Source organism: Paraburkholderia sp. EG286A, from assembly GCF_040965375.1.
Lineage (GTDB): Bacteria > Pseudomonadota > Gammaproteobacteria > Burkholderiales > Burkholderiaceae > Paraburkholderia.
The window spans coordinates 852,130-1,077,706 of record NZ_JBFRCB010000003.1; the positions used below are offsets into that span (position 1 = coordinate 852,130).

Genomic DNA, 225,577 nt, shown 5'->3' on the forward strand with positions numbered 1-225,577 from the left:
GCGCAGTCGCGCTCGCCGAAATCGGCGACAAGACGCAGTTGCTCTCGCTCGTGCTCGCGGCGCGCTACCGCAGACCGCTGCCGATCATCCTCGGCGTGCTCGTCGCGACGCTCGTCAATCACTCGGGCGCGGGCGCGCTCGGCACGTGGCTCGGCGCGTTCGTGACGCCTGGCGTCATGCGCTGGGCGCTCGCCGCCTCGTTCGTCGCCATGGGGCTCTGGATCCTCGTACCGGACAAGCTCGAAGAAGGCGAGGCGAACGTGAACCGCTCGCAGCTCGGCGTGTTCGGCGCCACGGTGGTGACCTTCTTTCTCGCGGAAATGGGCGACAAAACGCAGATCGCGACCGTGGCGCTCGCCGCGCGCTTTCATGACTTCTTCGGCGTGGTGGCGGGCACGACGCTCGGCATGATGATCGCCAACGTGCCCGCGATCCTGCTCGGCGACCGCTTCGCCCACAAGCTGCCGACGAAACTCGTGCATGCCGTTGCGGCGGTGCTGTTCGTCGTACTCGGCGTGCTCGCGATTCTGGGGGTGGGGTTCTGACGGGCCGTCGCGCATGGCATAAAAAAACGCGCCGGACAGAAGTTCCGACGCGTCGCCTGGTGGGCGGGCACGGCGATGCGTGCCTATTTCGCCGCCGCGCTCCCTGGCGCAGCCGCACCGCCCTGCCCCGCAGCCGCCGGAGACGCCGGAGCCGCAGCGGTCTCGTTCGGCGCACCGCCATTCTTGCCGACCGGGATCTTGACCTCCGTGACCGTGCCGTTGGCCAGCGGGAAATTCCCCAGCGCGCTCTGCACGAGAAAAGGCATCACGCGCACGAGCGAGGGATCGTCGCCCGAGGTGCGCGCCTGCACGTTATAGACCTCCTTGCCGCTCGCCTTTTCCGTGATGCGAATGCCGAGCGCATGCGAATACACGGGATAGCTCTGGTTCACGTAGGCGGGCTGATACGGTCCCCATGCGCCCCACGGGTTCCACGGCCCCCAGTACGGGCCCGGCCAGGGGTTGTAGAACACGGGCTGCGCGACCGTCACCGTGTCGGTGCGGCTGCCGTAGGCGAGGCCCACGAGATAGCGCGCCTGCGGCTCGGCCACGAGGCGGAATGCGTGCATGGCGAGCCCGTTGGCGACGAACTGCTCGTAGGTGCTCTGCTCGATGCTCTGGTTCTGCTCGGGGCTGCGTTTGAACGCGAAGGTGCGCGTGGCGTCGCTGCCGCCGTCCCATGCGGAGAAGGCGGTCACCTGGCTCGTCACGTAAGTCGTGCAGCCGGAGAGCGTGAGGGCGAGCGCCGCCAGCATCAGGAGGGCGCGGCGGGTCCATCTGTCGTGCATCATGGTCTTCTCGTAGCAGGGTTGCTTCAGTTGGAAAAGTGCAGTCGTGGGGGCCGCTCTCTCCGATACGATCTTTGCGCCGCGCTTATTCCGTGTCCGATCCGTGCGCATTCCACGCCGGTCGTGTCCTGTTTTGCGTTCAGCCAGCCGCGCGGCAGGGCCTGATCATACTGACTCGCGGCGCGGCGCGAAAGTTCGGCGACCGGGCCCCGACGGACAAAGCGGCCCGAGCCTTTGTACAATGGGGCGATCCGCCGCGCTCCCGCGACGGCAGGCAGCGCCCGGCGGGCGCACACGCCGCCGCGGCCGGCCCATTCGATCCACACCGAGCGATCCACACCGATCGATCCCCGATCCGACACGCCCCTATCCAGACCATGTCCGATACCGCCACGCCCACCGTGATCCGCCGCGAAGACTACGCGCCGCCCGCGTTTCTGATCGATACCGTCGACCTCGAATTCGACCTCGTGCCCGAGCGCACGATCGTCAAGAGCACGTTGCGCGTGCGTCGCAATCCCGACGCGCAACCCACCGCGCATCTCGAACTCATGGGCGAGCAGCTCGAATTCATCGGCGCGGCGATCGACGGCAAGCCTTACGCGAATGTCCGCGCGCACGAACACGGGCTCACGATCGAGAACGTGCCCGAGGCCTTCGAGCTCACGCTCACCGGCGCGTGCGCGCCCGCCGACAACACCACGCTCTCGGGCCTGTACGTGTCGAGCGGCAACTTCTTCACGCAGTGCGAGGCCGAAGGGTTTCGCCGCATCACCTGGTTCCTCGACCGGCCCGACGTGATGGCGACCTACACGGTCACGCTGCGCGCCGACAAGACCGCGTACCCGGTGCTGCTCTCGAACGGCAACCTGATCGCCGAAGGCGAGCTGCCCGATGGCCGTCACTATGCGAAATGGGAAGACCCGTTCCGCAAGCCGAGCTATCTGTTCGCGCTCGTGGCGGGCAAGCTCGTGGCGCTGGAAGAGCGCATCGAGAGCGGTTCGGGCAAGGAAAAGCTGCTGCAGGTCTGGGTCGAGCCGCACGATCTCGACAAGACGCGCCACGCGATGGACTCGCTCATCCACTCGATCCACTGGGACGAACGGCGCTTTGGCCTCGAACTCGATCTCGACCGCTTCATGATCGTCGCCGTGAGCGACTTCAACATGGGCGCGATGGAGAACAAGGGGCTCAACATCTTCAATACGAAGTACGTGCTCGCGAATCCGGAAACGGCCACCGATGTCGACTTCGCCAACATCGAGGCCGTGGTCGGCCACGAGTACTTCCACAACTGGACCGGCAACCGCGTGACCTGCCGCGACTGGTTCCAGCTGAGCCTGAAGGAAGGTCTCACGGTGTTCCGCGACCAGGAGTTCTCGGCGGCGATGTCGGGCGGCGACGAGAACGAGGCGGCGCGCGCGACCAAACGCATCGAAGACGTGCGCGTGCTGCGCCAGATGCAGTTCGCCGAAGACGCAGGCCCGATGGCACATCCGGTGCGCCCCGAGAGCTACGTCGAGATCAACAACTTCTACACGATGACCGTCTACGAAAAAGGCGCGGAAGTCGTGCGGATGTATCAAACGCTGCTCGGACGCGACGGCTTCCGCAAGGGCATGGACCTGTACTTCCAGCGCCACGACGGCCAGGCCGTGACCTGCAACGACTTCCGCGCCGCGATGGCCGACGCCAATGGCCGCGACCTCGCGCAATTCGAACGCTGGTATAGCCAGGCGGGCACGCCGCGCGTGAGCGTGAGCACGAGCTACGACGAAGGCACGCGCTGCTACAGCGTGACGCTCACGCAGGGCTACGCCAACGGCTCGCCCGCCGCACGCGAAACGCAGAAGGGCCCGCTGCACATTCCGTTTGCGATCGGCCTGATCGGCGCGGACGGCGCGGACCTGCCGCTGCGCCTCGAAGGCGAAGCCGCCGCGCACGGCACGACGCGCGTGCTGGAGCTGACCGACACGCAGCAGACCTTCACGTTCGCCGACGTGATGGCCAAGCCCCTGCCCTCGCTGCTGCGCAACTTCTCGGCGCCGGTCATCGTCGACTACGACTACGGCAACGACGAACTCGCGTTCCTGCTCGCGCACGACAGCGATGCGTTCAATCGCTGGGAAGCGGGCCAGCGCCTCGCCACGCGCGAACTGCTCGCGCTCGCCGGACGCGCCGCCGCGGGCCAGCCGCTCGAAATCAACGACGCGCTCGTCGATGCGTTCCGCCGCGTGCTGACCGACGAATCGCTCTCGCCGTCGTTCCGCGAGCTGGCGCTCATGCTGCCCTCGGAAACGTATCTCGCCGAGCAGATGACCGAATCCGATCCGGCCGCCGTGCATGCCGCGCGCCAGTTCGTGCGCAAGCAACTGGCAACGGCGCTGCAAGGCGAATGGTTCGCCGCCTATGAGCGCAATGTCACGCCGGGCGCGTACGAGCCGACGCCCGAGGCGGCTGGGCACCGTGGCTTGAAGAACCTCGCGCTCTCGTATCTCTCGGAGCTCGACGATTCCGCGCAAGCGGTGCGGCTCGCCACGGCGCAATACGACGCCGCGAACAACATGACCGACCGTTCGGCGGCGCTCTCGGCGCTGTTGAACGTGCAGGCGGCCACGGGCGGCGACGTCGCGCGCCGCGCGCTCGAAGACTTCTACGTGCGCTTCGAGAAGGAACCCCTCGTGATCGACAAGTGGTTCGCGCTGCAAGCCACGCAACGGGGCACGGCGCAACGCCCGACCATCGAGACGGTGCGCGCGCTGATGGGCCACCCGGCGTTCAACATCAAGAATCCGAACCGCGCACGCTCGCTGATCTTCAGCTTCTGCGCAGCGAACCCCGCGCAGTTCCATGCCGCCGACGGCTCGGGCTACGCGTTCTGGGCCGACCAGGTGATCGCGCTCGACGCGCTCAATCCGCAGGTCGCGGCGCGCCTCGCCCGCAATCTCGAACTGTGGCGCCGCTTCACGCCCGCGCTGCGTGACGCGATGCGCACGGCGCTCGAGCGCGTCGCCGCTGAGGCCAAATCGCGCGACGTACGCGAGATCGTCGAAAAAGCGCTGGCTTGATCAGACGAAACCGGACGAAGCGGCACACCACGCGCGGCGCCTGAGCAGCGCCGCGCGGCGACCCATGAACCGGCCTGCGCGCCGGTTTTTTTGCGCATTTTTTTCACGATTATTTTGGCGGTGCGACGCGACCCGGCACCCCGTCCAAAGCCGCGCCAGCAAGCCCGGCCGCGCCCCGCGCTTTATTTTGCGCGGCTGTGCGGCGGGCGGTCACAGTCGAGCGGGTAGAATTGCGACATCCCTAAGCGTATCCGGAGTACTGCAATGGCTTTGCAACGTCGCACCACCCTCACCAAGTACCTGATCGAGCAGCAGCGCCAGCACAGCAACCTGCCCGCCGACCTGCGTCTCCTGATCGAAGTCGTCGCGCGCGCGTGCAAGGCGATCAGCTTCAACGTCAGCAAGGGCGCGCTCGGTGACGCCCTCGGCACGGCCGGCAGCGAGAACGTCCAGGGCGAAGTGCAGAAGAACCTCGACATCCTCTCGAACGAGATCCTGCTCGACGCCAACGAATGGGGCGGCAACCTCGCCGCGATGGCCTCGGAGGAAATGGAAACGTTCTTCCCGATCCCGGCCAACTATCCGAAGGGCGAATACCTGCTCGTGTTCGATCCGCTCGACGGCTCGTCGAACATCGACGTGAACGTGTCGATCGGCACGATCTTCTCGGTGCTGCGCTGCCCGGACGGCCAGCAAGCGACCGAGGAATCGTTCCTGCAGCCCGGCACGAAGCAGGTCGCCGCGGGCTACGCCGTGTACGGCCCGCAAACGGTGCTCGTGCTCACGACCGGCCACGGCGTGAACTGCTTCACGCTCGATCGCGAACTGGGCTCGTGGGTGCTCACGCAAAACAACATGCGCATTCCGGAAGAGACGCGCGAATACGCGATCAATGCGTCGAACGCACGCCACTGGTACGAGCCGGTGCAGAAGTACATCGGCGAGCTGAACGCCGGCAAGGACGGCGCGCGCGGCGAGAACTTCAACATGCGCTGGATTGCCTCGATGGTCGCGGATGTGCACCGCATTCTGAACCGCGGCGGCATCTTCATGTACCCGGCCGACAAGCGCGACCCGTCGAAGCCCGGCAAGCTGCGCCTGATGTACGAAGCGAACCCGATGTCGTTCATCGTCGAACAGGCGGGCGGCATGGCGACCAACGGCGAAGAGCGCATTCTCGACATCCAGCCGAAGAGCCTGCATGAGCGCGTCGCCGTGTTCCTCGGTTCGAAGAACGAGGTCGAGCGCGTCACGCGCTACCACCACGAAGCTAAAAAATGAAAAAAGATGGGGGAAGGGCTTGCATAGTTCGTGGGAATTTCCTATAATCTTTCTTCTCTGATGCACGCCGGAATAGCTCAGACGGTAGAGCAGCGCATTCGTAATGCGAAGGTCGGGGGTTCGATTCCTCTTTCCGGCACCAGGATTCAAGCAAAAAGCCCAGTCTTCGGACTGGGCTTTTTGCTTTGTGGCGTCGGCGCACGGCACTCCGTGCGCTGTGCCTACCCCTTCGATCACCTGATCCCATCGCCCCACCTCGCGCTACGTGAGCTTAGGCGCCCTCACGCTTCTCGCGCAGAAAGTCGATGAACGCACGCAGCTTGGGCGGCAACTGCGCACGCCCGGCCGTATACAAATAGAACCCCGGAAACGATGCACCCCACGGCTCGAGCACCGGCACGAGCCGGCCTTCCTCCAGCTGCGCACGCACGTAATCTTCGATCACGTGCAGCAGACCCACGCCCTGCTCGGCGGCGCGCACCATCGTACGCAGATCGTTGGTCACGAAGCGGCCCTCGGTGACCACATCGAACACGCGCCCAGGATCGTCCGGCTGCGCGAACTCCCAGCGGTAGACGCCGCCCGTCGCGAAGCGATAGTGCAGGCAATCATGCGCGGCGAGGTCGTCTGGGGTGACGGGCCGAGCGCGACGCTCGAAGTATGCCGGCGAGCCCACCACGACGATGCGAATCGGCCCGCCGATCGGCACCGCCACCATGCCCGGCGCAACCGATTCCCCCAGGCGGATCCCGGCATCGAAGCCGTCGCCGACCAGATCGGCGAAACCGTCGTCGAGCACGAGTTCGAGCTTGATCTGCGGATAGCGCGCCATGAATTCCGCGAGGTGCGGCATGACGAGCAACTCGCTCGCCACGCGCGGCAGGTTGATGCGCAGCGTGCCGGCCGGGGCGTCGCGCGTGGCGTCGAGCGCATCGAAGGCCGCCTCGATCTGTGAAAGCGCGGGCTGGACGCGCGCGAGCAACTGCGCGCCCGCCTCGGTCAGCGCAACCCGGCGCGTCGTACGATTGAAGAGCCTCACGCCGAGCTGCGCTTCGAGTGCACGCACGGTTTGCGATAACGCCGAAGTCGAGAATCCCGCGGCGGACGCCGCACGCGTGAAGCTGCCATGGCGCGCGACAGCCGCCACCGCCAGCAGTGCGGGCAGGCGTCCCGCCAGTCCCGACGTGGCGGGCGGCGCGAACGGTGGCGTGGAAACCGGGCCCATCTTGCCTCCATTGTGAAGCCTGGCTTCACAGTGCTTTCAGATGAACCCGATTTTTCCACAAAAAGGAATAGCGCAAGATGAGTTCGCGTTCGCCATTCACTCTTTGAGGAAACCGCCATGAAACTCGCTAGCTACACCCTGCTCGGCCGCTCGGGCCTGCGCGTCAGCCCCATCGCCCTCGGCACGATGACGTTCGGCACCGAATGGGGCTGGGGCGCCGACGAAGCCGCCGCACAGCGACTCTTCGACCTCTATGTCGATGCAGGCGGCAATTTCATCGACACCGCCGACCTCTATACAGAAGGCACGAGCGAAACCTGGGTGGGGCGCTTCGCGGCGGCGCGCGGTCTGCGCGAGCGGCTCGTCATCGCCACCAAGTATTCGTACAACGCGCAAGCGGGCAATCCGAACGCCGGCGGCAACCATCGCAAGAACCTGTTGCGCGCGCTCGACGGCTCGCTCAAGCGCCTAGGGACCGACTACATCGATCTCTATTACCTGCACACGTGGGACCGCATGACGCCCGTCGACGAAGTGATGCGCGCCATGGACGACGCCGTGCGCGCGGGCAAGATCCGCTACGTGGGCCTCTCCGACGTGCCCGCCTGGTACGCGGGCCGCGCACAGACTCTGGCCGACTGGCGCGGCTTCGAGCCGGTAGCGGCCATGCAGCTCGAATACTCCCTGATCGAGCGCAACGCGGAACACGAATTCGCCGATCTCGCGACGCAACTCGGCATGGGGCTCGTGCCGTGGAGTCCGCTCGGCATGGGGGTGCTGTCGGGGAAGTATCGGCCGTCGCAGGCCAGCGAAGGCGTGAGCGGTGCGGGCCGCTTGCAGACGATGGGGGCAAAGCCGCCGCCCGGCTTCGACAAGCTCTCGGCGCGCAACTTCGCGATCGTCGCCGAGCTCGAGCGGGTCGCGTACGAGGCCAACCGGCCCATGGCCCAGGTGGCGTTGAACTGGCTGTATCAGAAGCGCGGCGTGGCGAGCATCATCGTGGGCGCAACCAAGGCCGCGCAACTCGAAGAGTCGCTGGGCGCGCTCGACTTCACGCTCGCCCCCGAACTGGTCGCGCGTCTCGACGCGGCCTCCGAGCCCGCTCACCCGTTTCCGTACTACATGTTCGCGGACGGCCACCAGTCACGCATTCATGGCCAGGTGGACGTGCGCGCGACGCCCGCGAACCATGCTCACGTGCAGCGTGTGCCGGCGCCGCCGGAGGGCCAAACGTAACGAATTATCGGAGTGGATCAATACGCCGCGCCCGAATGCGCGGCTATTTACGCACGTTCGGTCATTAAATCGCGGCCAAATGACGCGCAACAAAGTATTAATCGCCCAATCGGATAGAAACGGTCGCTTACATAGTTTTAATTCTTATTAACGTTTCGACGTCAACGGCTAAGCATAATCGACCGTTGTAGACGAATGGTGTCCGCACGCTGAAGCCGGAGGGACCGGCCCGCGCGTGCGGCGCCGCGCAATACGAACGCGGCAAGACTGTACGGCCTGCGCGGTGCCCAGAGTCGGGGGAAGCGCGATCGAGGCGTTGTGCGACTGCAGCAGACGCTGCGCGGGAGAGTTGGGAGAAACGTGGAGCGTGCGCGATTCACGCAGCATGCGGCAGTGCGAAGGACATCTCAACAATTATATTCCCGCGCCGTTAATCATTTGTATCGCTGTGCGAAGAAAGCAACACGCGTGCGAGAAAAGCACTGTTACGGTAAGCGGGACTAGCGCAGCAGAAGTGCCGAGCCGGATAATCGGCTTACATAGGAGAAAGATCATGGATGCCAAACCGCCAAGGATTCCGACCCCGGACCAAGTTTTCAGCCCGGATCCGGAACCGGTGGCCGTCGAGTTTCTCGGCGATGAATTGCCCGCTCACGTGCGGGCATTTCTCGACGAGCAACGCAAGGCACACGAACAGAAGTGACGGGGAAGAGCACACGTACGCACTCGCGGGCTCACACGCGCTGCAGACGTTCGTGTGCATATCGACACGCGTAGTTCGGGGACGCGCGTGTCATGCTGCGCGCGCAGTTTTGCGCCGTAGCCGTTGGCATTCGGCGCGCTCGATCGCGCGCCTCGATGCGGCCATCTCGAATCGACCTCAGCACCCGTTAGACGCAAGCGCACCATAACCGGCTATGCTGCGGTTTTCCCTGCCGGCGTCTTTCTTCCACTCGATGACTTTGCTGACCCGCGCGAGCGCACGTTGCGCTGCTGCGCTGCTCTTCGCCCTGCCGATCGCATCCGTCCACGCCGACGGTGACGACACCGCCCTGACCAACCTCGTCGCGCTCGTTTCGCAGCGGCTGGCGCTCGCCGAGCCGGTCGCGCACTGGAAATGGCAGCATCACAAGCCGATCACCGACACGCCCCGCGAAGACGCCCTGCTCGCCGACGTGCAGAAGCGCGCCACGGCAGCCGGCGTCGATCCCGCGTTTGCGCGTGCGTTCTTCCGCGATCAGATCGATGCCAGCACGCAAATGCAGAAGTCGCTATTCGACACGTGGCGCGCCTCCCAGGCGCCCAGCGACCCGGCACCCGATCTCGCCACGGCGACGCGCCCGCAACTCGACAGACTCACCGGACAATTGATCGGCGCGCTCGCACGCGTACAACCGCTGCGCGGCGCAACGGATTGCCCGGCGCGCATCGCAAGAACGGTCGCGAACTGGAAGGAGCTCACGCGCTACGACTCCGCGCGCACGAATGCGATGAATCAGGCGCTGGAGCACGTATGCGAATCGGGCGGCGTCGGCGGAACTGCCTAAGCGCTGCTATACCGCGCTCGTGAGGCCGTCGGCCTCGGAGAGCTGCAGCACCTGCACACGCAGACCGCGTTCGAAGTGCGTCTGCAGAATGCGCCAGGTCGAAAGCTCGAACACGCGCTCGGCGCTGCTGTCCACCAGCGCTTCGGCCTCGGCCGTGCTCGGACAGGCGCCGATATAGCACCAGCGATCGATCAGGTGATAGACGTCGGCGCCATTCGTCGAGTCCTGCTCGAGCACGACCACAGCGCCGCCGAATGGCCAGGGCGCCGCCCCAAGGTCGGCGGGGTCGCGCTTCGACACACGCGGCACGCGGTTGAACGAAGGCTTGAGCGTGGCGATCCATTGCGCCTCGACCAGCAGCGCGCCAAGCTCGCCGCCGGTCGCGCGCCACTCCACGCGGCGGACCTGTTGCGCCATCCGTTGTTCGCGCGACGAGCGCCGCTCACCCGAAAGATGTGCGCGCACGCGCTGGCGCACCCGTACGCTGCGCCCCACGTAGAGCGGCACATCGTTCTCTCCGTAGAACGCATACACGCCGTGGCCCGCTGGCGCCGTGTCGATCAGTTCGTCGGTAATGTCGCCGGCCAATACGTGACGGCGCGTCGTGCGCTCGATCTGCGACGCCAGCGCTTCTCCGGGCACCAGCGCGGGCAAGCGCTGCCAGAACTGCCAGAGGAGATCGGCATCGGCGAGCGCGCGATGGCGATCCGACGGCACGAGCGCGTGGCGCTCGACCAGCGCGTCGAGCCCGTGGCGCTTCTCGCCCGGAAAAAGCGCTCGTGACAGGCGCACGGTGCACAGCACATCGGGGTTGAAGGAATAACCGGCACGCTCGAACTCCGCGCGCAGAAAGCCGCGGTCGAAGGCCGCGTTGTGCGCGACGAAGAGCTTGCCGGCGAGCCGCCCATGGAGTTCCGCGGCGATCTCGGCGAAGCGCGGCGCGCCGCGCACCATCCGGTCGGTAATACCGGTGAGCTGCTGGATAAAGGGCGGGATAGGCTGACCGGGATCGACGAGGGTGCTCCATCGGGTCACCTGCCCTTGCGCCACCTCCACGACGCCAACTTCGGTAATGCGGTGCTCGCCTACCGAACCGCCGGTCGTCTCGAGGTCCACGAAGACGATGGGAAGGTCGCCGGCGGGCTGTGCGGCGCTCAAGGAGGATTCAAACATGGGAAAACGACAGGGGAAATGGAAAACGGCCCAAGTATGCACCGTTTGGACGCCACGCGCCGACGGCTCCGGCAGTATAAGTGCGACTTTTGGCTTTTAGTGAAAACCCGAAACAGGCAAATCACGGATTCCCAGGGTTTTCCCGATTAATTCCGCGAGTAAAAACATGACCAGTAAATTTAACTAAATATCAATATGTCAAAAATAAAAAAGCCCCGGGGTGTGCCCGGGGCCTGGTGTCGCATGAGCGTTCGCGTAGCGAGCGCTCGCACGCTGTACTTACAGCGGCTGGATGTTCGCGGCCTGCTTGCCCTTCGGGCCGACCTTGACGTCGAACGACACACGCTGGTTCTCCTTCAACGACTTGAAGCCGTCGGCGCGGATTTCCGAGAAGTGCGCGAACAGATCGTCGCCGCCGGCGTCAGACGTGATGAAGCCAAAGCCCTTCGCATCATTGAACCATTTGACGATACCGGTTTCCATGTTTCAGTTTCCCTCGAGATTTTAATGACGCGGGTATTCACCCTCACGCCGTATCCAGCCAATTCCCGCCGTCCCGCTTCAGCGAATTCCACGTTTTGAAATTGCAGCAGAACGAAAATCAGCTTTGCCGTTATACGGGGAACGTCAATCGCCAGTCAAGCGAATTTTTTATAACAGCATTCCCGATTCAGCAATAAAAGCGGTACGCATCAAAAAGCGGCAAAAAAATCATATGCCGACCGAATCGATATATAGCTCTGCGTCATTTTTACCCGATTATCTCGCTCACGTCATTTCTACCGGGAAGTTTTCCCGAAGTGTAACAATTCGTGTCAAACGTAAGTGTTTCTCCCGGTTGTTCGAGTAATACATTCAATTCATGATCCATATTGTTAGCGGCATCGGAGGTCATCATGCTGACAGCTCTGCGGCGATGGATTCACTGGCTCGTACAAACGGACGGGATTGCGCCCACGGCTGAAGAAGCCGAAACCTATGGCGCATGGCACGGGGACCACTGGCACAACCTGCTGTGTTCCCCTATGGACGCAAGGCACTACGTAATGGAAGACTGGAGCCTGCAGCCTGAGCCGCCGCAAGCGGGTACCCAATAAGGTACGCGTCGCGCGCGTGGCCCACACGTGGCCAGATGACAGGCAAAAAAAAGCGCGGCTGAAAAGGCCGCGCCGACAAAGGTTTGGAGATCTTTTTCGTCAACGAAAAAGTCTGCTTCGGAAAGCAGCAATTGAAGTATAGCCGCACCCACGTCTGACGATTAAGCATGCGGCGCACAATCATCTGTTACGCTGGGCGCAATAATCAGTTGAGACCGTTTTAAGGCGTTTTTCGCAATCAATTGTTGTAGCGATTGCACAACGCTCGAGCGGTTGACAGTTTCACCTCCCCCCCCGGAAATCCGCTCAAAGCCTTTACCAGCAGGGCTTAAGACGAGCGAGATAATCATTTCCGATAGCGCAATACTTTATTGCGGATTTCGGAATACCCCCTCTTCGAGCACCCTCTCTACACTCTGCCTGTCTGGAAACCGACTCGGACGGATTGTCTCGGACGGATTAATTCGTACCACGCGAACTTGCCTCTCGCTGCGCTTCGCATGGACGGTTTCCCAAACGGGGTTCAACGAAACCCACCTCTGTTCTCGGAGTTTACAAAGATGAAAAAGACTCTCATGGTCGCCGCCCTGACGGGCGTTTTTGCAACGGCTGCACACGCGCAAAGCAGCGTTACGCTGTACGGCCTGATCGACGCAGGCATCACCTACGCAAACAACTCCGGCGGCCACAGCCTCTGGAAGGCATCGAGCGGCACGGTCAACGGCAGCCGTTGGGGCCTGCGCGGCGCTGAAGACCTCGGTGGCGGTCTGAAGGCCATCTTCACGTTGGAAAACGGCTTCAACATCCAGAACGGTACGCTTGGCCAGTCGAGCCGCATGTTCGGCCGTCAAGCGTTCGTCGGTCTGGCAAGCGACCAGTACGGCGCGGTCACCCTCGGTCGCCAGTACGACTCCGTGGTCGACTACCTCGCACCGCTGTCGAACACCGGCACGCAATACGGCGGCACGATCGCAGCCCACCCGTATGACAACGACAATCTGAACAACTCGATCCGTTTCAACAACACGATCAAGTACTCGAGCGTCAACTACGCTGGCTTCAAGTTCGGCGGCACGTACTCGTTCTCGAACAGCACCGAGTTTGCGAACAACCGTGCGTACAGCTTCGGCGCGTCGTATAACTACGCCGGCCTGAACGTTGCAGCTGCTTACCTGCACGCAAACAACGACATCAACAACCAGCAGTTCAACTCGTCTTCGTTCTCGGGCGCACAAGCTGGCGACTACACGTTCGGCGCAGGCCGTCAAAGCACGTTCGGCGGCGGCGTGAACTACACGTTCGGCCCGGCAACGGCAGGCTTCGTCTACACGCAGACGCAACTGGGCAACGCGATCAACATCTCGCCGACGCAGTCGGGTACGAAGAATGGCATCTCGCTGGGCGGCAACAGCGCACGCTTCCAGAACTTCGAAGGCAACATCCGTTACGCTCTGACCCCGGCCCTGAGCCTGGCTGGCGCGTACACGTACACCCGTGCGAACTTCGGCGGCGGCGTGAACCCGAACTACAACACGGTCGCACTGCAGTCGGACTACGCACTGTCGAAGCGCACCGATGTCTACCTGCAAGGCGACTGGCAGCACGTGTCGTCGAACCAGGAAGGTATCGGCGCGTACCTGAACGGTCTGGGTTCGGCTTCGACCCGTCAAGACCAGATCGCTGTGACGGTTGGTATGCGTCACCGCTTCTAAGCAGCACGCTGCTGGCCGTCTCGGCCAGCACTGCAGCTGAAAAAGGCACCCTCGGGTGCCTTTTTTTATTTCTGCGACGAGGGGTTCATTCAGGCGTGCGGCGACGGATACCGCACGTCCAGCACGTCGATCGGCTCCGGCCCAGCCGGCGTGTGCAGCGTGACCTGATCGCCGATCTTCGCCTTCAGGAGCGCCCGCGCGACGGGTGAAACCCAGCTCACGTGACCGAGGTCGAGATCGACCTCGTCGATGCCGACGATCGTGATCGTATGCGCCTCGCCGTCTTCGGTACCGTACTCGACGGTCGCGCCGAAGAACACCTGATCCACGCTTTCCTGCCGGCTGCTGTCCACGACCTCGGCCAGATCCAGTCGCTTCGTGAGGAAGCGGATGCGCCGGTCGATTTCGCGCAGTCGGCGCTTGCCGTAGATGTAGTCGCCGTTTTCGGAACGGTCGCCGTTCGAGGCCGCCCACGAGACGAGCTTGACCACTTCGGGCCGCTCCTCGTCTATCAGGTGCAGCAGTTCGCTGCGCATGCGCTCATAGCCGGCCGGCGTGATGTAGTTCTTCGTGCCGGCGGGAATCTCCGGGAGACCGGCTTCGAGATCGTCGTCGTCGGTCGATTCTTTGACAAAGGCCTTGTTCATGATGGGATCACTGCGTTACGTGTACTGATTGACTCACGACTACCAGCGTACACGAACCTCGCCCCAAGACAAATCACGAAAAGGGCCTTCCCTTTTTTCGAAGCCCTGCTATAATCTCTTTTCTGCGTGCGGCTGTAGCTCAGTTGGATAGAGTACTTGGCTACGAACCAAGGGGTCGTGGGTTCGAATCCTGCCAGCCGCGCCACTCATTCGAAGCGTTTCCCGTCTGTTGATCCGGGAAGGGTTTCAAGCAGTATAGTGTTGTAAGTAGTATCGTTTTAGCGTGCGGCTGTAGCTCAGTTGGATAGAGTACTTGGCTACGAACCAAGGGGTCGTGGGTTCGAATCCTGCCAGCCGCGCCATCAAATAAAGGGCCTTTCCGAATGGAAAGGCCCTTTGTCTTTTCGGCTGCAGAATTGGGTGCTCCAGGTGTCGCGCGAGAAGCGGCACCCTAGCGCGGCGGCGTGCCGATGTCGCCGATCTGGGCATCGGGGCGCGGCAGATCCTCCACGTCGCCGATCGCACTGGGCTCCGCCACAGGCTCCATGCCCATGCCCAGCAACGCCTGGGGCTGCCGCAGCATCTCCCCTACCGTCTTACCGAAGCGGCTCGCGACGAACGCCCGCAGCAGCGCCTCGCGCGTGGTTTCTCCGTAGGCCTCCAGGACTGCGCCCGCCTCCCCCTCGAACTCGGCCACGCAGGAAGCCGGCTCGCCTTCGCGCAGCTCGACGCGCCTCGTGCGGTCGAGCACCACGCCGGCCGCCTCCCACGAATCGGTGGGCATGAAGCGGCCATCCCACGGACGCCCACGGTCGTTGCCGCGCACGGCGACCGTCTCGCCACTGTCGGTGAAATAGATTTCGCGCACGAAGTCCGGAAGGCTGCGCGCCACCCAGTAGTCGAGTGCGAGGCCGGTTAGTTCAGCTACGTTCATTGCGGGTCCCTCGTTTCGGTTCGAAGGAAGATGGCGACGTGACCGGCAGGCGCGGTCAGGCTGCCGCGAAGATGCGGCCGATGAGATAACGATAGATTACCGCGCGGGACGCGCGATGGGAGCGCTCCGTGCCACGCAACAGCGTTGCCGTCAATAATCCGCGCGCTCGCGCTCGATGCGCATGCCGCCGTCGTGGCGATGGTGCCCGTCGTCGCTCGAACGCTCGCGCGCGATGCGCATCACGTCCGGATTCGTGCGCACGCGGCGCATGACGTTCGCGAGGTGCACGCGATCGCTCACCTGGATCACGAAGCGCAACATGTTCGATTCCTGTGCCAGATCGTCGTCCATCGCGATGTGCACGATGTTGGCGTCCGCCGACGTAATGTCGGCCGCCACGCGCGCGAACACGCCCTTGGTGTTCTTCACCAGCACCTTCACGGCGACGTCGAACAGACGCCCCGGCTGCGGCGCCCACGCCACGTCGATCCAGCGGCCCGGGTCGCGCCGGTGGATGCGCTGCGCCACGCGGCAGTCGGTCGTGTGGATCGCCATGCCAAGGCCGATGCCGATGTAGCCCATGATGTCGTCGCCGGGAATCGGGCGGCAGCAAGCCGAAAGCTGCACCGACATGCCCTCGGTGCCCGTGATGACGACAGGCGGCGCCGGCGGCGCATTCGGGTCGCGCGGCGGATGGTGATGCTCGGCGTCGTCGGCGTCCTGGCCGCTCATCAGCACTTCGATGCGCTTGGCCATGACCGCCGCCACGCGCCGGCCAAGACCGATGTCGGCAAAGATTTCCTGGCGGTTCTTGTTGCCGGTCCACAGGACCAGCTTCTCCCACACTTCCGGCGTGACTTCCGCAAGCTGGTAGCCGTAGCCCTTGAGCGCCTGATCGACGAGCCGCTCGCCCAGCTGCACCGACTCCGTGAGACGCATCGTCTTCAGGTAGTGCCGGATCGCCGAGCGCGCCTTGCCGGTGCGCACGAAACCGAGCCACGCCGGATTTGGCTTGGAGTACGGCGCCGTGATCACCTCGACGATGTCGCCGCTCTTCAGCTCCGTACGCAGCGGCAGCAGCTCGTTGTTGATCTTCACGGCCACGCACTGGTTGCCGAGGTCGCTGTGGATCGAATAAGCGAAGTCGAGCGCGGTGGCGCCGCGCGGCAGCGCCATGATCTTCGACTTCGGCGTGAAGACGTAGACGGCGTCCGGGAACAGGTCGATCTTGACGTGTTCGAGGAATTCGCTCGAGTCGCCCACCTCGCTCTGGATGTCGAGCAGCGACTTGAGCCACTGGTGCGCGCGCTTTTGCACGTCGTTGAGATCCGCGCCGCCGTTCTTGTAGAGCCAGTGCGCCGCCACGCCGGCTTCGGCGATCTCGTGCATCTTGCGCGTGCGCACCTGGAACTCGATCGGCGCGCCGAACGGACCCACGAGCGTGGTGTGCAGGGACTGATAGCCGTTCACCTTGGGAATGGCGATGTAGTCCTTGAACTTGCCCGGCACCGGCTTGTAAAGCGCATGGAGCGCGCCGATACAGGTGTAGCACTCGAGCGCCGACTCGACCACGACGCGAAAACCGTACACGTCGAGCACCTGCGAGAACGACAACTGCTTGTCGCGCATCTTCTTGTAGATGCTGAAGATGGTCTTCTCGCGGCCGGTGACTTCGGCGTCGAGCTTCGCGTCGGCAATCGCGCGCTGCACCGCTTCCAGAATCTTGCTCACCACTTCGCGGCGATTGCCGCGCGCGGCCTTCACCGCCTTTTCGAGCGTGGCGTAGCGATTCGGATTGAAGTTCGCGAAGCTCAGGTCCTGCAACTCGCGATAGGTGTTGTTCAGGCCGAGACGGTGCGCGATGGGCGCGTAGATGTCGATGGTCTCGCGCGCCACGCGGCGGCGCTTTTCGGGCGGCACGGCGCCGAGGGTGCGCATGTTGTGCAGCCGGTCGGCGAGCTTCACCAGAATCACGCGCACGTCGCGCGCCATCGCGAGGAGCATCTTGCGGAAGTTCTCCGCCTGCGCTTCCTCGCGGTTGCGAAACTCCATTTTGTCGAGTTTCGACAGGCCGTCGACCAGTTCCGCGACCTTCGCGCCGAAGCGCTCGGCGAGTTCCGCCTTGGTCACGCCCTGGTCTTCCATCACGTCGTGCAGGAGCGCGGCCATGATGGACTGCGCGTCGAGCTTCCAGCCGGCGCAGATTTCCGCGACGGCGACGGGATGGGTGATATAGGGTTCGCCGCTCTGGCGATATTGCCCGAGGTGGGCTTCATCGCTGAAGTGGAACGCCGCCTTGACCTCCTTGATTTCCTCGGGAGTGAGGTAACCGGAGAGCGCGGCGGTCAGATTGGCGATGGAGACGACCCCGTGCTTGCGGGGCTGCTCCGGCGTCGCGGTCGGACCGAACAGATGGCGAAACGACTGTTCGAGGACCGCGTCGATGTAATTGCGCGCAGGGCTCGCAGTCTCGGCTTCCTGGTCCACCTCGGTGGCCGGCGAGGGCGTGATGCTCATGTTCCCCTCCGTATCAGGTTTGGCGTTGACGGTTAAGCGGCTGCGGCGCTACGAACTACATGGCGATCGACAATGCCTCCGAACGCGCCCTTAGACGGGCACCTTCTTCAGCATTTCGAGGCCGACCTGGCCAGCCGCGATCTCGCGCAGCGCGACAACGGTTGGCTTGTCGCGGCTTTCGATCTTGGGCGTGTGACCTTGTGCGAGCTGGCGGGCGCGATACGTCGCGGCGAGCGCCAGTTCGAAGCGGTTCGGAATCTGTTTCAGACAATCTTCGACGGTGATGCGGGCCATGTCGGGTTCCTTCTCATTCTCAGCAGGTTCTTATTCTACCTTATGTGCCCGACGCGCCGGGCTGCGGGTGGTGGATACCGAGCTGCACGAAGAGCTCGGTATGCCGCGCGTATTGCGAAGCGAAGCGCAGGCGCGTGGCGCTCACGATGTTACGCAGCTCCTGCAACGCGCGATCGAAGTTCTCGTTGATCACGACATACTCCGATTCGCTCGCATGCGCGATCTCGCTGCCCGCTGCAAGCAGGCGTCGCGTGATGACGTTCGGCTCGTCTTCGCCGCGCTTTTTCAGGCGGTCGGCGAGCGCTTCGAGCGACGGCGGCAGGATGAAGATTTCCACCGCATTGCGGAACTGCTTCTTCACTTGCTGCGCGCCTTGCCAGTCGATTTCGAGCAGGACGTCATGGCCGATTTTCATCTGGTCTTCGATCCACACGCGCGACGTGGCGTAGTAGTTGCCATGCACTTCCGCGCTCTCGAGAAACTCGCCCGCGGCGTGGCGCGTGAGGAAGTCGTCGACGGTCGTGAAGTGATAGTGCTCGCCGTCGCGCTCCTTCGAACGCGGCTCGCGCGTCGTGTACGACACCGACAGGCGGATCGCGCTGTCTTCAGCGAGCAGCGCGTTCACGAGCGTCGACTTGCCCGCACCCGAAGGCGCCACCACCATGAAGAGGTTGCCGGGGTACATGCCCGCGTACGGATTGCGCTTCTTGTCGTGCTTCGCGTCCGCTTTGGGGGCGCTGCTTTGGTCGGTCATGTTGGTTGCTTCCTTCATTCGAGATTCTGGACCTGCTCGCGCATCTGCTCGATGAGCAGCTTGAGCGTCATCGAGGCGTCCGCGAGTTCCTTCGCCGCCGCCTTCGAGCCAAGCGTGTTCGCTTCGCGGTTGAGCTCCTGCATCATGAAGTCGAGACGCTTGCCGACGCGGCCGCCCTTCTCGATCACGTGACGCGTTTCGTTCAGGTGCGCCGTGAGGCGCGAGAGCTCTTCGGCGATGTCGATGCGAATGCCATACATCGTCACTTCCTGGCGAATGCGCTCGGCGATTTCTTCGCGCGAGATGTTGCCGATGCTGCCGCCATTGCCGTTGCTGTCCGGCGCGGCGATGCCGAGCGCTTCCTGCAGACGCTCGACGATCTTCTGCTGGTGCTTCGCGATCAGTTCCGGCACGAGCGGCGTGATGCGCGCGACGATCGCTTCCATTTCGGTCACGTTCGCGAGCAGCATGTTGGCGAGCTGCGCGCCCTCGCGAGCGCGCACTTCGATCAGGTCGGCGATGGCCTGCTTGCCGCAGCCGAGCACCGCGTCGCGCAGCACCTCGGGCGCCACGCCGCTTTCCGCCAGCACGCCGGGCCAGCGCAGGATCTCGCCCGTGCGCAGACGGCCCGAGTCGGGAAACGCTTCGAGCACAGCGCGTTCGAGCCCGGCGAGCTGATCGAGCGCGTCGCGGTTGAGCGCACCCGCGTTGGCGCCCTGCTCGCTCTTCTGGATGTTGATGCGGATGTCGACCTTGCCGCGCGAGAGCTTCGTCATCAGCATTTCGCGCAGCGTAGGCTCGCACACGCGCACGTCTTCGGGCATGCGGAAGTTCAGGTCGAGAAAGCGCGAATTCACCGTGCGCAATTCGACGGAGACACTCGCGCCGCCCGTGCCCGAAGCCGCAGCAAGCTCGCGCGTGGCGCTGGCATAGCCGGTCATGCTGTAAATCATGGTTCGTCTCGCGAAGAAAGCCGTGGCGTCGTGCGCTGCGCGCGCGGGTCACGGCGAGGAAATCGAGGCGCCCGGCGTGTTGTCGCGAATGGACGAAAAGCGCGGGGCGGAGAAACTGCATTATCCCATTTTTGAGGGCGCGCCTTCGCAAGCGCGGGCTGCGCGCCGCTTCTGGCCGGAGCGCCCGCCTTTCTGCCCTTCTGCCGCCCTCCTGCCGCCCTTCCGCCGCCTTCGGGCCGCGCCCGTCGCGAGGCGCGCGGAGGCGGTAAAATCATGGTTTCCCCTTCCCTCTCGTGCCCTCGCGCACCTTCACGATGACCCAATCCATCCAGCGCCCCTCCGGCCGCGCCGCCGACCAGCTTCGCGAAGTCCGCATCACCCGCAACTACACGAAGTACGCCGAAGGATCGGTCCTCGTCGAGTTCGGCGACACCAAGGTGCTGTGCACCGCGAGCGTGTCCGAAAGCGTGCCGCCGTTCCTGCGCGACAAGGGCCAGGGCTGGCTCACCGCCGAATACGGCATGCTGCCGCGCGCCACGCACACGCGCAGCGACCGCGAAGCCGCGCGCGGCAAGCAAACGGGCCGCACGCAGGAAATCCAGCGCCTGATCGGCCGCGCGATGCGCGCCGTGTTCGACCTCGAAGCGCTGGGTGCGCGCACCATCAACCTCGATTGCGACGTGCTGCAAGCCGATGGCGGCACGCGCACGGCGAGCATCACGGGCGCGTTCGTCGCGGCCCACGACGCCGTCTCGAAGCTGCTGGCCACGGGCCGCATCGAGCGCTCGCCGATCTCCGACTACGTCGCCGCGATTTCGGTCGGCGTGTACGAAGGCGTGCCCGTGCTCGACCTCGACTACGACGAAGACTCGCAGTGCGACACCGACATGAACATCGTCATGACGGGCTCGGGCGGCATGGTCGAAGTCCAGGGCACGGCGGAAGGCGCGCCGTTTTCGCGTGAAGAACTGAATGCGCTGCTCGATCTGGCGCAAAGCGGCATCCGCTCGCTGATCGAGAAGCAGAAGGCCGCGCTGGAGATCTCGCATGGCTGATTTACAGCCGGATTCAACGGCTAAAAGCGCGGCTCGCGCGCTCTCGCGCGTCGTGCTCGCCTCGAACAACGCGGGCAAGCTGCGCGAGTTCGCGGCGCTGCTCGGCGCGGCCGGCATCGAACTCGTGCCGCAAGGCACACTCAACGTGCCCGAGGCCGAGGAGCCGCATCCGACCTTCGTGGAGAACGCGCTCGCCAAGGCGCGCCACGCGGCGAAGCTCACGGGCCTGCCCGCGCTCGCCGACGACTCGGGCCTCTGCGTGCGCGCGCTACGCGGCGCGCCGGGCGTGTATTCGGCGCGTTACGCGCAGCTCGCGGGCGGCGAGAAGAGCGACGCGGCAAACAACGCGCTGCTCGTCGCGAACCTGAAGGATCACGCGGATCGCCGCGGCTACTACTACTGCGTGCTCGCGCTCGTGCGCCATGCCGACGACCCCGAGCCGCTCATCGCCGAAGGCCGCTGGCACGGCGTGGTGCTCGACGCGCCGCGCGGCGACAACGGCTTCGGCTACGACCCTTACTTCTACGTTCCGGAACTCGAGGCCACGGCTGCCGAGCTCGATCCGGCGCTCAAGAACGCGTCGAGCCATCGCGCCATCGCCTTGCGCCAAATGCTCGCGCGACTCCAGGAGGAAGCGTGAGCCAGCAGCATCGAATTGGCATCGAGGTGGTCCAGTCGTTCACGATGCCCGGCAGCATTCGCCTCACTTCGCTGCCACCGCTCGCGCTCTACGTGCATTTTCCGTGGTGCGTGCGCAAGTGCCCGTATTGCGATTTCAACTCGCATGAATGGAAGGGCGAACGCTTCCCCGAAGACGATTACCTCGACGCGCTGCGCGCCGATCTCGAGCAGGCGCTGCCGCTCGTGTGGGGCCGCCAGGTGCATACGGTGTTCATCGGCGGCGGGACGCCCAGCCTGCTTTCCGCAGCGGGTCTCGATCGACTGCTTTCGGACGTGCGCGCCCTGCTGCCGCTCGACGCCGACGCCGAAATCACGCTCGAAGCGAATCCAGGCACCTTCGAAGCCGCGAAGTTCGCGCAGTTTCGCGCGAGCGGCGTGAACCGGCTTTCGGTGGGCATCCAGAGCTTCAACGAGGCGCATCTGAAGGCGCTCGGACGCATTCACGACGCGGCGCAGGCGCGCCATGCGGTCGAAGTCGCGGCGAAGACCTTCGACAACTTCAACCTCGACCTGATGTTCGCACTGCCGCAGCAGACGCTCGCCGAATGCGAGGCCGACATCGAGACGGCGCTCTCGTTCAAGCCGCCGCATCTGTCGCTGTATCACCTGACGCTCGAACCGAACACGCTGTTCGCCAAGTTCCCGCCGGCCCTGCCCGACGACGACCAATCCGCCGACATGCAGGACTGGATTCACGAGCGCACATCGGGCGCGGGATACGGACGCTATGAGGTCTCGGCTTACGCACAGCCGGATCGCCAATGCCGGCACAACCTCAACTACTGGCGCTTCGGCGACTATCTCGGGATCGGCGCGGGCGCGCATACGAAACTCTCGTTTCCGAACCGGATCGTGCGCCAGGCGCGCTACAAGCATCCCGCGACCTTCATCGAGCAGGCGCGCGCCGGCACGCCGGTCCAGGAAGAGCACGAAGTCAGCGCGCGCGATTTGCCGTTCGAGTTCATGCTCAACGCGCTGCGGCTCGTGGAAGGATTTCCGGTGCATCGTTTCATCGAGCGCACGGGACTGCCGATCACGACGATCGAACCGGCGCTGCAGGAAGCCGAGCGGCGCGGGCTCATCACGCGCGATTATGAAAAGATCGCGCCGACCGAGTTGGGGCAGCGCTTCCTCAACGACTTGCAGGCGATGTTCCTGAAAGACCCGCACTGAGGTCGACGCAGATCGACTGGGCGACTGCCGCCGCGTGTGGGTTTCGGGTTACAATGCGCGGCTCCGGAGGTGTGGCAGAGTGGTTGAATGCACCGGTCTTGAAAACCGGCGAAGGGGTAACCCTTCCGTGAGTTCGAATCTCACCGCCTCCGCCAATTCGTGAAACCTGGCGCGTCTCAGCGCCAGCGTGTCGTCAAGATGCCGGCCGCCAGGCCGAAGCGCCACTGATCAACGAGATACCCGCCCCTGCGCTACGCGAAAATGCGTGGTCGACATCGCACCATGAATAATCAGGACTGCGAGTTATTTTGCGCTGGCGAATCATGCTCGTGCCGAGCGCATCGACACGCCAATCGCAATTAAAGGGTCAAACCCAAAAACCGGTTCAGCCAATTGCGCTCAATTCACTAGGTGAAAACCCTAACCATGAGGTAAAATCCTACCCATTGAGATGGGAAAGATCGCCATGCCGCACCAATACCAACTGCTCGAAAAATTCGCGTTTTCGCTCGTCGTCCTGTTCGCCGTGATGTGCTCCAGCTACATCGCGTGGGAAAGCTCGCCCAACCTGCGTGACAACTTCCAGGTCGGCAAGGAGCTGTTCCTGAAGAGCGGCGAATACTCGTACGCCTGCGCAACGACCGCGGCCGATCCCTGCGCGCAGTTCCCGGTCGAATAAGCAGCCTCGAACACCCGCCGTTTCGCACGTCCCGTGACTACGCGGGACAGTTCTGATTGCTTCCCGCTGCGTATCGTCTAAGCTCGATTCAGGTTCCGCTTCCGAGCTTGTTCGACATGCTCATCCGCGTCCAGTGGTCTTGCGGTTCGTCCGCACACAGCGCCTCCCTCGCACGGCGCCTCGGTCTGGTTTTGCTGCTCGCGATGCTCGGGTGCCTCGGCGCCTGCACGATCACGCCGCCGCCCAGGCCGCTTCTCGTCATCCCCCCCGCGGCGATCAACAGCGCCACACTCGACGACTACCGCACCACGGTCGCAAAACACATCGTCGAGCACAACCCGTCCTACGTTCTGCACGGCGCGCCCCAGGCCATGCTGCGCTCCCTCGTGGTCGTGTCGTTCACGGTCAATCGCAATGGCCAGATCGTGAAGTCGTCGGTTTACCGGACCAACGGCGACGACGAAGCCGAAGCCACCGCCCTCGCAACGTTGCGCCGCGCCGCGCCGCTGCCGCCGCCGCCGGGCGGCCTGCTCAATTCCGCGGGCCAGCTCGAGATGTTCGAGGACTGGCTCTTCAACGACAACGGCAAGTTCCAGTTGCGCACGCTCGCCTCGCCGCAGGCGCAGAACTACCAGTGACCCACGCGCTTCGCGCCGATGCCTGATGCGCGAGCTTGCTTACGCCCGCCTTGCTGCACGGCGCGCACGGTCGTTATAATTTTTCGCTATCCCCAGCCGGCGCCCGCCGGCCATGCCTCTTGCCACGCGCCATCCGCGCGGCCGCGCGAGGCTTCGACCGCGCTTTCGCCCTGTTGCGCCTATCGGCGCGCGCTTTGGCCGGTCAGGAATCAACGCGCACGGCTCGCGCCGTGCGATGCATACTGGCGAAGCGTCGCCGCCTGACGGACGCTGCCGCGGCGTCGAGCGCCAGCTACGCGCCCCGTCACGCTGCGAGCCTGAACAAAGACGCCCGCGCTAGCCCCGCAAGACTCAGGCGCGAGCGCGTCACAACGACTGGAGACCCCTGGATGTCCACCTCACCCATTTCGCCCGCGCGCGCCGATCAGGCAGACGCAGCGAAGCAGCAAAGCACCGCGCGTGTGATCTTTGCGAGCTTTATCGGCACCGCAATCGAGTTCTACGACTTCTATGTGTACGCAACGGCCGCCGCGCTCGTGATCGGCCCCGTGTTCTTCCCGCACGGTTCGGCCACGGCGCAGGCGCTCTCGGCGTTCGTCACCTTCGGCATCGCGTTCGTCGCGCGGCCGATCGGCTCGTTCATCTTCGGCCACTTCGGCGACCGTATCGGCCGTAAATCGACGCTGGTGGCGTCGCTGCTCGTCATGGGCCTGTCCACCACGCTGATCGGCTTCCTGCCCGGCTATGACGCGATTGGCAGCCTCGCGCCGATCCTGCTGTGCATCCTGCGCTTCGGCCAGGGCATCGGCCTGGGCGGCGAATGGGGCGGCGCCGCCCTCCTCGCGACGGAATACGCGCCGCAAGGCAAGCGCGGCTGGTTCGGTATGTTCCCGCAGCTCGGGCCGTCGGTGGGCTTCCTCGCCTCGAATGGCCTGTTCTTCGGCCTCGCCTCGACGCTCTCCGACCAGCAGTTCCGCGACTGGGGCTGGCGCGTGCCGTTCATCGTCTCGGCGGTGCTCGTCGCGCTCGGTCTGTACGTGCGCCTGAAGATCGCCGAAACGCCCGCCTTCAAGGCCGCCGTCGAGCGCGAGGAACGCGTCAAGGTGCCGGTCGCGACGCTGCTCTCGCAGTACTGGTGGCCGACGCTGCTCGGCGCGCTCGCCATGGTCGTGTGCTACACGCTCTTCTACAACGCCACGGTGTTCTCGCTCTCGCACGGCGTGACGGCGCTGCACATTCCGCGCCCGACCTTCCTCGGCATGCTGTGCATCGCGGTGGTGTTCATGGGCATCGCCACGCCGATCTCGGCCTGGCTGTCCGACCGCTTCGGCCGCAAGCCCGTGCTGATCGTCGGCTGCATTCTGGCGATTCTCTCGGGCTTCACGATGGAGCCGCTGCTCGGCAGCGGTGCGACGCCGCTCGTGCTGCTCTTCCTCGTGATCCAGCTGTTCCTGATGGGCGCCACGTTCGCGCCGATGGGCGCGCTGTTGCCCGAGCTGTTTCCGACCAGCGTGCGCTACACGGGCGCGGGCGTGGCGTACAACCTGGGCGGCATTCTCGGCGCATCGGTTGCGCCGTATATCGCGCAGGTGCTGGCCGCGCGCGGCGGACTCTCGTGGGTCGGCGCGTATGTGTCGATCGCCGCCTGCGTGAGCCTGTTCGGCGTCCTGTGCATGCGCGAGACGCGCCATACGTCGCTCTCGTAACGCATCGCCGCATCAATAAAAAAAGCGGAGGCCGCCTGGCGGTCTCCGCTTTTTTTATGCCCTTTTTGATCGCTTTGGGTACGCGCGATGCGTGTCTATACTCGAATCAACAAGCGGGGAGCGATCTCCTGGGGGAGCCGACGATGAACCTGCATCTGAGCAACGCCGACATTGTTCTGATCATCGCCCTCGCCCTGGGCATCTCGCTCCTGCTGGCGTTTCGACTGCGCACCGCGACCTGGCGTGCGGTCCTGCTCGAAGCGCTGGCGGCGAACGCCGCGGCAATTGCCGCGGTCGTCGCGATTGAAATGCTGCTTGCCTGAAGGCCGCCGTGCCGCGGGTACCGCTGGTGCGGCACCGTCCGGCGGCGATCAGCGGTAATAGTAGCCGTGATGGTAGCCGCCGCCGTAGTAGCCGCCGGCCGGCACCACGACGCAGCCGCCCAGCGAAGCCGCGAGCAATGCGCCGGCGATGAGGGTAAGCGTCAATCGTTTCACAGTGGTCTCTCCCTTCAAGTCAGTGTCTGTGTCCGGCCACGCGATATCGGGCTGGACGGTTACGATTGAACACGACGGCGAAGGCATGAGGCGTTGCAATTTGTAAGCAGCGGTGTGGCCCGTGTAACAGCATCGGCGCGCAAAGCCTTTCGCATGCGCTGCGAGGCGCGCGCCTGCAATACAAGCACGACACTTTTAACAAGCTCGTAATGGGAAACGGCGGGGAAAGCACGGCGCAACGCGCGTGCCGCCCCGCGAAAACTCAAGCGGCGTGAACGCGCGACGACTGCGTAGACGCGCCGCCGTCGCGCGCCGGGTAGATGCGATCGACCGCATCGATCGCCACCTGCACGGGCGGCACGTGATGGCCGTCGCCGATCGAGATCGAGCGATTGGGCGCACGCACGCCGCTGTGTTCGGCGTCGGTCGAAACGAAGACCATCACGGTCGGCTTGAGGAGCGCGTGCGAGAGATGCACGAAGCCCGTGTCGGTGCCGACCACGAGCGCGCAATCCTCGATGCGCTGTGCGACCTGGGAAACCGTGAGGCGCGGCAGCACCGTCGCGCCCGGGATGAGCGCCGCGATCTCGCGCGCCGTGGCGAGCTCGTTATCGGAACCCCACGGCAGTTCGATGCGCAGGCCACGGGCGATCAGCGCATTGCCCAGTTCGCCCCAATGCGCGACCGGCCACTTCTTCTCGTCTTTCGAAGTCGCGTGAAAGAGCAGCGCCGTGGGCGCATCCGGCGCGGGCAGCGCGGTGCCGTCGCGCGGCACGCGCATCTGGAATTCGGGCGGCGTGTCGACCGTGTAGCCGAGCGCCTCGCCCGCGCTGATGCGCATGCCGTGCCACGCATCGCACTTCGGACGCGGCCCGAAGCGGCCGTTGTACGCGAAGGCCGCGCCGCGTTCGCCGAGGTCCTGCGAGAGATAGCCGAAGCGGCGCCGCCCCCGCGCGAGAAACGCGATGATCGCGCTCTTGTACACGCCGTGAATGTCGACGATCGCGTCGTAGCGGTAGGCGCGCAACTCGGAAATCGACGCCCAGATCGCCTTGAAATCGCTCCAGCGGCGCGCCTTCTTGAAGCGGCGCAGCGGCGCGCAGAGCACGCGGTCGACGCCGGCGTTCCAGCGCACGATATCGGCAAAGGCCTCGTCCGCGGCCCAGTCGACCTTGACGCCGGGGAACGCGCGCTGCACGTCGGCCACGACCGGAAGCGCCTCGACGATGTCGCCGAGCGAAGTCACTTTGACAATCAAAACTCGTTTCATTGTGCTGCGGACCACAGGGCCCGATATTCCAGTCTTCAAGGGATTAGCCGGGATTTTAGCGGACGAACCTTGCGCCGGCCTGCGAATCGGCGATCCTGGATGAGCGAAATCTGTCCCTTTGTTACCGAAGCCGCACGGGGCATCGACAATGCACGCCGCAAAACGCGCCGGGCCCGACACGCCAATGCGCACCGGGCCCGGTCGGGACGATCCGTCGAGGGATCGATAAAAGCGGTCGACGATTAGTACACGACGACCGGCGCGGGTCTCACGTACATGGGCCGCGCCGGCACGACGATGCAGCCCGCCAGCATAAGCGCGAGCACGGCCGCCGCGAGCAGTTTTTTACTCATGATAGGGCTCCCCTCAGGCTTGAACGATCAGGCAGCCCAGTGGCCTTCGACCCAGCGCCAGTTCGGGCCGTGGGCGATCCAGTGGCCCGGCACCCAGTGATAGCCGACACGCTCAGCCTGCCAGTGGCCCCTCATCCACACGTACTGTCCGTGGTCCCAGCGCCAGTGGCCCTTGTCCCACATGTAGCCCACGCGCGGCGCCGGCACGACTTCCACGCGTTCGGCAGGCGGCGGCGCACTCGGCTCGACCACGACGATTTCGGCAAGCGCCGGCGCCGCGACCGCGCAGGTGCCGGCAGCAACGATCGCGGCCTTGGCGATGAAGAGGCGAATGGAGTTGTTCATGTTGATCACCCTTGAATGTGGACGCCATGATTGGCGTTACCCGATCAATGCGCGAGCACGGGGTTGCGCTGACAGCGGCGGTGTAACGGCGCGGGGTGAAGTGAAACGGAATATTTCGGTAAGGCAGGCGAGCGGGCCGAAGCGCGGCGCGCGAGAGAGGAAGGCGCGAAGGAACAACGAAGCGATACGACGAACGACGCGCGCAGCGCAGCGGCTGCGCGCGTGGAAACTCAAGCCTGCGGAATCTCGATCTTGACTTCGAGCACTTCGAGGTCGTCCTGACGTTCGAGGCTCACGCGAATGTCTTCATCGGAGATCTTCACGTACTTCGAGATCACCGCGACCAGTTCGCGTTGCAGGGCCGGCAGATAGTCGGCGGGCGGATGGCCGCCTGCGCGCTCGTGAGCAATGATGAGCTGCAGGCGTTCCTTCGCTACCGAGGCGGATTTCTTCTTCTCGCCGAGAAAAAACGAAAGAAACGACATGACGTTCGCCTCCCTTACTTGCTACCGAAGAGGCGCTGCAAGAGGCCCGGCTTCTGGTAATCGGTGAAGCGAAGCGACTTGTCCTCGCCGAGAAAGCGCGACACGACGTCCTTGTACGACTCGGCGACGTCGGTGCCGTCCAGATGCACTGCCGGCAGACCCTGATTCGATGCGTGCAGCACCGCTTCCGATTCGGGAATCACGCCGATCAGTTCGATGCGCAGGATTTCCTGAATGTCGTTCAGCGAGAGCATCTCGCCTTCGCTCACGCGCTTCGGGTTGTAGCGGGTGATGAGCAGGTGCTCCTTGATCGGGTCCTTGCCTTCGATCGCGCGCTTGGTCTTCGACGACAGCATGCCGAGGATCCGGTCCGAGTCGCGCACGGAAGACACTTCCGGATTCGTCACGATGAGCGCTTCGTCGGCGAAGTGCATCGCGAGCAGCGCGCCCGACTCGATGCCCGCGGGCGAATCGCACACGATGTACTCGAAGTCCATCTTGCGCAGGTCCTCGATCACCTTCTCCACGCCTTCTTTCGTGAGCGCGTCTTTATCGCGCGTTTGCGAGGCCGGCAGGATGAAGAGGTTTTCGCACTTCTTGTCCTTGATGAGCGCCTGATTGAGGTTCGCCTCACCCTGGATCACGTTGATCAGGTCGTACACGACGCGGCGCTCGCAACCCATGATGAGGTCGAGATTGCGCAGGCCCACGTCGAAGTCGATGACCGCGGTCTTGTGGCCGCGCAACGCGAGGCCCGATGCGAAACTCGCGCTCGTGGTCGTTTTACCGACACCACCTTTGCCCGAAGTCACCACAATGATTTTTGCCATTCCCTTACCTTGCGTTCGTCAGTTTCTCAGTTTGGTCTCATCGCGTGCCGCTCATGCCCCTGCTCGCCTGCGCACGACGTTCGAGCTGCGACTCAGGTGAGCCTCAACGGTTCGATCAACAGCTTTTCTTCCTCGAGCCGGATCTGGGCCGGCTTGCCCCGCACGTCGTCGGCGAGTGGAACTTCAGTGGTACGGTAGATGCCCGCAATCGAAATCAGTTCCGCCTCGAGGCTCGTGCAGAAAATGCGTGCGTCGTGGTTGCCGTGCACGCCCGCGAGCGCGCGACCGCGCAGCGGCGCGTAAATGTGGATGTTGCCCTCGGCGATCACTTCCGCACCGTTGGAAACGAGGCCGAGCACGACCACGTCGCCCTTCGCGTAAATGCGCTGGCCCGAGCGCAGCGGCCGGTCGATCACGAGCGTGGGTTCCGCGCGCGCGCCCGATGCGCCGGCGTCGAGCGCCGCCGCCGCGTTGACCGTTGCCGCCGCGCCCGCTTCGGCGGCGGCCGGGTCCGTTTCGGTGGTAAAGAGTTCGGGCTGTGCAGCGGTGGCTTGCGGCGCGGCCGAGGCGGCGGCAGATGCGGCGGCCGAAGCATTCGATGCCTCGCCTTCGCCTGCGCCTTCTTCGGCGGCCTGCTTCGCGCCCGCGCCGCGGCGGTCGCGGGCCTCGAGGAACGGCAGGCCTGCCGCAGCGGCCCAGCCGTGCTGTTCAGGTTGCGCAACCACGCCGACCGGGCGCATGCGCACGCTTTCGAGCAGACGCGCGATGTCGCCGAGTGCGACCTGCTCGCCGTCGGCGAGACGCCGCACGTCGATCGCGACGGTGTCGTTGGCGAAGAATTCGGGCGTCGCCTCGAAGCGCCGCGTGAGTTCGGCGCGCATGGCATCGAGCTCGGTCGTCTTGACCACGAACAGAAGCGTATCGACTGAACCGCTCTTCAGTTCAAAATATGGCGATTTCCTGGGCGACATGGCGTTCGGCTAAAAATTTTGCGTATTTTACAGGCGCGGACGCACACGGCCATTATTTTTAATGGTGTATTCGGCCAAATTCGCTGCCAGATACGCAACAACACGCATCAACAAAAATGGCGCGAAAAAGCGCGCGAAGCGCGAGTGCGCCGCGCGTGCACAGACGATCTGGTTCGGTGTGACGTGCGGAGGGAAGCAAAATGCGCGCGCAGCGGCGCGAACGCGGGGCGTTACGGCGAGGAAGCGGACTTCGTCTGCTCGCCGAGCGGCCGCATGAGCAGCGTTTCCCACTGCTCGGGCTGCTGCTGGCTGCGCGCGTGGTCGCCGGTGGCGACGAAGCCGAGGCGCTCGTAGAAGCGCATGGCCGTGGTGTTCGTGTCGGTGATCCAGGCGTAGACCTGCGTGGCGCCTTCGCTCACGAGCCAGTCGATGGCGCTGTTCAGCAGCAGTTCGCCGCCGCTCAGATGACGCACCGCAGGCGCGACCCACAGCGCCGAGACGAACGCGCGGCGCGCCGGCGCACTTTCGAAGCTCGCGCCGATCAGGCCGGCCGGATGGCCCTCGGTATAGAGAATGAACGACGTGCCCGTGTGCGAAACCGCATGCCGGGCCGCCGCGGCGTCGAAAACGGCGGCATCGGCGGATAGCGCGTCTTCGAGCGTGTCGCCGAATGCATAAGGCGCGTCGCGCAGCGAAGCTGTTCGAAGCTCGCGGAGCACGGCACCCTGATCGGCGGCGATACGGCGAACGGTCAGTGACGGACTCATGCAGTCGTAAACCCCAATAAAGCGCTAACGCGTAGCTTTAACCGAACTGGCTTGAGAGTCAAATCCTTATTTGACAATTGCCGGCACGCGACGCCCTGCGCGCGAGCCTTGACAGACGGCCCCAGAGGCCGCACAGCCACGCTCACGGGGCCTCGTAGGCGCCTGTGCCGTCCGGCCAGGGCGTGAGGAGTTCGTAGCCGTCGTCGGTGACCGCGACCATGTGTTCCCACTGCGCCGAGAGCGAGCGGTCCTTCGTGACGACCGTCCAGCCGTCGCGCTGCACCGACGTGCCGGCGCGGCCCGCGTTGACCATCGGCTCGATCGTGAAGACCATGCCCGGCTTCAGGCGCACGCCCTGCCCCGGCTGGCCGTAGTGCAGCACCTGCGGTTCCTCGTGGTAGACCTTGCCGATGCCGTGGCCGCAATACTCGCGCACGATCGAAAAGCCGTCCGCCTGGGCGCGCTTCTGGATCGCGTTGCCGACATCGCCGAGCGTCGCCCCCGGCTTCACCTGGCGGATGCCCGCGAGCATCGCCTCGTAGGTCGTGTCGATCAGCTGGCGGCCGACCGTGCTCGGCGTGCCGACGCAGTACATGCGACTCGTGTCCCCGAAATAGCCGTCCTTGATCACGGCCACGTCGATGTTGATGATGTCGCCGTCCTTGAGCACCTCGCCGCGATCGGGAATGCCGTGGCAGACCACGGAATTGACGGACGTGCAGATCGTCTTCGGAAAGCCGAGGTAGCCGACATTGGCCGGCACGGCCTTGAGCGTGTTGACGATGTAGTCGTTGCAGATCGCGTCGAGGTCGTCGGTGGAGACGCCCGGCTTCACGTGCTCGCCGATCATCGCGAGCACGTCGGCGGCGAGCCGGCCCGAAATGCGCAGGCGGGCGAGATCGTCGGCAGACTTGTAGGTGATAGGCATCGATGGACCGAAGTGGGCGCGGCGGTGGCAGAGAACCCTGCGCCGCAAATTCAAAGGAGCGATTGTACCGGCGCTGCGGCGTCGCTAGCGCAGCAACCCGCAAACCATGTCATCCCGATGACGCCGGACGCGGAATTTTCAGAGATCTCCGATTGTTCGAGCACAAGCCGCCGTCAAGAATGAGAAATATCTTACATCGCGAGCAGGCAGTCCGATCATGACCCCAAGTAATCCCGCCCCCAGCCCCTCCACGCCGAACGCGGCACCCAACATCCTGATCGCGCTGCCCACTTACGACAACGCCGTGCATTTCGACTTCGCCATGGCCCTCACGCGCCTCATGGAAGCGCTCAAGGAACGCGGCATCCGCTACGAGTACATCCATACGGCCTCGTCACACATCATCCGCGCGCGCAATTTCTTTGCGAATTATTTTTTGAGCCATCGCGAGTTCAGCCATCTCCTCTTTCTCGATACGGACATGGACTTCTCGCGCGCAGCGGTTCTGCGCCTGCTCGCCGGCGACAAGCCCGTGGCCGGCATGGCCTGCCCGTACCGCTATTTCGACCGGGAAAAGCGCATCACGAGCGCCGACGTGGGGCTCACGCTGCGCGAATGGCAGGAAAAGACAGTGGACTACAACACGGCGATCCTTGCGGATGAAGCGGGCCGCAGTGCCGTGTCCGACGGCTGGGCCGAAGTGAGCCACGTCGGCACGGGCATCTTCCTCGTGCGGCGCGACGCGCTGGAGGCGATCGCGCCGCATACGGCACTTTACCGGCCGCCCGCGCAGTACGCGGGCTACCTGCCGGACGGCAAGTTCCACGCGTTCTTCGACACCGTTGGCGAGAAAGGCGTGTACCTCTCGGAAGATCTATCGTTTTGCCGGCGCGTGCGCGCGGCGGGCAAGTCGGTGTGGGCGCTCATCGACGAGAAGATCGTGCATCACGGAGGATCGTCGATCTCGGGCACCTACCTGCATGCGCTGGAGATGCGCGGCCACCTGCGCAAGTGAAAATGCGCTCCGGCGCTAGAGCACGCCGAAACGCGCGCGGAAAAGCAAAAACCCCTGCAGCGGTCAAGCATGCAGGGGTTTTCTGAATTTGGCGGAGAGGGTGGGATTCGAACCCACGGTACGGGGAAACCGTACGCCTGATTTCGAGTCAGGTACATTCGACCACTCTGCCACCTCTCCGGTGTACTGCTTTTTTACTGCCTCCCCGGTGTTGGTCGGCAACCGGAGAAGCGAAGATTATAGAACATTTTTTGAGTTCTGCAAGCCCTCTTGTGCAAAAAGTTTCGAGGGCAAGCAAATCTCCCGCGCTCAGGCCGACGCTTCGAGACGCGCCACGCCGCCCATATACGGCCGCAGCACCTCCGGCACGGTGACCGAGCCGTCCGCTTCCTGATAGTTCTCCAGCACGGCAACCAGCGTGCGGCCCACGGCGAGGCCCGAGCCGTTGAGCGTGTGCACGAGTTCCGGCTTGCCCTGCGCGTTGCGATAGCGCGCCTGCATGCGGCGCGCCTGGAACGCTTCCGTGTTCGAGCAGCTCGAAATTTCACGATAGGTGTTCTGCGCGGGCAGCCAGACTTCGAGGTCGTAGGTCTTGGTGGCCGAAAAGCCCATGTCGCCCGTGCACAGCGTGATGACGCGATACGGCAGGCCGAGCTTCTGCAGGATGGTTTCCGCGTGGACGACCATCTGCTCGAGCGCGTCGTACGACGTTTCGGGCGCAACGATCTGCACCATCTCGACCTTGTCGAACTGGTGCTGACGGATCATGCCGCGCGTGTCGCGGCCATACGAACCGGCTTCCGAACGGAAGCACGGCGAGTGCGCCGTGAGCTTGATCGGCAGCGCGCTGCCTTCCACGATGCTCTCGCGCACCGTGTTCGTGAGCGAGATTTCCGAGGTCGAAATGAGGTACTGCGTGACCGTGTTCTCGCCGCCGCCCTTTTCCACGCGGAACATGTCGTCGGCGAACTTGGGCAGCTGGCCCGTGCCGTACAGGATTTCCGGGTTGACGATGTAGGGCGTGTACGTTTCCGTGTAGCCGTGGTGGAGCGTGTGCGTGTCGATCATGAACTGCGCGAGCGCGCGGTGCAGGCGCGCGATCTGGCCGCGCAGCATCGTGAAGCGCGCGCCCGAGAGCTTCGCGCCCGTCTCGAAGTCCAGACCCAGCGGCGTGCCGACGTCCACGTGATCCTTCACCTCGAAGTCGAACGCGCGCGGCGTGCCCCAGCGGCGCACTTCCACGTTGTCGGCCTCGTCCTTGCCCGCGGGCACGCTTTCGTGCGGCAGGTTCGGTACGCCGAGCAGCAGGTCCGAGAGCTTCGACTGGATCTCGTCGAGCTTGGCGGCCGACGTCTTCATCTCGTCGCCGATGCCGCCCACTTCGGCCATGACCGCCGAGGTGTCCTCGCCGCGGCCTTTCATCGCGCCGATCTGCTTCGACAGGCTGTTGCGGCGCGCCTGGAGCTCTTCGGTGCGGGTCTGGATGGCGCGGCGTTCCGCTTCGAGCGCGGAAAAGGCCGCGACGTCGAGGGTGTAGCCGCGGTCGGCGAGGCGCTTCGCGACGCCGTCGAGGTCTTTGCGCAGCAGCTGGATGTCGAGCATGGGATTGTGAGACGCAGTGTCGTTGTGTGAAGGGACGATTTTAGCGCACCGGCCGGGCCATCCCGGCGCGGCGGGCATCGCCGTTGTTCATGGCGATTCAGCCCTTGCGCTTCCTCTCGCGGAGTTCCTCGCGGTGCTCCTCGCGCCATTGCGCGTCGAGGTCGGCCAGACGCGCGAGCTTTTCGCCGATCTTGCCTTCGAGCCCGCGCGGCGTGGGCTGATACCAGCGCGGCTCGCGCATGCCGTCGGGCAGATAGGTCTCGCCGGCCGCGTAGGCGTCGGGTTCGTCGTGCGCGTAGCGGTATTCGTGGCCGTAGCCCAGCTCCTTCATCAGCTTGGTCGGCGCGTTGCGCAGATGGATCGGCACCGCGCGCGACTGGTCCTTGCTCACGAAGCGCCGCGCCTCGTTATAGGCGTTGTAGCCCGCGTTCGACTTCGGCGCGACGGCCAGATAGATCACGGCCTGCGCGAGCGCGAGTTCGCCTTCGGGCGAACCGAGGCGCTCGTAGGTCTCGGCGGCGTCGAGCGTGATGCGTCCGGCGCGCGGATCGGCGAGGCCAATGTCCTCCCACGCCATGCGCACGATGCGCCGCGCGAGATAACGCGGGTCCGCGCCGCCGTCGAGCATGCGGCAGAACCAGTAGAGCGCGCCGTCCGGGTTGCTGCCGCGCACCGACTTGTGCAGCGCGCTGATCTGGTCGTAGAACGCGTCGCCGCCCTTGTCGAAGCGGCGCAGGTTTTCCGCCAGCGCGCTGCCGAGCAGTTCGCCGTCGATCTCGGTTTTCTTTTGTTGAGCGGCCGCGCGTGCAACGATTTCGAGGTTGTTCAGGAGCTTGCGCCCGTCGCCGTCGGCGGAACCGATCAACGCCTTTTTCGCTTCGTCGGTGAAGGTCAGGCCGCCCAGTTCCTCGCTCGCACGGGCGAGCAGTTCGCCCTGCTCTTCCTCGTCGAGGCTCTTCAGCACGTACACGGCGGCGCGGGACAGCAATGCGCTGTTCACCTCGAACGACGGGTTTTCCGTCGTCGCGCCGATGAACACGAAGAGGCCCGACTCCACATGCGGCAGGAAGGCGTCTTGCTGGCTCTTGTTGAAGCGATGGACCTCGTCGACGAACACGAGCGTCTGGTGGCCACGCGCGCGATGCAGCTGCGCCTGCTCCACGGCCTCGCGGATGTCCTTCACGCCCGAGAGCACCGCCGAGAGCGCGATGAATTCGGCGTGGAAGGCATCGGCCATGAGGCGCGCGAGCGTGGTCTTGCCCACGCCCGGCGGCCCCCAGAGGATCATCGAATGCGCTTCGCCGGACTCGAACGCGACGCGCAGCGGCTTGTTGGGCCCGAGCAGATGCTTCTGGCCGATGACCTCGTCGATGGAGCGCGGGCGCAGCCGTTCGGCGAGCGGGACGTTGGCACGGGTTTCTTCAAACATGACGTTTTCGCGATAATGACGGCTTTCCGGCTGGCCGCACGTGTGTGGCAAATTCGGTGGCAGATTCGGGGACACAGCGCCCGACACCACAAAACGGCCCGCCGCACCGGATGCAGTCGTGCATTATGACAGCGTGCGCGGCGGCGCGAAGCGCGGGCAGAGCCGCTCGAGCCGAAGCACCCGGACAAAACAGACAAAACACACGATACAGAGGAAAGCGTTCCACATGACTCAAGATTCGCACGCCGGCGAGGCCGGCTCCACCTACGCGCCGAACGTGCCCGTGCCCGACGCGCGCCGCCAGTTCCGCACCGGCGACGCCTTCGCGCTGTGGTTCTCGCTCGGCATCGGCCTGCTCGTCGCGCAGGCGGGCGCGCTGCTCGTGCCGGGCCTGTCGCTGCCCCACGCGCTCATGGCCATCGTCATCGGCAGTGTGATCGGCGTCGTGCTGCTCGCGCTCGCGGGCGTGATCGGCACGGACACGGGCCTCGCCGCCATGTCGTCGCTGCGCCCGACGCTCGGCGTGCGCGGCGTGTCGGTGCCGGCCGTCATCAACATGGTGCAGCTCGTGGGCTGGGGCTCGTTCGAGATCATCGTGATGCGCGATTCCGCCGATGCGCTCGCCAAACAAGCCTTCGGCCTGTCGATGCCGCTCGTCTGGACCGTGATCTTCGGCGTGCTCGCCACGCTGCTCGCCGTGAGCGGCCCGCTCTCGTTCGTGCGGCGTTTCCTGCGCACGTGGGGCATCTGGCTGCTGCTCGCGGGCGCGGCCTGGCTGACGTGGAGCCTGCTCGTGAAACAGGACCTGGGCGCGCTGATGCGCCGCCCCGGCACGGGCGAAATGCCGTTTGGCAGCGCCATCGACCTCGTGGTGGCGATGCCGCTCTCGTGGCTGCCGCTGATCGCCGACTACACGCGTTTTGGCCGCAAGGCGGGCGAAACCTTCCGCGGCACGCTGTTCGGCTATGGCATCGCGAACCTGTGGTTCTATGCGCTCGGCGCCATCTATGGCCTCGCCGCGGGCGGCGGCGACGCGCTCCTCACCACGGCGCTCGCGCAGGCCGGCGGCGGCCTCGCGCTGCTGCTCGTGCTGATCGACGAAATCGACAACGCCTTCGCCGATATCCACTCGGCCGCGGTCTCGACCGGCACGTTCTGGACGCGCGCCAGCGTGCCCTGGCTCTCGGCGGCGTTCGGCGCGCTGTGCACGCTGATCGGCCTCGTCGTGCCGATGGCGAAGTACGAGAACTTCCTGCTCTTCATCGGCTCGGTGTTCGCGCCGCTCTTTGGCGTGGTGCTCGCCGATCACTTCATCGTGCGCCGCCGCCGCATCGACACCCAGGCCCTCGCCGATCTGAATGGCGCCTATGGCTATTCGGGCGGCTGGCACGTGAGCGCGTTCGTCGCGTGGGTGGTTGGTTTCGGCGCGTATCAGGCACTCAACCAGTGGCTGCCGAATCTCGGCGCGACGCTGCCTTCGCTCGTGATCGGCGCGCTGTGCTATCTCGTGCTCGCGGGGCGCCGGCGCGCGGCTTACGCGTAACCCGCCTTACTTCTGTCGGACAATAAAAAACGCCAGGCTTCGCAGCCTGGCGTTTTTGCTTCTGGCGACGTGCGAAACGTCACTCGCAGTGGCCGCAGCCGCCGTGCGAATGACCGTGATGGTCGTGATGAGCGTGGTCGTCGGCGGGCAGATGCTGCGCGGCCTGCGCCGTGATGCCCAGACGCTGCAGCAGCCTGCGGTCGGCTTCCGCCTGCGGGTTGCTCGTGGTGAGCAGCTGGTCGCCGTAGAAAATCGAGTTCGCGCCCGCCATGAAGCACAGCGCCTGGAGCGCGTCGTCCATCTGCTCGCGGCCCGCCGAGAGGCGCACCATCGCGGTGGGCATCGTGATGCGCGCCACCGCGATCGTGCGCACGAATTCGAACGGGTCGATCGGTTCCGTGCCTTCGAGCGGCGTGCCCGTGACCTGCACGAGATTGTTGATGGGCACCGACTCCGGATACGGCTCCATGTTCGCGAGCTGGGCGATCAGGCCTGCACGCTCGCGGCGCGATTCGCCCATGCCGACGATGCCGCCGCAGCACACGTTGATGCCCGCGTCGCGCACGCGCTCGAGCGTCTCGAGGCGGTCCTCGTAGGTGCGCGTCGAAATGATCTTGCCGTAGAACTCCGGCGACGTATCGAGGTTATGGTTGTAGTAGTCGAGGCCCGCGTCGGCCAGCGCCTTCGCCTGGTGATCTTCGAGCATGCCGAGCGTCACGCAGGTTTCGAGACCCATCGCCTTGACGCCGCGGATCATGTCCTTGATCGGCTCGAGGTGGCGATCCTTCGGGTTGCGCCACGCCGCGCCCATGCAAAAGCGCGTCGCGCCGTTCGCCTTGGCCGCGCGCGCCGCGTCCAGCACGGCGCCGACTTCCATCAGCTTGCCGGCTTCCAGTTCCGTGTCGTGATGCGCCGATTGCGGGCAGTACGCGCAGTCTTCCTCGCAGCCGCCGGTCTTGATCGAGAGGAGCGTGGAGAGCTGCACGGCGTTCGCGTCGAAATGCTCGCGATGCACCTGCTGCGCGCGGAACATCAGGTCGTTGAACGGCAGTTCGTAGAGCGCGGCGACGTCGGCGACTTTCCAGCGTGCGGCGGCTTCGGCGGCTGCCTGGGCGCTCGGCGCGGTGGCCTTGAGCGTTGTGATGTCGATGTGGGTTTGCGTCATGGTGTCTGGGTCCTTCTTTACGTGACTGTGCTTGACTGTGCATTAAGCGTCGGCGCGCAGGCGCGCGAGCAACGCATCGATGTTCAGGTGTGCGGCTGCGTCGTCGGCACTCGCACCGCGCATGTGCGGCACGACGCCGACGAGCGGCGCGCCGTACTGGGCGGCGAGGCGCTCACGCAGCGCGGCGATGTTTTCTTCGGGGAACGTCATGGCCGGGTCGATACGGTTCGCGACCCAGCCCGCGAGCGTCAATCCGCGCGCGACAATCGCTTCGGCAGTGAGCAGCGCGTGGCTGATGCAGCCGAGGCGCATGCCCACCACGAGCACCACGGGCAGAGCGAGCGCGACGGCGAGATCGGCGGTGTCTTCGGTCGCCGTGAGGGGCACGCGAAAACCGCCCACGCCTTCCACGACGACGGCATCCGCGCGCTCGCAGGCCGCCTCGTAGCAATCGACGATGCGCGCCATGTCGAGCGTCACGCCTTCGAGCGCGGCGGCGATGTGCGGCGCGGCGGGCTCCTTGAGCAGGAACGGCGTGCGGATCTCGGGCGGCAGCAGCACGCTCGCTGCGGCGTCGAGCTGATCGGCGTCCTCGTTGTGCCAGACGCCGTCGCGCTCGTAAGCGCCCGCGGCGATCGGCTTGAGCGCCGTGGCGCGCAACCCCGCGTGGGCGAAGCCGCGCAGGAGCGCCGCGCTCACGAAGGTCTTGCCGATCTCGGTATCGGTGCCGGTGACGAAAAGCGAAACCGTCATTGCGCGAACTCCGGCGCGTTTGTGCGTGCTTCCAGACTCGCGCGCAGCAGCGATGCGTTGAGCCGGTCGAGGTCGGCGTCCGAATGCGCGGCCGAGAGCGAAATGCGCAGGCGCGACGTGCCCTCGGGCACGGTGGGCGGACGAATGGCGGGCACCCACAGGCCGTCGCGCTCCAGCGCGGCCTGCAGCGCGAGCGTCGCCTCGTTCGCGCCGATGACGAGCGGCTGCACGGCGGTATGCGAATCGACGGGCTGCCAGCACGTATCGCTGAGCAGCGCACGCGTGCGCGCGATCAGATGCTTGAGATGTGCGCGGCGCGCATCGCCCTCCTCGCCTTCGATCAGACGCAGGCTCGCGGACACGGCATGCGCAACCGCCGGCGACGAAGCCGTGGTGAAGATGTACGGCCGCGCACGCTGCACGAGCCATTCGATCACGGTGCCATGCGCGCAAACGAACGCGCCCGAAACACCCGCCGCCTTCCCGAGCGTGCCGACCATCACGAGATGTTCCGAGCGCAGCGCGGCTTGCGCGAGCGCGCCGCGGCCTTGCGGGCCCAGTACGCCGAAGCCGTGCGCGTCGTCGACCACGAGCCACGCGCCATGCTGTTCCGCCAGTTCGACGAGACGCGCGAGCGGCGCGACATCGCCGTCCATGCTGAACACCGTGTCGCTCACGATCAGTTTTGCGCTCGCGTCGGAGGCTTCGAGCAGCGCGGCGAGCGCCGCCATGTCGGCATGCGGATAGATCTGGATGTCGGCACGCGAGAGCCGCGCGCCGTCGATCAGCGAGGCGTGGTTGAGCGCATCGGAAAAGATCGTCGAGCCGCGCCCCGCGAGCGCGGTGAGCACGGCCAGGTTCGCCATGTAGCCGGTGCTGAAGTACAGCGCGCGCGGCGCAGCGACGAAGGTACCCGCGAATGCCGCGAGATCGTCTTCGAGCTGGGCGTGAGCGCGCGAGTGGCCACCGAGCAGATGCGAGCCGCCGCTGCCCGCGCCGTAACGCTGCGCGCCCTCGGCGATGGCCGCGACCAGTTGCGGATGCGCGGCAAGACCGAGATAGTCGTTGCTGGCAAAGCCGACAGTCGCACGGCCGTCCACCTGCATATGCGCGCTGCAGGGCGTGTCGGCGGTGCGGCGGCGGCGGCGCAGGCCGCGCGCGTCGATGTCGCGCAAGCCCTGTTCGAGGGTGTCGAGCAATGCCATGTCAGAGGTCCTCCGCGACGGTGGCGTCGAAAGTCTCGCGCGTGCGTGCAGCGAGGAACGCCTGCCTTTCGTGGTCCAGAATATACGGCGGCATGACGTAGACCGTCGTGCCGATCGGGCGCAGCAGCAGTTCGCGCTGCAGTGCGTTTTCGAAGAAGCGGCGCGAAAACGTCGCCGCGCGCTGCGCGTCTTCGAGCGCGACGTCGAACGCGAGAATCGTGCCGCACTGGCGCAGGTTGCGCACGAGCGGATGCACGGCGAGCGGATCGAACAACTCGCGCAGTCGCGCCGATTTGCGCGCGTTCGCAGCCAGCACGTCATCGCGCTCGAACAGGTCGAGCGTGGCGAGCGCGGCGCGGCACGCGAGCGGATTGCCCGTGTACGAATGCGAATGGAGGAAGCCGCGCGTCGTGTCGTCGTCGTAGAACGACTCGTAGATCGCATCGCGCGACAGCACGATCGAAAGCGGCAGATAGCCGCCGCTGATGCCCTTCGAAAGCGTGAGCAGATCGGGCCAGATGCCTGCCTGCTCGCACGCGAAGAAGGTGCCGGTGCGCCCGCAGCCCACGGCGATTTCATCGGCGATCAGGTGAACGCGATGGCGGTCGCACAGCGCGCGCAGGCCCTTCAGATAGGCGGGATCGTGCATCGCCATGCCGGCGGCGCACTGCACGAGCGGCTCGACGATCAGCGCGGCGATACGCCCTTCGCGCTCGATGAAAAGACGCTCGACATCGGCCAGCGCGCGCGCTGCGACATCCGCCGCCGTTTCGCCGGGTTGCGCCGCGCGCGCGTCGGGCGAAGCGACCACATGCGCGTGATGCAACAGCGGATCGTACGCATCCCTGAAGAGCTTCACGTCGGTCACGCCGAGCGCGCCAATGGTCTCACCGTGATAGCTGTTGGCAACGCAGACGAATTCGCGCTTGCCGCTCTCGCCGCGGTTGCGCCACGCATGAAAGCTCATCTTGAGCGCGATTTCGACAGCCGACGCGCCATCGGAAGCGAAGAATGCGTGGCCGAGCACGCCGCCCGTGCGCGCCGACAGCCGCTCGGCGAGCTCCACGGCGGGCTCGTGCGTGCAGCCCGCGAGCATGACGTGCTCGAGCGTGTCGAGCTGCGCCTTGAGCGCCGCGTTGATCGAGGCATTGGCGTGGCCGAAGAGGTTCACCCACCACGAACTGATCGCGTCCAGATAGCGTCGGCCCTCGCGGTCATACAGCCACGGGCCTTCGCCGCGCGCGACGGCCACGAGCGGCAGGCGCTCGTGATGTTTCATCTGGGTGCAGGGGTGCCACACGGCGCGCAGGCTGCGAGCGACCCAGTCGGTCGCGGCGCGATCTTCGCGGGCAAGGTGTGCAGGGTGAGATGGCGAATTCAAATACGACTCCCGATACGACAGCGGGACCGAGATTAACGTGTTAGCTGTCGCAATGCACTACCCCGAAAATCGCCCCCCAACGCACCGCGGCGCGGCGTTTCGAGCGGTTCGCAACAACTCCGGACCGATGGAAAAGAAAGACCCGAAATGCGCGGAGATGACGACGGCAAAGTGAACCCGCCTTATGCAAAAAAATCTGCGCGGCGGTGCGAAATTGCAGAACGCGGGACGGCGCGGCGGATATTTTTGGCGACGCGTGGCGAGCGCGCAGGCGCGCGGAAGTCAGACGATATGGGGCGGCACAACGGGTTGCATGCGAGGAAATCGCTGGCGGGACCAGTAGGCAAAGCGGCCCGCACAAAAGCAAAGCGGCCCGCTTTGGGGCCGCAAGCTTCCGATGCCATGGGGTGTATGAGCCCGGCAGTGGCCGGGCAACGCGCCTTACCGGCTCGCCAGCGGGTGGTCGCGGTCGTCGGTGCTGTTGTCCGCCGTGGCGCGTGTGGTGTCGCTGTCGCCGGTCTGGGCGGTCTGCGTGCCGCCGTTGTTCCAGACCACCGTGTTGTTGACGGCATAGAGGCGGCAAGGATCGGCGCTGTGCTTTTCACAGTTCGAGATCGCCACGGCCATCGGGTTGTCGCCGCCTTCGGCCCACGACCACGCGCCGGAGTCGGACACGGCGAAGGCGCGGCTCGGATACTGCTTGAGGAAGTTGCGATAACCGTCGCGGCCCGCCTGATCGACGAACGGCACCGAGCCGACCGAGTCGATCTGCGCGAAGCCGGTGCCGCGCGGCGCGACCGGCGCGGCCACGCGGTACTGCACCGCCGTCGGCAGGCCGCGGTTGGCGAGGAACGCCTCGACCGTGGGCCACCAGACTTTCACGCCGTCGCGATCGCCCACGAGGCGATGTGCGTCGTTCTTGTAGGCGCCGAAGTCTACGAGCTTGGCCGTCGCGGCCGGGTGATCCTCACCCGTCTGCGCGTCGCGGTAAGCGGCGAACATCTTCGCGACGAGATCGGGCGACCAGACCGAGTCGTTGTCGCCGTAGAGCCAGAGCGAGGCCACGCGGGCCTTGCCGCCGTAGTTGCCGAACGCCTGCGTCAGGTTATTCTGCCAGCCCGTGCAGGCGTCCTGGCGCAGGCCGCCCGAAAAATTGATCAGTGCGCGCACGCCGCTGGCCGCCTCGGTGCCATAGGCCATGGTGGCCAGGCCGCCGTGCGAGGTGCCCGCGACGATGATCTGGCTCGCGTCGACATAGGGCTGCTTCGACATGTACGCGATGGTCGATGCGACATCGGCCGCCTGGCCGAGGCCGTTGCTCGCGACATCGCAGCCGTCCTGCTGATACGAGCCGCCCGACTCCGCGAAGCCCTGGCGGTTCGGCGCGACGACGACGTAGCCACGGCGCACGAATTCGCGCGCGAACGAGAGCGGGTCGCTGCGCGCCTGGAGGTGCGGGTCGCCGGGAATCTTGCCGTGGTTGAAGATCACCATCGGGAACGGGCCGGGGCCGTTCGGGCGGTAAATCGTGGTTTCGAGCGTGACGTCGCCCGATGCATCGACGGGAACGCGAATCACCTGCTCGTTCATGCTGGCGGGCACGACGGGCAGATACGCGTCGTCGAGCGCGATGCGCGGCACGTTGGCGCTGCCGAGGGGGCCGCCTGCGAGGTTCGCGTGGGAAGCGGTGGCGGAATGCGTGGCGGGGGTGTTGGCGGCGAGTTGCGGGTTCGCGCTCGCACTTGCCGGATCGGAAAGCGACGCTGCGTGAGCCACCGAAAGCACACACGCGGTGCCGGCTACGACCCATCCGGTAAGGAGCTTCCTGAACGCCATGCGCTACACCACCTGCAAAAGACCTGCTGCTGTGAATCCGACAACCGTCCGACCATTACCCACGCTTCAGCCCTTTCAGGGCACAACGAGACACCGTTGCGCCTGGCCGCGAGGCCAGGAGCGGGCGTGTACCCGTAACGTGGAATTGCATCGATCGGAACACCTGCGCGGCGCAGTTCTATCGTCGATCAGACCCGCCGCCAGCACCCGTTGCAGTCGATACACGCATCACGTGAAAAAACTTCTTCACTATGCACTTACGTATCGTGCGGGGCACCGTGATTAGATACTCGCACGACAAATATTTGTTGTGCAATTCAGGGGTAACCCGGCATAAGGCATGCCAACTTCGCGCGGCCCTATGAGGCAAGGCGGACACAGGACTTTCGGCACGCGCCGAACGCGCGCGTTTTTAAAAAAGGTCCGGGTGGTGAGCGTCGCGCGCGGACAACAGCCGCGCGATTATGCAGTAAGCGCTTGTTTGCAAAGGCAATATTTTCGGCGTCATGTTAGCGAACCGGAGAGGGAATTCGCTGCGGAAAATATTGCAGGCAGTCAGTGATTCGTTAGCCAGACGAAACGTCGCCGTCAACATAACGCCAGCGTCCGTCGCCGCCGCGCGTGAAGCGACTCGTCTCGTGCAGCCGGTGTGCTCGGCCGCCCGTTTTGTAGCGTGCGATGAATTCGACGATCGCGTGCGTGTCGTCGAGTTGTTCGTGGCGCTTGATGGCCAGTCCGAGCCAGCGCGGGGCGCCCTCGGCTGCAGGGTCCACATCGAGATCGGCGGGACAGGTCTCATTCGCCCACGTCGAGCGCAGATACGTCTGCTCGCCCAGCACGTAGGCCGTATAGCGTGAGCGCATCAATTCGAGCGCCGTGGCGGGGATCGCCGCTCCGTCGATGAAGCGGCCACAGCACTGCGCGTAGCGCGGCGGCTTGCTGACCGCCTTCTGGTTGGGCGCAGCGCCGCCGCAGGGACAATCGGCGGGCCGGGTGGCGGGCGAGACGACGCGCGCGGTTTCAGCGTTCATGGGGCGAGGCTCCGTTGCGAGAGGCCGCAAGCGTAGCGCAGACGGGCGGCGCTTTACCAGTCGAGCTCGGTGCCGTCGTACTGGAAGAAGCGGCCGTTGAAGACGTCGCGCGCGGCGGCCGCTTCGGCCACCACCTCGCGCATGCCGGCGACGCTCACTGCGGGGTCGATCGCCGCGTGCGCGCCGCCCATGTCGGTACGCACCCAGCCCGGATGCAGCGCGACGCAAGTGGCGCGGCGCGTTTGCAGCGAGGTGATCTTCAGCACGTCGTTGAGCGCGGCCTTGCTCGCGCGATAGAGCCAGCCCGTCGTGCCGGTGGTCTCCGCAATGCTGCCCATGCGGCTCGACAGCACGCCGAGCACGCCGTGGGCGTCGTCGACGAGCGGCAACAGGACGGGGATCAACTGCATCGGACCGCGCACGTTGGTGTTCATCACGTATTCGAAGTCTTCGGCCGTGATGGTTTCCACGCCCTCGGTGCGCGGGCCGTAGACGCCGGCCACGACGAGCGCCACGTCGAGCCGCTCGCCGTCGAGCTTCCAGCCGAGCGCAGCGATTTCCTCGGGCCGCGCGATGTCGAGCTGGAAGGTCTGCGCGCCGATTGCGCGCAGCGCTTCGAGCGCTTCGGGCCCGCGCGCCGTGGCCAGCACGCGCCAGCCGGCTTTCGCATACTGCCGCGCGAACTCGAAACCCAGGCCCCGCGACGCGCCCACGATCAACGCTGTTTTCATCTCGTCACCTTGCTTGTCCGTGCATTGAAACCGCTGCAGCGCGCCGCCTGCCCGCCATGCAAAGCGGCGCGCTTCTTCGGGCACTAGCCTACAGCAGTTCGACGCCCATCGCCGTGGCCTCTCCGCCGCCGATGCACAGCGTCGCCACGCCGCGTTTGCCGCCGCGTGCGCGCAATGCGCCGATCAGCGTCACGAGAATGCGCGCGCCCGAAGCGCCGATCGGGTGACCGAGCGCACATGCGCCGCCGTTCACGTTGACCTTCTCGTGCGGCAGATCATGCTCCTTCATCGCGGCCATCGTGACCACGGCAAAGGCCTCGTTGATCTCGTAGAGATCGACGTCGCTCGCCGTCCAGCCGGTCTTCTCGAACAGCTTGCGGATCGCGCCCACCGGCGCCGTCGTGAACTTCGCGGGCTGCTGCGCAAAGGTCGAATGGCCCGTCACGCGGGCGAGCGGCTTGAGGCCGAGCTGCTTCGCCGTCGATTCGCGCATCATCACGAGCGCCGCCGCGCCGTCCGAAATCGACGACGAATTCGCCGCCGTCACCGTGCCGGTCTTGCTGAACGCGGGCTTGAGCGTCGGGATCTTGTCGAGATTGGCCTTGAACGGCTGCTCGTCGCGCGCGATGGTCGTTTCGCCTGCGCGCGAAGCCACCTTCACCGGCGCGATCTCCCATGAGAACGAGCCGTCCTCGTTGGCGCGTTTCGCGCGCTTGAGCGACTCGATCGCGAACGCGTCCTGGCGCTCGCGCGAGAAGTCGTACTCGCCCGCGCATTCTTCCGCGAACGTGCCCATCAGTCGGCCCTTGTCATAGGCGTCTTCGAGGCCGTCCAGGAACATGTGGTCGAGCACCTGGCCGTGGCCCATGCGCATGCCGGAGCGCGCCTTCGGCAGCAGATAAGGCGCGTTCGACATGCTCTCCATGCCGCCCGCGACGATCACATCGGCCGAGCCCGCCAGCAGCATGTCGTGCGCGAACATCGCCGCGCGCATGCCGGAGCCGCACATCTTGTTGACGGTGGTGGCACCCGCTGCGAGCGGCAGCCCCGCGCCGAGCGCCGCCTGGCGCGCGGGCGCCTGGCCCTGCCCCGCGGGCAGCACGCAGCCCATCACGACCTCGTCGACCTGTTCGGGCTTCAACCCGGCGCGCTCGACGGCCGCCGCGATCGCGGCTGCGCCAAGCTGCGGCGCGGTGAGCGTCGCGAAATCACCCTGAAAACCCGCCATCGGCGTGCGTGCCGCCGAAACGATCACGATGGCGTCCTGCTTTTGCGTCTCACTCATGTTTGTGCTCCTTGATGAATCCGTTGGCATTCGCTGTTGGCCGCGCGTTCAGGCAACGCGCACGGCCGGTGCGTCTTCACGCCCGAAACGTTCCGGGTAACACACGCTGAAACGAATCGATGCGTCGTAGGGAAAGCAGTCTGGCACTTCGCCCGCGATGAGCCTCGCGCGGCTCTCCTGCCAGAGAGCGGGCTCGAAGAAGTCCGCGTGATGGGCGAGAAATGCGCGCTTCACGCGCGGATCGCCGAGCAGGAACGTGCCGTACGTCTCCGGAAAGATGTCGCGCGGGCCGACTGCGTACCACGGCTCGCCCGATAGTTCGTCTTCCTCATGACGCGGCGGCGGCACGGCGCGCACGTTGCAGTCGGTGAGATATTCGATCTCGTCGTAGTCGTAGAAGACCACGCGGCCGTTGCGCGTCACGCCGAAATTCTTGTAGAGCATGTCGCCCGGAAAGATATTCGCGCGCAGCAGGTCCTTGATCGCGTTGCCGTATTCGCGGATGCCATGCTCGACTTCCGCGTCGCTGCCGTTCTGCAGATAGAGGTTGAGCGGCACCATGCGCCGCTCGATGTAGACGTGACGGATCACGAGGTTATCGCCCTCGTATTCGAGCATCGAGGGCGCGAGCGTCTTCAGCTCGCGCACGAGCGCGTCGTCGAGCCGCGCGACGGGCAGCGCCACGCTCGAATACTCGAGCGTATCGGCGAGGCGCCCGAGCCGGTCGTGGCGCTTCACGAGCTGATACTTCGCTTCGACCTGCTCGCGCGTGGTCTCTTTCGGCGCGGGAAAGCTGTCCTTGATGACCTTGAACACGTACGGATACGAAGGCAGTGTGAACACGATCATCACCATGCCGCGGATGCCGGGCGCGACGATGAACGGGTCGCTCGAATGCGAGAGGTGATGCAGCAAGTCGCGATAGAACAGGTTCTTGCCCTGCTTCTGCAAGCCGAGCGAGGTGTAGATTTCGCCCTTGGCCTTGCGCGGCATGATGGTGCGCAGAAACTCGACATAGGCGGACGGCACTTCCATGTCCACCAGAAAATACGAATGCGAGAAGCTGAAGAGGATGAGCAGCTGCTCGGTGCGCAACAGCACCGTGTCCAGTGCCAGCCTGCCCGTTTCCACATGACGAATCGGCACGACGAACGGTGCAAGCAGATCGCCGTTGATGATGCGCCCGACGATATACGCGCCTTTATGCCGGAAAAACAGCGACGACAGCACGTGAATCTGGAAGTTCGGCTTGGGCTCGACCACCCCGAAGGTGTCGAGCATCGTTTGCATGATGCAGTCGACGTCGCGCCCGAGATCCTCGAACGGCGTCTCCAGCTGGAAGTTCGTGACGATGCGCTCGAGCGTCGCCGCGACGCCATCCTTGCCCGGATAGTACGCGCGGTAGGTGGGCTTCGCGGCGGGCTCGTCGTTCTCGATGTATTCGGTCGAGATGGCGGGCCGCACGAAGATGAAGTCGTTGTTGAAGTACGAGCGATGCAGGATCTTGCAGCACACGGAGTTGAAGAACGTCTCCGCGCATTCGGGCTGCCGGTGCGTCGTGAGCAGGCCGATGTAGTGCAACTTGATCTGCTGCCAGACTTCGTCGTCGATGCTCTCGGCGCCGTATTCGTCTTCGAGCGCGACCACGCACTCCTTCACGCGGTCGTCATAGGAGGCGATGCGCTCGCGCGCGAGCTGCTGCAGGGCGCGCCAGTCGGCTGCCTCGAAAAACGTCCGCGCCCTCGACGCCGCGTCGCAGAAGTTGTGATAGTGACGGTTGAAGCCGTCGAGCATGGTCTGCGCGACATCGAAGCCGATCTGCGAAGAGAGCAGTTTCGGGAAATGTTTCATGGCGGCCATGCCCGTTGCGCGAGTGTCAGCGTTTCGCGCGAGCGGCGGCGGGAGCGTCGCTCTCGTGCGCCGCGCTTTCGTGCGCCGCATTTCTGTCGAGCAGCGCGCGCGCCTGGGACTCGTACTGCGCGAGGTCTTCGAGCGTGGCGTCGAGGTCCGCGCGCTGGCGCTCGAGTATCTCGCGGTGATGCACCACGGTGTCGAGGAACGCCTGAAGCTGCGGGAGCGTGTCGGTCGGCGACTCGTAGAGATCGAGCAGCGTGCGGATCTCCGAGAGCGTGAAGCCGAGGCGCTTGCCGCGCAGCGTCAGCTTCAGCCGCGTGCGATCGCGCCCCGAAAAGACACGCTTCAGGCCACCCGCGCCTTCCCGGCTCGGTGCCAGCAGGCCCTGGTCCTCGTAGAAGCGGATCGCGCGCGGCGTTACGTCGAATTCCCGGGCGAGTTCGGTAATCGTGTACTGGGTCGTCATAGTGTGCGGAAGGCGGCTGGCCCGGCTGTTGTCTGCACGACAGCGCGAGGGACGATAGAATCGACGTTTACGTTATCGTCAAGTACGCGGTTACGCAACCGGCAGGAGCGACGCGCAAGACGCGCTTTGCATGGGGCCGGAGTGGGCGCGCAAGCGCCGACGCCGGCCGACCGCTTTACGTAGGACCAGAGTAAGTGCTTTGCATGGGCCCGGAGTAGGTGCTAAAGCACCAACTCCGGCCGACAGCTAAAGCGCTAACTCTGGTCGACAGGAGAAGACACCCCCAATGAATGCCCTCGAACACCAGCTCGACTATCCCTACGCCGACACCCTGCCGGAGCCCGGCCTCGCCTTCGATGTCGCGCCCGGCGTGAAATGGCTGCGCATGCCGCTGCCGTTCGCGCTCGACCACATCAACCTCTGGCTGCTGCGCGACGAGATCGACGGCCAGCAAGGCTGGACCGTGGTGGACTGCGGCATCACCAACGACACCATCAAGGCCCGCTGGGAAGCCGTGTTCGAGAACCAGCTGGAAGGCCTGCCGGTGCTGCGCGTGCTCGTCACGCATTGCCACCCCGACCATATCGGTCTTGCGCACTGGATTTGCGCGGGCGGGGACAAGGCGCGCTGGGACGTGCGCCTGTGGACCACGCTCGGCGAATACATGCAGGCCCGCGTGATGGCGGCCGGCGACGGCTCGAACGCGGGCGGCGAAGGCGCCGCGCGCCATTTCGCGCGTCACGGGCTCACGGACGAAGCGTCGCTCGACAAGCTGCGCAACCGCCGCGGCTATTACGGCAGCCTCGTGCCCGCGCTGCCCACGCAGTACCGCCGCCTGCGCGAAGCCGATACGGTGGCGATCGGCGGGCGCGACTGGCGCGTCATCACGGGCTACGGCCACTCGCCCGAACACTGCGCGCTGTTCTGCGAGGCAACCGGCGTACTGATCTCCGGCGACATGGTGCTGCCGCGCATCTCGACCAACGTTTCCGTGTTCGACATGGAGCCGGAAGGCAACCCGCTCGGCCTCTACCTCGAATCGCTCGGCCGCTACGAAACGCTGCCCGCGAACACGCTCGTGCTGCCCTCGCACGGCAAGCCGTTTCGCGGCGTGCGCACGCGCATCGCGCAACTGCGCGCGCACCATGACGCGCGTCTTGCCGAAGTGATCGAAGCGTGTGGGCGAGCGCCGCAAAGCGCCGCCGACATCGTGCCGATGATGTTCAAGCGCGAGCTCGACATCCACCAGATGACCTTCGCGATGGGCGAGGCGCTCGCGCACCTGAACCTGCTGTGGCTCGAAGGCAAGGTCGCGCGCACGACCGGCGCGGACGGCGTGATCCGCTTCACTGCCTGAGACGCCACTGCGCACAAAAAAAACGGGCGGCCCGCAAGGACCCGCCCGTTTTTACATGAATCGCGAGGTGAACGGCCTTAGTTCGAGCCGCCCGTGATCAGATCGGCGCCCGGCGGCCGCACGAACTTGAAGGTCGAAGCCGGCAGCGACGGGTTCTTCTCGATGTTGGAGAACGTGAGCAGCGTCACGTTGCCGAACACATCGTGCAGTTCCATGGCTTCGAGGTTGCCGTCGCGAAAGCCGATGCCCACGCTCTTGAACTGCGTGTCCTTCGACTTCGGAATCAGCTCCAGCCAGTCGATGCCGTTCTTCACGCCCGCGTCGGAGAGCGTGAAGTTCTTGTCGAGATCGTTACTGCCGAACAGGATCGCCGCCGGGCTCGCGCCGAGCGCGCCGCCGAGCTTGCGCTCGGTCACCTGGTTCAGGTCCTTGTCGTAGACGTAGAGATTGTCGCCGTCCGACTGCAGCACTTGCTGATACGGCTTCTCATACGACCAGATGAACTTGCCGGGCCGCGCGAACACGAACGTGCCGCTCGAGGTCTTGGCGTTCATCGTGGCCGTGGCAATGGCGTCGCTGGCGTTCTTCGCGCCCGAGGGCGCCTTGAGTTCCCGCTGCACGAAGCTGCCGCGCGCAGAGTGCACCTGCGAGACGAACTGCTTCAGTTGATCGGTGCCGCTCGCATACGCCTGCGAGATCATCAGGACCGACGCGCCTAGCGCGACGAAGAGCGCGCGGCGCGCGGTGCGCGCAAAGCGGGTCGGAAGTCCAGCCGGATACTGCATCTATCGTTCTCCAAGAGGTGTGTCTTTGGCCGTCGGGTTGCCGGGGCCATGCCTGGCCGTTGCCAAAGCGCGGCGGCCCGGCGCGGCTTATTCGGCGTCGCCGCGGTTGGGCACGAGGATCTCGCGGTTGCCGCTCGACGACATCGCCGAGACGAGCCCGGACTGCTCCATCTGTTCGAGCAGCCGCGCCGCGCGGTTGTAGCCGATGCGCAAGTGCCGCTGCACGAGCGAAATCGACGCGCGGCGATTCTTGATGACCACTTCGACGGCCTGGTCGTACAGCGGATCGGACTCGTCGCCGGTGCCGCTGGTTCCCGCAGCCGTGCCCTCGTCGCCTTCGCCGCCCACCGCGCCTTCGAGAATGCCCTCGATATAGTTCGGCTCGCCCTGCTCCTTGAGCTTCTCGACGACGCGGTGCACCTCGTCGTCGGCGACGAACGCGCCGTGCACGCGCACGGGCAGACCCGAGCCCGGCGGCAGGTAGAGCATGTCGCCCATGCCGAGCAGCGACTCGGCGCCCATCTGGTCGAGAATCGTGCGCGAGTCGATTTTCGAGGAGACCTGGAAGGCCATACGCGTGGGCACGTTGGCCTTGATGAGGCCGGTGATGACGTCCACCGAAGGCCGCTGCGTCGCGAGAATCAGGTGGATGCCCGCGGCGCGCGCCTTCTGTGCGATACGCGCGATCAGCTCTTCGACCTTCTTGCCGACCACCATCATGAGGTCGGCGAGTTCGTCGATCACGACCACGATATGCGGCAGCTTCTGGCACGGTTCCGGATCGTCCGGCGTGAGGCTGAACGGGTTCGGGATCTTCTCCTCGCGCTTGTTCGCCTCTTCGATCTTGTTGTTGTAGCCGGCGAGATTGCGCACGCCCAGCTTGCTCATGAGCTTGTAGCGGCGCTCCATCTCGGCCACGGTCCAGTTCAGCGCGTTGCCGGCCTGGCGCATGTCGGTCACGACCGGGCAGAGCAGATGCGGAATGCCCTCGTAGACACTCATTTCGAGCATCTTCGGGTCGATCAGGATCATGCGGACCTGCTCGGCGCTCGCCTTGTAGAGCAGCGACAGGATCATCGCGTTGATCCCCACCGACTTGCCCGAGCCGGTCGTGCCGGCCACGAGCAGGTGAGGCATCTTCGCGAGATCGGCGCACACCGGCTTGCCGCCGATGTCCTTGCCGAGGCCCATGGTGAGCGCCGAAGGCGCGTCGGCATAGACCGCCGAGCCGAGGATTTCCGAAAGACGCACAGTCTGGCGGCGCTGGTTCGGCAGCTCCAGCGCCATGAAATTCTTGCCCGGAATCGTTTCCACCACGCGGATCGAGACGAGCGAGAGCGAACGCGCGAGGTCCTTCGCGAGGTTTACGATCTGGCTGCCCTTCACGCCCGTGGCCGGCTCGATCTCGTAGCGCGTGACGACCGGGCCCGGATACGCGGCCACCACGGCCACGTCCACGCCGAAGTCCTTGAGCTTCTTCTCGATCAGGCGCGAGGTGAATTCGAGCGTGTCGTCGGAGATGGTTTCCTGGGTGGCCGAAGCGGGGTCGAGCAGCGAGATGGCCGGCAGCGTGGAGTCGCCCGGCAGATCCTTGAAGAGGGGCACCTGGCGCTCTTTCTCCACGCGCTCGGAGCGCTGCGGCGTGACCACCGGCGGCACGATCGTGACCGGCTCGTGTTCCTCGATCTTCACGCGGCCGCGCTCGACCTTGCCTTCGCGCTTGACGGCCGCCGCCTCGCCGAGCTTGCGGTCGCGGCCCGCCTCGCGGCGCAGCCTCGCCATGGTCACGGCATTGATGATGTATTCGCCGACCTTTTCGGCAACCGAGAGCCACGAGAAGCGGAAATAGAGCGAGAGACCGATCGCGAGCGCGATCAGCAGCGCGAGCGTGCCGCCCGTGAAGCCGAGCGCGTGCGAAACGCCGCGCGCGACCGCCCCGCCCACCACGCCGCCGGGCGTCTGGGGCAGTTGCACCTTGAGCGACCACATGCGCAGCGCTTCGATGCCGCAGCTCGACAGCATGACGAGCACGAACGACAGGGCTTCGGCGACCCAGCTGATGTCGCGCGGCTTGTCGTCGTCATCGTCGGCAATCGCTTCGTGGCGCGTGATGCGCTGGTAGTTCGCCGAGATGAGGCGCCCCAGCAGCACGATCCACCAGTAGGCGGACAGGCCGAACAGCAGCAGCAGGATGTCCGAGACGCGCGCGCCGACGCGCCCCGCCCAGTTCGAGATGTGGTCGACCTGGGCCGCGTGCGTCCAGCTCGGGTCGTGGCGGCTGTAGCTGATGAGCGCCATCAGCAGGAACACGCCTAGCGCGACCTGCAGGATCCAGCGAATTTCGGTGAAAAGGCGCGACATGCGGTGAGGCAATGCCTGCGCCTGCGCGGAAAAGGGAGCTTTGGCCATTGAATCCTGGGCTGATTCTTGATGCGTTTGCGGTCCGCCAGTCTTTCCGTATGCCCGAAACCCCGGGCAGACGGGCGCGGCCGCCGTCGTCCGATCGGGCCTATTGTAAACGCGTTGTTTCGGCCCCGGCGGCCCCTCGCTGTAAATGACGGTAACTGACAACGCTGCGCGAGCGCCACAGGGCGACATCCGGCCGCGCCGTGGCGGTCGAGCCCGCGCTCCAAGGGCCGCCCGCCGGGCCCAGGCTATCGCGCCGATGAGGAAGCTTCATCGAGCGGCGAGCGCCCCCCGCCTTTATAATTGCGGGCTGATGCCCAACTACATGCGTGAGCCCCGCCGCAACGCCGGGCGGCCCGACCGGGCACCCCCGGCGGGCGCCCGAATTTACGCGCCACGCAGCGTCTTTCTACGGAATTCGATCATGTCTGCAACCAAACACGCCAAAGTCCTGATTCTCGGTTCCGGCCCCGCCGGCTACACGGCTGCCGTCTATGCGGCACGCGCGAACCTTTCGCCGCTGCTCGTCACGGGTCTCGCCCAGGGCGGCCAGCTCATGACGACGACCGACGTCGAAAACTGGCCCGCAGACCCGAACGGCGTGCAAGGCCCCGAACTGATGCAGCGTTTCCTCGAGCACGCCGAGCGCTTCAACACGGAAATCGTGTTCGATCACATCCATACGGCCAAGCTGAACGAAAAGCCCATCCGCCTGATCGGCGACTCGGGCGAGTACACCTGCGACTCGCTCGTCATCGCGACCGGCGCGTCGGCGCAATACCTCGGCCTGCCGAGCGAAGAGCTGTACATGGGCCGCGGCGTCTCGGCCTGCGCGACCTGCGACGGCTTCTTCTACCGCAACCAGCACGTCGCCGTGGTCGGCGGCGGCAACACGGCCGTCGAAGAAGCGCTGTACCTCTCGGGCATCGCGAAGAAGGTCACGGTCATTCACCGCCGCGACAAGTTCCGCGCCGAGCCGATCCTGATCGACCGCCTGCTGGAAAAGGAAAAGGAAGGCGTGGTCGAGATCAAGTGGGATCACGTGCTCGACGAAGTGAAGGGCAACGAAGGCGGCGTGAACGGCCTGCGCATCAAGAACGTGAAGACGGGCGAGACCACCGAGCTCGACCTGCAGGGCCTGTTCGTCGCGATCGGCCACAAGCCGAACACGGACATCTTCGAAGGCCAGCTCGAGATGAAGAACGGCTACATCATCACGAACGGCGGCCTGAACGGCAACGCCACCGGCACGAGCGTGCCGGGCGTGTTCGCGGCCGGCGACGTGCAGGATCACGTCTATCGCCAGGCGATCACGAGCGCGGGTACGGGCTGTATGGCCGCACTCGACGCGCAGCGCTACCTCGAGACCGTGAACGAATTGGGCCAGGCGCACGTGATGAGCGCCGAAGCCGACCGCTAAGCCGGGCAAGCGCAGCTTTACCCAGCGTTTTTCGCCATGCCCAAGAACGTGCCCCACCCGGGCGAGCCGAGGCGCCCCGCCCCGGCTCGCCCTGATCCGGCGCCCACGCCTGCTCCCGCGGCGGACGAAGCCACGCCCGCCAAGACGGCTTCCGGCTTCGCCGGCCTCGGCAGCCTGCGCGACGCGCTCAAGGTGCAAACCCGCCAGCGCGAGCGCGAACGCGTGGCCGCGCAGGCTGCGCGTGTCGAAGCCGCCGCCGACAGCGACCTGTTTCGCCGCGAGATCGGCCAGATCGCGCCGCTCAAGCAGCCTGTGCGCGCGCAGCCGCGCCGTGCAGCCCCCGTGCCGCTGCCGCTGCAAACGCGGCTCGACGAGCAGGCCGTGCTGCACGAAGCGATCTCCGACGAATTCGACCCGGAAGCGTTTCTCGACACCGACGACTCGCTGTACTACCACCGCCCCGGCGTGAGCGAAGAAGTCGTCAAGAAGCTGCGGCGCGGCACGTGGATCGTGCAGGCGCAACTCGACCTGCACGGCATGCGCCGCGAGGAAGCGCGCGAGGCGCTGCAGAACTTCATCCGTGAAGCGGGCAAGCGCGGGCTGCGCTGCGTGCGCGTGATCCACGGCAAGGGCCTGGGTTCCGTCGGCAAGGAGCCGGTGCTCAAGGGCAAGGTGCGCGCGTGGCTCGTGCAGAAGGAAGAAGTCATCGCGTTCTGCCAGGCGCGGCCGCACGACGGCGGCGCGGGCGCCGTACTCGTGCTGTTGCAGCCGCACCCGGTCGGGCACGCGCAGCATCATTCCCACGCGCCCTGACCGAACCGGTCGTCGGCGTGTCGACATGAAAAAACCCCGTTGCTGCCTGCGCAGCGAACGGGGTTTTTTATTGCGCCGGGCAAACCGGCACACGGCGATCAGGCGAGACGCTCTTCCGTCTTCGGGTCGAACAGCACGGCCTTCGAAACGTCGAACAGCAGATCCATATTGTTGAGCGGCTGCGGATTCGCGCCCGGGTGCACGCGGCTCACGATGCGCTTGCCGTTGACCTGCGCGAACACGAGCGTGTCCGGACCGGTCGGCTCGATCACGTCGACCTTCACCGAGTGGCGCTGCAGTTCGTGGCCGTGGCCGTCGTGCGAGCTGCGCGCGTCGGTGATGCGCTCCGGGCGCAGGCCCAGCACCACTTCCTGGCCGATCTGGCCGCGCAGCTTGTTCGCTTCGAACGGCAGGTTCAGCACGTTGCGCGCCACACCCGTGTCGAGTTCGATGCCGATGCCCGAGCCCTGCTCCACCAGCTTGCCGTTGATGAAGTTCATCGGCGGCGCGCCGATGAAGCCCGCCACGAACAGGTTCGACGGCGAGTCGTAGATCTCCTGCGGTGCGCCGAACTGCTGCACGATGCCGTCCTTCATGACCGCGATGCGGTCGCCGAGCGTCATTGCCTCGATCTGGTCGTGCGTCACGTAGACGATGGTCGTGCCCACGCGCTGATGCAGCAGCTTGATTTCCGAGCGCATCTCGATACGCAGCTTCGCGTCGAGGTTCGAAAGCGGCTCGTCGAACAGGAACATGACCGGATCGCGCGCGAGCGCACGGCCCATGGCCACGCGCTGGCGCTGTCCGCCCGAGAGCTGGCCCGGCTTGCGGTCGAGCAGGTGCTCGATCTGCAGCAGCTTCGACACGCGGCCGACGATCTCCGTCTGCTGGTTCTTCGGCACCTTGCGGATGTTCAGGCCGAACGAGATGTTCTCGCGCACCGTCATCGACGGATAGAGCGCGTACGACTGGAACACCATTGCGATGTCGCGATCCTTCGGCGAGAGGTTGTTCACCGTCTTGCCGTCGATCTGGATCTCGCCCTTGGTCACGGTTTCGAGACCCGCGATCATGTTGAGCAGCGTCGACTTACCGCAACCCGAACCGCCGACCAGAATCAGGAACTGGCCGTCTTCGATGTCGATGTTCACGCCCTTGAGGACGGGAACCCCGTTCGGGTAGGTCTTGTAGACGTCGCGAATGGAAAGGCTTGCCATGATGCTATGAATCCTTTTAATCGAATGCGGGTTTAACCCTTCACCGCGCCCGCCGTGAGACCGCGCACGAAGTAGCGGCCGGCGATCACGTAGACGAGCAGCGTGGGCAGCGCGGCGATGATCGCGCCGGCCATGTCGACGTTGTATTCCTTCACGCCCGTGGATGTGTTCACGAGATTGTTCAGCGCCACCGTGATCGGCATCGAATCGACGCCCGAGAACACGATACCGAACAGGAAGTCATTCCAGATCTGCGTGAATTGCCAGATCAGGCACACCATGAAGATGGGCAGCGAGATCGGCAACATGATGCGCGTGAAGATCATGAAGAAACCGGCGCCGTCGATGCGCGCGGCCTTCACGAGTTCTGCGGGCACGCTCACGTAGAAGTTGCGGAAGAACATCGTGGTGAACGCAATGCCGTACACGACGTGCACCAGCACCAGACCGCCGATCGTGTTCGACAGGCCGAGGAAGCCTTCGAGACGCGCCATCGGCAGCAGGATGGCCTGGAACGGGATGAAGCAGCCCACCAGCAGCATCGTGAAGAGCGCGTCCGCGCCGCGAAAACGCCAGTGCGTGAGCACGTAGCCGTTGAACGCGCCGATGATCGACGAGATCAGCACGGCCGGAATCACCATCTTCACCGAGTTCATGAAGAACGGCTGCATGCCGTCACAGCGCACGCCGGTACAGGCTTCGCTCCACGCCTTGATCCACGGCGCGAAGGTCGGGCTCGTCGGCAGCGAGAGCATGGTGCCCGTGTGAATCTGGTCGAGCGACTTGAACGACGTCGACAGCATCACGTAGAGCGGGAACAGGAAGTACACCGCGAACAGGATCAGCGCCGCATAGATGACCACGCGGCTAACGTTCATCTTAGGCTGCATTGCGCGTGCTCCTCGATTCCAGATACATGAGCGGCACGAGCACGGCCACGACGGTGGCGAGCATCATCATCGACGACGCTGCGCCGACGCCGAGCTGCCCGCGGTTGAACGAAAACGTGTACATGAAGATGGCCGGCAGCGACGACGACGTGCCCGGACCACCGGCCGTCAAGGCGACGACGAGGTCGAACGTCTTGATCGTGATGTGGCACAGGATCAGCAGCACGGAGAAGAACACCGGACGCATGCTCGGAATCACGATCTTGCGATAGATCGTGGGCAGCGTCGCGCCGTCCACCTGGGCCGCCTTGAAGATCTCGCTGTCGACACCGCGCAGGCCGGCCAGGAACAGCGCCATGCAAAAGCCCGTGGACTGCCACACCGCGGCGACCACGATACAGAAAATGGCCTTGTCCGGGTCGTTGAGCCAGTCGATGTGAAAGCTCGTCCAGCCGATGCTGTGCATCACCTGCTGAATGCCGAGGTCCGGATTGAAGATCCACTGCCATGCCGTGCCCGTGACGATGTACGAGAGCGCCATCGGATAGAGGAACACCGCGCGCAGCGCGCCTTCCTGACGAATCTGCTGGTCGAGCAGGATCGCGAGGAACAGCCCGAGTGCGACGCAGATCGCGATGAACGGGATGCCGAACCATCCGAGGTTCTGCGCCGACGTCCACCAGACGTCGTTGGAGAACAGCTCGCGATAGCGGTCGAGACCCGCGAATTCATAGCGTGGCATCAGTCGCGAATTGGAGAGCGACAGATAACCGGTAATGAGAATGAAGCCGTAGACGAATACGAGGCTGATCAGAATGCTGGGCGAGAGCACCAGCTTCGGGATCCAGCGGTCTGCGAGCGCCGCCATGGGCGACGCGCGGCGGGTAGCAGGCGTGGCCGCCTTGCCGTTGCCGCTAAGAGAAGCAGTCACTGCGCAACTCCTGGTACGGTGCGAAAACCGCTTTCGCACGATGATGGGGTTCAGAGGGTGAACCGTCATGCCCGGGGCGCGCCACGAATGGCGCCCCCCGTCTTACAGCACTAACCTGCTACGCTCACTTCGTCTTCGCAGCCTTCGCGAGCGCTTCCACCGCGCTCTTCGAATCCTGGGTCGAGTTCATGAACTTCGTCACGACGTCGGTGATTGCACCGGCCGTTGCGTCCGGCTGAGCCATGCCGTGAGCAAGCGACGGCACATAGCCGCCGGCCTTGATCGCGATCTGCTCATCCGCGTACGACTTCTTCGCGCATGCGTCGAACTTGCTCATGTCCACGCCGAGACGGACCGGAATCGAACCCTTGTACAGGCTGAACTGCTCCTGGAAGCCCGGGCTCATGATCGTCTTCGCGAGCGCGAGCTGGCCAGGCGTTGCTTCCTTCTGGCCCTTCTGCTGGAAGAACACGAACGAGTCGACGTTAAAAGTGTAGGCCTTTGCCGTGCCCGGCACTGCTGCGCAAACGTAGTCCGTATCCGGCTGCTTGTTCGCGTTCGCGAACTCGCCCTTGGCCCAGTCGCCCATGAACTGCATGCCGGCCTTGCCGTTGATGACCATGGCCGTGGCGAGGTTCCAGTCGCGGCCCGTGCGGCCGTTATCCATGTACGACTCGATCTTGCGGACCGTGTCGAACACGCCGACCATCTGCTGCGACGTGAGGGTCTTCTGGTCGAGGTCGACGAGTGCCTTCTTGTAGAAGTCCGCGCCCTGCGAAAGGACCACGTCTTCCCACAGCGTCAGGTCCTGCCACGGCTGGCCGCCGGCGGCGACCGGCTGGATGCCTGCAGCCTTCATCTTGTCGGCCAGCGCGAAGAATTCCGGCCACGTCGTCGGCGCCTTGCCGCCCACCTTGTCGAGCGCTGCCTTGTTGATCCACACCCAGTTCACGCGGTGCACCGAGAACGGCGCTGCCACGTAGTGGCCGTCGGCGTGCATGATCTTGTCGATCTGCGGCGGCAGATTGGCCTTCCAGTCGCCGGCGACGGAGTCGACGTTCACCAGCACGCCCTGCTCAGCCCATTCCTGGATCAGCGGACCCTTGATCTGGGCGGCCGTCGGTGCGTTGCCCGAGATCACCTGGGTCTTCAGTGCGGTCATGGCCGCCGCGCCCGCGCCACCGGCGACCGCGAAGTCCTTCCACACATAGCCCTGCTTCGTCATGTCGTCCTTGAGCACGCCGACGGCCTTCGACTCGCCGCCCGAAGTCCACCAGTGCAGCACTTCGAGGGACTCGGCCGCTTGCGCCGTGGCGACGCCACCCAACAGACCTGCTGCGCACAGGGCGCCCATGATCGCGCGGAATTTCATTGCTTATCTCCTCCAGACACCTGAACAAAAAACGATTGGCCCCTGATCGCCAGGGTGCGGTGGTTGGTCAAACAGGCAAAACAGGCAAAACACTGGACGGACGGGCGCCGGAGTGCCGCGCGCGCGTGCTTTTCATTAGATGCGCGCGGGCCGCGTGCCGGTTACCGGCCGCAGGACGCTCAAGAGATGAGTGGTTCGGAATGCAACTTGACTGTCTCCTCTTTTGATTTTCGCCGGCCACCCGGCCGGCCGAGGCGCCGCTTGCGTCACGCGGCCTTGAAGCCTCCGCACGGCGGGGAACCGGGCGCCCGGCTCACTGGCAAGCCGGGCTGAGTCCCGCGTGGTTCTCCGTTAACATGAGGGGGCATTCCGTCCGCTCGCGAAACCGCGCAAACCGCCTTGCTGGCTGCGTTCCACGCTTTTTTCATCGAATGAACGTTACCTCTTGATTTGGATTGTAGTTAAACTACAATTCAGTGTCAAAAAAAATTTTATCGGACTACGGCCGCCCGATCGCCCACACAGACGGGCACCCGTTGTACCCTGCAGCGGCCCCCCAGGACTCTGACTGAGACTCATGCAAACCCAGATCGATTCAGGTTTCACGTTCGTGCTCTTCGGCGCCACCGGCGACCTGTCGATGCGCAAGATCCTCCCCGCCCTGTATGAAGCGCACCGTTCAGGCATGCTCGCGGAGTCTGGCAGGATCGTGGGCGTCGCGCGCCACGAAGAGGATCGCGCGGCGTATATCGGGTGGGTCGACGAGCACGTCAAGCCGCATGTGAAGAAGAACGGCGGCTACGACGACAACGCGTGGGCCAGCTTCCTCGAGCGCATCGTCTACGTGAAGCTCGACCTCTCGCGCGCCGAGGACTTTACTCACTTGCGCGACGGCATCGCGTCGCTGCCCGGCATTCGCGTGTTCTATCTGGCGACGGGCCCGTCGCTGTTCGTGCCGATCTGCCGCGCGCTTGCCGCCGTGGGTCTGAACGAAAACTCGCGCATCGTGCTGGAAAAGCCGCTCGGCTATGACCTCAAGTCGTCGAACGCGATCAACGACGCCGTGGGCGAGATCTTCGCCGAAGGCCAGATCTACCGGATCGACCACTACCTCGGCAAGGAGCCGGTGCAGAACCTGCTCGCGCTGCGTTTCGGCAACGCGCTGTTCGAGCCGCTGTGGCGCCGCGAATGGGTCGAGAGCATCCAGATCACGATTGCCGAAGAACTGGGCGTCGAAGCGCGCGGCGACTTTTATGACAACACTGGCGCGCTGCGCGACATGGTGCAAAATCACCTGTTGCAGCTGCTTTCGATCGTCGCCATGGAGCCGCCGCATTCGATGGATTCGGATTCGGTGCGTGACGAAAAGCTTCGCGTGCTGCGCGCGCTCAAGCCGATCAATCCGCTCGACATCAGCAAGGTCGCCGTGCGCGGTCAGTACCATGCGGGCGTGATCCGCGGCCAGGCGGTGCCGGGCTATGCGACCGAGCATGGCGTGAAGCCCGAGAGCCATACGGAAACCTTCGTCGCGCTCAAGGTGGAGATCGAGAACTGGCGTTGGGCGGGCGTGCCCTTCTTCCTGCGCACCGGCAAGCGTCTTGCCGACCGCGTGGCCGAGATCGTCGTGAACTTCCGCCCGGTGCCGCATTCGGCGCTCGGGGCGCCGGCACTGCGCCCCGGCGCGAACCGCCTCGTGATCCGCCTGCAGCCGAACGAGAACATCCGCCTCTACTGCCTCGCGAAGCAGCCCGGCGAAGGCATGAATCTCGCGAGCGTGCATCTGGATCTCGCGTTCGACCAGTTCTTCCGCGAAGGCCAGATGGAGGCCTACCAGCGCCTGCTGCTCGACGTGATCAACGGGCGCCTCGCGCTGTTCGTGCGGCGCGACGAGCAGGAAGCGGCGTGGACGTGGGTCGAGCCGATCCTCAACGAGTGGGCGGCAACGCCCCGCGCGCCCAAGCCGTACGCGGCCGGCACATGGGGACCGGCGGCCGCCAGCGCGATGCTTGCGCAGCACGGCACCTGCTGGCTCGAAGAAGAGAATTGATGGGATTGCATGGCGGCGCGCACCGCAAGCGCGACGCCGGACCGGACAGATGAACTACCCCGTAGACCTACAAAAAAGCAGCATGGAGGAGAAGTGATCGAGCTTCACGTATTCGACGACCCGCGCGTCCAATCCGACGCGCTGGCGCGAGCCGTGGGCGACGCGCTACATGCGTCGCTCGCCGCTCAGCAGGCGGCGCCCGGTACAGCCGCGCGCCGTGCAACGCTCGCCGTCTCCGGCGGCACGAGCCCGCGCCCCTTCCTCGAGGCCCTTTCGACGCACCGTTTCGACTGGGCGCACATCGACGTCACGCTCGTCGACGACCGCTGGGTGCCGGACACCGACTCCGCGAGCAACGCGCGCCTCGCGCGCGAGACGCTGCTCACGCAGGAAGCGGCGCACGCGCGCTTCCTGCCGCTCGTCGACGTGGCGCAGGATCTCGACGCGCATGTCGCCGCGCTCAACGCCGACCCAACCCGCAAGCTGCCGAACGTCGCCGTGCTCGGCATGGGCGAGGACGGCCACACGGCCTCGATTTTCGCCGACGCCCCCGAATGGCACGAAGCCATCACCACGGCGCGCCCGTTCGTGGCCGTGCATCCGCAGGCAGCGCCCCACGCGCGCGTCTCGTGGTCGATGCAGGCGCTGCGCCAGGTCGACCGGCTGTTCCTGCTGATCGCGGGGCAGCGCAAGCTCGAAGTGCTGCAACAGGCCGCCGCGGCCGAACAAAACAACGCCATCTCGAAGCTGGCGAACGACAAGGGAGTGAGACTCGATGTCTACTGGTGCGCCTAATAAAAACGCCCCTGGCGCAGGCCAGCACGCCGACGGTCCGAGGCTGCTCGCCGACATCGGCGGAACCAACGCGCGCTTCGCGCTGGAAACGGGTCCGGGCGACATCGGCCAGGTGCGCGTGTATCCGTGCGCGCAGTATCCCGGCGTCGCGGAAGTGATCCAGCAATACCTGAAGGACAACAAGATCGGCCGCGTGAATCATGCCGCCATCGCGATTGCGAATCCGGTCGACGGCGACCAGGTGCGCATGACCAATCACGACTGGACCTTCTCGATCGAAGCGACGCGCCGCTCGCTCGGCTTCGACACGCTGCTGGTCGTCAACGACTTCACCGCGCTCGCCATGGCGCTGCCCGGCCTGACCGACTCGCAGCGCGTCCAGGTGGGCGGCGGCCAGCGCCGCCAGAACAGCGTGATCGGCCTGCTCGGGCCGGGCACGGGTCTCGGCGTCTCGGGCCTGATTCCCGCCGACGACCGCTGGATCGCACTCGGCAGCGAAGGCGGCCACGCCAGCTTCTCGCCGCAGGACGAGCGCGAAGACATCGTGCTGCAGTTCGCGCGCAAGAAGTGGCCGCATGTCTCGTTCGAACGCGTGTGCGCGGGGCCCGGCCTCGAGCTGATCTATCGCGCGCTCGCCGCACGCGACAAGAAGAAGCTGCCCGCCGAGCTCGGCACGGCCGAAGTCGTGCAGCGCGCGCATGACGGCGAGGCGCTCGCGCTCGAGACCGTCGAATGCTTCTGCGGCATTCTCGGCAGCTTCGCGGGCAACATCGCGATGACGCTCGGCTCGCTCGGCGGCATCTATATCGGCGGCGGCGTGGTGCCGCGCCTCGGCGACCTCTTCACGCGCTCGTCGTTCCGCCAGCGCTTCGAGGCGAAGGGCCGTTTCGACACCTATCTCTCGAACGTGCCCACCTACGTGATCACGGCTGAGTATCCGGCGTTCCTCGGCGTGTCGGCGATTCTCGCGGAGCAGCTGTCCAATCGCGCGGGCGGCGGCTCGTCGGCCGTGTTCGAACGCATTCGCCAGATGCGCGACGCGCTCACGCCCGCCGAGCGCCGCGTGGCCGACCTCGCGCTCAACCATCCGCGCTCGATCATCAACGATCCGATCGTCGATATCGCGCGCAAGGCCGACGTGAGCCAGCCCACGGTGATCCGCTTCTGCCGCTCGCTCGGCTGCCAGGGCCTCTCGGACTTCAAGCTCAAGCTCGCCACGGGCCTCACGGGCACGATTCCGGTGAGCCACAGCCAGGTGCATCTGGGCGACACCGCCACCGACTTCGGCGCGAAGGTGCTCGACAATACCGTCTCGGCCATCCTGCAGTTGCGCGAGCACCTGAACTTCGAGCAGGTCGAGAATGCGATCACGCTGCTCAACGGCGCGCGCCGCATCGAGTTCTACGGCCTCGGCAACTCGCACATCGTCGCGCAGGACGCGCACTACAAGTTCTTCCGCTTCGGCATCCCGACCATCGCCTATGGCGACCTGTACATGCAGGCCGCTTCTGCCGCGCTGCTCGGCAAGGGCGACGTGATCGTGGCCGTGTCGAAGTCGGGCCGCGCGCCGGAACTGCTGCGCGTGCTCGACGTCGCCATGCAGGCGGGCGCGAAGGTGATCGCGATCACGTCGAGCAACACGCCGCTCGCCAAGCGCGCGACCGTGGCGCTCGAAACCGATCACATCGAGATGCGCGAATCGCAGCTTTCGATGATCTCGCGCATCCTGCATCTGCTGATGATCGACATCCTCGCGGTGGGCGTCGCGATTCGCCGTGCTTCGCCCGATGCGGACCTCGGCAACGCCGTCGAAAAGGCGCGCGAGCATGCCGACGACGATGCATCGGCCGTGCTCGACTGGCTGAGCCACGGCGCGTCGCCCACGGCGCGCGACTGAAGTCCGCTGATTCGTCCGCTCTTTCAAGCGACGAAAAAAATGGGACGCCTCGGCGTCCCATTTTTATTTCACGCGACGTATCGACGTGCGGCTCACGACGTGCGGCTCACGACGTTGCGGCTTGCACCGCGTCCGGCGCCGGCGTGCCGTGCCACTTCACGACGAGCGCGCGCCCCACCCACGTCATCAGGCCGCACACGCCGATCGTCACGCCCATGCCGAACGGCGAGATGCCCGGGAACCAGCCGACCACGGCGCTCGCGAGCGCGCCGAGCGCGAGCTGCGTCGCGCCGAACACGGCCGCCGCCGCGCCCGCGTTCTTCGGATAGCGGTACATGAGATCGGTCGCGCAGTTCGCGCCGAGCAGCCCCACCACGCTCACCACGAAGAACAGGCCGAATACGATCGACCACAGGCCGCCCCAGCCCGTCACGCACATGAGCGCGACGAAGAGCGACGCGACGATGCTCACACCCGAAGCGATCGACACCATGCGCAGCGTGCCGAGCCGGCCGATGAAGCGCGTGTTGAGGAAGTTGCCGAGCATGATGCCGAACACGTTCGCGCCGAAGAAAAACCCGTAGTGCTGCGGCGAGACGTGGAAGTACTCGATATAGACGAACGGCGTGGCCGAGATATAGGTGAACATCGCGGCGAACGCCATGCCGCCGCAGAGCATGTGCCCCCACACGAGCGGATCGCGCAGCAAGCGCCCATAAGCCGCGAACGAGCGCAGCACGGCCGCGCTTTCGCGCTTTTCCGGCGGCCAGGTTTCCGGTACGCGCAGATAGGCCGCCACGGCGCATGCGAGCCCGAACAGCGTGAGCACGACGAACACCACGCGCCAGCCGCCGATCAGCAGCAGCTGTCCGCCGATCAGCGGTGCGAGCAGCGGCCCGATCGCCGTGACGATCGCGACCATCGAGAGGACTTTGGCGGCGTCCGATGGCTCGTGGGCGTCGCGCGCGATGGCCCGCGAGAGCACCGAGGCCGCGCCCGCGCCGAGCGCCTGCAGAAAGCGCACGACCACGAGTTCGCCCACCGAGAACGAGAGCCAGCAGGCAATGCTGGCAATCGTGAAGAGCGCGATGCCGCCGAGCAGCACCGGACGGCGGCCATAGGCGTCGGAAACCGGGCCGTAGAGCAGCATGCCGATCGAAAAGCCGGCCATGAAGCTCGTGAGCGTCGAGGCCGCGGCAGCGGCGCTCACGCCGAACGACTGCGCGATGGCGGGCAGGCTCGGCAGATACATGTCGGTGGCGAGCGGGCCACAGGCGGCGAGTGCGCCCAGCAACAGGATCAGCCGGCCATCGGGCCGGCGGCGCGGGGAATGGGACATGGTGTGTGTGGCGGCGAAACACGCGCGGCTCGCGCGGTCTCGATGTCATGGGCCGATTCATCCGTCGCTGCAGGAGCGGACAAAAGCGGACAAAAACAGCAACGCGGTGCCGCCGAATTGTACCTGACGCCCCTTGCCCGCCATGCGCCGCCCCATATGCGGCGGCGGCGCGGCTTTGCGCTAAGCTGCCCGCTTTCGCCCAACTTCAATTTGCCGCGTTGCCGACATGACCGCCTTCCTGCTCATCTGGAGCCCCAAGAAATGGCCCTGGCCTGAACTGCCCGACTTCGCGCGCCGTGTGCGCGCAAGGGAAGCCGTCGCCGACACCTGGGGATGCGGCTTCGCGCGCGGCATCCTGCCGGGCGACCGGGTGTTCCTGCACCGCGTGGCTGCCGAGCCGCGCGGGCTGTTCGGTTCCGGCTACGTCACGCGGGCGCCCTACGAGGTGCCCGACGCCGCGTACAAGCGCGGCTACCGGCTGTGTATCGACTTCGTCTATGACTGGCTCGTCGACGCGGGCGAGGAAATGGTCGTCGCGCGCGACGCGTTGCGCGTGCACCCGTTTTCGATCCAGACCTGGGACGCACAGAGTTCGGGCACCGTCATCAAGCCGGCGGCCGAAGGCGCGCTGGAAAAGCGCTGGGCGGAACTGACCGGGCGGCGGCCCATGCCGGCCCCGGCCGTCGCGGCCATGCAGGCATGGCACGACAACCTGCGCGACACGGCGCCGCACCTCGCGCCGCCAGCCCGCAAACGCCGGCAGTAGCAGGCAGAAAGGGGCCGCAAGCGCGCCGAATCCGGGCGCGCCGGGGACCGCCCGGGCCGCCCCGGGGCGCCGGCCCGATCCGCGCGACTCCGGTACAATTTCGGGAGAACAGCCCCATCGCCCGCGCCCTTGCGGCGCCGCATGGGTCCGTACGCCGGCCGGTCCGTCAGCGCCGCGCGCCACACCACTTTCGCAGGTCCAGCACTCATGTCCAACACCCAGTCCAGCACGCAGAACCGCAACGAAGCCCTCTTCGAACGCGCCCAGCGCACCATCCCGGGCGGCGTGAATTCGCCCGTGCGCGCGTTCCGCTCGGTCGGCGGCACGCCGCGCTTCATCGAGCGCGCGCAGGGGCCGTACTTCTGGGACGCCGAAGGCAAGCGCTATATCGACTACATCGGCTCGTGGGGCCCGATGATCGTCGGCCACGTGCATCCGGAAGTGCTCGAAGCCGTGCAGCGCGTGCTCGCGAATGGCTTCTCGTTTGGCGCGCCCACCGAGGCCGAGATCGAGATCGCCGAGGAAATCTGCAAGATCGTCCCGTCGATGGAGCAGGTGCGCATGGTGTCGAGCGGCACCGAGGCCACGATGAGCGCGCTGCGTCTCGCGCGCGGCTTCACGAAGCGCGACCGCATCGTGAAGTTCGAAGGCTGCTACCACGGCCACGCCGACAGCCTGCTCGTGAAGGCCGGCTCGGGCCTGCTCACGTTCGGCAACCCGACTTCGGCGGGCGTGCCGGTGGACATCGCGAAGCACACCACGGTGCTCGAATACAACAACGTCGCGGCGCTCGAAGAAGCGTTCAACGCGTTCGGTGACGAGATCGCCGCCGTGATCGTCGAACCGGTCGCGGGCAACATGAACCTCGTGAAGGCCACGCCCGAGTTCATCGGCGCGATGCGCAGCCTGACGGCGAAGCACGGCAGCGTGCTGATTTTCGACGAAGTAATGTGCGGTTTCCGCGTCGGCCTGCGCGGCGCGCAGGCGCTCTACGGCGTCGAGGCGGACATGGTGTGCCTCGGCAAGGTGATCGGCGGCGGCATGCCGGCGGCGGCCTTCGGCGGCCGTCGCGAGATCATGGATCACCTCGCGCCCAACGGCACGGTGTACCAGGCAGGCACGCTCTCGGGCAACCCGATCGCGGTCGCGGCAGGCCTGAAGACGCTGCAGCTCATTCAGGCGCCCGGCTTCTACGAGCAGCTCACCGCGAAGACCGAACGCCTCGCGAAGGGGCTGTCGGCCGCGGCACGCGAAACGAACGTGCCGTTCGTGGCGGATTCGGTGGGCGGCATGTTCGGCCTCTATTTCGCGGACAAGGTGCCGGGCAGCTTCGCCGAGGTCACGAAGAGCGATATCGCGCGCTTCAACCGCTTCTTCCACCGCATGCTGGACGCGGGCGTCTACTTCGCGCCTTCGGCCTACGAGGCCGGTTTCGTCTCGAGCGCCCACGACGACGCGATCCTCGACGAAACGATCGCCGCGGCGCGCAGCGCGTTCGCAGCGGAAGCCGCGGCTGAAAACGTCACGCAATAAGGCATCACGCCAACGACCGCCGGCGCGGCGCGCGCCTCGCCGGCCCCCTCTGACCGCCGCCCGGGAGAAAGCCCGACGATGTTTTCGCAATCCGATTTCGTCCACATGGAGCGTGCGCTCGCGCTCGCGCACCGCGGCCTGTACACGACCGACCCGAACCCGCGCGTCGGCTGCGTGCTGGTGAAGGACGGCGTGGTGATCGGCGAAGGCTTCACGCAGCCGGCCGGCCAGGATCACGCCGAAATCCAGGCGATGAAGGACGCCCGCGCGCGCGGGCACGACCTGCGCGGCGCGACCGCGTATGTGACGCTCGAGCCGTGCAGCCACTTCGGCCGCACGCCGCCCTGCGCGAACGCGCTGATCGAAGCGAAGGTCGCGCGCGTGATTGCGGCGATGGAAGACCCGAACCCGCTGGTGTCGGGGCGCGGGCTTTCGATCTTGCGCGACGCGGGTATCGACGTGCGTTGCGGGCTGCTCGCCAACGAGGCGCGCGAGCTGAACATCGGCTTCGTTTCGCGCATGACGCGCAAGCGTCCGTGGGTGCGCATGAAGGTGGCGGCATCGCTCGACGGCCGCACCGGCCTGCCCTCGGGCGAAAGCCAGTGGATCACGGGCGAAGCCGCGCGCGCCGACGGCCACGCCTGGCGCGCGCGCGCCTCGGCCATCCTCACGGGCATCGGCACGGTCAAGGAAGACGACCCGCGCATGACCGTGCGCGCCGTCGACACTCCGCGCCAGCCCAAACGCGTGCTGATCGACAGCCGCCTCGACGCCTCGCCGCTCGCGCAGATTTTCGTGGGCGCGCCCACGCTCGTGTTCTGCGCGGCGCTCGACGCGAGCAACGAAGAACGCGCCGAAGCGCTGCGCGTGCGCGGCGCCGAAATCGTCGCGCTCGGCAACGAGCAGGGCAAGGTCGATCTGCCGGCCATGCTCACGGAGCTCGCCGCGCGCGGCGTGAACGAACTGCACGTGGAAGCGGGCTACAAGCTCAACGGCTCGCTCCTGCGCGAAGGCTGCGTCGACGAACTGCTCGTGTACGTGGCGCCGTCGCTGCTCGGCACCAACTCGCTCGGCATGATCGACATCGCCGCGCCCGCGACGCTCGACGAGCGCACGCGCCTCGCATTTCATTCCGTCGATCGTCTCGGCAACGATCTGCGCATTCTTGCGCGCGTCGTCACGACGCAAGACGCCTGACCCTCACTGATGCACTGAACACAAGGAACAGCACGATGTTTACCGGAATCGTCGCGGCAGTGGGCCGCATCGAATCGATCAAGCCGCTCGGCACGGGCGCCGACGCAGGCGTGCGCCTCGCCGTCAACGCCGGCGGCCTGGGCCTCGACGACGTGCAGCTCGGCGACAGCATCGCGATCCAGGGCGCGTGCATGACCGTCATCGAAAAGTCGGCAACGGGCTTCGACGTCGACGTTTCGCGCGAAAGCCTGAACCGCACCGTGGGCCTCGCGGCGACGGGCGAAGTGAACCTCGAAAAGGCGCTGCGCGCGAACGACCGCCTCGGCGGCCACATCGTCTCGGGTCACGTGGACGGCCTTGGCACCGTGACGCGCTTCGCGCCCGTGGGCGAGTCGCACGAGCTGCGCATTCTCGCGCCGGCGGATATCGGCCGCTATCTCGCCTACAAGGGCTCGATCACCGTGAACGGCGTGAGCCTCACGGTCAACTCGGTCGACGACCGCGCCGACGGCTGCGAATTCTCGATCAACCTGATCCCCCACACCGTGGAAGTCACCACGCTCAAGCATCTTCAGGCCGGCACGAAGGTGAATCTCGAGATCGATCTGATCGCGCGCTATGTCGAGCGGATGCTCTCGGCCGAAAAGGCAGCAAACTCGGCCGCGCAGGACTAACAGCCGCCTGGCCGGCGCCATGCCCGCCCCGGACGCGCGCAAGCACGCGCGCCGGGGCGCTGATAGAATCTAGCCTTCCCTACGCGCTCGCCGCACGGCGTGCCGCGTTCCCATCACCCGAATCGAAACAGGAGGCCCAGTTGGCAACGATTGACACGAGCGCCGCCATGCCGATGGTCCGGGTGATGCTGCACGTTGCGTCGCGTCACGCAACCGTCCCGCTTCCAGCGCAGCCATAGCGCGTCCCGCGCGGCATGTTTTCAGACGCCGCGCCGTATTCAGCGAATTCGAGGTCAGGCCGTCCGGCAACCGATGCCCGGGCGTGCGAAGCCCGTTTTCCGTCTTAACGCTTCACGCTTCCTTCAGGAGAGTCTTCGGGCGTCACGTCCGGAGCATGCTGTCCATGACAGAGCTAAACAACAAACCCGAATCGGGCGGACAAACCTTCCGCAAGGTCCTCGGCTTCACCTTCCGGCACTGGGCGCGCCAACCGGTGCGCGTCACGGCGGTCGCGCTCGCCTCGCTGCTCGGCGCGCTCGCCGACGTGCTCACGCCGCACTACGCCGGCCAGCTCGTCGACGCCCTCACGCACGGCGGCGCAGCCAGCAGCGCCGCCTGGCATGCGGCGGTCGTCGCGTTCTGGGCGCTCACGGCGCTCGGGCTCGGCGGCACGATCATGCGCCAGGCCGCGTACCGCAACATCATCACGCTGACGCTGCACATGATGAGCGAGATCGCCACGCAAGCCTTTCACCGCGTGCAGCGCTTTTCGACCGACTGGCACGCGAACAGCTTCGCCGGCTCCACGGTGCGCAAGGTCACGCGCGGCATGTGGGCGCTCGATCTGCTCAACGACACACTGCTCGTCGCCCTCTTCCCGTCGCTCGTCATGCTGGTCGGCTCGACCATCCTGCTCGCGGTGCAGTGGCACGTGATGGGCCTCGTGGTCGGCCTCGGCTCGGCCGTGTATCTGGCGATCACGATCTCGCTCTCGCTCTTCTACGTCGCACCCTCGGCCCGGCTCGCGAACCAGTGGGATACGAAGATGGGCGGCGCGCTCGCCGACGCCATTTCGTGCAACGCCGTCGTCAAGGCGTTCGGCGCGGAAACGCGCGAGGAAGCGCGGCTCGCGCGCGTCGTCACGAAGTGGAGCAGCCGCACTCGGCGCACGTGGCAGCGCGGCACGCTCAACGGCGGCGTGCAGGGTGCGCTGCTCGTGGGCATGCAGGCGGCTATCCTCGGTGCGGCGCTGCTGCTCTGGGCGCGCGGTCTCGCAAGCGTCGGCGACATCACGTTCGCGCTCACGCTATTCTTCCTGCTCAAGGGTTACCTGCGCGACGTGGGCATGCACGTGCGCAACCTGCAGCGCTCGGTCAACGACATGGAAGAACTCGTCGCGCTCGACGCGGCGCCGCTCGGCATCGAGGACCTGCGCGATGCGCCGCCCATCGTGATCGATCAGGGCGACATCCGCTTCGAGAACATGACGTTCCGCTACGGCGATCACGCGGACGCCAGGGCGCTCTACGAGAACCTCACGCTGCGCATCGCGCCGGGCGAGCGCGTGGGCCTCGTCGGCCATTCGGGCTCCGGCAAGACCACGCTGATCAAGCTGATCCAGCGCCTCTACGACGTGTCCGGCGGACGCATCACGATCGACGGCCAGGACATCGCGCGCGTGCAGCAGGCGTCGCTGCGCTCGCAGATCGCCATCGTGCAACAGGAGCCGGTGCTGTTCCACCGCTCGCTTGCCGAGAACATCGCTTACGCCCGGCCCGGCGCCACGCACGCCGAAATCGAGCGCGCGGCGAAGCTCGCGAGCGCCCACGACTTCATCACGGCGCTGCCGCACGGCTACGACACGCTGGTGGGCGAGCGCGGCGTGAAGCTCTCGGGCGGCGAGCGCCAGCGCGTGGCGATCGCGCGCGCGTTCCTCGCGAATGCGCCGATCCTGATCTTCGACGAAGCGACCTCGAGCCTCGACAGCGAAAGCGAGGTGCTGATCCAGCAGGCCATGGAGCGGCTCATGGAGGGCCGCACGACCGTCGTCGTCGCGCACCGGCTCTCGACCGTGCGCGCGCTCGACCGGCTGCTCGTGCTCGAACGCGGACGCGTGGCGGAGGAAGGCACGCACGACGCGCTCGTGCGCCGCGAAAACGGCCTGTACCGGCGCCTGTTCGAACGCCAGGCGCTGGAACTGACGAAGGGACTCGCCGACGACGTGATCCTGCGCTGACGCCTCGCCCGTTCGCGCCCGCGCCCTCCCGCCGCAAGCCGGCTCAGGCGGGAGCCGCGCGCGCGTGCGGCGTGATGCGCGCGAGCACGTCGGCCAGCGCCTCGCGTGCGATTTCGGTGTCGTAGTGGGCCTGCAACTGCATCCAGTTGCGCGCGTCGGTGCCGAAATAAACCCCGAGACGCACTGCCGTGTCCGCCGTGATGGCGCGCTTGCCGAGCACGATCTCGTTGATGCGGCGCGGCGGCACGCCAATCGCCTTGGCGAGCGCGTACTGGCTGATGGCCATGGGCTTGAGCCACTCGTCGTGCAGGATCTCGCCCGGTGTGGCAAGCGGTGCTTCACGCGCCATGGCTTTTCTCTTTAGAGTTGAATCGGAACGAATAGTAACGTCTCACGTTATTAACGCAAAGCGTTCTGGGCGACGCGCCCGCCCGCGTGGCGTAAAATGTGGCCTTTCCAGCCAGAATCCCAACATGACGCTCGCCTCCACCCCTGAGATCATCGCCGAGCTCAAAGCCGGCAAGATGGTCATCCTCGTCGACGAAGAAGACCGGGAAAACGAGGGCGACCTCGTCATCGCGGCGGAGTTCGTCACGCCTGAAGCCATCAACTTCATGGCGAAGTACGGCCGCGGGCTGATCTGCCTCACGCTCACCCAGGAGCGCTGCAAGCTGCTCAACCTGCCGCTCATGACCTACCGCAACGGCACGCAGTACGGCACGGCGTTCACGGTCAGCATCGAGGCCGCCGAAGGCGTCACGACCGGCATTTCCGCGGCCGACCGCGCCCGCACGATCCAGGCGGCCGTCGCGCACGACGCGCGCGCCGAGCACATCGTGCAGCCCGGCCACGTGTTCCCGATCATGGCGCAGCCAGGCGGCGTGCTCGTGCGTGCGGGCCACACCGAAGCGGGCTGCGACTTCACGGCGCTTGCCGGCCTCACGCCGGCCTCGGTGATCTGCGAGGTCATCAAGGACGACGGCACGATGGCGCGCCTGCCCGATCTCATGGACTTCGCGCAGGAGCACGGCCTGAAGGTCGGCACCATCGCGGACCTGATCCACTACCGCAGCCGCACCGAATCGATCGTCGAGCGCGTGGCCGAGCGCACCATGCAAACCGCACACGGCCCGTTCCGCGCGGTCATGTACGTCGACCAGCCCACCCGCACGCCGCACATCGCCCTCGTGCGCGGCACGCCGAAGCCCGGCGTCGACACGCCCGTGCGCGTGCACGAGCCGCTCTCGGTGCTGGATCTGCTCGAAACGGGCTCGTCCACGCACTCGTGGACGCTCGACGCCGCCATGCGCGAGATCGCCTCGCGCGACGTGGGCGTGATCGTCATGCTCAACTGCGGCGAACCCAAGGAACACCTGATCGACGTCTTCAAGGCGTTCGACCAGAAAGAGCGCGCGGAGGCGCTCGCACGCCGGCCCGTGGACTTCAAGACCTACGGCATCGGCGCGCAGATCCTGCGCGAACTCGGCGTGGGCCGCATGCAGGTGCTCTCGAAGCCGCGCCGCCTCGGTAGCATGTCGGGCTACGGTCTCGAGGTCACCGGCTTCGTGCCGATGCCCGGCGGCAACGCGCAAGCGCCCTGCCCGCCGGATGCCGCTGACCCTGCCTCGTCGCGCGCCTGAAGTCGCATCGCGCTCTTTTCACGCGTCACCACGCTCAACCGAACTTACGGACACCACATGGAAATCGGACAATACCAACCGAACCTCGACGGCGACGGACTGCGCATCGGCATCGTCCAGTCGCGCTTTAACGAACCCGTCTGCAACGGCCTCGCCGACGCCTGCATCGAAGAACTCGAACGCCTCGGCGTGACGGGCGAAGACGTGCTGCTCGTCACCGTGCCCGGCGCACTCGAAATCCCGCTGGCGCTGCAAAAGCTCGCCGAAAGCGGCCAGTTCGACGCCCTGATCGCGCTCGGCGCGGTCGTGCGCGGCGAGACGTACCACTTCGAGCTCGTCTCGAACGAGAGCGGCGCGGGCATCTCGCGCGTCTCGCTCGACTTCAACGTGCCGATCGCGAACGCCGTGCTCACCACCGAGAACGACGAGCAGGCCGTGGCCCGCATGACCGAGAAGGGTCGTGACGCCGCTCGCGTCGCCGTGGAAATGGCGAACCTGACGGTGGCGTTGGAGCAGCTCGACGGCGGCGACGACGACGAGGAAGACGAGGAAGACGAAGAGGAACAGCAATGAAGAGCGCGCGCCGCCGCTCCCGCGAACTGGCCACGCAGGGGTTGTATCAGTGGCTGCTGTCGGGTGTGCCCGCCGGCGAGATCGACGCGCAGCTGCGCGGTTCGCAGGGCTACGACAAGGCCGATCACGAGCATCTGGACGCGATCCTGCACGGCGTCATCCGCGAGTCGGACGAACTGTCCGCTTCCATCACGCCGTGTCTCGACCGTCCGATCGAGCAGCTTTCGCCCGTCGAACGCGCGGTGCTGCTCGTCGCGACCTACGAGTTCAAGCATCACGTCGACATTCCTTACCGCGTCGTGATCAACGAGGCGGTCGAGCTCACCAAGACCTTCGGCGGCTCGGACGGCTACAAGTACGTGAACGGCGTGCTCGACAAGCTCGCGGCCCAACTGCGCGCCGCCGAAGCGCAAAACGCCCGCAAGTCGTAAGAACGCGAGCCGCCGGGGCAAGCGGGTGCGCCTGAGCGCCCGGCCCCGCGCGCCGCGTGATCTGTCAGTACTGGAAAGACCCGCATGAACACCGTTGCCGAACCGTTGCTGCGGCTAGCCGCGCGCGTCGACGAGATCCAGCCTTTCTACGTCATGGAACTGGCGAAGGAAGCCGCGAAGCTCGAACGCGCTGGACGCGACATCATCCACATGGGTATCGGCGAGCCGGACTTCACGGCACCCGAGCCCGTCGTCGAGGCCGCCGCCGCCGCGCTGCGCCGCGGCGTCACCCAATACACGAGCGCGCTCGGCATCCACGCGCTGCGCGAGGCGATCGCCGCGCACTACCAGCACGCGTACGGCCTCACGGTCGACCCCGCGCGCATCGTCGTGACGGCCGGCGCCTCGGCGGCGCTCCTGCTCGCCTGCACTGCGCTCGTCGACCGCGACGACGAAGTGCTGATGCCCGACCCCTGCTATCCGTGCAACCGCCACTTCGTGGCCGCCGCGGAAGGCAAGCCGGTGCTCGTGCCGAGCGGCCCGGAAGCACGCTTCCAGCTGACCGCCGCCGATGTCGAGCGCCTGTGGTCGCCGCGCACGCGCGGCGTGCTGCTCGCCTCGCCGTCGAACCCCACCGGCACCTCGATCGAGCCCGACGAGCTCAAGCGCATCGTGCAAAGCGTGCGTGCGCGCGGCGGCTTCACGATCGTCGACGAAATCTATCAAGGCCTGTCGTACGACACGCCGCCCGTCTCCGCGCTGTCGTTCGGCGACGACGTGGTGACCGTCAACAGCTTCTCGAAGTACTTCAACATGACCGGCTGGCGTCTGGGCTGGCTCGTGGTGCCGCCCTCGCTGGTCGGCGCATTCGAAAAGCTCGCGCAGAACCTGTTCATCTGCGCCTCGGCGCTCGCGCAGCATGCCGCGCTCGCCTGCTTCGAGCCGGACACGCTCAAGCTCTACGAAGGCCGCCGGCTCGAATTCAAGCGCCGCCGCGACTTCATCGCGCCGGCGCTCGAGTCGCTCGGCTTCACGGTACCCGTGATGCCCGACGGCGCGTTCTACGTCTACGCCGACTGCTCGAACGTCGCGCACCCCGCCGCCGGCGACAGCGACGCGCTCACCCGCGCGATGCTGCACGACGCGGGCACGGTGATGGTGCCCGGCATGGACTTCGGCGTCGCCGCGCCGCATCAGTACGTGCGGCTCTCGTATGCCACGGCGTACGAGCGCCTGGAGGAGGCGGTCGAGCGGCTGCATACGTTTTTCGGACGCTAATGCGCTCGTGGTGGAGAAATGGAAAAAGGCACCCGAGGGTGCCTTTTTTGTTTTGTCCGGTCGGTCAGCCAGAGACTCAGGCCCCCAGTTCGGACGAAGCGTGCTTCTGGGCCGTCGAGCTGGTGCTGGCATCGTCCTGAGCGGAGCCGCTGTTCGCGGACGACGACTTCTCGACGATCGCGTGGGCGTTGTCGAGCGTCACGTGCACGCGCTTCTCGCCGTTGATGCTCGCCACCTTCTGCGACGCGGACGTGCTGGCCGTGGTGGTGACGGGCGCCTGCGGCGCGTTGATCGGCACGTTGCGGCCGCGTGCGACGTCGCGCAGACGCCCGCGTTCGGCCATTACCTTGGCGCCGTAGCCGCCGTCGTCGGGCGAGGTCGAACCGACGTAGAGACGCAGGCCGCCCGGCAGCGAACCGCCGCGCGCGATGCAATCCTTGAGCACCAGCGCGCCGACCTTGATGTTGGCGAGCGGATCGAGCGCCGCGCGCTGGCCGCCGAAATACTGGAACTTGTCCGAGTGCACCTTCGACATGACCTGCATGAGGCCCTGCGCGCCCACGCCACTTTCGGCGTACGGGTTGAAGCCCGATTCGATCGCCATCACGGCGAGCAGCAGCAGCGGATCGAGCCCCACTTCGCGGCCGGTGTCGAACGCCGCTTTCACGAGTTCGCCGACCGGCTCCTGCGCCACCCGGTAGCGGCGCGCCAGATAGGTGGCGACGAGCGCCTGCTCGCGCGCCGAAACGAGCACGCGGTCGTCGCGTGCGTCGGGCGTGATGCGCTGGGGCGGAATCATGCGCGCGAGCGAGCCGACGCTGGTCGGCAGCGCGCGCGGATCGAGGCCGTTGAGTGTGACGGCGTCGAGCGTGGCGATGCCGCCGTTCGACACCGAGGTCGCGACCTTCGCGACCGTGCCGTTGGAGCCCGAGGGCGAGATGCCCGTGGTGCCGGCGGCGGCAGTCATACCGGCAACACCGGCATCGGGCGCGAGCGCCGTGGGCAGCATCGCGCCGTCGGCGTTGTCGTCGTTGTTCGTCGTCACGCCGGGGGGCGCGAACGAGGGCAGCGGGTTGCCCTGCAGCAGACGTGCAGGCCCGGCCTGCACCGCCGCCGAGACGAACGGCATCACGCGTGCAGCGAGCGTGATGCGCCACGTGGGCAGCAGCCAGACGGCGACCGCGAGCAGAACGGCACAGCCGCCAACAATGCTGAACAGGTGGTGGCTCAGGCGCGTGCCAAGACGCAGCAACGCGCGCAAGCCGGGAGCTCCACGCTCGTCGGCGCGCCACCACGATAACCAGGTATTCATCTACAGATCTCCCCATGTTGCATGATCCGGCTCAGGGGTCGGCACGAGGCAGACAGCCAATCGCAGGATCAAGACATCGCGCGCCCTGGCTGGTGCGGCAGCGATGTCGGGAAAACGGCAAGTTCGCCGTGGGTGGAACTCCTTTTGGGCAACCAGGCACGCAATGTGCGCGCGCCGGGAGTTCTCACGCGAAAAGCCAGCGCGAAGGGGCGCTGACGAGGACAACCAATCTAGACCGTATGCAAGCCGTGCAGGGGTTCGGCAAAACGGCGACGCGTTGCGTCTGAAGGGCCGGGAAGGTGGTTAAAAATTTCAAACCCTGCAACCAGTGTGGACGGATTCTAGCAGCGTTTTATAGATCGTCAATACTATAGAATCCAAAAAACATAACCAATAGTAATGATAAACACTGTTCAATCCGGCGAAATCCGCGTCGTACGCGCGTCTGCGGGCGCTTATGCAGATTGGCACCCAGCGTGCGCTAGCCAACGCAGGTAAAATCGACAATCGTTACGCCGCGTCTCCCCGGCCAGATGCCTGATACGTCTTGATACGTCTGATACATCTGATACGGCGGCCGCGGAATCCGTGCCGCCGCCCCATGCGGCCCCCAAGCCGGCCACCCGTGTTGGCCACGATTGGTTCCCAATGAAATACAAAGACCTGCGCGACTTCGTTGGTCGCCTGGAGACGCTCGGCGAATTGCGCCGCGTCCCGCAAGCTGTCTCCCCGGTGCTGGAAATGACCGAGCTGTGCGATCGCGTCCTGCGCGCCGGCGGCCCGGCCCTGCTCTTTGAGAATCGTTCGACGCACGCATTCCCGGTGCTCGGCAATCTGTTCGGCACGCCCCGGCGCGTCGCGCTCGGCATGGGCATCGACGCGCCGGAAAGCGGCGGTGACGGCGCGGCGCTCGAGTCGCTGCGCGACGTGGGGCGTCTGCTCTCGGCGCTCAAGGAGCCCGAGCCGCCGCGCGGCCTGAAGGACGCGGGCAAGCTCCTCACGCTCGCCAAGGCCGTCTGGGACATGGCGCCGAAGACCGTGAGCGCGCCGCCCTGCCAGGAGATCGTCTGGGAAGGCAACGACGTCGATCTCGCGAAGCTGCCGATCCAGACCTGCTGGCCCGGCGACGCCGGCCCGCTCGTCACCTGGGGCCTCACCGTCACGCGCGGTCCCAACAAGACGCGCCAGAATCTCGGCATCTACCGCCAGCAGCTGATTGGCCGCAACAAGCTCATCATGCGCTGGCTTGCGCATCGCGGCGGCGCGCTCGACTTCCGCGAGTTCGCGCTGAAGAACCCCGGCAAGCCGTACCCGGTGGCGGTCGTGCTCGGCGCCGACCCGGCGACGATCCTCGGCGCCGTCACGCCGGTCCCCGACACGCTCTCCGAATACCAGTTCGCGGGCCTGTTGCGCGGCGCCCGCACCGAGCTCGCGAAGTGCCTGACGCCCGGCGTCGACACGCTGCAGGTGCCCGCGCGCGCCGAGATCGTGCTCGAGGGCTTCATCTACCCGCAGGCGGGCGAGCCCGGCCCGGCGCCCGCGGGCGCGCCGCCCCGCCCCGCCAAAGGCGCGAGCGCCGGGTACGAACACGCGCTCGAAGGCCCCTACGGCGACCACACGGGCTACTACAACGAACAGGAGTGGTTCCCTGTCTTCACGGTCGAGCGCATCACCATGCGCCGCGATGCGATCTACCATTCGACATACACGGGCAAGCCGCCGGACGAGCCCGCGGTGCTCGGCGTGGCGCTCAACGAAGTGTTCGTGCCGCTCCTGCAGAAGCAGTTTGCCGAGATCACCGACTTCTATCTGCCGCCCGAGGGGTGCAGCTACCGCATGGCGATCGTGCAGATGAAGAAGAGCTACCCCGGGCACGCGAAACGCGTGATGTTCGGGGTGTGGAGCTTCCTGCGCCAGTTCATGTATACAAAGTTCATTGTCGTGGTCGACGATGACGTGGACATCCGCGACTGGAAGGAGGTGATCTGGGCGATCACCACGCGTATCGATCCGGCGCGCGACACCGTGCTCGTCGAGAACACGCCGATCGACTATCTCGACTTCGCTTCGCCGGTGGCCGGCCTCGGCTCGAAAATGGGGCTCGACGCCACCAACAAGTGGCCCGGCGAGACGGACCGCGAATGGGGCCGCGCAATCGAGATGGACGCGGCCGTGAAGACGCGCGTCGACCGTCTCTACGACGAGCTCGGCTTCGGCCGCAGCTAACGCGATCCGGCGCAGCGCCCTCGGGCGCCATGCCGGCCGATTCATACGCGACGCCAGTTCGCGACGCCGCGCTTACCGCGTCACGCCTCGTGCATGGCATGAGCCGCGGCGCCAGTGAACCTGAAGGAGACTCGAGGATGATGCCCGCATCGGAGCGCCTGACGCAACTGAACGACCCCGCCCTCTTCAAGACCCGCGCGTACATCGACGGCGAATGGAGCGGCGGTGCGGCCACGTTCGCCGTGCTCGACCCCGCCGACAACGCCGAGATCGCGAGCGTGCCCGACTTCGGCGCCGACGAGGCGCATCGCGCGATCGCCGCCGCGAACGCCGCGCTGCCCGCGTGGCGCACGAAGACGGGCAAGGAGCGCGCCGCCATCCTGCGGCGCTGGTTCGACCTCGTGATCGAGCACGCCGACGACCTCGCCGCGATCATGACCGCCGAGCAAGGCAAGCCGCTCGCCGAGGCGCGCGGCGAGGTGATCTATGGCGCGTCCTTCCTGGAGTGGTTTGCCGAAGAAGCCAAGCGGGTGAACGGCGACGTGCTCGCGAGCCCCGCCAGCGACCGCAAGCTCGTCGTGCTCAAGCAGCCGATCGGCGTGTGCGCCTCGATCACCCCCTGGAACTTCCCGATCGCGATGATCACGCGCAAGGTCGCGCCGGCCATCGCCGCGGGCTGCACGATCGTCGTGAAGCCCGCCGAGCAGACGCCGCTTTGCGCGCTCGCGCTCGCCGAACTGGCGCAGCGCGCGGGCGTGCCCAAGGGCGTGTTCAACGTGCTCACCGCCGACTCCGCTAACTCCATCGCCATCGGCAAGGCGTTGTGCGAGAGCGACATCGTGCGCCATCTCTCGTTCACGGGATCGACGCCGGTGGGGCGCATCCTCATGCAGCAGTGCGCACCGACGGTCAAGAAACTCGCCCTCGAACTGGGCGGCCACGCCCCCTTCATCGTGTTCGACGACGCCGACCTCGACGCCGCCGTGGAAGGCGCGATGATCTCGAAGTATCGCAACGCGGGCCAGACCTGCGTCTGCACGAACCGCTTCTATGTGCACGACAAGGTGTACGACGCTTTCGTCGAGAAGCTTGCCGCCGCCTCACGCAAGATCAAGGTGGGCAACGGCTTCGAAGATGGCGTGAACCAGGGGCCGTTGATCGACGACGCGGCCGTCGCCAAGGTCGAGCAGCACATCCGCGACGCGACCGCCCAGGGCGCGAAGGTCGTGGCGGGCGGCAAGGTCAGCACGGGGCGCTACGTCGAGCCCACCGTGCTCGCCGACGTCACGCGCGACATGCTGATCGCGCGCGAGGAAACCTTCGGGCCGGTCGCGGCGGTGTTCCGCTTCAGCGACGAAGCCGAAGTCGTCGGCCTCGCCAACGACACCGAATTCGGCCTCGCCTCGTACTTCTACAGCCGCGATATCGGCCGCGTCTGGCGCGTCGCGGAAGCGCTCGAATACGGCATGGTCGGGATCAACACCGGACTCATCTCGAACGAGGTCGCGCCGTTCGGCGGCGTGAAGCAGTCGGGCCTCGGGCGCGAAGGTTCGAAGTACGGCATCGACGAATATGTCGAACTGAAGTATCTGTGCATCGGCGTTTGAAGCCCGCCTGAACCCGATTTGAGCCGCTTGCGCCCGCTTCCTCAAAGGCGGGCGTGCGCGGTACGCAGTCCATACCAACAAGAAATCGTTTTCATGTCTCACGTTTCCCTGCTTTCCGACGGCTTTTTTCTGTCGCTTTCGCTTTGCCTCGACATCGGTCTCGTCAACGTCGCCATCATCTCGCTCACGCTCACGCATGGTTTCCGCCCGGGCTTCTGGCTAGGGCTCGGCTCGTGTTTCGGCGACCTCATCTACGCCGCACTTGCGCTTGCGGGCATGGCCGCGCTGCTGCAGTTCCCGGCCGTGCGCTGGATCGTGTGGATCGGCGGCTCCGCCCTGCTGCTCATGCTCACGTGGAAGATGGCGCGCGAAGCGCTCAATCCGGCATCGGCGCCGCCCGTGGAGGGCGAAGCCGATAGCGCGGCGCCGCTGCCCAACCCGTGGCGCAGCTTCGGGCGCGGCGTGCTGCTCGCCCTCTCGTCGCCGAGTGCGATTCTCTGGTTTGCGGCGGTCGGCGGCGCGCTGATCGCCAAGTCGGGCGCGACGAGCGCTGGCGCGGCCTCGCTGTTTCTGCTGGGCTTTTTTGCGGGCGGGCTCGCCTGGACCCTGTTTATTTGCGGACTGGCCAGTCATGGCCGCAAACGTGCCGGCACCGGCCTGCTGCGCGCCTGCCACGTGCTTTCGGCCCTGCTGTTCGCGTACTTCTCGTACAGCGTGATCGTGCACGGCTATCGCGAAATGATCCTGCAGGGCGCGGGCACGTCGTAATCCGTGTCGGGCGCAGGGTGCGCCTCGCCGTGCGCTTAAGTCCCGATCGGCGCGCATCGATCTGGCGCGCCGTGCACGCGGCGCAAGCGAACGCCAAAAACAAACGGCGCAACGCGGCGTGAGCCGGCGTTGCGCCGTTCGTGAAACCTGCAGCCAGGCGGCGTGCGCCGCCCGTCATGCTCAATGACGGTAGTAGCCGCGGCCGTAGTAACCGTGGCCGTAGTAGCCGTGATGCCAGTACGGACGGCCGTAGTAGCCGTAACCACCGTAGCCGCCTACGACGACGGCAGGCGGCGGCGCGTACACCACCGGCGGCGGCGCATAGACCACGGGCGGGGGCGGCGGTGCGTAGACCGGCGCAGCATAAACGGGATAAGCGGGGGCCACCGGAATGCCAATGCCGATACCCACCGAGACGTGCGCCTGGGCCGCGCTGACGAACCCCACACCCAGCGCGGCGGCAACGATGAACGATACGGTCTTTTTCACTTCTCTTCTCCTGGCGGCCGCCAGCGGCGACGCGCAATAACGGGCACTGCCCACGCATTCAATGTATCGAAAACGGCAGCCGTCATTGGTAGCCATTTGTTTCGAATTGCAATCCTGTTTTGGGGGCGCTTAATAGCGCGTCAAGCCCGGTGGGCGCGGCTGCCGCGAAAAATCGCCGCGCCCGCGCCCGATCACGCCGCCATTCGTTACAAAAACCAGGGCGCTGTCATTGTTACCTGCTCGAGGGCATCGCGCGGCAAGTCTCCCGGTAATGTTTGATTACAAATTGGTTGACCGGGACTACGTTCGGACTGCGGCCGGCGAGGCTGTAAACGACGATGCCCGGTCCTGGGACCGGGCATCTCATCCGACCAGCCGGCGGCGCACAAACCGCCGGCCACGCGAGGCAAACTCTCCGCTATCCGACCTTCACGTAGGTGAACTCGCGCGTGACGTTCGGTGGCACGTAGGCGCCGCTGATGCGCACACGTGGCGTCAGGCGCTTCTTCTGATCCCACCAGCGGCGACGCTGAAAGGGCGTGAGAAACCGCAGATGCTTTCGGTAAGCGAAGATGCTCATGGTGAACTCCCCGAATCGGACTACCGACAGGAACAAACCCAATTGCACGGCTGCAACAACGAAACCGAAACGATGAAAAGTATTGTGCTCAGATTCCGAGACAAAAATGGCAGTGTTGCGCGATAGCCTCACGAGCGGCGTATATGCATAGCGCACTGTTCGTTGCGGCTTCCGCGTGCTGGGTTTGAGTTACTGCGCATAAGTGCGCCGCGAGCCACCAGCAGAAATCGTGCCGCGTCAGGCTACTCGCGCGACGTCGCGCCCATCACTGTCATTTGTAGTCGCACCGGCGGCGCGTGCTCAGTACGAAAGCGAACATTTCGGGCGCCCGCGCGGCTGCGGGGCAACACTCGCGCTGCGAGGCGCCTGACGAGCGCGGTCTGTCGGAAACACTGTAGCCGTTCGCGGAAAAGGCTGCCGTGAGTGCAGCCATTTTGCGCGGCGCGCACGCCGCAAGCCCCGGCCGCGGCCGCGCGCCATGCCCCGAGGCGGAATCGAGCGCGGATACTGACGAGGCGTAAGCCGTGTTAATGTGGCGACGGCGCGCGCATCGCAACGGCAGGCAACGCGCGCCCATGGGACTCACCGACGAGCACGCACAATGATCAAGGTCAGCATCCTCTATCCCTATCGCGAGAACGGGCGTTTCGACACCGGGTACTACTGCACGCACCACATGCCGCTCGCAGCGAAGCTCTTTGGCGAAGCACTCAAGGGCTGGACGGTCGACATCGGCATCAATGCCGGGCCGCCGGGCACGCCGCCGCCGTACGTCGCAGCCGGGCACTTCCTGTTCGAGACGGTCGATGCGTTCTACGCGGTGTTTCAGCCGCATGCCGACACACTCCTCGACGACATTCCCAACTACACCGACGGCGGAAATGGCACCATTCTGATCAGCGAGGTCATGGTGTCCGTCTGACGTGCTCCGCGTGGTTGAACGGGGCTAGCGGAACCCCGGCATGACCTTTTATCGGCCGCCACACGCCAAGCGCGCCGCCACCCACACAAGAAGGAAACAACACCGATGTTCGGCGATATCGCCCGCTTTCTGCTCAATACGGTCTTCACGCTGTTCGGCGCCTCCCTGCTGCTGCGTGCCTGGCTCCAGTACGTGCGTGTGCCGCCGTACAACCCCGTGACCCACGCGATCCAGCAGGTCACCAACTGGCTGGTGCTGCCGCTGCGGCACGTGATTCCCGGCGTGCGCGGCATCGACTGGGCGAGCGTGGTCGGCGCGCTGATCGCGGCCATTGCTTACGTCCTGCTGATGGTATGGATCGCGGGCGTGGACCCATTGGGTCTGTTGCCGACGCTGCTGATCGTCGCGTTGCTCACGCTCGTGAAATGGGCGCTCAACCTGCTGATCTGGCTGACGATCCTGATGGCGCTGCTCTCGTGGCTCAACCCGCGCTCGGCGGCGATGCCCGTGCTGTTCCAGCTGACGGCGCCGTTCCTCAACCCGCTGCGCCGCATCCTGCCGAACCTGGGCGGCCTCGACCTCTCGCCGATTCTGCTGTTCGTGATCGTGCAGGTGCTGCTGATGGTGGTCACGCGCGCGGCGGTTTCGCTCACGCTGTTCGGGATTTGAGGACGCATCGGCATACGGTCTGATGCATCTGGCGGCGCGCCTGGCGCGCCGCGTCGCTTGAGCGCGTCATTGCGCAACAAGGCCAAAAACGCGTAAAATAGCGCGCTCTGCGGGCGTCGTATAATGGCCATTACCTCAGCTTCCCAAGCTGATGACGTGGGTTCGATTCCCATCGCCCGCTCCACGTCGGCTTGCCGGCCTCTCTTCGAGGCCTGGGCTTTCAGACGGCGCCCCTTCCAGGACACCCCTGGAGCGCCAAGCCCGCCCGACCGGCACACGCCGGGCACGACCTGAATTCCTCCGTTGCACATGCACTCTGGCGCTCCTCGGGTCCTCCCGCACGCGCCGCGAGCAGGTCCGCCGACACGTATTTCGCACGACTGCCACATAACGACTCGCTGCGCGCCCTCTGGCGCACCAGTCCCCGATGGATCAATTTTTCATGTCCCGGCCGAGCGCGATCGCCCTGATCGTGCGCTCGCGCAAAGCCCTTCTCGACGACGCCGACGAGCGCCCAGCCGCCGAAGCCGAGCGCCTGCGCGCTGCGGCCGACGACCTCACGCGCCTGCTGTTCGACGTACGTGCCGGCCGTGTGAGCGCGTTCGAATTGAACGAACCCACGCGCATGCGGGTCGTCGTTTCAGCCGATTGAGATGTCGATGGATGCGTGGACCGGCGCGCAGCGAGGCGCTACGGGCACGCCTCGCCGCCTCAGCCATCAGAGCCGTGCGAGCGCGCTGATATAATGCGCGACGGCTTCGGAGCCGCTGGGCTTCGAGCGCGCCGCGCCCGCCTGCCGGGCCGAAGGCCGGCATCGATTCCGGCAAACGCGAAAGCGGCCCACGAGGCGTCCGGCCACTCAGGCCCGCATCGCCCCCGGCACCGCGTCGCCGCGAATAGCCCGGCCTGCCTCGCACCGAGCCGAAGGCGCAGCCCGCCCCCATTATCGACAGCCGCGACTTCCGCCGCTCTCACACCACCCGCGAAGATGAATCACGATCCCAACGACGCCGCCCGTCCCGACGCCACGCAGTCCGACGCACAAGACGCCGCCTCCGAAACGAACGAGCACGGCGACGCGCTGCACCACCGCCGCATCCGCAGCTTCGTGACCCGTGCCGGCCGCGTCTCGACCGGCCAGCGCCGCGCGCTCGACGAACTCGGCCCGCGCTTCGTCGTGCCCTACGCGCCCGAAGCCGCCGACTGGGACGCCGTGTTTGAACGGCACGCACCGCGCATCCTGGAGATCGGTTTCGGGATGGGCGCGAGCACGGCGGAAATCGCCGCATTGCGCCGCGAGGACGACTTCCTCGGCGTCGAGGTCCACGAGCCTGGCGTCGGCGCGCTGCTCAAGCTGATCGGCGAAGAGAATCTGGAGAACATCCGCATCATCCAGCACGACGCCGTGGAAGTGCTCGAGCACATGATCGCGCCGGCGAGCCTCGACGGCGTGCACATCTTCTTCCCCGATCCGTGGCACAAGGCCCGCCATCACAAGCGCCGCCTGATTCAGCCGAAGTTCGTCGCCCATCTCGTCTCGCGCATGAAGCCGGGCGCGTACCTGCACTGCGCGACCGACTGGCAGAACTACGCCGAGCAGATGCTCGAAGTGCTCAGCGCGGAGCCTGCGCTCGAGAATACGGCTGCCGACTACGCGCCGCGCCCCGACTACCGCCCGGTGACGAAGTTCGAGCGCCGCGGCCTGCGGCTCGGTCACGGCGTGTGGGATCTCGTGTTCCGCCGCCGCGCAGACTGATACCGGGAACCTTAAAGAAAAACGGGCGCCGTGATCACGGCGCCCGTTGCGTTGTTAGTCGTCCCAGCCTAGCCCGCCGCCATAGCCGAACAGCAGGACCACGAGACCGAAAGCGATCCGGTACCAGGCGAAGGCGGTGAAATCGTGCGAAGCCACGAAGCGCAGCAGCCAGCGCACACACGCGAACGCGCTGACGAACGCGGCGATGAAGCCGATGCCGAAGAGCCCGAGCCAGTCCACGGAAAGCTCGTGCCAGCTCTTGTACAGCTCATAAGCGGTCGCGCCGAAGATCACGGGAATCGCAAGGAAGAACGAGAATTCGGTCGCGACGCGCCGCTCGAGGCCGAACAGCATCGCGCCGATGATGGTCGAGCCCGAACGCGACATGCCCGGAATCAGCGCGAAGCACTGCGCGCAGCCCACCTTGAAGGCGTCGAGCGGCGTGATCTCGTCGATCGAGTTCACGCGCGCGCCGCGCTGCTGGGCCACCGGCAGCCCCTTCGGGCCACGCAGGCGGTTTTCGACCCACAGGATGACGAGGCCGCCGCCGACGAGCGCGAACGCCACCGGCACCGGTGCGAAGAGCACCGACTTGATCGTCTTCTCGAACATCAGACCGAGCACGACTGCCGGAATGGTGGCGACGATCACGTTGAGCGTGAAGCGCCGCGCATCGGGCCGCGAGGGCAACCCTACGACCACCTCGCCGATCTTGCGCCGGAACTCCCAGCACACGGCGAGAATCGCGCCAAACTGGATCACCACGTAGAAGGTCTTGACATACTCGCCATCGAAATTGAGCAGGCTGCCGGCGACGATCAGATGCCCCGTACTCGACACGGGCAGAAACTCCGTCAGCCCTTCGACGATGCCGAGAATCAAGGCCTTGCAGGTCAAAATCCAGTCCATCCCTTTTATCCCTCTTCTTTGAGCGTCGGCACGGCGCACGCCGCGCCGCACGACCGACGACGGCCGCGTGCGCCGGCGCTTCGTCGGCTTACTTCTCGACGATCTGCACGCGTATGCCGTTTGTAAGGATGGTGATTGTACCGGGTTCGTAGTTGACGCCGGCGAATTGGAGCTGTTCGGGCTTGAACGTATAGACGGGGTAATTGTTGAGCAGCTGGGTGGCGACGAGCGCGGCGACCGCGCTCACCTGCGGCGCGTAGGCGGCGGCGTTGCCCGCCATGTCGACGCCATCGACCGACGGCGAGCGCAGCACCACGGCGCGGTTCGCGCTGTCGTAGGCGAGTTCGCTCGACACCGTGAACGCGCCGCTCACGGGCTGCTGCATCAACGGGCTTTCGAGATGCGCGTCGAGCCGCACGGCCACGCGGTTGCGATCGGGCTGCAGCGTGACGACGGGGTTCGTGAGCGAGACGTCGATAATCTGCTGCATCGAGCGGTGGTAGGGAAACTTGCGCTGCACCGCGTCCTGCACCTGCTGCTGCGAAAACGTGTAGTGATCGGGAATGAACGGGAAGATCCCCGTCGCACACGCGCCGAGCGACATCGCCGTACCCGCCGCAGCGCAGGCTGTGAACAGGAAGGCGCGCCGGGAAACGCGCGTTGCGGTGTGGGCCATGCGAAATCTCCTTGTTGGGCCGGGACTGGCGCGCCGTCATTCTCGCGCATGGCGGCTGGCCGACGCAGTTTGCGCCGGGTTCAGCGCGCGGCTGGCGCTCATGGCTGGTTTTGCGGCCGGGTTTGTGGCTGGGTTTGTGGCTGGGTTTGTGGCTGGGTTTGTGGCTGGGTTTGTGGCTGGGTTTGTGGCCGGGTTTGTGGCTGGGTTTGCGCCTCGAGACGCGTGAGCCAGACGATGGCCTCCTCGCGCGACTCGCCGCACATCTCGAGCTGCGGCTGCAGCCCCGAGCAGCACGCCGGCCGCAGCGGCGAGCCGAAGATCATGCAGCGCAGGTCCTCGCCGAGTTGAACACAACGCACGCCGGCCGGCTTGCCCTGCGGCATGCCCGGAATCGGGCTCGTAATGGACGGCGCGATGCAGCACGCGCCGCAACCGGGACGGCAGGCGTGCCCTGAGGCATCGGCGTGAAAAACGGTACTCACTTCGGCTTCCTGGAACGCTGACAAATCGTGTCCGCGCGGCGGCGGACCAGACGGCATTGTGCCATCGCTCGCGTGCGACCTTTTTACACAATCGCTTCTTCCTACGCGCTCGTACACTTTGTCCATCTGGCGCTGTAGGACAAGGGACAGGCCACCTGTGCGCGGCGTTCCGCGGCGCCGGACGCTGCCCACCCGTGCGCCGCCCTTCCCAGTGAGCTTTGCATGAGCGACGCCGACCTGCTCTTTCGCCCCGACCTGCTTGCCAAATACGGCGCCAATGGCCCGCGCTACACGTCCTACCCCACCGCCCTGCAGTTCCGCGACGACTTCGATCCCGCCGACTACCGGTGCGCCGCGGCCGATCCGGGCGCGAGCGAAACCGACCTCTCGCTGTACTTCCACATTCCGTTCTGCGACACCGTCTGTTTCTATTGCGGCTGCAACAAGGTCATCACGAAGAACCGCGGCCGCGCGAAGCCGTATCTCGCGCAGATGATCCGCGAAGTAGAACTGCAGGCCGCGCTGTTCGACACGAAGCGCCCCGTTTCGCAGCTGCATTGGGGCGGCGGCACGCCCACCTTTCTCTCGCTGGACGAGATGAGCACGCTCATGGCCGCCACGCGCGAACGCTTCGCGCTGCAGCCCGACGACGCCGGCGAATACTCGATCGAGATCGACCCGCGCGAAGCCACGGCGCAGACCATTGCGCATCTGCGTTCGCTCGGCTTCAACCGGCTGAGCCTTGGCGTTCAGGACTTCGATCCGGTCGTGCAGAAGGCGGTCAACCGCATCCAGCCGCTCGAGCTGACCGTCGACGTCATGAACGCCGCGCGCGCGAACGGCTTCGAGTCGATCAGCGTCGATCTGATCTACGGCTTGCCGTACCAGAACGTCAAAACCTTCGGCCGCACGCTCGAGACGATGTTGCTGCTCGCACCCGACCGCATTTCGGTGTTCGGCTACGCGCACATGCCGCATCTGTTCAAGATGCAGCGTCAGATGGACGAAGCGACCTTGCCCACGCCCGCGGAGCGCATGGCGCTGCTGAGGCTCGTGATCGAGCAGCTCACCGAGGCGGGTTACGTCTACATCGGCATGGATCATTTCGCACTGCCCACCGACGAACTCGCGCGCGCCCAGGCCCAGCGCACGCTGCACCGCAATTTCCAGGGTTACAGCACGCGCGCCGACTGCGACCTGATCGGCTTCGGCGCCTCGGCGATCGGCAAGGTCGGCGACGTCTACGCGCAGAACGCGAAGGACCTGATCGGCTACGGCGCAGCCATCGGCGCGGGCAAGCTTGCGACCGCAAAGGGCGTGCGCCTCACCGCCGATGACCGTCTGCGCCGCGACATCATCACGGAACTCATGTGCAATCTCGAACTGCGCTACGACGAGTTCGAGGCCGCCTACGGCATTCGTTTTCCCGCAACCTTTGCGGCCGAACTCGAACGCCTGCGCGAGTTCGAACGCGACGGGCTCGTTGCGCGCAGCGCCGACCGCCTCGAGGTGCTGCCCGCCGGCCGCATGCTGGTGCGCAATATCGCGATGGTGTTCGACCGCTACCTTGGCGCGCAGCAGCCCGAACGGTTCTCGCGGACGATTTGACGGCTTGCCGGCGCCGCGCAGTTGCCTGGGCAGGCGATTTGCGTCATAATCACCGGCTACTTCGAGCGCCTGCAAGTTTGCGCTCGGGTGCGAAAAATGGGCAAAAGCACATTAGCGCACCCAAAGCAGCACCCAAACACACGCCTCGGTGGTGAAATTGGTAGACGCGCCGGACTCAAAATCCGGTTCCGAAAGGAGTGCCGGTTCGATTCCGGCCCGAGGCACCAAAACGCTTTCCGGCAATGCTCCGCCGGAAACCTGAAACCCGCGCAAGCTCAACGCTTCGCGGGTTTTTTGTTGCCGGCCCGAAGCCGGCACGCCCTTGTTTGGACCAGGATCAAGCGTCCTGCGGATGCCGCACGGCGTGCCGCGCCCCGCTGCTATCGTTGTCGAAGTTATTGAGATAGCAAACCGGGAGCGCACGATGGACCGCATTTTCATGGCGCGAGACGAAGCCATACGCATCCTCATCGAGGCCCACGAGTCCGTCTCCGGACGCGCCGCCGCAACGTTGATCCGCTCGAGCGCAGACCGATCCGCCAGGCTCGAAGCGCTGGAGCGGCTGCTGCTCGACGTGCGCGCGGGCCGGGTCGATGAATTTCGCACCTCGCCAGAGGACAGCACCTGCGTCTCGATCACTGACTGACGCAGGTCTGCCGCACGAGCCTCAACGCAAATTCGTCTGCGCCAGTTCCACCACCTCGTCGCCGCGCCCGCTCAGCACCGCACGCAGCATGTAGAGGCTGAACCCTTTCGCCTGCGCCCACTGCAGCTTCGGCGGCATGGCCAGTTCGTGCTTCGTCGTCACCACGTCGACGAGCGCCGGCCCTGCGTGCGAGAACGCCGCGCGCAACGCCTCATCAAGCGCTTCGGACGTCTCGACGCGCACGCTGAAGAGACCCGCGCCTTGCGCGATATCCGCGAAGTTGGTGGCCGCCAGATCGGTGCCCGTCTCCACGTAGCCGCCTGCCTTCATCTCCATGGCAACGAAACCGAGCGAGCTGTTATTCAGGACAACGATCTTGATCGGCAGATCAAGCTGGCGCGCGGTGAGAATGTCGCCGAGCAGCATCGAAAGACCGCCGTCGCCGGAGAGCGAGACCACCTGGCGCCCGGCATGCGCTGCCTGCGCGCCGAGCGCCTGCGGCATGGCGTTCGCCATCGAGCCGTGGTTGAACGAGCCGTGCAGGCGGCGCCGGCCGTTCATCGTCAGGTAGCGCGCGGCCCACAGCGTGGGCGTGCCAACGTCGACCGCGAAGATGGCGTCGTCCTCGGCGAGCGCGTCGAGACGCGCCACCACATACTGCGGATGCAGCGGCTTGCCGGCGGCCGCCGGGCGCGCGAGCTCGTCGAGCCCCTTGCGCGCGTTCGCGTAGTGCTCGCGCGCATGCTCGAGGAAGCGCCGGTCGGTCTTGCGCGCGAGCTTCGGCGTGAGCGCGCGCAACGTCTCGCGTACGTCGCCGATGAGCCCGAGCGCGAGCGGCGCGCGTTTGCCGAGCGCGGCCGCGTCGCGGTCGATCTGCACGATATTCGCGTGCTGCGGATAGAAGTTGCGATACGGGAAGTCGGTGCCGAGCATGACGAGCGTGTCGCACGACATCATCGCGTGGTAGCCCGAGCTGAAGCCGATCAGTCCGGTCATGCCCACGTCGTAGGGGTTGTCCCATTCGACGTACTGCTTGCCGCGCAGCGCATGCACCGTCGGCGCGCCGAGCGCGTCCGCGAAGGCCACCACTTCGTCATGCGAGCCCTTGCAGCCGCTGCCGCACAGCAGCGTCACCGCCTCGGAGCGATTGAGCAGCTCGGCGAGCCGGTCGATATCCGCCGACGAAGGCAAGGTCGCCGGACGCGCCGCCTGGGCCCATGCCGGCTCCTCGTCGGACGCGTCCAGAAGTGCCACGTCGCCGGGCAGCACGATCACGGCGACGCCCTTCTGGTCGATCGCGGTGCGCAGCGCGGTGTCGAGCACGCGCGGGAACTGCGAGGCGTTCGTCACCAGTTCCACGTAGTGGCTGCACTCGCGGAAGAGTTCGGTCGGGTGCGTCTCCTGGAAATAGCCGAGGCCGATTTCCGTCGAGGGAATGTGCGCCGCGATCGCGAGCACCGGCGAGCGGTTGCGATGGCAGTCGTAAAGACCGTTGATGAGATGCAGGTTGCCGGGCCCGCAACTGCCCGCGCACACCGCGAGTCGGCCGGTCGCCGCTGCCTCGGCGCCCGCCGCGAAGGCGGCGACTTCCTCGTGCCGCGTGTGCATCCAGCGGATCGTGCCGAGCTTGCGCAGGCTCGCCGACAGGCCGTTCAGGCTGTCGCCGGTCACGCCCCAGATGCGCTCGACGCCGACTGCCTCGAGCGTTTTCGCCAGATGATCCGCGATTGTCTTCGCCATGGTGTTCTCCACGTGAGCCGTATGGCGCAGCGCGCGCACCGGGGCCGGGCGCTGCGCGAGAAGAAATGTGGGGGCAAGGATTCAGGCGTCCGGGGCCTGCCACTGCGCCGGACCTGCGAATGCCCTGCGTTACGTTACGCCATCCGCCCGAAATACGCAGTCAAGCCGTGCGAAGCGGACAGGCGGCGGGCACGGCGGCGCGGACCACGTCGCCACGGATAAAATAGCCGGCTCTACGCTGTCCGCCGTCCGTCATGAATCTCGAAAGCATTCTCTTCAGCCAGGGTTTCGGCTCACGCCGCCAATGCCGCGCGCTCATCGCCGACGCGCGGGTCGCCGTTGCGGGCGAACCTTGCAGCGACCCGCTCGCCACGTTCGACACGGCCGGCCTCGTCTTCAGCGTGGACGGCACGCCGTGGCCGTTTCACGAGCGCGCCTACCTCGCGCTCAACAAGCCCGCGGGCTATGAGTGCTCGCGCGATCCGCAGCATCACTTGAGCGTGTTTCATCTGCTGCCGCCGCAGTTCGCGCAGCGCAACGTGCAGTGCGTGGGCCGCCTCGATCAGGATACGACCGGCCTCCTGCTGCTTTCCGACGATGGCCAGTTCGTCCACGCCTTCACGTCGCCCAAACGCAAGGTGCCGAAGGTCTACGTGGCGAGCACGCGCCATCCGCTCGACGACACCCAGCTCGATGCCCTGCGTGCAGGCGTGCTGCTGCACGGCGAGCGCGAGCCGATTGCCGCCGTCGCCGCCCACGCACGTGCGGACCACGAGCTGGCGCTGACCGTGCTCGAAGGCAAATATCATCAGGTCAAACGGATGGTGGCCGCGGCTGGCAACCGCGTCGAGGCGCTCCACCGCGAGCGCATCGGCGGCTTTTCCCTGCCCGCCGGTCTGGCACCGGGTGCCTGGCAATGGCTCGACGCCGCGGCGCTCGACGCGTTGCGCAACAACGGGTAAACCACCACCGGGCGGCGCGAGCACCCGCCGCTCAGTGCGTTGACACACCGATGCTTGCAAACAGGCATCGTTTTTGCCGCGCCGCAGCATGTCCTTGCCGAGCTTCCGCCCTATACTCGTCTCAAGAACGATTACAAGTTGCAAGGAGGGGCATCATGATCATCAACGGCTCATTCGAAATTTCATTCGTGTTGATGGCCTTCATGGCGCTAGGGGCGGTTCTGATTGGGGGCCTGCTCGCGTCGATGCATATGCGACATCAGTATCATCCGAACCTCATCGGGGCGCTCATCGGAGCGCTATTGTGCTTCCTCCTGCTCGAAGCGCTGCCGGCCATCACGTGAACGGCACGCTTTGCGCCGCGCCGCCCGCCCGCAGTCACGGGTGCGGCGGCAGCGTGCGCAAGAACGCATCTACGTCGGGATAACGCAAACGCACGCGCAGTTCGCGCTTGAGGCGCGTATTGGCGAGCCGTCTCGACTCCCGCATGAACGACAGCAAGACCGGCTCGAGTTCGCGCTCGGCCTCGGCGCGGCTCACGCGTGGGGCGCGCGCGAGGCCGACGGCATCGGCTACGCGGTCGAAATACTCGCCCATCTTCAGTTCGCTGTCGTCCGTCGCGTGGATCGTGCGCCCCGGGCGGCCGTGCGTCGCGAGGCGCAGGAGAATCGCCGCGAGGTCGTCTGCGTGGATGTGGCTCGTGTAGACGTCGTCGCTCGCGATGAGCGCCGGCGTGCGCTTCTCCAGCCGCGCGAGCGGCAGGCGGTTCGCGGCATAAATGCCGGGAATGCGCGCGATCGTGGCGCTGAGCGCGCCGCGCGCCGTGGCGCGGCGCAGTTGCCGTTCGGCCGACACCCGGCGGATGGCGCGGGCGTTGGCGGGCTGCACCATGCGTGTTTCGTCGATGCGCGCGCCGCCGCAATCCCCGTACACCCCCGTCGTGCTTGCGTAGACGAGCCTCGGGCGAGCGAGGCGCCTGCGCCGGCCGCGGGAAAACCGCCGGATGCGCTCGGGTACAATGACGGATGCTCCAAACGCTGCGGCATCGCCGACAGCGCTGCGGCGCATGCGGTCCACGAGGCAATGCAATGGGGGCCGCAAGGCGCGCGGCGCCACGCCCGCCAGCGCAGGCCGCGACACCGCGCGACGCCGCGCCGCGAGCGCTGCGATCAGGCGGCGCGTGCGCAGGTCGTCGTCGCCGGATTTTTGCGGTGGCGCGAGGTGCAGGACGGTGCCTGCCAGGCCCGCGATGCGCGCGAGACTCATGCGGGAATCGAGGTCGCCGCGCACCGGCGTTGCACCCGCGGCCCGCACCGCGTCTGCGCGCTCGGCACGGCGCGCGAGCGCGAATACGCGCGCGCGGTCCGGCCGCTCGCGCAACTGGGCGACGCCGCGCAGGCCGACGTCGCCGCAACCGACAATCAGGATGCGCGCACGGCGCAAGGTTCGTGTGGCAATCATGGTGGAACCATTTTAGCGGCCCGGGCCTCGCGGCGAAGGCCGGCAAGAAAACGCGGCAACTTACCCAAAGCGACCCGCGCCCGGAATCAACCCTCGGATACAGACTTACGCTTCCCTGAATATGGCTTTCAACGTAACGCTCAAGCAAAGCGGCCGGCAATTCCAGGTCGAGCCCGACGAACCCATTCTCAACGCGGCCCTGCGCCAGGGTATCGGCCTGCCGTATGGCTGCAAGAACGGCGCATGCGGCTCGTGCAAGGGCACGGTCTGCAACGGCGAAGTGGAGCAGCGCGCCCACGCGGCGTCGGCGCTTTCCAATGACGAAAGAACGCGCGGCATGGCCCTCTTCTGCTGTGCGACGGCGCAAACCGACCTCGAAATCGATATCCGCGAAGTGGCGGGCGTGGGCGACGTGCAGGTGCGCAAGCTGCCTACCCGCATCGCCGCCATCGAGCGCCGCGCCGACGACGTCGTCGTCCTCAAGCTGCAGTTGCCCGCCAACGAGCGCCTGCAGTATCTGGCCGGCCAGTATCTCGAATTCATCCTCAAGGACGGCACGCGCCGCAGCTACTCGATGGCGAGCGCGCCGCACGAGGAAGGCCCGATCGAGCTGCACATCCGCCACATGCCGGGCGGCAAGTTCACCGACCACGTCTTCTCGCAGATGAAGGAGCGCGACATCCTGCGCTTCGAAGCGCCGCTCGGCACCTTCTTCCTGCGCGAGGATTCCGATAAGCCGATCGTGCTGCTCGCCTCCGGCACCGGCTTCGCGCCGCTCAAGGCGATCGTCGAGCACGCGGTCCACAAGAACCTGAACCGCCCGATGACGCTCTACTGGGGCGCGCGCCAGAAGAAGGACCTGTACCTGATGGATCTCGCCGGGCAATGGGCGAAGGAGATCCCGAACTTCCGCTTCGTGCCGGTGCTCTCCGAGCCCGCCGACGGCGACAGCTGGACCGGCCGCACGGGCTTCGTGCACCGCGCCGTGATCGAGGATCTGCCCGATCTGTCGGGCCACCAGGTCTATGCGTGCGGCGCGCCGGTGATGGTGGAGTCCGCGCAGCGCGACTTCACGCAGCACCACGGCCTGCCCGAAGACGAGTTCTACGCGGACTCGTTCACGAGCGCCGCGGACCTCGCGAACGCCGTCTGAAGTTGGCCCGAGCGGGTCGTTGCGTATGCAATGCATCGCCCCGCCGCACGGCCGTCACGAAAAATTCTTCGGCCGCCTGGAAAAATTCGGCACATTGATGGTTTACATCGCCATTCGGCTTGTCGTATTCTTGCGCCCATGAACTGCATCCTGTCCGCCCTTCGACGTCGCCGCTCGCCCCATCTTTAGGGCCTGGCTACTCGCGGACGCGCGTTGCACTTCTCAACGCACAGCAAGTTCGAATCACGAAAGCCACGGCCAGTCCGTGGCTTTTTGTTTTTCCGCCGTATCTTCTTCAACCCTTGTGCAGCCCCAACGCGGAGCCCGTTGCCATGAATTATTCCGAGTACCCGATCGAGTCGCTGATGTACATCACCAACCGGCCCGAAATCGTTTTCACGCATGGCAAGGGGTCGTGGCTCTACGACAACGAAGGCAAGCGATACCTGGACTTCATCCAGGGTTGGGCCGTCAACAGCCTCGGGCACTGCAACGACGGCATGATCGAGGCGCTGGAAAAGCAGTCGCGCCTGCTCATCAACCCGTCGCCGGCCTTCTACAACGAGCCGATGGCGAAGCTCGCAGGCCTGCTCACCGAGCACAGCTGCTTCGACAAGGTGTTCTTCGCCAACAGCGGCGCCGAAGCCAACGAAGGCGCGATCAAGCTCGCGCGCAAGTGGGGCAAGAAGCATCGTGACGGCGCCTACGAGATCATCACGTTCGACCACAGCTTCCACGGCCGCACGATCGCGACCATGTCGGCTAGCGGCAAGCCGGGCTGGGACACGATCTACGCACCGCAAGTGCCGGGCTTCCCGAAGGCCGACCTGAACGACATCGCCTCGGTCGAGAAGCTCATCAACGCGAAGACCGTCGCCGTGATGCTCGAACCGATCCAGGGCGAAGGCGGCGTGATTCCCGCCACGCGCGAATTCATGCAGCAACTGCGCGCGCTCACGAAGAAGCACGGCATCCTGCTGATCGTCGACGAAGTGCAGAGCGGCTGCGGCCGTGCGGGCACCCTCTTCGCCTACGAACTCTCGGGCATCGAGCCGGACATCATGACGCTCGGCAAGGGCATCGGCGGCGGCGTGCCGCTCGCGGCGCTGCTCGCGAAGAAGGAAATCGCCGTGTTCGAAGCGGGCGATCAGGGCGGCACGTACAACGGCAACCCGCTGATGACCGCCGTGGGCTATTCGGTGATCTCGCAACTGGTTGCGCCCGGCTTCCTCGAAGGCGTGCGTGCCCGCGGCGAGTACCTGCGCGAAAAGCTGCTCGAGCTTTCGGCCGAACGCGGCTTCCAGGGCGAGCGTGGCGAAGGCTTGCTGCGCGCGCTGCTGCTCGGCAAGGACATCGGCCCGGAGATCGTCGAGAAGGCGCGCCTCATGCAGCCGGACGGCCTGCTGCTCAACGCCGCGCGCCCGAACCTGCTGCGCTTCATGCCGGCGCTGAACGTGACGACGCAGGAAATCGACCAGATGATGGCGATGCTGCGCACGATCCTCGACTCGCTGTAATCGGGCGGAGCACGAGCGATGTCTGTCACGATCCGCGTGTTCAGCGAAGCCGATACCGAAGCGGTGATCGCGCTCTGGCTGCAGGCGTTTCCCGAGTACAACGACGCGAGCCGGCCGCATCGCAATCCGCGTCTGTCGATCGCGAACAAGCTCGGCACGCAGCCGGAGCTGTTCTTCGTTGCGGTTCGCGACGGCGGCGACATCGACGGCGCGCTCGTCGGCACGGCCATGGCCGGTTACGACGGGCATCGCGGCTGGCTCTATTCGGTCGCCGTCGCGCCCGAAGCGCGGCGCCACGGCCTCGGCACGCGGCTCGTGCGCCATGCGGAAAACGCGCTCGCCGCGCTGGGATGCCTCAAGCTCAACCTTCAGGTGCTCACCGACAAGGCCGAGGTGCTCGCGTTCTACGAGCGGCTTGGCTATCGCGCCGATGCCGTGGTGAGCCTCGGCAAGCGGCTCGCCGTGCAGGAGTCCGAAGCGCTCGCCTGAGCCTGACCGATCGATGCCATGAAAAAAGCCGCATGGGTTTCGCACCCATGCGGCTTTTGTTTTTTATGCGGCCGCCAGGACCGCAACGCGAAGCAGCTTACTCGCCCAGGTACGCGGCACGCACCTTCGGATCGTCGAGCATCTGCTTGGCCTCGCCTTCCATCGTCACGAGACCCGAGTCCATCACGTAGCCGCGATTGGCCGCCTGCAGCGCGAGACGTGCGTTCTGCTCCACGAGCAGCACCGTGATGCCTTCCGACGAGATCGTACGCACCACTTCGAAGATCTTCTCGACCATGATCGGCGAGAGTCCCATCGAAGGCTCGTCGAGCAGCAGAAGCTTCGGCTTGCTGATGATCGCGCGCGCCATGGCCAGCATCTGCTGCTCGCCGCCCGAGAGCGTGCCTGCGAGCTGCGTGGCGCGTTCCTTCAGGCGCGGGAAGAAGCCGAACATGCGCTCGACGTCCTTCTGGATGCCGTCGTTGTCGCTGCGCAGGTACGCACCCATCTGCATGTTTTCGAGGATCGACATGCGCGCGAAGATGCCCCGGCCTTCCGGCACCATCGCGAGGCCGCGCTTGAGCAGTTCATACGCGGGCACGCCCTTGATCGACTGGCCCATGTACTCGATGTCGCCCGCCGAGTACGGCTTCAGGCCCGTGATGGCCTTCATCGTCGTGGTCTTGCCCGCGCCGTTCGCGCCGATCAGCGTGACGAGTTCGCCCTGGCGAACTTCCATGTCCACGCCCTTGACTGCCTGGATCCCGCCGTAGTTGACCTGCAGACCCTTGATTTTCAGAACCGATGTCGACATCAGTGAACCCCCGCACCCAGATATGCCTCGATCACCTTCGGGTCCTTCTGCACGTCTTGCGGCAGCCCTTCGGAGATCACCTTGCCGTAGTCGAGCACTGTCATCCGGTTGCACAGGCCCATCACCAGTTTCACGTCGTGCTCGATCAGCAGGATGGTCTTGCCATCCGCGCGGATCTTGTCGAGCAGGCGCGTGAGTTCGACCTTCTCGGTCGCGTTCATGCCGGCTGCCGGCTCGTCGAGCGCGAGCAGCTTCGGATCGGTCGCGAGCGCACGCGCGATTTCCAGACGGCGCTGGTGGCCGTACGAGAGGTTGCGCGAGGTGTAGTCCGCGTATTGCGCGATGCCCACGTATTCGAGCAATTCGATCGCGCGTTCCTTGATCTCGCGCTCTTCCTGACGCTCCGAGGGGGTCTGGAACACAGCGCCGAGCAGGCCGTGCTTCGTGCGCACGTGGCGGCCGACCATCACGTTCTCGAGCGCGGTCATACCGCCGAACAGGCGAATGTTCTGGAACGTACGTGCAATGCCGGCCTGCGCCACCTGATACACGGCGGTCGGCGTGTAGGCCGTGCCGTCGAGCTTGAATTCGCCCGAATCAGGCGTGTAGAGGCCGGTAATCACGTTGAAGAACGTCGTCTTGCCGGCGCCGTTCGGGCCGATCAGGCCGTAGATCGTGCCTTCCTCGATCTGCAGGCCGACGTCGGACAGCGCCTGCAGGCCGCCGAAGCGCTTGTTCACGCCCTTCACGGACAGGCGGATAGCTTTGTTGCTCATATTCTGTTCTCCCCGTTATGCGCGAACCGGCTTCTTGCTGGCACGCTTGGCGATCTTCGCGATCTTGTCTTCGTGCTTCGCCGCCGGCCACAGGCCTTCCGAGCGATACAGCATGATGACGACCATGGCGAGGCCGTAGAGCAGCTGGCGAATGACTTCCGTATCGACGACTTCGTGGCCGAACAGCATGTGCTGGAGCGGGCCCATCGTCGAGCGCAGGAACTCGGGGAAAATGGCGAGCAGCACGGCGCCGAGAATCACGCCGGGGATGTGGCCCATGCCGCCCAGCACCACGCAGGCGAGCACGACGACCGATTCCCAGAACGTGAACGATTCCGGCGACACGAAGCCCTGGAACGCACCGAACATCGCGCCCGACAGACCGCCGAACGACGCGCCCATCGCGAACGCGAGCAGCTTGACGTTACGGGTGTTGATACCCATGGCCTTGGCGGCGATTTCGTCCTCGCGGATCGCGGCCCATGCGCGGCCGATACGCGAGTGCTGCAGACGCGTACACACCCAGATCACGAGCAGCGCGCAGATCACGAACACGTAGTAGTACATGTAGACCGACGTGAACGTGAAGCCCAGGATCTCGTGCGGCTGCGCGAGATTGAAGCCGAACACCTGCAGCGGCGCGACGCCGGTAATGCCCTGCGGCCCGTTGGTGATGTTCACCGGACGGTCGAGGTTGTTCATGAAGATACGAACGATTTCCCCGAAGCCCAGGGTCACGATGGCGAGGTAGTCGCCACGCAGACGCAGCGTCGGCGCGCCGAGCAGCACGCCGAACAGCGCGGCGAGCGCCATGGCGCACGGAATCACGATCCAGTACGGCGTGTGCAGGCCGCCCGGGAACATGTTGGCGATCCACGTGAACTGCGTGGTCAGGTGCGGCGACGTGAGCAGCGCGGCGACATAGGCGCCCACCGCGTAGAACGCGATGTAGCCCAGGTCGAGCAGGCCGGCGAAGCCCACCACCACGTTCAGGCCCAGCGCGAGCATCACGTACAGCATCGCGAAGTCGAGCACGCGCACCCAGTAGTTGCCGCCCGCGGCGCCCACCACGAAGGGGAGCGCTGCCACGACGATGGCCGTCACGATGCCGACCGTGAGGGTCTTCGTCATGTTCTTTTCGGGGATGAGCGTCGTCGACGGCTCGATCGGTTGAATTGAAGTCATGTTGTGTTACTCCCTCTTATGCGCGGTCCGCGACACGTTCGCCCAGCAGCCCCGACGGACGGAACACGAGCACGACGATCAGCACGATGAATGCGAAGACGTCCTGATAGTTACTGCCGAACACCCCGCCGGTCAGGTTGCCGATGTAGCCTGCGCCGAGCTGCTCGATCAGGCCGAGCACCACGCCGCCGACCATCGCGCCGCCGAGGTTGCCGATACCGCCCAGCACCGCGGCCGTGAAGGCCTTCATGCCGGGGATGAAACCCATGTAGAAGTGTGCGTTGCCGTATTCCGACGCGATCATCACGCCGGCCAGCGCGGCGAGCGCCGAGCCGATCATGAACGTGGCCGAGATCACGAAGTTCGGGTTCACGCCCATCAGCGAAGCGTTGTTCGGGTTCTCGGCGATGGCGCGCATGGCGCGGCCGAGCTTGGTCTTGTGCACGAGGAGCAGGAGGCCCGCCATCACGACGAACGCGACGACGATGATGACGATTTCCGTCATCGAGATCACGGCGCCCACGCCGGTTTCAGTCGGCTTGATGACGTTGATCGGGTCGGTCGAGATGAGCTGGGGGAACGCGAGCGGATTGCGGCCCCAGATGATCATGGCGAGCGTCTGCAGCAGGATCGACACCCCGATCGCGGTGATCAGCGGCGCGAGGCGCGGCGCGCGGCGCAGCGGCCGGTACGCGACCTTTTCGATCGTGTACCCGACGACCGCACACACGACCGCGGCAACCGCGAGCGCAATGCACAGCGTGGGGATGTTCCCGAGGCCCGGGAAGTGATTGTGGAGCACGTTGATCGCGGAGAGCGCGACCATGGCGCCTACCATGAGCACGTCGCCGTGCGCGAAGTTGATGATGCCCAGAATCCCGTACACCATGGTGTAGCCCAGTGCGATGATGGCGTAGATGCTGCCAAGCACCAGCCCATTCAGGATCTGCTGGATGAAAATATCCATTTAATGCTCCTTAGCCCGTGCAACCGGATTCGCGCTCGTCATCGGCCGGTGGGCGATGTTTTACGGAACCGCAACGACACTTTCGGGTATTGAAGTAAAAACCGGTAACGGTTGGCCGCCCTGGTTTGCGTTGCCGCTGTGTTGCAGCGGCAGGCTCGCCAAAAGCGGATGCAAAAACGGCACCGTCGGATGGTTCGGTGCCGTCGGGTTCAATCAACTACGCGTCATATTCACGTTGGCGTATTCGCGGCGAGCCTTGCGGCCGGCAAACGCGAATGCGTCAAACGCCATGACTCCCTCTCCCCGGCCACCCGCGCACTGCGGGATCTCAGCTGCGAGATCCGTCGCGCCCAGGCGGCGAACCGGCGTGACAACGCCGGTGCATGCAAAAGCAATCTGCATGCCAGAAATGATCGATGTTGCGCTCGTGCCTGTCTCGACATTGCGGCGGTGCCACGTGTGGCGGGGCGCAACCGCATTGATCGATGACGCGGCAAAAGCCGACTTGAATTGCATTAATCAGGTCTCCTGCGCCTTCCGAAATGCTTGCCTGATGGCCTTCTCATGGGATGTCCAGCCTTCAGAACGCGCGCATTGTAACGCCAATTATGCGACGGGCAATATTGTTGAGCCGGCAGGGTTTTCCTGCATTGCAACCATATTTTTAGATAAGCACCCGAGACGGGTTGCACCGCAGGTTGCGCCGCATTTTCGTGCACCAGTTGCACCAAAAATCGACAGGCTTCGCATCATGTGTTGCAGATAATGGCCGCAATGCCTTGTCGGGCGGGCATCGGTTCAAATGAACGATATTTAAGGGAGGGCATAATAATGCCGCTCCGGCGCGGTGCATTCGTGTCGAAAGCGTGTCAATTGCCCCATTAATTCGGGGTCACACCACGCAATTCGGCCCTGCACGCTAGAGAAAACACTAATAAGAGCACCCGGCCAATGTGAGGTTAACCTGCCTTTTCTCACCATGCGACCCTTATTATTGGCATGCCGCATCTGTCACGGGCATAAAAAAACGCGCCACATGGGCGCGTTCTCGCGGAGTGCGGGAGGCGTCAGCCTGGCTGACCGAGTCCGCGCGGCAACGGGAATGCAATGTTCTCCTCGATGCCTTCGAGCGCACGCACGTTGCGCGCACCAAGTTCGTGCAGGCGGCGAATGATCTCCTGAGCGAGCGCTTCGGGAGCCGACGCGCCAGCCGTCAGGCCGATCCGGCGCTTGCCGGCGAGCCACTGGGGGTCGATCTGCTCGGGCGCATCCACCATATAGGCAGGAATGCCGCGCTTCTCGGCCACTTCACGCAACCGGTTCGAATTAGAACTGTTCGGGCTGCCCACCACGATCACGACGTCGCACTGCGGCGCCATGAACTTGACGGCGTCCTGGCGATTCTGCGTGGCGTAGCAGATGTCCTGCTTCTTCGGCTCGCGAATGGCCGGAAAGCGCGCCTTGAGCGCCGCGATGATTTCCGCGGCGTCGTCCACCGAGAGCGTGGTCTGCGTGACGAACGCCACGCGCTGCGGGTCGCGCAGCTTGAGCGCCTCGACATCGGCAATGTCTTCGACGAGGTACATGCCCTCGGCCACCTGCCCCATGGTGCCTTCCACTTCCGGATGGCCCTTGTGCCCGATCATGACGATGTCGAGCCCTTCGTCGCGCATCTTCGCGACTTCCACGTGCACCTTCGTGACGAGCGGGCAGGTCGCGTCGTAGACGCGCAGGCCGCGCGCCTCAGCGTCGGCGCGCACCGACTTGGAGACGCCGTGCGCGCTGAAGATCACCGTGTTGCCGGACGGCACCTCTTCGAGCTGCTCGATGAAGATCGCCCCCTTCTTGCGCAGGTCTTCGACGACATAGGCGTTGTGGACGATTTCGTGACGTACGTAGATCGGTGCGCCGTGAAGCTGGATGGCGCGCTCGACGATCTCGATGGCCCGATCGACGCCGGCGCAAAAGCCGCGCGGCTGGGCGAGCAGGATTTCCGCGTCGGCCAGTTCTGCGATGAGGGACGTGTCCGTGTTGGTCATGGGCTTTAAAGGATTCCGATGATTTGCACTTCGAACGCAACCGCCTGGCCAGCGAGCGGGTGGTTGAAATCGAACAGGGCGGAGGTCTCGTTCACTTCCTTGAGCACACCCGCGTAGCGCCCGCCGTTGGGGGCATTGAATTCGATCAGGTCGCCCGGGCTGAACTCCTCGCCGATCATGCCGTTCTCGCGCAGGGTCTTGAGCGAGACGCGCTGGATCAGGTCGGGGTTGCGCTGGCCGAAAGCGACGCCCGGTTCTAGCTGAAAGGTCGAGTGGTGACCCACCTTCAGGCCCTGCAGAATCTCTTCCAGCGGCGGCGCAAGCTGGCCGGCGCCCATCAGCAGGGTGGCGGGACGGTCGACAAAGGTATTGACGATTTCGGTGCCATCGGCGAGTGAAAGCCGGTAATTCAGCGTCACGTGGGAACCGGATTTCACTTCGGAGATGTCGATGATGCTCATGCGTAACTCATTTCGTCGTAACGCGCGCTTCGCGCGTGCGCGCCGCAAGGCGCCGGTCCGGCCTGCCTCGGGCGGCCGGAAAGCATCTATTGTAAGCCAGTTGGCCGAGGCGGTCGCGGCACGATTGTGCACTGCCAACGCTCGCACTCGCGCGCGCCGCGCACGCCTTATTTGTCTGTGGAGATTGCCATGAGGGAACTCGCCTGCATGCTGGACACGGCGCCCGATACCGTCGGCGGCGCCCTCGCCGTCCGCCTGCCCGGTCCGGGCTGCGCGGAGCGCGGCCCCCGCGGCGGCGCCCGCCCCGCTCCGGCAGCGCCTGCGGTCTCGACCCACGAGAACGCGACGCCTGCGGCACCACGCCGCGACATGCCCCGCGAGCGGCTGCGCTCGGCCGGCGCCGCCGCGCTCTCGGACGTGGAGTTGCTCGCGATCCTGCTCGGCTTCGGCTTGCCGGGCCACGATGTCTTCGAGGTGGCGCGCACGCTGCTGGCCCAATTCGGCTCGCTGCGCGCCATGCTCGACGCGCCGCCCGAAGAATTCGAGGCCCTGCGCGGCATCGGGCCCGCAAAAGCCGCGATGCTGCAAGCGGTGACGGAACTCGCGCGGCGGGCGCTCGCGCAAGCGCTCGACGACAAGCCGCTCGTCGACTCTCCCGGTGCGGTCGAGGACTATTTGCGCCTCCTGATCGGCGGGCGGCCGCACGAGGTGTTCGTTTGCCTCTTCCTGGATGCGCGCCACCGGCTGATCCGCACGGAGGAAAGCTCGCGCGGCTCGCTCACGCGCATGGCGGTGTATCCTCGCGAAATCGTGCGGCGCGCGCTGACGCTCAACGCCGCGAGCCTGATCGTTGCCCATAATCACCCTTCGGGCGCGGTGCAGCCGAGCGCGAGCGACCGGCGCCTCACGCGGGTGTTGCGCGAAACGCTGGCGCTCGTGGAGGTTCAGCTCATCGATCACCTGGTCATCGGCACCCGGGAGACGTTTTCCTTCGCGCGCCAAGGCTGGAGCTGAGGTGACACAAGCACCAGGCGCGGCGGCACACAACACCATGTGCAAATTGGGTTTGATTTTCCAGGACTTTTTCTGCTAGAATTACGGTTTGCCTATTTCCAACCCTGTTCCGAAGCCCAACGAGGCGTTCCAGGGGAAATATGGCCTGGGTTCGAGGTTGTCTCTCATCCATACGTGAGCGCGCTCTTATTCCGGCCATTTCTCGCCTGGGAAACTTAAGCGGCTCTCGAACTCAGAATTTCCGTAGGAGTGTCTCATGGCACGTGTATGCCAAGTCACTGGGAAAGCGCCGATGAGCGGCAACAACGTTTCCCACGCTAACAACAAAACCAAGCGCCGTTTCCTCCCGAATCTGCAAAACCGCCGTTTCTGGGTTGAAAGCGAAAACCGTTGGGTGCGTCTGCGCATCTCGAACGCAGGCCTGCGCCTGATCGACAAGAACGGCATCGATTCCGTGCTCGCAGACCTGCGCGCACGCGGCGAACTGTAAGGAGTAAATCATGGCCAAGGGCGTCCGCGACAAGATCAAGCTGGAATCGACCGCAGGTACGGGTCACTTCTACACGACCACGAAGAACAAGCGCAACATGCCGGAAAAAATGTCGATCAAGAAGTTCGACCCGGTTGTTCGCAAGCACGTCGAGTACAAGGAAACCAAGATCAAGTAATTGATCGGGTTTCTAGCCTGACGAAGACAGAAAAACCCCGCTTTTTAGCGGGGTTTTTCTTTTTGCGCGCCCGCCCCGCCTCGGTTCGCGCGCTGCAACGGTGTTTTAACGGCGGCGCCCACACTGGCGCTATCCGTTCGCTCCTCTCTCGGAGTATGCTTCCCGCTTTATACCGGCTGCCACACGCGTGTCATATGCCATGACGGCGCAGGACCGCGGCAAACGCGGCGGCCAGAAAGCGTAGAACAAGAGAGACGGAGAAGCAGGATCATGAATTTCGATGTAGCGATCGTCGGCAGCGGCCTCGCAGGACTGAGCGTCGCGCTGAATCTCGCCGATTCGCGTCGCGTCGTGATCATCGCCAAGCGCGCGATGACCGAAGGTGCAAGTGACCGCGCGCAGGGCGGCATTGCCGCCGTGCTCGATTCGGCCGACAGCGTGGAGAACCACGTGGACGATACGCTCGTCGCCGGCGGCGGCCTGTGCGACGAGGCAGCCACGCGCTACATCGTCGAGCATGGCCGCGCGGCCATCGAATGGCTGATTGCCCAGGACGTGCCGTTCACGAAGGACGCCGCCGCCGAACTCGGCTTTCACCTCACGCGCGAAGGCGGCCACAGCCATCGCCGCATCATCCACGCCGCCGACGCCACCGGCCACGCGGTCGTGCAAACGCTGCTCGAACGTGCGCGCTCGCACCCGAACATCACGATCCTCGAAGACCATCAGGCGATCGACGTCATCACGTCCGACCGGCTGGGTCTGCCGGGCCGTCGCTGCCACGGCCTCTATGCGCTCGATCTGAAAAACGACCGCACGGTGACGATCCAGGCGCCGCACACGGTGCTCGCCACGGGCGGCGCGGGCAAGGTCTACCTGTACACGACGAACCCCGACACAGCCACCGGCGACGGCATCGCCATGGCATGGCGCGCGGGCTGCCGGGTGGCGAACATGGAGTTCATCCAGTTCCACCCCACCTGCCTGTTCCACCCGCACGCCAAGTCGTTCCTGATTTCGGAAGCCGTGCGCGGCGAAGGCGGCGTGCTGCGCCTGCCCGACGGCACCCGCTTCATGCCCGCGCACGACGCGCGCGCCGAACTGGCGCCACGCGACATTGTCGCCCGCGCGATCGACTTCGAGATCAAGAAGCACGGCATCGACTGCGTGCATCTCGACATCAGCCATCAGCCGCCGGCGTTTCTCGAAGAGCATTTCCCGACCATCCTCGCGCGCTGCCGCGAATTCGGCATCGACATCTCGAAGGAGCCGATTCCCGTCGTGCCCGCCGCGCATTACACCTGTGGCGGCGTCGTCACCGACCTGGCCGGGCGGACCGATCTCGCGGGCCTCTACGCCGTGGGCGAGACGTCGTACACGGGCCTGCACGGCGCGAACCGCCTTGCGAGCAACTCGCTGCTCGAGTGCCTCGTGATCGGCCGCTCGGCGGCCGAGGCGATCGAGGCGGAAGGGTTCAGTGCGGGCGCGCATGCGCCGCTGCCCGACTGGGACGAAAGCCGCGTCTCCGATTCCGACGAGGAAGTCGTCGTGGCCCACAACTGGGACGAGCTGCGTCGGCTGATGTGGAATTACGTCGGCATCGTGCGCACCGACAAGCGGCTCGAGCGCGCCCAGCATCGCATCGCCCTGCTGCGCGACGAAATTCTCGAGTACTACGCGAATTTCCGCGTCACGCGCGACCTGCTGGAATTGCGCAACCTCGTCGAAGTCGCTTCGCTGATCGTGGAAAGTGCGCGCTCGCGCCGCGAGAGCCGTGGCCTGCACTACAGCCGCGACTGGCCGAACTCGCTGCCCAAGGCGCTGCCGACCGTGCTCGCGCCGGAGCGCGTGCGCAATCGCACGGTTTCATGAGTCGAGCGAACTAAAAGCGCCGCAAAAAACAAAGGCCGCCTCATCGCGAGGCGGCCTTTTTTCGTTCTGGTTCAGCTCAGCGAACTTGCGTCTTCAGACAATGCGCATCGAAAAGTCCGTCGCGCGCACGTCCTTCGTCAACGCGCCAATCGATACGCGGTCCACGCCCGTTTCCGCGATCGTGCGCACCGTGTCGAAACTCACGCCGCCCGAGACTTCGAGCACCGCACGCCCCGCCGTGAGCTTCACCGCGTCGCGCATCATGTCGAACGAGAAGTTGTCGAGCAGCACCGACTGCGCGCCGTGCGCGAGCGCCGCGTCGAGCTGATCGAGCGTCTCGACTTCGATCTGGATCGGCACGCCCGCATCGAGCGCGAGCGCTGCGTCCAGCGCCGCGCCGACGCCACCTGCCGCAGCAATGTGGTTTTCCTTGATCAGGATGCCGTCGTAAAGCGCGAGACGCTGGTTGACGCCACCGCCCACGCGCACTGCGTACTTCTGCGCGAGGCGCAGGCCGGGCATCGTCTTGCGCGTGTCCAGAATCCGCGTGCGGGTGTGCGCGATCATCTCGACGTAGCGGCGCGTCACGCTCGCCACGCCCGAAAGCAGCTGCAGGAAGTTCATTGCGTTGCGCTCGGCCGTGAGGAGCGAGCGCGCCGGACCGCGCAGCGAGCAGACGGTCGTGTCGGCGGCCATGCGCTCGCCTTCGCGATAGTGCCAACGGACTTCGATGCGCGGATCGACCTGCTTCACCACGCCGTCGAACCAGAGCACGCCGCACAGCACCGCGTCTTCGCGCACGATGATGCGCGCGTCGCGCATTTCATCGGCGGGCACGAGACGGCCGGTCTGGTCGCCGGGGCCGACGTCTTCTTCGAGCGCTTCGGCCACGTTGCGTGCGATCGCGGCGTCGAACGCTGCGCCGTACTGCGCACGCACTTCATCGAGCACGGGCGCAACGGCATCGACTGCGAGCAATTCGAGTGCGCCCATTTATGCCGCCCCCACTTGCGAGAACAGCGCGGTGTCGCGCGCGAGGTCGCCGCTCGCCTGCACGCGGCGCTTGTGCTCCGCCGCGAACGCCAGCATGCGATCGATCGGCAGACGCGCACGCTCGCCGATCGCGCTGTCGACGTGGATCTCGTTGTGACCGCGCTCCAGCACGTCGGCGAGATTCGCCAGACCGTTCATGGCCATCCACGGGCAATGCGCGCAGCTCTTGCAGGTGGCGCTGTTGCCGGCCGTCGGCGCTTCGATGAAGGTCTTGCCCGGCGCCGCGAGGCGCATCTTGTGCAGAATGCCGAGATCGGTCGCGACGATGAAGCGTTGCGCGTCGAGCTTCACGGCGGCGTCGATCAGCTGGGTGGTCGAGCCGACCACGTCCGCGAGCGCAACCACGCCTTCCGGCGATTCGGGGTGGACGAGGACCTTGGCGTCCGGATATTCGGCGCGCAGCAGATCGAGCTCGATGCCCTTGAACTCGTCGTGCACGAGGCACGAGCCTTGCCACAGCAGCATGTCCGCGCCGGTCTTCTTCTGGATGTAGCTGCCCAGGTGCCGGTCAGGAGCCCACAGAATCTTTTCGCCCTTCGCGTGCAGGTCGGCGACGATCTCGAGACCGATGGACGACGTGACCATCCAGTCCGCGCGCGCCTTCACGGCCGCGCTCGTGTTCGCATAGACGACCACGGTGCGGTCCGGATGCTCGTCGCAGAACGCCGAGAATTCGTCGATGGGGCAGCCGAGATCGAGCGAGCAGGTCGCGTCGAGGTCGGGCATGAGAATGCGCTTGTTCGGACTCAGAATCTTCGCGGTCTCGCCCATGAAGCGCACGCCCGCCACGACGAGCGTCTGCGCTTCGTGATCGCGGCCAAAGCGCGCCATTTCGAGCGAATCGGCTACGCAGCCGCCGGTTTCGTCGGCGAGCTCCTGCAATTCGGGGTCCACATAATAGTGCGCGACAAGCACCGCCTTCTCGCGCTTGAGCAACGCGCGAATCCGCTCCTTCAATGCCACGCGTTCTGCCGTGGACGGCGCATCGGGCACACGTGCCCAAGCCTGTCCAACGCTGCAGACGGCACCCTGCGGCCGGTCGTATTCGACCTTCCTGATCGCCTGACTCATCATCTCCTGCCCCTACCGATCGCCGCGCCATGAAGCCATTGTGGGGACTCCGGCTTTTTTGCGGCCCAAAAAGAAAAACCCCGCCAGCGCGGGGTTTTGTGACGTCTCGTCATTCTAAAGGATTTTCCTGCGCCCCACTGAGGGGCCAAAATCCGCTCGGGACGATCAAGCCGGTGATCAGGCGTAGCGGCGCAGGCGCGAAGCGAATTCCTGCAGCGCCTTGATACCGCTTTGTTCAGCGCGATGGCACCAATCCTGGAGCTGCGTGAGCAGCTGTTCGCGCGAGGCGCTCGAACGCTCCCAGATCGCGGCGAGTTCGTTGCGCAGTTCGATGAACGTGCGCAGCTTCTGGCTGTTCGCGAAGATTTGCGGCAGCTGGCGCTTTTGGGGTTCGTTCAGGCTGGCTTCTTCCTTGTCGAACCACTTGCGCGCGCCGCGCATGACCTTGTACTTCTCGCGCTCGCCCACTTCCTTCAGGTGCGCCAGTTCCTGGCGATAGGCCTGCTTCACGGCCTTCGCGTAGCTCGCCATGACTTCATAGCGGTTCGAGAGCACGGCCTGCAGCGTCTCGTGGTCGGCCACGAGCTTGCCCTTGGCGAGACGCGGGGTCGGCGCGACCTTCTTCACCTTGGCAAGGCCAACCGCCTGCATCATGCGGATATACATCCAGCCGATGTCGAACTCGTACCACTTGTTCGAGAGCTTCGCCGAAGTCGCGAACGTGTGGTGGTTGTTGTGCAGCTCTTCGCCGCCGATGATGATGCCGAACGGCAGAAGGTTCGTGCTCGCGTCGGACGAATTGAAGTTGCGGTAGCCCCAGAAGTGGCCGAGGCCGTTCACGACGCCTGCGGCCCAGAACGGAATCCACGCCATCTGCACGGCCCACACGGTGAGGCCGACGGCGCCGAACAGCGCGACGTCAATCACCATCATGATGCTCACGCCGAGAATGGGGTAGCGCGTGTAGACGTTGCGCTCCATCCAGTCGTTGGGCGTGCCGTGGCTGAAACGGCGCAGCGTTTCTTCGTTCTTTGCTTCGGCGCGATAGAGTTCGGCGCCTTCGAGCAGCACCTTCCAGATGCCGCGCGTTTGCGGGCTGTGCGGATCTTCTTCCGTTTCGCACTTGGCGTGGTGCTTGCGGTGGATCGCGGCCCACTGGCCCGTGAGCATGCCCGTGGTCATCCACAGCCAGAAGCGGAAGAAGTGGCTCGCGATGGGATGCAGATCCAGCGCGCGGTGCGCCTGGCAGCGGTGCAGGTACACCGTCACGCCGATGATCGTGATGTGGGTGACCACCACCGCGAACAGCACGATCTGCCACCACGAGAAATGGAGCACCCCGTGGGCGAGGAAATCAAGCAGGGAGTTCAACAAGGCATTTACCTGTGAAGCGAAGCGCGTCGGCCTTTCGGCCAGGCGCCGGTGTCAAGAAAGTGAAAGCGACTAGATGCGATTGGACGGCATTCTACTAGAACCGTTCCAAGTGTTTGTAACAAAGGGAGATTTTTTTCTTTAATGGTTACGGCGTCAACATCTGAAGGGCGTTTCGAGGCGCTTTGCCGCACCTCAACTGGCACTTTCCATGATATCTGGCCCCATCTAGTCTTTCACCGCGATCCCATCTTCCGCACGCTCTACCAGGAATCCTAGTTCGAGTTGCCCCGCATCGCCTGATTATTCGATGCGATACGGCGTTCGCTGGGAATCAGGGCGCGATGATGCGTATGTCACCGCCCTGAACAGGGTCCGCGTCGAAGATGTCGCCAATACGCAACGAGCAATCGGCCAGCACGGCTATCGCGGACCGCCCGGCTTCTTCCCACCGGACGGTCCCGCAAACATCGCACCTGCCGCGCGGCCTACTCCAGCGCGGCGTCCGGCTCGGCCGCTTCGCTTACCTGCGCCTTCGCGATCGCGTCGGACGCCTCTTGCTCCGCTGCGGCTTCTTCAGGCGTGGTCTGCGCGCCGGCGGCCCTGGTCTTCGGCTTCGCTTCGCCGCGACGCTCCAGCACGGCGGCAAAGAAGCCGTCGGTGGCGTGTCGGTGCGGCCACAGCGAGAGGTAGTCGCCCGTGTCGAGGCCCACGCGCTGCTCGGCCAGCACGTCGCGCGCGCTCACCAGCACGAACTCGGGGTGCGCCTCGAGGAACTGCTTCACGACCGCTTCGTTCTCGGCTTCGAGAATGCTGCAGGTCGCGTAGACGAGACGGCCGCCGCGCTTGAGCAGGCGCGCCGCGCTCGTGAGAATCGAAAGCTGCTTGGGCGCGAGTTCGGCGATCGACTCCGGCGACTGGCGCCACTTGAGGTCGGGGTTGCGGCGCAGCGTGCCGAGGCCCGAGCACGGCGCATCCACGAGCACGCGGTCGATCTTGCCGATCAGCCGCTTGATCTTGGCATCGTGCTCGCTGTCGATTAGCACGGGATTGACGTTCGACAGGCCGCTGCGCGCGAGGCGCGGCTTGAGCTTGGCGAGGCGCCGGTCGGACACGTCGAAGGCGTAGAGACGGCCCGTCGAGCGCATCATCGCGCCGAGCGCCAGCGTCTTGCCGCCCGCGCCCGCGCAGAAGTCCACGACCATCTCGCCGCGGCGCGGCGCCAGCAGCGTGCACAGCAGCTGGCTGCCCTCGTCCTGCACCTCGAACCAGCCGTTCTTGAACGAGTCGAGTTTCGCGAGCGCGGGCTTGCCCGTCACGCGCACGCCGAACGGCGCGAACGGCGTTTCGCCGCCTTCGATGCCCGACTCGGACAGCGCTCGGATCAGCTCCTCGCGACTCGCCTTGATGGGATTGGCGCGCAGATCGAGCGGCGCCGGATAGTTGAGCGCGGCGGCCAGTTGCGCGAGTTCGGTGGGCTCAAAGCGCGTTTCCAGCGCCTTCATGATCCACTCCGGCAGATTCAGCTGCACGCGCAGCGGCAGGCTTGCCGGGTCGATCTTCGCGACGTGCTCGAGCCAGGTCGCCTCGGCGTCGGAAACGAACGGACGGATCGCCGAGCGGCCCGCCGTCGCCATCAGGCCGAGCAGCGTGAGGCGGCGCGTCGGGCTGCCCGCGCCGCTTTCGGCCAGGTGCGCGAACTCCATGCGCCGGCGCAGCACCGCGAACACGGCTTCGGCGATCACCCCGCGCTCGGCGTGGCCGAGCTTCGGATGCTCGCGAAAAAAGCGGCTCGTCACGGCGTCGGCCGGACCCGTGAATTTCAGGACGTCGGCGAGCAACGTTTCAGTCTGTCCAATCAGAAAACCATGCAGTCTCATGCGCCCTCCCCGGCGGCTTGCGAGTCGTCAAAGAAGAGCCACTGTGGCTCGGCCGGCGTGAGCGTCACGCGTTCGCCGTCGAGCGCGAGGCGCCCTTCGACGAACCAGCGCACCGCGCGCGGATACATCAGATGTTCGGTCTTGAGCACGCGCGCGGCCAGCGCCGCGGCGTCGTCTCCCGCGCGCACCGGAACCACCGACTGCGCGACGATCGGACCATGATCGAGCGTGGGCGTGACGAAATGCACCGTCGCGCCGTGCACGCGGCAGCCGGCGTCGAGCGCTTGCTGGTGCGTCTTGAGACCAGGAAACATCGGCAGCAGCGAAGGATGGATATTGAGCATCCGACCCGCATAATGGCCGACGAACGATTCAGTCAGCACGCGCATGAAGCCCGCCAGCACGACGAAGTCCGGCGCGTAGCCGTCGATGACCTGAGCGAGCGCCGCGTCGAAGCTGGCGCGATCGGGAAACTGGCGGTGGTCGACGACCGCCGTGGCAATGCCATTCGAAGCCGCGAACGCGAGGCCCGCGGCGTCAGGACGGTTGGCAATCACGGCGGCGATGCGCGCGCCCCAAGCTTCCCGCGCGCAGGCGCGCACGATGGCTTCCATGTTGCTGCCCCGCCCCGAAATCAGGATGACGAGATTTTTCATCCGCGGATTTTATCATCGGGGGGCCGGCTCAACGCTCGTGCGGCGGCGATCGTCGCCTCGTGCGTTTATAATCTTCTGTTTCGTCGCGGTCCTTGGGCCGCGAGTGGCCGGGTCTGTCGGCCAGCAGTCGATCATTGGCACGCGTGCTGCGCCGGCGCGCTTTTCGAGGTTCCACCAGGTTCCGCTATCGTGAGAGTCTTCCGCGGTCTTCCCAATGCCGAAAGCCGCGCGCCCTGCGCGCTGACCATCGGCAATTTCGACGGTGTCCACCGCGGGCATCAGGCATTGCTCGCGCGCGTGCGCGCGGCAGCCGACGCGCGCGGCCTGCCCGTCTGCGTGATGACCTTCGAGCCGCATCCGCGCGAGTTCTTCAACCCGGCCAGCGCCCCGCCGCGCATCGCCATGCTGCGCGACAAGCTCGAGGCGCTGCGCGAGAACGGCGTGGACCGCGTGGTGGTCGAGCATTTCAACCATACGTTCGCGAGCCAGTCGCCCGAGGCGTTCGTCGAGCGCATCATCGTGGGCGGGCTGCACGCGCGCTGGATGATGATCGGCGACGACTTCCGCTATGGCGCAAAGCGCGCGGGCGATTTCGCTTCGCTGCAGGCCGCGGGCGCGCAGCACGGCTTCGAAGTCGAGCAGATGGCGACCGTGGCCGACCCTTCGGGCGTGCGCATTTCCAGCTCAGCCGTGCGTGCGCAACTGCACGCGGGCGACCTCGACGCCGCGCGCGCTTCGCTGGGCCGCGGCTATCACATCAGCGCGCACGTCACGCACGGCCTGAAGCTCGGGCGCGACCTGGGCTTCCCCACGATGAACCTGCTGATCGGCCACAAGCGGCCGGCGCTCAAGGGTATTTTCGTCGTGATGGTGCATGGCATTGCCGATCATCCGCTGCCGGGCGTCGCGAGCCTCGGGCTGCGCCCGACCGTGGACGACTCGGGCCGCGTACTGCTCGAAGTGCATCTGCTCGACTGGCACGGCGACGCCTACGGCAAGCTCGTACGGGTCGAGTTTCTCAAGAAGCTGCGTGACGAGGAGAAGTTTCCCGACCTCGAAACGCTCACCGCCGCGATCGCTCGCGACGTGGCGAACACCCGCGCGTGGTTCGCCGCCGCGGGCGCAGACGTGGCCGGCGGCGCCTCCACCGGCTTCGCCACCTCGGCCACCGACCGAATTAGGTGACCTGCGGCCCGCATGCGCGGGCTGCCCCGCCCCCAGGCGCCGCGTGCTCAAAGCACGGCATGCAGCGCCCGAGGCGACGGTTGCGCGGCATCGGCCGCAACGCTGACGCCATGCATCCCCCGAATTCCACGTGATCTCACCATGAGCGACAAGAAAGCATCCTCCGGCAAGCCACAGAAGACCGAATCCAAATACCCCGTCAACCTGCTCGACACTCCGTTCCCGATGCGCGGCGACCTGCCGAAGCGCGAGCCGCAATGGGTCAAGGAATGGGAAGAGAACCAGGTCTACGAGAAGATCCGCGCGGCTTCGAAGGGCCGCAAGAAGTTCATCCTGCACGACGGCCCGCCGTATGCGAACGGCGACATCCACCTCGGCCACGCGGTGAACAAGATCCTCAAGGACATGATCGTCAAGGCGCGCAATCTCGCGGGCTTCGACGCGGTCTACGTGCCGGGCTGGGACTGCCACGGCATGCCGATCGAAATCCAGATCGAGAAGCAGTTCGGCAAGTCGCTGCCCGCCCAGGAAGTGATGCAGAAGGCGCGCGAGTACGCGGCCGGCCAGATCGAGACGCAAAAGAAGGGCTTCAAGCGCCTGGGCGTGCTCGGCGACTGGAACAACCCGTACAAGACGATGAACTTCGCGAACGAGGCCGGCGAGATCCGCGCCCTCGCGAAGATCATCGAGAAGGGTTATGTGTTCCGGGGCCTCAAGCCCGTGAACTGGTGCTTCGACTGCGGCTCGGCGCTCGCCGAAGCCGAAGTCGAGTACAAGGACAAGACCGACCCGACCATCGACGTGCTGTTCACGTTCGCGCAACCGGCCGAAACGGCGGCCGCGTTCGGCCTGCCCGCGCTGCCGCGCGAGGAAGGCGGCATCGTGATCTGGACCACCACGCCCTGGACGATTCCGTCGAACCAGGCGCTCAACGTGCACCCGGAGATCGACTACGCGCTCGTCGACACGCAACGCGGCCTGCTGATCCTCGCCGTCGAGCGCGTGGAAGCGTGCATGAAGGAGTTCGGCCTCGAGGGCAAGATCGTCGCCACGACGAAGGGCGAGAAGCTCTCGCTGCTGCGTTTCAATCACCCGCTCGCCTCGGCGCACCCGGGCTACAAGCGCACCTCGCCGATCTATCTCGGCGACTACGTCACGACCGACACCGGCACGGGCATCGTGCACTCCGCGCCCGCCTACGGCGTGGAAGACTTCGTGTCGTGCAAGGCGCACGGCATGGCCGACTCGGACATCATCAGCCCGGTGATGGGCGATGGCCGCTACATCGAATCGCTGCCGCTGTTCGGCGGCCTCTCGATCTGGGCCGCTAACCCGAAGATCGTCGACGCACTCGACGCCGCCGGCACGCTCCTGCGCAGCGAGAAGTACCTGCACAGCTACATGCACTGCTGGCGCCACAAGACGCCGATCATCTACCGCGCGACTTCGCAGTGGTTCGCGGGCATGGACGTGACGCCCAAAGACGGCGGCAAGACGCTGCGCGAAACGGCGCTCGAAGGCATCGAGGCGACGGCGTTCTACCCGTCGTGGGGCAAGCAGCGCCTGTACTCGATGATCGCCAACCGCCCGGACTGGACGCTCTCGCGCCAGCGCCAATGGGGCGTGCCGATGGCGTTCTTCGTGCACAAGGAAACCGGCGAGCTGCATCCGCGCACGCTGGAGCTGCTCGAACAGGTGGCGCAGCGCGTGGAGAAGGAAGGCATCGAAGCGTGGCAGACGCTCGACCCGCGCGAGCTGATCGGCGACGACGCCAACCTGTACGAGAAGAACCGCGACACGCTCGACGTGTGGTTCGACTCGGGCACGACGCACTGGCATGTGCTGCGCGGCTCGCACAAAGATGAACTCCAGTTCCCGGCCGACCTGTACCTGGAAGGCTCGGACCAGCACCGCGGCTGGTTCCACTCGTCGCTGCTCACGGCTTCGATGCTCGACGGCCGCCCGCCCTACAACGCGCTCCTCACGCACGGCTTCACCGTCGACGGCGAAGGCCGCAAGATGTCGAAGTCGCTCGGCAACGGTGTCGATCCGCATGAAGTGGCGAACCGCCTGGGCGCGGAAATCATCCGTCTGTGGATCGCCTCGACCGACTACTCGGGCGAGCTGGCCATCTCGGAAGAAATTCTCAAGCGCGTGACGGAAGGCTATCGCCGTATCCGCAACACGCTGCGCTTCCTGCTCTCGAACCTCTCGGACTTCGACTTCGAGAAGCACGCGCTGCCCGCGAGCGACTGGCTCGAGATCGACCGCTATGCCGTCGCGCTCACGCATACGCTGCAAAACGACGTGCTCGCCCACTACGACCGCTACGAGTTCCACCCGGTCGTGGCCAAGCTCCAGACGTTCTGCTCGGAAGACCTGGGCGGCTTCTACCTCGACGTGCTGAAGGACCGCCTCTACACGAGCGCAGCGGACTCGAAGGCCCGCCGCGGCGCGCAAACGGCACTCCATCACATCACGCACAGCCTGCTGCGCATCCTCGCGCCGTTCCTGTCGTTCACGGCCGAAGAAGCCTGGAAGGTGTTCCAGCCGCAAAACGAAACCATCTTCACCGAAACCTTCCACGCCTTCCCGGACGTCGAAGGCGCGCCGGAGCTGATCGCCAAGTGGACGCTGCTGCGCGAAGTGCGCGGCAACGTGACGAAGGCGCTCGAAGAGGCGCGGGTGGCGAACCAGATCGGCTCGTCGCTGCAGGCCGAAGTGCGGATTCTCGCGAGCGGCGCGCGCTACGACGCGCTCGCCTCCCTCGGCGACGACCTGAAATTCGTGCTGATCACCTCGGCGGCGGAAATCGTGAAGGTCGACGGCGAAGCCGAAGAAGGCGTCGAAGTGGTCACCTCGAAGTACCTCAAGTGCGAGCGCTGCTGGCACTACCGCGAGGACGTGGGCGCGAACGCGGAGCATCCGGGCCTGTGCGGCCGCTGCGTGGCGAATCTGTTCGGCGACGGTGAAAAACGGAGCGCGGCATAATGGCAAAAACCCTGCCGAAGCAGTCCAGGTCGAATGGCGCGGGCGGCACGCTCGCGCCGTGGCTGGGGGTCGCGGTGATCGTGATCCTCGCCGACCAGCTCACGAAAATCGCCATCAACAAGGTGTTCAGCTACGGCGAAGGCCGCGCGATCACGCCGTTCTTCAACCTCGTGCTGGTTTACAACAAGGGCGCGGCATTCAGCTTCCTGTCGGCCGCGGGCGGCTGGCAGCGCTGGGCGTTCACGGCGCTCGGCGTGGTGGCGGCGCTCGTGATCTGCTATCTGCTCAAGCGCCACGCCACGCAGAAGCTCTTCTGCACGGCGCTCGCGCTCATCATGGGCGGCGCGCTCGGCAATGTGATCGACCGCCTGCTGTACGGCCACGTGATCGACTTTCTCGACTTCCACGTGGGCGGCTGGCACTGGCCGGCGTTCAACCTCGCCGATAGCGCGATCTGCATCGGCGCGGTGCTGCTGGTGTTCGACGAATTGCGGCGCGTGCGCGGCGCGCGCTGAGTGTGCGGGCTGCACACGCAACTTCGTGACATGGGACCGGAGTCAGGCGCTAACGCGCCAACTCTGGTCGACATAGGAGCTGTGACTTGAACACGTCCGCTGCAAACCCAGGCGAACTGGCCGGCCGCCACCTCGTGCTCGGCATGACGGGCGGCATTGCCTGCTACAAGATCGCCGAGCTCACGCGCCTGCTGACCAAGGCCGGCGCGACCGTGCAGATCGTGATGACCGAGGCGGCCACGCAGTTCATCACGCCGGTCACGATGCAGGCGCTCTCGGGCCGCCCCGTCTACACGAGCCAGTGGGACGGCCGCGTGCCCAACAACATGGCGCACATCGACCTCTCTCGCGAGGCCGACGCCATCGTCATCGCGCCCGCCTCGACCGACTTCCTCGCCAAACTCGCCCACGGTTTCGCCGACGACCTGCTCTCCACGCTGTGCGTGGCGCGCGACTGTCCGCTGCTGGTCGTGCCCGCGATGAACCGGCAGATGTGGCAAAACCCGGCCACGCAGCGCAACGTCGCGCAACTGCGCGCAGACGGCATCGAAACGCTCGGTCCCGATTCCGGCCCGCAGGCGTGCGGCGAGATCGGCGACGGGCGCATGCTCGAACCCGAGGCCGTGTACGAGGCGATCGTCTCGTTCTTCGCGCCGAAGGTGCTCGCGGGCCGCAAGCTCCTGATCACCGCCGGCCCGACCTTCGAGCCGCTCGATCCCGTGCGCGGCATCACCAACCGCTCGAGCGGCAAGATGGGCTTCGCGCTCGCGCGGGCCGCGCAGCAGGCGGGCGCCGAGGTGCATCTGGTCGCGGGCCCGGTCGCGCTGGCAACGCCGTGGGGCGTGTATCGCGAAGACGTGCAGACCGCCCAGCAGATGTACGACGCGGTCATGCGCGCCGCGACCGACGCCGATGTCTTCATCGGCGTGGCGGCCGTGGCCGACTGGCGCGTCGATCATGTCGCCGAACACAAGATCAAGAAGACGGCCGAGCACCGCATGCCGACGTTCACGTTCGTCGAGAACCCGGACATTCTCGCCTCGGTCGCGGCCTTGCCGAATCCGCCGTACTGTGTGGGCTTCGCCGCCGAAAGCGGCGACCTCGACGTGCACGGCGAAGAAAAGCGCGCGCGCAAGAAGGTGCCGCTGCTGATCGGCAATCTCGGCCCGCTCACCTTCGGTCAGGACGACAATGAAGTCGTGCTGTTCGAGGCGGGCGGCCGCAAGCCGCTGCCGCGCGCGGCCAAGCAGGCGCTCGCGCAGACGCTCGTCGCCGAAATCGCGCGGCGTCTGCCGGACCCGAGCATCATCTCGTGACGCGCGCGCCGGCGCATCCGTGTGCCGGCGTTGGGCGCCGCGAACCCAGGCAAGGAGCAGTACTGCCATGACACTGCTTTCGGTACTCGACCAGTCGCCCGTCATCGCCGGGCACAGCGCGGCGGACGCCATCGCCGCCACCATCGAGCTTGCACAGCTCGCCGACGACCTCGGCTACACGCGCTTCTGGTGCGCCGAGCATCACGGCCTGCTGGGCGTGTGCAACCCGTGCCCCGAAGTCATGCTCGCGCGCCTCGGCAGCGTCACGACGCGCATCCGCATCGGCTCGGGCGGCATCATGCTGCCCTATTACAGCCCCTTCAAGGTCGCCGAGCAGTTCATGATGCTCGAAGCGCTCTTTCCGGGGCGCATCGATCTCGGTGTCGGGCGCGCGCCGGGCGGCGACATGCGCACGGCGCAGGCCGTGGCCGCGGGCACGTACAACCGCGGCGACCTGTTCGCGCAGCAGGTGCAGGATCTCGTCGGCCTGATGGACGGCACGCTCCCCGCCGATCATCTCGCGAGCGGCGTCGTGCTGCAGCCGCAGATCCAGACGCGTCCGCAGCTCTGGGTGCTCGGTTCGAGCGACTTCGGCGGCAACCTCGCCGCGCAGCTCGGGCTGCGCTTCTCGTTCGCGCACTTCATCAACGCGCACTTCGGGCATCTGGTGGCCGAGGCGTATCTCGACCGCTTCAAGCCGGGCCACGAAGCGAAGCCGTATCTCGCCTGCGCCGTGTTCGCGATCTGCGCCGACACCGAAGCCGAGGCCGCCGACCTCGAAAAGGCCGTCGACCTGCGCCGCGTGCAGATGGCCTACGGCCTGAACGCGCCGATCCCAAGCCTCGAACAAGGACGCGCGCAGGAGTACGGCGAGCGCGAGCAGATCGTGATCGACCGCGAAAAGCCGCGCAGCGTCATCGGCACGCCCGAGAGCGTCACCGAGCGCCTTCTCGCCATCAAGGACAACTTTCGCGCCGACGAACTGATCGTGCTGACCGTTGCGGGCAGCTACAAGGCTCGTCTGCGCTCTTATGAACTGCTCGCCGAGGCGTTCCAGCTGCCTCGCGCCTGAGCGATCCACCACCGCCCCCTCACCCTGACTTCATGAAAATCGACATCAAGATCCTGAACGAGCGCATGCGCGACCAGCTGCCCCATTACGCCACGCCGGGCAGCGCCGGCCTCGACCTGCGCGCGTGCCTCGACGCGCCGATCACGCTCGAACCGGGCGAAACGAAGCTCGTGCCGACGGGCCTCGCCATCCACGTGGCCGACCCCGGCTACGCGGCGCTGATCCTGCCGCGCTCGGGCCTCGGCCACAAGCACGGCATCGTGCTCGGCAATCTGGTCGGCCTGATCGACTCGGACTACCAGGGCGAACTGATGATTTCGACCTGGAACCGCGGCCACACCACCTTCACGCTCAACCCGCTCGAGCGCCTCGCACAGCTCGTGATCGTGCCGGTCGTGCAGGCGCAGTTCAACATCGTCGACGACTTCGAGGCGAGCGAGCGCGGCGCGGGCGGCTTCGGCAGCACGGGCAAGCACTGAGCCAGGCGGTTGCGCCGGCAACAAAAAAGCACGCCTCGGCGTGCTTTTTTGCGTTTAGACGGAAGCTTCGGTTCGCTGCGCGGCGCCGGGACGCCGGCGGTACCAGAGCGCGTACACCACCACGAGCACCGCGAGAAACGCGAGGCCATAGGCCAGCGTCATGCGGAATTCGCGCGTGAAGGCCGTGCCAGCGAGAATGCCGAGCATCAGCAGCGCGCCCAGCACGCTCGTGAACGGGAACCCCCACATGCGGAACGCGAGCGGCGCGGCGCCTTCGCGCGCCTGGCGCACGCGGAAAAAGATCTGCGTGACGAAGATCATGAACCACGTGAACATCGCGCCGAACATGGCGATCGACATCATCAGCGTGAACGCTGCCTGCGGCCAGAGCGCGTTGAGCACGGCCGCCACCGCAATGCCGATGGTGGACAGCGAAAGCGCCGCCGTCGGCACGCCGTGGCGCGTGAGACGTCCGAACGCCGCGGGCGCATAACCCGCGCGCGAGAGGCTGAACATCATGCGCGTGGTGATGTAGAGCTGGCTGTTCATGGCCGAGAGCGCCGCCACGAGCACGATGAAGTTGATCGCGCCCGCCGCGTAAGGCACGCCGGTTGCGGCCATGACCTTCACGAACGGGCTCTCGTTGCCGCCCGCTTCGGTCCACGGCACGATGGCGAGCATGAGCGCGAGCGTGAGCAGGTAGAACAGCACGAGGCGCAGCACGGTCGCGCGAAACGCGCGCGTGACGGCGCGCTGCGGGTCCTGCGCCTCGGCGGCCGCCACGGCGATCGTCTCCACGCCCAGATAGCTGAAGAGCGAGACGATCGTCCCCACCCACACGCCCCACCAGCCTCGCGGCAGCAGGCCGCCGTGCGACGTGTAGTTCGCGAAGCCCACGCCGGAGCCGGCTGGCGCGCGCCACACGAACCATGCGCCCAGCAAGATGAACGCGACGATGGCCGCGATCTTGAGGCTCGAAAACAGATATTCGATGGTGCCGTACGCGCGCACACTCATTGCGTTCACAACGATCAGCGCTGCTGAAAATCCGACGATCCAGTAGAGCCCCGGCACGTGGGGAAACCAGAATTTCATGTAGACGGCGATTGCGGCGACCTCGGTGCCCACCGCCAGCACATACGCCGACCAGTACGCATAGCGCACGACGAAGCCGGCGAGCGGCCCGATGTAGTGCTCGGCGTACGCGCCGAACGAGCCCGATACCGGATGCGCGACGGTCATCTCGGCGAGCGCGCCCATCAGCAGCAAGGCGATCAGCGCGCCGATCGCGTAGGAAATGAGCACGCCGGGTCCGGCGAAGGAGATCGCGAAGCCGCTGCCGAGAAAGAGCCCGGTGCCGACTGCGCCGCCAATGGCGATCATCGTCATCTGCCCGGCGGACAAGCCCTGACGCAGCCCCTGTTCGCGCTCGACGATGGCTTCGAACGCGCCCGATTTACGTGGTACCACTGTTACACCCCTGCTTCGCGCGAGACGCTACTGAGCGCTGCGCATCAAGAAAACGCCGACGGCGGACAAACGCGCATTTTACCGGCTGATTGCCGGCAGACGGCCGGCGCGCCCGCGCGTCACGGCGCAACGCCTGGACCTGCCACAGCACAAAAGAAAACGGCGCAGTCCTTTCGGACTGCGCCGTCTTGCCTTGAAGCCGTGTGCGGTGTCGCTTACTCCACTTCCACCGCTTCCGGATTGCGCGGCGCCGGCTGCTCGTCGAACGTGAGCTGGACCTTGTCTTCCGCATCGACGTCCACGGTCACGCGGCCGCCGTTCATGAGCTTGCCGAACAGCAGTTCGTCGGCGAGCGCACGGCGGATCGTGTCCTGGATCAGGCGCTGCATCGGCCGCGCGCCCATGAGCGGGTCGAAGCCGTGCTTGGCCAGATGCTTGCGCAGCGCGTCGGTGAAGACCGCGTCGACCTTCTTCTCGTGCAGTTGGTCTTCCAGTTGCATGAGGAACTTGTCGACCACGCGCATGATGATTTCCTCATCGAGCGCACGGAAGCTGATCGTCTGATCGAGCCGGTTGCGGAACTCGGGCGTGAACAGGCGCTTGATGTCGGCCAGCTCGTCGCCCTGCTCGCGCCGGGTCGTGAAGCCGATCGTCGACTTGTTCATCGCCTCGGCGCCCGCGTTCGTCGTCATGATGATGATGACGTTGCGGAAATCCGCCTTGCGGCCGTTGTTGTCGGTCAGCGTGCCGTGGTCCATCACCTGCAGCAGCACGTTGAAGATGTCCGGGTGCGCCTTCTCGATTTCGTCGAGCAGCAGCACGCAGTGCGGCTTCTTCGTGACGGCTTCGGTGAGCAGACCGCCCTGGTCGAACCCGACGTAGCCCGGCGGCGCGCCGATCAGACGGCTCACCGCATGGCGCTCCATGTACTCGGACATGTCGAAGCGGATCAGCTCGATGCCGAGCGTGAACGCGAGCTGGCGCGCCACTTCGGTCTTGCCGACGCCGGTCGGGCCCGAGAACAGGAACGAGCCGATCGGCTTGTCCGTCTTGCCGAGCCCCGCGCGCGCCATCTTGATCGAAGCCGAAAGCGCGTCGATGGCCGGATCCTGGCCGAACACCACGGCCTTGAGATCGCGGTCGAGCGTCTGCAGCTTGCTGCGATCGTCCTGCGACACGCTTTGCGCCGGCACGCGCGCGATCTTCGAGATGATTTCCTCGATCTCGCTCTTGCCGATGGTCTTCTTCTGCTTCGACTTCGGCAGGATGCGCTGGGCCGCGCCCGCTTCGTCGATCACGTCGATTGCCTTGTCGGGCAAGTGACGGTCGGTGATGAAGCGCGCCGACAGTTCAGCGGCCGCGTTCAGCGCGCCCGACGAATACTTCACGCCGTGGTGCTCTTCGAAGCGCGACTTCAGACCGCGCAGGATCGCCACGGTTTGCTCGACGGTCGGCTCGACCACGTCGACCTTCTGGAAGCGCCGCGACAGCGCCGCGTCCTTCTCGAAGATGCCGCGGTATTCCGTGAACGTCGTCGCGCCGATGCACTTGAGCGTGCCCGACGAGAGCGCCGGCTTGAGCAGGTTCGATGCATCGAGCGTGCCGCCCGACGCGGCGCCCGCGCCGATCAGCGTATGAATTTCGTCGATGAACAGAATGGCGTGCGGACGCTCTTTCAGTTCTTTCAGCACCGTTTTGAGGCGTTGCTCGAAGTCGCCGCGATATTTCGTGCCCGCCAGCAGCGCGCCCATGTCGAGCGAGTAGACCTGGGCATCCGCGAGAATGTCCGGGACTTCGCCGCGCGTAATGCGCCAGGCGAGCCCTTCCGCGATCGCGGTCTTGCCGACACCGGCCTCGCCCACGAGCAGCGGATTGTTCTTGCGGCGGCGGCACAGCACCTGCACCACGCGCTCCACTTCCAGTTCGCGACCGATGAGCGGATCGATCCGGCCGTCCTTCGCCATCTGGTTCAGGTTCTGCGTGAACTGGGCGAGCGGGGTTTCCTTCTGGCCGGCGGCGTCTTCGGCTTCGGCATTCGCGTCGCTGGCCTTGGCGGCTTCGCCGCTGCCCGTCTTCGCGATACCGTGCGAAATGAAATTCACGACATCCAGACGCGTGACGCCCTGCTGCTGCAGGTAGTACACCGCGTGCGAGTCCTTCTCGCCAAAGATGGCGACCAGCACGTTCGCGCCCGTCACTTCCTTCTTGCCGTTGGAAGTGGACTGAACGTGCATGATCGCGCGCTGGATCACGCGCTGGAACCCGAGCGTCGGCTGCGTATCGACGTCATCCGTGCCGGGAACCGTAGGGGTATTGTCGTGAATGAAGTTGCGCAGGTTCTGTCGCAGGTCTTCGATATTGGCGGCACACGCGCGCAGCACTTCCGCCGCTGTTGGATTGTCCAACAGCGCCAGCAGCAGATGCTCGACCGTTATGAACTCGTGCCGCGCCTGACGTGCTTCCATGAACGCCATGTGCAGGCTGACTTCCAGTTCCTGGGCAATCATGCTTCCTCCATCACACACTGCAGCGGATGCCCGGCCTGCCGTGCGTGGGTAACGACTTGCTCAACCTTGGTCGACGCGATGTCCCGCGTATAGACCCCACAAACACCCCTGCCCTCGCGATGGACCTTCAACATGATCTGCGTTGCGGTCTCGCGGTCCTTATTGAAATATTCCTGCACGACCATCACGACGAATTCCATCGGCGTGTAGTCGTCATTCATTAGCACGACCTTGTACATGGAGGGCGGTTTGACCTTTTGCTCCTGCCGCTCCAGTACGGTTGAATCCTGCTTGTCCGGGATAATCGCCATACACCCATTCTAAACAACTCGGACAGGCCCGCAATCCTGCCGTAACCTGACCGGCCGGCCGGTGAACCCGGCGCTCCCGACCTGCGACCCGCTGCAAGCAATTCATGCGCCCTGGCCCGGCCCCGATCCCTTGGACCGGCTGCGGGGCCGGTACACAATCCTGCTCTCAGCAGCTTTCACGCCACCGTTGAATCGAGTATCGCACAACCTTGACGTTGCCGTGGGAAGCGACTGTAGGCGCCCGCACGCTCAGTGTCAGATTCCATGGTGCGGTGCATCGCATATGCGTCACCTGCGCGATTTTTCAAGACGCTCTCCTGCACCTGCTTTATGCACCGGTGCTCAGCGTCGGCGAAAAGCAGGAAAAACCCTGGAAATGCGCTCTTTACAACGTGTCAAGGAGCGTCTCAAAATATTCTTGACAGCAGATTAAAGACCCTCAACAATCAAGCTGGCACTTTTTTCAACCGCCTTAAATTCGAAAAAATGCCGTTGGTGAGCTTGTGAGGAGGGGGCGATCGCACCGCGATCGTTTAGCTTTTCGAACTGCTCGTGGTAGTGACATGAGTTACAGGGGAAGTTGGTATGGCAACCGGTACGGTCAAGTGGTTCAACGACGCGAAGGGTTTCGGGTTCATTACGCCGGATGAAGGCGGTGAGGACCTGTTCGCTCACTTTTCGGCTATTCAAATGAATGGCTTCAAGACCCTCAAAGAAGGGCAGAAGGTGAGCTTCGAGGTCGTGCAAGGCCCGAAGGGTAAACAGGCATCGAACATTCAGGCAGCAGCCTGATCTGTTCGGTACCCGTACCTTGGAAACCCGGCTTCGGCCGGGTTTCTTTTTGGTGTAATGGTTTTTTAACGTTCGCGTGCTAGCTCACGCGCAACGTACCCATCATGCCGAGATCCTCGTGCTCGAGGATATGGCAATGAAACATGCGATCGCCCGCCTCGTGCTGGACGGTGGCGATGTGCACCGTTTCACCGGGCCGCACGTTCACTGTGTCGCGCCAAGCCAGCAGATCCTCCTCCTTGCGCACACCGCCACGCTCGCGCGCCAGCACCTGAAATTGCGTACCGTGCAGATGAAACGGATGATCCATGTCCGTGCCGTTTGCAATCGTCCAGTGCTCGACTTCGCCGCGCCGACTCGTCAGCGTCACGCGCGCCGGATCGAATACCGCTCCGTTCACCATGAACTGCATACCGCGCGGCATGGGCTGCGCGGACGCGCCCGGTGCGTGCATCGCTTTCATGTCCATCGCCTCGCTGAACAGCACGCTCTGTTTCGGGACCGTTAGGGAACCTGACGAAATGAGCGGCGCAATTTCGCGCAGGCGCGCCGGCAGCGCCGTTTGTGTCGCGCCTGCCGGTGCGAAGCCAACCCTCGCGAGGATCAGCGATGGCCCAGCAGGCAAGCTGCCGTGCGTCATCGCCATCTTGCGACGATCGTATTGCGCGGCAATCAGCGACGCACGCGAGGCGCCCTGCCCCACGCGCACGATCAGCTCCGCGCGTTCGCCCGGCGCGAGCAACAGCGAGGTCACGCCCTCGCGCGGCGCGCCCAGCAGCCCGCCGTCGGTGCCCACCTGCGTGAACGCGCGGCCGTCGTCGAAGGCGAGTTGCAGATAGCGCGCGTTACAGCCATTCCAGACGCGCCAGCGCTCGTCGCGCACGACCTCGATGTGAGGCTGACGCGCGCCGTTCACGAGCACGTACTGACCTTCGCGGCCGTTCATCCAGTCCATCATGCCGTTCGCGGGAATCGTGCCGTCCGCCGCGAGCTTCAGGTCGGACACGAACAGATGCCGCTCGGGCCACCCCGTGATTGGATCGTCGGCGGCCCGGACGACGAAGGGCCCTGCCAGCCCTCGGAACACCTGCTCCGAACTCAGCATGTGCGGATGCGGGTGGTACCAGTAGGTGCCCGCGCTCCCCGGCGGCAGCGTGAAGCGATAAACATGCTGCGCACCAGGCGCGACGGGTTTCGATGGATTGCCGTCCTGATCGGGCGGCACGGGCAGGCCGTGCCAGTGAATCGTCGAAGGCTGGGGCAGCCGGTTCACGAAGGTGATTTCGACGGTGTCGCCCTCGCGTACGTCGATCATCGGGCCGATGACCGGGCCATCGTTTTCGGCCGCTGAGAGTGCATCGTATTGCCAGAAGACCGTTTGCGGCTGTCCGGGCAGCAGCGCCCGCGCAGCGGGTTGCGCGACGAGCGTCGCGCGAAACTGGCCTGGCTCGCGGCTCTGATTGGCGAGCGTGCGCAGCGCGGCAAGCGGCGCGCCGGCGGGCAACGCATCGGCAGGCGCAAGCAGCCCTTGCGCGTGCATCATGCCGCCCGACATCGCCGGCATGTCCGTCATGCCGTGCATGCCGTGCATCGCATCGCCCGCGTTCTGTGCGAATGCATGGCGCGCGAACAGGGTCGCGGTGGCGGCGCGCAACGCGCCGGATAGAAATGCTCTTCGTTTCATCGATGAAATCCTCCTACCTCGTTCATGCCTGGGCACGCGGCGCGCGACAACACGCACGCCGTGCGCGCGGAACTCGTTGCGCTCGCGCGAAGCGCGAGCGCAGTACACCGCCCGGAGCGAGCGGCCCGGCTCAGGCGATTGGAGGAGGCAAAGGAGGCGCGTGCGTAATGCCGGCGCGCAAGGCTGCGGAAAGCACGACAAGCGTGGAACGGGCGCCGGTTTGCGCGTCGAATGCCGTCACGGCAGAAGGCACGCTGCAATGCGCGCAGCAGCCCGCGACGCAGCAACTCGTGCCGCAAGGGGAATGCGAACCGTGACCGTGAGTGCTCGTCCCGGCGCAACGACCGCCGGCGGCGACGACAACGTGCGGCGTGAGTGCAGCGTGCGCCGCCAGTGCATCGTGCTGCGCGTGCTCGCACGCCATCGCGCCGCGCATGGAAAGCAGCGCGAGCAGGCAGACGAGAAAGAAGCGATAGACGACTGGCACGTTGAACGAAGCTGCGGATGAATTCGATTGACCGCTGCCATGATAGCGCACGGGGTGAGCGAAGTCGGATCGACCGCCCAATCGTGACGGATTGACTGCGAGCCGGATAAAAAAACCGGCAGATCTTGCGGTCTGCCGGCTTTTTCCACCAGGACGGCGATGAGCCGTCTTGCGCCTACATATTCTCGATCATCACCTGCCCGAAGCCCGAGCACGACACCTGCGTCGCCCCTTCCATCAAACGCGCGAAGTCATAGGTCACGCGCTTCTGCAGAATCGACTTCTCCATCGAGGCAATGATGAGGTTCGCCGCTTCGAACCAGCCGAGATGACGCAGCATCATTTCCGCCGAAAGAATTTCGGAGCCCGGATTCACATAGTCCTTGCCCGCATACTTGGGGGCCGTGCCGTGAGTCGCCTCGAACATCGCCACGGAGTCCGAAAGATTCGCGCCCGGTGCGATACCGATGCCGCCCACCTGTGCCGCCAGCGCATCGGAAATGTAGTCGCCGTTCAGGTTCAGCGTGGCGATCACGTCGTATTCGGCCGGGCGCAGCAGGATCTGCTGCAGGAAGGCATCGGCGATCACGTCCTTGATCACGATGTCGCCGCCCGTCTTCGGATTCTTGATCTTCATCCACGGGCCGCCGTCTATCAGTTCCGCTGCGAACTCCTTCTGCGCGAGCGCATAACCGTAGTCGCGGAACGCGCCTTCGGTGTACTTCATGATGTTGCCCTTGTGCACGAGCGTGACCGAGCGGCGCTCGTTGTCGATCGCATACTGGATCGCCTTGCGCACGAGACGCTCCGTGCCCTCGCGCGACACCGGCTTGACGCCGACGCCAGAACTGTCCGGGAAGCGGATCTTCGCCACGCCCATCTCTTCGCGCAGGAACCTGATGAGCTTCTTCGCACCTTCGGACTCCGCGGGCCATTCGATGCCCGCATAGATGTCCTCCGAGTTCTCGCGGAAGATGACCATGTTGACCTTCTCCGGCGCGCGCACCGGCGAGGGCACGCCCTTGAAGTACTGCACCGGACGCAGGCACACGTACAGATCGAGCTGCTGGCGCAGCGCGACGTTGAGCGAGCGGATGCCGCCGCCCACCGGCGTCGTGAGCGGCCCCTTGATCGACACCACGTATTCCTTCACGACGTCGAGCGTTTCTTCGGGCAGCCACACGTCGGGACCGTAGACCCGCGTCGCCTTCTCGCCCGCGTAGATTTCCATCCAGTGAATCTTGCGCTTGCCGCCGTAGGCCTTTTCGACTGCCGCATCGACCACTTTCAGCATGACCGGCGTAATGTCCACGCCCGTGCCGTCGCCTTCGATGTACGGGATGATCGGCTGGTCCGAGACGTTGAGCGAGAAGTCCGGATTGACGGTGATCTTTTCACCGCCGGTCGGAACCACGATGTGCTGATACGGCATGATCGACTCCAGTAAGGGCAAGGCTGTGGTAGCGGGTGTGGCGCGCGGCGCCTCGCGGCGGCGGCGAAGCCTGTTCGCCCGGCGAGAGCGGGCGGCTTGCCTGGCGGCGCGAACAGCCCGTCGGCGTGAGGGTCTGGCGGCTATTCTAGCCCACGCCTCGCGCATGCGTGCCGCGCCCTTCACACGAACGCCGGCGCAAGGCAAGCCATTTGCGGTGCTGCGGCGCGGCATGGCGAACATGTCCGTACCCGCGCGCGCGGCGTCCTCGCGTGGGTTGTCGTCGCCACTATGGGATGATCCGGTCCGCTCGTATCTTATGTCTTATATAAGACGTAGAAATCGGCGAAACGCAATATGCATTAAGATCTCGGCGCCAGCCAGTCATCCATTCGTACCCGTCGCCCAGTCATGCGCTTGATCGCCCTCAATAAACCGTTCGGCACGATCTGTCAGTTTTCGCCGCACGAAACCCGTCAGTCTCTCGCGGACTGGGTGAAGGTGCCGGGCGTCTATCCCGCGGGCCGGCTCGACTCCGATAGCGAAGGGCTCCTGCTCCTCACCGACGACGGCGCCTTGCAAGCGCGCATTGCCGAACCGAAACGCAAGCTCGTGAAGCGCTATTGGGCGCAAGTGGAAGGCGAACCCGATGCGGGAGCGCTTGCCGCGCTCGAACGCGGCGTCGATCTCGGTGACTTCGTGACGCAGCCGTGTCGAACAAGAATCATTGTTGAGCCCGAAAATTTGTGGCCGCGTCATCCGCCGATTCGCTTTCGCGCGTCGATACCCACCACGTGGGTGGAGATTGCAATCAGCGAAGGCAAGAACCGGCAGGTGCGACGCATGACCGCGGCCGTGGGCTACCCAACGTTGCGACTCGTACGCGTCGCGATCGGCGCGCTCGATATTTTTTCGCTTGGCCTCGCGCCCGGCGAAAGCATCGACGTGCCCACCAATGCGCCCTGGCAAAACACGTCTCACAGACACAAGTGATTGTTGTGCAAGCACTTTTCACTTGCTGATCGATTTTTTTCGAATCACGCAGGACGTCCCTCATCTTTCTGTCGCGTCTCGTTACGAAGCAAATAAAAAGTTTGCGTCAACCGTCTCGCGAGACCATGCGTTATTCGACGCAGATGCCTCCAGAAGCTATCCGGCATTCAGCCTTCAGGGTCCTCGCAGCAATGTACGGTCCCGACCGCTGGCAGACGCAGAAATCAAATTCACGTGAATTTGTCGAAAGCGACTGTCAACCGAAAGGTGGATGGCACGTTTACCGACCTGACTCCAAAACCCGGGTCACTTGGTTAATCAACTCAAGCTTGAGGATTCACAACATGAACAAACTGATCGCTGCTCTGGTCGCTGGTCTCTTCGCATCGGCTGCATTCGCACAAGCTTCGGCTCCGGAAGCTGCTTCGGCTGCTCCGGCTGCTGCTGCTTCGGCTGCTCACAAGTCGTCGCACAAGAAGGCACACAAGAAGTCGTCGCACAAGAAGGCAGCGAAGGCTGAAGCCGCTTCGGCAGCTTCGGAGTAAGCTTGTTGTAAGACGCATGAAGCCGCGGCACGCGTTGCCGCTCTTCAGCGCGACGAAAGGCAGAGCGCCGCGAGGCGTTCTGCCTTTTTGTTTGGCTGCCCGATTTTCAGCCATTTTTTTGTCACGCACGCTCGCCGCATCACGTCGATGATGTGAACCGCGCCGCGCATTTTGACCCGCTCTGACCTGGTCGCGTAACATGCGCGGATTAACCTACAGCAAGGAGTCTCTCGTGCGATTTTCCCTGCGCTCGTTCTTCGTGCGCTGCGCGCTTGTCGTCGCATTGCCATTGGCCGCCTGCGCGGCGCTCATGTTCACCGCGACGGCCACGTCGAGCATCGCGCTGGCGCAGCAGATCCCGCCGGGCGCGAAGCAGCCGGGCGAATTTCCGCGCGTGAAGCTCACGGCAGGCATGTTCGTGATCGACGCAGCGGTCGCCGCCAACGACGCGGACCGTGAACAAGGCCTCATGTACCGCTCGCAGCTCGGGCCCAATGAAGGCATGCTGTTCGTGTTCGGCGAAAACGCCGTGCACTGCTTCTGGATGAAGAACACGCTGATCCCGCTGTCGATCGCGTTCATTCGCGCCGACGGCACGATCACCGACATCGACGAGATGCAGGCCGAAACGACCAACAACCACTGCCCGCGTAACAACGGCGTCTTCGCACTCGAAATGCCGAAGGGCTGGTTCACGGCGAAGGGCATCAAGCCCGGCATGAAGATTCAGGGACTGCCGCCGCTGCAGTAAGCGCGCGGCGACCCAGCGCGCGCCATTCGCGCGCCGCGCAAAAATTCAAGCCGGCCCCGCACGTACGCGGCGCCGGCTTTTTTTGCGCCCGCCTGCCCGCCGGCGCGCCGCCTGGCGCCCCTGCGCAGCGCCGTCGCCACTTCCCGCGCCGCGGCAAACGCCCTGCAAAACCGCCGCGCAAGCGCTATCCTATAAATCCCCCGCATGGCGCGTGCCACCAACGCGTGCGCCATGCGGCGCATCGGGCCGCGCGCTGGCCGCGCCGCGTGCCGCCCGGCAGCTTCCATGGCGCGTCATTCCAAGGAGATCACCGTGCCTCGCAAGACCCCCATCGAGCGCTATCGCAACATCGGGATCAGCGCTCACATCGACGCCGGCAAAACCACGACGACCGAGCGCATCCTTTTCTACACCGGCGTGAATCACAAGCTCGGCGAGGTTCACGACGGCGCGGCGACCATGGACTGGATGGAGCAGGAACAGGAACGCGGCATCACGATCACCTCGGCCGCGACCACTGCGTTCTGGAAGGGCATGGCCGGCAATTACCCCGAACACCGCATCAACATCATCGACACCCCGGGGCACGTGGACTTCACGATCGAAGTCGAGCGCTCCATGCGCGTGCTCGACGGCGCGTGCATGGTGTACGACTCCGTGGGCGGCGTGCAGCCGCAGTCGGAAACCGTGTGGCGTCAGGCGAACAAGTACAAGGTGCCGCGCATCGCGTTCGTCAACAAGATGGACCGCGTGGGCGCGGACTTCTTCCGCGTGCAGCGGCAGATCGGCGAGCGTCTGAAGGGCGTGGCCGTGCCTATCCAGATTCCGGTGGGCGCGGAAGATCACTTCCAGGGCGTGGTCGATCTCGTGAAGATGAAGGCGATCGTCTGGGACGACGAGAGCCAGGGCGTGAAGTTCGAGTACGAGGACATCCCCGCGAATCTCGTCGAACTTGCGCACGAGTGGCGCGAGAAGATGGTCGAAGCCGCCGCCGAAGCCGACGAAACGCTGCTCGAAAAGTATCTTCACGATCACGAAAGCCTGACCGAAGAGGAAATCAAGGGCGGCCTGCGCAAGCGCACGATCGCCAACGAGATCGTGCCGATGCTGTGTGGCAGCGCGTTCAAGAACAAGGGCGTGCAGGCCATGCTCGACGCCGTGATCGACTATCTGCCCTCGCCGGTGGACGTGCCCGCGATTCTCGGCCACGACCTCCACGACAAGGAAATCGAGCGCCACCCGAGCGACGACGAGCCGTTCTCCGCACTCGCCTTCAAGATCATGACCGACCCGTTCGTCGGCCAGCTGATCTTCTTCCGCGTCTATTCGGGCGTGGTGAATTCGGGCGACACGGTGCTCAACGCGACCAAGGACAAGAAGGAGCGCCTGGGCCGCATCCTGCAGATGCACGCGAACGAGCGCAAGGAAATCAAGGAAGTGCGCGCGGGCGACATCGCGGCCGCGGTGGGCCTGAAGGAAGCGACGACGGGCGACACGCTCTGCGATCCGGCGCATGCCATCGTGCTCGAAAGGATGATCTTCCCCGAGCCCGTGATCTCGCAGGCCGTCGAGCCGAAGACCAAGGCCGACCAGGAGAAGATGGGCATCGCGCTCAATCGCCTCGCGCAGGAAGACCCGTCGTTCCGCGTGCAGACCGATGAAGAGTCCGGCCAGACCATCATCTCGGGCATGGGCGAGCTGCACCTCGAAATTCTCGTCGACCGCATGAAACGCGAGTTCGGCGTGGAGGCGACCGTCGGCAAGCCGCAGGTCGCGTATCGCGAGACCGTGAAGAACAAGGTCGAGGATGTGGAAGGCAAGTTCGTCAAGCAGTCGGGCGGGCGCGGCCAGTACGGCCACGCGGTCATCACGCTCGAACCGCAGACGCCGGGCAAGGGCTACGAGTTCGTCGACGCCATCAAGGGCGGCGTGATTCCGCGCGAGTTCATTCCGGCGGTCGACAAGGGCATCCAGGAAACGCTCAAGGCAGGCGTGCTCGCGGGCTACCCGGTGGTCGACACGAAGGTCACGCTCACGTTCGGCTCCTACCACGACGTGGACTCGAACGAAAACGCCTTCCGCATGGCCGGTTCGATGGCCTTCAAGGAAGCGATGCGCAAGGCCAAACCGATCCTGCTCGAACCGATGATGGCCGTGGAAGTGGAGACGCCCGAGGACTTCATGGGCAACGTGATGGGCGATCTGTCGAGCCGTCGCGGCATCGTGCAGGGCATGGAGGACATCGCGGGCGGCGGCGGCAAGATCGTGCGCGCCGAAGTGCCGCTCTCGGAGATGTTCGGCTACTCCACCTCGCTGCGCTCGCTCACGCAAGGCCGCGCCACCTACACGATGGAGTTCAAGCACTACGCGGAAACGCCGCAAAACGTGGCCGAAGCGGTCATCAACGCGAAGAAGGCGTAAGCCAGGCGACGTGCAGGCGTTGCTGTGCACACGAAAGCCCGTCCCCTGCGGACGGGCTTTTTCGCATGCGCGCGGCGCAATTTTGACCATGCCACAATGCGGCGATGACGCTGCGACGCCCACAGTCAAGGAGACACGACGATGAGCCACGAACACGACCATGAACACCCTCACGACGACGCACCGATCGACTGGCGCGAAAACGGCGTCAAGGTGATACGCGGCGACCAGCTCGACACGAACACGGCGCAAACGCCCGGCATGAACCGCGCGGCCGCGATCAACGCGGCGCGCGTGGGCGCGCAGAAGATCTGGGCGGGCACGGTGACGATTCATCCGAACGCGAAGACCGGCGCGCATCATCACGGCGCACTGGAAAGCGTGATCTACGTCGTGCGTGGTCACGCGCGCATGCGCTGGGGCGAGCATCTGGAGTTCACGGCCGAGGCGGGCCCGGGCGACTTCATCTTCGTGCCGCCCTACGTGCCGCACCAGGAAATCAACGCCAGCACCGACGATCCGCTCGAATGCGTGCTCGTGCGCAGCGACAACGAGGCCGTCGTCGTGAACCTGAACATCGACGCCGTCGAAGCCCCGGAAACCGTGTACTGGGTCGATCCCATCCACCGTCATCCGCACGACGATTGAGCGCCCGGCAGCCCATCCCGCCTTCCACGACGCAATGACGCCATGACGTTATGACGACGCCCGCCGCCTCGCTCCGCGCCCGCCTGATTCCGCTCTACGCCGCGCTCGTCGCCGCCAATCTCGGCGCGTGGGCGTGGGCGCTGATCGCGTTTCGGCACTATCCGCTGCTGCTCGGCACGGCGTTGCTGGCCTACGGCTTCGGCCTGCGCCACGCGGTGGACGCAGACCATATCGCCGCCATCGACGCCGTCACGCGCAAGCTCATGCAGCAGGGGCAGCGCCCGCTCGGCGTGGGACTCGCGTTCTCGCTCGGCCATTCAACGGTCGTGATCGCCGCCACGCTCGGCATCGCGCTCACGGCGCTCTCGCTGCATGGCCGCTTCGAGCTGTTCCACGAGATCGGCTCGACCATCGGCACACTCGTTTCGTCGACGTTCCTGCTCGTACTCGCGGGCGTGAACCTCGTGATCCTGCGCGACGTGTGGAGGCGTTACCGCAGCGCACAGCAAGGCGACGACGCAGCACTCGCCGCCGACGCGCCCGCGCCCGCCGGCCTGTTCTCGCGCGCGCTGCGGCCGCTCTTTGCGCTCGTCACGAAGAGCTGGCACCTGTACCCCGTGGGCGTGCTGTTCGGCCTCGGCTTCGACACGGCCACTGAAATCGGCCTGCTCGCCATCGCCGCCGCCGAAGCGGGCAAGGGTTTGCCGATCTATTCGATTCTCGTGTTCCCCGCGCTCTTCACGGCGGGCATGACGCTCGTCGATTCCACCGACAACGTATTGATGGTCCATGCCTACGGCTGGGCGATGGACGATCCGAGACGCAAGCTCTACTACAACGCGAGCATCACGTTCGTCTCGGCGCTGGTGGCGATCGCGATCGGCGGCGTGGAAGCGCTCGGGCTCATCGCCGACAAGCTCGGCGCGAGCGGCGGCGCGTGGACGCTGATCGCAGGTCTCAACGAGCGCTTCGGCGAGCTGGGCTACGGCATCGTCGCGGTATTCATCGCCTGCTGGATCGGCTCGGTGCTGTTCCATCGCTGGCGCCGGCCCGCCGCGGCCCGCTAAAGCGCTCACGCCCCTCTCGCGACTGCACGTCTGCACGGCGCGCCATGCGCGCGCAACCCCGCGAAACCCCTACCCTTCGCCTCGGTTGCCGAAAGCGCGTAAACTAGGCCCAGCTATTGCGCGCCTGCCGTGCTCGATAGCCCCGTCAATCGTTTCACCTTGCTGCACCCATTCGTCGTCTGCCGTACCGCATGCCGCCGTCGCGCACGCCCCCGGGCCTCGCGCGTCCCCTGAACGGAATCGCACGGAAACCCGCACCGATGAAACGACCGCAGTCCCGCCGTCCGCATGACGTGTCCAACCCGTCCCGCCTCGAAGCGCTGCGCCCCCAGGCCGGCGATCACGGCAACCACGCCCTCGACGAATTCGCTGCCGGCCGCCTCACGCGCCGCGAGCTGCTGCGCTACGCCAGCGCGGTAGGCCTCACGGCACTGCCTGCGCTTGCGGGACTCGCCGTGCCGCGCGGGGCGCACGCCCAGGGCGCGGCGAAGCCCGGCGAGCAGACGATCCGCGTGGCGCACCTGATGCCCGCGGGCGCCGTCGATCCGCTCACCGTGACCGATGCGGGCGCGCTGTGTCTCCTGAACCAGACCGGCGAATTCCTCGCCAACGACGACGCGCAAGGCCATCTGCAACCCGCCCTCGCGCTCTCGTGGCAAGCCAACGCCAAAGCAGACGTCTGGACGTTCAAGCTGCGCCCCAACGTGAAATTCCACGACGGCCAACCGTTCGGTGCGAAGGACGTGGTGGCGACCTTCGATCGCCTCGCCGACCCGGCAACCGGCTCGGCGGCGCTCTCGGTGCTCAAGGGCGTGCTCTCGAAAGGCGGCACGAAGGCCGTCGACGATCACACCGTCGAGTTCCACCTCGACGCGCCCAACGGCAACTTCGCCTACTACGTTTCTTCGGACAACTACAACGCCGTGATGCTGCCCGCCAACTATGCGGGCAATTACGAAAAGAGCTTTATCGGCACCGGGCCGTTCAAGCTCGACAAATTCGAGGCGCGGCGTGGCGTGAGCTTCGTGCGCAATCCCGGCTATTGGGGCGACAAGGCGCTGCCCGCGCGCGTGGAGTTCGCCTTCTACGCCGACGAGCAGGCACAGTTGCTCGCGCTGCAGGGCCACCAGGCCGACGTGATGGGCACCTTCACCGTGCAGGGCGGCATCGGCATCCTGAACAATCCCGACTTCAAGGTGATCGGCGTGCGCTCGAGCGCCCACCGCCAGATCCACATGCGCAACGACTCGCCCACGTTCAAGGACAAGCGCGTGCGCCAGGCGCTCGCGCTGGCGCTCGATCGCGACGTGCTCGTGCGCGGGCTGTTCAAGGGCCGCGCCGTGGTGGGCAACGACAGCCCGTTCGCGCCCATCTTCCCGTCCACGGCGACCGACGTGCCCCAGCGCAAGATCGATGTCGCGAAGGCACGCCAGTTGCTGGCGCAAGCGGGCGTGGCCAACGGCTTCGACGTGACGCTCACCACCGAGAAGTACATGGAGATACCGGACCTCGCCGTGGTCGTGCAGAACGCGGCGAAGGCGGTCGGCATTCGCATCGCGCTCAAGGTGGAGAGCCAGTCGCAGTATTACGGCGCGGGCACGTTCGGCAAATCGGACTGGCTCGATTCGCCGCTCGGCATGACCGACTATGGGCACCGCGGCGTGCCGAACGTGTTTCTCAACGCGCCGCTCACCTCGGGCGGCACGTGGAATGCTGCGCACTTTCGCAACGCGCAGTACGACAAGCTGGTTGCGCAGTTCGCGGCGACGCTCGACGTGGCGGCCCAGAAGCAGGTGGCGAGGCAGATCCAGACGCTGCTGCTCGACGAGACGCCCGTGATCATCCCGTACTTCTACGACCAGTTGATCGCACAGCGCGCCGTGCTTTCGGGCGTGCGCTTCACGGCGCTCGCCCAGCTCTATTTCGACCGCGCGACGCTCGCCGCCTGAACCGGCTCTAGCGCACCCGAAACGGAGGTCCGATGGCTACTCCGCTCCCGCCCATGTCGAATCCGGCCGGCACCGCGCGCGCCTTCGCCCCGCGCGCGGGCGTCGCGCGCTTTCTCGGCCGGCGCGCCGCCTGGGCGATCTTCACGCTCTGGCTGCTCTCGGTGCTCGTGTTCGCGGGCGGCCAGCTGCTGCCCGGCGACATCGGCCGCGCCGTGCTGGGCCCGCTCGCCGACGCGCGCGCCGTGGCCGCGCTCAATCACGAACTGGGCGCCGACCGGCCGGTGCTCGACCAGTACATTTCGTGGATCACGCATGCGCTGCGCGGCGACTTCGGCATGTCGTGGAGCTACAAGCAGCCCGTCGCGCCATTCGTGGGCGACGCGCTCCTGCAGTCGGCCAGGCTCGGCCTGCTCGCGTTCGTGGTGGTGGTGCCGCTCGGCATTGCGGGCGGCGTCTGGGCGGCGCTCCACGAAGGCCGCCTGATCGACCGCGCGATCAGCACGGGCGGCCTGTGCGCGAGTGCCGTGCCGGAATTCGTCTCGTCGATCGTGCTGATCCTCATCTTCGGCGTGTGGCTGCGCTGGCTGCCCATCGAGGCCACCGCGCCCAGCGGCGCGGGCGTGTTCGAACAATTGCGGCACCTCGTGCTGCCCGTGCTGCCGCTCGTGCTCGTGTTCTTCGGCTATCTCGCGCGGATTGCGCGCGCGGGCACCATCACGGCGCTCGACGCCGACTACACGCGCACCGCGATTCTCAAGGGGCTGCCGAGCCACGTCGTGATCGTGCGGCACGTGCTGCGCAACGCGCTGCTGCCCAGCGTGACGGTGGCAGCCACCCAGCTCGGCTATCTGATCGGCGGGCTCGTCGTGGTCGAATCGCTGTTCCGTTATCCGGGCGTGGGCTCCCTCATCTTCAACGCCGCGAAGGCCAAGGACTTCCCGTTGCTCGAAGCGGGCGTGCTTGCGGTGGGCGCCGTCTATACGCTCGCCAATCTCGCCGCCGACGCCCTGCACGCGTTGCTCGACCCGCGCCTGCGCGCGCCGGGAGGCGCATGAACGATATGGCTTCCGAAACAATTTCTCCGGGCGGCGAACCGGGCGAAGAAGCGCTCGCCGACACGCGTTGGCGCGACACGCTGCATCTGCTGCTGCGCTCGCCCTCGTTCGTCGCGGGCGCGCTGATCCTCGTGTGGTGGATCGTCTGCGGGCTCGCGGGCCAGTGGTTCGCACCGCACGACGCCTACGCGTCCGATCCGCTCAGCTCGCTCCTGCCGCCCGACCATACGCACTGGTGCGGCACCGATCAGCTCGGCCGCGACATCTGCTCGCGCGTGATCGTGGGCGCGCGCGACATCCTCACGATCGCGCCGCTCGCCACGCTCGTCGGCACGCTCGCGGGCGCGGCGCTCGGGCTCGTCATCGGCTACTTCGAAGGCGCGTTCGGCACCCTCGTCGCGCGCACGCTCGACGCCGTGCTCGCGCTGCCGCTCGTGATCGTCGCGCTGCTCGTGCTCGCGGCCGTGGGCGCCTCGAATCTCGCCGTGGTGCTCGTGATCGGCATTACGTTTGCGCCGCTCATCGCGCGCACGGTGCGCGCGGCGGTGCTCGCCGAGCGTCATCTCGACTACGTGGCGGCGGCTCGCTTGCGCGGCGCGAACGCGCTCGCCGTGATGTTCACGGAGATCCTGCCGAACGTCTGGCCGCCCATCGTCGTCGAGGCGACGGTGCGCCTCGGCTATGCGATCTTCGCGGTCGCGACGCTGTCGTTCCTCGGCTTCGGCATCCAGCCGCCGTCCGCGGACTGGGGGCTCGCGCTCGCCGAGTCGTACACGCTGCTCGCGGGCGGCGCATGGTGGACCGTGGCATTCGACGCGCTCGCCATCGCCTCGCTCGTGGTGGCCGTGAACCTGATCGCCGACAGCCTGCGCGAGGTGCTCCAATCGTGAACCGCCCCGCTTCTTCACGCCCCGCTCTCGCCACCTTCAGCGCGCCGCGCGACGACGACGCGCTCGCGCTCGTCGGCCTCACCGTCGCTTACCGCGTGCGCGGGCGCGACCGCGACGTGCTCACCGACGTCTCGCTGCGCATCCGGCGCGGCGAAGCTTATGGGCTGGTAGGCGAATCGGGCTGCGGCAAGTCGACGGTCGCGCTCGCCGCGCTGCGCTATCTGCCGCGCAACGGCCGCGTGAAGGCCGGGCGCATCGCGATCGCGGGCGACGACGTGCTCGCGCTCGACGTCGACGGCCTGCGCACGCTGCGCGCCAACGCCGTGTCGATGGTCTATCAGGACCCCGCCAGCGCGCTCAATCCCACGCTCACGATTGCGCGCCAGCTCAACGAAGCGTTCGAAGCCGCGGGCGCCGATGCGAGCGTGGCCCGCTCGCGCTCGCACGCGATGCTCGAGCGCGTGCGCATTGCCGATCCGGGCCGCGTGCTGGCGAGCTATCCGCACCAGCTCTCGGGCGGCATGCAGCAGCGCGTGGTGATTGCGATGGCGCTCGCGTCGAACCCCGCGCTCCTGATCCTCGACGAACCGACCACCGGCCTCGACGCCACCGTCGAGGCCGAGGTGCTCGACCTCATCGCGAAGCTGCGTGCGGAGCTGGGCATGGCGGTGCTGCTCATCAGCCACGACCTCGCGGTGGTCGGGCGCATGTGCGAACGCGTGGGCGTGCTCTACGCGGGACGGCTCGTGGAGGAAGGCGCCACGCGCGACGTGTTCGAGCGTGCGCGCCATCCGTACACGGTCGGCCTGCTGCGCTGCCTGCCGGCGCAGGGCCGCAACAAGCATGCGGGCGCGCTCGACACGATACCGGGCGAGTTGCCGGCGCCTGGCGTGAGTGCGCCCGGCTGCATCTACGCACCGCGCTGCCGCCTCGCCGACGCGCGTTGCCGCGTGGAAGCGCCGCCGCCGCATCGCATGACCGCGCCGCACGGCGAGCAGATGTCGCGCTGCCACTATCACGAACGTGCGATGGAATTGCCGTTCGGCAACCTGATCGGAGGCGGCGACGGATCGCAGACCTCGAGCGATGGCCCGGCGAATGGCGAGGCCGAACCGCGCGTCGTATTGCGCGCGCTCGACGTCTCGCGCACCTTCGGACACGGCGCGCAAGCCGTGCGCGCGCTCGACGGCGTATCGATCGAGCTGCATGCGGGCGAGACGCTCGGCGTCGTGGGCGAATCGGGCAGCGGCAAGACGACACTCGCGCGCATGCTGCTCGGCCTGCATGCGCCCGATGCGGGCGGCGCCGTCGAGCTCGACGGCAAACGCCTGCACGCCCACGTCGCGCGGCGTCGCGCCGACGAGCGCGCAGCGCTGCGTGTCGTGTTCCAGCATCCGGACGCCTCGCTCAATCGCGCACTGCCGGTGAAACGGCTGATCGAGCGCGCGCTGTCCCGGGCGCGCGACGCCACGCCGGCCGCTCACCAGGCCTCGGACGAATCGCGCATCGCGGGACTGCTCGAAGCCGTACGCGTGCCGGCGCGCTATCTCGTGGCGCGCGCGCGGCAACTCTCGGGCGGCCTCAAGCAGCGCGTGGCGATCGCCCAGGCGTTCGCGGGCGAGCCGCGCATCGTGATCTGTGACGAGCCCACCTCGGCGCTCGACGTCTCCGTGCAGGCCGCGATTCTCAACCTGCTCGCACGCCTGCAGCGCGAACGCGGCGTGAGCTACCTGTTCATTTCGCACGACCTCGATGTCGTGCGCTATCTCGCCGATCGCATCGTCGTGCTCTACGCGGGCCGTGTCGTGGAAAGCGGTCCGGCCGGCGCGGTGTTCGACGGCCCCTGGCATCCGTATACAGAAACGCTGCTGGCCGCGCGCGCGCTCGGTGCGGCAACGGCCAACGGCGCGCAGGCCGCGGCGCGCGGCTGCATTTTCAGCGCGCACTGCCCGCGCAAGCTCGGCGCCATTTGCGACGAAGCGCCCCCACCGCTCGCCGACGCGGGCGGCGGCCATCGCATTCTCTGCCATATTCCCGTAGACGAATTGCGCACACAACAGAGCGCCACCACAGCCACGCAAGCGGCGACCTGACGGTGCGATAGCGCGCATATCGCATCCGGCTTCGTTGCGCTGTCCGCTTTCGCAACGCGAATCGCGCCATCCAGCGCACGCGTTTCATCGCCGTAACGTTTTCCGCGTTTTTTCCGCCACGCGGGCGACACATCAATTGTCAAGTCCACCCCGCACGCCCCTCACCGGCCGATGGCACAAAACTGGCTATATCGGCACCAGGCATCCGGCCGCCGCAATCCAGTGCAATGCGCCCCGACACGCGCGGGGCGGCGCACCGGGCACACGGATGACCGGCCGCTCGACGCGCTTGTAATCTGCCGTCCCACGCCATGGGTTCCGACAATCCACAAGGAGTCCTGCGCAAACCGGTCATCCTGCGCGCGGCCTGACCGGATGCCGTTTTTGGCGAGTACCGCTGAAGCCGGATCGAACCCAATACGCCGGCGCGAAGCGGGTTGCGAGCCTGACGGAGTCGGCGCACGCGCACAAGGCGTGCGGCCGGCACGGGGGCATGGGAGACGACAGCGCATCACGCTGCCGCCTTGCGGGGAGAACAAGATGAAAAAGACCAACATTCATCAGTACTGCGATTGGATAAGACGGGGAGCAGGCATGTGCGCGGTGGGCGCGGGCATTTTATTCCCCGTGATCTCCGCGCACGCCGCAGGCGATGCCATCAATCCGGTGATCCTGCTCGCCGATGCGCCTTTGCCAGCGAGCGGGGCCGAGGGCTTCGGGGCTTTCGGCGCGCCGGTTGCTGCGGATTCGCCTGCCGCCAGCGTCTCGTCGAAGACTGATTCGGAGTCCGATTCGGCTACGCTGGCGAGCGACGTTTCTACGGTGTTCGCGCCGAACGATTGCATTAGCCGTACGGGCAGCGCGTGTTTCCGGGGCAACGGCGGCGGCGGCCATGGCGGCTCGGGTGCGTCGAGCGGCAGCAGCGGAAGCGGCGGCGGCGGCGGTGCGGGCGCCGCGACGGCCAGCACGGGAGGGCTTGGCCGCAGCGGCAGCTCTAGCGTGGGAGGGACGGGACCGAGCGGTTCGGGAGGCGGTTCCAGCAACTCCGGCGGCGGCAAAGGCGGTGGTGGGAAAGGAGGCGGTGGTAACAACGGCGGTAGTAACAGCGGTGGCGGCAATAGCGGCGGTGGCAATAGCGGCGGTGGCAACAGCGGTGGCGGCAACAGCGGTGGCGGCAACAACGGCGGTGGCAACAGCGGCGGTAGCAACAGCGGCGGCGGAAGCAGCAACGGCGGCAGTTCAGGCGGCTGTGGCTGCGGCAGCCACGGCGGATCGGCAAGCGGCCCTTCGGGCGGCCCCGCAGGCGGATTCGGCGGCGGCTTTGGCGGGGGGTTCGGCGGATTCGGCGGTGGCTTCGGAGGTGGATTCGGCAAAGGTGGACCGTCGGGCGGCCCGGGCGGCGGGTACGGCGGCGGGTACGGCGGCGGACACGGTGGCGGCCATGGCAGCGGTCATTGAACCTGTACGGCGGTGCAGGCAGAGCGCTGCAGCCACTCCGATCTGGCGCGACGGCCAGGCGCGCCAGTCCTGGCGTCGGCGGCGGCGTCCCGGTCCCCCGGCCGGGCACCGCCGCCGTGGGCCGGTCGCCGGATGCGCGATGCGCGTGGCGTTCCCGGGCGACCACAGCGGCTGTCTGCTCGCCATACGCCGGCACAAACCATGACCGCGCGCGCAAGCGCGCATCCCACTCGCGCCCTACAGCATCTCCAGCGGACGCTTGCTGCGCGGCGGCTTGAAATATGCGTCGAGCGCCGCGTGCTCTTGCGCACCGAGCACGAGATCGAGCGCCGCGCGGTTGTCGCGCACGTGCTCGACGCGCCCTGCCTTCGGAATCGCACAGACTCCGCTTTGGCCCAGCACCCACGCCATCGCCACGCGATAGACCGACACCCCGTGGGCGTGAGCGATGTCGTCGAGCGGCGAGCGCCTCGGCAAGCGCGCGTGATCGACCGGGCTATACGCCATCACCGGCATGCGATGCGCGGCGCTCCACGGCAGCAGGTCGAATTCCGCGCCGCGCCGCGCGATGTTGTAGAGAATCTGGTTGGTCGCGCACCCGTCGCCGCCAGGCGTAGCGAACAGCTCCTCCATGTCGTCGGTGTCGAAATTGCTCACGCCCCAGTGACGGATCTTGCCCGCGCGCACGAGCGCTTCGAACCCTTCGACCGTCTCTTCGAGCGGCACCCCGCCGCGCCAGTGCAGCAGATAGAGATCGAGCCGGTCGGTGCCGAGGCGTTTCAGGCTCGCCTCGCACGCACGCGCGACGCCGCTGCGGCTCGCGTTGTGCGGATACACCTTGCTCACGAGAAACACCTCGTCGCGCAGGCCCTGCAAGGCCTCGCCGACCAGCCGCTCGGTCGCGCCGTCGCCGTACATCTCGGCGGTGTCGATGAGCGTCATGCCGAGCGCCACGCCTTCGCGCAGCGCGGCGATTTCCGCCGCGCGGTGTGCACTGCGCTCGCCCATTTCCCACGTGCCCTGCCCGAGCTTCGGAATGCGTTCGCCGTCCGGCAATGCGACGCTTGCGATATCGGTCGTCATGATCTCCCTTTGCGCGCTGCAACCGCGCCCACTGGCAAAGAACGGCCAGTGTATCGCCTGGCGCGCAATGCGGTCATACGCACTCTCGCAAGCCGTTCATTTCCGCGATTGCGCATCGATGACATAAAATTGCCGTTCGCCTTTCATGCCTGCCTCCCATGAACGCACCCACGGAAGACCGCTGGCGCGACCTGCGCCCGGACCCGGACAACGACACGCCGCTCTATCTGCAGCTCGCGCGCAAGCTGAGCCTTGCGATTCACGACAATCGCTGGAACGCGGGCGAAGCCCTGCCCTCCGAGCGCGTCCTCGCGGAGTCGCTCGGCGTTTCGCGCATCACCGCGCGCAAGGCGATCGCACTGCTCGTCGAGCAGGGCCTGATTCGCCGCACGCAAGGCGCGGGCAGTTTCATCACGCCGCGCATCGAAGACCCGCTCTCGCGCCTCACGAGCTTCAGCGAGATGCTGCGCCAGCGCGGCTTCACGCCGAGCTCGCGCTGGCTCTCGCGCGAAATCCAGCCCGCGAGCCGCGACGAGGTGATCCAGCTCGGGCTCTCGCCGGCGGCGGCCGTCACGCGCCTGAAGCGCCTGCGTCTGGCCGACGGCATCGTCATGGCCGTCGAGAACTCCACCTTCCCCGCCGCGCTGATTCCCGACCCGAACGCGATCGGCGACTCGCTCTACAGCTTTCTCGAACAGCGCGGGCTTTCGATCGTGCGCGCACTGCAACACTTTCGTGCGGTGAACGCGAGCGAGGAAATCGCGCGGCAGATGAGCATCGCGCCCAACGAGGCGCTGCTGCTCATCACGCGTGTGGGCTATACCGCCGATCAGCGCGCCATCGAACTCACCGATACCTACTGCCGCAACGATTATTACGATTTCGTCGCGGAACTGCGCAAGTAGCGCGCGAAAACGCGCCGGCGTCTAGGCGTTCCATGCCGGCGCATCGCTGCCGATCGGCACCGGCGGGCGCGCATGAAACGCCGGCGTGAGTTCGAGTCGCTCGGCGGGCGCCACCGCGCGCACGCGCCCGAACGGCGAAGCCATTTCCTCCAGACAATCGGCGAGATCGGCGGCGCCCACCTCGGGCGCCTGCTGGCCGTCTTCGAGCGTGCCCATCGTCTGCAGCCAGCGGCCCGTTTGCGCGAGCGACAGGCGCACGTGCCAGCTGCCGCCTTCGCGCATGCGCCGCGCGAGTGCGACCATCGCGCCGAACGCGGCCAGATAGCCCGTGGCGTGATCGAGCGCCTGGCACGGCAGCGGGCGAGCCGTAGTGAACGGCGGCGCGCCTGCTGCGGCGCTGCCGTGTCTTGCTGCGGCGACGCTCTCGGCCCACACGATGCCGCTCGCCGACTGCACGAGGCTGTCGAAGCCGCGCCGCTCGCGCCACGGCCCACGATGCCCATACGCACTGATCGACACGCACACGATGCCGGGCCGCACCTGCGCGAGCGCCTCGGGCGCGAAGCCGCGCGCGGCGAGCGCACCTGGCCGGTAGCCTTGCACGAACACGTCGGCATCGCGTGCGAGTGCGCGTAGCTGCTCGCACGCGGCTGCGTCGCGCAGGTCGAGCGTGGCGGAGCGCTTGCTGCGGCCGTTGTCGATCACGAGCGGCGCGATGTTCGGCAGATGCGGGCCGTTGATGAGCAGCACGTCCGCGCCGTGTTGACCGAGCGTGCGCCCCGCCACCGGCCCCGCGATGATGCGCGTGAGGTCGAGCACGCGCACGCCTTCCAGAGGACGCGCGCCGGCGCCCGCCCGCGGCGCCTCGGCGGGCGCGTCGCCAATGCGCTCGATCTCGAACAGCGGCAGGCTCGCCACCGCCTTCGCCTGCTCGTGCGCGGCCCATTCGCGCGGCGCGCGCACGAGCGCGGCGCACAGGCCCGCTTGCGCGAGCGCGTCGTCGAGCGCCGCGCCTTCCCAGCCAAGGATCGCGCGCGCCACGGCGTCGCGCTCGTCCGCGCATTGGAGCACGCGCAGGATGCCCGCGAGGTGATGCGGAAAGTTCGCGTGCAGCTGGACCCAGCGGCCGTCGCCGGTCGGGAAGTGACCCGTCACCGGATGACGCAGCTCCGTGGGCGGCTGGCCGTCCACGCTCAAATGGCGCTCGCTGCGAAACGCGGCGAGCGAGCGGCGCACGTCGATCGCCACGTGCTGCATCCGGCCCGTGCGCAGCGCGTGCAGTTGCGCGGCGGCGAGCCCCGCCGCGCCGATGCTCGCCGCCGCGAGCGTGCCCACGCGAAAGATCGAGGGCAGGCCCGGATCGACGCCTTCGACGTCGAGCCAGTCGAGCGCGGAAGGGTCGCAGCCCGCCAGCATCCAGAGGTGTTCGAGCGCGTCGCGTGGCGTCATGGCGTGCAGTCCTTTTGCGAGGGAAGCGGGGAGAAAGCGAGCCGCAGTGATGTCACGCATCGTCGCGCCGCTCGAATCCCGGATCAATCTTGATTATCATGATCAACATAGATTGATTTCTCCGGTTCCGGGAGGCGAGCCACCATGTCCAGCTATATGACCGCGGAGCAAGCCGCCGCCGAACTCGGCATCAGCCGGGCCACGCTCTACGCCTATGTGAGCCGCGGACTCATCGCCTCGGCGCCCTCGCCCCATGGCCGCCACAACCGCTACGACGCCGCCGAGGTGCGCCGCCTCGCGCGCCGCAAGGCCGACGGCAAGCGCGCGGGCAAGGTCGCACAGAAGGTGCTCGACTGGGGCGTGCCCGTGCTCGAATCGTCGATCACGCTGATCGCCGACGGCAAGCTCTTTTATCGCGGCGAGGACGCCCTCGCGCTCGCGCGTCAGGCCTCGCTCGAGGAGGTCGCGGCGCTGCTGTGGCAATGCGCGCCGCGCCGCGTGCTGCAGGCGCCCGAGGCGCCCATCGCGGCCGCGCAATGGTCGGCATGGCTGAAGATCTGGAGTGGGCACACGCCGCTCGAACGCGCGCTCGTGCTGTTGCCGGCCGCCGCCGCGCAAATGCCGCGCATCTGGGCGCAGGGCCGCGACGCGCAAATCGACACCGGTGCGATGCTCATGCGCCTGCTCGCGGCGGCGCTCGTTTCCGCCGCGCCGTCTAACGAGCCGCTGCACCGCCAGCTAGGCGAGGCGTGGGGCGTGCGCTCGCGCGCGCAAACCGACCTGCTGCGCGCCGCGCTCGTGCTGTGCGCCGACCACGAGCTGAACGCCTCGACGTTCACGGTACGCTGCATCACCTCCACGGGTACGCATCTGTTCGGCGCGGCGACGGGCGGCCTGGCCGCCCTGGCCGGGCCGCGCCACGGCGGCGAGACCACGCGCGTCGCCGCGCTCTTCGACGAAGCCGCGCGCGCCGACGATCTGCATCGCTATCTCGCCGACCGTCTCGCGCCAGACGAACTCGGCGCGGCCGTGCCGCTGTCCGGCTTCGGCCACCCGCTCTATCCCGCTGGCGACCCGCGCGCGCGCCTGTTGCTGGACCTGCTCGCACAGCGCGCGCCGGCGCGCTCGCCGATGGACGAAGTCGACGCGCTCGCCCAGGCCGTGGCCGAGACGAGCGGCGCGCGCCCGACGCTCGACTACGCGCTCGCGGCCATCGAGCGGGTGCTGGGGCTGCCGCGCGGCGCGGCATTTACGCTGTTCGCCGCGGGCCGCGTGACGGGCTGGATCGCGCATGCGCTCGAACAGACCGCCGATGGCCGGCTGATCCGTCCGCGCGCAAGATACGTAGGGGAAATGGCGGGCGAAACGAGGCATGCCGTGCCGCACATCGCGTAACACGCGCCGCTAGCTCAACCCGCCGCCCGCACACCCCACTGGCCGCGCTGCACCCAGCCGCGCAACGCCTCGCCGATGCGCGCCGCGACACCGCTCGCACCCGCCGCGCGCACGCGCTCCACGTCGACCGGCGCCACCGTCCACGCTGGCGCAGCGGCACTTGCGCCGCCCAGCGCCAGCACGAAACGCGCCCCTTCATGGCCCGCGCTCACGTGCACGCGCACGCCCGCGGCGAGCCCGATCGACTCGCCGGCGCGCAGCCAGTAGTCGCCGGCGTCGCCCGCGATCGTGAGCCAGAGTTCGCCTTCGCTCACATGCAATTGCATTGCCTGCGCGAGCCGCCAGGTTTCGACGGGCTCGCCATGTTCCAGTTCGAAGATTCGGATTTCGCGCATTGCCGTGCTCCTTGCAGACTGGCCGCCGAGCACCTTCGGACGGCCACCGGAAGGCTCGCTGACAAGGACTTGAAGCGCCTTCCCGGTAGGAGCATTATTGCGATCAGTGACGTACGATCCCATGTACAGTTCCGAACAGTTCATCTGGAACTGTGCAGCCAAAAAACCGAACAGTCACTGCCGTTTCAAACCGCAGCCTCAAGCGCCCTACCCAGCGAGACCCAGATGAAACTCGAACTCGACCGCGCGAGCGATGTGCCGCTCACCGAACAGATCGTCAGCGGCGTGCAGACGTGGATCCGCTCGCGCGCCGCGCACCCGGGCTCCCGTCTGCCGTCCATTCGCCAGTTCGCCACCGACTATGCCATCAGCCGCTTTCCCGTGATCGAGGCCTACGACCGGCTCGTCTCGCTCGGCTATCTCGACTCGCGCCACGGCTCCGGCTTCTACGTGAGCGAGCACGCGCGCGCGGGACTCTCCGGCATGGGCACCTGCGACCTCTCGAACGCCGCCGACGAATCGGGTCACCTGCTCAGCCAGCTCGAACGCGCGGGCGAGCTGCTGCAGCTCGACAGCGGCTCGATCCCGCAGGCGTGGCGCGACATCGACGCGCTCGGTCAGGCGATCCGCCATGTGTCGCGCAGCGACCCGGCGAGCCTCGTCGACTACGGCACGCCAACGGGCGACGCCACGCTGCGCGAGCATCTGTGCAACCGGCTCGCGCCGCTTGGCATCGTCGCCGGGACGCAGCAGATCCTCATCACCGAAGGCGCGAGCGAAGGCCTCGACCTGCTCATGCGCTACATGCTCAAGCCCGGCGACACGGTATTCGTCGAAGATCCCGGCTACTACAACCTGTACGGTCTGCTCAAGCTGCACGGCGTGCGCCTCGTGGGCATCCGCCGCACGGCAAGCGGGCCCGATCTCGACCATTTGCACGCGATGCTCGCCGAGCACCATCCGCGCGCGTTCTTCGTCAACACCGTGTTCCACAACCCGACCGGCTCGACGATCTCGCCGCCTGTCGCGTTCCGCCTGCTGCAGCTCGCGCGCGAGCACCGCTTCACCATCGTCGAGGACGACATCTACGCCGATTTCCAGGCCGACCCCACCGACCGGCTCGCGGCGCTCGACCAGTTCGAGCACGTCGTCTATGTAGGCGGGCTTTCGAAGACGCTCTCCTCGGCGCTGCGCGTGGGCTACGTGGTGGCCAACCCGGCGATCGTGCGCGATCTCGCGTCCATCAAGGCGCTCACCAGCATCAGCGGCTCGCGCTTCTCGCAGGCCGTGGCCGCCACGCTGCTCGAGCGCGGCGCGTACCGCAAATACCTCGAACGGCTGCGCCGGCGCATCGCCGAGGCGCAAGGGTCGGCCACGCGCACACTCGAAGCGCATGGGTGGGAGCTGTTCGGCAGCGCGGCGTCGGCGGCGTCGGCCACCGCGGCGAGCGCGGCGCGCGGCTATGCGCAAACGGGCGGCAAGTTCGTCTGGGCGCGCGTGCCGCACGTGGAGGATTCCACCCGCCTCGCCGTCTGCGGCGAGCCGCTCGGCGTGGCGGTCTCGCCGGGCAGCCACTTCCGCCCGCAAGGCGAGCCGAGCCCGTGGATTCGCATCAACGTGGCGCTCACGCTCGACCCGCGCGCCCAGGCCTTCTTCGCAGCGGCCGCGCGCCTCGACGGATAAACGCGCGAGGCGCGGCTCGCCCCCGGCGCTCACGCCGCCTGCGCCACATTTGCGGCAGCGGGCCCGGCCGTCTGCGTGGGCACGCCGTTTTCCCTACAATGGCGCTTGCCTGCGCGCCCCCTCTCCTCGCCCATGTCCGAATCCACCGCTGCGTCCAGCACCGCTGTGTCGCCCCGCTCGCTGTCCGTGATGCTGTGGCTCGTCGCCACCGGCTTCTTCATGCAGACCCTCGATTCGACCATCGTCAACACGGCGTTGCCGGCGATGGCGAGGAGTCTCGGCGAACTACCGTTGCGCATGCAATCAGTCGTGATCGCGTATTCGCTCACGATGGCGGTGATGATCCCCGTCTCGGGCTGGCTCGCGGACAAGCTCGGCACACGGCGCGTGTTCCTCGGCGCGATCTTCGTGTTCACGGTCGGCTCGCTCCTGTGCGCGAGCGCGCATACGCTGAACCAGTTGGTGGCCTCGCGCGTCGCGCAGGGCGTGGGCGGCGCGATGCTGCTGCCGGTCGGCCGGCTTGCCGTGCTGCGCACGTTTCCCGCCGAACGCTATCTGCCCGCGCTCTCGTTCGTGGCGATTCCGGGGCTGATCGGCCCGCTCATCGGCCCGACGCTCGGCGGCTGGCTCGTGCAGATCGCCTCGTGGCACTGGATCTTTCTGATCAACGTGCCGGTGGGCGTGGTGGGCTGCGTCGCCACCTTCATCTTCATGCCCGACAGCCGCAACCCCGATACGCCGCGCTTCGACCTGCCGGGCTACCTGCTGCTGGTGATCGGCATGCTCGCGATTTCGTTCGCGCTCGACGGGCGCAGCGAGTTCGGCATCCAGCACGCCACCGTGCTCGTGCTCTTCATCCTTTCGCTCGCCGCGTTCGTGGCCTACGGTCTGCACGCGGTGCGCACGCCACAGCCGATCTTCTCGCTCGATCTCTTCAAGATCCACACCTTCAGCGTGGGCCTGCTCGGCAACCTGTTCGCGCGCATCGGCAGCGGCGCGATGCCGTATCTGATTCCGCTGCTGCTCCAGGTGGCGCTCGGCTACACGGCCTTCCAGGCCGGCCTCATGATGCTGCCCACCGCGGCCGCGGGCATGTTCTCGAAGCGCCTCGTGACGTATCTCATCTTGCGCTACGGCTACCGCAGCGTACTGGTCTCGAACACGGTGCTCGTGGGCCTCATGATGGCGAGCTTCGCGCTTTCCACGCCCCACGAGCCGCTGTGGATGCGCATCGCGCAACTGGCGATCTTCGGCGCCGTGAACTCGATGCAGTTCACGGCGATGAACACGCTCACGCTCAAGGACCTCGGCACCGGCGGCGCGAGCAGCGGCAACAGCCTCTTCTCGCTCGTGCAAATGCTCTCGATGAGCCTTGGCGTGACCGTCGCGGGCGCGCTGCTCACCACCTTCACGGGCATCATGGGCCACAAGACGGGCGAGAATGTGATTCCGGCGTTCCACGCGACCTTCATTTGCGTGGGCATCATCACGGCGGGTTCGTCGTGGATCTTCGCGCAGCTCGCGTCGGACCTGCGCCGCACCGCGAAGAAGACCGATCCGTCCGAGCGGACCTGATTAGCCGGGGCCGCGGTCGTTGCGATCGTTGCGGTCGTTGCGGTCGTTGCGGTCGTTGCGGTCGTTGCGGTCGCATCTTCGCCGAGGGCGCGCGCACCGCAAAGGTGCGGCGCGCCTCGTGGCCGTGCGTCGCCTGGGTTCGCGCCGAATTTGCGCACCAACCCGCACACCATCCCGAAATGCCGCGTGCGCCATTGCACGGGCCTATGGCCACGAGACCAGGCGCTCGCATACTTTTTGCTGCCCTATCCTGTAAACTTGACGCTCACGCGTCCCGCCCGTCACGTCCGTCCCGAGCGCCATCGAAACGAAATGACCAGCATGATCGACCTCGATCCCCCCGGCTTCCAGTCTCGCCCCATCGCCGGCGAAGAAGGCGCCCGCCGCACCGTGCTGTACGGCGGCTACACCGTCTTCAGCGTGTTCCAGCCCGTGTTTTCGGTCGCGCACCGGCGCGCGATCGGCTATCACGCGTCGCTGCGCGCGCACGACGAGCAGGGCCAGCAGGCGCCCTCACAGGAGGTGTTCACGCAGGCGGCGCGCCGCGGCGACCTGCTCGAGCTGGGGCGCCTCGCGGAATCGCTGCATCTGGGCAATTTCAACGCGTTCGATTCGCATGACGAATGGCTCTTTCTGAGCCTGCACCCGGCCGCGCTCATGGACACGAGCTACGGCGACGCCCTGCTCGCCGGCCTCAAGGCGCTCGGCCTGCAGCCGCAGCGGGTGGTACTGGAAGTGTCGGAGCAGGCGGGCGGCGAGAATTCGCGCTTCGCGGAAATCATCGACGGATTGCGCAAGGCGGGCTTCGTGATCGCGCTGGATGGCTTCGGCGCGAAGCATTCGAACATCGACCGCGTCTGGCAGCTGCGGCCCGACATCGTTACGCTCGACCGCAGCCTGCTCGCCCAGGCGAGCCGCCACGCGCATATCGAGCGCGTGCTGCCGGGGCTCGTCTCGATGCTGCACGAGTCGGGTCAGCTCGTACTCGTGGGCGGACTTTCCACCGAGCGCGACGCGCTGATCGCGCTGGAGAGCAACGCCGACTTCGTGCAGGGCGCGTATTTCGCGCGGCCCGACGTCGAGCCGGTGCCGCCGGCCAAGGCCGCGCAGCTCATGGACGATCTTTCGGCGCGCCTGCGCGAGCGCGTGGCCGCGCGCGAGCGTTCGCAGTCGGCGCGTCTCGCGCCGTACGTGAGCGCCATCGAAGCGGCGGCGAAGCAGCTTGCCGAAGGCGCGAACATGAGCGACGCCACGCTGCCGCTGCTCGGCCTCGACGACACGGCGCGCTGCTTCCTGCTCGACGCGTCGGGGCGCCAGATCGGCGACAACGTGCTGCCCGACGGCCGCACGTCGCAGCGCGCCAAGCGTTTCCGGCCGCTGCTGCATTCCGAGGGCGCAAGCTGGGAACGACGGCCTTACTTCATCGGTGCCATGAAGGCGCCGGGCCGCGTGCAGTTCACGCCGCCCTATCTGTCGATCAACGAGGCGCACCTGTGCGTCACGGCCTCGGTCGCCGTGCAAACGGAGCACGGCGTGCAGGTGCTGTGCGTCGATATCAACTGGGACGCCGCCTTGCGCGGCTAGCGTCCGCTCAGGCCGAGACCAGGCTCAAGCGAGAACGAGCGGCTGCGCGTGTAGCGTCGCGTAGCCGTGCGTGGTGGACGCGCGAGCGCTGACGGTAAGCGTAGACACGCACGCCGCGCCGTCGCTCGAGGCGAGCCGGGCCAGCATCTTGCGCACCGCCTCGCCGCCGAATGCCCGGTTGGCTGCCTGAAGCCGGTTGGCCGGCCCCGCGCTCCCCTCTTCCAGCGCCGCGACACAAACCACCGGCTCGGGCAGCCCGTCGCGGTCGTCGCGCACATGCAGCCAGGCGGCGAGCGCGCCGTCCTGAGCGACGAGCGCCACGCCCGGCTCGCCGTCCAGCGCCAGCGCTTCGGCGCGCAGAACGCGCGCGGCGGGCGCTTCCTGTGGGGCCTGACCGTGAGCCGCTTCGGCCACGCTTGCCGCGACCAGCGCGCTTGCCGTCACCCCCAGCAAATCCATCAATCCCACGCGATCCTGTGCGTGCAGCACGTCGCGCAAACGCTCGACCGTGCGCGCGTGCTGCACCTTGTCGGCGGGCGCCGCCTGCGGCGCGGCCTCGCGGGCGAGTCGAACGCGTGCACGCCGCACGATCTGCCGGCAATGCTCATTCGTGCAGCCAGTCAGCGCGCCGATCTGCGCGTAGTCGCAGTCGAAGGCCTCGCGCAGCACGAACACCGCCTGCTCGAGGGGCCCCAGCCTTTCGAGCAGGAGCAGCAGCGCGTCCGAGAAGCGCCGCGTACGCAAGCCCGCCTCTTCCGCAGAGGGCGCCGCGTCGTCGAGCCACGCGGCCTCGTGTTCGCCCGCATGCTCGCGACGCAGGCGCCGCAGCCGGTCGATCGCGAGGCGCACGGTGACCGTGGCGAGCCACGCCTGCGGCGCGCGCAGGGCTGGTGCGTCGGCGTCGCGCCAGCGGAACCACGCGTCCTGCACGACGTCCTCGGCCTCCGCGCGGCTGCCCAGCACGCGTGCGGCCAGCGCAATGAGCCGCCCACGCGCCTCGCCGAAGGCGGCGGCGCGGCGCGCGTCGGTCCACGCTGCTGCGCCAGGCCCGGCTTCGTCGCTCACTGGGGTCGCAGCCTCATTGCGCCCAGCGCCCTCCAGACTCGTTCCTTCGATTGTGTCGATCGCCTGCGTCATTCGCTTCGCTCCTTCGCCATGCGTGCTCGCTCCCGCCCGTTTCCCTCATGACGTCCGGCACGCGGCCGGCGTGACAGCCCCACGCAAAAATATTTTCGTCACGCGCGAGGCACGCCGGGCGTCATGGCAGCAGCGGCGCAGTCGCGCCGTCAACGGAAAAACCACGAGGCCAGTCATGCCATCCCTTGCACTGAATCATGCAGCATTGCCGCCGAGCGCGCTCAATCTCGTCCCGACCGTGATCGAAACCTCGGGGCGCGGCGAGCGCGCCTACGACATCTACTCGCGCCTCCTGCGCGAGCGCATCGTGTTCCTCGTCGGGCCGGTGACCGAACAAAGCGCGAGCCTCGTGGTCGCGCAACTGCTCTTCCTGGAAGCGGAAAACGCGGACAAGGACATCAGCTTCTATATCAACTCGCCGGGCGGTTCGGTCTACGACGGACTCGCCATTTTCGACACGATGCGATTCATCAAGCCCGATGTCTCGACGCTGTGCACGGGTTTCGCCGCCAGCATGGGATCGTTTTTGCTCGCCGCGGGTGCCAAGGGAAAACGCTTCGCACTACCGAACGCACGCATCATGATCCATCAACCTTCGGGGGGCGGCCAGGGCACCGCCGCCGATGTCGAGCTGCAGGCACGCGAGATCCTGTACCTGCGCGAGCGCCTGAACGCGATGCTCGCCGCGCGCACCGGACGCGGCATCGAGCAGATCGCGCACGACAGCGACCGCGACAACTTCATGTCGGCCCACGCCGCCGCCGAGTACGGCTTGATCGACCGCGTGATCGAGTCGCGCGACGACCCGTTACTGCGCTAGGGCGCGGTGTCCGCGGCTCGCGGGCTCACGCGAGCCGCACGGCGAGCCACGCCGCCAGCACGCCCTTGTACTCGGCGACCAGCAGCTTGCGCTCTTTCGGTTTCGCCGCGGCGTATAGTGGGTTGAGGCTCTTGATGACCTGCAGCATGACTTCGGCCACGCGATAGGCCTCATCGGACGCAAGCGCCGGCTGATAACGCAGGAAGAGCGCCGTGAACCGCTGGCGCAGCAGATTGCGCACGGCCGCATCGCGCTTGAAGCCGAGCGGCACGGAAAGCAGGGGCAAATAGGCGGGATAGTCGTGCATCAGATCGACCATCAGGTCGAACAGACGCTCGACGAGCTGCGCGAGCGGCAGCTTGCCTGCATCGTCGTGCGCGGCGATGAGCGCGCTCCAGCGCGCGTCCATCTCGTCGCCGTAGCGCTTGCGCAGGGCGAGAGCGAGTGCCTCCTTGTTCGGAAAGTACTGGTACGCCGCGCCCACCGAAACGCCCGCCTGCTGCGCGATCTGCGTCATCGTCGCCGCTTCGAAGCCGCGCTCGGCGAAGGCCTCGCCCGCGGCCTCGAGCAGCGCCTCGACCGTGCGCGCCGCGCGTTCCTGGCGCGGCACGCGCCGGGCGTTTTCGCGTGCCGCTTCCTTTTGCGCCTCCTTGCGCGCGAGCGGGTCTGCCGCCATATCTGAAGCCTCCTTCACATTCGTGTATGATTATGTGAAGCCATCCTCACATATAGGTGAACCATGACGCAAGCACTTTCACTGAACGCGCGCACCACGGCGCTCGTGATGATCGACCTTCAGCACGGCATCGTAGGCCGCCAGATCGCGCCCTATAGCGGCGCGCAGGTCGTGGCCAACGCCAAACCGCTCGCCGACGCGCTGCGCGCCAAGGGCGGCACCGTCGTCTGGGTGCACGTGCTCCTGAACGAACTGCTCGCGCTGCCCGCCGACGCGCCCGGCCGCACGCCCGACACCCCGCCCGCACCGGCCGAAGCCTCCGAACTCGTGCCCGGGATCGGCGCACAACCCGAGGACGTGATCGTCGCGAAGCGCCAATGGGGCGCGTTCTACGGCACCAACCTCGAGCAGCAGCTGCGCCGCCGCGGCATCGATACCATCGTCATCGGCGGCATCGCCACGAACTTCGGCGTCGAATCCACCGCGCGCGCGGCGTTCGATCTCGGCTTCAAGCTCGTGTTCGTCGAAGACGCCACCTCGGGCCTGAACGAAGAGATGCATCACTTCTCGTTCGAGAAGCTGTTCCGCCACATGGGCCACGTGCGTTCGACGCAGGAAACCATCGCCGCGTTTGTGTAAATCCGTTTGTGTAAAACGCTTCGCGCAAAACAAAAAAGCCCTCGATTCGCATCGAGGGCTTTTTGCATGTGCCGCAGCCAGTGCGGCGCATTCAGCAGGGCTTCGTATTACGCGAAGTTTTGTGCTGCGAAGTTCCAGTTCACGATGTTCCAGAACGCTTCGACGAACTTCGGACGCGCGTTGCGGTAGTCGATGTAGTAAGCATGTTCCCACACGTCGATCGTGAGGAGCGCACGGGCATCGGTCGTGAGCGGCGTGGCGGCGTTGCTGGTCGACACGATGTCGAGCGAGCCGTCTGCCTTCTTCACGAGCCACGTCCAGCCCGAACCGAAGTTGCCCACGGCAGCCTTCGTGAAGGCTTCCTTGAACGCGTCGTAGGAGCCCCACTTCGCGTTGATCGCGTCGCCGAGCGCGCCCGACGGTGCGCCGCCGCCTTGCGGCGAGAGGCTGTTCCAGAAGAACGTGTGATTCCAGATCTGCGCCGAGTTGTTGAACACGCCACCCGACGACTTCTTGACGATCTCTTCGAGCGAGAGCTTTTCGAACTCGGTGCCCGGAATCAGGTTGTTCAGATTCGTGACGTAAGCCTGGTGGTGCTTGCCGTAGTGGAACTCGAGCGTCTCTTCCGACATGTGCGGAGCGAGGGCGTTCTTCGCGAACGGCAGCGGCGGGAGCGTAAATGACATGATGCGGTTCCTTCGTCGTGTTATGGGGAGTTCTGCGTGAAGTTCTACAAATTCGCCGGCATGGAGCACTCGATTGTAGGCGAGTTGGAATAACCCCGCAAACGAGCGGCCTTTATGCCGGATATCGTTTGCGCGGGGCTTTTCCGCATCAACCGCGATGCGGTTTTTCGCCGATCCAGCGACGCTCGAACAACGCTTTCCATGCCCGCTTCGCACGCAGGCCAGACGGCTGCAATCGCGTTGCAATCTCCGCGCAACCGGCGTGCAAACTTCCTGCAACGAGACTGCAACAATCGCTCGCCGCCACGATTTTTCGTCGAGGTGCAGCGATCGGGCGATGACGCCGGTGCCTCGTCGAGCAGCAAGCAACGGGCCCGGCAGGCAGGCTGCGAGCCGAGGTCAGAAACCGTCGGCGAGGCGCGGCTGGACATCGGCGAGCGCGACGTCGGCGCTGCCCTGCGCGAGATGCACGGTAAGCCGCTTGCCGGGCTTGAGCGTCGCGGGCGAGCGCACGGCCGCGCCGCTTTGCGCATCGAGCAGCGCCGCGTAGCCGCGCTCGAACGTGCGCTGCGGGCTCAGCACTTCGAGCCGCGCCGTGAGCTCCGAAACGCGCGCCGCTTCGCGCTCGCGCTGGCGCGCGAAGGCGCCGTCCAGACGCCGGCCGAGCGACTCCAGCCGGGCGCGCCGCGCGGCGGCGTCGGGCCGCGCGCGCTGCCAGCGCATCTGCATGACGTTCAGGCGCGCACGCGCCTCGGCGCTGGCACGCGAACCCGCCGAGGCGAGCCGTATCGTCAACTGGCGCAAGTGGGTGCGCTGCTGCTCAAGCCGTTCGACGGGCGAAACGAGCCGGCGCGCCAGCCAGTCGAGCTGCTGCGCGCGGCGCTCGAGCAGACGGCCGAAATCGCGGGCCAGCGCGGCATGGCGCTGGTCGAGGTCGCGCAGCAGCAGCGTGCGCTGCGGACTGACGAGTTCGGCCGCGCCAGTGGGCGTCGGCGCGCGCACGTCGGCGGCGAAATCGGCGATCGTGAAATCGGTTTCGTGCCCCACGCCGCTCACCACCGGAATGGCGCTGGCCGCGATCGCACGGGCAAGCGCCTCGTCGTTGAACGACCACAGGTCCTCGATCGAGCCGCCGCCGCGGCACAGCACGAGCACGTCCACCTCGTTGCGCGCATTCGCGGTCGCCAGCATCGCCGTGAGCTTTTCTGCCGAGCCCGCGCCCTGCACCGGCGCGGGATAGACGATCACCGGCACGTGCGGCGCGCGGCGGCACAGCGTGGTGAGCACGTCGCGCAGCGCGGCGGCCTGCATCGACGTAATCACGCCGATCGCGCGCGGATGCGAGGGCAGCGGGCGTTTGCGCTCCGGGTCGAAGAGCCCTTCGGCCTCGAGTTGCGCCTTCAGCCGCAGGAAGGCTTCGTAGAGGCGGCCCTGGCCGGTGCGCCGCACGGCCTCGACGTTCAGCTGAAGTTCGCCGCGCGGCTCGTACATCGTGACGAGCGCGCGCACTTCGATGCGGTCGCCTTCACGCGGCGTGAATTCGGCGTACTGCGCGCGGCCGCGGAACATCACGCAGCGAATCTGCGCCTGGGCGTCCTTGATCGAGAAGTACCAGTGGCCACTCGCGGCGCGCGTAAAGTTGGAAACTTCGCCGGAAATCCATGCCAGCGGGAACGTGCGCTCGAGCATCGAGGCGATCGCCCGGTTGAGCGCCGAGACCGGCACGACGACGTCGCCCGAAGGCGCGGAGGAAGCGGAAAAACGGTCGGATAGCATGCGTAAGGGTGTGGAGAAACCTTGGCCGGACAGACGATAGACCGTTCGGGGGGCGGTAGTCCAGCATGAATGAGACCCGGCCAGCAAGCCCCGCGAAGTGTCCACATCGGCGCTGTCATGCGGCATGATGGCCGCGGCTGGCCCGCAAACGCAGAAAAAACGGCTCATACCGTTGATTTTTATACGTTTTTTATCGATATCACATCCTTACAGGCCGATGGAGAGGCCGACGAATGGGCCTTTGCGCCTTCCCGGGACCTACTTCTCCACAAAGTTATCCACAGGCGGCGAATTTTCGGGCGTTTCGCGCGGCTTGCAGGCAACCGACAATTGCGTACGGCCCGGCAACTTGCCGCGTAACGCCTACCCGCGCTAGAGTGCCGGGTTCACGAGCGCCTGTGCCGCGTCACGCGAAGCGCCGGTTGCTCGCCTGCGCAGGTCATTCGTCTGCCGTCTTGTTTGTCGCTCAGCTCACCTGGAACCGGAGAACCGACCCGATGCCCGCCCTGCCTGTCTGCTTCCCGCATGCCGCGTGCGGCGCTTCGCGCGCAACTTGCCGATGAGCGGCCCCGTCTCCAGTCTCAAGGAACGCCTCGAAGCGCAGTTTGCGCACGCCTGGCAACGCCGCGGCGCGCTCGCCTGGGCACTCACCCCGCTCGCCGCCGTGTTCGCCGCCGTGAGCGGTGCGCGCCGCGCCGCCTTTGCGGCGGGCTGGCTCAAGCGCGTGCGCGTGGGCGTGCCCGTGGTGGTGGTCGGCAACGTGACCGTAGGCGGCACGGGCAAGACGCCCACCGTGATCGCGCTCGTCGAGGCGCTGCGCGCCGCCGGCTTCTCGCCGGGCGTGGTCTCGCGCGGGTACGGCGCGAAAATCGCCCGCCCCACGCCCGTCACGGCGGATACGCCCGCGCGCCTGTGCGGCGACGAACCCCTGCTGATCGCCCGCCGCACGGGCGTGCCCGTCTGGGTCTCGCCCGACCGCGTGGCGGCGGCCACGTCGCTGTGCGGCGCCCACAGCGACGTCGACGTGATCGTGAGCGACGACGGCCTGCAGCACTATCGCCTCGTGCGCGACGTCGAGGTCGTGGTGTTCGACCATCGCCTGGGCGGCAATGGCTTTCTGCTGCCGGCGGGCCCGCTGCGCGAGCCGCTCTCGCGCCGGCGCGACGCCACGCTGGTGAACAATCCATTCGAGCGTACGCTGCCGGCCTGGCCTAATACCTTCGCGCTCAAGCTCGAACCCGGCGACGCCTGGCATCTCGCCAATCCGGCGCTGCGCCGTCCGCTCGCGCAGTTTGCCGCGGGCGCGGCCGCACCGTGGCAAGGCGCAGGCACACAGGGATCGCAGGGTGCGCTGCGCATCGTGGCGGCGGCCGGCATCGGTTCGCCGGAGCGCTTTTTCGCGACGCTGCGCGCGGCCGGCCTCGCGCCGCAAACCCTGCCGCTGCCCGACCACTACGCCTACGCCAGCAACCCGTTCGCCGACGTCACCGCCGACGCGATCCTGGTCACCGAAAAGGATGCAGTAAAATTGGGGGCCTGGAACGATGCGCGCATCTGGGTCGTCCCCGTTGAAGCCGCGCTCGATCATCGCCTCATTACCCTGGTTGTGGAGAAACTTCGTGGACGCTCGTCTGCTTGAAATCCTGGTCTGCCCGATCTGCAAGGGCCCGCTCAGCTATGACCGCGCCGCGCAGGAGCTGATCTGCAACGCCGACAAGCTCGCCTACCCGATCCGCGACGGCATTCCGGTCATGCTCGTCGACGAAGCGCGTCAAACCGTGGAAGGCACGCCGGTCGATCCGCACGGGCCGAGCGCCGCGTAAGGCGTGCGGGCGGCGCCTCGCGCGCCGCCGGGTGGCCGCGATCGCGCTCACTTGCGCCGCCTACGCCGCTCATCTCGTCTTACCGGCCCGAAACCGGATCACGCGCGCCGCCCCCGGCGCGCTGTCGTCTCCCAAGGCGGTTTCCCGAACCGGTTTCCCAAACCCCTTTCCTGTCCTAGCTCCAACTGGCCATGACCGCTCCCGTGCAACCCTTCATCGCCGTCGTCCCGGCGCGTCTCGCGTCCACGCGGCTGCCGAACAAACCGCTCGCCGACATCGGCGGCAAGCCCATGGTGGTGCGCGTGGCCGAGCGCGCACGCGATTCGGGCGCGCAGCAGGTGCTGATCGCCTCGGACGCCCAGAGCGTGCTCGACGCCGCGCGCGACCACGGTTTCGAGGCCGTGCTCACGCGCGCCGACCACCCGTCGGGCACCGACCGCTTAGCCGAGGTCGCCGAGCACTACGGCTGGAGCGACGAGACGATCGTGGTCAACGTGCAGGGCGACGAGCCGCTGATCGACCCGGCACTCGTGTGCGACGTTGCGTCGCACCTCGCCGCGCACCCCGAATGCGCGATCGCCACCGCCGCGCATCCGATCACGGCGCCCGACGAAATCTTCAGCCCGAACGTCGTGAAGGTCGTGCTCGACGCCCGCGGCGTTGCGCTCTACTTCTCGCGCGCGCCGATTCCCTGGGCCCGCGACGCCTGGCAGCCGCACTGGTCGCCGGCGCGCCTCGATCTCGGCGCAATGCCCGCCCCGCCGGCTCCCGCGACCGTTTATCGCCACATCGGCCTGTACGCGTACCGCGCGAAATTCCTGCGCAGCTACCCCTCGCTCGCGCATTCGCCGATCGAGCAGGTCGAGGCGCTGGAACAGCTTCGCGCGATGTGGCACGGCGAGCGCATCGCCGTGCTCGTGACGACCGAGGCACCCGCGCCGGGCGTCGACACCCCCGCCGACCTCGCCCGTGTGCAGGCGTTATACCGGCCTTAATTCCGTCCGTGGGGCAAAAATCCCATGGCATAATCAATTGTTTGCGCGAGCCGTCTAAAGCCTTTGTGCGTCGGGGTTTCCCCGCTTTTCGGCACCGTCTTGCAGCGCCGCCCCGTGTCCAGTGCAGGTCATGAACACCGGGCGAAAGCCGCGCGGGACGTGCCGTCGCCCCCGCCAGCACTGCCTCGACGGCCGTGAGCGAACGGGCGAGGAGACGCACGACGCTGACGATGCCGCCCCACCGCGCGTGCGGGGCAGCCGCCGCGCCGCAAGAATTCACACAGATCGGAGATTGTTCACATGCGTTTGATCCTGTTGGGCGCCCCGGGCGCGGGCAAGGGAACCCAGGCAACCTTCATCAAGGAAAAGTTCGGCATTCCGCAAATCTCGACGGGCGACATGCTGCGCGCGGCCGTCAAGGCCGGTACGCCGCTTGGCCTCGAAGCGAAGCGATTCATGGACGCCGGCGAGCTCGTGACCGACGAGCTCATCATCAATCTCGTGAAGGAGCGCCTTCAGGAGCCCGACTGCCAGAACGGCTACCTGTTCGACGGCTTCCCGCGCACGCTGCCGCAAGCCGAAGCGATGAAGCAGGCGGGCGTCGCGATCGACTACGTGCTCGAGATCGACGTGCCGTTCGACGAAATCATCACGCGCATGAGCGGCCGCCGCATGCACCCGGCTTCGGGCCGCACGTATCACGTCAAGTTCAATCCGCCGAAGGTGGACATGACGGACGACGTGACGGGCGAACCGCTCGTCCAGCGCGACGACGACAAGGAAGAAACGGTGCGCAAGCGTCTGGACGTGTACGTCGCCCAGACCAAGCCGCTCATCGCCTACTACAGCGACTGGGCGAAGCGCGGTGAGGAAAACGGCCTGCAGGCGCCGCAGTATCGCGCGATCTCGGGCCTCGGCAGCGTCGACGAAATTCGCGAGCGCGCGTTCGAAGCGCTCAAGTAAGCGGGTCAAAGTCCACGGGTCGAAGTCCGACCCGAAGCCGGTTTCGGCACACTTGCTGGTTTGCCTGCGGGCCGGCTGGCGCCGCACTCCCGAGGTGGTTCGGGACGCGACGCCAGCCGGCCCGTTTTGTTTTTGGTGAGTCTCGCGCGCATTGCCTCTCTACGCGGGACAGCATGGCCACAACGACAGGAGACGAAAGATGCAGATCCGCGGCAACGTATTTCTCATCACCGGCGGCGCGTCGGGGCTCGGCGCAGCCAGCGCGCGTCTGATCGCGGCCGAAGGCGGCCAGGTCGTCATCGCCGACCTCAACGAGGACGCCGGCAACGCGCTCGCGAAAGAACTGGGCGGCGCGTTCGTCAAGTGCAACGTGGCGGACGAGGACGACGGCGCGCGTGCCGTGGCCGCGGCGACCGCGCTCGGCACGCTGCGCGGCCTCGTGAACTGCGCGGGCATCGCGCCCGCCGTGAAGACCGTGGGCAAGGACGGCCCGCATCCGCTCGAGACGTTCTCGAAGACCATTTCGGTCAATCTGATCGGCACCTTCAACATGATCCGCCTCGCGGCGGCCGCCATCGCCCAGACCGCACCCGGCGACGGCGGCGAGCGCGGCGTGATCGTCAACACGGCTTCAGTGGCCGCTTACGACGGCCAGATCGGCCAGGCGGCCTACGCCGCGTCGAAGGGCGGCGTCGTCGCGATGACGCTGCCGATCGCGCGCGACCTGTCGCGCAGCGGCATCCGCGTGATGACGATCGCGCCCGGCATCTTCGAAACGCCGATGCTGCTCGGCATGCCCAAGGAGGTGCAGGACGCGCTCGGCGCGATGGTCCCGTTCCCGCCGCGCCTCGGCAAGCCGGATGAATATGCGATGCTCGTCAAGCAGATCGTCGAGAATCCGATGCTCAACGGCGAGGTGATCCGCCTGGACGGCGCGATCCGCATGCAGCCGAAGTAACGGCGCGCCCTCCCCCGCGCAAAAAAAGCCCGCGACGAAAATCGCGGGCTTTTTTCTGCGGCCTGGCCGCGGGCTTCAGTCGTTATCGAGCGTGCGCTGGCGCAACTCATGCAACTGCGACTCGACGACGGTTGCGTCTTCCGCGTCGGGGCGCTCGTCGAGATAGTGTTCGAGGTCCTCGAGCGCCGGTCGCAGATAGTCGAGCCGCGCATAAGCGAAGCCGCGGTCGCGCACTTCTTCGATGTTCTCCGGCAGCAGGATCACGAGCCGCTGCTGGATGGCCAGCAGGCGCTGCCAGCGCTCGGTCTGCAGATAAACCGACTTCAGGTTGCGCAACATGCGCGCGACGATCTCGCGGCGGGTGGCCGGCTCGAGCAGCATGCGCAGCGCGCGCGCCACGGAATCGCCGGCGTTGGCCACGAACGGTTCGAGCATCTCCACCATGTCGGATTCGGTGAGCGTGCGGCCGGTGGTGGGATCGAGCATCTCGTCGCCTTCGGGCAACGCCACGCGCAGCAGAAAATGCCCCGGAAACGACACGCCTTTCACGGGCAGGCCGAGCTGGGTCGCCATTTCCAGATACAGCACCGCGAGCGAAATGGGGATGCCGCGCCGGCGCTTGAGCACGGCGTTCAGGTGGCTGTTTTCGGGGTCGAGAAAGTCGTTGAGATTGGCGGCGAAGCCCATCTCGCGAAAGAAGCAGCGGTTGAGCACGGCCACCTGCTGGCGCACGTCCGCCCCTTCGGGCATGCGGCGGCGCACACGCAGCGCGAGTTCGTCGATCTCGGCGAGCGTGCCTTGCAGATCGAGATCGGGATAGGCGTCCTGCGCGATCGCGAGTGCCGCCTCGGTCAGCGGCAGGCTCTCGTCGTCGGCAACGAGCGCGCTGAAATAATCCAGAACCCGCGTAGTCATCGTGGTCACTTCGCCCGCCTCTTGAAGTACGCGTATTTGAAGCCCATCAACCAAAGCATACCGAAATATAGCGCCGCGAACAGGACGAGGCACGCACCGAGCAAGGCGATGCGCTCGAGCGGCGCATGACGCAGTGCGATCCAGTCGTAGCTGATGGCGCACCAGTGCATCGCCCCGGCCAGCACGAGACATGCCCCGAGCAACTGCACGAAGAACGTCGTCCAGCCGGAGGACGGCATATAGATGCCACGGCGGCGCAGCCCGATGAACAGCAGCAGCGCGTTCATGCAGGCGCCGAGCCCGACCGAGAGCGTCAAGCCCGCGTGCGAGAAGATCGGCACGAAGATGTAGTTGCTGATCTGCGTGGCGATCAGCACGCCCACACCGATCTTGACCGGCGTCTTGATGTCCTGGCGCGCGTAGAAGCCGGGCGCGAGGATCTTGATGAGAATGAGGCCGACGAGCCCCACGCCGTACGCCGCCAGCGCGCGGCCCGTCATGATGACGGACGTGGCGTCGAACTTGCCATAGTGAAAGAGCGTGGCCGTGAGCGGCTCGGCGAAGAAAAAGAGCGCGACGGCCGAAGGCGCGGCCAGCAGGAACGTCACGCGCAGGCCCCAGTCGAGCAACGCCGAATACTCGTGCGGATCGGCATCGACGTGCGCCTTCGAGAGGCTCGGCAGCAGGATCGTGCCGAGCGCCACGCCGAGCAGCGCGGTCGGGAACTCCATCAGGCGGTCGGCGTAGTTGATCCACGACACCGCGCCGGGCCCGAGACGCGAGGCGATATTGGTGTTGATGATGAGGCTGATCTGCGCGACCGAGACGGCGAACATGGCGGGCACCATCTTCGCGAGCACCCGCTTCACGCCTTTGTGCGCGAGCGCCTTGAGCGGGTTCAGGCCGATGCGCGGCATCATGTCGATGCGCTTCAAGCCCGGCAACTGCACGATGAACTGCAGCACGCCGCCCACGATCACGGCCCACGCGAGCGCGTAGACCGGCTGCTTCATGTGCGGCGCGAAGGCCACGGCCGCGGTAATGAACGAGACGTTGAGCAGCACCGGCGCGAACGCGGGCAGCGAGAACTGCTTGTACGTGTTGAGCACGCCGGACGCGAGCGACGTCAGCGAGATGAACACGATATAGGGGAACATGATGCGCGTCATCGTGACGGCGAGCGGGAACGCTTGCCCGTCGCTCTTCAAGCCCGAAGCGACCACGATCACGACGAACGTCGCGCCGAAAATGCCGAGCAGCGAGAGGATCGCGAGGACCCAGGCGAGCACGGTCGAGGTGGCGTCGACAAGTGCGCGCGTGGCGTCGTGGCCCTTCTGGTTCTTGAACTCCGCGAGAATCGGCACGAACGCCTGCGAAAAGGCGCCTTCCGCCGAGATGCGGCGCAGCAGGTTGGGAATACGAAACGCGACGTAGAAAGCGTCGGTGTACTGGCTCGCACCGAAGGCGCGCGCGATCAGCGTTTCTCGGGCCAGACCGGTCACGCGCGACAGCAGCGTGAAGCCGCTGACTGTCAGCAGGGCTCGGAATAGATTCATGGGGCGGTCATTATACGGGCGTCGTCCGCTCCATCGCGGATGCGCAGCGCAAAGGTCGGCGCACAACCCCGCGCGACGCCGCGGGCGAGCGGGTGCAAAGACAAAGCGCGCTGATTGTGACCGTGCTGCGCGAAAGGCGTTCACGTCCCGCAGCGTCTGGCTTCGCTATCGCGTCGCGATTGCCACTCTCATGATTCTGTTGCTATAATTGCAGATTCGAGTTCTCCCGGAGGGCTCGAAACGCGTCTTGGAAAGGGGGCAGGAAAGAGGTAGAAACCCGCTCTGGCACAAAAGGCGCGGCTGGTTGAGCAAAACTCGGCCGGCAAATACCGTTTTGAACGTCTCGGGCAACGCTGCCGGTCGTTCAAATCCAGGCAAAGAGCGTCGGTCGCACCACGCTCCGCAATCACAAGGAATCGCAATGGCAAACTCCGCACAAGCACGCAAGCGCGCCCGTCAGGCCGCGAAGGCAAACTCGCACAACTCGGCACTGCGCTCGAAGTTCCGCACCGCCATCAAGGCTGTTCGCAAGGCAATCGACGCCGGCGACCAGGCTAAGGCTGCTGAAGTTCTGAAGGCATCGGGCAAGACGCTCGACATCATCGCCGACAAGAAGATCGTTCACAAGAACAAGGCCGCTCGCCATAAGAGCCGCCTGGCTGCTGCCGTCAAGGCGATGCAAGCCGCGCAGTAAAGAGCTTCGGATTGCCGGCCACGGCTGGCAGCCCCCTCTTTGAGCTGCACCGCAAAAAACCCGCTTCGGCGGGTTTTTTGTTTCTGCCGGGCGCAAAAAAACCCGCCGAGGCGGGTCCGTCCGTGGCCGTCGCCGCGCCGTCAGCGCACGTTGGCTTGCTGCGTGGCGTGGTCGTGAGGCAGTTCGCACGCCTCGGTCACGACGAGGTCGTTGTCCTTCGCGAAGTTCATCACGAAATTGAAGGCCATCGGCTCGACGTCCTTCAGGCGCGAGTCCAGCACGACGACCTTGAGGTCGCCGATCATCGTCGGGCGAACATAGAGCGAGTAGCGCAGATAGGCGTTCGGGCCGCGAGCATTGGCCGACGCTTTCGGACCAAAGCTCGACATCACCCCGGCGAGGCGCTCCGACCAGTCACTCGGACGAAACTTCTTCCCCGCGCTGGTGATGCCTTGAATGAAGTATTCGGTTGGAGCTTCGTCGGCCATGCAGGAGTACCTGTGTGTGTAGCTGCTGGGTGCGTTTGCAGCGTGTAACGGCGGCACGAGCGCTGCGCCCGCGCGGGTACCGCGGAACGCCGGCCGCGGGGATCGCCCGCTGCCACACGCATGGACAGTCCGATGGATAGGGAACGGCTGCCGCGCACCCCGCCTGGCGTGAAGTCTCGAAAATCGCCGCCGACGCGTGTCACAAGCAGGTCTCGCAACGGGATCGACAGGACGATTTCGCGGCGCACTGCCAGTCGGCGCACAGGCCGCTCCCGCGGGCTTGCCTGCCGTCGCCGCGAGGTGTCGCCACCTTGGCCGATGGTGTTGCCACCACACGTTCAGGGCCCGTTTGTCGTGCCTAAGAAATCTCTGGGATTATAGCGCACTGACCGTTTTGACGCAGTGCACACAAGGCACTTGAAAGGCTGGATCCGGGCCTGAGCGACGCCCGCGAAACAGTCGCGAAAGCCGTCACGAAAGCGCCGCCCATCGTGCGCCAGGGCACCCTGCCTAAATTTTGGGCAACTCGTCAAAATGCGCAAAATCCTTTATGCTGCTTTGACTTACCACCAACCGCAGCGGCGTCGCCGGCCCAATCCTGCAGTTCGAGGCCGGATCGGGCGCCGTTTTTGTTTCATGACCTCCCGGACCATACGCCATTACCTGCAGTTCAAGGATTTCTCCCTTGACGAATATGAATATGTGCTGGAGCGCGCGCGCATCCTGAAGCGCAAGTTCAAGAACTACGAGACCTATCACCCGCTGCACGACCGCACGCTGGCGATGATCTTCGAGAAGAGCTCCACGCGCACGCGCCTCTCGTTCGAAGCGGGTATCTTCCAGCTGGGCGGCCACGCGGTGTTCATGAACACCCGCGACACGCAACTCGGCCGCGGCGAGCCGATCGAAGATTCGGCGCAGGTCATCTCGCGCATGGTCGACATCATCATGATCCGCACGTTCGGCCAGGACATCCTGCAGCGCTTCGCCGAAAGCTCGCGCGTGCCGGTCATCAACGGTCTCACGAACGAGTACCACCCCTGCCAGGTGCTGGCCGACATCTTCACGTACTACGAGCAGCGCGGCCCGATCCGCGGCAAGACCGTGGCGTGGGTCGGCGACGCCAACAACATGCTCTACACGTGGATCGAAGCGGCGCAGATCCTCGGCTTCAAGCTGCGCATCTCCACGCCACCAGGTTATCCGCTCGATCCGGCGCTGGTCGCGCCGGAAAGCAAGCCGTTCTACGAAGTGTTCGAGGACCCGCACGACGCCTGCGACGGCGCCGACCTCGTGACGACCGACGTCTGGACCAGCATGGGCTTCGAGGCCGAAAACGAAGCGCGCAAGCAGGCCTTCGCCGACTGGTGCGTGGACGCGCCGATGATGGCCCGCGCCAACGCCGATGCGCTGTTCATGCACTGCCTGCCCGCGCACCGCGGCGAGGAAGTGAGCGCCGAGGTGATCGACGGTCCGCAGAGCGTGGTCTGGGACGAGGCGGAAAACCGCCTGCACGTGCAGAAGGCGTTGATGGAGTTCCTGCTGCTCGGGCGCCTGAACCACTGAGCCCGGCGTGCGCCAACATGAAAAAAGCCGACCCTCGGGTCGGCTTTTTTGTGTCCGCTGCGGCCCGCGGTGCGCGCGTCAGACCGTTTCGCCGAGACGACGCGCCAGCGACTTCAAAAGCGGCGCCACGCGCTCGCGAAACACGTCAGGCCCCATCGACGAAGCCGGCCCGCTGCAACTGAGCACGAGCCAGCGACGCTCGCGCGGCTCGCGAAACGGCACCGCCACGGCGTTGACGTCTTCGTGCCAGTCGCGAAACGAATAGCAGCACCCTTCCTTGCCGAACACCTCGATCTCGCGTTTCGCGGCCGCAACCAATGCCGGCCCTTCGGCGCCCGCTGTCTTCTCCAGTTCCGCGAACAACGCCATGCGCACATCGATGGGCTGCACGGCCAGATAGGCGCGGCCCATCGAGCTCGTGAGCATCGAGAGCCGCGAGCCCGAGGCGAGGCCGAGCGTGAGCGCCGTCTCGCTGCGGATCGTCTCCAGATAGATCACGTCGAGGCCGTCGCGGCACCCCAGCGACACCGCGGCGCCCACCTCGCGCGCGAATACGCGCATATGCGGGCGGGCGAGTTCGAGCGTGTCCGTGCCCGAGAGCAGCGCGAAGCCGAGTGACAGCACCCCGGCGTCGAGCGCATATTTGCCTAGCGATTCGTCAAAGCGCAGATAGCCGAGCACGGTCAGCGTGTACGCGAGCCGGTTCACGGTCGCCTTGGGCAGGCCCGTGCGCTCCACGAAGTCGCGGTTGCCGAGCAGCGTCTCGCCGGGACGGAACGCCCGCAGCAGGTCGAGCCCGCGGGCGAGCGCCACGACGAACTTGCGCTCGTCGATCGGCCCCTCGGCCAGCGAAGCAGAAAAAGAGGAAGTCGTCGTCATTCCGGATGCAGACATGGGCGCCCTGGTGCTACACTAAAGTCAATTTGCAAAACATTGTTCCGCATAGCGGAACTCACGTCAAGCGCAAATTTGCCCATTTCAAGGATTTGAGGAAAGGAGAGACACCATGGCCGCACACGCCCAGTTCCATTGGGAAGACCCGCTTCTGCTCGACCAGCAGCTCACCGAAGAGGAGCGCATGGTGCGCGACGCCGCCGCCGCGTATGCCCAGGACAAGCTCGCGCCGCGCGTGCTGGAAGCGTTCCGCCACGAGAAGACGGACGCCTCGATCTTCCGCGAGATGGGCGAAGTCGGCCTGCTCGGCCCGACGATTCCCGAGCAATACGGCGGCCCCGGCCTCAATTACGTCGCCTATGGCCTGATCGCGCGCGAAGTGGAGCGCGTCGACTCGGGCTATCGCTCGATGATGTCGGTGCAGTCGTCGCTCGTGATGGTGCCGATCTTCGAATTCGGCTCGGAAGCGCAAAAGCAGAAGTACCTGCCCAAGCTCGCGAGCGGCGAGTGGATCGGCTGCTTCGGTCTCACGGAGCCGAACCACGGCTCGGACCCGGGCAGCATGGTCACGCGTGCGAAGAAGGTGAACGGCGGCTACTCGCTCTCGGGCGCGAAGATGTGGATCACGAACTCGCCGATCGCCGATGTGTTCGTCGTCTGGGCGAAGCTCGAGGAAGACGGCAAGGACGACATCCGCGGCTTCATCCTGGAGAAAGGCTGGAAGGGTCTGTCGGCGCCGGCCATCCATGGCAAGGTGGGTCTGCGCGCCTCGATCACCGGCGAAATCGTGCTCGACGAAGTCTTCGTGCCGGAAGAAAACCTCATGCCGGGCGTGAAGGGCCTGCGCGGTCCGTTCACCTGCCTGAACTCGGCGCGCTACGGCATTGCCTGGGGCGCGCTCGGCGCCGCTGAATCGTGCTGGCACACCGCGCGCCAGTACGTGCTCGACCGCAAGCAGTTCGGCCGCCCGCTTGCCGCGAACCAGCTGATCCAGAAGAAGCTCGCCGACATGCAAACGGAAATCACGCTCGGCCTGCAGGGTTGCCTGCGTCTTGGCCGCATGAAGGACGAAGGCACGGCGGCCGTCGAGATCACGTCGATCATGAAGCGCAACTCGTGCGGCAAGTCGCTCGACATCGCGCGTCTCGCCCGCGACATGCTGGGCGGCAACGGTATCTCCGACGAGTTCGGCGTGGCCCGCCACCTCGTGAACCTCGAAGTCGTGAACACGTACGAGGGCACGCACGACATCCACGCGCTGATCCTCGGCCGCGCACAAACGGGCATTCAGGCGTTCTTCTGATCGCCGCCCTGCCCGGCATCGCCGGCGCATAAAAAAACGCCGCACGATTCGTTTCGTGCGGCGTTTTTGTTTTGGCGCCCCTCCCGCGCGGAGCTTGGCCCAACGGCTTACTTGTTCGGCTGCGGCGTCATGCGCAGATACGGACGCAGCGCCTTGTAGCCCTTCGGGAACTTCTGCTTGAGGACTTCTTCGTCCTTCAGCGACGGCGCGATCACGACGTCGTCGCCCTGCTTCCAGTTGCCGGGCGTCGCGACCTGGTAGTTGTCGGTGAGCTGCAGCGAGTCGATCACGCGCAGCACTTCGTCGAAGTTGCGGCCCGTACTCGCCGGATAGGTGATGATGAGGCGCACCTTCTTGTTCGGGTCGATCACGAAGAGCGAGCGCACGGTGAGCGTCTCGTTCGCGTTCGGGTGGATCATGTCGTACAGCGTGGACACCTTGCGGTCGCCGTCCGCGAGAATCGGGAAGCCGACGTTCGCGGCCTGCGTCTCGTTGATGTCCTTGATCCATTCGTTGTGCGACTGGGCGCTATCCACCGAAAGCGCGATCGTCTTCACGTTGCGCTTCTCGAATTCGTCCTTGAGTTTGGCGGTCAGGCCAAGCTCGGTCGTGCAGACCGGCGTGAAGTCGGCCGGGTGCGAAAACAGCACGCCCCAGCTATTGCCGAGCCACTCGTGAAACTTGATGCGGCCAATGCTCGAATCCTGCTCGAAGTCGGGTGCGATATCGCCAAGACGTAGACTCATGGTGCGGTTCCTTTGAACGAGGTGAACGGTTTGATCGAAACGGCGCGCGCGGCCCGTTGATCCAGTAGACGTTTACAACACTCAAGCATACAGGCCCTGGCTGCGCCCCGCGAACGAACATCGCCTCACACCGGTATGAGTTTTTGTAATTTTGAACCGGTTGGAGGAAACTTTAGGTGCCGGATCAAATCAATGACTCTCATCTCGCGATTTTTTGTGAGCGGGATCCAGAACCCCGTCCACGCACGCTCGCGGGAACGGATCGTGCGAATTTGCAGGTCGTGGCGGCGCGCCACGCTTGCCAGCGCCCGGATCTTTGTTACGATTCACGCGTGATGTGACACGATGGGAGCCAGTCAATGTCAGAGGTCAACAAGGAGAGGCTGATGTCCGATATCAAAACCGTCCTCGCGGATGCAGAGGACCTGCTCAAGCAGGCTGCGAGCGCTACGGGCGAGCGCGCTTCGGAGTTGCGCGAAACGGCACTCTCGCGTCTGAAGCAGGCAAAAGAGAAGGCCGCCGACGTCCAGGTGGTCGTGGTCGAGAAAGGCAAGAAAGCGGCACGCGCCACCGACGACTATGTCCACGAGCATCCGTGGGCGTCGATCGGGATCGCCGCCGGCGTGGGCGTGCTGGTCGGTTTGCTGATCAACCGCAAATAAAGCGGCTCGCCGCACCACGCGGACGGTCTCCGGGCCGCCCGCGCGGCGCGCTCGACCAGCAGCCGGCGGCGCTTGCCTCACGACTTTTCGCTGACGCGGCCCGCCGCGCCGACTGGTCTCGCCGGGCGATCGAGCCCGCTGTCTTTTCTTGCGTTCTTTCTTGCGCATTGCTCGGGCCTCCGCCTGCGCCACCTGCCATCGCCATGACGACAGACACCCACTCGCAGCGACACGAACACGGGCCGTTGCGCCGACTGCTCGGCTCCGCGTCCGCGATGCTACAGACGCGGCTAGAACTGATCGGCATCGAACTCGCCGAGGAGAAGGACCGCCTCATCGGCGTGCTCTTCCTTGGCCTCGCGGGGATGATGTTCGCGATGCTTGCCCTGATCGCGCTCACGGCGCTCGTTGCCATCGCCTTCTGGGACACGTACCGCTGGGAGGCGCTCGCCGGTCTCACGATCGTCTATGCGATCGCGGCGATTTTCTGCGGCCTGAAGGCGCGCCGCGGGCTGCACACCGCGCCGCTCGTCTTCCAGGCGACGCTCGAGGAATTCGAGAAAGACCGAGACGCCCTGCGCAACCCCTAGCCGCGAGCCGACGCCATGAACCAACCCCGACCGGACACTGCTTTTCGCCCCCGCCGCGGCCGCGCACATGACCTCTCGACGCCGCAGTTGCGCGCGCTGCGCAAGGAACTGCTGCTCGTGCGCGCGAGCGTCGAGCGCGCCGAAATGGCCGAAGCGCTCGTGGACATCCGCGCGACGGTTACGAACTTCAGTTGGCTGCGCTTCGTGGTGCCCGGTTTCGGTCGCTCTGGCGGCGGCGTGGCTTCCGGCCTCGGCAGCCTGCTCAAGGAATATCCGCTGGTCAGTTCGCTCATCTCGCTCATCGTGGCGAAGCCGCTGCGTACGAGCATCGTTTCGGCTGCGCGCCCCGTGATCAAGTGGGGCGGCCTCGCCTTTACGGCGTGGGAAGCGTATCGCGTGTGGCAGCAGGTGCGGCGCCAGCGCGGTACCTCGGCGAACCGGCCTGCCCGCGACAGGTCCGACGAAGACGACCTCACCGGCTAACCGCCGCCCGCACCCGCCCTCCGGGGCGTTCACCGGTCCCTCCAGCACATCTGCGTCGCCGCCGCGACAGCGCCGCCGCCTGCCGCGTGATTGCTGCGCGCGCCGGTTGCATCGAGCACGAAGGCGCCGCACGCATCGCCACGCATCGGTCCCGCTTCCACCGGATCGGCTACGAGGGCGTAGCCGCCGTTGGAATCGTCGGCAGGCATCAGCCGCAAGCGGTAGATGGGCGTTCCGGTTGGCGGAGCCTGGTCGAACCCAGTGGGCAAAAGCGCGATCGACGCGCTCTGCGTGTCGACGAACTGCGCTGCGCGATAGAGCGCGGCCACGGCGTCGATGCGATGTCCCCGCGCGATCTGCGCGCTCCACCCCGGCATCGCGAAGGCGGCGACGATTGCTGCCACCGCCAGCGCAATGACCAGTTCGAGCAGTGTGAACGCGTTGTACCGGTTGCTCTTCACCTTTCCTCCCGTTGGCCTCGTCAAAATGGCCTCGCGACGACGCGACGCCAGTGATGCTCGACGCGCGTCGCGTCACCCTCGGTTTCGATGACCACCTGGTCCTGCAGCCAGCTTTGCGTGTCTTCCGATGCTCCGAACCCTCGCGCCGTGACGAGATACGCGCGAACCAGCGGACGGCTCTCGATGCGCCAGGCTTCGACGATGCATTGCGGCAAGCGCACGGACCCCGGCCACGAGGCAACGGGCGCGGTCGCCTGCCGCTCGAAGCTGTCCCGCCGCCGCCACGCTTGCGGCTCGCCGGATTGCGCGGCCGCCACAGGCACGGCCAGCGAGCCACTCGTCAGCGCGCGAGAGCACAACACGAGCGCGGCGTCGGCAGCATGGAAGGACTGCAGATGATCGGCGACGGCATCCGCGTTGCGCCGCGCGAGCAGCGCGGCCTCGAACCACGCCGCCGAGGTCACGAGCATCATCGCGACGACGAGCAGCACGACCGGGAGCGCCACGCCCCGACGCGCGGCGCGTGTGCGACGCTTCCCGCCCACGCGCGTTCTCATGACGCTCCCGGCACAACGTTGCGCAGCACGATGTGCCGCCAGAACGCCTGTCGCGCACGCCCATCCGCGCCGACGGCCTGCACACCATCGCAATCGACGTGGCGCATGCGCCGCGCAAAGGCCGCCCCGTGCACCAGCACGCACAGATCGATCGCCACGACCGACGCCCACTGATCGCGCGCGAGCGCCGAAGCGTCGACCGCCTGCGCCGCGCCCGCTGTCCAGTAGCGCAGGCGCAAACGCTCGACGCCCTCGACGAGCGGCTGCGGCTTGCCAACGTAGCCGGAGCCCGAGCAGTAAAGCTCGCTCCCGCGAGTCGTCTGGCTCGCCACCTCGGCGTAATAGCGGTTCACGATTTCCACGCTTGCCATGCCAACCCCCTGCCCGAGGCAGTCGGTTACCTGGCCGTTTGCGGTGGGCCACGTCGATGCACTGTCGCCTTGATAGCGCACCGCCAACCCATCGGAGCGGCTCGGCAGCGGCTTGCAGACAAGCGCCACATCGGCGTCGACCGGGCGCCCAGCCGCGCAGCCGAAGATCGCTGGGCCGGCGAGTGGCGAGCGTGCGTCCGCGGCAACAAAGCCGGCCATCTGGATCTGCTCGCCGATCAGCATCAACGCGTTCATGCCGGCCTCGTGGATGTGCGCGGCGTCGTTCGCCTGCGCATAGGCCTGGCGCTGCGTGCGATAAACCGAGAGCGCACCAAGCGTCACCACGAGGCCCAGCGCCACGGCGATCGTCAGTTCGAGCAATGTGTGGCCGGCCTGCCGGCGCACGTGGGCGAAACGCTTGTTCATCGCAGAAACGCCAGCGCGACGCAGGCGCGTCCGGCGGGCGACGTGGCATCGAGACACGGCGCAACCCGCGAAACCGCGGTCGATCCCGACGCTGCGCCGAGCAGTGTCGCCGACCAACTCACGGACGCGATCGATGCGTCGCCGCCCGCGCTCGACAGGGTCAGCCGCCCTTCGGGCACGACGCTCGCCGCCAGCGCCTTCCATCGATCAGTCGCTGCGGGCGTTGCCCCCGCCACGTGCGCCGCTTCGGCCATGGCGTCAGCGGCAAAGGCCGCGCGCTCGCGCGCCGCTGCCAGTTGCGCGTGCCGGACCAGCCCAAGCTGCGTGCTCATCAGGCCGAGCCCGCACATCGCCATGACGCCGAGCGCAATGGCGACTTCCAGCAGCGTCGACCCGCGCGCGCCGCGCTCGCTCACGCGGCTCATGGCGCCCCCGTGCATGCGCCGTCGCTGATGCGTGCCCGGCCTCCCTGCGCGATGCGTATGCAGCGCCGCCAGCCCGCGCCGCGTTGTGCCGCCGACGGCGCCCGCGGGGCGATCTCGAAGTTGCGCAAACTGCCGATGGTCTGCCCCGCCGGCGGCGAAAACGTGATGGCAGCGAGCCCCGACGCCACGGAAATCGCGTCGAGCGCCGGCTGGATGCGCAACGGGATAGACGCTCCGGCGCGCTCGATCATGACGGCCCAGCCGCAGGACCAGTCGGCAATACCGGACGGACACGCTTTGGCCGCCTCGAGGCAGGTGTGCGCGGCGTCGACGCGGCAAACGGTAACGCGCGACTTGCGCCGTATGGCCTCGTTGCGTGCGTAGGCAAGCGTGCCGAGCAGGGCATTGGCGCGCGCGTCGACCTGATCGCGTACGCGCCACGCGGTGAATACGGGCGTGGAAACCGTTGCGCAGACCGCCAGCAGGATGATGACGACCATCGTCTCAACGAGCGTGAATCCTCCGGACTTCATGAGCAATCCTTAGTTCGAGCGGATTGCCATCAATCTACGGACGAAAGCGAAACGAAACAATTAGCCGAACGGCTAGCTGGTGCGCGCAGCGTCGGCTCGCGAGAATGCAAGCGTTACGACCGCGGCCTGGCGGGGAGGAAGAAAAATGCGAATGCGCTCAGCGCTTTTTCGCGGGGTTGTTGGCACCCGCGCGGCGGAATTCCTCGATCACGTCTTCGAATTCGGAGACGTCCTCGAAGCGTCGGTACACCGAAGCAAACCGTACGAACGCGACCTTGTCGAGTTCGCGCAATTCGCCCATGACGAGCTCGCCAAGGCGCTCGCTGCGCACTTCGCGCTCGCCGCTGCCGAGCAATTGATACTCGATACGGGCAACCGCCGCGTCGATCGCATCGGCCGCAACCGGGCGCTTGCGCAGCGCCAGTTGCATGCTCGCCATGATCTTGCGGCGGTCGAATTCCGTGCGGCTGCCATCCTTCTTGACGATCGAAGGCATCGCCAGCTCGACCCGCTCGTACGTCGTGAAACGCTTGTCGCAGGCCGGGCAGCGGCGGCGGCGCCGGATCGCGGCGCCGTCTTCGGACACGCGCGAGTCGACGACCTGCGTGTCTTCGTGCCGGCAAAAGGGGCAGCGCATGGGTTATCGCGTGGCTTAGCGGTAAACCGGGAAACGCTTCGTCAGCTCGGCGACCTGCGCCTTCACGCGCTCGATCGTCGCGGCGTCTTCCGGATTGTCGAGCACGTCGGCAATCAGGTTGCCCACCTGCTCGGCTTCCTTCACGCCAAAGCCGCGCGTCGTCATGGCCGGCGAACCGAGACGGATACCGCTCGTCACGAACGGCTTTTCCGGGTCGTTCGGGATCGCGTTCTTGTTGACCGTGATGTGCGCGGTGCCGAGCACGGCTTCCGCCGCCTTGCCGGTGATGTTCTTGGCGCGCAGGTCCACCAGCATCACGTGGCTTTCCGTGCGGCCCGAGACGATGCGCAGACCGCGCTTGACCAGCGTTTCCGCCAGCACGCGCGCGTTGTCGACCACTTGCTGCTGGTAGGTCTTGAATTCCGGCGAGAGCGCTTCCTTGAACGCCACAGCCTTGCCGGCAATGACGTGCATGAGCGGACCGCCCTGGATGCCCGGGAAGATGGCCGAGTTGATCTGCTTTTCGAACTCCGCCTTCATCAGGATCACGCCGCCGCGCGGGCCGCGCAGGCTCTTGTGCGTGGTCGTGGTGACGAAGTCGGCGTGCGGCACCGGGTTCGGGTAGACGCCCGCGGCGATCAGGCCCGCGTAGTGCGCCATGTCGACCATGAAGTACGCGCCGACCGCTTTGGCAACCTTGGCGATGCGCTCGAAGTCGATACGCAGCGCGAATGCCGACGCACCGGCGATGATCAGCTTCGGCTTGGTTTCGTGCGCGCGCTTTTCGAGCGCTTCGTAGTCGATGTCTTCCTTGGCGTCGAGGCCGTAGCTCACGACGTTGAACCACTTGCCGCTCATGTTCAGCGCCATGCCGTGCGTGAGGTGACCGCCCTCGGCGAGGCTCATGCCCATGATGGTGTCGCCCGGCTTGAGCACGGCGAAGAACACGCCCTGGTTGGCCTGCGAGCCCGAGTTCGGCTGAACGTTCGCGGCTTCGGCGCCGAACAGCTGCTTCACGCGGTCGATCGCGAGCTGCTCGACGATATCCACGTTTTCGCAGCCGCCGTAATAGCGCTTACCGGGGTAGCCTTCGGCGTACTTGTTGGTGAGCTGCGAACCCTGAGCGGCCATGACCGCGGGCGAGGTGTAGTTTTCCGACGCGATGAGCTCGATGTGCTCTTCCTGGCGGCGGTTCTCGAGTTCGATCGCCTTGAAGAGTTCGGGATCGACGTTGGCGATGGTGCTTTCGGCTCTGTCAAACATACGGATTCCGTTAAGTGTGTTCAGGTTGACCGGGTCTCGCGCGGAACGCGTAGCGGGTACGCGGCGCTGCTGGCGAAGAGGCCAGCCTTGACGTGGCGAAAGGGGGTGCCGCACACGCGAGGCAGGACAGCCTCCGCAGCGCAAACGAAAGCGCGCGAAATCAGGCTGCCCAGGCGAACGGCAAAACGGCACCCTGCGCTTCACGGTGGGTCGTTCCACCTTGGGTCCCCAATAACGGGCGCATGGCTACCGCCAATGCCGCCGTTCCGGAACCCTATCGCCAGTCACGCAGGGATTGAGCGCGTTAGTTTATTGGAACGGCAGGGAATAGGCAACCGCCCGCCCCCAGTGCGCCCGGGCGCCCCGCGGCCGGTGGCGCGCCGGGCGGCGCCCGCGGTCATGCGGCCTGCGCGCGTACTGTCCCTTTCTTGCCGCAATGCGGCATTGCAAGTAGGCTCTCCCCTTTTCTCGCCTTCTACCGACTAGAGAGCCACCATGATCGTTTTCGTCACCGGCGCGTCCGCAGGATTCGGCGCCGCCATCGCCCGCGCCTTCGTGAAGGGCGGACATCGCGTCGTCGCCACCGCTCGCCGCAAGGACCGCCTCGACGCCCTCGCCGCCGAACTCGGCGACGCCCTCCTGCCCATCGAGCTCGACGTGCGCGACCGCGCAGCGGTCGAAGCCGCGCCCGGCGCGCTGCCGCCCGGGTTCGCCGGCATCGACGTGCTGGTCAACAATGCCGGCCTCGCGCTCGGCGTGGAGCCGGCGCAGAAGGCCGACCTCGACGAGTGGGAAACCATGATCGACACCAACTGCACGGGCCTCGTGCAGGTCACTCACGCGTTTTTGCCCGGCATGGTCGAGCGCAACCGCGGCCATATTTTCAACCTCGGTTCGGTGGCGGGCCGCTGGCCGTATGCAGGCGGCAACGTCTATGGCGCGACCAAGGCGTTCGTGCGCCAGTTCAGCCTGAACCTGCGCGCAGACCTCGCGGGCACGGCACTGCGCGTGACCGACATCGAGCCTGGCCTGTGCGGCGGCACCGAGTTCTCGAACGTGCGTTTTCGCGGCGACGACACCCGGGCGGCCGGCGTCTACAAGGACGTGCAGCCGCTCACGGCCGAGGACATCGCCGATTCGATCTACTGGATTGCCACGCGCCCCGCGCACGTCAACATCAACACGATCGAACTGATGCCCGTGGCCCAGACGTTCGCCGGCACCAGTGTCCACCGCGGCTAAAATTACCTTACAAATTTAATACTTACGTCAGTCGTACGAAAGACGTAGGGGCCTCGCGTTCCGGTAGAATGCGCGGCATGGAAAATTCCACCAGCAAGCCGGACGCGGCGTCGTCACCGGCCGGGCGCGGCTTTACGTGGCCGGTGCGCGTCTACTACGAGGACACCGACGCCGGTGGCATCGTGTTTTACGCGAATTACCTGAAGTTCTTCGAACGCGCGCGCACCGAATGGCTGCGCGCGTGCGGCGTCGATCAGCGTCGGCTCGCCGAGGAAACGGGCGTGCTCTTCGTCGTGCGCAGCACCGCGCTCGACTACCGTTCGCCCGCGCGCCTCGACGACGTCGTCACCACCGTAAGCCGCGTCGAGAAGCTGGGCCGCGCCTCGGTCGACTTCATGCAGGAAGCGTGGCACGAGAACACGCTGCTCGCCACGGGCACCATTCGTGTCGCCTGCGTCGACAGCACGGCCATGAGGCCCGCACCCATTCCGGCCCCCGTTCATGAAGCCTTGCAACGTGGACCCCAGAAAGACCTGTACGCCGTGTCAACGGCAGTGCAGTAATTACCGTTGATACGACGCCAGTGAACTCGCGCCGGTCAATGCAGGACCAAGCAGGGTTCGGCCGCGACGGCGCGAGAGCTTCCCAACCGCCTACAGGAAGCCTTGCGTTGTCTTGCAGCCGCTCGCCCCTTTCGGGACGTCACAACGAACCTATATGAACACTACACAAGATCTGTCGATCATTTCTCTCGTTCTTAATGCGAGCATACTGGCACAGGCGGTGATGGGGCTTCTTCTGCTCATGTCGCTGATTTCCTGGACTTTCATCTTCCGCAAGTGGTTTGCGATCCGCCGGGCGCGCTCCCAGACAGAGCGCTTCGAGCGCGACTTCTGGTCAGGCGGCGACCTGCAGGCGCTCTACCAGAGCGCAGCCAACAACCGTCACACGATCGGCGCGCTCGAGCGTATCTTTGAGTCGGGCATGCGCGAATTCCTGAAGGCGAAAGAGAAGCGCCTGAACGATCCGAGCCTCGTGCTCGACGGCGCCCGCCGCGCGATGCGCGCCGCCTTCCAGCGCGAAATGGACGCGCTCGAGGCGAACCTCTCGTTCCTCGCTTCGGTCGGCTCGGTGAGCCCGTACATCGGTCTTTTCGGCACGGTCTGGGGGATCATGAACGCGTTCCGCGGTCTCGCGAACGTGCAGCAGGCCACGCTCGCGAACGTCGCGCCCGGCATCGCCGAAGCGCTGACGGCGACCGCGATCGGTCTGTTCGCCGCCATTCCGGCGGTGGTCGCGTACAACAGCTACGCGCACGACATCGACCGTCTGGCGATCCGCTTCGAAACCTTCATCGAAGAGTTTTCGAACATCCTGCAGCGTCAGGCCCACTAATCTTCACGAAGCAAGGAGTCGAAGATGGGAGGCTCAGTCCGTTCGAGCATGCGAGGCAGCCGCTCGCGCCGTGCGATGGCCGACATCAACGTCGTGCCGTACATCGACGTGATGCTGGTGTTGCTCGTGATCTTCATGGTGACCGCGCCGCTCGTGGCGCCGTCCATCGTCAACCTGCCGACCGTCGGCGGCGCGTCGCAGCAGCAGCAGGTGCCGCCCGTCGTGGTCAATATTCGCCCCGACGGCAATCTGAGCGTACGCTACAAGGATGACTCCGGCGCCACTCAGCAGCAGACCATGTCGCGCGCCGATCTCAACGGCTTCGTCGCCGATCGCGAGCAGAGCCATCCCGACCAGCCCGTCGTGATCGCCGCCGACAAGTCCGTCAAATACGAGACGGTGATGAACGTGATGTCCGACCTGAAGTCGCATGGCGTCAAACGTGTCGGACTGCTCGTCAAATCGCAATGATCCGCAAGAACGATTCGTATCCGCTGCAGCCTCCGCGAGAGCGTGGCACGGGACGTGCTATCGCCCTCGCGGTGCTCATGCACGTGCTGCTCGGTCTGTTCCTCTATCACGGCATCCACTGGCAGAACAGCACGCCGGCGGGTGAAGAGGCGGAACTGTGGACCGAGGTGCCGGACCTGTCGACACCGAAGCCGCTGCCGCCGCCCGCGCCGGTCGCCCCTGCCCCGCCGCAAACCGAGGAAGCCGACATTGCGCTGCAACAGCAAAAGCGTAAGCAGCAGGAAGCGCAGCGCGAGGCGCAACTGGCCGAGCAGCAGCGTCTGAAAGCCCAGCAGGAAGCCGAAGCGAAGCGTCAGCAGCTCGCGGCCCAGCAGGCTGCGCAGCTCGCCGCGCAGCAGAAGGCGGAAAAGCTCAAGCAGCAGCAGGAACAGCAGCAGGCCGCGGCGGAGAAGCAAAAGCAGCAGCAACAGCAGCAGGACGCGCTCAAGAAGCAGCAGCAGGAAGAAGAGCAGCAGAAGCAGGCGAAGCTCGACGCGCAGAAGAAGGCCGATGCCGAGAAGGCGGCCAAGGCGAAGGCGCAAGCTGACGCCCAGACGAAGAAGCTCGACGCGGAACGCCGCGCCCGCATCGCGCAGATGCAAGGCTCGATGGGCGGCGGCGAAGGCACGAGCGGCAATGGTCTTGCGAAGAGCGGCACGGGCAGCGGCTCGGGCGGCAACGCGACGTCGCCGGGCTACGCCGACAAGGTGCGCCGCCGCGTGCGTCCGAACATCGTGTGGTCGGGCGAAACGTCGGGTCTCGAGACGGAGATCGCGGTGCGTTGCTCGCCGACCGGCACGCTGCTTTCGGCAACGATCTCGCGCAGCAGCGGCAACTCGTCGTGGGACGACGCCGCGTTGCGGGCGGTCCAGCGCTCGGATCCGATGCCGGTCGATACCGACGGCAAGGCGCCTTCGAGCTTCAAGATCACCTTGCGCCCGGCAGGTTAATGGCGAGCGCAAGGCGCAGAAAGGTTGAGGAAAGCCGCCGCGCAACAGTGGCTAAAAAGGAACGATTCGAACGTTTTCGGGTCAGTCTGCTGTTGCGCGTTATGACAAAATTGCTTTTTTCAGGAAATATCACAGCATGACATTGATGACGAAGCTTGGCCTGCGAACCCTCGTCGCGTCCTGCCTGATCACGGCGGGCGGAGCGGCGAACGCACAACTCAACGTCCTCGTCACCGGCGTGGGCTCTACCCAGTTCCCCATCGCCACGGCTAACTTTGCCGGTGAAGCGAATTCGCCCGAGCAGGTCGCGGCCATCGTCCGCGCCGACCTGCAACGCAGCGGGAAATTCACCAATATCGACGCCGGCAGCGCACCGATCTCGGAAAACGACTCCGTCGACCTCGGCAGCTGGAAGGCCAAGGGCGCCAATGCGTTCGTTGCGGGCAGCGTGAACAAGCTCGCCAACGGCCAGTACGAAGTGCGTTTCAAGCTCTACGACACCGTGAAGGGCGAAAGCCTCGGCGGCCTCGTGCTCACGAGCCCGGCAAGCGGCCTGCGCATGAGCGCGCACAAGGTTGCCGACTACATCTATCAGAAGCTGCTCGGCGATCGCGGCGTGTTCGCCACGCGTCTTTCATACGTGATCAAGACGGGTGGCCGCTTCCAGTTGCAGGTTTCGGACTCCGATGGACAAGACGCGCACATCGCGCTGTCGAGCCCCGAGCCGATCATCTCGCCGTCCTGGTCGCCCGACGGCACCAAGGTCGCTTACGTATCTTTCGAAAAGAAGAAGCCGATCGTCTACGTGCATGACCTGCCGACGGGTCGCCGCGTGATCATTTCGGACCAGAAGGGCAACAATTCGGCGCCGGCCTGGTCTCCCGACGGCCGCACGCTCGCGGTAGCACTGTCGCGCACGGGCAACACGCAGATCTTCGCCGTCAATGCCGACGGCTCCGGCCTGCACCGCCTCACGCAAGGCACGACGATCGACACCGAACCCAACTACTCTCCTGACGGACGCTGGATTTATTTCACGAGCGACCGCGGCGGCCAGCCTCAGATTTACAAGATGCCGGCCCAGGGCGAAAGCGCCGGAGCGGCACAGCGTGTGACGTTCACGGGCAACTACAACACGAGCCCGAAGGTCAGCCCGGACGGTAAGCAACTGGCGTACATCTCACGCACGGGCGGCGGATTTAAGCTGTACATTCAAGATCTGCAGTCCGGTGTCGCCACGGCGCTCACCGACACGACACATGACGAATCGCCCAGCTTCGCGGCGAACGGTCAGTACATTCTTTACGCCACACAGGTGAACGGCCGTGGCGTGCTGGCCGCAGTATCGACCGACGGTCGTACGCGGCAAATCCTGTCCGTTCAGGGCGGCAGCGTACGCGAGCCGTCCTGGGGTCCCTTTATGCAATAACACTTCAGGAGAGAAAAAATGATGTCGAAGAAAGTACGCCTGGCCTTGGCCGTATTGATGATCGGTGCACTGGCAGCGTGTAAGTCGGGTGTCAAGGAAACGAACCCGAACGCCGGTGCGATGAACACCCAGCCGAACCCGAACGCGGTCGCCCAGGTGAACGTCGATGAGCTGAACAACCCGAACAGCCCGCTCGCCAAGCGCAGCGTGTACTTCGATTTCGACAGCTACGCCGTCAAGGACGACTACCAGTCGCTGCTGCAAGCTCACGCACAGTACCTCAAGACGCACCCGGAACGTCACGTCCTGATCCAGGGCAACACCGACGAGCGCGGCACGAGCGAATACAACCTGGCGCTGGGTCAAAAGCGTGCTGAAGCGGTCCGTCGCGCCCTCTCGCTGATGGGCGTGCCCGATTCGCAAATGGAAGCTGTCAGCCTCGGTAAGGAAAAGCCGGTCGCAACGGGCCACGACGAAGCATCGTGGGCGCAGAACCGCCGTGCTGACCTCGTGTATCAACAGTAATTGAGCATTGGATGAAGGGGCGTATGTCGCACCGTTTCTCCCCGCTGCGCGCAGCCGCAGCCGCCTGCGTGGCTGGCGTCGCCTTTGCGGCGCTGCCGGCCCACGCGGGTATCTTCGATGACGATCAGGCGCGCCAGGCGATTCTCGACCTGCGCGCGAAAACGGACAGCCTGTCCAGCCAGCTGTCCGCCGCTCAACGCACGATCCTCGACCAGTCCAACCACCTCGACCAGCTCAACCAGCAGGTCGCGACGTTGCGCGGACAGAACGAGGATATGGCGAACCAGTTGGCGACCCTGCAGAAGCAACAGAAGGACTACTACACGGATCTCGACACGCGACTCAAGAAGTTCGAGCCGCAGCAGGAGACCGTGGACGGCATGCAAGGCACGGTTCAGCCGGGCGAGATGGACGCGTTCAACGCCGCTTCGCAGCAGTTCCGCAACGGCGACTTCAAGAACGCGGCGGCATCGTTCCGCAGCTTCATCGCGAAGTTCCCGCAGAGTCCTTACCAGCCGACCGCGCAGTACTGGCTCGGCAACGCGCTCTATGCGCTGAAGGACTACAAGGGGTCGACCGCGACGTGGCAGAACGTCGTCAATAAATACCCGCAGCATCCGCGCGCCCCAGAGGCGCTGCTGGCCATCGCGAACAACCAGATCGAGCAGGGGCAAAAGGCTGCGGCCAAACGCACGCTCGAGCAGGTCGTTTCGCAGTACGGCAATTCGGATGTCGCCCAGACGGCGCAGAGCAAGCTTGCACAGCTCAAATAAGCGCTGCTGGCTGGTTTTGGCGTGACGTGGCGCTGGTGTAATGCCAAAGCCGCGAAATGCGCCTCTCGCATACAGGGAAGGCCCGGGGCACGGCGTGCTCCGGGCGCTTCCATCGGTTTTATGACGGCAAAGGTTGACGTGTTGACCCGGCGCCGCTATAATCCCGCTTCTCTTTTGGGTCGTTAGCTCAGCTGGTAGAGCAGCGGACTTTTAATCCGTTGGTCACAGGTTCGAATCCCGTACGGCCTACCAAAGCATCAAACAGAAAGCCCAGTCTCCGGACTGGGCTTTTTGCCTTGCAGCGTACGGCGCAAGCTCAAGCGGTTTGAGTGACTCGGCGCGCGAGCATGCGCCCAGCATGTATACTCCCTGCTCCCCCGCCGTCCCGTCCCCGCTGCACAGGCCACGTCATCATGAAGTTCACGACCCTTGCCTGCGCCCTGCTCGCGCTATTCTGGCTCAGTCTGCGCGTTCAGGCGCAAATCCAGCCGCAACCCGAAGACTACGCATACCTGCGCCGCATTCGCGTGCCGGACGCCGTCGTCAATTGCGTCGCCGCGCTCGACCAGTGGGTGCACAAGGCGCAGCGCTACGATTCGCTGCTCGTGCCCGATCGGCGCGCGCTCTCGGCGACGATCGAGCAGCCAGTGCCCGCCAATGCCACGCCCGCGCCCGCCGCGAGCGACACGCTCACGCCGGTCCCGTCCATCGACACGCTGATCCATCTGCGCGCCTTCGCCAAGGTCCGCGGCAAGTACGCCTGGGTGCCCGTGAAGGCCACCTGCGGCATCTGGCATTCGCATGTCGTCGATGTCGTCGATGTCGCGCTGTCGCCGCGCAGCACGCACGCAACCTCGCCGATCCAGTGACGACACTTCGTCGTCCTTATCGCTGCCCGCAACAAAAAAAGCCCGCGCGCCTGACAGCGCACGGGCTTCGCATCGAGCGACGCGCGGTCCATGCCGCGCGCAAACTCAGTCTGCCTTGACGCCTTCCACCTGGATCTGCAGCGTCGTCGCCGTCTTGAAGCCATACGACTGGCCCCAGTTCACGCCGTAGTCCGCGCGGTCGAATTGCGCCGACGCGTCCGCGCCGCACACCTCACGCTTGAGCATCGGGTTCTGGAAGCACTTGAACGAGTCGATCTTCAGGTTCAGCGGCTTCGTCACGCCATGCAGCGTGAACGTGCCGATCACTTCCACGGGCTTGTCGCCGTCGAAGCGGATCGACGTGCCCTTGTAGGTGGCCGTCGGGTACTTCGCGGTGTCGAGGAATTCGGCCGAGCTCACGTGCTTGTCGAGCTTCGCGTTGCCGGTATCGATCGACGCTGCGTCGATCGTCACGTCCACCGTGCCCGTCTTCGCCTCGCGGTCGAGCGTGACCGTGCCCGAGCTCTTCGTGAACTTGCCGCGCCACACCGAGACGCCGCCGAAGTGATCGGCTTCGAAGCTCGGATACGTGTGCATCGGATCGAGGTTGTAGGTCGTGGCGGCTGCCAGCGCCGGCGTGGCGACGAAGGCGGCGAGCGAGGCGGCAACGGCCGCGGCGAAAATCGTGGTCTTCATGAATCGATTCCTGGTGCGGGAGAAACGGGGTGAAAAAGCGCTGCCGTACGCGCGTCAGTGCGCGGCGGACACGATGTGAAACTTGATCTGCACGTCGTCGGCGACGATCGAGGTGTCCTTCCACTCGCCCGAACCGATGCCGTACGCGAGGCGCTTGATAGGCAGCGCGCCGTCGAACACCTGGGTGGCGCCGTCCTTGCGGTACTGCACCGGCACGACGACGTCGGTCGTCTTGCCCTTGATGGTCAGCTTGCCAGCCACCGTGAACGCGCCGTTCGCGCCGGCTTTGATCTGCGTGGAGACGAAGGTCGCGTGCGGGAAGTGCGAGGCGTCGAACCACTCGTCGCCGGCGACTTCCTTGTTGTATTCCGGCGCGCCGAGGTCGAAGCTCGCCACCTCGACGTCGAGCTTCGCGCTCGATGCCGCGACGTTCGCCGGATCGAAGCGCACGTCGGCGGTGAAGTGATTGAAGCGGCCTTCGACCGGCACGTTCATCTGCTTGAACACGGCGCTCACGGAGTTCTTCGCGGCTTCAGCAGCAGCGTTGGCGTTGGTGGCGAAGGTCGTGGCAAACGCCGCGCCGGCGGCGAGCGCCGCGCCGAGCGCGACGACGGAGGCGGAATGGGCAAGACGCTGGATCATGGGCAGTCGGTCCAAGGTGGGAGGCATCGGGAAATGGAGTCGGCGCATGCGCGCCGCACAGTCAGTCACGCGGTGTGCCGAACGGCAGCATGCGCGAGAGGATGTTCTGGCGGTCGATCAGCTGGTGCTTGATGACGGCGAGCACGTGCAGCACGACGACGGTGAGCAAGGTGTAGTTCAACGAGATATGCACGACGCGCAGCACGCCCTTGAGCGCGGTGTCGGGGCCGATCAGCACGGGCATCGGCCAGATGCCGAGGTACACGACCTGGATGCCGGCCGCCGAGCTATAGAGGTAGCCCGTCACGGGAATCGCGACCATCAGCACATAAAGCGCGGTGTGGCCCAGGTGCGCGGCGAGCCGTTCCCAGCCATGCATGGAGCCGGGCATCGCGGGCGCGGTGTGCGTGACGCGCCAGAGAATGCGCACGAGCACGAGCGCGAGCACGGTCACGCCAATCCACTTGTGCCACGAGAAGTAGCGCAGCTTGGTGGGCGTGATGCCGGGAATGTCGGTCATGATCCAGCCGAGCGCAAAGCCCCAGACGATCAGCGCGGCGATCAGCCAGTGCAGCAGCATGGCGACGCCGTTATAGCGCTCGGCGGGCTTGACGTTAGGGTTCATCGGCATACGACTCCATTATTCGAGGTGTGCACTTTACCCGGCCAAACCTATTCAAACAATCGTCTAAAATGGATGGTTATCATCCATTTTTTCGATAGATCGAAAAGGACCGTACCTCGTGGACCGCACCTCGGACCGCTCCCCTAGCCTCGAGCAGCTGCGCGCGCTGATCGCCGTCGCCGAAACCGGCAGCTTCTCGGCGGCGGCGCGCCAGCTCGACCGCGCGCAGTCGGTGGTCAGCTATACGATCGCCAATCTCGAGGCGCTGCTGGGCGTCGCGCTGTTCGAGCGCGGCAAGCGCAAGCCGGAACTCACGGCCGCGGGCCGCGCGATCCTCGCCGACGCGCGCCGCCTCGATCTGCTCATGGGTCAGCTTAACGCCAAGGCGGCCGGCCTGCAGAGGGGGCTCGAGGGCGAGGTTTCGCTGGCCGTGGACGTGATGTTTCCGTCGCAGCGCCTCGTCGAGGCGCTGCAGGCGTTTGCGTTCACGTTTCCCACCGTCGCGCTGAATCTCACCATGGAAGCGCTCGGCGGCGTGCTCAAGCTCGTGCTCGACGGCGACTGCGCGGTGGGGATCAGCGGGCCGAACCATAACTGGCCGCACGTGATCGAGGCGCAGTCCATCGGCACCGTGGAACTCGTGCTCGTGGCCGCCCCCTGCCATCCGCTCGCCAAGGCGGAGCACCCCGTACGCATTTCGGACGCGCGCGAGCACACGCAGCTGGTGCTCACCGACCGCAGCCGCCTCACCGAAGGCCAGAACTTCGGCGTGTACAGCAATCGCGCGTGGAAGCTCGGCGACCTCGGCGCCAAGCACCGGCTGCTGCTCGCGGGCCTCGGCTGGGGATCGATGCCGAAGCACCTCGTGGAAGCCGATCTCGAAGCCGGGCGGCTCGTGCGCGTCGCGCTCGCGGACCGGCGCTCGGTGAGCTACAACATCTCGCTGATCCATCGCACCGACGCGGCGCGCGGCCCCGCCAGCGAGTGGCTCTGCCACTACCTCACGCAAGGCACGCCGCCGCAGGCGCCGCTGCCCGACGCCCGCTGAACGCTGAACCGGCGCGCAAGCGATGCGCGTGCGGGTGGTACGAACGCCACCCCGCGCACGCCTGCATCTCGCCCTGGCGAGGCAGGGTGCGCCGCCCGCTTCAGCCCTTCTTGACCCTGGCAGGCTTGTCAGCCTTGGCCGCCTTGGCCGCCTTGGCCGCCTTGGCCGCCTTGGCCGGCGCCGCCGACGGCGCTGCCGGCGCGGCTGGCACCACGCCCGACCAGCCCGGCAGATAACGCGCGTCGGGATCGTGGGCGTGCGACAGCGCGTCGGCGAGCGCCGCGTCGAAGTCCTTGCGCAGGCGCGTTTCTGATACCTTGCGGCGCAGATAGTCGGCCCACAGGAATTCGCTGAACGGCGTCGTGTCCTTCGCGTAGCCGCCCGACGTGCGCAACTCGCCCGCGAGGCTGCGATACGGATCGTCGGCAAGCCCAAGGAGCTGCCTGGGCAACTGGTCGAATTCGCAGCGCTCGCCCGCGGCATCGAACGGATGCACCCACTGGTTGTGCTCCATCATGCGCCAGAAGATGGTGGGCTCGAGCCACGAGAGATCCTTGAGCACGGTCACCCGCACGCTCTCGACCGATTCTTCGAGCCACGCGCGGCCAAGGTGGTGATGATCCACCACGTAGTAGCGCGACTTCGGCCCGAGCACGGCGGGAAACCAGTGCGAGTCGATGGCCGCCGCGCGCCCCTTCTTGTCGAGCGTCTGCCAGTGCGCGCGCTTGGCGTTCACCTCCCGAAAGCCCACCGTGATCTGCGTGGGGCGCAACTCGTCGAGCTTCACGGTGATGAGATGGAGATCGGTGTTCGGCAGGTTCATGGCGGGCCTCCTGTTTAGTGTCGGTTGGTGTCGGGGTCGATCGCAACGATACAGCCGAACGGTCATGCATGCCGCATCGACCGGACGCGCGCCGCGCGCTCTGTGCGCAGGGTCAACCCTGAGACCGCCGGGCACGCTGGATGCACGCTTTCGCCGCTTCGCCTATAAATGCGCCAAGGGACAGACGACGCGAACCACGGCGCCCGTCATGCTCCCGCCGCTGTCAGTTGCACGTCTTCCAGGCTCAACCAACGACACAAGCGAGGGCATTTTGGATCTCGAAACCATCCGCGTATTCATCATGACCCGGGGCATCGACTTCGGGACCAAGGTCCTGGCGGCGATCGTCCTGTGGATCATCGGACGCTGGGCCATCAACCTCGTCGCCGGTGTGCTGCGCAAGGTGCTCGCGCGCAATGAGCGCGTCGATCCCACGCTCGCGCATTACCTCAGTTCGATCCTCGCCGCCGTGTTGAACCTGCTGCTGGTCCTCGCGATCCTGCAGGTGTTCGGCGTGCAGACCACCTCGTTCGCGGCGCTCCTCGCCGGTCTCGGCCTCGCCATCGGTACCGCGTGGGGCGGCCTGCTCGCCCATTTCGCGGCGGGCGTGTTCATGCAGGTGCTGCGCCCGTTCAAGGTGGGCGACTTCGTGACGGCCGGAGGCGTGACGGGCACCGTGAAGGAACTCGGTATCTTCGGCACGACCATCATCTCGCCGGACAACGTGGTCAACATCGTCGGCAACAACAAGATCTTCTCGGACACCATCTCGAACTACAGCGCGACGCCCGTGCGCCGCGTGGAGCTGACCGCGAAGATCGCCAACGGCGTCGATCCCGTCGATGCGGCCAGCCGCCTGCGCGCGGCCATCGCGAAGATTCCGAACGTTGCGCAGGAGCCGCCGCCCGACGTCGAGATTCTCTCGTTCACGCCCGAAGGCCCGCTGCTGGCCGTGCGGCCTTACACCAGCAACGACAGCTACTGGCAGGTGTTCTTCGACACCAACCGCACGATTGTCGAGACCTTCAAGGACGCGGGCTACCCGACGCCCGAAACGCCCTCGATCATTCGCCGCGCGGGCGCCTAGCGCGCCGCGTTCGACGCACCCGCCAAAACAAAACGGCATCGCCTTCGCAGGCGATGCCGTTCTTCCTTGCGTTGCGCCCCGGAGGCGCCGGACGCTCAACCGCCGTTGGGCTTGCGCACGGCGCCGCCACGCGAGTCCTTGCGCAGCATCTTCCACACGCCGCCGATCAGGATCGGCACGATCGCCGCGCCGATGCCGACGAGCACGATCACGTTGAGGTACTGGCGAATGAACGGAATGTTGCCGAAGAAGTAGCCGAGCAGCACGAGCAGCAACACCCAGAACAGCGCGCCCGTGACCGTGAAGAACTGAAAGCGTCGCATGGGCATTTGCGAGACGCCCGCCACGAACGGTGCAAACGTGCGCACGACAGGAATGAAGCGCGCGAGCACGATGGTCTTGCCGCCGTGGCGCTCGTAGAATTCGTGGGTTTTCTGCAGCGCGGCGCGGTCGAGGAAGCGTTCGAGCACGGGAATGTGCGTATTGAACACCTTCGGCCCGATGGCGCGCCCAATCAGAAAGTTCACCGTATTGCCGAGGACCGCCGCCACGAGCAGCAGCACGATCAGCACGCCGAGATTCATTTCATGCGTCGCGGCAAACGCGCCGCCGATGAAGAGCAGCGAGTCGCCGGGCAGAAACGGCAGCACCACGAGCCCGGTTTCGCAGAACACGATCAGGAACAGCACCGCGTAGACCCAGCCGCCGTATTGCTGGATGAAGACACCGAGAAACTTGTCGATGTGCAAGACAAGATTGACGAACTGCAGGAGCGTATCCAAAAGTGTCCCTTATTGATCGCGGGCCGCGCGCCTGAAAAAGCGCGTTCACCCTGTGTTGCGCGAGAAGCCAAATTGACCGCGCCATGATACCGAAAGTGCCCGCGCGTCACGAAAATATCCCGTCAATTTCGGTGAATTTGCGCACAAAGCGCGGCTAGATGAGGGTTTCGCGGGAGCTCAAGCGCGTCGGGTCCGCAAGCGCCGACTCGCTATAATTGCGCGCATGTCTTCGAATTCCGAACCCACCGGCGCCGCGCCGGATTCCGCCAGCGTCACCGACCCTGCGAGCGCGACCAGTGCCGCAGTCGCGTCGCGCGCCGCACAGCCCGCGCGCGCGATCCAGGCGCTGCCCGACCAGCTCATCAGCCAGATCGCCGCGGGTGAAGTGGTCGAGCGGCCCGCCTCCGTCGTCAAGGAACTGCTCGAAAACGCGCTCGACGCGGGCGCGAGCACGCTGCGCATCCTGCTCGACGAGGGCGGCGTCAAGCGCATCTCCATCGCCGACGACGGCTGCGGCATTCCCGAAGCCGAACTCCCGCTCGCGCTCATGCGCCACGCCACGAGCAAGATCCGCTCGCTCGCCGAACTGGAGAGCGTCGCGACGCTCGGGTTCCGCGGCGAAGCGCTGGCGTCGATCGCCTCGGTGGCCGAGATGTCGATCACGAGCCGCAGCGCCGACGCGCCGCACGCCGTGAAGATCGAGGGGCACACCGGCGCGATCTCGCCGGCTGCGGGCGGCCAGGGCACGACCATCGAAGTGCGCGAGCTGTACTTCAACACGCCCGCGCGCCGCAAGTTCCTCAAGAGCGAGCAGACTGAACTGGGCCATTGCCTCGAGATGATCCGCCGCAGCGCGCTCGCGCGCCCGGACGTCGCGATCTCGGTGCTGCACAACGGCCGCGCGGTCGAGCACTGGAACGCGAGCGATCCGGCCACGCGCGTCTCGAAGATCCTCGGCGAAGTGTTCGCCACGGCGCATCTGCCGCTCGACGAGCGCGCCGGGCCGCTCGCCGTGTACGGTTGTGCGGGGTTGCCGACGGCGAGCCGCAACCGCGCCGACCAGCAGTACTTCTTCGTGAACGGCCGCTTCGTGCGCGACAAGCTGCTCACGCACGCGGTGCGCTCGGCCTATGAGGACGTGCTGCACGGCGACCGCTATCCGTCGTACGTGCTGTTCCTCGACCTGCCGCCCGAAGCCGTCGACGTGAACGTGCATCCCTCGAAGATCGAAGTGCGTTTCCGCGATTCGCGCTCGATTCACCAGTTCGTGTTCCATGCCGTGCAGCGCGCGCTCGCCCGCCACGCGGGCGCCTCGCCCGAGACGACCTCGGGCGGCCATGCCGCTGCGCTGATCGAGCCGCGGGCGCTGCCGGGCGCCGGGGTGCTGGGCGCCTCGGTGGGGCTGGCTTCGGGCGCGGCCGACTCCGCGCGTGGAGGCGCAGCGCCCGGCGCCACGGGCGGCTTCGGCGCCGACGGCAAGTTCGGCACTGCGAGCGTGGCGAGCAGCTTTGGCGGCGGCATGGGTGGCGCGCTCTCGCGCGCGTCGGGATTCGGCCAGCCAGGCGGCGGCGCTGCCAGCGCGGGCAGCGGCAACACCTGGCTGCGCCAGTCGCGCATGACGCAAGGCAGCCTGCCCGTCGCGCAGCCGCTTGCCCTGTATGACGCGTTGTTCGGCCGCAAGGATGTCGGGGCGGGCACGGCGCAAGGTTCGACCGTGCCGCAGGCGCAAGACGGCGCAGTGGATGCGTTCGCTGCCGGCGCGCCGCACGCCGCCTTCGAAGCCGGCGAGGACCATCCGCTCGGCTTCGCGCTCGGCCAGGTCCACGGCATCTACGTGCTCGCGCAGAACGCGCGCGGCCTCGTGATCGTCGACATGCATGCCGCGCACGAACGCATCCTGTACGAGCAGTTCAAGCAGGCCCTCGCCGAACGCTCGCTCGCCGTGCAGCCCTTGTTGATCCCGATCTCGATGACGGCCGATCCCGTCGAAACCGGCACCGTCGAGGAAGAAAAGGCCACGCTCGAAGCGCTGGGCTTCGATCTCGCCGTCCTCTCGCCCACCTCGATTGCGATCCGCGCGGTGCCTGCGCTCCTCAAGGACGCCGATCTCCAGGCGCTCGCGCGCGCCGTGCTCGCCGACCTGCACGAGTACGGCGGCTCGCGCGTGCTCACCGAGCGCCAGCACGAGATGCTCGGCACGCTCGCCTGCCATCATGCGGTGCGCGCGAACCGGCGTCTCACGCTCGACGAAATGAACGCGCTCCTGCGCCAGATGGAAGCCACCGAGCGCGCCGACCAGTGCAACCACGGCCGGCCGACCTGGTACCAGCTCACGCTCGCCGATCTCGATCGGCTCTTCATGCGCGGTCAATGACGCAGTCCACGAAACAGGAAGGCGCAGCGCTGCCCGTCGCGTGTCTGCTCGGCCCCACGGCCTCGGGCAAGACGGCGGCCGCGCTCGCGTATGCCGCGCAGTCGGCGGCGCGCGGGCGCACGGTGGAAATCGTGAGCGTCGATTCGGCGCTCGTGTATCGAGAGATGGACATCGGCACGGCGAAGCCGAGCGCCGCGGAGCGTGCGGCCGCCGCGCATCATCTGATCGATATCGTCGATCCGCTGGATGCCTATTCCGCCGCCGACTTTCGCGCCGACGCGCTGCGCGTGACGGGCGAGATCGTCACGCGCGGGCACGTGCCGCTGCTCGTGGGCGGGACGATGCTCTACTACAAGGCGCTCACGCAAGGCCTCAACGACCTGCCCTCGGCCGATCCGGCCGTGCGCGCGCAGCTCGACGCCGAAGCCGCGCGCGACGGCTGGCCCGCCATGCACGCCCGCCTCGCGCAGGTCGATCCGGCCACGGCTGCACGCCTCGCCCCGAACGACTCGCAGCGCATCCAGCGCGCGCTCGAAATCTTCATGCTGAGCGGGCAGCCGATGTCGGTGCTGCTCGCCGCGCCGTCCACGCGCGAGGATGAAGCCGCGCGTTACCGCTTCGTGCCCGTCGCGCTCGAGCCGTCCGATCGCAGCGTGCTGCACGCGCGCATCGAAGCGCGCTTCGACGCGATGCTCGCGGGCGGTCTCATCGACGAGGTGAAGGCGCTGCGTGCGCGCGGCGACCTGAACCCGAACCTGCCGTCGATGCGCTGCGTGGGGTATCGCCAGGTTTGGGAATACCTCGATGGCGAGGTCGATTACGACACCATGCGCGACAAGGGCGTGTTCGCCACCCGCCAGCTCTGCAAGCGCCAGCTCACGTGGCTGCGCGCCATGCCGGAGCGCATCGTCGTGGATTGCTGCGCGCAGGATGCGACCGATCAGGCCGTCGCGGCGGTCGCGCAGATCGGCGGCTGAGGCCGCCGCCCCCGCCGACCCTTTTCCCCCGCTTTCTCCCCCGGGCGCTTTGTGCGCCACAACATCCTCGCTCGGCCCGCAGGTGGGGCACGTCCGTGCGCTGCACGCGCACGCGCGCCCTCCCCCGCCGCAGCGCGCCACCGAAAACCGCCCTCGCCCGCTTGACTTTCGATCGACCGGATACGATCATTCGTTCATCACTAGAGCAATTGCTCAGGCTCAAGCCGATCGGCCGCTTTGAGTAAGGAGACATCGAATGAACACCGAACGCAGCAATGCGAACGTGATCCTGCACATCGGCGCCGGGTCGTTTCACCGGGCGCATCAGGCGTGGTACCTGCATCGCGTGAACCTCGCGCGCAAGCCCGACGAGGCCGCCTGGTCGCTCACCGTCGGCAACATCCGCTCCGACATGAACGCCGTGATGGACGCGCTGGCCGCGCAGAACGGCGTCTACACGCTCGAAACGGTCACGCCGCAGGGCGAGCGCGCTTACGAGACGATCCGCTCGATCACGCGCGTGCTGCCGTGGTCCGCCGATCTCGCGAGCCTGATCGACGCAGGCGCCGACGCCAACTGCAGGATCGTCGCGTTCACCGTGACCGAAGGCGGCTATTACCTCGACGAACACGACCGCCTCGACACCGCGAACCCCGACCTCGCCGCCGACCTCAAGGGCGGCCGCACGACGATTTACGGCGCGCTCGCCGCGATCCTCGAAGCGCGCAAGGCGCGCGACGGCGGCCCCGTCACGCTGCAGACCTGCGACAACCTGCGCAGCAACGGCAAGCGCTTTCATGCGGGCATGCGCGAATTCCTCGCGCTGCGCGGCGCAACGGATCTGCGCGACTGGTTCGACGCGAACACGGCGTGCCCCGACTCCATGGTCGACCGCATCACGCCGCGCCCCACGCCCGACGTGCGCGAGCGAGTGAAAGCGGCGACCGGCGTGGACGACGCTTGCCCGGTGATGGGCGAGGCGTTCATCCAGTGGGTGATCGAGGATCACTTCTGCGCGGGGCGGCCCGCCTGGGAGCGCGCCGGCGCGGAGATGGTCGAATCGGTGATGCCCTACGAGGAAGCGAAGATCCGCATCCTCAACGCTACGCACAGCTGCATTGCGTGGGCGGGCACGCTCGTCGGGCTCGACTTCATCCACGAAGGCACCCACGACGCCGACATCCGCACCTTCGCGCGCGAGTACGTGAGCGAGGACGTGATTCCCTGCCTCACGCCCAGCCCGCTCGATCTCGCGAAGTATCGCGACGTCGTGCTGGAACGCTTCAGCAATCCGTACATCCAGGACACGAACCAGCGCGTGGCCGCCGACGGCTACTCGAAGATCCCCGGCTTCATCGCGCCCACGCTCGCGCAACGCATCGCCGGGGGCGCGACGCCCGCCGCCACGGCCATGCTGCCCGCGCTCTTCCTGCGCTTTCTGGAACGCTGGCACAAGGGCACGCTGCCCTACCGCTACCAGGACGGCGTGATGGACGAAGCGGCCGTGCACCGCATGTTCGATAGCGGCGACCCCGTCTCGGCGTTTCTCGGCGACAAGCTGCTGTGGGGCGGCCTCGCCGGCAATCCGACACTCGGCGGCGCAGTGCGCGGCGCGCTCACGCGCGTCGACCAGTGGCTCGCCTCGCGCGGCTGCAGCGTTTGAAGACAGACCGCACCGTAATCCGCAACACCCGCGCCACGCGCGCCCTCCGGGTCGGCGCGCATGGCGTCGCGCCCGGCGCGCGGCTAAAGTAGCGCAACTCTCTTCACGACTTCAGCGCGCCTATGTATCTCGGCATCGACCTCGGCACCTCCGAAGTGAAAGTCCTGCTGCTCGCGCCCGACGGCCGCGTGATCGGCACCGCCGGCACGCCCTTCGTCGTCTCGCGCCCTCACCCGCGCTGGTCCGAGCAGAATCCCGCCGACTGGTGGGACGGCACGCGCCGCGCGCTCGCCGCGCTGCGCGAGGCGCATCCGCACGAATTCGCGCAGGTGCGCGGCATCGGCCTTTCCGGACAGATGCACGGCGCCGTGCTGCTCGACGCGCACGACAACGTGCTGCGCCCCGCGATCCTCTGGAACGACATGCGCGCCGTGGACGAATGCGCCGAGCTCACCGCGCGCGCGCCGCAGCTGCATCGCATCGCGGGCAATCTCGCCATGCCGGGCTTCACCGCGCCCAAGCTGCTGTGGGTCGCGCGCCACGAGCCGCAAGTCTTTCGCGCAACGGCCTGTGTGCTGCTGCCGAAGGACTATCTGCGCCTGCAGCTCACCGGCGGCAAGGTCTCCGATCCATCGGATGCCGCGGGCACGCTCTGGCTCGACGTGGCCAAACGCGACTGGTCCGACGCGCTGCTCGACGCCTGCAATATGACGCGCGCGCAAATGCCCGCGCTCGCCGAAGGCAGCGCGCCGTCCGGCACGCTGCTGCCCGCGCTCGCGCGCGAATTCGGCTTGCGCGAGGACGTGGTCGTGGCGGCGGGCGGCGGCGACAACGCGACGAGCGCCATCGGCATCGGCGCCACGCAGCCCGGCGACGGCTTCGTCTCGCTCGGCACCTCGGGCGTGCTCTGCGTGGTGGGCGACCGTTTCCGGCCGAATCCCGCTTCCGCCGTGCATGCGTTCTGCCATGCCATTCCGGACCGCTGGCACCAGATGAGCGTCGTGCTTTCGGCGGCGAGCTGCCTGCGCTGGGTCTGCAAGCTCACGGGCACGAACGAGCCCACGCTGCTCGCCGAAGTCGAACAGCTCAACGCGCCGACCCTCGCCGAGGCCCCGCTCTTCCTGCCGTATCTCTCAGGCGAACGCACGCCGCACAACGACCCGTATGCGCAGGGTGTGTTCTTCGGCATGACGCACGCGACCGACCGCGCGCTGCTCGGCTACGCCGTGCTCGAAGGCGTGACGCTCGCGCTCACCGACGGCCTCGACGCGCTCGCGGCCGCGGGCACCGAAGTGGGTGCGCTGTCGATGCTGGGCGGCGGCGCGCGCAGCGGCTACTGGGCGCAACTGGTTGCGGACGCATTCGACACGCCCACGCGCCAGCACGGCGGCGGCGAGACGGGCGCGGCGCTCGGCGCGGCGCGGCTTGGCTGGCTCGCGGCGGGCGGCGACGCGCGTGAGGTGCTGACCAAGCCACCCGTGGTGGCCGAGTACACGCCCAACGCCGCGCGCCACGCGGCGCTGCGCGAGCGGCTCACCGCCTACCGCGCGCTGTACCGCCACGTGCGCCCGCTCTTCGAGCCCTCGCGCGAACGCCTCGCGTAACGCGTGCAGTACACTTCGGCCCCGCATCCCCCCGACCCCCATCGTGCCCAAGTCCACCGAAAAACTCGATCTCGCGACCCGCGCCGCCTGGCTCTACTACGTGGCCGGCAACACCCAGAACGAAATCGCCGAGAAGCTGCAGGTGTCGCGCCCGGTGGCGCAGCGCCTCGTCGCGTTCGCGGTCGAGAAGAACCTCATTCGCGTGCGTGTCGATCATCGTCTCGCCGATTGTCTCGCGCTCGCCGACGCGCTTTCGAAGCGCTACGGCCTTTCGGTCTGCGAAGTGGTGCCCGTGGACAACGACACGCCCGAGGAAATCGACCGCAAGCTCGCGGTCGCCGGCGCGCAGGTGATGGAGCGCTACCTCACCGAAGAGCGGCCGATGGTGGTGGCCGTGAGCAGCGGACGTACGCTCAAGGCCGCCGTCGATCAGATCGCGCAACTGGAGCGGCCGCAGCATCGGCTGGTTTCGATGGTGGGCGCGATCGCCCAGGACGGCTCGTCGAACCGCTACGACGTCGCGCTGCACATCTCCGAGAAGACGGGCGGCAAGCACTTTCTGCTGCCCGCGCCGCTCATCGCGGATAACGAGGCCGAGCGCGCGCAATGGTGCAATCACCGGCTCTATCGCATCGTCGAGTCGCTGTCGGGCGAGGCCGATGTCGCGTTCGTCGGCATCGGCAACATCGGCGAGCATTGCCCGCTGCATGAGGACGGCTTCATCACCTCCGACGAAGTGCGCGAACTGATGGACCAGGGCGCCATCGCCGAAATGCTCGGCCTGCCGATCGACGCCGCCGGCAAGCGCGTCGATTCGCCCACGGGCCGCCGCGTGACGAGCGTGTACCTCGATTCGCCGCCGCGCCGCCCGACCATCGGCTTCGCCGGCGGCGCGCGCAAGCGCGAAGCGGTGATCGCGGCGCTCAACGGCGGCTGGCTCTCGGGGCTCGTCACCGACGAGCAGTGCGCGCGCGCCGCGATCGAACGCTAAGCCCAAAAAAGAAGCCCGCACGAAGCGGGCTAACAAAGGCAACCTCAGGTACCTCGCCACACAAGACACCGCCTCACCCTCCTCCGAGGCGGTGCGTCCGGCAAGCCAGTGAATTCACGCAGCCAGTTGCTGCGCGAAGCGACGCTCGAACGCCAGGCCGTTCGCGTCGAAGAGATGGCAATGGTCGGGCGTCGATCCCACCTTGAACGCCTCGCCGCGCTCGTGCCGCTCCAGCGGCGGAATGCGCGCGATCAGGCCATCGGGCGCGACCGGGCATTCGGCGTAGAGATAGGCGGCGTCGCCGAGCGACTCGACCGTCATCGCCTTCGCGCTCACGCCCTCCGCGCCCGTCATGATGTGCAGATGCTCGGGGCGGATGCCCACGGTCACCTTGTCGCCCTCGCGCGCCTTGCCCGGCTCGACGCCCACTTTCTGCGTATCGCCCGTTTCGTAGCGCACGACGATGCCGTCGCTGCCGATCTGCTGCACCGTGCCGTCGAGGAAGTTCATCTTCGGCGAGCCGATGAAGCCCGCCACGAAGCGGTTCGCCGGCGCGTGATAGAGACGGTTCGGACTACCGACCTGTTCGACATTGCCCGCCGAGAGCACGACGATCTTGTCGGCCAGCGTCATCGCTTCGACCTGATCGTGCGTCACGTAGATCATCGTCGTCTTGAGTTCGTCGTGCAGACGCGCGAATTCGAGGCGCATCTTCACGCGCAGCGCGGCGTCGAGGTTCGAGAGCGGTTCGTCGAACAGGAACACCTTCGGCTTGCGCGTGATCGCCCGCCCGATCGCCACGCGCTGGCGCTGGCCGCCCGAGAGCTGCTTGGGCTTGCGGTCGAGCAGGTGGTCGATGTGCAGGATCTTCGCGGCGTTCTTCACGGCCGCGTCGATTTCGGGCTTCTTCGCGCCCGCGAGCTTGAGGCCGAACGCCATGTTGTCGTACAGCGTCATGTGCGGATACAGCGCGTACGACTGGAACACCATCGCGATGCCGCGCTTGGCCGGCGGCACGTCGTTCATGCGCGTGCCGTCGATCATCAGGTCGCCGCCGCTGATGTCCTCCAGCCCCGCGATCATGCGCATGAGCGTGGTCTTGCCGCAGCCGCTCGGGCCCACGAACACGACGAATTCGCCGTCGCCGATGTCGAGGTTCACGTCGCGCAGCACTTCGTTGTCGTCGTAGCGCTTCAGTACGTCTCTGAGGATCACGCTTGCCATGATGTGTCTCCGTTTCTGCTTAAGTCTGCCTAAGCCGGTTCAGTTTGAACGCGTTTGCGCCTGCTTCATCCAGTACGCCACCCGCGCGGGCAGCGTCGTCATGTCGTCGAAGATTACGCTTGCACCCGCTTCGCGCAATTCGTGCGCGTGCGCGTCGCCGCCCACGTGCGTGCCGCCCACGAAGCCGAGCACGGTCATGCCCGCGGCGCGCGCCGCGCTCACGCCCGTCACGCTGTCCTCGACCACGAGGCACGCAGCGGGCGCGACGTCCATGCCCTGCGCCGCCGCGAGATAGACGTCGGGCGCGGGCTTCGGCCGGGCGACGATATCGGCGCAGTACACACGCGCGCCAAAGAAGCGGTCGAGGCCGTTGCGCGCCAGTACCTCGCGCACCACCGCCGTGTAGCTGTTGCTCGCGCAGGCCTTGGTGAGCGCCACGGCTTCCAGCGCCGCCACGACGCCCGGGAACAGCGGCGCCTCGCGCGCTTCGGCCTCGGCCACGGTGCGGATCGCATCGACGTCGGCGGCGGTGAGGCTGCGCCCGAGCGCTTCGCCCGCGCCGCCCAGCACGCGCTCGATGCGCTGGCCGAGCAGCGGCATGACGACGGGCGCCGCGTCCACGCCGGGCCAGCGCGCTTCGAGTTCGCGCACCAGCACGCGGGCCGCCACGGCTTCGCTGTCGATCAGCACGCCGTCGCAATCGCAGATCAGGGCTTGAATGGACATCGCATTGGCCATTACTTGACAGCCCCGAAGGTAAGGCCGCGCACCAGTTGCTTCTGCGACAGCCAGCCGACGATCAGCACCGGCGCAACCGCGAGCAGCGACGCTGCGGAAAGTTTCGCCCAGAACAGCCCCTCAGGACTCGAATACGAGGCGATGAACACAGTGAGCGGCGCGGCGTTCGAGCTGGACAGGTTGATGCTCCAGAACGCTTCGTTCCACGAAAGAATGATCAACAGCAGCGCGGTGGATGCGAGCCCCGGCACCGCCATCGGCATGAGCAGATAGACGATTTCCTGCCAGGTGGCCGCGCCGTCCATGCGCCCGGCTTCGAGAATGTCTTTGGGAATCTCGTTGAAATACGTGTACGCCATCCACACGGCGATCGGCAAGTTGATGAGCGTGTAGACGATCACCAGTCCGCTCACAGTGTCGAGCAGCCCCGAGTTCTTCCACAGCAGGTAGATCGGCACGAGCACGCCCACCGAAGGCATCATCTTGGTGGAGAGCATCCACAGCAGAATGCCCTGGGTGCGCTTGTTCGGGAAGAACGCCATCGCGTAGGCCGCGGGCACGGCGAAGATCAGGCAGACGATCGTCACGCCGGCCGAAATCATCACCGAATTCCACGCGAACGCGAAGTAGTTGCTGCGAGCGAACACCTCCCTGAAGCTGTCGAGCGTCGGCACGAAGAAGATCGTCGGAATATAGGCCTGCTGCTCGGTCTTGAACGCCGTGATCGTCATCCAGAAGATCGGGAAGAACAGCGCGATCGCGATCAGCCAGGCAAGCACCCCCGGCAGCACGCGCCCGATGAACTGCATCGGCGACGAATGGTTGACCGCGTCGGGCGATTGCGCGGGCGTAGCGGTAATCTGGCTCATTTTTCGTACTCCCCTTTGAGGTTGCGCGCGAGCATGCGCACGAGGAAGAACGACACGATGTTCGCCAGCACGACGGCGAGAATGCCGCCAGCCGAAGCGATGCCCACGTCGAACTGCTGCAGGCCCATCGAGTAGATCAGGTAAGTGAGGTTGGTGGTCGCATTGCCGGGACCGCCGCCCGTGGTCGTGTAGATCTCGGCGAAGATCGACAGCAGGAAAATGGTTTCCATCATCACGACGACGGCAATCGCGCGCCGCAGGTGCGGCAGCGTGATATAGAAGAACAGGGCGATCGGGCCCGCGCCGTCGATCTTCGCGGCTTCCTTCTGCTCCTGGTCGAGCGACTGGATCGCCGTGAAGAGAATGAGGAACGCGAACGGCAGCCACTGCCACGCCACGATCATGATGACCGCGGTGAGCGGATAAACGGCGAACCAGTCGATCGGTGTCATGCCCATCGAGCGCATCGCGATGGCCACGAGGCCGTACACCGGATGCAGGATCATGTTCTTCCAGATCAGCGCGCTCACCGTAGGCATCACGAAGAACGGCGCGATCGCGAACAGGCGCGCCACGCCCTGGCCGATGAACTTGCGGTCGAACAGCACCGCCATCAGCACGCCGCCGACCACGGTGATCACGAGCACCGCCACGATCAGCTCGATGGTGTGCACGATCGACGGCACGAACGAGGGATCGGTGGCGAGAAACTTGTAGTTGTCGAAGCCCGCGAAACCCTTGAGATCGGGGTTCAGCAGGTTGTATCGCGTGAACGAATACCAGATCGTCATCGCGAGCGGGATCGTCATCCACAGCAGCAGCACCGCCACGGACGGCGTCACGAGCCAGCGTGAGGCCGAACGGCGCGATTCGACCTGCTGCGGTTTCTGTGGCGTGCGCGCTCGATTGAATATAGGCATGGGGAGATGGAGATGACGCATGAGGACCACCCTTCTCGGTTGCGCGCCTGTGCGAGGCACGGCGCGGCATCGGCTGTCGCGAGGGTGCGCGCCGCGCCGGGTGGCCCGGCGCGCACTTCGCGCTACTACACTGGCTGCCTGAACGGCGCAGCCTGACTTCTCGCAGTTACTTCTGATACCCGGCTTGCGCCACGGCGCGGTTGGCAGCGGCGTTACCCGCCGTGAGCGCCTGATCGACACTCATCTGCCCTGCCACGGCGCCCGCAATGCTCTGGCCCACGACCGTACCGAACGACTGGAACTCAGGAATCCCGACGAACTGGATACCCGTGTACGGCACCGGCTTCGCGGTCGGATGGTTCGGATCGGCGGTCTGGATCGCCTTCAGCACAAAATCGGAGAACGGCGCGGCCTTCTTGTACTCGGGATTCTGATAGGTCGAAATCCGCGTACCCGACGGCACCGAAGCCCAGCCCTCGTCCTGCGCGACCATCTGGACGTATTCCTTCGACGTGGCCCATTCGATGAACTTCTTCGCGGCGTCCTGCGACTTCGACGACTTCGGAACGGCCAGCGCCCACGACCACAGCCAGTGCGCGCCATTGGGCGTGACTTCGGTCGGCGCGGCCGCGAAGCCGATCTTGTCGGCCACCTGCGACTGCTGCTTGTTGTAGAGGATGCCGGCCGCCACCGTCGCGTCGATCCACATCGCGCACTTGCCCGACGACATCAGCGTGAGGTTTTCGTTGAAGCCGTTCGAGCTGGCTCCCGGAGGGCCGTCCTTCTTCAGCATGTCGACGTAGAAGTTCACCGCCTTCTTCCACTCGGGCGAGGTGAGCTGCGCCTGCCACTTTTCGTCGAACCAGCGGCCGCCGAAGGTGTTCGCGACCGTCGTCACGTACGCCATGTTCTCGCCCCAGCCGGCCTTGCCGCGCAGGCAGATGCCGTAGGTGCCGGCGGACTTGTCGGTGAGCTTGTCGGCAAAGTCCTTGATCTGGTCATAGGTCGGCTGCTCGGGCATCTTGAGGCCCTTCTTGTCGAACAGGTCCTTGCGGTAGTACGTCATCGAGCTTTCGACGTAGAACGGCAGCGCGTAAAGCGTGCCGTTGTACGAGAGGCCGTCGCGCGCGGTCTTCACCACGTCGTCGAGGTCGTAGCTCGCGGGGAGGTTCGTCATCGGCACGATCCAGCCGCGCTTGCCCCATTGCGGCGCCTCGTAGGTACCGATCATCATCACGTCGAACTGGCCGCTGTTGGTCGTGATATCGGTGGTCGCGCGCTGGCGCAGCACGTTTTCTTCGAGAATCACCCAGTTCAGCTTGATGCCCGGATTGGCCTTTTCGAAGGCCGGCGAGAGCTTCTTCAGCTCGATCATGTCCGGGTTGTTCAACATGGCGATCGTGACGGTCTGCGCGTGCGCGGCGCTCGCCGCGGCGACGAGTGCACCCACACTCACCGCTCGACTTATGCACTTTGCGGCGGTCTTCATTGCTGGCTTCATGACGTTGTCTCCTTGTTCGTTGCGTTATGTCTTGCTGCAGCCGGGCTGCTGTCGTGATGCGTTGGGCAAGGGTTGCGGGCGAGGGTTGCGGTTCAGCTCATCCAGTTTCCGCCGTCGACGTTGAGGGTCTGCGCGGTGATGTAATCGGCGTCGGCAGAAGCGAGAAAGAGCGCGGCGCCCGTGAGATCCTCGGGCAGGCCCATGCGCCCGAGCGGCACGGCCTCGCCCACGAGGCGCTTCTTCTCGCCGGGCGGACGATGCTCGTAGCGTGCGAAGAGCGCGTCGACCTGCTCCCACATGGGCGTGTCGACCACGCCCGGCGCGATGCCGTTCACGTTGATGCGATGGGGCGCGAGCGCCAGCGCCGCCGACTGCGTGTAGCTCAGCACGGCGGCCTTGGTTGCGCAGTAGTGGGAGACGAGCGCTTCGCCGCGGCGGCCCGCCTGCGAGGACATGTTGATGATCTTGCCGCCCTGGCCCTGCTCGACCATGCGGCGCGCCACGGCCTGCATGAGGAAGAACATGCCCTTCACGTTCACCGCGAAGAGGCGGTCGTACACGTCCCAGGATTCGTCGAGGAGCGGGCGCATGTCGAAGAGCGCCGCGTTGTTGAAGAGGATGTCGATGCGGCCGAAGCGTTCGACCGCGCTCGCCACGATGCGGTCGATGTCCTCACGGCGGGTGACGTCGGCGGAGATCGCGAGCACGCGCTCGGGGTATGCGGCGGCCAGCGCCGGCGCGACGGAACCGGCGGGCTTTACGTCGACGAGCACGCAGCGCGCGCCTTCGTCCAGATAACGCTGCGCGACCGCCTCGCCAATGCCGCTCGCCGCGCCAGTCAGCACGGCTACCTTGTCCTGCAAACGTCCGGCCGCTGGGGTCGCGGTGTGTGCCACAGGTTGTCTCCAATTTCGTTCGTGCGGGGCGCGCCCGGCAGGCACTCCAGAAGAGCCGCTGAGCGATCGCCCGACATGTGAGCATTTGCTCTGTCGTTGATCGAATGATCGGATACGAGTCGGAGACTGTCAAGGCGAACAAACGCGATTGGCCGAGATTTCGATGGTGCGACGCGCAAGCCTCGACGGGCTGCGGCCTGCAGATCCGGCCCCCTGACCGGATGGCGAGCTGACTCGCCAATCGAAGTGATACGTTATATCATCTCGCCTTCGCGACGCCGACGCGCCCGCGTCCGCTTTCAGGCTCCCTATAGAGAAGGATAGAACCATGATCACGTTCAGCCGCGCCAACTGCACGCCCCGGGCTGCCACAACCGGCGCGCGCCGTCGCGTCACGCTCGCGCGCCTCGCGGGCGGGCTCGCTCTCGCGCTGGTCGGCGCGATCGGCGGCGCGAACGCGGCCCTGGCGGCGCAGGCCGGCAGCGCCACGATTCCCGTCGTTGCGGCGGAGAACTTCTACGGCGACGTCGTCAAGCAGATCGGCGGCAATTACGTGGACGTGACGAGCATCCTGAGCAACCCCGACCAGGACCCGCACCTCTTCGAGGCCAGCCCGAAGACCGCCCGCGCGCTCCAGAATGCGCGCGTGGTGGTGTACAACGGCGCCGACTACGACCCGTGGATGAGCAAGCTGCTCGGCGCCACCGGCGCCGGCAAGAACGGCACGAGCCGTACGACGATCGTCGCGGCGGACCTCGTCGGCAAGAAAGCGGGCGACAATCCGCACCTCTGGTACGACCCGAAGACCATGCCCGCCGTGGCGCGCGCGGTGAGCGCCGCGCTCGGCGCAGCGGACCCCGCGCACAAGAGCGTGTACGATGCCAACCTGGCAACGTTCCTCGCCTCGCTGCAGCCGGTCGACGCCAAGGTCGCGGCGCTGCGCGCGCGCTACCAGGGGCAGCCCGTCACGGCCACGGAGCCGGTGTTCGGCTATATGTCGGATGCGATCGGCCTCGACATGCGCAACCTGCGCTTCCAGCTCGCGGCGATGAACGACACCGAGGCGAGCGCCTCGGACATCGCCGCGTTCGAGCGCGACCTGCGCGAGCGCCGCGTGCGCGTGCTGATCTATAACAGCCAGGCGACCGAGGCGCTCACGCGGCGCATGCTGGCGCTGGCGAAGCAGTCGAAGGTGCCGTCCGTGAGCGTGACCGAGACGCAGCCGGCCGGCGTGAACTTCCAGCAATGGATGCTCGCGCAGCTCGACTCGCTCGACAAGGCGCTGGCAGCGGGAACAGCAGGGCAACACTAACCGTATTCAGCAAGGACAGACGTCATGACCGGGGCCGGCTCTTCGCCCACCGATATCGCTTCATCGCACCACGCACAGCACAACGGCGCGCACCGCGCGCCCACGCCTGTGCTCACGCTGGCGGGCGTGACGCTGACGCTCGGCGAGCGCACGATCCTGCGCGACGCGAACTTCGCGGTGAACCAGGGCGAATTCATCGGCGTGCTCGGGCCGAACGGCGCGGGCAAGACCACGCTCATGCGGGCGATTCTCGGCCTCGTGCCGGCCTCGCACGGCGCGATCCGCGTGCTGGGCGAGCCGGTCGCGCGCGGCAACGCCAAAATCGGCTACATGCCGCAAACGCGCACGGCGCTCGCGAGCCGCCGCGTGCGCGGCCGCGACTTCGTGGCGATGGCCGCCGACGGCCACCGCTGGGGCCTGCCGCGCGCCGACGCCGCCACCCGCGCCGACGTGGCGCGCGTGCTCGACCTCGTGGGCGCGACCGCGCTCGCGGACCGTCCGCTTTCGGAGCTGTCGGGCGGCGAGCGCCAGCGTCTGCTGCTCGCGCAATGCCTGCTCGGCGACCCGAAGCTGCTGCTGCTCGACGAGCCGCTCATCAGCCTCGACCCCAACCACCAGCGCGGCGTGGTCGAACTCGTGCGCCGCGTGCAGCGCGAGCTCGGCATCGCGGTGCTGTTCTCCGCGCACGAACTGAATCCGCTCCTCAACGCGCTCGACCGCGTGCTCTATCTCGGCAACGGCGTGGCCGCGCTCGGCAGCGTGGATGAAGTCATCACCGCGCCCGTGCTGTCGCGCCTCTACGGTTCGCCGATCGAAGTGATGCGCATGAAGGGCCGCATCTTCGTGATGTCGGGCGACGTGGAAGTCGAAAAGCACGATCACGAGCATGAGCACGATCATGGCCACGACCACGGCGGCCACGGCCACGCGCACGGACACAGTCACGCCCACGGCAACAACAACGACAACACCCACGGCCACACGCACGATGCTTGAATACGATTTCATGGTGAACGCCTTCGCGGCGTCGGGCATCGTCGCGGTGCTCGCGGGCGTGGTGGGCTATTTCCTCGTGATGCGCGGTCAGACCTTCGCGGGCCACGCGCTCTCGCACGTGGGTTTCACGGGCGCAACGGGCGCCGTACTGCTAGGCGTCTCGCCGATGTGGGGCATGGTGGGCTTCACGCTCGCCGCCGGCGTTTCGATGGGCGCGCTCGGCGAAAAGCTCGCGGGCCGCGATGTCGCGATCGGCGTGATCCTTTCGCTGGCGCTCGGCTTCGGCCTCTTGTTTCTGCACTTCTTCACGTCGTATGCCACGCAGGTCACGGCGCTGCTGTTCGGCAACGTCCTCGGCGTGAACCGCGAGACGCTCGGCGTGCTGGCCGCCCTCGCCGTGGCGAGCCTGACGGCGCTGGCCGCCATCATGCGGCCGCTGCTGTTCGCCTCGCTGCAGCCCGAACTCGCCGAAGCGAAGGGCGTGTCGCTGCGCGCGGTCTCGATGCTGTTCCTCGCCATCGCCGCGCTCGCGGTGGCCGCGTGCACGCAGATCGTCGGCGTGCTGCTCGTCTTCACGCTGATGGTCGGTCCGGCCGCCGCCGCGCAGAATCTCACCACGCGTCTGTCCACCGGACTCGTGCTCGCCGCGCTGCTCGCGCTCGTGCAGGCCTGGCTCGGCGTGACGCTCGCGTTCTACACCGACTGGCCCACCAGCTTCTGGATCACGGCGCTCGCCGCACTCGTCTACGGCGCGAGTCTGATCGGGCGTCGCTAGCACGCTGTACCCGCCATGAAAAAGGCGTTGCCCCTCGCGGTGGCAACGCCTTTTTTGCTGTTACGCGTCGCTCAGTAGAGCACGACCGAGCGGATCGACTCGCCCTTTTTCATGAGGTCGAAGCCTTGGTTGATCTGGTCGAGCGCGAGCGTGTGCGTGATCAGATCGTCGATGTTGATCTTGCCTTCCATGTACCAGTCGACGATCTTCGGCACGTCGGTGCGCCCGCGCGCGCCGCCGAACGCGGAGCCTTTCCATTGGCGGCCCGTGACGAGCTGAAACGGGCGCGTGCTGATCTCCTCGCCCGCTCCCGCCACGCCGATGATGAACGACTGGCCCCAGCCCTTGTGCGTGCATTCGAGCGCCTCGCGCATCACCTTCGTGCTGCCGATGCATTCGAACGAATAGTCGGCGCCGCCATCGGTCAGTTGCACGATGTAATCGACGATGTTCTCGACGTCGTTCGGATTGACGAAATGCGTCATGCCGAACTGCTTTGCGAGTTCGACGCGCTTCGGGTTGATATCCACGCCGATGATCTTGTCGGCGCCCACCATCTTCGCGCCCTGGATCACGTTCAGGCCGATGCCGCCCAGGCCGAACACCGCCACGTTCGCACCCGCTTCCATTTTCGCCGAGTACACCACGGCGCCCACGCCCGTCGTCACGCCGCAGCCGATATAGCAGACCTTGTCGAACGGCGCGTCTTCACGGATTTTCGCCACGGCGATTTCCGGCACGACGATGTAGTTCGAGAACGTCGACGTGCCCATGTAGTGATAGAGCGGCTTGCCGCCCAGCGAGAAGCGCGAGGTGGCGTCGGGCATGAGGCCCTTGCCTTGCGTCGCGCGAATGGCCTGACACAGGTTCGTTTTACGCGAGAGACAGAATTTGCACTGGCGGCATTCCGGCGTGTAAAGCGGAATCACGTGATCGCCTTTCCTCACCGTACCCACGCCCGCACCGACATCGACCACGATGCCCGCGCCTTCATGGCCGAGGATCGCCGGAAAGATCCCTTCGGGGTCCGCGCCCGAGAGCGTGTAGTAATCGGTATGGCAGATGCCCGTCGCCTTCACCTCGATCAGCACCTCGCCGGCGCGCGGACCTTCCAGATCCACTTCCTCGATCGTCAGCGGGGTCCCGGCTTTCCATGCGACGGCGGCTTTCGTCTTCATCTTCGCTGCTCCTGTGTCTCGGTGATGTCGATACGCCTCATCACGGTGCCGGTGCAAACCAGGTTCGCACGCGGCCATACAGATCGATGAAGCGCGCATAGCGCTGCGCGAGCGCGGCGTCCTCGCGCGGCGACGCCACCTGCGTCGCGGCCGGCGCAAGCGCCGCGAGGTCGTTCAAGCGCCAGTGCCCGCAGGCGAGGCCGCCCAGCATCGCGGCGCCGCGCGCCGCTGCGTTCGGGCAGTCGATCGCGTAGAGGTCCGCGTCGAGCGTGTCGGCGAGCAACTGCCGCCAGCGCGCGTCCACGGAGCCGCCGCCCGCGAGCTTGAGCGTCGGCACACTGCGCGCATCCCGCGTGCCTCCATCGGCGGCTTCATGGGTGCTGCGCACGGCGTCGAGGCCCGCGCGCAACGCGAACGCGACGCCTTCGAACGCCGCGCGCATGAGCGTACCGCGCGAGTCGCCGAGCGTTGCGCCGAGCCAGCCGCCGCGCGCCGCCGGGTCGAGCCACGGCGAGCGCTCGCCGCTCAGGTAAGGCAGGAACGCGAGCGTCGCCGATGGCGGCACGGCGAACGCGTCCACATAAGCCGAAGCCCAGTCGTAGGCCAGCCAGCCGCGCGCCGCTTCCAGCGCCACGCCCACGTTCTGCATGGCCGCCATGGTGTACCAGCCGCCAGTCGCCGAGCGGTAGCGATGCAGCCCGCGCCGCGCGGGCGGCTCGCTGCGCGCGGTCACGACGATCTGGCCGCCCGTGCCGGTCGTGAGGAGCGCGTCGCCTTCGTCGGCGAGGCCGCTGCCGAACGCGGCGCAAGGCGTGTCGCCCGCGCCCGTCGCGAGCACGATGCCGGCGGGCAGCCCGAGCGCCTGCGCCGCTTGCGCGCTCAGCGCGCCGCTCGCTTCATGCGACGCGGCCAGCGGCGCGAACCACCGCGCCGGCAATCCCAGCCGCTCGATCAGCGCGAAGTCCCATGTGCCATCGGGCGCGGCGAGCGCCGTCGCACACGCGTCCGAGGGATCGGCTTTGACTGCGCCACCCAGCGCGACACGCAGCCAGTCCTTCGGCTGCAGCGCCCAGCGCGCGGCTTGCGCGACTTGCGGCTCATGCTGCAGGACCCAGCGCAGCAGCGGCCCCGCCATGCCGGGCGCCACGGGATTGGGCTGCGCGTGTTCGGCGTCGTCCGGCCAGGCATCGAGCAGCGCATGCGCGCGCGTGTCGGGCCAGAGCATCGCGGGGCGCAACGCGCGGCCCGCTTCGTCGGTGAGCACGACGCCGTGCATCTGTCCGGAAAAGCCAATCGCCCGCACCGCGGCGCGTTCGCTCTCGGGCAGCCGCGCGCAGGCCGCGACGAGCGCGTCCCACCAGCGATCCACGGCGATCTCGGCCCAGCCGGGCTGCGGCGTTTCGAGCGCGTAGGCCACGCTCGCGGCGGCGCGCTCGACGCCGTCGCCATCGATGATGCCGAGCTTGAGTGAACCAGTGCCGAGGTCGATGCCGAGGAAACGCGTCTGCGATGGGCTCATGAGGAACGATGTGCGAGGTGGGTGAGAACGGGAAAAGCCATCATAACGGCGAGATGCGCGGTGCCAAATGCGCGTTAAACGGGGCTTTCAAACCTGCCGCGAACCCGCGCGCAACACAGCCGATTTCGACGCGAAAAACGTCCATTCGCGGGTTAACCCGGTGGGTCGCCGCGCGATGCAAAATGGCTCACATTGCGCATTCGAAATAGAGATCATAACGGCGCGGCCATATGTGACATGACCCGCTGGGCATCGCCGGCCTGCGCTCGACGCACCCTCACACGCTCTGGCATGGCGACGCACCGCCAAGCCCACGCCGCGGCGCCCACCGCGCGAAGGCGCTCAACCGCCGCAAACAGGGGGCTTCCCGCCTTGCGCCGCGACACGCGCGGTCCAAAACAGCACCTGGTGAAGCCACCACGAAGCGGCCGCGCACGGCCTCCGCGCGGCGATCCCACCCTTATGTCGCCGGCCCATACCGACGCGCGCATATCGTCGCCGGAAAGCACGGAATAGTCTCCAGTGGTCTTGTTGCATATTTTCTTACCGCATACCTTGGAGGCCATATCCTTAAACCAAGAGACGGAGACAGACGACATGCAAGCCAAGGGCATTGAGGACCAGGCCGCCCAGCGGTCTGGCCAGAAGCAGGTCCACCCCTGCGACGAGCGCCTGCCGTTTAGCCAGTTGCTGACACTCGGCATCCAGCACGTGCTCGTGATGTACGCAGGCGCGGTGGCCGTGCCGCTCATCGTCGGCGGCGCGATCGGGCTGCCGAAGGACCAGATCGCCTTTCTCATCAGCGCCGACCTGTTCGCCTGCGGCATCGCCACGCTGATCCAGACGCTCGGCCTGTGGATCTTCGGCATCCGCCTGCCGGTGATCATGGGCTGCACGTTCGCCTCGGTGGGCCCGATGATCGCCATCGGCACCAATCCCTCGCTCGGCCTGCTCGACATCTTCGGCTCGACCATCGCGGCCGGCGCGATAGGCATCGTGATCGCGCCGATGATCGGCAAGCTGCTGCGCTTCTTCCCGCCGGTCGTGGTGGGCACCGTGATCGCGGTGATCGGCCTCTCGCTGATGGAAGTGGGCATCAACTGGGCTGCGGGCGGCGTGGGCAACCCCGACTATGGGAACCCCATCTACCTCGGCCTCTCGCTGCTCGTGCTGATGCTGATCCTGCTCATCAACAAGTTCGGGCGCGGCTTCATCGCCAATATCTCGGTGCTGCTCGGCATTGTCGCGGGCTTCGCCATCGCGCTCGCGCTCGGCCGCGTGAACCTCGAAGGCATGGCCAGCGCGCCGTGGGTCGGCATCGTCATGCCATTCCACTTCGGCATGCCGAAGTTCCACATCCTGCCGATCGCGACGATGGTGATCGTGATGTTCGTGACGTTCATCGAATCGACGGGCATGTTCCTCGCCGTGGGCGACATGGTCGAGCGCCCCGTCGATCAGGCCACACTCGTGCGCGGCCTGCGCGTGGACGGTCTCGGCACGATGATCGGCGGCATCTTCAACTCGTTCCCGCATACGTCGTTCTCGCAGAACGTGGGCCTCATCGGCGTGACGGGCGTGAAGAGCCGCTATGTGTGCGCGATGGGCGGCGTGATTCTCGTGCTGCTCGGCCTCTTTCCGAAGATGGCGCAGATGGTCGCCTCCGTGCCCGCCTTCGTGCTGGGCGGCGCAGGCATCGTGATGTTCGGCATGGTGGCGGCGAACGGCATCAAGGTGCTCTCGCGCGTGGACTTCGTGAAGAACCAGCACAACCTCTTCATCGTCGCCGTGAGCGTGGGTTTCGGCCTCGTGCCGGTGGTGTCGCCGCACTTCTTCGCCAAGCTGCCGCCCGCACTTTCGCCGCTGCTCCATAGCGGCATCCTGCTCGCCTCGGTTTCGGCCGTGGTGCTGAACCTGATCTTCAACGGCGCGAAGAGCGAGAAAGCCGCCGAGCGCGCCATCCGCCGCGCCGGGCACGATCTCGAAGGCCGCCCCGATGCCGAGCCGACGCCGGATACGGGCCACGAAATGCCGCGCTCGGCGGCGCACTGAGTCGATCTCGCTGTACTGATCGAACCGGGTTTGAATGTATTGAGTTGACGCGAGAGGTGCCCCGCTCGCAGGTGCCCATCCATCCACAGGCGGGCGGGGTCTTTTGCTGGTTCGGCGCCATGGGAAACCATGGCGCTTTTTTTTCGTCCTTACGTTGCGCACGCTCACGCGCAAAAAAAACGCCACGGTCTCCCGTGGCGTTCTGGCTTCCGGTTCCGAAACCGTAGCGCGTTACCCTGCCGTAGCCGCCGAAGCCGCCACCGGCGCGCTGGCCGCGCCGTAATCGGCCGGCGCATCGGGTTCGCGCGGCGTCTCGCCCGCATGCGCGATCCAGCCGCCGCCCAACGCGCGATACAGATCGACGAGGTTGGTCAGGCGCGCCAGACGCGCCGTGACGAGCGACGTTTGCGCCGTGTACAGACTGGTCTGCGCCGCCAGCACCGGCAGGTAGCTGTCCACGCCGTTCTTGTAGCGCAGTTCCGAAAGCGTGAGCGAGCGCTGGTTCGCAAAGGTGCTGCGCTCGAGCGCGGCGATCTGCTCGTCGTAGGTGCCGCGTGCAGCCAGACCATCGGCCACTTCGCGGAACGCCGACTGGATCGACTTCTCGTAGTTGGCGATCTCGATGCGCTTCTCGACATTCGCGAGTTGCAGGTTCGCGATGTTCGAACCGCCCTCGAAGATCGGCAGCGTGATCTGCGGCACGAAACTCCACGCCGCCGTGCCGGCCTTGAAGAGCCCGCCGAGCGACAGGCTTTCGGTGCCGAACGCCGCCGTGAGCGAGATCTTCGGGAAGAACGCCGCACGCGCCGCGCCGATGTTGGCGTTTGCCGCGAGCAGCGTTTCTTCGGCCTGCATGATGTCCGGACGACGCGTGAGCAGATCCGAAGGCAGGCCTGCAGGAATGTCGTTGAGCAGCGCCTGGCCGTCGAGCGGCAGACCTTGCGGCAGATCCGCCGGCAGCGGCTCGCCAATCAGCAGCACGAGCGCGTTTTCGGCCTGGGCTCGTGCGCGCAGTTGCGCCTGCATGTTGGCCTGCGCGTTCTCGACCACGGTTTGCGCCTGACGCAAATCGAGTTCGGTGCCGGTGCCCGTATCGAACTGCGCCTTCGCGATGTTGTACGAGTCCTGCGCCGTCTTGAGCGTTTCCTGCGTGACCTTGAGCAGGTCGTCGTCGGAGAGCATGGTCAGGTACTGGTCCGCGACTTCCGAAACCAGCGTGATCTCGGCCGACTTGCGCGCATACGCCGTGGAGAGGTACTGCGCCAATGCCTGGTCCTTCAGGCTGCGGATGCGCCCCCAGAAGTCGATTTCCCACGACGCCTGCACGCCCACGTTGTAGACGCTGTACGGATTATTCACCGTGGTCTGAAAGTTCCTCGGCACGCGCGTGCGCGTGTCCGAAGCCACGCCGTTGATCGCCGGGAACAGCTCGGCGCGCGTGATCTGATACTGCGCACGCGCCGCCTCGACGTTGAGCACCGAAACTCGCAAGTCGCGGTTGTTCTTCAGCGCGATGTCGACGAGCTGCTGCAGGCGCGGATCGACGAAGAACTCGCGCCAGCCGATGTCGGTCGCCACGGCGCCATTGGCGCTCGGGGCTGCCTGGCCGTTCTGACCATTCGCGCCCGCAGCAACGGGCTGCGTGGCGTACACGCCGCCCTGCGGGAAGCTCTGCGACACCGGCGCTTCGGGCCGGTGGTACCAAGGCTCCATCGTGCAACCCGCGAGGAGCGCGGCGGCCACCGCTGCGGCGGCCGTTGCAATTACGGATAGTTTATGCATCTCAATGTCCTTCCTTGCCCGGGCCGTCGCCGTTGCCACCTTCGCCACCACGGTCGTTGCCACCCGTGCCACCCTGACCGCCGGCGCCGCCACCATTCGCGCCATTGTCCTGGTCATGGTCGTGCGCGTGGTGCTCTTCGTAGTGCTGCAGCGCGACGTCCGCGTCTTCCTTCTCGCCGGCGAACTTCGCGCGAATCACCACGAAGAACATCGGGATCATGAAGATCGCGAGGAACGTGGCCGTGATCATCCCGCCGATCACGCCCGTGCCGATCGCGTGCTGCGAAGCCGAACCCGCGCCGTTACTGATCGCGAGCGGCAGCACGCCGAGAATGAACGCCATCGACGTCATGAGAATCGGCCGCAGACGCAGTCGCGAAGCTTCGAGCGCCGCCTCGATCGGTCCCATCTTTCCTTCGGCCTGCAGGTCGCGCGCGAACTCCACGATCAGAATCGCGTTCTTCGCCGACAGACCCACAGTGGTCAACAGACCCACCTGGAAGAACACGTCGTTCTCGAGGCCGCGCAAGGTCACCGCCAGCAGCGCGCCGAGCACGCCGAGCGGCACCACCATGATGACCGCGAACGGAATCGACCAGCTTTCATACAGCGCCGCGAGACACAGGAACACGACGAGGATCGAGATGCCGTACAGGATCGGCGCCTGCGAGCCCGACTGACGCTCCTGGTACGACAGGCCCGTCCATTCGTAGCCGATACCCGCGGGCAGCTTCGCCGCGATCTGCTCCATGGCCGTCATGGCCTGGCCGGTCGACTTGCCCTGGCTCGCCTGACCCTGGATTTCCATCGCCGAAATACCGTTGTAACGCTCGAGCTTCGGCGAACCGTACGTCCAGTGGCCGCTCGCGAACGACGTGAACGGCACCATCCCGCCCGAGCTGTTGCGCACGTACCAGAGACCGAGGTCTTCCGGGTTCATGCGGAACGGCGCGTCGGCCATCGCGTACACCTTCTTGATACGGCCGTCGGTGTCGAGGAAGTTGTTCACGTACGCCGATGCCCACGCGATCGAGAACGTCTGGTCGACCGCCGCCGACGTCACGCCGAGCGCATTGGCCTTCTCGCGGTCGATATCCACCTTGAACTGCGGCGTGTCGTTCAGGCCGTTCGGGCGCACGAGCGCAAGCGACGGGTCCTTTGCAGCCATGCCGAGCAGCATGTTGCGTGCTTCCATCAGCTTTTCGTGGCCGACGCCGCCGCGATCCTGCAGTTCGAAGTCGAAGCCCGACGCGGTGCCGAGTTCAGGAATCGAAGGCGGATTCACCGGGAAGATCATCGCGTCCTTGTAGTTCGCGAAGTGACCGTACATGCGGCGCACCAGCGCCTGGACCTTCTGGTCCGCGTGCTGACGTACCTTGTAGTCCTTCAGACGCACGAACACGAGACCCGAGTTCTGGCCGCGGCCCGCGAAGCTGAAGCCGTTCACGGTGAAGGTCGATTCGACGATGCTGCCTTCGTCCTTGAGCAGCCAGTTCTGGATGTTCGCGAGCGTGCGCGCAGTGGTCTCCTGCGTCGAGCCCGAAGGCGTCTGCACGATCACGAACATCGTGCCCTGGTCTTCATCGGGCAGGAACGACTTCGGCAGGCGCACGAACAGCATGCCCACCGCGACGATCACCGCGAGGTAGATGATGAGCCAGCGGCCCGAGCGCTTGATCACGTGATGCACGCCGCTGTGGTACTTGTCGCGGCTCGTTTCGAACGTGCGGTTGAACCAGCCGAAGAAGCCCTTCTTCTCTTCGTGGTGGCCCTTCGGAATCGGCTTGAGGATGGTCGCGCACAGCGCCGGCGTGAGAATCAGCGCGACGAGCACGGACAGCACCATCGCCGCCACGATCGTGAGCGAGAACTGCCGGTAGATGGCGCCGACCGAGCCGCCCGAGAACGCCACCGGCACGAACACCGCGGAGAGCACGAGCGCCACGCCCACCAGTGCGCCGGTGATCTGGCCCATGGCCTTGCGCGTGGCTTCCTTCGGCCCTAAGCCCTCTTCCACCATCACCCGCTCGACGTTCTCCACGACCACGATCGCGTCGTCCACCAGCAGACCGATGGCGAGCACGAGGCCGAACATGGACAGCGTATTGATGGAGAAGCCCACCATCGCCATGATCGCGAACGTGCCCAGCAGCACCACCGGCACCGCGATCGTCGGAATCAACGTCGCGCGCAGGTTCTGCAGGAACAGATACATCACGAGGAACACGAGCACGATGCCTTCGAGCAGCGTCTTGATCACTTCCTCGATCGACAGGCGCACGAACGGCGTCGTGTCGTACGGGTACTTCACGACGAGACCGTGCGGGAAGTACTTCGAGAGGTCGTCGATTTTCTGGCGCACGAGCTTCGCGGTCTGCAGCGCGTTGGCGCCCGTCGCAAGCTGAATGCCGAGGCCGGCGGTCGGCGCACCGTTGTACTTCGTGTCGAAGTTGTAGTTTTCGCCGCCCAGCGTGATGCGCGCCACGTCCTTCAGACGCACCTGCGAGCCGTCCTGGTTCACCTTCAGCAGGATGTCGCCAAACTGCGTCGGCGTCTGCAACAGCGTCGCTTCGGTGATGGTCGCCTGGAACGACTGCCCTGCCACCGCCGGCGTGCCGCCCAGCTGGCCGCCTGCGATCTGCACGTTCTGCGCGGTGATCGCCGCTGTCACATCAGATGGCGTGAGCTGGAAGTTCGTGAGCTTGTTTGGATCGAGCCACACACGCATCGCGTACTGCGAGCCGAACAGCGTGACCGTACCCACGCCGTCGATACGGCTGATCGGGTCTTTCACGTTCGACGCCACGTAGTTCGCGAGGTCGTACTTCGTCATGCTGCCGTCTTCGGACACGAACGCGAGCACCAGCAGGAAGCTGCTGCTCGATTTCGTGACGCTGATACCGAGTTGCTGCACGACCTGCGGCAGAATCGGCGTGGCGAGCTGCAGCTTGTTCTGCACCTGCACCTGCGCGATGTCGGGGTTGGTGCCCGCCGCGAAAGTCAGCGTGATCGTAGCCGTGCCCGAGTCATCGGAAGTCGACGAGATGTACAGCAGGTGGTCGAGACCGCTCATCTGCTGCTCGATCACCTGCGTGACCGTGTTTTCCACCGTCTTGGCCGACGCGCCAGGATAGTTCGCGCTGATCTGGATGGAAGGCGGTGCGATGGTCGGATACTGCGCGACCGGCAGCGTGAACACCGACGCCACACCCGCCAGCATCAGGATGATGGCGATCACCCATGCAAAGATTGGGCGATCAATAAAGAACTTTGCCATGAAGCAGGCTCCCCGTTATTGCGCTGCCGAGGCGGCAGGTGCAGCCGAGGCAGCCTTCGGCCCCGATGCGGCGCTGGCGGCGTTCGCATAGCCCGAAGCCGTTGCCATGTCGGCCGAAGGCGCGCCCGGCGCCGGCGGCGGCGGAAGCTGCGCGGGAACCGGCTTGACCTGCGCACCCGGCTTGACCTTGTCGGTGCCCTGAACGATCACGCGGTCGCCGGCATTCAGACCGCTCTGGACGACCCAGTCCTGGCCCTGCGTGCCCGCAGTGGTGATCGGCGTCGGCACGACCTTGTTGTCCTGGTTGACGACGTACACCGAAGCCTGACCCTTCTGGTCGTGCTGCACGCCGACCTGCGGCACGAGGAACGCGTTGTTGTTGATGCCCTCTTCGATGCGCGCGCGCACGAACATGCCCGGCAGCAGCACGCGGTCGGGGTTCGGGAAAATCGCGCGAACCGTGACCGAGCCCGTGGTCTGGTCGACGGTGACGTCGGAGAACTGGAGCTTGCCCTTTTCCGAATAGGTGCGACCGTCTTCGAGGACGAGCGAAACCTTGGCGGCGTTCGGGCCGTTGGTCTTCAGGCGCCCTTCCTGGATCTCGCGGCGCAGCTTCAGGCCTTCGAGGCTCGACTGCGTGACGTCCACGTACATCGGATCGAGCTGCTGCACCGTCGACATCAAGGTGGCCGCGCTCGCCTGCACGTAGGCGCCCGGCGTGACCTGCGAGATGCCGACCTGGCCCGAGACCGGCGAAGTGACGTCGGTATAGCCGAGGTTGATCTGCGCCGTGTCGACGGCGGCCTTGCCGGCGGCGACGTCGGCTACTGCCTGGCCCTGGGCGGCAACGGCGTTGTCGTAGTCCTGCTTGCTCACCGCGTTGGCCTGCACGAGCACCTTGTAGCGCGACACCAGCGCGTTCTGCGTGACGAGGTTGGCCTGCGCCTTGGCGAGCGTGGCCTTGGCGTTGTTGAGCGCGGCGATGTACGGCGCCGGGTCGATCTTGTAGAGCCGCTGGCCCGCCTTGACGAGCGCGCCTTCGGTGAATTCGCGGCGCAGCACGATGCCGTCCACCCGTGCGCGCACTTGCGCGACGAGGTAGGCACTGGTGCGGCCGGGAAGCTCGGAGACGACCGGCACGGCGGTCGGCTGGAGAGTGACGATACCCACTTCGGGGGTTTGCGGCGGCGGCGCCGACTGCTTTTGCCCGCAGGCTGCAAGCACGATGGCAGCCGTCGCGACACTGATTAGGCGGAATGGAACCCGTTCGACGCGCATGGAGCGACCTCTGTCTATAACTGACAATAAAAGCGTGCGGCGTCCTGCAACGAGGAGGACGACCACGCACGCCAGCATCTGGCAAATACCTGACGGATAAACCCGGTACTTCTTCTAGAAAGGCGCGTTCCGGTCTGCACATCCGTCCGGGCGATACTGCCGCGCGCCGCCGCGAGAGGCGTCGCGCATTGGGGTTTCTACGACCACTTGGCCAAGGACGGATATTAACCGGACATCACCACTTGAGGCACCCAGGTGGTGGGGTGCTATTATAGATACATTCGCGAACGAATGTAAAAGGACGTTACGTAACCGTTGAGTGGTACTTCAGGAGCGATCCGCGCATCACCTCCATATTACAAATCAATACATTACGGTTCGCACCCCAAATACATTCATTCACCCCTAACCCGCTGCAACGCACTGACTTTACAAAATGGCCCGCCGCACGAAAGAGGAAGCGCTGGAGACGCGCAACCGGATCCTCGACGCCGCCGAACACGTCTTTTATGAGAAAGGCGTGTCGCGCACTTCGCTGGCCGACATCGCCCAGACCGCGGGCGTGACGCGCGGCGCGATTTACTGGCATTTCGAGAACAAGGGCGACCTGTTCACGGCCATGTTCGACCGCGTGGTGCTGCCGCTCGACGAGCTGAAGGTGGCATCGACCGACCCCGGCGAGCCCGACCCGCTCGGGCGCATGCGCGATCTATGCATTCTGTGTCTGCGCAATACGGCCACCGACGCGCGCCGCCGCCGCGTGTTCGAGATCCTGTTTCTGAAGTGCGAGTTCGTCGAGGAGATGGGCCCCGTGATGGCGCGCCATCAGACCGATATGCGCGAGGGGCTGGCCAGCATCGAGCAGGGTTTGCGCAATGCGATGTCGAAGGGTCAACTGCCCGCCGATCTCGACCCGAAGCGCGCTTCGCGCGTGCTCCATTCGTTCATCGGCGGCGCGCTGCGCGATATGGCGATCCTGCCGGACGTGTTCGACGTGGCGAGCAACGCCGAACTGCACGTCGACGCCATGCTCGACGCGCTGCGCTTCAGCCCGTCACTGCGCATCGGGGCGGCCGAGCCGGACGCCTGAGCCCTGCGCGCGCAGTTCCCGGATCGACCGAGGCGGCCGCTGACGAGGCCGCCTTTTTCTTGAGCGCTCAGGCCGGCACACGGTTCGCGCGGGCCCGCTGATTCGACGCGTAGATGTTGTCGCGCGCGAGCGGCACGCCTTTTTCGACGGCGGCAAGCCAGGCATCCGTGCTCACGACCGCCGCGAAGCGCGTGTGCATCACCACGCTGAACGCGCGGTGGATCTCCTCGGCGCTCGCCGTTCCCGCCTCGTTTGCATACGGCACCGCACCGGTCGCATCGGCCAGAAACTCCACGGCAAGACCCGCGTGGGTCGCCTCGAACACCGTCGACGCATCGCAGTTGTGCGTCATGTAGCCCACCACCGTGAGCGTGTCGATGCCGCGCCCGGCCAGCCAGGCCTCGAGATCGGTGCCCGCGAAGGCGCTCGGCAGCGCTTTTTCGACGTAGTGATCGCGCTCGCGCGAGGCCACGACCGGATGCAGCTCGGCGCCCACGCTGCCGCGCGCGAACAGCGGCGAATCCGCCGGGGCGACGTTCTGCACCACCACGACCGGCACGCCGGCGGCGCGCGCGGCGTCGATCGCGCGACCGATATTGGCGAGCGACGTCTCGATGGGGGGATATTCGATCAGCAGATCGCCGCTGACATATTCGTTCTGCACGTCGATGACGACGAGCGCCCGGCGCGGATTCGCGGACATGGCCATGCCTCCTGGGGTTGAGAGAAACCGACCGGTCCGAAGACGCGCAGTCGATGGCGGGATTGTGGCGCTGCGTGCGCCCACGCGACAGTGGCCCGGATGACAACTTTCGCTAGAATCGGGCCATTCCTCTTCGGGACTCGTCATGGCCACTGCTATCCGTCAGGCTCCTTCACCGGCCCCCTTGCGCGTCGCCGTGATCGCGTTCGACCGCATCAGCCCGTTCCATCTCTCGGTGCCTTGCGTCGTGTTCGGCGAAGACCGCAGCGAAGGCGGCGTGCCGCCGTTTGAACTCGCCGTCTGCGCGGCGGAGCCCGGCGCGCTCACGACCACGGCCGGCTTCACGATCGGCGCGCCACACGGCCTCGAGGGACTGCGCGGCGCGGACGTGATCGTCGTGCCCAGCTGGCGCGACACCCACGAGGCGCCGCCCGCCGCGCTTTGCGACGCGTTGCGCGACGCGCACGCGAGCGGCGCGATCCTCGTCGGGCTCTGTCTCGGCGCCTACGTGCTCGCGCATGCGGGCCTGCTCGACGACCGCCCGGGCACCACGCACTGGGCCGCCGCCGACGACTTCGCGCAGCGCTTTCCGGCCGTGCGCTTCGACCCCGGCGTGCTCTACATCGACGACGGCGACCTGCTGACCTCGGCGGGCACGGCGGCGGGACTCGACTGCTGTCTGCATCTCATGCGGCGCCTGTGCGGCTCGGGCGCCGCGAACTACGTGGCGCGGCGGCTCGTCGTGCCGCCGCATCGCCAGGGCAACCAGGCCCAGTACGTCCAGCAGCCGCTCGCGGCAGCCGGGCGCGGCGAGCGGCTGCCGGGTCTGCTCGACTGGATTCGCGCCCACCTCGACGCGCCTCACACGCTCGACTCGCTCGCGCAGCGCGCCCTGATGAGCCGGCGCACCTTCACGCGCCAGTTCCGTTCGACGACGGGAACGACGGTGAGCGCGTGGCTGCTCGGCGAGCGCCTCGCCCGCGCGCAGCAGCTGCTCGAAAGCACCGATCAGCCGATCGACGCGATCGCCCAGCGCGCAGGCTTCGGCTCGGCCGCGTCGCTGCGTCAGCATTTCGTGGAGGCGTTCAGGATCTCGCCGTCGGCGTGGCGGCGGGAGTTTCGGGGGGCGTGAACGTTTCGTTGCGCGGTCCGGCGGGCGGCGCGCCGCCCGCCGCCGATTTCAGGTCGCAGTAAACCAGCGGGCCGCATAGAGCAGCAACGCGACGAAAAAGATCATCGCGGCCCAAGCCCAATAAGGCATGGCATGCGGCGGAGGCTCGTGATGCAGCGTGCTTGCCGCGCGGCCCGAAAGCGTGCCGCCCGCATGGTGCTGCGGCAAGATATGCGCGCGCCGGGCGAGACCGGCGAGGTTGATCGGCCGCAGGAACACGTGCTGCCGGCGCGGCTGCTCGCCCGCCACGCGGTTCGGCGCCTGGCCGTGCTTGACCGCAACCACGGCGCAGAACTCCGTGAAGAAGTCGTCGGCGAGCTCGTGCAGGGCGTTCTCGATCTGGCGCGGCGGCAGCTCGGAAAGCGGACCCGTGAGCGTGGCCCACACCGAGTAGTCGATCCGCGTGCTCACATCCTTGCCCGTACCCGGCTCCCGCGTCGTGGCGCGCTCTTCGGGGCGCAGCGCGACGTCGATCTGGCCGCGCAGCGAGCCGATGCCGTCGGCGCGGGCGCGAAAGCTCAGCACGCGCCGGGGCGTGAGCGGCACCTGCGCCGTGTCACTGGCAATGTGGGCGCGCACTTCATAGCGTGCGCGCAGCGGCCCGAGCGGCACCGTGAGCGTGATCGCGTATTCGCCGGGGCCGAGCCGCCTGAACGACTCGCAATGCTCCATGCTCGCGCGCACGAGCGCCACGTCCTGCAGCGCCGCCCAGACGGCGGCCGGTTCGAGCGGAATTCTCAACGCATCGTTCAGTTCCATGGCGGCTCCCCCTATGCAAGCTACCGGGCCATTTCAGGAGGTCTGGTCGATCCGGTCCACGCGAGTCGCGTAGAAGGCCAGATACCCCTTGATGCCGCGTGCGTCATCGAGCGGCGCTTCGTAGCTCCAGGCCGCGTCGTCGACGCGCCCGTCTTCGGTACGCAAATGGAAATACGTCGCCTCGCCCTTGAACGGGCAATGCGAGATCTGTCCGGAGCGTTCGAGTCGCGCCATGTTCACGTCGGCGCGCGGAAAGTAGAAGACGTCGGGGTAGCCGGTTTCGCAAAGGGTGACGGCGTGCAGCGTATCGGCAATGGTGATGCCGCCATGAATCACGCGCACGCGGTGACGGTTCGCGACGAGTTCGATGCGATGGTCCGCATCCGGTTCGACCGCCATGTTCGGCTCCCCTGTTGGTAGGCGGCGCCCGCGGCGCCCTGCCCTCGCCGGGCGGCAGGCCGCACCGGTTCG

At 66.1% G+C, this 225,577-nt stretch carries 209 protein-coding genes, 8 tRNA genes, 3 pseudogenes and 1 riboswitch (1 of these 221 cut by a window edge); of the genes and pseudogenes, 117 read left to right on the forward strand and 103 right to left on the reverse strand.

Going from position 1 to position 225,577, the window contains the following annotated elements; all coding sequences use genetic code 11:
* On the forward strand, positions 1-545 hold the 3' portion of the coding sequence (locus AB4Y35_RS16620) for a TMEM165/GDT1 family protein (RefSeq protein WP_368705122.1). Its footprint begins 28 nt before the window's first position; only the last 545 of its 573 coding nucleotides appear in the window; the start codon falls outside the window, past its left edge; its stop codon occupies positions 543-545.
* A gap of 83 nt (positions 546-628) precedes the next feature.
* On the opposite strand, the gene AB4Y35_RS16625 is transcribed toward AB4Y35_RS16620, so the two are convergent.
* Entirely contained in the window at positions 629-1,336 is a 708-nt protein-coding gene (locus AB4Y35_RS16625; RefSeq protein WP_368705123.1) for a DUF4136 domain-containing protein, read from the reverse strand.
* Between the two features lie 374 nt (positions 1,337-1,710).
* Here AB4Y35_RS16625 and pepN point away from each other — a divergent pair, with 374 nt between their 5' ends.
* From pepN to AB4Y35_RS16640, 3 genes are all read left to right on the forward strand, one after another.
* Positions 1,711-4,401 carry an aminopeptidase N gene (gene pepN / locus AB4Y35_RS16630; protein ID WP_368705124.1) on the forward strand — a complete coding sequence of 897 codons (2,691 nt, stop codon included), beginning with the start codon at positions 1,711-1,713 and terminating at the stop codon, positions 4,399-4,401.
* A 264-nt stretch (positions 4,402-4,665) separates the two neighbouring features.
* Positions 4,666-5,682 carry a class 1 fructose-bisphosphatase gene (locus AB4Y35_RS16635; protein ID WP_368705125.1) on the forward strand — a complete coding sequence of 339 codons (1,017 nt, stop codon included), beginning with the start codon at positions 4,666-4,668 and terminating at the stop codon, positions 5,680-5,682.
* 66 nt (positions 5,683-5,748) lie between these two features.
* A tRNA-Thr gene (locus AB4Y35_RS16640) sits at positions 5,749-5,824 on the forward strand.
* Between the two features lie 129 nt (positions 5,825-5,953).
* Here the strand turns inward: AB4Y35_RS16640 and AB4Y35_RS16645 are convergent.
* Positions 5,954-6,907 (reverse strand): LysR family transcriptional regulator, encoded by a 954-nt coding sequence (locus tag AB4Y35_RS16645; RefSeq protein ID WP_368705126.1) that lies wholly within the window; start codon positions 6,905-6,907, stop codon positions 5,954-5,956.
* A 117-nt stretch (positions 6,908-7,024) separates the two neighbouring features.
* Here AB4Y35_RS16645 and AB4Y35_RS16650 point away from each other — a divergent pair, with 117 nt between their 5' ends.
* The 3 genes from AB4Y35_RS16650 (at position 7,025) to AB4Y35_RS16660 (ending at position 9,690) form a co-directional block, all read left to right on the forward strand.
* Entirely contained in the window at positions 7,025-8,143 is a 1,119-nt protein-coding gene (locus AB4Y35_RS16650) for an aldo/keto reductase (RefSeq protein ID WP_368705127.1), read from the forward strand.
* A 553-nt stretch (positions 8,144-8,696) separates the two neighbouring features.
* Positions 8,697-8,846 (forward strand): hypothetical protein, encoded by a 150-nt coding sequence (locus AB4Y35_RS16655; RefSeq protein ID WP_027795377.1) that lies wholly within the window; start codon positions 8,697-8,699, stop codon positions 8,844-8,846.
* Positions 8,847-9,099: 253 nt separating this feature from the next.
* Positions 9,100-9,690, forward strand: a complete 591-nt coding sequence (locus tag AB4Y35_RS16660; RefSeq protein WP_368705128.1) for a chorismate mutase — start codon at positions 9,100-9,102, stop codon at positions 9,688-9,690.
* A 6-nt stretch (positions 9,691-9,696) separates the two neighbouring features.
* Here the strand turns inward: AB4Y35_RS16660 and AB4Y35_RS16665 are convergent, their stop codons facing one another.
* Together AB4Y35_RS16665 and AB4Y35_RS16670 are read right to left on the reverse strand one after the other, a co-directional pair.
* Positions 9,697-10,863: an exonuclease domain-containing protein gene (locus AB4Y35_RS16665; protein ID WP_368705129.1), complete on the reverse strand. Its 1,167-nt coding sequence runs from the start codon at positions 10,861-10,863 to the stop codon at positions 9,697-9,699.
* Positions 10,864-11,142: 279 nt separating this feature from the next.
* Positions 11,143-11,346: a cold-shock protein gene (locus AB4Y35_RS16670; protein WP_028205165.1), complete on the reverse strand. Its 204-nt coding sequence runs from the start codon at positions 11,344-11,346 to the stop codon at positions 11,143-11,145.
* Between the two features lie 413 nt (positions 11,347-11,759).
* Between AB4Y35_RS16670 and AB4Y35_RS16675 the strand changes: the two genes are divergently transcribed.
* Complete coding sequence (locus AB4Y35_RS16675) at positions 11,760-11,960, forward strand: hypothetical protein (protein WP_081771740.1); 201 nt, start codon at positions 11,760-11,762, stop codon at positions 11,958-11,960.
* Positions 11,961-12,520: 560 nt separating this feature from the next.
* On the forward strand, positions 12,521-13,672 hold the full coding sequence (locus AB4Y35_RS16680) for a porin (RefSeq protein WP_368705130.1): 1,152 nt from the start codon (positions 12,521-12,523) through the stop codon (positions 13,670-13,672).
* Positions 13,673-13,761: 89 nt separating this feature from the next.
* Here the strand turns inward: AB4Y35_RS16680 and greB are convergent, their stop codons facing one another.
* Positions 13,762-14,319: a transcription elongation factor GreB gene (greB, locus tag AB4Y35_RS16685; protein ID WP_342924117.1), complete on the reverse strand. Its 558-nt coding sequence runs from the start codon at positions 14,317-14,319 to the stop codon at positions 13,762-13,764.
* Between the two features lie 128 nt (positions 14,320-14,447).
* On the opposite strand from greB, the gene AB4Y35_RS16690 reads away from it, so the two are divergent.
* Positions 14,448-14,524 (forward strand) — tRNA-Arg (locus AB4Y35_RS16690).
* 80 nt (positions 14,525-14,604) lie between these two features.
* Positions 14,605-14,681, forward strand: a tRNA-Arg gene (locus AB4Y35_RS16695).
* A gap of 89 nt (positions 14,682-14,770) precedes the next feature.
* Here the strand turns inward: AB4Y35_RS16695 and AB4Y35_RS16700 are convergent.
* The 5 genes from AB4Y35_RS16700 to AB4Y35_RS16720 all read right to left on the reverse strand — a co-directional run bounded on the left by AB4Y35_RS16700 (position 14,771) and on the right by AB4Y35_RS16720 (position 19,771).
* Complete coding sequence (locus AB4Y35_RS16700) at positions 14,771-15,253, reverse strand: phage protein NinX family protein (RefSeq protein ID WP_368687753.1); 483 nt, start codon at positions 15,251-15,253, stop codon at positions 14,771-14,773.
* 150 nt (positions 15,254-15,403) lie between these two features.
* Positions 15,404-17,770, reverse strand: coding sequence for a bifunctional (p)ppGpp synthetase/guanosine-3',5'-bis(diphosphate) 3'-pyrophosphohydrolase (locus tag AB4Y35_RS16705; protein WP_368705131.1), 2,367 nt, complete (start codon positions 17,768-17,770; stop codon positions 15,404-15,406).
* Between the two features lie 90 nt (positions 17,771-17,860).
* A complete protein-coding gene (gene rpoZ, locus AB4Y35_RS16710) occupies positions 17,861-18,064 on the reverse strand; it encodes a DNA-directed RNA polymerase subunit omega (protein ID WP_006400783.1) in 204 nt (67 codons plus the stop codon).
* Between the two features lie 40 nt (positions 18,065-18,104).
* Positions 18,105-18,818, reverse strand: coding sequence for a guanylate kinase (gene gmk / locus AB4Y35_RS16715; protein WP_324156886.1), 714 nt, complete (start codon positions 18,816-18,818; stop codon positions 18,105-18,107).
* 14 nt (positions 18,819-18,832) lie between these two features.
* Positions 18,833-19,771 carry a DUF1732 domain-containing protein gene (locus AB4Y35_RS16720; protein WP_324156884.1) on the reverse strand — a complete coding sequence of 313 codons (939 nt, stop codon included), beginning with the start codon at positions 19,769-19,771 and terminating at the stop codon, positions 18,833-18,835.
* 314 nt (positions 19,772-20,085) lie between these two features.
* Here AB4Y35_RS16720 and rph point away from each other — a divergent pair, with 314 nt between their 5' ends.
* From rph to AB4Y35_RS16760, 8 genes are all read left to right on the forward strand, one after another.
* Complete coding sequence (gene rph, locus AB4Y35_RS16725; protein WP_368705132.1) at positions 20,086-20,826, forward strand: ribonuclease PH; 741 nt, start codon at positions 20,086-20,088, stop codon at positions 20,824-20,826.
* Positions 20,819-21,466 (forward strand): RdgB/HAM1 family non-canonical purine NTP pyrophosphatase, encoded by a 648-nt coding sequence (gene rdgB / locus AB4Y35_RS16730; RefSeq protein ID WP_368705133.1) that lies wholly within the window; start codon positions 20,819-20,821, stop codon positions 21,464-21,466. The genes rph and rdgB overlap by 8 nt, the downstream gene beginning before the upstream one ends.
* 44 nt (positions 21,467-21,510) lie before the next feature.
* Positions 21,511-22,680: a radical SAM family heme chaperone HemW gene (hemW, locus tag AB4Y35_RS16735; RefSeq protein WP_368705425.1), complete on the forward strand. Its 1,170-nt coding sequence runs from the start codon at positions 21,511-21,513 to the stop codon at positions 22,678-22,680.
* A gap of 65 nt (positions 22,681-22,745) precedes the next feature.
* Positions 22,746-22,835 (forward strand) — tRNA-Ser (locus AB4Y35_RS16740).
* A gap of 311 nt (positions 22,836-23,146) precedes the next feature.
* Entirely contained in the window at positions 23,147-23,359 is a 213-nt protein-coding gene (locus AB4Y35_RS16745) for a hypothetical protein (RefSeq protein WP_028205175.1), read from the forward strand.
* Between the two features lie 203 nt (positions 23,360-23,562).
* Positions 23,563-23,997, forward strand: coding sequence for a TonB family protein (locus tag AB4Y35_RS16750; protein WP_256094568.1), 435 nt, complete (start codon positions 23,563-23,565; stop codon positions 23,995-23,997).
* A 389-nt stretch (positions 23,998-24,386) separates the two neighbouring features.
* Positions 24,387-25,703, forward strand: coding sequence for an MFS transporter (locus AB4Y35_RS16755; RefSeq protein ID WP_110388028.1), 1,317 nt, complete (start codon positions 24,387-24,389; stop codon positions 25,701-25,703).
* Between the two features lie 143 nt (positions 25,704-25,846).
* On the forward strand, positions 25,847-26,026 hold the full coding sequence (locus AB4Y35_RS16760) for a hypothetical protein (protein WP_368705134.1): 180 nt from the start codon (positions 25,847-25,849) through the stop codon (positions 26,024-26,026).
* A 48-nt stretch (positions 26,027-26,074) separates the two neighbouring features.
* Here AB4Y35_RS16760 and AB4Y35_RS16765 read toward each other — a convergent pair whose 3' ends face one another.
* From AB4Y35_RS16765 to map, 8 genes are all read right to left on the reverse strand, one after another.
* Positions 26,075-26,200 (reverse strand): hypothetical protein, encoded by a 126-nt coding sequence (locus AB4Y35_RS16765; protein ID WP_256094537.1) that lies wholly within the window; start codon positions 26,198-26,200, stop codon positions 26,075-26,077.
* Positions 26,201-26,462: 262 nt separating this feature from the next.
* Entirely contained in the window at positions 26,463-27,470 is a 1,008-nt protein-coding gene (gene waaC / locus AB4Y35_RS16770; RefSeq protein ID WP_368705135.1) for a lipopolysaccharide heptosyltransferase I, read from the reverse strand.
* Between the two features lie 380 nt (positions 27,471-27,850).
* Positions 27,851-28,168, reverse strand: a complete 318-nt coding sequence (locus AB4Y35_RS16775) for a YXWGXW repeat-containing protein (protein WP_368705136.1) — start codon at positions 28,166-28,168, stop codon at positions 27,851-27,853.
* Positions 28,169-28,398: 230 nt separating this feature from the next.
* Positions 28,399-28,653, reverse strand: coding sequence for a cell division topological specificity factor MinE (minE, locus tag AB4Y35_RS16780; protein ID WP_027795398.1), 255 nt, complete (start codon positions 28,651-28,653; stop codon positions 28,399-28,401).
* A 14-nt stretch (positions 28,654-28,667) separates the two neighbouring features.
* On the reverse strand, positions 28,668-29,483 hold the full coding sequence (minD, locus tag AB4Y35_RS16785; protein ID WP_042260914.1) for a septum site-determining protein MinD: 816 nt from the start codon (positions 29,481-29,483) through the stop codon (positions 28,668-28,670).
* 92 nt (positions 29,484-29,575) lie between these two features.
* Complete coding sequence (gene minC, locus AB4Y35_RS16790) at positions 29,576-30,454, reverse strand: septum site-determining protein MinC (protein ID WP_368705137.1); 879 nt, start codon at positions 30,452-30,454, stop codon at positions 29,576-29,578.
* 230 nt (positions 30,455-30,684) lie between these two features.
* On the reverse strand, positions 30,685-31,221 hold the full coding sequence (locus tag AB4Y35_RS16795; protein ID WP_324160424.1) for a GNAT family N-acetyltransferase: 537 nt from the start codon (positions 31,219-31,221) through the stop codon (positions 30,685-30,687).
* 142 nt (positions 31,222-31,363) lie between these two features.
* A complete protein-coding gene (gene map, locus AB4Y35_RS16800) occupies positions 31,364-32,149 on the reverse strand; it encodes a type I methionyl aminopeptidase (RefSeq protein ID WP_368705138.1) in 786 nt (261 codons plus the stop codon).
* A 217-nt stretch (positions 32,150-32,366) separates the two neighbouring features.
* Here map and AB4Y35_RS16805 point away from each other — a divergent pair, with 217 nt between their 5' ends.
* Positions 32,367-33,164 carry a glycosyltransferase family 2 protein gene (locus AB4Y35_RS16805; protein WP_368705139.1) on the forward strand — a complete coding sequence of 266 codons (798 nt, stop codon included), beginning with the start codon at positions 32,367-32,369 and terminating at the stop codon, positions 33,162-33,164.
* 89 nt (positions 33,165-33,253) lie between these two features.
* Here AB4Y35_RS16805 and AB4Y35_RS16810 read toward each other — a convergent pair.
* The 3 genes from AB4Y35_RS16810 to AB4Y35_RS16820 all read right to left on the reverse strand — a co-directional run bounded on the left by AB4Y35_RS16810 (position 33,254) and on the right by AB4Y35_RS16820 (position 36,195).
* Positions 33,254-33,344 (reverse strand) — tRNA-Ser (locus tag AB4Y35_RS16810).
* 129 nt (positions 33,345-33,473) lie between these two features.
* The gene (gene serS, locus AB4Y35_RS16815) at positions 33,474-34,766 is read right to left on the reverse strand and encodes a serine--tRNA ligase (protein ID WP_321929999.1); all 1,293 of its coding nucleotides are present in this window, start codon (positions 34,764-34,766) and stop codon (positions 33,474-33,476) included.
* A 97-nt stretch (positions 34,767-34,863) separates the two neighbouring features.
* Complete coding sequence (locus AB4Y35_RS16820) at positions 34,864-36,195, reverse strand: replication-associated recombination protein A (protein ID WP_368705140.1); 1,332 nt, start codon at positions 36,193-36,195, stop codon at positions 34,864-34,866.
* Between the two features lie 226 nt (positions 36,196-36,421).
* Here AB4Y35_RS16820 and cytX point away from each other — a divergent pair, with 226 nt between their 5' ends.
* Positions 36,422-37,738, forward strand: a complete 1,317-nt coding sequence (gene cytX, locus AB4Y35_RS16825; protein WP_368687740.1) for a putative hydroxymethylpyrimidine transporter CytX — start codon at positions 36,422-36,424, stop codon at positions 37,736-37,738.
* Positions 37,739-37,817: 79 nt separating this feature from the next.
* On the opposite strand, the gene bioB is transcribed toward cytX, so the two are convergent.
* The 10 genes from bioB to AB4Y35_RS16875 all read right to left on the reverse strand — a co-directional run bounded on the left by bioB (position 37,818) and on the right by AB4Y35_RS16875 (position 49,445).
* On the reverse strand, positions 37,818-38,903 hold the full coding sequence (gene bioB, locus AB4Y35_RS16830; protein WP_368687739.1) for a biotin synthase BioB: 1,086 nt from the start codon (positions 38,901-38,903) through the stop codon (positions 37,818-37,820).
* A gap of 42 nt (positions 38,904-38,945) precedes the next feature.
* Positions 38,946-39,656, reverse strand: a complete 711-nt coding sequence (bioD, locus tag AB4Y35_RS16835; protein WP_368705141.1) for a dethiobiotin synthase — start codon at positions 39,654-39,656, stop codon at positions 38,946-38,948.
* A complete protein-coding gene (gene bioF / locus AB4Y35_RS16840; RefSeq protein WP_368705142.1) occupies positions 39,653-40,861 on the reverse strand; it encodes an 8-amino-7-oxononanoate synthase in 1,209 nt (402 codons plus the stop codon). Before bioF ends, bioD begins: the two co-directional genes overlap by 4 nt.
* 1 nt (position 40,862) lies before the next feature.
* The gene (gene bioA / locus AB4Y35_RS16845) at positions 40,863-42,242 is read right to left on the reverse strand and encodes an adenosylmethionine--8-amino-7-oxononanoate transaminase (RefSeq protein WP_368705143.1); all 1,380 of its coding nucleotides are present in this window, start codon (positions 42,240-42,242) and stop codon (positions 40,863-40,865) included.
* A gap of 441 nt (positions 42,243-42,683) precedes the next feature.
* Positions 42,684-44,078, reverse strand: coding sequence for a dienelactone hydrolase family protein (locus AB4Y35_RS16850; protein WP_368687735.1), 1,395 nt, complete (start codon positions 44,076-44,078; stop codon positions 42,684-42,686).
* Between the two features lie 566 nt (positions 44,079-44,644).
* Positions 44,645-45,109, reverse strand: coding sequence for a YchJ family protein (locus AB4Y35_RS16855; RefSeq protein WP_368705144.1), 465 nt, complete (start codon positions 45,107-45,109; stop codon positions 44,645-44,647).
* 53 nt (positions 45,110-45,162) lie between these two features.
* Entirely contained in the window at positions 45,163-45,840 is a 678-nt protein-coding gene (locus AB4Y35_RS16860) for an SDR family oxidoreductase (RefSeq protein WP_368705145.1), read from the reverse strand.
* An 88-nt stretch (positions 45,841-45,928) separates the two neighbouring features.
* Positions 45,929-47,125, reverse strand: coding sequence for an acetyl-CoA C-acetyltransferase (locus AB4Y35_RS16865; RefSeq protein WP_368705146.1), 1,197 nt, complete (start codon positions 47,123-47,125; stop codon positions 45,929-45,931).
* A gap of 48 nt (positions 47,126-47,173) precedes the next feature.
* On the reverse strand, positions 47,174-48,976 hold the full coding sequence (gene aceK, locus AB4Y35_RS16870; protein WP_368705426.1) for a bifunctional isocitrate dehydrogenase kinase/phosphatase: 1,803 nt from the start codon (positions 48,974-48,976) through the stop codon (positions 47,174-47,176).
* 25 nt (positions 48,977-49,001) lie between these two features.
* Positions 49,002-49,445, reverse strand: a complete 444-nt coding sequence (locus AB4Y35_RS16875; protein ID WP_368705147.1) for a MerR family DNA-binding transcriptional regulator — start codon at positions 49,443-49,445, stop codon at positions 49,002-49,004.
* 286 nt (positions 49,446-49,731) lie between these two features.
* On the opposite strand from AB4Y35_RS16875, the gene AB4Y35_RS16880 reads away from it, so the two are divergent.
* Positions 49,732-50,802, forward strand: a complete 1,071-nt coding sequence (locus tag AB4Y35_RS16880) for an MBL fold metallo-hydrolase (protein ID WP_368705148.1) — start codon at positions 49,732-49,734, stop codon at positions 50,800-50,802.
* A gap of 77 nt (positions 50,803-50,879) precedes the next feature.
* Here AB4Y35_RS16880 and lolA read toward each other — a convergent pair whose 3' ends face one another.
* Both lolA and AB4Y35_RS16890 read right to left on the reverse strand, forming a co-directional pair.
* A complete protein-coding gene (lolA, locus tag AB4Y35_RS16885; RefSeq protein WP_368705149.1) occupies positions 50,880-51,587 on the reverse strand; it encodes an outer membrane lipoprotein chaperone LolA in 708 nt (235 codons plus the stop codon).
* Between the two features lie 87 nt (positions 51,588-51,674).
* Entirely contained in the window at positions 51,675-53,996 is a 2,322-nt protein-coding gene (locus tag AB4Y35_RS16890; protein WP_368705150.1) for a DNA translocase FtsK, read from the reverse strand.
* Between the two features lie 421 nt (positions 53,997-54,417).
* Between AB4Y35_RS16890 and trxB the strand changes: the two genes are divergently transcribed.
* Positions 54,418-55,413 (forward strand): thioredoxin-disulfide reductase, encoded by a 996-nt coding sequence (gene trxB / locus AB4Y35_RS16895; protein ID WP_133185824.1) that lies wholly within the window; start codon positions 54,418-54,420, stop codon positions 55,411-55,413.
* A gap of 36 nt (positions 55,414-55,449) precedes the next feature.
* Complete coding sequence (locus AB4Y35_RS16900; protein ID WP_368705151.1) at positions 55,450-56,226, forward strand: Smr/MutS family protein; 777 nt, start codon at positions 55,450-55,452, stop codon at positions 56,224-56,226.
* A 98-nt stretch (positions 56,227-56,324) separates the two neighbouring features.
* Here the strand turns inward: AB4Y35_RS16900 and AB4Y35_RS16905 are convergent, their stop codons facing one another.
* From AB4Y35_RS16905 to AB4Y35_RS16920, 4 genes are all read right to left on the reverse strand, one after another.
* Complete coding sequence (locus AB4Y35_RS16905) at positions 56,325-57,443, reverse strand: ABC transporter ATP-binding protein (RefSeq protein ID WP_368705152.1); 1,119 nt, start codon at positions 57,441-57,443, stop codon at positions 56,325-56,327.
* A 32-nt stretch (positions 57,444-57,475) separates the two neighbouring features.
* Positions 57,476-58,333, reverse strand: coding sequence for a carbohydrate ABC transporter permease (locus tag AB4Y35_RS16910; RefSeq protein WP_368687724.1), 858 nt, complete (start codon positions 58,331-58,333; stop codon positions 57,476-57,478).
* Positions 58,323-59,264, reverse strand: a complete 942-nt coding sequence (locus AB4Y35_RS16915; protein ID WP_368705153.1) for a carbohydrate ABC transporter permease — start codon at positions 59,262-59,264, stop codon at positions 58,323-58,325. The genes AB4Y35_RS16910 and AB4Y35_RS16915 overlap by 11 nt, the downstream gene beginning before the upstream one ends.
* A gap of 124 nt (positions 59,265-59,388) precedes the next feature.
* Complete coding sequence (locus tag AB4Y35_RS16920) at positions 59,389-60,636, reverse strand: ABC transporter substrate-binding protein (protein ID WP_368687722.1); 1,248 nt, start codon at positions 60,634-60,636, stop codon at positions 59,389-59,391.
* Between the two features lie 577 nt (positions 60,637-61,213).
* On the opposite strand from AB4Y35_RS16920, the gene zwf reads away from it, so the two are divergent.
* The 3 genes from zwf to AB4Y35_RS16935 all read left to right on the forward strand — a co-directional run bounded on the left by zwf (position 61,214) and on the right by AB4Y35_RS16935 (position 65,375).
* Complete coding sequence (gene zwf / locus AB4Y35_RS16925) at positions 61,214-62,683, forward strand: glucose-6-phosphate dehydrogenase (RefSeq protein WP_368705154.1); 1,470 nt, start codon at positions 61,214-61,216, stop codon at positions 62,681-62,683.
* A 93-nt stretch (positions 62,684-62,776) separates the two neighbouring features.
* Positions 62,777-63,478: a 6-phosphogluconolactonase gene (pgl, locus tag AB4Y35_RS16930; protein WP_368705155.1), complete on the forward strand. Its 702-nt coding sequence runs from the start codon at positions 62,777-62,779 to the stop codon at positions 63,476-63,478.
* Positions 63,459-65,375, forward strand: coding sequence for a bifunctional transcriptional regulator/glucokinase (locus tag AB4Y35_RS16935; protein WP_368705156.1), 1,917 nt, complete (start codon positions 63,459-63,461; stop codon positions 65,373-65,375). The genes pgl and AB4Y35_RS16935 overlap by 20 nt, the downstream gene beginning before the upstream one ends.
* A gap of 106 nt (positions 65,376-65,481) precedes the next feature.
* Here AB4Y35_RS16935 and AB4Y35_RS16940 read toward each other — a convergent pair whose 3' ends face one another.
* The gene (locus AB4Y35_RS16940; RefSeq protein ID WP_368705157.1) at positions 65,482-66,714 is read right to left on the reverse strand and encodes a Bcr/CflA family multidrug efflux MFS transporter; all 1,233 of its coding nucleotides are present in this window, start codon (positions 66,712-66,714) and stop codon (positions 65,482-65,484) included.
* Between the two features lie 226 nt (positions 66,715-66,940).
* Here AB4Y35_RS16940 and AB4Y35_RS16945 point away from each other — a divergent pair, with 226 nt between their 5' ends.
* From AB4Y35_RS16945 to AB4Y35_RS16965, 5 genes are all read left to right on the forward strand, one after another.
* Positions 66,941-67,480, forward strand: coding sequence for a hypothetical protein (locus AB4Y35_RS16945; RefSeq protein ID WP_368705158.1), 540 nt, complete (start codon positions 66,941-66,943; stop codon positions 67,478-67,480).
* A 207-nt stretch (positions 67,481-67,687) separates the two neighbouring features.
* Positions 67,688-69,013 (forward strand): glutamate-1-semialdehyde 2,1-aminomutase, encoded by a 1,326-nt coding sequence (gene hemL / locus AB4Y35_RS16950; RefSeq protein WP_368705159.1) that lies wholly within the window; start codon positions 67,688-67,690, stop codon positions 69,011-69,013.
* 78 nt (positions 69,014-69,091) lie between these two features.
* On the forward strand, positions 69,092-70,210 hold the full coding sequence (gene ribD, locus AB4Y35_RS16955; RefSeq protein ID WP_368705160.1) for a bifunctional diaminohydroxyphosphoribosylaminopyrimidine deaminase/5-amino-6-(5-phosphoribosylamino)uracil reductase RibD: 1,119 nt from the start codon (positions 69,092-69,094) through the stop codon (positions 70,208-70,210).
* 35 nt (positions 70,211-70,245) lie between these two features.
* A complete protein-coding gene (locus AB4Y35_RS16960) occupies positions 70,246-70,884 on the forward strand; it encodes a riboflavin synthase (protein WP_368694126.1) in 639 nt (212 codons plus the stop codon).
* A 403-nt stretch (positions 70,885-71,287) separates the two neighbouring features.
* On the forward strand, positions 71,288-73,120 hold the full coding sequence (locus AB4Y35_RS16965) for an ABC transporter ATP-binding protein (RefSeq protein WP_368705161.1): 1,833 nt from the start codon (positions 71,288-71,290) through the stop codon (positions 73,118-73,120).
* Between the two features lie 43 nt (positions 73,121-73,163).
* Here AB4Y35_RS16965 and AB4Y35_RS16970 read toward each other — a convergent pair whose 3' ends face one another.
* Positions 73,164-73,469, reverse strand: a complete 306-nt coding sequence (locus AB4Y35_RS16970; RefSeq protein WP_368705162.1) for a HigA family addiction module antitoxin — start codon at positions 73,467-73,469, stop codon at positions 73,164-73,166.
* Between the two features lie 124 nt (positions 73,470-73,593).
* Here AB4Y35_RS16970 and ribBA point away from each other — a divergent pair, with 124 nt between their 5' ends.
* From ribBA to AB4Y35_RS16990, 4 genes are all read left to right on the forward strand, one after another.
* Positions 73,594-74,760, forward strand: coding sequence for a bifunctional 3,4-dihydroxy-2-butanone-4-phosphate synthase/GTP cyclohydrolase II (ribBA, locus tag AB4Y35_RS16975; protein WP_368705163.1), 1,167 nt, complete (start codon positions 73,594-73,596; stop codon positions 74,758-74,760).
* 57 nt (positions 74,761-74,817) lie between these two features.
* Entirely contained in the window at positions 74,818-75,333 is a 516-nt protein-coding gene (gene ribH / locus AB4Y35_RS16980; protein WP_028211567.1) for a 6,7-dimethyl-8-ribityllumazine synthase, read from the forward strand.
* Positions 75,330-75,764: a transcription antitermination factor NusB gene (nusB, locus tag AB4Y35_RS16985; protein ID WP_368705164.1), complete on the forward strand. Its 435-nt coding sequence runs from the start codon at positions 75,330-75,332 to the stop codon at positions 75,762-75,764. Before ribH ends, nusB begins: the two co-directional genes overlap by 4 nt.
* 84 nt (positions 75,765-75,848) lie before the next feature.
* Positions 75,849-77,042 carry a pyridoxal phosphate-dependent aminotransferase gene (locus tag AB4Y35_RS16990; protein WP_368705165.1) on the forward strand — a complete coding sequence of 398 codons (1,194 nt, stop codon included), beginning with the start codon at positions 75,849-75,851 and terminating at the stop codon, positions 77,040-77,042.
* A gap of 76 nt (positions 77,043-77,118) precedes the next feature.
* On the opposite strand, the gene AB4Y35_RS16995 is transcribed toward AB4Y35_RS16990, so the two are convergent.
* Positions 77,119-78,354, reverse strand: coding sequence for a transglycosylase SLT domain-containing protein (locus AB4Y35_RS16995; RefSeq protein ID WP_368705166.1), 1,236 nt, complete (start codon positions 78,352-78,354; stop codon positions 77,119-77,121).
* Positions 78,355-79,002: 648 nt separating this feature from the next.
* On the opposite strand from AB4Y35_RS16995, the gene AB4Y35_RS17000 reads away from it, so the two are divergent.
* From AB4Y35_RS17000 to AB4Y35_RS17010, 3 genes are all read left to right on the forward strand, one after another.
* Entirely contained in the window at positions 79,003-80,580 is a 1,578-nt protein-coding gene (locus AB4Y35_RS17000) for a UbiD family decarboxylase (RefSeq protein ID WP_368705167.1), read from the forward strand.
* Between the two features lie 137 nt (positions 80,581-80,717).
* A complete protein-coding gene (locus tag AB4Y35_RS17005) occupies positions 80,718-82,187 on the forward strand; it encodes an NAD-dependent succinate-semialdehyde dehydrogenase (protein WP_368705168.1) in 1,470 nt (489 codons plus the stop codon).
* Positions 82,188-82,280: 93 nt separating this feature from the next.
* Entirely contained in the window at positions 82,281-82,955 is a 675-nt protein-coding gene (locus tag AB4Y35_RS17010; RefSeq protein WP_368705169.1) for a LysE family translocator, read from the forward strand.
* Between the two features lie 180 nt (positions 82,956-83,135).
* Here the strand turns inward: AB4Y35_RS17010 and AB4Y35_RS17015 are convergent, their stop codons facing one another.
* Positions 83,136-83,444 carry a hypothetical protein gene (locus AB4Y35_RS17015; RefSeq protein WP_069262732.1) on the reverse strand — a complete coding sequence of 103 codons (309 nt, stop codon included), beginning with the start codon at positions 83,442-83,444 and terminating at the stop codon, positions 83,136-83,138.
* 418 nt (positions 83,445-83,862) lie between these two features.
* Positions 83,863-84,024, reverse strand: coding sequence for a hypothetical protein (locus AB4Y35_RS17020; RefSeq protein ID WP_165822777.1), 162 nt, complete (start codon positions 84,022-84,024; stop codon positions 83,863-83,865).
* Between the two features lie 601 nt (positions 84,025-84,625).
* On the opposite strand from AB4Y35_RS17020, the gene AB4Y35_RS17025 reads away from it, so the two are divergent.
* The 5 genes from AB4Y35_RS17025 (at position 84,626) to trmB (ending at position 87,371) form a co-directional block, all read left to right on the forward strand.
* Complete coding sequence (locus AB4Y35_RS17025; RefSeq protein ID WP_368705170.1) at positions 84,626-84,946, forward strand: EthD family reductase; 321 nt, start codon at positions 84,626-84,628, stop codon at positions 84,944-84,946.
* A gap of 105 nt (positions 84,947-85,051) precedes the next feature.
* Positions 85,052-85,615: a YggT family protein gene (locus AB4Y35_RS17030; protein WP_368705171.1), complete on the forward strand. Its 564-nt coding sequence runs from the start codon at positions 85,052-85,054 to the stop codon at positions 85,613-85,615.
* A gap of 109 nt (positions 85,616-85,724) precedes the next feature.
* Positions 85,725-85,799, forward strand: a tRNA-Gly gene (locus tag AB4Y35_RS17035).
* A gap of 258 nt (positions 85,800-86,057) precedes the next feature.
* On the forward strand, positions 86,058-86,267 hold the full coding sequence (locus AB4Y35_RS17040; protein ID WP_368705172.1) for a hypothetical protein: 210 nt from the start codon (positions 86,058-86,060) through the stop codon (positions 86,265-86,267).
* Between the two features lie 336 nt (positions 86,268-86,603).
* On the forward strand, positions 86,604-87,371 hold the full coding sequence (gene trmB, locus AB4Y35_RS17045; protein ID WP_368705173.1) for a tRNA (guanosine(46)-N7)-methyltransferase TrmB: 768 nt from the start codon (positions 86,604-86,606) through the stop codon (positions 87,369-87,371).
* 54 nt (positions 87,372-87,425) lie between these two features.
* Here trmB and AB4Y35_RS17050 read toward each other — a convergent pair whose 3' ends face one another.
* The 3 genes and pseudogenes from AB4Y35_RS17050 to AB4Y35_RS17060 all read right to left on the reverse strand — a co-directional run.
* The gene (locus tag AB4Y35_RS17050; protein WP_368705174.1) at positions 87,426-88,280 is read right to left on the reverse strand and encodes an undecaprenyl-diphosphate phosphatase; all 855 of its coding nucleotides are present in this window, start codon (positions 88,278-88,280) and stop codon (positions 87,426-87,428) included.
* 88 nt (positions 88,281-88,368) lie between these two features.
* Positions 88,369-88,956: a DUF1439 domain-containing protein gene (locus AB4Y35_RS17055; RefSeq protein WP_368705175.1), complete on the reverse strand. Its 588-nt coding sequence runs from the start codon at positions 88,954-88,956 to the stop codon at positions 88,369-88,371.
* A gap of 194 nt (positions 88,957-89,150) precedes the next feature.
* Positions 89,151-89,438: pseudogene (locus tag AB4Y35_RS17060) on the reverse strand (YkgJ family cysteine cluster protein); the annotation flags it as partial.
* A gap of 222 nt (positions 89,439-89,660) precedes the next feature.
* Here AB4Y35_RS17060 and hemN point away from each other — a divergent pair.
* The 3 genes from hemN to AB4Y35_RS17075 all read left to right on the forward strand — a co-directional run bounded on the left by hemN (position 89,661) and on the right by AB4Y35_RS17075 (position 91,692).
* A complete protein-coding gene (gene hemN, locus AB4Y35_RS17065; RefSeq protein WP_368705176.1) occupies positions 89,661-91,046 on the forward strand; it encodes an oxygen-independent coproporphyrinogen III oxidase in 1,386 nt (461 codons plus the stop codon).
* A gap of 142 nt (positions 91,047-91,188) precedes the next feature.
* Positions 91,189-91,273, forward strand: a tRNA-Leu gene (locus tag AB4Y35_RS17070).
* A 197-nt stretch (positions 91,274-91,470) separates the two neighbouring features.
* Positions 91,471-91,692 (forward strand): hypothetical protein, encoded by a 222-nt coding sequence (locus AB4Y35_RS17075; protein ID WP_368705177.1) that lies wholly within the window; start codon positions 91,471-91,473, stop codon positions 91,690-91,692.
* Positions 91,693-91,713: 21 nt separating this feature from the next.
* On the opposite strand, the gene poxB is transcribed toward AB4Y35_RS17075, so the two are convergent.
* The gene (gene poxB / locus AB4Y35_RS17080) at positions 91,714-93,432 is read right to left on the reverse strand and encodes a ubiquinone-dependent pyruvate dehydrogenase (protein ID WP_368705178.1); all 1,719 of its coding nucleotides are present in this window, start codon (positions 93,430-93,432) and stop codon (positions 91,714-91,716) included.
* A 254-nt stretch (positions 93,433-93,686) separates the two neighbouring features.
* Here poxB and AB4Y35_RS17085 point away from each other — a divergent pair, with 254 nt between their 5' ends.
* Together AB4Y35_RS17085 and AB4Y35_RS17090 are read left to right on the forward strand one after the other, a co-directional pair.
* Positions 93,687-94,394 carry a pseudouridine synthase gene (locus tag AB4Y35_RS17085; protein WP_368705179.1) on the forward strand — a complete coding sequence of 236 codons (708 nt, stop codon included), beginning with the start codon at positions 93,687-93,689 and terminating at the stop codon, positions 94,392-94,394.
* A 155-nt stretch (positions 94,395-94,549) separates the two neighbouring features.
* Entirely contained in the window at positions 94,550-94,738 is a 189-nt protein-coding gene (locus AB4Y35_RS17090; protein WP_042260822.1) for a hypothetical protein, read from the forward strand.
* A 34-nt stretch (positions 94,739-94,772) separates the two neighbouring features.
* On the opposite strand, the gene AB4Y35_RS17095 is transcribed toward AB4Y35_RS17090, so the two are convergent.
* Positions 94,773-95,855 carry an NAD-dependent epimerase/dehydratase family protein gene (locus AB4Y35_RS17095; protein ID WP_368705180.1) on the reverse strand — a complete coding sequence of 361 codons (1,083 nt, stop codon included), beginning with the start codon at positions 95,853-95,855 and terminating at the stop codon, positions 94,773-94,775.
* 121 nt (positions 95,856-95,976) lie between these two features.
* Between AB4Y35_RS17095 and AB4Y35_RS17100 the strand changes: the two genes are divergently transcribed.
* The 3 genes from AB4Y35_RS17100 to AB4Y35_RS17110 all read left to right on the forward strand — a co-directional run bounded on the left by AB4Y35_RS17100 (position 95,977) and on the right by AB4Y35_RS17110 (position 99,014).
* Positions 95,977-97,008: a CDP-6-deoxy-delta-3,4-glucoseen reductase gene (locus AB4Y35_RS17100; RefSeq protein WP_368705181.1), complete on the forward strand. Its 1,032-nt coding sequence runs from the start codon at positions 95,977-95,979 to the stop codon at positions 97,006-97,008.
* Between the two features lie 332 nt (positions 97,009-97,340).
* Positions 97,341-98,525 carry an acetylornithine transaminase gene (locus AB4Y35_RS17105; RefSeq protein WP_254316012.1) on the forward strand — a complete coding sequence of 395 codons (1,185 nt, stop codon included), beginning with the start codon at positions 97,341-97,343 and terminating at the stop codon, positions 98,523-98,525.
* Between the two features lie 18 nt (positions 98,526-98,543).
* A complete protein-coding gene (locus AB4Y35_RS17110; RefSeq protein WP_368705182.1) occupies positions 98,544-99,014 on the forward strand; it encodes a GNAT family acetyltransferase in 471 nt (156 codons plus the stop codon).
* Between the two features lie 97 nt (positions 99,015-99,111).
* Here the strand turns inward: AB4Y35_RS17110 and AB4Y35_RS17115 are convergent, their stop codons facing one another.
* The 7 genes from AB4Y35_RS17115 to AB4Y35_RS17145 form a co-directional block, all read right to left on the reverse strand.
* Positions 99,112-99,828: an ABC transporter ATP-binding protein gene (locus AB4Y35_RS17115; RefSeq protein WP_112173207.1), complete on the reverse strand. Its 717-nt coding sequence runs from the start codon at positions 99,826-99,828 to the stop codon at positions 99,112-99,114.
* Positions 99,828-100,604, reverse strand: a complete 777-nt coding sequence (locus tag AB4Y35_RS17120; RefSeq protein ID WP_069262747.1) for an ABC transporter ATP-binding protein — start codon at positions 100,602-100,604, stop codon at positions 99,828-99,830. Before AB4Y35_RS17120 ends, AB4Y35_RS17115 begins: the two co-directional genes overlap by 1 nt.
* A 15-nt stretch (positions 100,605-100,619) precedes the next feature.
* Positions 100,620-101,789 carry an ABC transporter ATP-binding protein gene (locus tag AB4Y35_RS17125; RefSeq protein ID WP_368694106.1) on the reverse strand — a complete coding sequence of 390 codons (1,170 nt, stop codon included), beginning with the start codon at positions 101,787-101,789 and terminating at the stop codon, positions 100,620-100,622.
* A 16-nt stretch (positions 101,790-101,805) separates the two neighbouring features.
* Positions 101,806-102,756 (reverse strand): branched-chain amino acid ABC transporter permease, encoded by a 951-nt coding sequence (locus AB4Y35_RS17130; protein WP_133185789.1) that lies wholly within the window; start codon positions 102,754-102,756, stop codon positions 101,806-101,808.
* 213 nt (positions 102,757-102,969) lie between these two features.
* Positions 102,970-103,272, reverse strand: coding sequence for a hypothetical protein (locus AB4Y35_RS17135; RefSeq protein WP_368705183.1), 303 nt, complete (start codon positions 103,270-103,272; stop codon positions 102,970-102,972).
* 551 nt (positions 103,273-103,823) lie between these two features.
* Positions 103,824-104,795, reverse strand: a complete 972-nt coding sequence (ispH, locus tag AB4Y35_RS17140; RefSeq protein WP_342921096.1) for a 4-hydroxy-3-methylbut-2-enyl diphosphate reductase — start codon at positions 104,793-104,795, stop codon at positions 103,824-103,826.
* A 5-nt stretch (positions 104,796-104,800) separates the two neighbouring features.
* Complete coding sequence (locus AB4Y35_RS17145; protein WP_028205261.1) at positions 104,801-105,256, reverse strand: peptidylprolyl isomerase; 456 nt, start codon at positions 105,254-105,256, stop codon at positions 104,801-104,803.
* A gap of 189 nt (positions 105,257-105,445) precedes the next feature.
* Here AB4Y35_RS17145 and radC point away from each other — a divergent pair, with 189 nt between their 5' ends.
* The 4 genes from radC (at position 105,446) to nadB (ending at position 108,810) form a co-directional block, all read left to right on the forward strand.
* A complete protein-coding gene (gene radC, locus AB4Y35_RS17150) occupies positions 105,446-106,270 on the forward strand; it encodes a DNA repair protein RadC (protein WP_368705184.1) in 825 nt (274 codons plus the stop codon).
* Positions 106,271-106,526: 256 nt separating this feature from the next.
* Positions 106,527-106,760 carry a 50S ribosomal protein L28 gene (gene rpmB, locus AB4Y35_RS17155; RefSeq protein WP_027794135.1) on the forward strand — a complete coding sequence of 78 codons (234 nt, stop codon included), beginning with the start codon at positions 106,527-106,529 and terminating at the stop codon, positions 106,758-106,760.
* A gap of 10 nt (positions 106,761-106,770) precedes the next feature.
* Positions 106,771-106,938 carry a 50S ribosomal protein L33 gene (gene rpmG, locus AB4Y35_RS17160; RefSeq protein WP_027794136.1) on the forward strand — a complete coding sequence of 56 codons (168 nt, stop codon included), beginning with the start codon at positions 106,771-106,773 and terminating at the stop codon, positions 106,936-106,938.
* A 270-nt stretch (positions 106,939-107,208) separates the two neighbouring features.
* Positions 107,209-108,810 (forward strand): L-aspartate oxidase, encoded by a 1,602-nt coding sequence (gene nadB / locus AB4Y35_RS17165; RefSeq protein WP_368705185.1) that lies wholly within the window; start codon positions 107,209-107,211, stop codon positions 108,808-108,810.
* A gap of 93 nt (positions 108,811-108,903) precedes the next feature.
* Here nadB and nadC read toward each other — a convergent pair whose 3' ends face one another.
* From nadC to purN, 5 genes are all read right to left on the reverse strand, one after another.
* Positions 108,904-109,803 carry a carboxylating nicotinate-nucleotide diphosphorylase gene (nadC, locus tag AB4Y35_RS17170; protein ID WP_368705186.1) on the reverse strand — a complete coding sequence of 300 codons (900 nt, stop codon included), beginning with the start codon at positions 109,801-109,803 and terminating at the stop codon, positions 108,904-108,906.
* Positions 109,804-110,934 carry a quinolinate synthase NadA gene (nadA, locus tag AB4Y35_RS17175; RefSeq protein ID WP_368705427.1) on the reverse strand — a complete coding sequence of 377 codons (1,131 nt, stop codon included), beginning with the start codon at positions 110,932-110,934 and terminating at the stop codon, positions 109,804-109,806. It abuts the gene before it with no gap.
* A gap of 177 nt (positions 110,935-111,111) precedes the next feature.
* Positions 111,112-112,308 (reverse strand): acyl-CoA desaturase, encoded by a 1,197-nt coding sequence (locus tag AB4Y35_RS17180; protein ID WP_342921099.1) that lies wholly within the window; start codon positions 112,306-112,308, stop codon positions 111,112-111,114.
* Positions 112,309-112,793: 485 nt separating this feature from the next.
* A complete protein-coding gene (locus AB4Y35_RS17185; RefSeq protein WP_368705187.1) occupies positions 112,794-114,185 on the reverse strand; it encodes an RsmB/NOP family class I SAM-dependent RNA methyltransferase in 1,392 nt (463 codons plus the stop codon).
* Positions 114,182-114,841 (reverse strand): phosphoribosylglycinamide formyltransferase, encoded by a 660-nt coding sequence (gene purN, locus AB4Y35_RS17190; RefSeq protein WP_368705188.1) that lies wholly within the window; start codon positions 114,839-114,841, stop codon positions 114,182-114,184. The genes AB4Y35_RS17185 and purN overlap by 4 nt, the downstream gene beginning before the upstream one ends.
* Before the next feature lie 189 nt (positions 114,842-115,030).
* Here purN and AB4Y35_RS17195 point away from each other — a divergent pair, with 189 nt between their 5' ends.
* From AB4Y35_RS17195 to dut, 6 genes are all read left to right on the forward strand, one after another.
* Complete coding sequence (locus tag AB4Y35_RS17195) at positions 115,031-116,026, forward strand: bifunctional riboflavin kinase/FAD synthetase (RefSeq protein WP_028205268.1); 996 nt, start codon at positions 115,031-115,033, stop codon at positions 116,024-116,026.
* Between the two features lie 141 nt (positions 116,027-116,167).
* Positions 116,168-119,017, forward strand: a complete 2,850-nt coding sequence (gene ileS, locus AB4Y35_RS17200) for an isoleucine--tRNA ligase (RefSeq protein WP_368705189.1) — start codon at positions 116,168-116,170, stop codon at positions 119,015-119,017.
* Complete coding sequence (gene lspA, locus AB4Y35_RS17205) at positions 119,017-119,532, forward strand: signal peptidase II (protein WP_368705190.1); 516 nt, start codon at positions 119,017-119,019, stop codon at positions 119,530-119,532. Before ileS ends, lspA begins: the two co-directional genes overlap by 1 nt.
* An 86-nt stretch (positions 119,533-119,618) precedes the next feature.
* Positions 119,619-120,848: a bifunctional phosphopantothenoylcysteine decarboxylase/phosphopantothenate--cysteine ligase CoaBC gene (gene coaBC, locus AB4Y35_RS17210; RefSeq protein WP_324160330.1), complete on the forward strand. Its 1,230-nt coding sequence runs from the start codon at positions 119,619-119,621 to the stop codon at positions 120,846-120,848.
* A gap of 67 nt (positions 120,849-120,915) precedes the next feature.
* A complete protein-coding gene (locus AB4Y35_RS17215; RefSeq protein WP_368705191.1) occupies positions 120,916-121,920 on the forward strand; it encodes an LLM class flavin-dependent oxidoreductase in 1,005 nt (334 codons plus the stop codon).
* A gap of 32 nt (positions 121,921-121,952) precedes the next feature.
* Positions 121,953-122,399: a dUTP diphosphatase gene (gene dut, locus AB4Y35_RS17220; RefSeq protein WP_028205273.1), complete on the forward strand. Its 447-nt coding sequence runs from the start codon at positions 121,953-121,955 to the stop codon at positions 122,397-122,399.
* A gap of 54 nt (positions 122,400-122,453) precedes the next feature.
* Here dut and AB4Y35_RS17225 read toward each other — a convergent pair whose 3' ends face one another.
* The 3 genes from AB4Y35_RS17225 to clpS all read right to left on the reverse strand — a co-directional run bounded on the left by AB4Y35_RS17225 (position 122,454) and on the right by clpS (position 126,687).
* On the reverse strand, positions 122,454-123,869 hold the full coding sequence (locus AB4Y35_RS17225; protein WP_368705192.1) for an amino acid permease: 1,416 nt from the start codon (positions 123,867-123,869) through the stop codon (positions 122,454-122,456).
* 215 nt (positions 123,870-124,084) lie between these two features.
* Positions 124,085-126,376 (reverse strand): ATP-dependent Clp protease ATP-binding subunit ClpA, encoded by a 2,292-nt coding sequence (clpA, locus tag AB4Y35_RS17230; protein ID WP_069262762.1) that lies wholly within the window; start codon positions 126,374-126,376, stop codon positions 124,085-124,087.
* Entirely contained in the window at positions 126,373-126,687 is a 315-nt protein-coding gene (gene clpS / locus AB4Y35_RS17235; protein ID WP_028213389.1) for an ATP-dependent Clp protease adapter ClpS, read from the reverse strand. The genes clpA and clpS overlap by 4 nt, the downstream gene beginning before the upstream one ends.
* Before the next feature lie 585 nt (positions 126,688-127,272).
* Here clpS and cspD point away from each other — a divergent pair.
* Positions 127,273-127,479 (forward strand): cold shock domain-containing protein CspD, encoded by a 207-nt coding sequence (cspD, locus tag AB4Y35_RS17240; protein ID WP_017776809.1) that lies wholly within the window; start codon positions 127,273-127,275, stop codon positions 127,477-127,479.
* A 79-nt stretch (positions 127,480-127,558) separates the two neighbouring features.
* Here the strand turns inward: cspD and AB4Y35_RS17245 are convergent, their stop codons facing one another.
* A complete protein-coding gene (locus tag AB4Y35_RS17245) occupies positions 127,559-129,163 on the reverse strand; it encodes a multicopper oxidase family protein (protein WP_368705193.1) in 1,605 nt (534 codons plus the stop codon).
* 167 nt (positions 129,164-129,330) lie between these two features.
* On the opposite strand from AB4Y35_RS17245, the gene AB4Y35_RS17250 reads away from it, so the two are divergent.
* Both AB4Y35_RS17250 and AB4Y35_RS17255 read left to right on the forward strand, forming a co-directional pair.
* Positions 129,331-129,480, forward strand: coding sequence for a hypothetical protein (locus AB4Y35_RS17250; RefSeq protein WP_368705194.1), 150 nt, complete (start codon positions 129,331-129,333; stop codon positions 129,478-129,480).
* A 2-nt stretch (positions 129,481-129,482) separates the two neighbouring features.
* A complete protein-coding gene (locus AB4Y35_RS17255; protein WP_368705195.1) occupies positions 129,483-129,671 on the forward strand; it encodes a hypothetical protein in 189 nt (62 codons plus the stop codon).
* A gap of 154 nt (positions 129,672-129,825) precedes the next feature.
* Here the strand turns inward: AB4Y35_RS17255 and icd are convergent, their stop codons facing one another.
* Positions 129,826-131,082 (reverse strand): NADP-dependent isocitrate dehydrogenase, encoded by a 1,257-nt coding sequence (gene icd / locus AB4Y35_RS17260; protein WP_368687664.1) that lies wholly within the window; start codon positions 131,080-131,082, stop codon positions 129,826-129,828.
* 408 nt (positions 131,083-131,490) lie between these two features.
* Between icd and AB4Y35_RS17265 the strand changes: the two genes are divergently transcribed.
* The 11 genes from AB4Y35_RS17265 to AB4Y35_RS17315 all read left to right on the forward strand — a co-directional run bounded on the left by AB4Y35_RS17265 (position 131,491) and on the right by AB4Y35_RS17315 (position 144,949).
* Positions 131,491-132,072: a pseudouridine synthase gene (locus tag AB4Y35_RS17265; RefSeq protein WP_368705196.1), complete on the forward strand. Its 582-nt coding sequence runs from the start codon at positions 131,491-131,493 to the stop codon at positions 132,070-132,072.
* A gap of 344 nt (positions 132,073-132,416) precedes the next feature.
* The gene (locus tag AB4Y35_RS17270; RefSeq protein ID WP_028213393.1) at positions 132,417-132,617 is read left to right on the forward strand and encodes a hypothetical protein; all 201 of its coding nucleotides are present in this window, start codon (positions 132,417-132,419) and stop codon (positions 132,615-132,617) included.
* 310 nt (positions 132,618-132,927) lie between these two features.
* On the forward strand, positions 132,928-133,368 hold the full coding sequence (locus AB4Y35_RS17275) for a DUF192 domain-containing protein (RefSeq protein WP_368705428.1): 441 nt from the start codon (positions 132,928-132,930) through the stop codon (positions 133,366-133,368).
* A 312-nt stretch (positions 133,369-133,680) separates the two neighbouring features.
* Positions 133,681-135,789, forward strand: a complete 2,109-nt coding sequence (fusA, locus tag AB4Y35_RS17280) for an elongation factor G (RefSeq protein WP_342921112.1) — start codon at positions 133,681-133,683, stop codon at positions 135,787-135,789.
* A 141-nt stretch (positions 135,790-135,930) separates the two neighbouring features.
* Entirely contained in the window at positions 135,931-136,437 is a 507-nt protein-coding gene (locus AB4Y35_RS17285; RefSeq protein ID WP_368705197.1) for a cupin domain-containing protein, read from the forward strand.
* Between the two features lie 50 nt (positions 136,438-136,487).
* Complete coding sequence (locus AB4Y35_RS17290) at positions 136,488-137,504, forward strand: HoxN/HupN/NixA family nickel/cobalt transporter (RefSeq protein WP_368705198.1); 1,017 nt, start codon at positions 136,488-136,490, stop codon at positions 137,502-137,504.
* A gap of 260 nt (positions 137,505-137,764) precedes the next feature.
* Positions 137,765-139,453: an ABC transporter substrate-binding protein gene (locus AB4Y35_RS17295; RefSeq protein ID WP_368705199.1), complete on the forward strand. Its 1,689-nt coding sequence runs from the start codon at positions 137,765-137,767 to the stop codon at positions 139,451-139,453.
* A gap of 32 nt (positions 139,454-139,485) precedes the next feature.
* On the forward strand, positions 139,486-140,508 hold the full coding sequence (locus tag AB4Y35_RS17300) for an ABC transporter permease (protein ID WP_368705200.1): 1,023 nt from the start codon (positions 139,486-139,488) through the stop codon (positions 140,506-140,508).
* A 5-nt stretch (positions 140,509-140,513) separates the two neighbouring features.
* Complete coding sequence (locus AB4Y35_RS17305) at positions 140,514-141,398, forward strand: ABC transporter permease (RefSeq protein ID WP_368705201.1); 885 nt, start codon at positions 140,514-140,516, stop codon at positions 141,396-141,398.
* Entirely contained in the window at positions 141,395-143,491 is a 2,097-nt protein-coding gene (locus AB4Y35_RS17310) for a dipeptide ABC transporter ATP-binding protein (protein ID WP_368705202.1), read from the forward strand. Before AB4Y35_RS17305 ends, AB4Y35_RS17310 begins: the two co-directional genes overlap by 4 nt.
* A 540-nt stretch (positions 143,492-144,031) precedes the next feature.
* Entirely contained in the window at positions 144,032-144,949 is a 918-nt protein-coding gene (locus tag AB4Y35_RS17315) for a hypothetical protein (protein ID WP_368705203.1), read from the forward strand.
* Between the two features lie 237 nt (positions 144,950-145,186).
* Here AB4Y35_RS17315 and AB4Y35_RS17320 read toward each other — a convergent pair whose 3' ends face one another.
* Entirely contained in the window at positions 145,187-146,032 is an 846-nt protein-coding gene (locus AB4Y35_RS17320) for an aldo/keto reductase (protein WP_368705204.1), read from the reverse strand.
* Positions 146,033-146,190: 158 nt separating this feature from the next.
* On the opposite strand from AB4Y35_RS17320, the gene AB4Y35_RS17325 reads away from it, so the two are divergent.
* Entirely contained in the window at positions 146,191-146,937 is a 747-nt protein-coding gene (locus AB4Y35_RS17325) for a GntR family transcriptional regulator (RefSeq protein WP_342921120.1), read from the forward strand.
* 21 nt (positions 146,938-146,958) lie between these two features.
* Here the strand turns inward: AB4Y35_RS17325 and AB4Y35_RS17330 are convergent, their stop codons facing one another.
* Positions 146,959-148,386, reverse strand: a complete 1,428-nt coding sequence (locus tag AB4Y35_RS17330) for a CoA transferase (protein ID WP_368705205.1) — start codon at positions 148,384-148,386, stop codon at positions 146,959-146,961.
* A gap of 144 nt (positions 148,387-148,530) precedes the next feature.
* On the opposite strand from AB4Y35_RS17330, the gene AB4Y35_RS17335 reads away from it, so the two are divergent.
* Complete coding sequence (locus AB4Y35_RS17335; RefSeq protein ID WP_368705206.1) at positions 148,531-149,781, forward strand: citrate synthase family protein; 1,251 nt, start codon at positions 148,531-148,533, stop codon at positions 149,779-149,781.
* Between the two features lie 14 nt (positions 149,782-149,795).
* Here the strand turns inward: AB4Y35_RS17335 and AB4Y35_RS17340 are convergent, their stop codons facing one another.
* Entirely contained in the window at positions 149,796-150,176 is a 381-nt protein-coding gene (locus AB4Y35_RS17340; protein WP_324154733.1) for a DUF2917 domain-containing protein, read from the reverse strand.
* Between the two features lie 225 nt (positions 150,177-150,401).
* Here AB4Y35_RS17340 and AB4Y35_RS17345 point away from each other — a divergent pair, with 225 nt between their 5' ends.
* Positions 150,402-151,859: a PLP-dependent aminotransferase family protein gene (locus tag AB4Y35_RS17345; protein ID WP_368705207.1), complete on the forward strand. Its 1,458-nt coding sequence runs from the start codon at positions 150,402-150,404 to the stop codon at positions 151,857-151,859.
* A 29-nt stretch (positions 151,860-151,888) separates the two neighbouring features.
* Here AB4Y35_RS17345 and AB4Y35_RS17350 read toward each other — a convergent pair whose 3' ends face one another.
* Complete coding sequence (locus AB4Y35_RS17350; protein WP_368705436.1) at positions 151,889-152,080, reverse strand: hypothetical protein; 192 nt, start codon at positions 152,078-152,080, stop codon at positions 151,889-151,891.
* Here AB4Y35_RS17350 and mdtD point away from each other — a divergent pair.
* Together mdtD and AB4Y35_RS17360 are read left to right on the forward strand one after the other, a co-directional pair.
* Positions 151,992-153,434, forward strand: a complete 1,443-nt coding sequence (mdtD, locus tag AB4Y35_RS17355) for a multidrug transporter subunit MdtD (protein WP_368705208.1) — start codon at positions 151,992-151,994, stop codon at positions 153,432-153,434. The two genes, AB4Y35_RS17350 and mdtD, sit on opposite strands and share 89 nt — an antisense overlap.
* 312 nt (positions 153,435-153,746) lie before the next feature.
* Positions 153,747-155,018 (forward strand): EAL domain-containing protein, encoded by a 1,272-nt coding sequence (locus AB4Y35_RS17360; protein WP_368705209.1) that lies wholly within the window; start codon positions 153,747-153,749, stop codon positions 155,016-155,018.
* A 24-nt stretch (positions 155,019-155,042) separates the two neighbouring features.
* Here the strand turns inward: AB4Y35_RS17360 and AB4Y35_RS17365 are convergent, their stop codons facing one another.
* Positions 155,043-156,155 (reverse strand): sigma-70 family RNA polymerase sigma factor, encoded by a 1,113-nt coding sequence (locus AB4Y35_RS17365; protein WP_368705210.1) that lies wholly within the window; start codon positions 156,153-156,155, stop codon positions 155,043-155,045.
* 175 nt (positions 156,156-156,330) lie between these two features.
* Here AB4Y35_RS17365 and clpP point away from each other — a divergent pair, with 175 nt between their 5' ends.
* Positions 156,331-156,975, forward strand: coding sequence for an ATP-dependent Clp endopeptidase proteolytic subunit ClpP (gene clpP, locus AB4Y35_RS17370; RefSeq protein ID WP_368705211.1), 645 nt, complete (start codon positions 156,331-156,333; stop codon positions 156,973-156,975).
* Between the two features lie 25 nt (positions 156,976-157,000).
* Here clpP and AB4Y35_RS17375 read toward each other — a convergent pair whose 3' ends face one another.
* Complete coding sequence (locus tag AB4Y35_RS17375; protein WP_368705212.1) at positions 157,001-157,651, reverse strand: TetR family transcriptional regulator; 651 nt, start codon at positions 157,649-157,651, stop codon at positions 157,001-157,003.
* Between the two features lie 63 nt (positions 157,652-157,714).
* Here AB4Y35_RS17375 and AB4Y35_RS17380 point away from each other — a divergent pair, with 63 nt between their 5' ends.
* Positions 157,715-158,290, forward strand: a complete 576-nt coding sequence (locus AB4Y35_RS17380; RefSeq protein WP_342921129.1) for an isochorismatase family protein — start codon at positions 157,715-157,717, stop codon at positions 158,288-158,290.
* 107 nt (positions 158,291-158,397) lie between these two features.
* Here AB4Y35_RS17380 and sodB read toward each other — a convergent pair whose 3' ends face one another.
* Together sodB and xseA are read right to left on the reverse strand one after the other, a co-directional pair.
* Entirely contained in the window at positions 158,398-158,976 is a 579-nt protein-coding gene (sodB, locus tag AB4Y35_RS17385) for a superoxide dismutase [Fe] (protein ID WP_028205300.1), read from the reverse strand.
* A gap of 399 nt (positions 158,977-159,375) precedes the next feature.
* The gene (gene xseA, locus AB4Y35_RS17390) at positions 159,376-160,752 is read right to left on the reverse strand and encodes an exodeoxyribonuclease VII large subunit (protein ID WP_368705213.1); all 1,377 of its coding nucleotides are present in this window, start codon (positions 160,750-160,752) and stop codon (positions 159,376-159,378) included.
* 559 nt (positions 160,753-161,311) lie between these two features.
* On the opposite strand from xseA, the gene lpxK reads away from it, so the two are divergent.
* The 5 genes from lpxK (at position 161,312) to AB4Y35_RS17415 (ending at position 165,491) form a co-directional block, all read left to right on the forward strand.
* Positions 161,312-162,391 carry a tetraacyldisaccharide 4'-kinase gene (gene lpxK, locus AB4Y35_RS17395; protein ID WP_368705214.1) on the forward strand — a complete coding sequence of 360 codons (1,080 nt, stop codon included), beginning with the start codon at positions 161,312-161,314 and terminating at the stop codon, positions 162,389-162,391.
* Complete coding sequence (locus AB4Y35_RS17400) at positions 162,372-162,575, forward strand: Trm112 family protein (RefSeq protein WP_042266182.1); 204 nt, start codon at positions 162,372-162,374, stop codon at positions 162,573-162,575. The genes lpxK and AB4Y35_RS17400 overlap by 20 nt, the downstream gene beginning before the upstream one ends.
* Before the next feature lie 191 nt (positions 162,576-162,766).
* Positions 162,767-163,570: a 3-deoxy-manno-octulosonate cytidylyltransferase gene (gene kdsB / locus AB4Y35_RS17405; RefSeq protein WP_368705215.1), complete on the forward strand. Its 804-nt coding sequence runs from the start codon at positions 162,767-162,769 to the stop codon at positions 163,568-163,570.
* Between the two features lie 300 nt (positions 163,571-163,870).
* On the forward strand, positions 163,871-164,533 hold the full coding sequence (gene adk, locus AB4Y35_RS17410) for an adenylate kinase (RefSeq protein ID WP_069262791.1): 663 nt from the start codon (positions 163,871-163,873) through the stop codon (positions 164,531-164,533).
* A 199-nt stretch (positions 164,534-164,732) separates the two neighbouring features.
* On the forward strand, positions 164,733-165,491 hold the full coding sequence (locus AB4Y35_RS17415; RefSeq protein WP_368705216.1) for a 3-hydroxyacyl-CoA dehydrogenase: 759 nt from the start codon (positions 164,733-164,735) through the stop codon (positions 165,489-165,491).
* 75 nt (positions 165,492-165,566) lie between these two features.
* On the opposite strand, the gene AB4Y35_RS17420 is transcribed toward AB4Y35_RS17415, so the two are convergent.
* Together AB4Y35_RS17420 and murJ are read right to left on the reverse strand one after the other, a co-directional pair.
* On the reverse strand, positions 165,567-166,406 hold the full coding sequence (locus tag AB4Y35_RS17420; protein WP_035513442.1) for a SirB1 family protein: 840 nt from the start codon (positions 166,404-166,406) through the stop codon (positions 165,567-165,569).
* Positions 166,407-166,411: 5 nt separating this feature from the next.
* On the reverse strand, positions 166,412-167,962 hold the full coding sequence (gene murJ / locus AB4Y35_RS17425) for a murein biosynthesis integral membrane protein MurJ (protein ID WP_368705217.1): 1,551 nt from the start codon (positions 167,960-167,962) through the stop codon (positions 166,412-166,414).
* A 421-nt stretch (positions 167,963-168,383) separates the two neighbouring features.
* Here murJ and rpsT point away from each other — a divergent pair, with 421 nt between their 5' ends.
* Positions 168,384-168,656: a 30S ribosomal protein S20 gene (rpsT, locus tag AB4Y35_RS17430; RefSeq protein WP_069262794.1), complete on the forward strand. Its 273-nt coding sequence runs from the start codon at positions 168,384-168,386 to the stop codon at positions 168,654-168,656.
* Between the two features lie 140 nt (positions 168,657-168,796).
* On the opposite strand, the gene AB4Y35_RS17435 is transcribed toward rpsT, so the two are convergent.
* Entirely contained in the window at positions 168,797-169,144 is a 348-nt protein-coding gene (locus AB4Y35_RS17435) for a DUF3579 domain-containing protein (protein WP_324159890.1), read from the reverse strand.
* Between the two features lie 636 nt (positions 169,145-169,780).
* Between AB4Y35_RS17435 and argF the strand changes: the two genes are divergently transcribed.
* Positions 169,781-170,710 (forward strand): ornithine carbamoyltransferase, encoded by a 930-nt coding sequence (gene argF, locus AB4Y35_RS17440; protein ID WP_368687640.1) that lies wholly within the window; start codon positions 169,781-169,783, stop codon positions 170,708-170,710.
* Between the two features lie 78 nt (positions 170,711-170,788).
* Here the strand turns inward: argF and AB4Y35_RS17445 are convergent, their stop codons facing one another.
* Entirely contained in the window at positions 170,789-171,604 is an 816-nt protein-coding gene (locus AB4Y35_RS17445) for an IclR family transcriptional regulator (protein ID WP_368705218.1), read from the reverse strand.
* A 112-nt stretch (positions 171,605-171,716) separates the two neighbouring features.
* Between AB4Y35_RS17445 and AB4Y35_RS17450 the strand changes: the two genes are divergently transcribed.
* On the forward strand, positions 171,717-172,907 hold the full coding sequence (locus tag AB4Y35_RS17450) for an acyl-CoA dehydrogenase (RefSeq protein ID WP_201695368.1): 1,191 nt from the start codon (positions 171,717-171,719) through the stop codon (positions 172,905-172,907).
* A 107-nt stretch (positions 172,908-173,014) separates the two neighbouring features.
* Here the strand turns inward: AB4Y35_RS17450 and AB4Y35_RS17455 are convergent, their stop codons facing one another.
* The gene (locus tag AB4Y35_RS17455) at positions 173,015-173,653 is read right to left on the reverse strand and encodes a peroxiredoxin (protein WP_368687638.1); all 639 of its coding nucleotides are present in this window, start codon (positions 173,651-173,653) and stop codon (positions 173,015-173,017) included.
* Positions 173,654-174,012: 359 nt separating this feature from the next.
* On the opposite strand from AB4Y35_RS17455, the gene AB4Y35_RS17460 reads away from it, so the two are divergent.
* From AB4Y35_RS17460 to AB4Y35_RS17470, 3 genes are all read left to right on the forward strand, one after another.
* Positions 174,013-174,315 (forward strand): YqjD family protein, encoded by a 303-nt coding sequence (locus AB4Y35_RS17460; RefSeq protein WP_007584918.1) that lies wholly within the window; start codon positions 174,013-174,015, stop codon positions 174,313-174,315.
* A 203-nt stretch (positions 174,316-174,518) separates the two neighbouring features.
* Positions 174,519-174,905: a phage holin family protein gene (locus AB4Y35_RS17465; protein WP_028205315.1), complete on the forward strand. Its 387-nt coding sequence runs from the start codon at positions 174,519-174,521 to the stop codon at positions 174,903-174,905.
* A gap of 15 nt (positions 174,906-174,920) precedes the next feature.
* Entirely contained in the window at positions 174,921-175,388 is a 468-nt protein-coding gene (locus AB4Y35_RS17470) for a DUF3318 domain-containing protein (protein WP_368705219.1), read from the forward strand.
* Positions 175,389-175,417: 29 nt separating this feature from the next.
* Here AB4Y35_RS17470 and AB4Y35_RS17475 read toward each other — a convergent pair whose 3' ends face one another.
* From AB4Y35_RS17475 to glyA, 7 genes are all read right to left on the reverse strand, one after another.
* A complete protein-coding gene (locus AB4Y35_RS17475; protein ID WP_368705220.1) occupies positions 175,418-175,849 on the reverse strand; it encodes a type IV pilin protein in 432 nt (143 codons plus the stop codon).
* Between the two features lie 20 nt (positions 175,850-175,869).
* Positions 175,870-176,406, reverse strand: coding sequence for a hypothetical protein (locus AB4Y35_RS17480; protein ID WP_368705221.1), 537 nt, complete (start codon positions 176,404-176,406; stop codon positions 175,870-175,872).
* Entirely contained in the window at positions 176,403-177,203 is an 801-nt protein-coding gene (locus AB4Y35_RS17485) for a PilW family protein (RefSeq protein WP_368705222.1), read from the reverse strand. The genes AB4Y35_RS17480 and AB4Y35_RS17485 overlap by 4 nt, the downstream gene beginning before the upstream one ends.
* The gene (locus AB4Y35_RS17490; RefSeq protein ID WP_368705223.1) at positions 177,200-177,628 is read right to left on the reverse strand and encodes a hypothetical protein; all 429 of its coding nucleotides are present in this window, start codon (positions 177,626-177,628) and stop codon (positions 177,200-177,202) included. The genes AB4Y35_RS17485 and AB4Y35_RS17490 overlap by 4 nt, the downstream gene beginning before the upstream one ends.
* Positions 177,625-178,161 (reverse strand): GspH/FimT family pseudopilin, encoded by a 537-nt coding sequence (locus AB4Y35_RS17495; protein WP_368705224.1) that lies wholly within the window; start codon positions 178,159-178,161, stop codon positions 177,625-177,627. The genes AB4Y35_RS17490 and AB4Y35_RS17495 overlap by 4 nt, the downstream gene beginning before the upstream one ends.
* A 157-nt stretch (positions 178,162-178,318) precedes the next feature.
* Entirely contained in the window at positions 178,319-178,798 is a 480-nt protein-coding gene (nrdR, locus tag AB4Y35_RS17500; protein ID WP_133182723.1) for a transcriptional regulator NrdR, read from the reverse strand.
* Positions 178,799-178,813: 15 nt separating this feature from the next.
* Positions 178,814-180,061 (reverse strand): serine hydroxymethyltransferase, encoded by a 1,248-nt coding sequence (gene glyA / locus AB4Y35_RS17505; protein ID WP_028205321.1) that lies wholly within the window; start codon positions 180,059-180,061, stop codon positions 178,814-178,816.
* Positions 180,062-180,221: 160 nt separating this feature from the next.
* A riboswitch (ZMP/ZTP riboswitch) is annotated at positions 180,222-180,359 on the reverse strand.
* A 197-nt stretch (positions 180,360-180,556) separates the two neighbouring features.
* Between glyA and ydfG the strand changes: the two genes are divergently transcribed.
* The 10 genes from ydfG to AB4Y35_RS17555 all read left to right on the forward strand — a co-directional run bounded on the left by ydfG (position 180,557) and on the right by AB4Y35_RS17555 (position 187,754).
* Positions 180,557-181,303, forward strand: coding sequence for a bifunctional NADP-dependent 3-hydroxy acid dehydrogenase/3-hydroxypropionate dehydrogenase YdfG (gene ydfG, locus AB4Y35_RS17510; RefSeq protein ID WP_368705225.1), 747 nt, complete (start codon positions 180,557-180,559; stop codon positions 181,301-181,303).
* 68 nt (positions 181,304-181,371) lie between these two features.
* Entirely contained in the window at positions 181,372-181,866 is a 495-nt protein-coding gene (gene ybgC, locus AB4Y35_RS17515; RefSeq protein WP_368705226.1) for a tol-pal system-associated acyl-CoA thioesterase, read from the forward strand.
* Between the two features lie 154 nt (positions 181,867-182,020).
* Positions 182,021-182,698, forward strand: coding sequence for a protein TolQ (gene tolQ, locus AB4Y35_RS17520; protein ID WP_028205324.1), 678 nt, complete (start codon positions 182,021-182,023; stop codon positions 182,696-182,698).
* 24 nt (positions 182,699-182,722) lie between these two features.
* Positions 182,723-183,169, forward strand: a complete 447-nt coding sequence (gene tolR, locus AB4Y35_RS17525) for a protein TolR (protein ID WP_324152869.1) — start codon at positions 182,723-182,725, stop codon at positions 183,167-183,169.
* The gene (gene tolA, locus AB4Y35_RS17530; RefSeq protein ID WP_368705227.1) at positions 183,166-184,158 is read left to right on the forward strand and encodes a cell envelope integrity protein TolA; all 993 of its coding nucleotides are present in this window, start codon (positions 183,166-183,168) and stop codon (positions 184,156-184,158) included. The genes tolR and tolA overlap by 4 nt, the downstream gene beginning before the upstream one ends.
* A gap of 136 nt (positions 184,159-184,294) precedes the next feature.
* A complete protein-coding gene (gene tolB, locus AB4Y35_RS17535) occupies positions 184,295-185,587 on the forward strand; it encodes a Tol-Pal system beta propeller repeat protein TolB (protein ID WP_342921148.1) in 1,293 nt (430 codons plus the stop codon).
* An 18-nt stretch (positions 185,588-185,605) separates the two neighbouring features.
* On the forward strand, positions 185,606-186,112 hold the full coding sequence (gene pal / locus AB4Y35_RS17540) for a peptidoglycan-associated lipoprotein Pal (protein WP_042266217.1): 507 nt from the start codon (positions 185,606-185,608) through the stop codon (positions 186,110-186,112).
* Positions 186,113-186,135: 23 nt separating this feature from the next.
* Positions 186,136-186,885 carry a tol-pal system protein YbgF gene (ybgF, locus tag AB4Y35_RS17545; RefSeq protein WP_266231215.1) on the forward strand — a complete coding sequence of 250 codons (750 nt, stop codon included), beginning with the start codon at positions 186,136-186,138 and terminating at the stop codon, positions 186,883-186,885.
* A 176-nt stretch (positions 186,886-187,061) separates the two neighbouring features.
* Positions 187,062-187,137, forward strand: a tRNA-Lys gene (locus AB4Y35_RS17550).
* A gap of 161 nt (positions 187,138-187,298) precedes the next feature.
* Positions 187,299-187,754 (forward strand): hypothetical protein, encoded by a 456-nt coding sequence (locus AB4Y35_RS17555; protein WP_368705228.1) that lies wholly within the window; start codon positions 187,299-187,301, stop codon positions 187,752-187,754.
* A 105-nt stretch (positions 187,755-187,859) separates the two neighbouring features.
* Here AB4Y35_RS17555 and AB4Y35_RS17560 read toward each other — a convergent pair whose 3' ends face one another.
* The 3 genes from AB4Y35_RS17560 to AB4Y35_RS17570 all read right to left on the reverse strand — a co-directional run bounded on the left by AB4Y35_RS17560 (position 187,860) and on the right by AB4Y35_RS17570 (position 189,717).
* Positions 187,860-188,450: a YceI family protein gene (locus AB4Y35_RS17560; RefSeq protein WP_368687628.1), complete on the reverse strand. Its 591-nt coding sequence runs from the start codon at positions 188,448-188,450 to the stop codon at positions 187,860-187,862.
* Positions 188,451-188,504: 54 nt separating this feature from the next.
* Entirely contained in the window at positions 188,505-189,092 is a 588-nt protein-coding gene (locus AB4Y35_RS17565) for a YceI family protein (protein WP_368705229.1), read from the reverse strand.
* Between the two features lie 61 nt (positions 189,093-189,153).
* Positions 189,154-189,717 (reverse strand): cytochrome b, encoded by a 564-nt coding sequence (locus AB4Y35_RS17570; protein ID WP_342921153.1) that lies wholly within the window; start codon positions 189,715-189,717, stop codon positions 189,154-189,156.
* Between the two features lie 118 nt (positions 189,718-189,835).
* Here AB4Y35_RS17570 and AB4Y35_RS17575 point away from each other — a divergent pair, with 118 nt between their 5' ends.
* Positions 189,836-190,765, forward strand: a complete 930-nt coding sequence (locus AB4Y35_RS17575) for a LysR family transcriptional regulator (RefSeq protein WP_158758521.1) — start codon at positions 189,836-189,838, stop codon at positions 190,763-190,765.
* Positions 190,766-190,961: 196 nt separating this feature from the next.
* Here the strand turns inward: AB4Y35_RS17575 and AB4Y35_RS17580 are convergent.
* A pseudogene (locus tag AB4Y35_RS17580) lies at positions 190,962-191,588 on the reverse strand (ParB-like protein); the annotation flags it as partial.
* A 271-nt stretch (positions 191,589-191,859) separates the two neighbouring features.
* Between AB4Y35_RS17580 and AB4Y35_RS17585 the strand changes: the two are divergent.
* Positions 191,860-192,675, forward strand: coding sequence for a mechanosensitive ion channel family protein (locus AB4Y35_RS17585; protein WP_368705230.1), 816 nt, complete (start codon positions 191,860-191,862; stop codon positions 192,673-192,675).
* Positions 192,676-192,770: 95 nt separating this feature from the next.
* On the opposite strand, the gene AB4Y35_RS17590 is transcribed toward AB4Y35_RS17585, so the two are convergent.
* Entirely contained in the window at positions 192,771-193,457 is a 687-nt protein-coding gene (locus tag AB4Y35_RS17590) for a DedA family protein (RefSeq protein ID WP_133182740.1), read from the reverse strand.
* Positions 193,458-193,680: 223 nt separating this feature from the next.
* Between AB4Y35_RS17590 and mutL the strand changes: the two genes are divergently transcribed.
* The 5 genes from mutL (at position 193,681) to AB4Y35_RS17615 (ending at position 201,066) form a co-directional block, all read left to right on the forward strand.
* Positions 193,681-195,831: a DNA mismatch repair endonuclease MutL gene (gene mutL / locus AB4Y35_RS17595; protein ID WP_368705231.1), complete on the forward strand. Its 2,151-nt coding sequence runs from the start codon at positions 193,681-193,683 to the stop codon at positions 195,829-195,831.
* Positions 195,828-196,808 carry a tRNA (adenosine(37)-N6)-dimethylallyltransferase MiaA gene (miaA, locus tag AB4Y35_RS17600; RefSeq protein ID WP_368705232.1) on the forward strand — a complete coding sequence of 327 codons (981 nt, stop codon included), beginning with the start codon at positions 195,828-195,830 and terminating at the stop codon, positions 196,806-196,808. Before mutL ends, miaA begins: the two co-directional genes overlap by 4 nt.
* A gap of 256 nt (positions 196,809-197,064) precedes the next feature.
* Positions 197,065-198,471, forward strand: coding sequence for a D-arabinitol 4-dehydrogenase (dalD, locus tag AB4Y35_RS17605; protein WP_368705233.1), 1,407 nt, complete (start codon positions 197,065-197,067; stop codon positions 198,469-198,471).
* Between the two features lie 122 nt (positions 198,472-198,593).
* Positions 198,594-200,075, forward strand: a complete 1,482-nt coding sequence (xylB, locus tag AB4Y35_RS17610; RefSeq protein WP_368694074.1) for a xylulokinase — start codon at positions 198,594-198,596, stop codon at positions 200,073-200,075.
* Between the two features lie 43 nt (positions 200,076-200,118).
* Complete coding sequence (locus AB4Y35_RS17615; protein ID WP_368687617.1) at positions 200,119-201,066, forward strand: sugar-binding transcriptional regulator; 948 nt, start codon at positions 200,119-200,121, stop codon at positions 201,064-201,066.
* A 114-nt stretch (positions 201,067-201,180) separates the two neighbouring features.
* Here AB4Y35_RS17615 and AB4Y35_RS17620 read toward each other — a convergent pair whose 3' ends face one another.
* The 6 genes and pseudogenes from AB4Y35_RS17620 to AB4Y35_RS17645 all read right to left on the reverse strand — a co-directional run bounded on the left by AB4Y35_RS17620 (position 201,181) and on the right by AB4Y35_RS17645 (position 207,214).
* Positions 201,181-202,290 carry a sn-glycerol-3-phosphate ABC transporter ATP-binding protein UgpC gene (locus tag AB4Y35_RS17620; RefSeq protein ID WP_321930323.1) on the reverse strand — a complete coding sequence of 370 codons (1,110 nt, stop codon included), beginning with the start codon at positions 202,288-202,290 and terminating at the stop codon, positions 201,181-201,183.
* A 39-nt stretch (positions 202,291-202,329) separates the two neighbouring features.
* Positions 202,330-203,016, reverse strand: a complete 687-nt coding sequence (locus AB4Y35_RS17625) for an HAD family hydrolase (protein ID WP_368705234.1) — start codon at positions 203,014-203,016, stop codon at positions 202,330-202,332.
* 11 nt (positions 203,017-203,027) lie between these two features.
* A complete protein-coding gene (locus AB4Y35_RS17630) occupies positions 203,028-203,897 on the reverse strand; it encodes a carbohydrate ABC transporter permease (protein ID WP_368705235.1) in 870 nt (289 codons plus the stop codon).
* A pseudogene (locus AB4Y35_RS17635) lies at positions 203,894-204,751 on the reverse strand (carbohydrate ABC transporter permease); the annotation flags it as partial. The pseudogene AB4Y35_RS17635 and the gene AB4Y35_RS17630, both read right to left, overlap by 4 nt.
* A gap of 232 nt (positions 204,752-204,983) precedes the next feature.
* Positions 204,984-206,318 (reverse strand): sugar ABC transporter substrate-binding protein, encoded by a 1,335-nt coding sequence (locus AB4Y35_RS17640; protein WP_368705236.1) that lies wholly within the window; start codon positions 206,316-206,318, stop codon positions 204,984-204,986.
* A 92-nt stretch (positions 206,319-206,410) separates the two neighbouring features.
* Entirely contained in the window at positions 206,411-207,214 is an 804-nt protein-coding gene (locus AB4Y35_RS17645; RefSeq protein WP_368705237.1) for an L-iditol 2-dehydrogenase, read from the reverse strand.
* Between the two features lie 328 nt (positions 207,215-207,542).
* On the opposite strand from AB4Y35_RS17645, the gene AB4Y35_RS17650 reads away from it, so the two are divergent.
* From AB4Y35_RS17650 to AB4Y35_RS17660, 3 genes are read left to right on the forward strand one after another with little or no spacing between them, the layout of a single operon-like run.
* Positions 207,543-208,526: a metal ABC transporter solute-binding protein gene (locus AB4Y35_RS17650; RefSeq protein WP_368705238.1), complete on the forward strand. Its 984-nt coding sequence runs from the start codon at positions 207,543-207,545 to the stop codon at positions 208,524-208,526.
* Between the two features lie 24 nt (positions 208,527-208,550).
* Positions 208,551-209,522, forward strand: coding sequence for an ABC transporter ATP-binding protein (locus tag AB4Y35_RS17655; RefSeq protein WP_368687612.1), 972 nt, complete (start codon positions 208,551-208,553; stop codon positions 209,520-209,522).
* Complete coding sequence (locus AB4Y35_RS17660; protein ID WP_368705239.1) at positions 209,515-210,297, forward strand: metal ABC transporter permease; 783 nt, start codon at positions 209,515-209,517, stop codon at positions 210,295-210,297. Before AB4Y35_RS17655 ends, AB4Y35_RS17660 begins: the two co-directional genes overlap by 8 nt.
* A gap of 71 nt (positions 210,298-210,368) precedes the next feature.
* Here the strand turns inward: AB4Y35_RS17660 and AB4Y35_RS17665 are convergent, their stop codons facing one another.
* Together AB4Y35_RS17665 and AB4Y35_RS17670 are read right to left on the reverse strand one after the other, a co-directional pair.
* Positions 210,369-211,475: an S-(hydroxymethyl)glutathione dehydrogenase/class III alcohol dehydrogenase gene (locus AB4Y35_RS17665; protein WP_368705240.1), complete on the reverse strand. Its 1,107-nt coding sequence runs from the start codon at positions 211,473-211,475 to the stop codon at positions 210,369-210,371.
* A 40-nt stretch (positions 211,476-211,515) separates the two neighbouring features.
* Complete coding sequence (locus AB4Y35_RS17670; protein WP_368705241.1) at positions 211,516-212,994, reverse strand: xylulokinase; 1,479 nt, start codon at positions 212,992-212,994, stop codon at positions 211,516-211,518.
* A 597-nt stretch (positions 212,995-213,591) separates the two neighbouring features.
* On the opposite strand from AB4Y35_RS17670, the gene AB4Y35_RS17675 reads away from it, so the two are divergent.
* Positions 213,592-215,046, forward strand: a complete 1,455-nt coding sequence (locus AB4Y35_RS17675) for a nucleobase:cation symporter-2 family protein (protein ID WP_368705242.1) — start codon at positions 213,592-213,594, stop codon at positions 215,044-215,046.
* 231 nt (positions 215,047-215,277) lie between these two features.
* Here the strand turns inward: AB4Y35_RS17675 and AB4Y35_RS17680 are convergent, their stop codons facing one another.
* The 3 genes from AB4Y35_RS17680 to AB4Y35_RS17690 are packed head-to-tail and all read right to left on the reverse strand — an operon-like array spanning position 215,278 to position 221,383.
* Complete coding sequence (locus AB4Y35_RS17680; protein WP_368705243.1) at positions 215,278-216,828, reverse strand: efflux transporter outer membrane subunit; 1,551 nt, start codon at positions 216,826-216,828, stop codon at positions 215,278-215,280.
* A 1-nt stretch (position 216,829) separates the two neighbouring features.
* The gene (locus tag AB4Y35_RS17685) at positions 216,830-220,105 is read right to left on the reverse strand and encodes an efflux RND transporter permease subunit (protein WP_368705244.1); all 3,276 of its coding nucleotides are present in this window, start codon (positions 220,103-220,105) and stop codon (positions 216,830-216,832) included.
* A 15-nt stretch (positions 220,106-220,120) separates the two neighbouring features.
* The gene (locus AB4Y35_RS17690) at positions 220,121-221,383 is read right to left on the reverse strand and encodes an efflux RND transporter periplasmic adaptor subunit (protein WP_368705245.1); all 1,263 of its coding nucleotides are present in this window, start codon (positions 221,381-221,383) and stop codon (positions 220,121-220,123) included.
* Between the two features lie 436 nt (positions 221,384-221,819).
* Here AB4Y35_RS17690 and AB4Y35_RS17695 point away from each other — a divergent pair, with 436 nt between their 5' ends.
* Entirely contained in the window at positions 221,820-222,473 is a 654-nt protein-coding gene (locus AB4Y35_RS17695) for a TetR family transcriptional regulator (protein ID WP_368705246.1), read from the forward strand.
* 67 nt (positions 222,474-222,540) lie between these two features.
* On the opposite strand, the gene AB4Y35_RS17700 is transcribed toward AB4Y35_RS17695, so the two are convergent.
* Positions 222,541-223,176: a cysteine hydrolase family protein gene (locus AB4Y35_RS17700; protein ID WP_368705247.1), complete on the reverse strand. Its 636-nt coding sequence runs from the start codon at positions 223,174-223,176 to the stop codon at positions 222,541-222,543.
* 145 nt (positions 223,177-223,321) lie between these two features.
* Between AB4Y35_RS17700 and AB4Y35_RS17705 the strand changes: the two genes are divergently transcribed.
* Complete coding sequence (locus AB4Y35_RS17705) at positions 223,322-224,308, forward strand: helix-turn-helix domain-containing protein (protein WP_368705248.1); 987 nt, start codon at positions 223,322-223,324, stop codon at positions 224,306-224,308.
* 48 nt (positions 224,309-224,356) lie between these two features.
* Here AB4Y35_RS17705 and AB4Y35_RS17710 read toward each other — a convergent pair whose 3' ends face one another.
* Together AB4Y35_RS17710 and AB4Y35_RS17715 are read right to left on the reverse strand one after the other, a co-directional pair.
* Positions 224,357-225,106, reverse strand: coding sequence for a CoxG family protein (locus AB4Y35_RS17710; protein WP_368705249.1), 750 nt, complete (start codon positions 225,104-225,106; stop codon positions 224,357-224,359).
* 33 nt (positions 225,107-225,139) lie between these two features.
* Positions 225,140-225,505: a DUF427 domain-containing protein gene (locus AB4Y35_RS17715; protein WP_368702316.1), complete on the reverse strand. Its 366-nt coding sequence runs from the start codon at positions 225,503-225,505 to the stop codon at positions 225,140-225,142.
* Positions 225,506-225,577: the final 72 nt, after the last annotated feature.

Coding starts and splice junctions, on each gene's coding strand:
- AB4Y35_RS16945 (WP_368705158.1), top strand. CDS start 66,941: ATGACCGCCTTCCTGCTCATCTGGAGCCCCAAGAAATGGCCCTGGCCT.
- AB4Y35_RS17290 (WP_368705198.1), top strand. CDS start 136,488: ATGACGACGCCCGCCGCCTCGCTCCGCGCCCGCCTGATTCCGCTCTAC.
- AB4Y35_RS16820 (WP_368705140.1), bottom strand. CDS start 36,195: ATGTTTGAAGAAACCCGTGCCAACGTCCCGCTCGCCGAACGGCTGCGC.
- AB4Y35_RS17075 (WP_368705177.1), top strand. CDS start 91,471: ATGGACCGCATTTTCATGGCGCGAGACGAAGCCATACGCATCCTCATC.
- AB4Y35_RS17665 (WP_368705240.1), bottom strand. CDS start 211,475: ATGAAGACGAAAGCCGCCGTCGCATGGAAAGCCGGGACCCCGCTGACG.
- AB4Y35_RS17640 (WP_368705236.1), bottom strand. CDS start 206,318: ATGAAGCCAGCAATGAAGACCGCCGCAAAGTGCATAAGTCGAGCGGTG.
- AB4Y35_RS16940 (WP_368705157.1), bottom strand. CDS start 66,714: ATGTCCCATTCCCCGCGCCGCCGGCCCGATGGCCGGCTGATCCTGTTG.
- mutL (WP_368705231.1), top strand. CDS start 193,681: ATGTCTTCGAATTCCGAACCCACCGGCGCCGCGCCGGATTCCGCCAGC.
- AB4Y35_RS17570 (WP_342921153.1), bottom strand. CDS start 189,717: ATGAACCCTAACGTCAAGCCCGCCGAGCGCTATAACGGCGTCGCCATG.
- xseA (WP_368705213.1), bottom strand. CDS start 160,752: ATGCTATCCGACCGTTTTTCCGCTTCCTCCGCGCCTTCGGGCGACGTC.
- AB4Y35_RS17340 (WP_324154733.1), bottom strand. CDS start 150,176: ATGCGCGAAATCCGAATCTTCGAACTGGAACATGGCGAGCCCGTCGAA.
- AB4Y35_RS17010 (WP_368705169.1), top strand. CDS start 82,281: ATGTCTCACGTTTCCCTGCTTTCCGACGGCTTTTTTCTGTCGCTTTCG.
- trxB (WP_133185824.1), top strand. CDS start 54,418: ATGTCTGCAACCAAACACGCCAAAGTCCTGATTCTCGGTTCCGGCCCC.
- AB4Y35_RS16880 (WP_368705148.1), top strand. CDS start 49,732: ATGAATGCCCTCGAACACCAGCTCGACTATCCCTACGCCGACACCCTG.
- AB4Y35_RS17555 (WP_368705228.1), top strand. CDS start 187,299: ATGAAGTTCACGACCCTTGCCTGCGCCCTGCTCGCGCTATTCTGGCTC.
- AB4Y35_RS16760 (WP_368705134.1), top strand. CDS start 25,847: ATGAACCTGCATCTGAGCAACGCCGACATTGTTCTGATCATCGCCCTC.
- AB4Y35_RS16910 (WP_368687724.1), bottom strand. CDS start 58,333: ATGCAGCCTAAGATGAACGTTAGCCGCGTGGTCATCTATGCGGCGCTG.
- AB4Y35_RS17120 (WP_069262747.1), bottom strand. CDS start 100,604: ATGAGCAACAAAGCTATCCGCCTGTCCGTGAAGGGCGTGAACAAGCGC.
- AB4Y35_RS16920 (WP_368687722.1), bottom strand. CDS start 60,636: ATGAAATTCCGCGCGATCATGGGCGCCCTGTGCGCAGCAGGTCTGTTG.
- AB4Y35_RS17040 (WP_368705172.1), top strand. CDS start 86,058: ATGTCCCGGCCGAGCGCGATCGCCCTGATCGTGCGCTCGCGCAAAGCC.
- AB4Y35_RS17145 (WP_028205261.1), bottom strand. CDS start 105,256: ATGAGCATCATCGACATCTCCGAAGTGAAATCCGGTTCCCACGTGACG.
- AB4Y35_RS17480 (WP_368705221.1), bottom strand. CDS start 176,406: ATGAGAACGCGCGTGGGCGGGAAGCGTCGCACACGCGCCGCGCGTCGG.
- nadC (WP_368705186.1), bottom strand. CDS start 109,803: ATGGGCGCACTCGAATTGCTCGCAGTCGATGCCGTTGCGCCCGTGCTC.
- bioB (WP_368687739.1), bottom strand. CDS start 38,903: ATGACGCAAACCCACATCGACATCACAACGCTCAAGGCCACCGCGCCG.
- clpA (WP_069262762.1), bottom strand. CDS start 126,376: ATGATTGCCCAGGAACTGGAAGTCAGCCTGCACATGGCGTTCATGGAA.
- ribH (WP_028211567.1), top strand. CDS start 74,818: ATGGAAATCGGACAATACCAACCGAACCTCGACGGCGACGGACTGCGC.
- clpP (WP_368705211.1), top strand. CDS start 156,331: ATGCCATCCCTTGCACTGAATCATGCAGCATTGCCGCCGAGCGCGCTC.
- adk (WP_069262791.1), top strand. CDS start 163,871: ATGCGTTTGATCCTGTTGGGCGCCCCGGGCGCGGGCAAGGGAACCCAG.
- AB4Y35_RS17030 (WP_368705171.1), top strand. CDS start 85,052: ATGTTCGGCGATATCGCCCGCTTTCTGCTCAATACGGTCTTCACGCTG.
- glyA (WP_028205321.1), bottom strand. CDS start 180,061: ATGTTTGACAGAGCCGAAAGCACCATCGCCAACGTCGATCCCGAACTC.
- AB4Y35_RS17710 (WP_368705249.1), bottom strand. CDS start 225,106: ATGGAACTGAACGATGCGTTGAGAATTCCGCTCGAACCGGCCGCCGTC.
- AB4Y35_RS16670 (WP_028205165.1), bottom strand. CDS start 11,346: ATGGAAACCGGTATCGTCAAATGGTTCAATGATGCGAAGGGCTTTGGC.
- AB4Y35_RS17630 (WP_368705235.1), bottom strand. CDS start 203,897: ATGAGCCAGATTACCGCTACGCCCGCGCAATCGCCCGACGCGGTCAAC.
- AB4Y35_RS17215 (WP_368705191.1), top strand. CDS start 120,916: ATGACACTGCTTTCGGTACTCGACCAGTCGCCCGTCATCGCCGGGCAC.
- AB4Y35_RS17415 (WP_368705216.1), top strand. CDS start 164,733: ATGCAGATCCGCGGCAACGTATTTCTCATCACCGGCGGCGCGTCGGGG.
- minC (WP_368705137.1), bottom strand. CDS start 30,454: ATGTCGCCCAGGAAATCGCCATATTTTGAACTGAAGAGCGGTTCAGTC.
- AB4Y35_RS17125 (WP_368694106.1), bottom strand. CDS start 101,789: ATGACTTCAATTCAACCGATCGAGCCGTCGACGACGCTCATCCCCGAA.
- AB4Y35_RS17470 (WP_368705219.1), top strand. CDS start 174,921: ATGAACCAACCCCGACCGGACACTGCTTTTCGCCCCCGCCGCGGCCGC.
- AB4Y35_RS16675 (WP_081771740.1), top strand. CDS start 11,760: ATGCTGACAGCTCTGCGGCGATGGATTCACTGGCTCGTACAAACGGAC.
- nusB (WP_368705164.1), top strand. CDS start 75,330: ATGAAGAGCGCGCGCCGCCGCTCCCGCGAACTGGCCACGCAGGGGTTG.
- AB4Y35_RS17690 (WP_368705245.1), bottom strand. CDS start 221,383: ATGCGCGTCGAACGGGTTCCATTCCGCCTAATCAGTGTCGCGACGGCT.
- icd (WP_368687664.1), bottom strand. CDS start 131,082: ATGCCGTATCAGCACATCGTGGTTCCGACCGGCGGTGAAAAGATCACC.
- AB4Y35_RS16745 (WP_028205175.1), top strand. CDS start 23,147: ATGCCGCACCAATACCAACTGCTCGAAAAATTCGCGTTTTCGCTCGTC.
- AB4Y35_RS17055 (WP_368705175.1), bottom strand. CDS start 88,956: ATGGCCCACACCGCAACGCGCGTTTCCCGGCGCGCCTTCCTGTTCACA.
- greB (WP_342924117.1), bottom strand. CDS start 14,319: ATGAACAAGGCCTTTGTCAAAGAATCGACCGACGACGACGATCTCGAA.
- AB4Y35_RS17625 (WP_368705234.1), bottom strand. CDS start 203,016: ATGTCCATTCAAGCCCTGATCTGCGATTGCGACGGCGTGCTGATCGAC.
- AB4Y35_RS17360 (WP_368705209.1), top strand. CDS start 153,747: ATGACCAGCATGATCGACCTCGATCCCCCCGGCTTCCAGTCTCGCCCC.
- AB4Y35_RS17185 (WP_368705187.1), bottom strand. CDS start 114,185: ATGAGACTGCATGGTTTTCTGATTGGACAGACTGAAACGTTGCTCGCC.
- ydfG (WP_368705225.1), top strand. CDS start 180,557: ATGATCGTTTTCGTCACCGGCGCGTCCGCAGGATTCGGCGCCGCCATC.
- rpmG (WP_027794136.1), top strand. CDS start 106,771: ATGGCCAAGGGCGTCCGCGACAAGATCAAGCTGGAATCGACCGCAGGT.
- AB4Y35_RS17325 (WP_342921120.1), top strand. CDS start 146,191: ATGAACGCACCCACGGAAGACCGCTGGCGCGACCTGCGCCCGGACCCG.
- AB4Y35_RS17655 (WP_368687612.1), top strand. CDS start 208,551: ATGACCGGGGCCGGCTCTTCGCCCACCGATATCGCTTCATCGCACCAC.
- radC (WP_368705184.1), top strand. CDS start 105,446: ATGAGGGAACTCGCCTGCATGCTGGACACGGCGCCCGATACCGTCGGC.
- AB4Y35_RS17350 (WP_368705436.1), bottom strand. CDS start 152,080: ATGAAGAAGCCGGTGGCGACGAGCCACAGCATCACGGACAGCGAGCGG.
- AB4Y35_RS17115 (WP_112173207.1), bottom strand. CDS start 99,828: ATGTCGACATCGGTTCTGAAAATCAAGGGTCTGCAGGTCAACTACGGC.
- AB4Y35_RS17135 (WP_368705183.1), bottom strand. CDS start 103,272: ATGCAATTCAAGTCGGCTTTTGCCGCGTCATCGATCAATGCGGTTGCG.
- AB4Y35_RS17305 (WP_368705201.1), top strand. CDS start 140,514: ATGGCTTCCGAAACAATTTCTCCGGGCGGCGAACCGGGCGAAGAAGCG.
- ybgF (WP_266231215.1), top strand. CDS start 186,136: ATGTCGCACCGTTTCTCCCCGCTGCGCGCAGCCGCAGCCGCCTGCGTG.
- pal (WP_042266217.1), top strand. CDS start 185,606: ATGATGTCGAAGAAAGTACGCCTGGCCTTGGCCGTATTGATGATCGGT.
- AB4Y35_RS16855 (WP_368705144.1), bottom strand. CDS start 45,109: ATGAACGCTGAAACCGCGCGCGTCGTCTCGCCCGCCACCCGGCCCGCC.
- clpS (WP_028213389.1), bottom strand. CDS start 126,687: ATGGCGATTATCCCGGACAAGCAGGATTCAACCGTACTGGAGCGGCAG.
- AB4Y35_RS17675 (WP_368705242.1), top strand. CDS start 213,592: ATGCAAGCCAAGGGCATTGAGGACCAGGCCGCCCAGCGGTCTGGCCAG.
- AB4Y35_RS17465 (WP_028205315.1), top strand. CDS start 174,519: ATGACGACAGACACCCACTCGCAGCGACACGAACACGGGCCGTTGCGC.
- lspA (WP_368705190.1), top strand. CDS start 119,017: ATGGCAAAAACCCTGCCGAAGCAGTCCAGGTCGAATGGCGCGGGCGGC.
- hemN (WP_368705176.1), top strand. CDS start 89,661: ATGAGCGACGCCGACCTGCTCTTTCGCCCCGACCTGCTTGCCAAATAC.
- pepN (WP_368705124.1), top strand. CDS start 1,711: ATGTCCGATACCGCCACGCCCACCGTGATCCGCCGCGAAGACTACGCG.
- nrdR (WP_133182723.1), bottom strand. CDS start 178,798: ATGCGCTGCCCCTTTTGCCGGCACGAAGACACGCAGGTCGTCGACTCG.
- AB4Y35_RS17085 (WP_368705179.1), top strand. CDS start 93,687: ATGAATCTCGAAAGCATTCTCTTCAGCCAGGGTTTCGGCTCACGCCGC.
- AB4Y35_RS16775 (WP_368705136.1), bottom strand. CDS start 28,168: ATGAACAACTCCATTCGCCTCTTCATCGCCAAGGCCGCGATCGTTGCT.
- AB4Y35_RS17700 (WP_368705247.1), bottom strand. CDS start 223,176: ATGTCCGCGAATCCGCGCCGGGCGCTCGTCGTCATCGACGTGCAGAAC.
- AB4Y35_RS16970 (WP_368705162.1), bottom strand. CDS start 73,469: ATGGCGCGTGAAGCACCGCTTGCCACACCGGGCGAGATCCTGCACGAC.
- hemL (WP_368705159.1), top strand. CDS start 67,688: ATGTCCAACACCCAGTCCAGCACGCAGAACCGCAACGAAGCCCTCTTC.
- bioF (WP_368705142.1), bottom strand. CDS start 40,861: ATGGCATTGCTCGACACCCTCGAACAGGGCTTGCGCGACATCGACGCG.
- AB4Y35_RS16875 (WP_368705147.1), bottom strand. CDS start 49,445: ATGACGACCCAGTACACGATTACCGAACTCGCCCGGGAATTCGACGTA.
- kdsB (WP_368705215.1), top strand. CDS start 162,767: ATGACCGCTCCCGTGCAACCCTTCATCGCCGTCGTCCCGGCGCGTCTC.
- AB4Y35_RS17695 (WP_368705246.1), top strand. CDS start 221,820: ATGGCCCGCCGCACGAAAGAGGAAGCGCTGGAGACGCGCAACCGGATC.
- minD (WP_042260914.1), bottom strand. CDS start 29,483: ATGGCAAAAATCATTGTGGTGACTTCGGGCAAAGGTGGTGTCGGTAAA.
- AB4Y35_RS17005 (WP_368705168.1), top strand. CDS start 80,718: ATGATGCCCGCATCGGAGCGCCTGACGCAACTGAACGACCCCGCCCTC.
- hemW (WP_368705425.1), top strand. CDS start 21,511: ATGCCCGGCAGCATTCGCCTCACTTCGCTGCCACCGCTCGCGCTCTAC.
- AB4Y35_RS16665 (WP_368705129.1), bottom strand. CDS start 10,863: ATGTTTGAATCCTCCTTGAGCGCCGCACAGCCCGCCGGCGACCTTCCC.
- tolQ (WP_028205324.1), top strand. CDS start 182,021: ATGAACACTACACAAGATCTGTCGATCATTTCTCTCGTTCTTAATGCG.
- rpmB (WP_027794135.1), top strand. CDS start 106,527: ATGGCACGTGTATGCCAAGTCACTGGGAAAGCGCCGATGAGCGGCAAC.
- AB4Y35_RS17490 (WP_368705223.1), bottom strand. CDS start 177,628: ATGAGCCGCGTGAGCGAGCGCGGCGCGCGCGGGTCGACGCTGCTGGAA.
- ybgC (WP_368705226.1), top strand. CDS start 181,372: ATGCGCGGCATGGAAAATTCCACCAGCAAGCCGGACGCGGCGTCGTCA.
- rph (WP_368705132.1), top strand. CDS start 20,086: ATGACCCAATCCATCCAGCGCCCCTCCGGCCGCGCCGCCGACCAGCTT.
- AB4Y35_RS17420 (WP_035513442.1), bottom strand. CDS start 166,406: ATGACTACGCGGGTTCTGGATTATTTCAGCGCGCTCGTTGCCGACGAC.
- AB4Y35_RS16850 (WP_368687735.1), bottom strand. CDS start 44,078: ATGGCGTTCAGGAAGCTCCTTACCGGATGGGTCGTAGCCGGCACCGCG.
- AB4Y35_RS17560 (WP_368687628.1), bottom strand. CDS start 188,450: ATGAAGACCACGATTTTCGCCGCGGCCGTTGCCGCCTCGCTCGCCGCC.
- AB4Y35_RS17670 (WP_368705241.1), bottom strand. CDS start 212,994: ATGAGCCCATCGCAGACGCGTTTCCTCGGCATCGACCTCGGCACTGGT.
- purN (WP_368705188.1), bottom strand. CDS start 114,841: ATGAAAAATCTCGTCATCCTGATTTCGGGGCGGGGCAGCAACATGGAA.
- AB4Y35_RS17375 (WP_368705212.1), bottom strand. CDS start 157,651: ATGGCGGCAGACCCGCTCGCGCGCAAGGAGGCGCAAAAGGAAGCGGCA.
- AB4Y35_RS16865 (WP_368705146.1), bottom strand. CDS start 47,125: ATGAGTGAGACGCAAAAGCAGGACGCCATCGTGATCGTTTCGGCGGCA.
- rpsT (WP_069262794.1), top strand. CDS start 168,384: ATGGCAAACTCCGCACAAGCACGCAAGCGCGCCCGTCAGGCCGCGAAG.
- AB4Y35_RS16860 (WP_368705145.1), bottom strand. CDS start 45,840: ATGAAAACAGCGTTGATCGTGGGCGCGTCGCGGGGCCTGGGTTTCGAG.
- AB4Y35_RS17330 (WP_368705205.1), bottom strand. CDS start 148,386: ATGACGCCACGCGACGCGCTCGAACACCTCTGGATGCTGGCGGGCTGC.
- xylB (WP_368694074.1), top strand. CDS start 198,594: ATGTATCTCGGCATCGACCTCGGCACCTCCGAAGTGAAAGTCCTGCTG.
- cytX (WP_368687740.1), top strand. CDS start 36,422: ATGACTCAAGATTCGCACGCCGGCGAGGCCGGCTCCACCTACGCGCCG.
- AB4Y35_RS17680 (WP_368705243.1), bottom strand. CDS start 216,828: ATGCATAAACTATCCGTAATTGCAACGGCCGCCGCAGCGGTGGCCGCC.
- AB4Y35_RS16750 (WP_256094568.1), top strand. CDS start 23,563: ATGCTCGGGTGCCTCGGCGCCTGCACGATCACGCCGCCGCCCAGGCCG.
- AB4Y35_RS17295 (WP_368705199.1), top strand. CDS start 137,765: ATGAAACGACCGCAGTCCCGCCGTCCGCATGACGTGTCCAACCCGTCC.
- poxB (WP_368705178.1), bottom strand. CDS start 93,432: ATGGCGAAGACAATCGCGGATCATCTGGCGAAAACGCTCGAGGCAGTC.
- AB4Y35_RS16655 (WP_027795377.1), top strand. CDS start 8,697: ATGGATGCCAAACCGCCAAGGATTCCGACCCCGGACCAAGTTTTCAGC.
- AB4Y35_RS16960 (WP_368694126.1), top strand. CDS start 70,246: ATGTTTACCGGAATCGTCGCGGCAGTGGGCCGCATCGAATCGATCAAG.
- AB4Y35_RS16720 (WP_324156884.1), bottom strand. CDS start 19,771: ATGATTTACAGCATGACCGGCTATGCCAGCGCCACGCGCGAGCTTGCT.
- AB4Y35_RS17380 (WP_342921129.1), top strand. CDS start 157,715: ATGACGCAAGCACTTTCACTGAACGCGCGCACCACGGCGCTCGTGATG.
- nadA (WP_368705427.1), bottom strand. CDS start 110,934: ATGAGTCAGGCGATCAGGAAGGTCGAATACGACCGGCCGCAGGGTGCC.
- AB4Y35_RS16890 (WP_368705150.1), bottom strand. CDS start 53,996: ATGGCCAAAGCTCCCTTTTCCGCGCAGGCGCAGGCATTGCCTCACCGC.
- AB4Y35_RS17485 (WP_368705222.1), bottom strand. CDS start 177,203: ATGAACAAGCGTTTCGCCCACGTGCGCCGGCAGGCCGGCCACACATTG.
- AB4Y35_RS17715 (WP_368702316.1), bottom strand. CDS start 225,505: ATGGCGGTCGAACCGGATGCGGACCATCGCATCGAACTCGTCGCGAAC.
- tolB (WP_342921148.1), top strand. CDS start 184,295: ATGACATTGATGACGAAGCTTGGCCTGCGAACCCTCGTCGCGTCCTGC.
- serS (WP_321929999.1), bottom strand. CDS start 34,766: ATGCTCGACATCCAGCTGCTGCGCAAAGACCTCGACGGCGTCGCGAAG.
- trmB (WP_368705173.1), top strand. CDS start 86,604: ATGAATCACGATCCCAACGACGCCGCCCGTCCCGACGCCACGCAGTCC.
- AB4Y35_RS17345 (WP_368705207.1), top strand. CDS start 150,402: ATGAAACTCGAACTCGACCGCGCGAGCGATGTGCCGCTCACCGAACAG.
- mdtD (WP_368705208.1), top strand. CDS start 151,992: ATGTCCGAATCCACCGCTGCGTCCAGCACCGCTGTGTCGCCCCGCTCG.
- argF (WP_368687640.1), top strand. CDS start 169,781: ATGACCTCCCGGACCATACGCCATTACCTGCAGTTCAAGGATTTCTCC.
- nadB (WP_368705185.1), top strand. CDS start 107,209: ATGAATTTCGATGTAGCGATCGTCGGCAGCGGCCTCGCAGGACTGAGC.
- sodB (WP_028205300.1), bottom strand. CDS start 158,976: ATGTCATTTACGCTCCCGCCGCTGCCGTTCGCGAAGAACGCCCTCGCT.
- bioD (WP_368705141.1), bottom strand. CDS start 39,656: ATGACGGTTTCGCTTTTCGTCACCGGCACCGATACCGAGATCGGCAAG.
- ispH (WP_342921096.1), bottom strand. CDS start 104,795: ATGACCAACACGGACACGTCCCTCATCGCAGAACTGGCCGACGCGGAA.
- AB4Y35_RS17650 (WP_368705238.1), top strand. CDS start 207,543: ATGATCACGTTCAGCCGCGCCAACTGCACGCCCCGGGCTGCCACAACC.
- AB4Y35_RS17090 (WP_042260822.1), top strand. CDS start 94,550: ATGATCATCAACGGCTCATTCGAAATTTCATTCGTGTTGATGGCCTTC.
- AB4Y35_RS17245 (WP_368705193.1), bottom strand. CDS start 129,163: ATGAAACGAAGAGCATTTCTATCCGGCGCGTTGCGCGCCGCCACCGCG.
- waaC (WP_368705135.1), bottom strand. CDS start 27,470: ATGAAACGAGTTTTGATTGTCAAAGTGACTTCGCTCGGCGACATCGTC.
- AB4Y35_RS16795 (WP_324160424.1), bottom strand. CDS start 31,221: ATGAGTCCGTCACTGACCGTTCGCCGTATCGCCGCCGATCAGGGTGCC.
- lpxK (WP_368705214.1), top strand. CDS start 161,312: ATGAGCGGCCCCGTCTCCAGTCTCAAGGAACGCCTCGAAGCGCAGTTT.
- AB4Y35_RS17445 (WP_368705218.1), bottom strand. CDS start 171,604: ATGTCTGCATCCGGAATGACGACGACTTCCTCTTTTTCTGCTTCGCTG.
- ileS (WP_368705189.1), top strand. CDS start 116,168: ATGAGCGACAAGAAAGCATCCTCCGGCAAGCCACAGAAGACCGAATCC.
- AB4Y35_RS16995 (WP_368705166.1), bottom strand. CDS start 78,354: ATGAATACCTGGTTATCGTGGTGGCGCGCCGACGAGCGTGGAGCTCCC.
- AB4Y35_RS16935 (WP_368705156.1), top strand. CDS start 63,459: ATGTCTACTGGTGCGCCTAATAAAAACGCCCCTGGCGCAGGCCAGCAC.
- AB4Y35_RS17620 (WP_321930323.1), bottom strand. CDS start 202,290: ATGGCAAGCGTGATCCTCAGAGACGTACTGAAGCGCTACGACGACAAC.
- tolA (WP_368705227.1), top strand. CDS start 183,166: ATGATCCGCAAGAACGATTCGTATCCGCTGCAGCCTCCGCGAGAGCGT.
- AB4Y35_RS16645 (WP_368705126.1), bottom strand. CDS start 6,907: ATGGGCCCGGTTTCCACGCCACCGTTCGCGCCGCCCGCCACGTCGGGA.
- AB4Y35_RS17335 (WP_368705206.1), top strand. CDS start 148,531: ATGTCCAGCTATATGACCGCGGAGCAAGCCGCCGCCGAACTCGGCATC.
- AB4Y35_RS16625 (WP_368705123.1), bottom strand. CDS start 1,336: ATGATGCACGACAGATGGACCCGCCGCGCCCTCCTGATGCTGGCGGCG.
- rdgB (WP_368705133.1), top strand. CDS start 20,819: ATGGCTGATTTACAGCCGGATTCAACGGCTAAAAGCGCGGCTCGCGCG.
- AB4Y35_RS16965 (WP_368705161.1), top strand. CDS start 71,288: ATGACAGAGCTAAACAACAAACCCGAATCGGGCGGACAAACCTTCCGC.
- AB4Y35_RS16660 (WP_368705128.1), top strand. CDS start 9,100: ATGACTTTGCTGACCCGCGCGAGCGCACGTTGCGCTGCTGCGCTGCTC.
- AB4Y35_RS17020 (WP_165822777.1), bottom strand. CDS start 84,024: ATGAGCATCTTCGCTTACCGAAAGCATCTGCGGTTTCTCACGCCCTTT.
- rpoZ (WP_006400783.1), bottom strand. CDS start 18,064: ATGGCCCGCATCACCGTCGAAGATTGTCTGAAACAGATTCCGAACCGC.
- miaA (WP_368705232.1), top strand. CDS start 195,828: ATGACGCAGTCCACGAAACAGGAAGGCGCAGCGCTGCCCGTCGCGTGT.
- AB4Y35_RS17000 (WP_368705167.1), top strand. CDS start 79,003: ATGAAATACAAAGACCTGCGCGACTTCGTTGGTCGCCTGGAGACGCTC.
- AB4Y35_RS16680 (WP_368705130.1), top strand. CDS start 12,521: ATGAAAAAGACTCTCATGGTCGCCGCCCTGACGGGCGTTTTTGCAACG.
- AB4Y35_RS17450 (WP_201695368.1), top strand. CDS start 171,717: ATGGCCGCACACGCCCAGTTCCATTGGGAAGACCCGCTTCTGCTCGAC.
- murJ (WP_368705217.1), bottom strand. CDS start 167,962: ATGAATCTATTCCGAGCCCTGCTGACAGTCAGCGGCTTCACGCTGCTG.
- AB4Y35_RS17435 (WP_324159890.1), bottom strand. CDS start 169,144: ATGGCCGACGAAGCTCCAACCGAATACTTCATTCAAGGCATCACCAGC.
- AB4Y35_RS17300 (WP_368705200.1), top strand. CDS start 139,486: ATGGCTACTCCGCTCCCGCCCATGTCGAATCCGGCCGGCACCGCGCGC.
- dut (WP_028205273.1), top strand. CDS start 121,953: ATGAAAATCGACATCAAGATCCTGAACGAGCGCATGCGCGACCAGCTG.
- map (WP_368705138.1), bottom strand. CDS start 32,149: ATGCCTATCACCTACAAGTCTGCCGACGATCTCGCCCGCCTGCGCATT.
- AB4Y35_RS17025 (WP_368705170.1), top strand. CDS start 84,626: ATGATCAAGGTCAGCATCCTCTATCCCTATCGCGAGAACGGGCGTTTC.
- zwf (WP_368705154.1), top strand. CDS start 61,214: ATGCAAACCCAGATCGATTCAGGTTTCACGTTCGTGCTCTTCGGCGCC.
- ribD (WP_368705160.1), top strand. CDS start 69,092: ATGTTTTCGCAATCCGATTTCGTCCACATGGAGCGTGCGCTCGCGCTC.
- AB4Y35_RS17105 (WP_254316012.1), top strand. CDS start 97,341: ATGAATTATTCCGAGTACCCGATCGAGTCGCTGATGTACATCACCAAC.
- AB4Y35_RS17265 (WP_368705196.1), top strand. CDS start 131,491: ATGCGCTTGATCGCCCTCAATAAACCGTTCGGCACGATCTGTCAGTTT.
- AB4Y35_RS16635 (WP_368705125.1), top strand. CDS start 4,666: ATGGCTTTGCAACGTCGCACCACCCTCACCAAGTACCTGATCGAGCAG.
- cspD (WP_017776809.1), top strand. CDS start 127,273: ATGGCAACCGGTACGGTCAAGTGGTTCAACGACGCGAAGGGTTTCGGG.
- minE (WP_027795398.1), bottom strand. CDS start 28,653: ATGTCGTTTCTTTCGTTTTTTCTCGGCGAGAAGAAGAAATCCGCCTCG.
- lolA (WP_368705149.1), bottom strand. CDS start 51,587: ATGCAGTATCCGGCTGGACTTCCGACCCGCTTTGCGCGCACCGCGCGC.
- AB4Y35_RS17660 (WP_368705239.1), top strand. CDS start 209,515: ATGCTTGAATACGATTTCATGGTGAACGCCTTCGCGGCGTCGGGCATC.
- ribBA (WP_368705163.1), top strand. CDS start 73,594: ATGACGCTCGCCTCCACCCCTGAGATCATCGCCGAGCTCAAAGCCGGC.
- AB4Y35_RS16905 (WP_368705152.1), bottom strand. CDS start 57,443: ATGGCAAGCCTTTCCATTCGCGACGTCTACAAGACCTACCCGAACGGG.
- AB4Y35_RS16650 (WP_368705127.1), top strand. CDS start 7,025: ATGAAACTCGCTAGCTACACCCTGCTCGGCCGCTCGGGCCTGCGCGTC.
- AB4Y35_RS17270 (WP_028213393.1), top strand. CDS start 132,417: ATGAACAAACTGATCGCTGCTCTGGTCGCTGGTCTCTTCGCATCGGCT.
- dalD (WP_368705233.1), top strand. CDS start 197,065: ATGAACACCGAACGCAGCAATGCGAACGTGATCCTGCACATCGGCGCC.
- AB4Y35_RS17050 (WP_368705174.1), bottom strand. CDS start 88,280: ATGGACTGGATTTTGACCTGCAAGGCCTTGATTCTCGGCATCGTCGAA.
- AB4Y35_RS16755 (WP_110388028.1), top strand. CDS start 24,387: ATGTCCACCTCACCCATTTCGCCCGCGCGCGCCGATCAGGCAGACGCA.
- AB4Y35_RS17320 (WP_368705204.1), bottom strand. CDS start 146,032: ATGACGACCGATATCGCAAGCGTCGCATTGCCGGACGGCGAACGCATT.
- AB4Y35_RS16700 (WP_368687753.1), bottom strand. CDS start 15,253: ATGAACGTAGCTGAACTAACCGGCCTCGCACTCGACTACTGGGTGGCG.
- AB4Y35_RS16705 (WP_368705131.1), bottom strand. CDS start 17,770: ATGAGCATCACGCCCTCGCCGGCCACCGAGGTGGACCAGGAAGCCGAG.
- AB4Y35_RS17095 (WP_368705180.1), bottom strand. CDS start 95,855: ATGATTGCCACACGAACCTTGCGCCGTGCGCGCATCCTGATTGTCGGT.
- AB4Y35_RS17365 (WP_368705210.1), bottom strand. CDS start 156,155: ATGACGCAGGCGATCGACACAATCGAAGGAACGAGTCTGGAGGGCGCT.
- AB4Y35_RS17250 (WP_368705194.1), top strand. CDS start 129,331: ATGCCGGCGCGCAAGGCTGCGGAAAGCACGACAAGCGTGGAACGGGCG.
- aceK (WP_368705426.1), bottom strand. CDS start 48,976: ATGAAACATTTCCCGAAACTGCTCTCTTCGCAGATCGGCTTCGATGTC.
- AB4Y35_RS17565 (WP_368705229.1), bottom strand. CDS start 189,092: ATGATCCAGCGTCTTGCCCATTCCGCCTCCGTCGTCGCGCTCGGCGCG.
- AB4Y35_RS17460 (WP_007584918.1), top strand. CDS start 174,013: ATGTCAGAGGTCAACAAGGAGAGGCTGATGTCCGATATCAAAACCGTC.
- AB4Y35_RS17315 (WP_368705203.1), top strand. CDS start 144,032: ATGAAAAAGACCAACATTCATCAGTACTGCGATTGGATAAGACGGGGA.
- AB4Y35_RS17110 (WP_368705182.1), top strand. CDS start 98,544: ATGTCTGTCACGATCCGCGTGTTCAGCGAAGCCGATACCGAAGCGGTG.
- AB4Y35_RS17130 (WP_133185789.1), bottom strand. CDS start 102,756: ATGGATATTTTCATCCAGCAGATCCTGAATGGGCTGGTGCTTGGCAGC.
- AB4Y35_RS16805 (WP_368705139.1), top strand. CDS start 32,367: ATGACCCCAAGTAATCCCGCCCCCAGCCCCTCCACGCCGAACGCGGCA.
- tolR (WP_324152869.1), top strand. CDS start 182,723: ATGGGAGGCTCAGTCCGTTCGAGCATGCGAGGCAGCCGCTCGCGCCGT.
- AB4Y35_RS16990 (WP_368705165.1), top strand. CDS start 75,849: ATGAACACCGTTGCCGAACCGTTGCTGCGGCTAGCCGCGCGCGTCGAC.
- AB4Y35_RS17685 (WP_368705244.1), bottom strand. CDS start 220,105: ATGGCAAAGTTCTTTATTGATCGCCCAATCTTTGCATGGGTGATCGCC.
- AB4Y35_RS16900 (WP_368705151.1), top strand. CDS start 55,450: ATGCCCAAGAACGTGCCCCACCCGGGCGAGCCGAGGCGCCCCGCCCCG.
- AB4Y35_RS17100 (WP_368705181.1), top strand. CDS start 95,977: ATGGCTTTCAACGTAACGCTCAAGCAAAGCGGCCGGCAATTCCAGGTC.
- AB4Y35_RS17455 (WP_368687638.1), bottom strand. CDS start 173,653: ATGAGTCTACGTCTTGGCGATATCGCACCCGACTTCGAGCAGGATTCG.
- AB4Y35_RS17275 (WP_368705428.1), top strand. CDS start 132,928: ATGTTCACCGCGACGGCCACGTCGAGCATCGCGCTGGCGCAGCAGATC.
- AB4Y35_RS17495 (WP_368705224.1), bottom strand. CDS start 178,161: ATGAAGTCCGGAGGATTCACGCTCGTTGAGACGATGGTCGTCATCATC.
- AB4Y35_RS17285 (WP_368705197.1), top strand. CDS start 135,931: ATGAGCCACGAACACGACCATGAACACCCTCACGACGACGCACCGATC.
- gmk (WP_324156886.1), bottom strand. CDS start 18,818: ATGACCGACCAAAGCAGCGCCCCCAAAGCGGACGCGAAGCACGACAAG.
- AB4Y35_RS17705 (WP_368705248.1), top strand. CDS start 223,322: ATGGCCACTGCTATCCGTCAGGCTCCTTCACCGGCCCCCTTGCGCGTC.